At 72.8% G+C, this 205,041-nt stretch carries 179 protein-coding genes, 1 tRNA gene and 2 pseudogenes (1 of these 182 running past the window's edge); 84 read left to right on the top strand and 98 right to left on the bottom strand.

The window, feature by feature from the left end:
* Positions 1–11 precede the first annotated feature (11 nt).
* Complete coding sequence (locus ACI799_RS01955; RefSeq protein ID WP_456612284.1) at positions 12–434, top strand: type II toxin-antitoxin system Phd/YefM family antitoxin; 423 nt, start codon at positions 12–14, stop codon at positions 432–434.
* Between the two features lie 94 nt (positions 435–528).
* Here ACI799_RS01955 and ACI799_RS01950 read toward each other — a convergent pair whose 3' ends face one another.
* Positions 529–1,440, bottom strand: a complete 912-nt coding sequence (locus ACI799_RS01950) for a hypothetical protein (RefSeq protein WP_456587815.1) — start codon at positions 1,438–1,440, stop codon at positions 529–531.
* 582 nt (positions 1,441–2,022) lie between these two features.
* Between ACI799_RS01950 and ACI799_RS01945 the strand changes: the two genes are divergently transcribed.
* Positions 2,023–2,250, top strand: a complete 228-nt coding sequence (locus tag ACI799_RS01945; RefSeq protein ID WP_456587816.1) for a hypothetical protein — start codon at positions 2,023–2,025, stop codon at positions 2,248–2,250.
* An 8-nt stretch (positions 2,251–2,258) separates the two neighbouring features.
* Here ACI799_RS01945 and ACI799_RS01940 read toward each other — a convergent pair whose 3' ends face one another.
* The gene (locus ACI799_RS01940; RefSeq protein ID WP_456587817.1) at positions 2,259–2,666 is read right to left on the bottom strand and encodes a hypothetical protein; all 408 of its coding nucleotides are present in this window, start codon (positions 2,664–2,666) and stop codon (positions 2,259–2,261) included.
* A 161-nt stretch (positions 2,667–2,827) separates the two neighbouring features.
* Between ACI799_RS01940 and ACI799_RS01935 the strand changes: the two genes are divergently transcribed.
* The 5 genes from ACI799_RS01935 to ACI799_RS01915 all read left to right on the top strand — a co-directional run bounded on the left by ACI799_RS01935 (position 2,828) and on the right by ACI799_RS01915 (position 7,164).
* Positions 2,828–3,607 carry a glycerophosphodiester phosphodiesterase gene (locus tag ACI799_RS01935; protein ID WP_456587818.1) on the top strand — a complete coding sequence of 260 codons (780 nt, stop codon included), beginning with the start codon at positions 2,828–2,830 and terminating at the stop codon, positions 3,605–3,607.
* A complete protein-coding gene (locus ACI799_RS01930; protein ID WP_456587819.1) occupies positions 3,589–4,485 on the top strand; it encodes a lysophospholipid acyltransferase family protein in 897 nt (298 codons plus the stop codon). Before ACI799_RS01935 ends, ACI799_RS01930 begins: the two co-directional genes overlap by 19 nt.
* 52 nt (positions 4,486–4,537) lie before the next feature.
* A complete protein-coding gene (locus ACI799_RS01925; RefSeq protein ID WP_456587820.1) occupies positions 4,538–5,893 on the top strand; it encodes an MFS transporter in 1,356 nt (451 codons plus the stop codon).
* Positions 5,890–6,627: a thymidine kinase gene (locus ACI799_RS01920; RefSeq protein WP_456587821.1), complete on the top strand. Its 738-nt coding sequence runs from the start codon at positions 5,890–5,892 to the stop codon at positions 6,625–6,627. Before ACI799_RS01925 ends, ACI799_RS01920 begins: the two co-directional genes overlap by 4 nt.
* Positions 6,628–6,819: 192 nt before the next feature.
* A complete protein-coding gene (locus ACI799_RS01915) occupies positions 6,820–7,164 on the top strand; it encodes an RNA polymerase-binding protein RbpA (protein WP_456587822.1) in 345 nt (114 codons plus the stop codon).
* A gap of 90 nt (positions 7,165–7,254) precedes the next feature.
* On the opposite strand, the gene ACI799_RS01910 is transcribed toward ACI799_RS01915, so the two are convergent.
* From ACI799_RS01910 to ACI799_RS01895, 4 genes are all read right to left on the bottom strand, one after another.
* Positions 7,255–7,761 (bottom strand): FxsA family protein, encoded by a 507-nt coding sequence (locus tag ACI799_RS01910; RefSeq protein WP_456587823.1) that lies wholly within the window; start codon positions 7,759–7,761, stop codon positions 7,255–7,257.
* Positions 7,754–8,551, bottom strand: a complete 798-nt coding sequence (locus ACI799_RS01905; RefSeq protein WP_456587824.1) for a polyprenol monophosphomannose synthase — start codon at positions 8,549–8,551, stop codon at positions 7,754–7,756. The genes ACI799_RS01910 and ACI799_RS01905 overlap by 8 nt, the downstream gene beginning before the upstream one ends.
* Positions 8,548–10,194, bottom strand: coding sequence for an apolipoprotein N-acyltransferase (gene lnt, locus ACI799_RS01900; RefSeq protein ID WP_456612276.1), 1,647 nt, complete (start codon positions 10,192–10,194; stop codon positions 8,548–8,550). The genes ACI799_RS01905 and lnt overlap by 4 nt, the downstream gene beginning before the upstream one ends.
* 520 nt (positions 10,195–10,714) lie before the next feature.
* Positions 10,715–12,229: an amidohydrolase gene (locus ACI799_RS01895; protein ID WP_456612275.1), complete on the bottom strand. Its 1,515-nt coding sequence runs from the start codon at positions 12,227–12,229 to the stop codon at positions 10,715–10,717.
* Between the two features lie 131 nt (positions 12,230–12,360).
* On the opposite strand from ACI799_RS01895, the gene ACI799_RS01890 reads away from it, so the two are divergent.
* A complete protein-coding gene (locus ACI799_RS01890; RefSeq protein WP_456612274.1) occupies positions 12,361–12,888 on the top strand; it encodes a GNAT family N-acetyltransferase in 528 nt (175 codons plus the stop codon).
* Between the two features lie 9 nt (positions 12,889–12,897).
* Here the strand turns inward: ACI799_RS01890 and ACI799_RS01885 are convergent, their stop codons facing one another.
* Together ACI799_RS01885 and ACI799_RS01880 are read right to left on the bottom strand one after the other, a co-directional pair.
* The gene (locus tag ACI799_RS01885; RefSeq protein ID WP_456587828.1) at positions 12,898–13,758 is read right to left on the bottom strand and encodes a lysophospholipid acyltransferase family protein; all 861 of its coding nucleotides are present in this window, start codon (positions 13,756–13,758) and stop codon (positions 12,898–12,900) included.
* Positions 13,759–13,767: 9 nt separating this feature from the next.
* A complete protein-coding gene (locus ACI799_RS01880; protein WP_456600608.1) occupies positions 13,768–14,946 on the bottom strand; it encodes a carboxylate-amine ligase in 1,179 nt (392 codons plus the stop codon).
* A 157-nt stretch (positions 14,947–15,103) separates the two neighbouring features.
* Between ACI799_RS01880 and ACI799_RS01875 the strand changes: the two genes are divergently transcribed.
* Positions 15,104–15,949 (top strand): hypothetical protein, encoded by an 846-nt coding sequence (locus ACI799_RS01875; RefSeq protein ID WP_456612273.1) that lies wholly within the window; start codon positions 15,104–15,106, stop codon positions 15,947–15,949.
* Between the two features lie 6 nt (positions 15,950–15,955).
* Here ACI799_RS01875 and ACI799_RS01870 read toward each other — a convergent pair whose 3' ends face one another.
* The 4 genes from ACI799_RS01870 to ACI799_RS01855 form a co-directional block, all read right to left on the bottom strand.
* Positions 15,956–17,092 carry an Rv2578c family radical SAM protein gene (locus ACI799_RS01870; protein WP_456587831.1) on the bottom strand — a complete coding sequence of 379 codons (1,137 nt, stop codon included), beginning with the start codon at positions 17,090–17,092 and terminating at the stop codon, positions 15,956–15,958.
* Positions 17,093–17,197: 105 nt separating this feature from the next.
* Positions 17,198–17,761, bottom strand: coding sequence for a dihydrofolate reductase family protein (locus ACI799_RS01865; RefSeq protein WP_456587832.1), 564 nt, complete (start codon positions 17,759–17,761; stop codon positions 17,198–17,200).
* A gap of 149 nt (positions 17,762–17,910) precedes the next feature.
* Entirely contained in the window at positions 17,911–18,384 is a 474-nt protein-coding gene (locus ACI799_RS01860) for an Lrp/AsnC family transcriptional regulator (protein ID WP_456587833.1), read from the bottom strand.
* On the bottom strand, positions 18,359–19,513 hold the full coding sequence (locus ACI799_RS01855) for a M24 family metallopeptidase (RefSeq protein WP_456587834.1): 1,155 nt from the start codon (positions 19,511–19,513) through the stop codon (positions 18,359–18,361). Before ACI799_RS01855 ends, ACI799_RS01860 begins: the two co-directional genes overlap by 26 nt.
* Positions 19,514–19,646: 133 nt before the next feature.
* On the opposite strand from ACI799_RS01855, the gene ACI799_RS01850 reads away from it, so the two are divergent.
* Positions 19,647–20,564, top strand: coding sequence for a 5'-3' exonuclease (locus ACI799_RS01850; RefSeq protein WP_456612283.1), 918 nt, complete (start codon positions 19,647–19,649; stop codon positions 20,562–20,564).
* An 18-nt stretch (positions 20,565–20,582) separates the two neighbouring features.
* Here the strand turns inward: ACI799_RS01850 and ACI799_RS01845 are convergent, their stop codons facing one another.
* From ACI799_RS01845 to ACI799_RS01810, 8 genes are all read right to left on the bottom strand, one after another.
* Entirely contained in the window at positions 20,583–21,248 is a 666-nt protein-coding gene (locus ACI799_RS01845; RefSeq protein ID WP_456612272.1) for a DUF4333 domain-containing protein, read from the bottom strand.
* Positions 21,249–21,339: 91 nt separating this feature from the next.
* On the bottom strand, positions 21,340–24,189 hold the full coding sequence (locus ACI799_RS01840) for a DEAD/DEAH box helicase (protein WP_456595653.1): 2,850 nt from the start codon (positions 24,187–24,189) through the stop codon (positions 21,340–21,342).
* Positions 24,190–24,297: 108 nt separating this feature from the next.
* Entirely contained in the window at positions 24,298–25,185 is an 888-nt protein-coding gene (locus tag ACI799_RS01835; RefSeq protein WP_456612271.1) for a diacylglycerol/lipid kinase family protein, read from the bottom strand.
* 5 nt (positions 25,186–25,190) lie between these two features.
* On the bottom strand, positions 25,191–26,042 hold the full coding sequence (tatC, locus tag ACI799_RS01830; protein ID WP_456587855.1) for a twin-arginine translocase subunit TatC: 852 nt from the start codon (positions 26,040–26,042) through the stop codon (positions 25,191–25,193).
* Positions 26,043–26,130: 88 nt separating this feature from the next.
* Positions 26,131–26,463 (bottom strand): Sec-independent protein translocase subunit TatA, encoded by a 333-nt coding sequence (gene tatA, locus ACI799_RS01825; protein WP_456587856.1) that lies wholly within the window; start codon positions 26,461–26,463, stop codon positions 26,131–26,133.
* 112 nt (positions 26,464–26,575) lie between these two features.
* Positions 26,576–26,782, bottom strand: a complete 207-nt coding sequence (locus ACI799_RS01820) for a hypothetical protein (RefSeq protein ID WP_456587857.1) — start codon at positions 26,780–26,782, stop codon at positions 26,576–26,578.
* Positions 26,783–26,791: 9 nt separating this feature from the next.
* Entirely contained in the window at positions 26,792–27,775 is a 984-nt protein-coding gene (locus ACI799_RS01815) for a helix-turn-helix transcriptional regulator (RefSeq protein ID WP_456595651.1), read from the bottom strand.
* On the bottom strand, positions 27,772–28,761 hold the full coding sequence (locus tag ACI799_RS01810; protein WP_456587859.1) for a helix-turn-helix transcriptional regulator: 990 nt from the start codon (positions 28,759–28,761) through the stop codon (positions 27,772–27,774). The genes ACI799_RS01815 and ACI799_RS01810 overlap by 4 nt, the downstream gene beginning before the upstream one ends.
* 76 nt (positions 28,762–28,837) lie before the next feature.
* Here ACI799_RS01810 and ACI799_RS01805 point away from each other — a divergent pair, with 76 nt between their 5' ends.
* Complete coding sequence (locus ACI799_RS01805) at positions 28,838–29,989, top strand: DUF3866 family protein (protein WP_456587860.1); 1,152 nt, start codon at positions 28,838–28,840, stop codon at positions 29,987–29,989.
* Between the two features lie 78 nt (positions 29,990–30,067).
* Here the strand turns inward: ACI799_RS01805 and pafA are convergent, their stop codons facing one another.
* The 7 genes from pafA to dop form a co-directional block, all read right to left on the bottom strand.
* Positions 30,068–31,426 (bottom strand): Pup--protein ligase, encoded by a 1,359-nt coding sequence (pafA, locus tag ACI799_RS01800; RefSeq protein ID WP_456587861.1) that lies wholly within the window; start codon positions 31,424–31,426, stop codon positions 30,068–30,070.
* A gap of 55 nt (positions 31,427–31,481) precedes the next feature.
* Positions 31,482–31,829 carry a hypothetical protein gene (locus tag ACI799_RS01795; RefSeq protein WP_456587862.1) on the bottom strand — a complete coding sequence of 116 codons (348 nt, stop codon included), beginning with the start codon at positions 31,827–31,829 and terminating at the stop codon, positions 31,482–31,484.
* Between the two features lie 28 nt (positions 31,830–31,857).
* Positions 31,858–32,727, bottom strand: coding sequence for a proteasome subunit alpha (gene prcA, locus ACI799_RS01790; RefSeq protein WP_456612270.1), 870 nt, complete (start codon positions 32,725–32,727; stop codon positions 31,858–31,860).
* Between the two features lie 3 nt (positions 32,728–32,730).
* Positions 32,731–33,588 carry a proteasome subunit beta gene (gene prcB, locus ACI799_RS01785; RefSeq protein WP_456587864.1) on the bottom strand — a complete coding sequence of 286 codons (858 nt, stop codon included), beginning with the start codon at positions 33,586–33,588 and terminating at the stop codon, positions 32,731–32,733.
* A 72-nt stretch (positions 33,589–33,660) separates the two neighbouring features.
* Complete coding sequence (locus ACI799_RS01780; protein WP_456599317.1) at positions 33,661–34,335, bottom strand: endonuclease VII domain-containing protein; 675 nt, start codon at positions 34,333–34,335, stop codon at positions 33,661–33,663.
* A gap of 32 nt (positions 34,336–34,367) precedes the next feature.
* A complete protein-coding gene (locus tag ACI799_RS01775) occupies positions 34,368–34,577 on the bottom strand; it encodes a ubiquitin-like protein Pup (protein WP_456587866.1) in 210 nt (69 codons plus the stop codon).
* A gap of 116 nt (positions 34,578–34,693) precedes the next feature.
* Positions 34,694–36,199 carry a depupylase/deamidase Dop gene (gene dop, locus ACI799_RS01770; RefSeq protein WP_456612269.1) on the bottom strand — a complete coding sequence of 502 codons (1,506 nt, stop codon included), beginning with the start codon at positions 36,197–36,199 and terminating at the stop codon, positions 34,694–34,696.
* Between the two features lie 293 nt (positions 36,200–36,492).
* Between dop and ACI799_RS01765 the strand changes: the two genes are divergently transcribed.
* Positions 36,493–37,104 carry a transglycosylase family protein gene (locus ACI799_RS01765; protein WP_456612268.1) on the top strand — a complete coding sequence of 204 codons (612 nt, stop codon included), beginning with the start codon at positions 36,493–36,495 and terminating at the stop codon, positions 37,102–37,104.
* A 174-nt stretch (positions 37,105–37,278) separates the two neighbouring features.
* Here the strand turns inward: ACI799_RS01765 and arc are convergent, their stop codons facing one another.
* Positions 37,279–39,054 (bottom strand): proteasome ATPase, encoded by a 1,776-nt coding sequence (arc, locus tag ACI799_RS01760; protein ID WP_456587869.1) that lies wholly within the window; start codon positions 39,052–39,054, stop codon positions 37,279–37,281.
* A 170-nt stretch (positions 39,055–39,224) separates the two neighbouring features.
* Positions 39,225–40,148, bottom strand: a complete 924-nt coding sequence (locus tag ACI799_RS01755; protein WP_456587870.1) for a tRNA (adenine-N1)-methyltransferase — start codon at positions 40,146–40,148, stop codon at positions 39,225–39,227.
* Between the two features lie 95 nt (positions 40,149–40,243).
* Here ACI799_RS01755 and ACI799_RS01750 point away from each other — a divergent pair, with 95 nt between their 5' ends.
* The 3 genes from ACI799_RS01750 (at position 40,244) to ACI799_RS01740 (ending at position 42,276) form a co-directional block, all read left to right on the top strand.
* Positions 40,244–41,191, top strand: coding sequence for a RecB family exonuclease (locus ACI799_RS01750; RefSeq protein ID WP_456599314.1), 948 nt, complete (start codon positions 40,244–40,246; stop codon positions 41,189–41,191).
* An 8-nt stretch (positions 41,192–41,199) separates the two neighbouring features.
* Positions 41,200–41,631, top strand: a complete 432-nt coding sequence (locus ACI799_RS01745; protein ID WP_456587872.1) for an N-acetyltransferase family protein — start codon at positions 41,200–41,202, stop codon at positions 41,629–41,631.
* Between the two features lie 123 nt (positions 41,632–41,754).
* The gene (locus ACI799_RS01740) at positions 41,755–42,276 is read left to right on the top strand and encodes a hypothetical protein (protein ID WP_456612267.1); all 522 of its coding nucleotides are present in this window, start codon (positions 41,755–41,757) and stop codon (positions 42,274–42,276) included.
* Positions 42,277–42,292: 16 nt separating this feature from the next.
* On the opposite strand, the gene ACI799_RS01735 is transcribed toward ACI799_RS01740, so the two are convergent.
* Positions 42,293–43,057, bottom strand: a complete 765-nt coding sequence (locus tag ACI799_RS01735) for an HAD family hydrolase (protein WP_456612266.1) — start codon at positions 43,055–43,057, stop codon at positions 42,293–42,295.
* Complete coding sequence (gene metH / locus ACI799_RS01730; RefSeq protein ID WP_456612265.1) at positions 43,054–46,848, bottom strand: methionine synthase; 3,795 nt, start codon at positions 46,846–46,848, stop codon at positions 43,054–43,056. The genes ACI799_RS01735 and metH overlap by 4 nt, the downstream gene beginning before the upstream one ends.
* A 232-nt stretch (positions 46,849–47,080) precedes the next feature.
* Between metH and ACI799_RS01725 the strand changes: the two genes are divergently transcribed.
* Complete coding sequence (locus ACI799_RS01725; RefSeq protein WP_456587876.1) at positions 47,081–47,950, top strand: PAC2 family protein; 870 nt, start codon at positions 47,081–47,083, stop codon at positions 47,948–47,950.
* Between the two features lie 53 nt (positions 47,951–48,003).
* On the opposite strand, the gene ACI799_RS01720 is transcribed toward ACI799_RS01725, so the two are convergent.
* Both ACI799_RS01720 and mshC read right to left on the bottom strand, forming a co-directional pair.
* Positions 48,004–49,050 carry an HD domain-containing protein gene (locus tag ACI799_RS01720; RefSeq protein WP_456587877.1) on the bottom strand — a complete coding sequence of 349 codons (1,047 nt, stop codon included), beginning with the start codon at positions 49,048–49,050 and terminating at the stop codon, positions 48,004–48,006.
* On the bottom strand, positions 49,050–50,300 hold the full coding sequence (gene mshC / locus ACI799_RS01715) for a cysteine--1-D-myo-inosityl 2-amino-2-deoxy-alpha-D-glucopyranoside ligase (RefSeq protein ID WP_456612264.1): 1,251 nt from the start codon (positions 50,298–50,300) through the stop codon (positions 49,050–49,052). The genes ACI799_RS01720 and mshC overlap by 1 nt, the downstream gene beginning before the upstream one ends.
* Before the next feature lie 109 nt (positions 50,301–50,409).
* Here mshC and ACI799_RS01710 point away from each other — a divergent pair, with 109 nt between their 5' ends.
* Entirely contained in the window at positions 50,410–51,126 is a 717-nt protein-coding gene (locus ACI799_RS01710; RefSeq protein WP_456612263.1) for a maleylpyruvate isomerase family mycothiol-dependent enzyme, read from the top strand.
* 27 nt (positions 51,127–51,153) lie between these two features.
* Here ACI799_RS01710 and ACI799_RS01705 read toward each other — a convergent pair whose 3' ends face one another.
* The 4 genes from ACI799_RS01705 to ACI799_RS01690 form a co-directional block, all read right to left on the bottom strand.
* The gene (locus tag ACI799_RS01705; RefSeq protein WP_456612262.1) at positions 51,154–51,540 is read right to left on the bottom strand and encodes a VOC family protein; all 387 of its coding nucleotides are present in this window, start codon (positions 51,538–51,540) and stop codon (positions 51,154–51,156) included.
* Between the two features lie 109 nt (positions 51,541–51,649).
* Entirely contained in the window at positions 51,650–52,402 is a 753-nt protein-coding gene (locus ACI799_RS01700; protein WP_456587881.1) for an SCO1664 family protein, read from the bottom strand.
* A gap of 13 nt (positions 52,403–52,415) precedes the next feature.
* Positions 52,416–52,967: a DUF3090 family protein gene (locus ACI799_RS01695; RefSeq protein WP_456587882.1), complete on the bottom strand. Its 552-nt coding sequence runs from the start codon at positions 52,965–52,967 to the stop codon at positions 52,416–52,418.
* 9 nt (positions 52,968–52,976) lie between these two features.
* The gene (locus ACI799_RS01690; RefSeq protein WP_456587883.1) at positions 52,977–53,675 is read right to left on the bottom strand and encodes a histidine phosphatase family protein; all 699 of its coding nucleotides are present in this window, start codon (positions 53,673–53,675) and stop codon (positions 52,977–52,979) included.
* Positions 53,676–53,890: 215 nt separating this feature from the next.
* Between ACI799_RS01690 and ACI799_RS01685 the strand changes: the two genes are divergently transcribed.
* Positions 53,891–55,435, top strand: a complete 1,545-nt coding sequence (locus ACI799_RS01685; RefSeq protein ID WP_456612261.1) for an AMIN-like domain-containing (lipo)protein — start codon at positions 53,891–53,893, stop codon at positions 55,433–55,435.
* Between the two features lie 87 nt (positions 55,436–55,522).
* On the opposite strand, the gene ACI799_RS01680 is transcribed toward ACI799_RS01685, so the two are convergent.
* Positions 55,523–56,389 (bottom strand): undecaprenyl-diphosphate phosphatase, encoded by an 867-nt coding sequence (locus ACI799_RS01680; protein ID WP_456587885.1) that lies wholly within the window; start codon positions 56,387–56,389, stop codon positions 55,523–55,525.
* A gap of 161 nt (positions 56,390–56,550) precedes the next feature.
* On the opposite strand from ACI799_RS01680, the gene ACI799_RS01675 reads away from it, so the two are divergent.
* Positions 56,551–57,531, top strand: a complete 981-nt coding sequence (locus tag ACI799_RS01675; RefSeq protein ID WP_456587886.1) for an aldo/keto reductase — start codon at positions 56,551–56,553, stop codon at positions 57,529–57,531.
* The gene (locus tag ACI799_RS01670) at positions 57,528–59,480 is read left to right on the top strand and encodes an AAA family ATPase (RefSeq protein WP_456595633.1); all 1,953 of its coding nucleotides are present in this window, start codon (positions 57,528–57,530) and stop codon (positions 59,478–59,480) included. The genes ACI799_RS01675 and ACI799_RS01670 overlap by 4 nt, the downstream gene beginning before the upstream one ends.
* A gap of 6 nt (positions 59,481–59,486) precedes the next feature.
* Here the strand turns inward: ACI799_RS01670 and ACI799_RS01665 are convergent, their stop codons facing one another.
* The 6 genes from ACI799_RS01665 to ACI799_RS01640 all read right to left on the bottom strand — a co-directional run bounded on the left by ACI799_RS01665 (position 59,487) and on the right by ACI799_RS01640 (position 64,616).
* Complete coding sequence (locus ACI799_RS01665; RefSeq protein WP_456612260.1) at positions 59,487–60,290, bottom strand: DUF2470 domain-containing protein; 804 nt, start codon at positions 60,288–60,290, stop codon at positions 59,487–59,489.
* A gap of 85 nt (positions 60,291–60,375) precedes the next feature.
* Positions 60,376–60,666, bottom strand: a complete 291-nt coding sequence (locus ACI799_RS01660; RefSeq protein ID WP_456587889.1) for a hypothetical protein — start codon at positions 60,664–60,666, stop codon at positions 60,376–60,378.
* Between the two features lie 179 nt (positions 60,667–60,845).
* Entirely contained in the window at positions 60,846–61,763 is a 918-nt protein-coding gene (locus ACI799_RS01655) for a glycine betaine ABC transporter substrate-binding protein (RefSeq protein ID WP_456587890.1), read from the bottom strand.
* An 89-nt stretch (positions 61,764–61,852) separates the two neighbouring features.
* On the bottom strand, positions 61,853–62,854 hold the full coding sequence (locus tag ACI799_RS01650; protein ID WP_456612259.1) for an ABC transporter permease: 1,002 nt from the start codon (positions 62,852–62,854) through the stop codon (positions 61,853–61,855).
* Positions 62,847–63,941 (bottom strand): quaternary amine ABC transporter ATP-binding protein, encoded by a 1,095-nt coding sequence (locus tag ACI799_RS01645; protein WP_456612258.1) that lies wholly within the window; start codon positions 63,939–63,941, stop codon positions 62,847–62,849. The genes ACI799_RS01650 and ACI799_RS01645 overlap by 8 nt, the downstream gene beginning before the upstream one ends.
* A gap of 402 nt (positions 63,942–64,343) precedes the next feature.
* Positions 64,344–64,616, bottom strand: coding sequence for a hypothetical protein (locus ACI799_RS01640; RefSeq protein WP_456587893.1), 273 nt, complete (start codon positions 64,614–64,616; stop codon positions 64,344–64,346).
* 132 nt (positions 64,617–64,748) lie between these two features.
* Here ACI799_RS01640 and ACI799_RS01635 point away from each other — a divergent pair, with 132 nt between their 5' ends.
* Positions 64,749–64,952, top strand: a complete 204-nt coding sequence (locus tag ACI799_RS01635; protein ID WP_456587894.1) for a DUF5703 family protein — start codon at positions 64,749–64,751, stop codon at positions 64,950–64,952.
* On the opposite strand, the gene ACI799_RS01630 is transcribed toward ACI799_RS01635, so the two are convergent.
* A complete protein-coding gene (locus tag ACI799_RS01630; RefSeq protein WP_456612257.1) occupies positions 64,949–65,773 on the bottom strand; it encodes a pentapeptide repeat-containing protein in 825 nt (274 codons plus the stop codon). The genes ACI799_RS01635 and ACI799_RS01630 overlap by 4 nt on opposite strands.
* A gap of 40 nt (positions 65,774–65,813) precedes the next feature.
* Positions 65,814–66,770 (bottom strand): NADPH:quinone oxidoreductase family protein, encoded by a 957-nt coding sequence (locus ACI799_RS01625; RefSeq protein ID WP_456612256.1) that lies wholly within the window; start codon positions 66,768–66,770, stop codon positions 65,814–65,816.
* Positions 66,771–66,903: 133 nt separating this feature from the next.
* Here ACI799_RS01625 and ACI799_RS01620 point away from each other — a divergent pair, with 133 nt between their 5' ends.
* On the top strand, positions 66,904–67,467 hold the full coding sequence (locus ACI799_RS01620; protein ID WP_456587897.1) for a class I SAM-dependent methyltransferase: 564 nt from the start codon (positions 66,904–66,906) through the stop codon (positions 67,465–67,467).
* A 1-nt stretch (position 67,468) separates the two neighbouring features.
* Here ACI799_RS01620 and ACI799_RS01615 read toward each other — a convergent pair whose 3' ends face one another.
* Both ACI799_RS01615 and ACI799_RS01610 read right to left on the bottom strand, forming a co-directional pair.
* Positions 67,469–68,272, bottom strand: a complete 804-nt coding sequence (locus ACI799_RS01615; RefSeq protein ID WP_456595624.1) for an SDR family oxidoreductase — start codon at positions 68,270–68,272, stop codon at positions 67,469–67,471.
* A 12-nt stretch (positions 68,273–68,284) separates the two neighbouring features.
* Positions 68,285–69,610, bottom strand: a complete 1,326-nt coding sequence (locus ACI799_RS01610; RefSeq protein ID WP_456612255.1) for a M20/M25/M40 family metallo-hydrolase — start codon at positions 69,608–69,610, stop codon at positions 68,285–68,287.
* Between the two features lie 96 nt (positions 69,611–69,706).
* Here ACI799_RS01610 and ACI799_RS01605 point away from each other — a divergent pair, with 96 nt between their 5' ends.
* The 9 genes from ACI799_RS01605 to ACI799_RS01565 all read left to right on the top strand — a co-directional run bounded on the left by ACI799_RS01605 (position 69,707) and on the right by ACI799_RS01565 (position 83,446).
* A complete protein-coding gene (locus ACI799_RS01605) occupies positions 69,707–70,735 on the top strand; it encodes a GGDEF domain-containing protein (RefSeq protein WP_456612282.1) in 1,029 nt (342 codons plus the stop codon).
* A 68-nt stretch (positions 70,736–70,803) separates the two neighbouring features.
* Positions 70,804–70,891 (top strand) — tRNA-Leu (locus tag ACI799_RS01600).
* Positions 70,892–70,953: 62 nt separating this feature from the next.
* Complete coding sequence (locus ACI799_RS01595) at positions 70,954–71,901, top strand: hypothetical protein (RefSeq protein WP_456612254.1); 948 nt, start codon at positions 70,954–70,956, stop codon at positions 71,899–71,901.
* Between the two features lie 60 nt (positions 71,902–71,961).
* On the top strand, positions 71,962–73,383 hold the full coding sequence (locus ACI799_RS01590) for a hypothetical protein (RefSeq protein ID WP_456612253.1): 1,422 nt from the start codon (positions 71,962–71,964) through the stop codon (positions 73,381–73,383).
* Positions 73,384–73,808: 425 nt separating this feature from the next.
* Positions 73,809–75,095, top strand: a complete 1,287-nt coding sequence (locus tag ACI799_RS01585) for a hypothetical protein (protein ID WP_456612252.1) — start codon at positions 73,809–73,811, stop codon at positions 75,093–75,095.
* Positions 75,092–77,653: a ThiF family adenylyltransferase gene (locus ACI799_RS01580; RefSeq protein ID WP_456612251.1), complete on the top strand. Its 2,562-nt coding sequence runs from the start codon at positions 75,092–75,094 to the stop codon at positions 77,651–77,653. Before ACI799_RS01585 ends, ACI799_RS01580 begins: the two co-directional genes overlap by 4 nt.
* The gene (locus ACI799_RS01575; protein WP_456612250.1) at positions 77,623–78,732 is read left to right on the top strand and encodes a patatin-like phospholipase family protein; all 1,110 of its coding nucleotides are present in this window, start codon (positions 77,623–77,625) and stop codon (positions 78,730–78,732) included. The genes ACI799_RS01580 and ACI799_RS01575 overlap by 31 nt, the downstream gene beginning before the upstream one ends.
* A gap of 578 nt (positions 78,733–79,310) precedes the next feature.
* Positions 79,311–80,867 carry a hypothetical protein gene (locus ACI799_RS01570; RefSeq protein ID WP_456612249.1) on the top strand — a complete coding sequence of 519 codons (1,557 nt, stop codon included), beginning with the start codon at positions 79,311–79,313 and terminating at the stop codon, positions 80,865–80,867.
* Complete coding sequence (locus ACI799_RS01565; protein ID WP_456612248.1) at positions 80,864–83,446, top strand: hypothetical protein; 2,583 nt, start codon at positions 80,864–80,866, stop codon at positions 83,444–83,446. Before ACI799_RS01570 ends, ACI799_RS01565 begins: the two co-directional genes overlap by 4 nt.
* Before the next feature lie 836 nt (positions 83,447–84,282).
* On the opposite strand, the gene ACI799_RS01560 is transcribed toward ACI799_RS01565, so the two are convergent.
* Positions 84,283–84,489 (bottom strand): hypothetical protein, encoded by a 207-nt coding sequence (locus ACI799_RS01560; protein ID WP_456612247.1) that lies wholly within the window; start codon positions 84,487–84,489, stop codon positions 84,283–84,285.
* A gap of 142 nt (positions 84,490–84,631) precedes the next feature.
* On the opposite strand from ACI799_RS01560, the gene ACI799_RS01555 reads away from it, so the two are divergent.
* Entirely contained in the window at positions 84,632–85,249 is a 618-nt protein-coding gene (locus ACI799_RS01555) for a helix-turn-helix domain-containing protein (protein ID WP_456612246.1), read from the top strand.
* A gap of 401 nt (positions 85,250–85,650) precedes the next feature.
* Here the strand turns inward: ACI799_RS01555 and ACI799_RS01550 are convergent, their stop codons facing one another.
* The 8 genes from ACI799_RS01550 to ACI799_RS01515 all read right to left on the bottom strand — a co-directional run bounded on the left by ACI799_RS01550 (position 85,651) and on the right by ACI799_RS01515 (position 100,612).
* Entirely contained in the window at positions 85,651–90,483 is a 4,833-nt protein-coding gene (locus tag ACI799_RS01550; RefSeq protein WP_456612245.1) for a DEAD/DEAH box helicase, read from the bottom strand.
* Positions 90,484–90,682: 199 nt separating this feature from the next.
* A complete protein-coding gene (locus ACI799_RS01545) occupies positions 90,683–92,080 on the bottom strand; it encodes an AAA domain-containing protein (RefSeq protein ID WP_456612244.1) in 1,398 nt (465 codons plus the stop codon).
* Between the two features lie 62 nt (positions 92,081–92,142).
* Positions 92,143–93,699: a hypothetical protein gene (locus tag ACI799_RS01540; RefSeq protein ID WP_456612243.1), complete on the bottom strand. Its 1,557-nt coding sequence runs from the start codon at positions 93,697–93,699 to the stop codon at positions 92,143–92,145.
* Positions 93,700–93,771: 72 nt separating this feature from the next.
* The gene (locus tag ACI799_RS01535; protein WP_456612242.1) at positions 93,772–94,941 is read right to left on the bottom strand and encodes a hypothetical protein; all 1,170 of its coding nucleotides are present in this window, start codon (positions 94,939–94,941) and stop codon (positions 93,772–93,774) included.
* Between the two features lie 86 nt (positions 94,942–95,027).
* Positions 95,028–96,215, bottom strand: coding sequence for a hypothetical protein (locus ACI799_RS01530; RefSeq protein ID WP_456612241.1), 1,188 nt, complete (start codon positions 96,213–96,215; stop codon positions 95,028–95,030).
* A 358-nt stretch (positions 96,216–96,573) separates the two neighbouring features.
* Positions 96,574–97,572, bottom strand: a complete 999-nt coding sequence (locus tag ACI799_RS01525; RefSeq protein ID WP_456612240.1) for a DNA N-6-adenine-methyltransferase — start codon at positions 97,570–97,572, stop codon at positions 96,574–96,576.
* A 162-nt stretch (positions 97,573–97,734) separates the two neighbouring features.
* Positions 97,735–98,433 (bottom strand): hypothetical protein, encoded by a 699-nt coding sequence (locus tag ACI799_RS01520; protein ID WP_456612239.1) that lies wholly within the window; start codon positions 98,431–98,433, stop codon positions 97,735–97,737.
* A gap of 1,450 nt (positions 98,434–99,883) precedes the next feature.
* Positions 99,884–100,612: a hypothetical protein gene (locus ACI799_RS01515; protein ID WP_456612238.1), complete on the bottom strand. Its 729-nt coding sequence runs from the start codon at positions 100,610–100,612 to the stop codon at positions 99,884–99,886.
* A 454-nt stretch (positions 100,613–101,066) separates the two neighbouring features.
* Here ACI799_RS01515 and ACI799_RS01510 point away from each other — a divergent pair, with 454 nt between their 5' ends.
* On the top strand, positions 101,067–102,767 hold the full coding sequence (locus tag ACI799_RS01510; RefSeq protein WP_456612237.1) for a tyrosine-type recombinase/integrase: 1,701 nt from the start codon (positions 101,067–101,069) through the stop codon (positions 102,765–102,767).
* Positions 102,768–102,819: 52 nt separating this feature from the next.
* Here the strand turns inward: ACI799_RS01510 and ACI799_RS01505 are convergent, their stop codons facing one another.
* Genes ACI799_RS01505 through ACI799_RS01495 form a run of 3 tightly spaced genes read right to left on the bottom strand, consistent with a single transcriptional unit; the run spans position 102,820 to position 106,042 of the window.
* Positions 102,820–104,211, bottom strand: a complete 1,392-nt coding sequence (locus ACI799_RS01505) for a hypothetical protein (RefSeq protein WP_456612236.1) — start codon at positions 104,209–104,211, stop codon at positions 102,820–102,822.
* Positions 104,208–105,779, bottom strand: coding sequence for a hypothetical protein (locus ACI799_RS01500; protein ID WP_456612235.1), 1,572 nt, complete (start codon positions 105,777–105,779; stop codon positions 104,208–104,210). The genes ACI799_RS01505 and ACI799_RS01500 overlap by 4 nt, the downstream gene beginning before the upstream one ends.
* Positions 105,776–106,042, bottom strand: coding sequence for a hypothetical protein (locus ACI799_RS01495; protein WP_456612234.1), 267 nt, complete (start codon positions 106,040–106,042; stop codon positions 105,776–105,778). The genes ACI799_RS01500 and ACI799_RS01495 overlap by 4 nt, the downstream gene beginning before the upstream one ends.
* A gap of 286 nt (positions 106,043–106,328) precedes the next feature.
* On the opposite strand from ACI799_RS01495, the gene ACI799_RS01490 reads away from it, so the two are divergent.
* Together ACI799_RS01490 and ACI799_RS01485 are read left to right on the top strand one after the other, a co-directional pair.
* Positions 106,329–107,270, top strand: coding sequence for a hypothetical protein (locus ACI799_RS01490; RefSeq protein WP_456612233.1), 942 nt, complete (start codon positions 106,329–106,331; stop codon positions 107,268–107,270).
* A gap of 1,161 nt (positions 107,271–108,431) precedes the next feature.
* Positions 108,432–108,701: a DUF2442 domain-containing protein gene (locus ACI799_RS01485; RefSeq protein ID WP_456612232.1), complete on the top strand. Its 270-nt coding sequence runs from the start codon at positions 108,432–108,434 to the stop codon at positions 108,699–108,701.
* Between the two features lie 699 nt (positions 108,702–109,400).
* On the opposite strand, the gene ACI799_RS01480 is transcribed toward ACI799_RS01485, so the two are convergent.
* Together ACI799_RS01480 and ACI799_RS01475 are read right to left on the bottom strand one after the other, a co-directional pair.
* Positions 109,401–114,713, bottom strand: coding sequence for a sacsin N-terminal ATP-binding-like domain-containing protein (locus ACI799_RS01480; RefSeq protein WP_456612231.1), 5,313 nt, complete (start codon positions 114,711–114,713; stop codon positions 109,401–109,403).
* Between the two features lie 593 nt (positions 114,714–115,306).
* Positions 115,307–118,693, bottom strand: a complete 3,387-nt coding sequence (locus ACI799_RS01475) for a TM0106 family RecB-like putative nuclease (RefSeq protein ID WP_456612230.1) — start codon at positions 118,691–118,693, stop codon at positions 115,307–115,309.
* A gap of 812 nt (positions 118,694–119,505) precedes the next feature.
* On the opposite strand from ACI799_RS01475, the gene ACI799_RS01470 reads away from it, so the two are divergent.
* Positions 119,506–120,306 (top strand): hypothetical protein, encoded by an 801-nt coding sequence (locus ACI799_RS01470; RefSeq protein ID WP_456612229.1) that lies wholly within the window; start codon positions 119,506–119,508, stop codon positions 120,304–120,306.
* Here the strand turns inward: ACI799_RS01470 and ACI799_RS01465 are convergent.
* Positions 120,299–120,838: a MarR family winged helix-turn-helix transcriptional regulator gene (locus tag ACI799_RS01465; protein ID WP_456612228.1), complete on the bottom strand. Its 540-nt coding sequence runs from the start codon at positions 120,836–120,838 to the stop codon at positions 120,299–120,301. The two genes, ACI799_RS01470 and ACI799_RS01465, sit on opposite strands and share 8 nt — an antisense overlap.
* Positions 120,839–120,926: 88 nt before the next feature.
* On the opposite strand from ACI799_RS01465, the gene ACI799_RS01460 reads away from it, so the two are divergent.
* The 3 genes from ACI799_RS01460 (at position 120,927) to ACI799_RS01450 (ending at position 123,256) form a co-directional block, all read left to right on the top strand.
* Positions 120,927–121,508, top strand: coding sequence for an NADPH-dependent FMN reductase (locus ACI799_RS01460; protein WP_456612227.1), 582 nt, complete (start codon positions 120,927–120,929; stop codon positions 121,506–121,508).
* 81 nt (positions 121,509–121,589) lie between these two features.
* Positions 121,590–121,964 (top strand): DoxX family protein, encoded by a 375-nt coding sequence (locus ACI799_RS01455; RefSeq protein ID WP_456612226.1) that lies wholly within the window; start codon positions 121,590–121,592, stop codon positions 121,962–121,964.
* A gap of 311 nt (positions 121,965–122,275) precedes the next feature.
* On the top strand, positions 122,276–123,256 hold the full coding sequence (locus ACI799_RS01450) for an NADPH:quinone reductase (RefSeq protein WP_456612225.1): 981 nt from the start codon (positions 122,276–122,278) through the stop codon (positions 123,254–123,256).
* 37 nt (positions 123,257–123,293) lie between these two features.
* Here ACI799_RS01450 and ACI799_RS01445 read toward each other — a convergent pair whose 3' ends face one another.
* Together ACI799_RS01445 and ACI799_RS01440 are read right to left on the bottom strand one after the other, a co-directional pair.
* The gene (locus ACI799_RS01445; protein ID WP_456612224.1) at positions 123,294–124,508 is read right to left on the bottom strand and encodes a CaiB/BaiF CoA transferase family protein; all 1,215 of its coding nucleotides are present in this window, start codon (positions 124,506–124,508) and stop codon (positions 123,294–123,296) included.
* The gene (locus ACI799_RS01440; RefSeq protein WP_456612223.1) at positions 124,505–125,695 is read right to left on the bottom strand and encodes an acyl-CoA dehydrogenase family protein; all 1,191 of its coding nucleotides are present in this window, start codon (positions 125,693–125,695) and stop codon (positions 124,505–124,507) included. Before ACI799_RS01440 ends, ACI799_RS01445 begins: the two co-directional genes overlap by 4 nt.
* A gap of 88 nt (positions 125,696–125,783) precedes the next feature.
* Here ACI799_RS01440 and ACI799_RS01435 point away from each other — a divergent pair, with 88 nt between their 5' ends.
* Positions 125,784–126,683 carry a LysR substrate-binding domain-containing protein gene (locus tag ACI799_RS01435; RefSeq protein ID WP_456612222.1) on the top strand — a complete coding sequence of 300 codons (900 nt, stop codon included), beginning with the start codon at positions 125,784–125,786 and terminating at the stop codon, positions 126,681–126,683.
* Positions 126,684–126,705: 22 nt separating this feature from the next.
* On the opposite strand, the gene ACI799_RS01430 is transcribed toward ACI799_RS01435, so the two are convergent.
* A complete protein-coding gene (locus ACI799_RS01430; RefSeq protein ID WP_456612221.1) occupies positions 126,706–128,421 on the bottom strand; it encodes a helix-turn-helix domain-containing protein in 1,716 nt (571 codons plus the stop codon).
* A gap of 226 nt (positions 128,422–128,647) precedes the next feature.
* Between ACI799_RS01430 and ACI799_RS01425 the strand changes: the two genes are divergently transcribed.
* Positions 128,648–130,279 (top strand): flavin-containing monooxygenase, encoded by a 1,632-nt coding sequence (locus ACI799_RS01425; RefSeq protein ID WP_456612220.1) that lies wholly within the window; start codon positions 128,648–128,650, stop codon positions 130,277–130,279.
* Between the two features lie 431 nt (positions 130,280–130,710).
* On the opposite strand, the gene ACI799_RS01420 is transcribed toward ACI799_RS01425, so the two are convergent.
* The gene (locus ACI799_RS01420; protein WP_456612219.1) at positions 130,711–132,156 is read right to left on the bottom strand and encodes an aldehyde dehydrogenase family protein; all 1,446 of its coding nucleotides are present in this window, start codon (positions 132,154–132,156) and stop codon (positions 130,711–130,713) included.
* 175 nt (positions 132,157–132,331) lie between these two features.
* Positions 132,332–133,135 (bottom strand): PaaX family transcriptional regulator, encoded by an 804-nt coding sequence (locus ACI799_RS01415; protein ID WP_456612218.1) that lies wholly within the window; start codon positions 133,133–133,135, stop codon positions 132,332–132,334.
* Between the two features lie 296 nt (positions 133,136–133,431).
* Between ACI799_RS01415 and ACI799_RS01410 the strand changes: the two genes are divergently transcribed.
* From ACI799_RS01410 to ACI799_RS01375, 8 genes are all read left to right on the top strand, one after another.
* Positions 133,432–134,784, top strand: coding sequence for an MFS transporter (locus tag ACI799_RS01410; protein WP_456612217.1), 1,353 nt, complete (start codon positions 133,432–133,434; stop codon positions 134,782–134,784).
* Positions 134,785–134,888: 104 nt separating this feature from the next.
* Positions 134,889–136,481: an FAD-dependent monooxygenase gene (locus ACI799_RS01405; protein ID WP_456612216.1), complete on the top strand. Its 1,593-nt coding sequence runs from the start codon at positions 134,889–134,891 to the stop codon at positions 136,479–136,481.
* Positions 136,478–138,547 (top strand): acetate--CoA ligase family protein, encoded by a 2,070-nt coding sequence (locus ACI799_RS01400; protein ID WP_456612215.1) that lies wholly within the window; start codon positions 136,478–136,480, stop codon positions 138,545–138,547. Before ACI799_RS01405 ends, ACI799_RS01400 begins: the two co-directional genes overlap by 4 nt.
* Positions 138,544–140,238 carry a (2,3-dihydroxybenzoyl)adenylate synthase gene (locus ACI799_RS01395; protein WP_456612214.1) on the top strand — a complete coding sequence of 565 codons (1,695 nt, stop codon included), beginning with the start codon at positions 138,544–138,546 and terminating at the stop codon, positions 140,236–140,238. The genes ACI799_RS01400 and ACI799_RS01395 overlap by 4 nt, the downstream gene beginning before the upstream one ends.
* Positions 140,235–141,374: a cupin domain-containing protein gene (locus ACI799_RS01390; RefSeq protein ID WP_456612213.1), complete on the top strand. Its 1,140-nt coding sequence runs from the start codon at positions 140,235–140,237 to the stop codon at positions 141,372–141,374. Before ACI799_RS01395 ends, ACI799_RS01390 begins: the two co-directional genes overlap by 4 nt.
* Positions 141,371–142,213: a fumarylacetoacetate hydrolase family protein gene (locus ACI799_RS01385; RefSeq protein ID WP_456612212.1), complete on the top strand. Its 843-nt coding sequence runs from the start codon at positions 141,371–141,373 to the stop codon at positions 142,211–142,213. The genes ACI799_RS01390 and ACI799_RS01385 overlap by 4 nt, the downstream gene beginning before the upstream one ends.
* Positions 142,210–142,926 (top strand): maleylpyruvate isomerase family mycothiol-dependent enzyme, encoded by a 717-nt coding sequence (locus ACI799_RS01380; protein WP_456612211.1) that lies wholly within the window; start codon positions 142,210–142,212, stop codon positions 142,924–142,926. The genes ACI799_RS01385 and ACI799_RS01380 overlap by 4 nt, the downstream gene beginning before the upstream one ends.
* A gap of 117 nt (positions 142,927–143,043) precedes the next feature.
* Positions 143,044–144,150, top strand: a complete 1,107-nt coding sequence (locus tag ACI799_RS01375) for an NAD(P)-dependent alcohol dehydrogenase (RefSeq protein ID WP_456612210.1) — start codon at positions 143,044–143,046, stop codon at positions 144,148–144,150.
* A 62-nt stretch (positions 144,151–144,212) separates the two neighbouring features.
* Here the strand turns inward: ACI799_RS01375 and ACI799_RS01370 are convergent, their stop codons facing one another.
* The 5 genes from ACI799_RS01370 to ACI799_RS01350 form a co-directional block, all read right to left on the bottom strand.
* The gene (locus ACI799_RS01370; protein WP_456612209.1) at positions 144,213–145,007 is read right to left on the bottom strand and encodes a 2-keto-4-pentenoate hydratase; all 795 of its coding nucleotides are present in this window, start codon (positions 145,005–145,007) and stop codon (positions 144,213–144,215) included.
* Positions 145,004–145,798, bottom strand: coding sequence for a 2-keto-4-pentenoate hydratase (locus tag ACI799_RS01365; protein ID WP_456612208.1), 795 nt, complete (start codon positions 145,796–145,798; stop codon positions 145,004–145,006). Before ACI799_RS01365 ends, ACI799_RS01370 begins: the two co-directional genes overlap by 4 nt.
* Positions 145,795–146,946 (bottom strand): luciferase domain-containing protein, encoded by a 1,152-nt coding sequence (locus tag ACI799_RS01360; protein ID WP_456612207.1) that lies wholly within the window; start codon positions 146,944–146,946, stop codon positions 145,795–145,797. The genes ACI799_RS01365 and ACI799_RS01360 overlap by 4 nt, the downstream gene beginning before the upstream one ends.
* Complete coding sequence (locus tag ACI799_RS01355) at positions 146,943–147,464, bottom strand: VOC family protein (RefSeq protein ID WP_456612206.1); 522 nt, start codon at positions 147,462–147,464, stop codon at positions 146,943–146,945. The genes ACI799_RS01360 and ACI799_RS01355 overlap by 4 nt, the downstream gene beginning before the upstream one ends.
* A gap of 197 nt (positions 147,465–147,661) precedes the next feature.
* Positions 147,662–148,192, bottom strand: a complete 531-nt coding sequence (locus tag ACI799_RS01350; RefSeq protein WP_456612205.1) for a MarR family winged helix-turn-helix transcriptional regulator — start codon at positions 148,190–148,192, stop codon at positions 147,662–147,664.
* A gap of 92 nt (positions 148,193–148,284) precedes the next feature.
* Between ACI799_RS01350 and ACI799_RS01345 the strand changes: the two genes are divergently transcribed.
* From ACI799_RS01345 to ACI799_RS01315, 7 genes are all read left to right on the top strand, one after another.
* Positions 148,285–148,863: an NADPH-dependent F420 reductase gene (locus ACI799_RS01345; RefSeq protein ID WP_456612204.1), complete on the top strand. Its 579-nt coding sequence runs from the start codon at positions 148,285–148,287 to the stop codon at positions 148,861–148,863.
* 141 nt (positions 148,864–149,004) lie between these two features.
* Positions 149,005–149,442: a DoxX family protein gene (locus ACI799_RS01340; RefSeq protein ID WP_456612203.1), complete on the top strand. Its 438-nt coding sequence runs from the start codon at positions 149,005–149,007 to the stop codon at positions 149,440–149,442.
* A gap of 157 nt (positions 149,443–149,599) precedes the next feature.
* Positions 149,600–150,511 (top strand): DODA-type extradiol aromatic ring-opening family dioxygenase, encoded by a 912-nt coding sequence (locus tag ACI799_RS01335; protein ID WP_456612202.1) that lies wholly within the window; start codon positions 149,600–149,602, stop codon positions 150,509–150,511.
* A 121-nt stretch (positions 150,512–150,632) separates the two neighbouring features.
* Positions 150,633–151,571, top strand: a complete 939-nt coding sequence (locus ACI799_RS01330; protein WP_456612201.1) for a LysR substrate-binding domain-containing protein — start codon at positions 150,633–150,635, stop codon at positions 151,569–151,571.
* Positions 151,568–152,671 (top strand): mandelate racemase/muconate lactonizing enzyme family protein, encoded by a 1,104-nt coding sequence (locus ACI799_RS01325; RefSeq protein ID WP_456612200.1) that lies wholly within the window; start codon positions 151,568–151,570, stop codon positions 152,669–152,671. The genes ACI799_RS01330 and ACI799_RS01325 overlap by 4 nt, the downstream gene beginning before the upstream one ends.
* 49 nt (positions 152,672–152,720) lie before the next feature.
* Positions 152,721–153,575 carry a catechol 1,2-dioxygenase gene (gene catA / locus ACI799_RS01320; RefSeq protein ID WP_456612199.1) on the top strand — a complete coding sequence of 285 codons (855 nt, stop codon included), beginning with the start codon at positions 152,721–152,723 and terminating at the stop codon, positions 153,573–153,575.
* Positions 153,572–153,883, top strand: coding sequence for a muconolactone Delta-isomerase (locus tag ACI799_RS01315; protein WP_456612198.1), 312 nt, complete (start codon positions 153,572–153,574; stop codon positions 153,881–153,883). The genes catA and ACI799_RS01315 overlap by 4 nt, the downstream gene beginning before the upstream one ends.
* A gap of 85 nt (positions 153,884–153,968) precedes the next feature.
* Here the strand turns inward: ACI799_RS01315 and ACI799_RS01310 are convergent, their stop codons facing one another.
* Complete coding sequence (locus ACI799_RS01310) at positions 153,969–154,508, bottom strand: PadR family transcriptional regulator (protein ID WP_456612197.1); 540 nt, start codon at positions 154,506–154,508, stop codon at positions 153,969–153,971.
* 200 nt (positions 154,509–154,708) lie between these two features.
* On the opposite strand from ACI799_RS01310, the gene ACI799_RS01305 reads away from it, so the two are divergent.
* The 6 genes and pseudogenes from ACI799_RS01305 to ACI799_RS01280 form a co-directional block, all read left to right on the top strand.
* Complete coding sequence (locus ACI799_RS01305) at positions 154,709–155,521, top strand: ABC transporter ATP-binding protein (protein ID WP_456612196.1); 813 nt, start codon at positions 154,709–154,711, stop codon at positions 155,519–155,521.
* The gene (locus ACI799_RS01300) at positions 155,518–156,195 is read left to right on the top strand and encodes an ABC transporter permease (protein ID WP_456612195.1); all 678 of its coding nucleotides are present in this window, start codon (positions 155,518–155,520) and stop codon (positions 156,193–156,195) included. Before ACI799_RS01305 ends, ACI799_RS01300 begins: the two co-directional genes overlap by 4 nt.
* Positions 156,192–156,902 (top strand): ABC transporter permease, encoded by a 711-nt coding sequence (locus tag ACI799_RS01295; RefSeq protein WP_456612194.1) that lies wholly within the window; start codon positions 156,192–156,194, stop codon positions 156,900–156,902. Before ACI799_RS01300 ends, ACI799_RS01295 begins: the two co-directional genes overlap by 4 nt.
* Positions 156,899–157,807, top strand: coding sequence for an ABC transporter substrate-binding protein (locus ACI799_RS01290; RefSeq protein WP_456612193.1), 909 nt, complete (start codon positions 156,899–156,901; stop codon positions 157,805–157,807). Before ACI799_RS01295 ends, ACI799_RS01290 begins: the two co-directional genes overlap by 4 nt.
* 62 nt (positions 157,808–157,869) lie before the next feature.
* Positions 157,870–158,493 (top strand): cysteine hydrolase family protein, encoded by a 624-nt coding sequence (locus ACI799_RS01285; RefSeq protein WP_456612192.1) that lies wholly within the window; start codon positions 157,870–157,872, stop codon positions 158,491–158,493.
* A gap of 169 nt (positions 158,494–158,662) precedes the next feature.
* A pseudogene (locus ACI799_RS01280) lies at positions 158,663–159,079 on the top strand (nuclear transport factor 2 family protein); the annotation flags it as partial.
* Between the two features lie 38 nt (positions 159,080–159,117).
* On the opposite strand, the gene ACI799_RS01275 reads toward ACI799_RS01280, so the two are convergent.
* A complete protein-coding gene (locus ACI799_RS01275; RefSeq protein ID WP_456612191.1) occupies positions 159,118–160,488 on the bottom strand; it encodes an NAD-dependent succinate-semialdehyde dehydrogenase in 1,371 nt (456 codons plus the stop codon).
* A 162-nt stretch (positions 160,489–160,650) separates the two neighbouring features.
* Between ACI799_RS01275 and ACI799_RS01270 the strand changes: the two genes are divergently transcribed.
* Genes ACI799_RS01270 through ACI799_RS01260 form a run of 3 tightly spaced genes read left to right on the top strand, consistent with a single transcriptional unit; the run spans position 160,651 to position 162,445 of the window.
* Positions 160,651–161,721, top strand: coding sequence for a cyclase family protein (locus ACI799_RS01270; RefSeq protein ID WP_456612190.1), 1,071 nt, complete (start codon positions 160,651–160,653; stop codon positions 161,719–161,721).
* A 2-nt stretch (positions 161,722–161,723) separates the two neighbouring features.
* Positions 161,724–162,164, top strand: a complete 441-nt coding sequence (locus ACI799_RS01265) for an SDR family NAD(P)-dependent oxidoreductase (protein ID WP_456612189.1) — start codon at positions 161,724–161,726, stop codon at positions 162,162–162,164.
* Between the two features lie 14 nt (positions 162,165–162,178).
* Complete coding sequence (locus ACI799_RS01260; protein ID WP_456612188.1) at positions 162,179–162,445, top strand: SDR family oxidoreductase; 267 nt, start codon at positions 162,179–162,181, stop codon at positions 162,443–162,445.
* A gap of 84 nt (positions 162,446–162,529) precedes the next feature.
* On the opposite strand, the gene ACI799_RS01255 is transcribed toward ACI799_RS01260, so the two are convergent.
* A complete protein-coding gene (locus tag ACI799_RS01255; RefSeq protein ID WP_456612187.1) occupies positions 162,530–163,486 on the bottom strand; it encodes an NAD-dependent epimerase/dehydratase family protein in 957 nt (318 codons plus the stop codon).
* A gap of 16 nt (positions 163,487–163,502) precedes the next feature.
* Entirely contained in the window at positions 163,503–164,777 is a 1,275-nt protein-coding gene (locus tag ACI799_RS01250) for a flavin-containing monooxygenase (RefSeq protein WP_456612186.1), read from the bottom strand.
* A gap of 345 nt (positions 164,778–165,122) precedes the next feature.
* Between ACI799_RS01250 and ACI799_RS01245 the strand changes: the two genes are divergently transcribed.
* Positions 165,123–165,590 (top strand): MarR family winged helix-turn-helix transcriptional regulator, encoded by a 468-nt coding sequence (locus tag ACI799_RS01245; RefSeq protein ID WP_456612185.1) that lies wholly within the window; start codon positions 165,123–165,125, stop codon positions 165,588–165,590.
* Between the two features lie 59 nt (positions 165,591–165,649).
* Complete coding sequence (locus tag ACI799_RS01240; RefSeq protein ID WP_456612184.1) at positions 165,650–166,141, top strand: VOC family protein; 492 nt, start codon at positions 165,650–165,652, stop codon at positions 166,139–166,141.
* A 645-nt stretch (positions 166,142–166,786) separates the two neighbouring features.
* On the opposite strand, the gene ACI799_RS01235 is transcribed toward ACI799_RS01240, so the two are convergent.
* The gene (locus ACI799_RS01235) at positions 166,787–168,121 is read right to left on the bottom strand and encodes an FAD-binding oxidoreductase (RefSeq protein WP_456612183.1); all 1,335 of its coding nucleotides are present in this window, start codon (positions 168,119–168,121) and stop codon (positions 166,787–166,789) included.
* Between the two features lie 151 nt (positions 168,122–168,272).
* Between ACI799_RS01235 and ACI799_RS01230 the strand changes: the two genes are divergently transcribed.
* From ACI799_RS01230 to ACI799_RS01210, 5 genes and pseudogenes are all read left to right on the top strand, one after another.
* Positions 168,273–168,881 (top strand): AfsR/SARP family transcriptional regulator, encoded by a 609-nt coding sequence (locus ACI799_RS01230; protein ID WP_456612182.1) that lies wholly within the window; start codon positions 168,273–168,275, stop codon positions 168,879–168,881.
* Positions 168,773–169,399 (top strand): annotated as a pseudogene (locus ACI799_RS01225) (BTAD domain-containing putative transcriptional regulator); the annotation flags it as partial. The gene ACI799_RS01230 and the pseudogene ACI799_RS01225, both read left to right, overlap by 109 nt.
* A 359-nt stretch (positions 169,400–169,758) precedes the next feature.
* Positions 169,759–170,178 (top strand): hypothetical protein, encoded by a 420-nt coding sequence (locus ACI799_RS01220; protein WP_456612285.1) that lies wholly within the window; start codon positions 169,759–169,761, stop codon positions 170,176–170,178.
* Positions 170,179–170,376: 198 nt separating this feature from the next.
* Positions 170,377–171,165, top strand: coding sequence for a hypothetical protein (locus tag ACI799_RS01215; RefSeq protein WP_456612181.1), 789 nt, complete (start codon positions 170,377–170,379; stop codon positions 171,163–171,165).
* A gap of 125 nt (positions 171,166–171,290) precedes the next feature.
* The gene (locus ACI799_RS01210; RefSeq protein ID WP_456612180.1) at positions 171,291–171,965 is read left to right on the top strand and encodes a DUF4333 domain-containing protein; all 675 of its coding nucleotides are present in this window, start codon (positions 171,291–171,293) and stop codon (positions 171,963–171,965) included.
* Between the two features lie 675 nt (positions 171,966–172,640).
* Here ACI799_RS01210 and ACI799_RS01205 read toward each other — a convergent pair.
* The 4 genes from ACI799_RS01205 to ACI799_RS01190 all read right to left on the bottom strand — a co-directional run bounded on the left by ACI799_RS01205 (position 172,641) and on the right by ACI799_RS01190 (position 175,369).
* Positions 172,641–173,132: an SRPBCC family protein gene (locus tag ACI799_RS01205; RefSeq protein ID WP_456612179.1), complete on the bottom strand. Its 492-nt coding sequence runs from the start codon at positions 173,130–173,132 to the stop codon at positions 172,641–172,643.
* A 126-nt stretch (positions 173,133–173,258) separates the two neighbouring features.
* Positions 173,259–173,999, bottom strand: a complete 741-nt coding sequence (locus tag ACI799_RS01200) for an SRPBCC domain-containing protein (RefSeq protein WP_456612178.1) — start codon at positions 173,997–173,999, stop codon at positions 173,259–173,261.
* Entirely contained in the window at positions 173,905–174,312 is a 408-nt protein-coding gene (locus ACI799_RS01195) for an ArsR/SmtB family transcription factor (RefSeq protein ID WP_456612177.1), read from the bottom strand. Before ACI799_RS01195 ends, ACI799_RS01200 begins: the two co-directional genes overlap by 95 nt.
* Before the next feature lie 514 nt (positions 174,313–174,826).
* The gene (locus tag ACI799_RS01190) at positions 174,827–175,369 is read right to left on the bottom strand and encodes an anthrone oxygenase family protein (protein WP_456612176.1); all 543 of its coding nucleotides are present in this window, start codon (positions 175,367–175,369) and stop codon (positions 174,827–174,829) included.
* A gap of 65 nt (positions 175,370–175,434) precedes the next feature.
* Between ACI799_RS01190 and ACI799_RS01185 the strand changes: the two genes are divergently transcribed.
* Both ACI799_RS01185 and ACI799_RS01180 read left to right on the top strand, forming a co-directional pair.
* Positions 175,435–176,106, top strand: a complete 672-nt coding sequence (locus ACI799_RS01185; RefSeq protein ID WP_456612175.1) for a TetR/AcrR family transcriptional regulator — start codon at positions 175,435–175,437, stop codon at positions 176,104–176,106.
* Between the two features lie 365 nt (positions 176,107–176,471).
* On the top strand, positions 176,472–177,767 hold the full coding sequence (locus ACI799_RS01180; RefSeq protein ID WP_456599296.1) for an acyl-CoA dehydrogenase family protein: 1,296 nt from the start codon (positions 176,472–176,474) through the stop codon (positions 177,765–177,767).
* An 84-nt stretch (positions 177,768–177,851) separates the two neighbouring features.
* Here the strand turns inward: ACI799_RS01180 and ACI799_RS01175 are convergent, their stop codons facing one another.
* The 5 genes from ACI799_RS01175 to ACI799_RS01155 form a co-directional block, all read right to left on the bottom strand.
* Positions 177,852–178,166, bottom strand: coding sequence for an MGMT family protein (locus ACI799_RS01175; protein WP_456612174.1), 315 nt, complete (start codon positions 178,164–178,166; stop codon positions 177,852–177,854).
* A 113-nt stretch (positions 178,167–178,279) separates the two neighbouring features.
* Complete coding sequence (locus tag ACI799_RS01170) at positions 178,280–179,431, bottom strand: hypothetical protein (protein ID WP_456612173.1); 1,152 nt, start codon at positions 179,429–179,431, stop codon at positions 178,280–178,282.
* A 203-nt stretch (positions 179,432–179,634) separates the two neighbouring features.
* On the bottom strand, positions 179,635–180,609 hold the full coding sequence (locus ACI799_RS01165) for an oxidoreductase (RefSeq protein ID WP_456612172.1): 975 nt from the start codon (positions 180,607–180,609) through the stop codon (positions 179,635–179,637).
* Between the two features lie 85 nt (positions 180,610–180,694).
* Positions 180,695–181,444, bottom strand: coding sequence for an alpha/beta fold hydrolase (locus tag ACI799_RS01160; RefSeq protein ID WP_456612171.1), 750 nt, complete (start codon positions 181,442–181,444; stop codon positions 180,695–180,697).
* Between the two features lie 118 nt (positions 181,445–181,562).
* Positions 181,563–182,531: an alpha/beta hydrolase gene (locus ACI799_RS01155; protein ID WP_456612170.1), complete on the bottom strand. Its 969-nt coding sequence runs from the start codon at positions 182,529–182,531 to the stop codon at positions 181,563–181,565.
* Positions 182,532–182,760: 229 nt separating this feature from the next.
* Between ACI799_RS01155 and ACI799_RS01150 the strand changes: the two genes are divergently transcribed.
* Together ACI799_RS01150 and ACI799_RS01145 are read left to right on the top strand one after the other, a co-directional pair.
* Positions 182,761–185,517: a LuxR C-terminal-related transcriptional regulator gene (locus tag ACI799_RS01150; protein ID WP_456612169.1), complete on the top strand. Its 2,757-nt coding sequence runs from the start codon at positions 182,761–182,763 to the stop codon at positions 185,515–185,517.
* 130 nt (positions 185,518–185,647) lie between these two features.
* Positions 185,648–186,097 carry an AAA family ATPase gene (locus tag ACI799_RS01145; RefSeq protein WP_456612168.1) on the top strand — a complete coding sequence of 150 codons (450 nt, stop codon included), beginning with the start codon at positions 185,648–185,650 and terminating at the stop codon, positions 186,095–186,097.
* Between the two features lie 75 nt (positions 186,098–186,172).
* On the opposite strand, the gene ACI799_RS01140 is transcribed toward ACI799_RS01145, so the two are convergent.
* From ACI799_RS01140 to ACI799_RS01110, 7 genes are all read right to left on the bottom strand, one after another.
* Positions 186,173–186,892 (bottom strand): hypothetical protein, encoded by a 720-nt coding sequence (locus tag ACI799_RS01140; RefSeq protein WP_456612167.1) that lies wholly within the window; start codon positions 186,890–186,892, stop codon positions 186,173–186,175.
* Positions 186,885–187,052: a hypothetical protein gene (locus tag ACI799_RS01135; protein WP_456612166.1), complete on the bottom strand. Its 168-nt coding sequence runs from the start codon at positions 187,050–187,052 to the stop codon at positions 186,885–186,887. Before ACI799_RS01135 ends, ACI799_RS01140 begins: the two co-directional genes overlap by 8 nt.
* 116 nt (positions 187,053–187,168) lie before the next feature.
* A complete protein-coding gene (locus ACI799_RS01130; RefSeq protein WP_456612165.1) occupies positions 187,169–189,925 on the bottom strand; it encodes a helix-turn-helix transcriptional regulator in 2,757 nt (918 codons plus the stop codon).
* 206 nt (positions 189,926–190,131) lie between these two features.
* Positions 190,132–190,485 (bottom strand): nuclear transport factor 2 family protein, encoded by a 354-nt coding sequence (locus ACI799_RS01125; RefSeq protein WP_456612164.1) that lies wholly within the window; start codon positions 190,483–190,485, stop codon positions 190,132–190,134.
* A gap of 349 nt (positions 190,486–190,834) precedes the next feature.
* Entirely contained in the window at positions 190,835–191,794 is a 960-nt protein-coding gene (locus ACI799_RS01120) for a VanZ family protein (RefSeq protein ID WP_456612281.1), read from the bottom strand.
* Positions 191,795–192,279: 485 nt separating this feature from the next.
* On the bottom strand, positions 192,280–192,930 hold the full coding sequence (locus ACI799_RS01115) for a trimeric intracellular cation channel family protein (protein WP_456587919.1): 651 nt from the start codon (positions 192,928–192,930) through the stop codon (positions 192,280–192,282).
* Positions 192,931–193,222: 292 nt separating this feature from the next.
* On the bottom strand, positions 193,223–193,411 hold the full coding sequence (locus ACI799_RS01110; RefSeq protein ID WP_456587920.1) for a hypothetical protein: 189 nt from the start codon (positions 193,409–193,411) through the stop codon (positions 193,223–193,225).
* A 349-nt stretch (positions 193,412–193,760) separates the two neighbouring features.
* On the opposite strand from ACI799_RS01110, the gene ACI799_RS01105 reads away from it, so the two are divergent.
* Positions 193,761–193,892, top strand: a complete 132-nt coding sequence (locus ACI799_RS01105) for a hypothetical protein (protein WP_456612163.1) — start codon at positions 193,761–193,763, stop codon at positions 193,890–193,892.
* Between the two features lie 17 nt (positions 193,893–193,909).
* Here ACI799_RS01105 and ACI799_RS01100 read toward each other — a convergent pair whose 3' ends face one another.
* The gene (locus tag ACI799_RS01100) at positions 193,910–194,263 is read right to left on the bottom strand and encodes a nuclear transport factor 2 family protein (RefSeq protein ID WP_456612162.1); all 354 of its coding nucleotides are present in this window, start codon (positions 194,261–194,263) and stop codon (positions 193,910–193,912) included.
* A 78-nt stretch (positions 194,264–194,341) separates the two neighbouring features.
* Between ACI799_RS01100 and ACI799_RS01095 the strand changes: the two genes are divergently transcribed.
* Positions 194,342–195,139 (top strand): MerR family transcriptional regulator, encoded by a 798-nt coding sequence (locus tag ACI799_RS01095; RefSeq protein WP_456612161.1) that lies wholly within the window; start codon positions 194,342–194,344, stop codon positions 195,137–195,139.
* A gap of 88 nt (positions 195,140–195,227) precedes the next feature.
* Positions 195,228–197,795, top strand: a complete 2,568-nt coding sequence (locus tag ACI799_RS01090; protein ID WP_456612160.1) for an ATP-binding protein — start codon at positions 195,228–195,230, stop codon at positions 197,793–197,795.
* A gap of 154 nt (positions 197,796–197,949) precedes the next feature.
* Here ACI799_RS01090 and ACI799_RS01085 read toward each other — a convergent pair whose 3' ends face one another.
* Genes ACI799_RS01085 through ACI799_RS01075 form a run of 3 tightly spaced genes read right to left on the bottom strand, consistent with a single transcriptional unit; the run spans position 197,950 to position 200,563 of the window.
* A complete protein-coding gene (locus tag ACI799_RS01085) occupies positions 197,950–198,744 on the bottom strand; it encodes an ABC transporter ATP-binding protein (RefSeq protein WP_456612159.1) in 795 nt (264 codons plus the stop codon).
* Entirely contained in the window at positions 198,741–199,571 is an 831-nt protein-coding gene (locus ACI799_RS01080; RefSeq protein WP_456612158.1) for an ABC transporter permease, read from the bottom strand. The genes ACI799_RS01085 and ACI799_RS01080 overlap by 4 nt, the downstream gene beginning before the upstream one ends.
* Positions 199,568–200,563 (bottom strand): ABC transporter substrate-binding protein, encoded by a 996-nt coding sequence (locus ACI799_RS01075; protein WP_456612157.1) that lies wholly within the window; start codon positions 200,561–200,563, stop codon positions 199,568–199,570. The genes ACI799_RS01080 and ACI799_RS01075 overlap by 4 nt, the downstream gene beginning before the upstream one ends.
* A gap of 193 nt (positions 200,564–200,756) precedes the next feature.
* Between ACI799_RS01075 and ACI799_RS01070 the strand changes: the two genes are divergently transcribed.
* The 5 genes in view from ACI799_RS01070 to pucL are tightly spaced (at most 45 nt apart) and all read left to right on the top strand, a layout consistent with a single transcriptional unit that may run on beyond the window.
* On the top strand, positions 200,757–201,827 hold the full coding sequence (locus ACI799_RS01070; RefSeq protein WP_456612156.1) for an acetamidase/formamidase family protein: 1,071 nt from the start codon (positions 200,757–200,759) through the stop codon (positions 201,825–201,827).
* Entirely contained in the window at positions 201,824–203,344 is a 1,521-nt protein-coding gene (locus ACI799_RS01065) for an AtzH-like domain-containing protein (RefSeq protein ID WP_456612155.1), read from the top strand. The genes ACI799_RS01070 and ACI799_RS01065 overlap by 4 nt, the downstream gene beginning before the upstream one ends.
* 45 nt (positions 203,345–203,389) lie before the next feature.
* Positions 203,390–203,887 carry a 2-oxo-4-hydroxy-4-carboxy-5-ureidoimidazoline decarboxylase gene (gene uraD, locus ACI799_RS01060; RefSeq protein ID WP_456612154.1) on the top strand — a complete coding sequence of 166 codons (498 nt, stop codon included), beginning with the start codon at positions 203,390–203,392 and terminating at the stop codon, positions 203,885–203,887.
* Positions 203,884–204,198 carry a hydroxyisourate hydrolase gene (gene uraH / locus ACI799_RS01055; RefSeq protein WP_456612153.1) on the top strand — a complete coding sequence of 105 codons (315 nt, stop codon included), beginning with the start codon at positions 203,884–203,886 and terminating at the stop codon, positions 204,196–204,198. The genes uraD and uraH overlap by 4 nt, the downstream gene beginning before the upstream one ends.
* On the top strand, positions 204,198–205,041 hold the 5' portion of the coding sequence (pucL, locus tag ACI799_RS01050) for a factor-independent urate hydroxylase (protein WP_456612152.1). Its footprint extends 53 nt past the window's final position; only the first 844 of its 897 coding nucleotides appear in the window; its start codon is at positions 204,198–204,200; its stop codon lies beyond the right edge, outside the window. Before uraH ends, pucL begins: the two co-directional genes overlap by 1 nt.

The raw sequence follows: 205,041 nt of genomic DNA, 5'->3' as shown, positions 1-205,041 counted from the left end.
GGTGTGGGTTTGTGGGGTTTTGTGGGGGGGGGGGGGGGGGGGGGGGGGGGGGGGGGGGGGGGGGGGGGGGGGGGGGGGGGGGGGGGGGGGGGGGGCCCGTCGTTGATTGGGCCCTGACACTGGATCCGTGGCGAGAACCGTGCGCGTCCACGAGGCGACGACACACCTGTCGGCTGCTGGAAGCGGTCGGGGCAGGGGAGGACGTCGTCATCACTCGCGCTGGCAAACCGGTTGCCCGCCTGGTCGCGGCCGGAACCCGGGCGGTTCGGCGCGTACCGGGCTCGCTGCGGGGCCGGACGAGGATCGCGGACGACTTCGACGAGATGCCCGAGGGGGGCGCTCGCGGCATTCCGAGGCGTCGGCCCGTGACCTTGCCGGCGGACCTCGGTCGGCGTTGGTGGTCCACGGAGCCGAGTGCGGCGACAGGATGGTGATGGTGGCATTGCCGCCGGCCCATGTCCGGTGGGCGGTCCCCGTCATGCAGGGAGCGGCTCGCGCACCCTGACCTGGCCGTTGCCGGCGCTCAGGTCAGGTGAGTTGCTCGTGCCGGAACGTCTCGCCGTGGGGGTAGATGAGCTCGACCTCGAAGCAGTCTGCGGCGACATGCTCGAGGAAGCTGCGGGCGGTCCCGGTGGGTGCGGCCGGGAGGAGGACCGCGATGGACTCGACGGTGGTCCGGTCATCGAGGGCGGAGGTGTTCGCTGCGTACCGGTAGGCGGCTGCCTGAGCCCATGCGTGAGCGACGGTGACGACATCGGCGGCGGCTTTCGCCTCCACGACGCGCCGGACCGTTGGCTCGTACACGTCGGCTCGCAGTTCACCGATGGGGTGCTCTCGGAGGTAGCGGTGAGGGAGTGTCGCGACATACGCGGCGACGAGGTCCGCTTCGAGCTGCTGGCGGGCGGGTGAAGCCGGTGGTTGCACGGCGATGGCTTCAGCCCGTTGAGCGAAGCGGCCAGCCGTGTCGAAGCGTGACGGCAGGTCGGTCCGCTGCCAGTACACGCGGCTGCTCTTGAGTTCGTGACCTTTCAGCAGGGTGTGCATGGCCTCGTAGACGTCGCAGTGCCGGTAGCGGCCGTCGAGCTCCTCGAAGGTCTCCCAGATGGACCGGCTGCCGCCCGGGCGGTCGTTGCGGGTGCAGGGCCACGGCAGAGACAGGACGGCGGCGGCGACCTCATGGAGGGGTGCGGGTGCGGCGTCGCCGGGGCGGGGGTGGCGCATGCGCTCGGGGGCGTGGGCGAAGCACATCACACCGGTGCGTTCGAGGTCCAGGACGGCGCGGAGGACTGCCGGGGTGGCCTCGGCCGTGTAGCCGCGCGCCTTGAGGTGGTCGATGACCTCGCTCCACTGCAGCAGATCGTCTCCGAGGTGCTGCTCGATATAGCGGGTCGCGACGGCAGTGACGTGGTCGAGGTTCTGCGAGGCGGAGGCGGTGCTCATGACGGTGAACGCTACGACGGTCACGGGCTCGTCGGTGCTGGGACGCTGTACGGCGTCGCGCCCACCACCTGGCGGAGCTGGTCCTGCATCCGTTGCAACAGTCCCTCAGTTAGTTGACATAACGTCGATTATCGGCGCGATAGAACGGGGCGCGAGAAGGGGCTGACACCTGTCGGGAATCGCCCAGGTCGGCCGGCGTGATGACCGTCCACCGCAGGCGTCGCCGCCGCGGCTTTTGACGCCCGAGGCCGATGTCGGAGGCCGATGTCGGGACGCCGCTCGGGTGCCCGTTGCCGACGTCCCGCCTCACGACCCCGCGGCTGGGTCGGCAGCCGGCTGCCTGTGCGCACATGCGGGCACCTCCGACCTCCGGCTCGTCCGACTCCCCCGAAATTGATCTTCACTCGGGACGCGCGCCACCCGTCGAGCGTTCGGGCGGCCCGTCCGCGGCCCCGACATCCGGTCCTCCCCGCCACCCTCCGCGTCCGCTGACACCGGCATCATTGCGTCACAGTGACGTATTCACTGTGGTGTCGGTCGTTCGACAGGCGGACCACCGTCGGGCTTCGTAGGGTCGGGCACATGAGAATCCGACGACCGTTCGCCGCACTGCTGACTTCGCTGGCGCTCTTCGGCGGAGCTGCGACGCTGACCGCGTGCGGGGATCCGGCCGGGCTGGATCGCAATGACGGCAGCACCGACGAGGTCGTGGAGACGGTCGACCCCGAGGACGCCGACCGGGAGAACCTGCCGGACGTCAGCAACCCGGAGACCGACCAGAACACCGACGACGACACGCAGGGCGACTGAGGTGCCGGTCAGCTGGAGCGTTCGGTGACCCAGAGCCGGTCCAGCCGGCCCGTCGAGTGGACGAGGTCGGCCAGGGAACGCTCCAGCTCGGCCTTGGTCGGCCGCTCCTGCAGCAGCGTCTGCACGTCTTCCAGGGCGCAGCGCAGCTGGAACAGCCGGTCCTGCAGCCCGTCCAGCTCCGCCCGTGACACCAGTACGACGTCGCCGGGCAATCCTGCCTTCGCGGTCGCCGAGCGCTGCTCGTAGGCGCGCTGGCGGCAGGCCTGGCCGCAGTACAGCCGCGGCCGCCCGACCGACCCCTGCTGCGGGAGAACCCGGCGGCACCAGCCGCACCGGCGTTCCTCACCGCTCCCCCGGCTGGGGAGTGGTGCGACGGGAAGGGATGCGGTGCTGCCGGACGCGTGCTGCTGTGCCACGCCTGCGCACGCTAGACGCCGCTGACGACAGTCCTGCATGACACGCCAGAACAGGCGTGGAAGGGCTACCGACCTGTGGCCGGAGGCTGGTCGACCACCGCCTCCGACCGTGTCGACGGGGCCTCGCAGGTGCGCCGACCGGTGCCACTAGCGTGGACGACGTGCCTGCCGCGCGCTTCGCCTTCCTCGACGCGCCGACGCCGTTGGCCATGGCGCACCGCGGTGGAGCGATCGAGCACCTGGAGAACAGCATGCCGGCCTTCCAGGCCTGCGTGGACCTGGGCTACCGGTACCTCGAGACGGACGTGCAGGTGACGGCCGACGGCGTCCTCGTCGCCTTCCACGATCCCACGCTGGAGCGGGTCACCGACCGCAGCGGCCGCCTCGACGGCCTGACCTGGGCACAAGTTTCCGAGGCCCGCATCGGCGGCCGGGAGCCGATCGTGCGCCTCGAGGACCTGCTGGGCGCGTGGCCCGACGTCCGGTTCAACCTCGACATCAAGGCCGCCGGCGTGCTGGCCCCGCTCGTGCGCCTGGTGCGGCGCATGAAGGTGCTCGACCGCATCTGCCTGGGCTCGTTCTCCGACGCCCGCGTCGCCGCGGCCCGGCGGCTCTTCGGACCGATGCTCTGCACCTCGCTGGGGCCCCGGGGGGTCGCGGCGCTGCGGTTGTCCTCCTACTCCCCCCGCGCCGCCGGGCTGGTGCGCATCCCGGCCGGCTGCGCGCAGGTGCCCCTGCATCTCGGCGGCCGCGCCCTGGTGGACGAGCGCTTCCTCGCCGCCGCCCACGCGCGCGGTCTGCAGGTGCACGTGTGGATCGTCGACGACCCCGATGAGGCCGCGGCCCTGCTCGACCTCGGGGTCGACGGCATCATGACCGATCGGCCGGCGATGCTGCGCGAGGTGCTGGAGAAGCGCGGCCAGTGGGCGCCACCGTCGTGACGTGGCTCCGGGACTGGCGTCCGCGCACGCCCCCGCTGCCGGAGGACCTCGCGGCCCTCGTCCGGCCCGACGACCCCGAGTGGTTCGCCCGGGAGCTGGCCATCGCCGTCGCCCCGCCGTGGTGGTTCTGGCGGTTCGTGCTGCGTCGCTTCTCGTGGCTGGTGAGCGTCTTCGGCCGCGTGGAGGTCACCGGCGAGATCCCCGAGGAGCTGCGGCGGGGGCCCTTGCTGCTGGCCGCCAACCACATCGGCGACTTCGATCCCTTCGTCATCGCCGTCGCCCTGCACCGGCTGGGCGTCTCCCCCCGGATCATGGCCACCGGGGGCATCGTCTCCGCGCCGGTCGCCGGCCCGCTGCTGGAACGGACCGGCGCCATCCGGGTGGAGCGGGGCACCGAGCTGGCCCGCCACGCCGTCCGCGTCACCGAGGTGGCCCTGGTGCACGGAGGCCACGTCGTCGCCTATCCCGAAGGCCGGGTGGGCCTGGCGCCGGACCTCTGGCCCGAACGGGGCCGCACCGGAATGGCGCGGCTCGCACTGGGCCTGCGGGTGCCCGTGCTCCCGGTGAGCCAGTGGGGTGCGCACGAGGTGCTCCAGTACGGCAACGACCTCGGCAAGCTGCGCACCCTGCTGCGGGCCGTGCTGCGCCGTCCCGCGTTGCGGGTGCACGTCGGCCCGCCGGTCGTCTTCGACGACCTGGAGATGGGCCGCGTGGGAGACGCCAACCGGGCGCGCACCCGCATCGCCGCTGCGCTCACCCGGGGCCTGCGCCCACTGCGGTCCGACGAGCTCGACGGCCCCGCGTTCGTCGACCCGACACGGCCCACGACCGCCGTCGCCGCTTTTCCCGGCGGTGTCGTGCCGGAGGACATCCCGTGACCGGCGCGGGCCGGTGCTGGACCGGCCGCCACCTGCCTGGCACCCTGCCGCGGTGACCACCGCCGTCCCCGCCGCCGACCCGTCGGTGCCGTCGACCGATCCCGCCCTCCGGCGCGAGCGGTTCGGCTGGTACTCCTACGACTGGGCGATGTCGGTCTTCAACACCTCGGTGACGACCGTCTTCCTCGGCCCGTACCTGACCGCGATCGCGCGGGACGCCGCGGGCCCGGACGAGCGGCTCTCCTTCCTCGGGCTGTCGCTCGCGGCCGGCAGCTGGTTCTCCTACGTGCTGTCGGCGTCGGTCGTCCTGCAGGTGCTCGTGCTGCCCCTCGCCGGCGCCGTCGCCGACCGCACCGGCCGCAAGCGGGAGATGCTCACCGGGCTGGCGATCCTCGGGGCGCTCGCGACGACCGGCCTGTTCTTCGCCGGCGACGGCCGGTGGCTGCTGGGCGCGGGTCTGTTCGTCCTCGCCAACATCGCGTTCGGCGCGGCCACGGTCGTCTACTACTCGTGGCTGCCGGAGCTGGCCGGACCCGACGAGCGCGACGCCGTCTCCAGCAAGGGCTGGGCGTTCGGCTACGTCGGCGGGGCGCTGCTGCTGGCGGTCCACCTGGGCCTGGTCGTCGCGGCCGAGGACCTGGGGCTGACGACCGGTGAGGCCGTGCGTATCTGCCTGGCGACGGCGGGGCTGTGGTGGGGGGCCTTCACGCTGTTCTCGGTGTCCCGCCTGCGCAACCGCCCGGTCGCGCCCTCCGCAGGCCGGTCCAGCAGCAGCTTCCGCCAGCTGGCCACCACCTTCCGCGAGATGCGGGCCTTCCCGCTGACGCTGTGGTTCCTCGGTGCCTACCTGCTGTTCAACGACGGCGTGCAGACGGTCATCTCCCTGTCGGCCACCTACGCCACCGAGGAGCTGGACCTGGCGCAGGACGTGCTCACCGGCGCGATCCTGATGGTCCAGGTGGTGGCGATCTTCGGCGCGCTGGGCCTCGGCCGCCTGGCCGGTCGCTACGGCGCCAAGCGGGTCGTCCTGGGCGCCCTGGTGGCCTGGATCGGTGTGCTGTTCGCCGCGTTCTCCCTGCAGACCGGCGCGGTCGCCCAGTTCTACGCCCTCGCCGCCGTCATCGGGCTCGTGCAGGGCGGCACCCAGGCCCTCTCCCGCTCCTTGTTCAGCCAGCTCATCCCGGCGGGCAAGGAGGCGGAGTACTTCGGCTTCTACGAGATCAGCGACCGCGGCACCAGCTGGCTCGGGCCGCTCGCGTTCGGCCTCACCTACCAGCTGACCGGCTCCTACCGGCTGGCCATCGTCAGCCTGGTGATCTTCTTCGTGGCCGGGTTCGTCGCGCTGGCCGCGCTGCCGATGCGCCGCGCTGTCGTCGCCGCCGGCAACACGCCGCCGGAGAAGCTGTGACCGCGCCCGACGGCGAGCGGCCCGCTCCCCCGCCGCCGATGGTGCCCGCCTCCGGCGACCGGCGACGCCACCCCGCACCGGCCCATCTGCGGTTCTTCCACGGCCCCATGGACTGCGGGAAGTCCACGCTGGCGCTGCAGGTCGACCACAACCACAGCCGGCAGGGCCGGCACGGGTTGCTGGTCACCCAGGGCGACCGGTCCGCGGCTCCGCGGATCAGCTCCCGCGTCGGGCTCTGCCGGGCGGCGATGGAAGTGCACGCGGGCACCGACCTGCGGCTGCTCGTCCGCACGCGCTGGGCCGACGGCCACCGGGTCGACTACCTGATCGTCGACGAGGCGCAGTTCCTCCTCCCCGCCCAGGTGGACCAGCTGGCCGAGCTGGTCGACGAGTCGCACGTCGACGTCTACGCCTTCGGGCTCACCACCGACTTCCGCGCGCAGCTGTTCCCCGGCACCCGGCGCCTGCTGGAGCTGGCCGACGAGGTGCAGCGCATCCAGGTGGAGGTGCTCTGCTGGTGCGGTCTCCCGGGGCTGCTCAACGCCCGGGTCGTCGACGGCGTCATGGTCCGCTCCGGCGCGACCGTCGTCGTCGCCGACACCGCTCCCCCCGAGCTGCCCGGGGAGGGCGCCGGCGCCCCCGCCGTCCGGTACCAGGTGCTCTGCCGGCGGCACTACGTGCGCGGCGAGCTGGGCCCCACCGCCGCCGGGCCGGGCCAGCTCGCCCTGCCCTGAACGGCGGCTCCTCACCCCTGTGGGGGGCGCCCGCGCCCCGGATCCCACCCCATGCGATGATGAGCAGCCGATTCGGCGGAATCTCTCCGCCTTTTCGGTCGTTCATCTCTCTGACTCCCCGGTCGCCTGGGTACTGCCCTGGCCACCGGACGTCGAGTCCCGACCGACACGAGCACGAGAGGACGGTGTGCCATGGGTGAGCGTTCCCTGCGCGGCAGCCGACTGGGCAGCGTCAGCTATGAGACCGAGCGCAACACCGCGCCCATCGAGCGGCAGTACGCCGAGTACCGGTGCGCCTCGGGCCACCTGTTCACGGTGCCCTTCGCCGACGACGCGGAGCTCCCCGACACCTGGGAGTGCAAGTTCGACGGTTCCGCGGCGAAGCTGGTCGGTGGGACCGAGCCGGCGCCCAAGAAGGTGAAGCCCCCGCGGACGCACTGGGACATGCTCCTGGAGCGGCGCAGCGTGGAGGACCTCGAGGAGGTCCTCGCCGAGCGCCTCGAGGTGCTCCGGGGCCGGCGGACACGCGCCAGCTGACCCCAGCCCTACCGCAGTGACCGGACGGCCCCGGTGGAGAGATCCACCGGGGCCGTTCCGCGTCCGGGGCCGGGTGCCCCCGGGAGCGGGTCAGGCCTTCTGGTCGGGGTCCCGCAGGACCTCCCCCTCGATCACGAGCGGCTCCCCACGGCCGTAGGACTCGGTGGTGTCCACCGGGGCGGTACGGGTGCTCCCCACGCGCACCGGTCCACGCAGGTGCTCGGGCAGCCGGGCGAGCACCACGCGCCGGAGCGCGCCACGCACCAGCCCCCGGGTGCCCGGCAGCAGGCACAGCAGCCCGATCAGGTCACCGAGGAAGCCCGGCAGCACCATCAGCAGACCGCCGACGGCGACCAGCCCGGCGTCACCGAGCTCGCGGCCCGCGGCCTCGCGTGACCGCGCCCGCTGCCGCAGGTCGGCGAGGGCCCGCCGGCCCTGGCTGGCCAGCAGCACCCATCCGAGCGCACTGGTGACGAGGGTGGCGAGGATCGTCCACCCGAGGCCGATCCAGGCGGCGACCAGCACGAAGACCACCAGCTCCGCCAGCGCGGTCAGCCCCACCACCGTGCGCAGTCTCCGACGCACCACGTCAGCCACGTCGCCTCCCCTCTCCAGGTCGTGCCGTTCCCGCTCCCCCGCCGGTCACGGGTGGCCGCACGCGTCCGGGCAGCCAGTCGGCCAGCCGGTCCTGCACGCCCCACACGGTCACGCGCGCCCACGCCTCTCCAACGATCGAGCCGCTCATCTTGCTCCGGCCGAACGCACGTTCGGTGAAGGTGATCGGCACCTCGGTGACGCGGGCCCCTGATCGCAGGGCTCGCCAGGCCCAGTCGACCTGGAAGCAGTAGCCCTCGCTCGCCACCTCGTCGAACGGGAGCCGGTCGATCAGCTCGGCGCGGGCCGCCCGGAAGCCCCCGGTGGCGTCGCGCAGCGGCAGCCGCAGCGCCCACCGGGTGTACCGGTTCCCGAGGCGGGACAGCACCAGCCGGTGCAGCGGCCAGTCCTCGACCCGGCCACCGTCGACGTAGCGGGACCCCAGCACGAGGTCGGCGTCGGCCAGGGCGGCGAGCAGGGCGGGCAGCTGCTCGGGCGGGTGCGAGCCGTCGGCGTCCATCTCGACCAGGACGTCGTAACCGCGCTCCTGGGCCCAGCGGAACCCGGCGACGTAGGCACGTCCCAGGCCGGCCTTCGCGGCGCGGTGCAGGACGTGGACGCGGGGATCGGCCGCCGCCAGCGAGTCGGCGATCCGCCCGGTGCCGTCGGGCGAGCCGTCGTCGACGACCAGGGCGTGCGCCTCCGGGACGCTGGCGTGCAGCCTGCCGAGCACCCGCTCGAGGTTCTCCGCCTCGTTGTAGGTCGGGACGACCACCAGGACGCGCTCGCTCACGCCCGGCTCCCCGCACGCCGCCGGAGGGCGGCGCACAGCGCCGCGCCGAGCCCCAGGGCGGTGAGGAGCACCTCCGGCGCGGCACCGAGCCGCTGGGCGACCGTCCGGCCGTCCCGCTGGGCCACCTCGGCCACGAACACCGCGGGCTCGAACAGCTCGGAGGAGCGCACCACGGTGCCGTCCGGCGCCACGATCGCGGAGATGCCGCTGGTCGCGGCCACCGCGACGGTGCGGCCGAACTCGACCGCGCGCACCCGGCTCATCGCCAGCTGCTGGGCGCTCTCGTCGGTGTAGCCGAACGTGGCGTTGTTGGTCTGAACCACGAGCATGCCCGCACCACCGTCGACGACGTCGCGCACGAGGCCGTCGTACACCACCTCGAAGCAGATGAGGTCGCCGAGCCGCACGCCACCGATGTCGAGGACGCCCACCTCGTCCCCCGCGGCGAAGTCCCGGCGGACGAGGTCGACCTTGTCGCTGAAGAACCGGAAGAAGTCGCGGGCCGGGACGTACTCGGCGAACGGAACGGGATGCCGCTTGACGTACGTGTCGCCGGGACCGCCCTCGGGGGTCCAGACGATCGCGGTGTTGCTGATGTACTCCCCCGGGCCGTTCACGACCGCGCCGACCAGCACCGGCGCACCCACCGCATCGGCCGCGCGCTGGATCTGCGCCGCGGCGTCGGCGTTGCGGTAGGGATCGATGTCCGAGCTGTTCTCCGGCCAGAGGACGACGTCGGGAGGTGGCTGCCGGCCGGCGGCCACCTCCCCGGCCAGGCGCAGCGTCTGCTGGACGTGGTTGTCGAGCACCGCCCGCCGCTGGGCGTTGAAGTCCAGGCCGGCGCGCGGTACGTCGCCCTGGATCACCGCGACGGTGGCGGTGGGGCCGCCTGCGGTGAGGGAGCCCCCGGCCAGCGGCAGCCAGGCCAACCCGCCCACCAGCGGGATCGTCAGCGCGCCGGCCAGCGCGGCCGCCGCCCCGCGACGGTGCCGGGCCGTGATCCCTGCCGTGCTCCGTCCCTGCGCGAGGGCGAGGGCCGCCGCCAGCAGGGTGCCGGTGAGCGCGACGGCGAAGCCGACCAGTGGGACACCGCCGTACGCGGCGAACGCCAGGAAGGGGCCCTCGGTCTGGGAGAGGCCCAGCCGGCCCCAGGGGAACCCCCCGAAGGGGAAGCGGCCGCGGCCCGCCTCGACGGCCACCCACAGGGCGGCGGCCCACAGCGGCCAGGCGGGGAGCCGGGACGTGAGCGCGGTCAGGCCCCCGAGCGTGGCGACGAACAGCGCCTGGCTGACCGCGAGGGCCAGCCACGGGACGGCCCCGACGTAGATGCCGGTCCAGGAGAGCAGGGGGACGAAGAAGGTGAGCCCGGTGACCAGCCCGAGCCAGAGACCGGCGCGGACGCTGCGCCCGTGGACGGCGACGGCGAGCGCGGCCGGGCCCAGCACCGCCAGGGCGGCGAGGTCGTATCCCGGGAACGCCAGGAACATCGCCAGCCCGCCGCAGGCAGCCAGGACGGTGCGCCAGGGGGCGCGCGACCAGCGGGAGGCCGGAGCTCCCGCCGGCGGCACGGGCCGCCCGGCAGCGTCGGGGCCGGCCGGGCGCGCGAGCGTCCAGGTTCCCGGCCCGCCATCGCCTGCGGGCACGCAGCGCCTCCCCGGTGCAGCCGCCCACCCGGGGCGGGACGTCCCCGCGCCCGTTCGGGCGGGGTCCGGGCCGCGGTGTCCGCGGCCCCGACCCAGCATCCCATCCCGGCGGAGTGGGCGAGCGCGTGTGCGCCGGGACCTTCCGTCCGAACCACCGGACCCCTGCTGCCGGGGGCGCCGGCGGTCGCCCTCCGCGATCGGCGCGCCTTCGGGCCGGACGGCCGGTCGCTGGCGGCGATCGGCGCGACCGTTGTCTGATGGCGCGGCTCCACGGGGGCTCCGCCGGGGTGCCCGCACACGCCGCGACCGGCGGCCCGCCGGCCCCCCGCGACCCGGGAGCGCACCCGAGATCGGGAGCGCCGGCCGGAGGGACTGACGCGCCTGCCGGGGAACGTGCGTGCGGTGCTCCCGGTCAGGAACTGCAGGGACTGTAAGAACTGCCCCGCGCCGAATCGAGACCCTGGCGAGCTGTGCGTCGCAGTGTGATCGAATCGTTACTGATCGTTGACAGCGACGGCGCTCACCCCGCGCCCGTCACCACCCGGCCGTCGACGAGCAGACCGGCGCAGCCGGGTCGGATCCGGTTGCCGAGGACGCCGGAGAGCCCCTGGTCGGTGGCCCACAGCGCGAGGTCCGCGGGCGCTCCCACGGCCAGCGGCCCGGCCGGGTGCTCGGCGCGGACGGCGAACCAGCCGCCGTGCGTGGCGGCGTCGAAGGCGTCGAAGGGACGCAACCCGGAATCCGGCGTCCGGTGGTCGACGGCCGCGTGCACCGCCCCCCAGGGGTCCAGCGGAGTCACCGGCGCATCGCTGCCGAGAGCCAGGGCGACCCCCGCGTCCGCGAGCTCGGCCAACGGATTGGTGGCCAGGGCCCGCTCGACGCCGAGCCGCTCGGCGTACATGCCCGCATCGCCTCCCCAGGTGGCGTCGAAGGCCGGCTGCACGCTGGCCACCATCTGCCAGTCCCGCATCCGGTCGATGGCCGCGGCGGAGGGCATCTCCAGGTGCTCGAGGCGGTGACGGCAGGCGCGGACGGCCGCGACGCCCAGCTCCGCGACGACGGCGCCGACGGCGTCCAGGACCTGCTCGACGGCGGCGTCCCCGATGACGTGGAAGCCGGCCTGGATCCCCGCCGCCGTGCAGGCGCGCACGTGCTCCACCAGCGCGGCGGACTCGAACCGCAGGGTGCCCGACGTCTCGGGTCGGTCACTGTAAGGAGCGCTCAGGGCGGCGGTGTGCGAGCCGAGGGCGCCGTCGCAGAACAGGTCTCCCCCGGCGCCGGCGAGACCGAGTTCCCGGACCAGCTCCAGGCCGCCGCGCTCGGACAGCTCGCCCCAGTACCCCACGACGCGCGGGCCGGGCACCTCGGCGGCCAGGGCCAGCAGCTCCCTCAGGTCGTCGGCGGAGGAGACCTCCGGCCCGGCCATCTCGTGCAGGCTGCCGATCCCCAGGGCGGCCGCCGCGGACCGGGCGGCGCGCTGTGCGGCGCGGCGCTGCGCGGTCCCCACCGCACCGTAGGCGGCCTGGCGGGCGGCGTGGTGGGCGTCCAGGCGCAGCCGTCCGTCCGGCGAGAACCCCGGGAGCCCGGTGATGCCCGGGACGAGGTCGAGCAGCGCGGTGGAGACCGTCGCCGAGTGGACGTCGACACGGGCCAGGTAGACCGGGCGCCCGGCGGCCACGGCGTCGACGTCGGCGCGCGTCGGGCCCCGTCGCTCGGGCCAGTCGGTCTCGTCCCAGCCGGTGCCCAGGACGATCCCGCCTGGCGCCGTCGCGACGTGGGCTCGGATGGACTCCATCGCATGGGCGAGGCTGGGGCTCGAGTGCAGGTCGAGACCGGTCAGCGCCAGACCGGTCGCCGTGGCGTGCACGTGCGCGTCGACGAAGGCAGGCGTCAGCAGCGCCCCCTCCCCCGCGACCGCGTGATCGGCACGCGGGGCCTCTGCGGCAGCACCGGTCCAGGCGATCCGGCCGTCGACGACGTGCACGGCGCGCCCGGGGCGGTCGCCGATCCGCACGTCGGTGAGCAGCAGGCTCATGTGGCGTCCACCTCTCGTCCCCGCGCTCGCGTCCGACCGCGAGGCGACGAGTAGGAGATCACGCCGACTCGGCCGCTCCGGCGGGAGACCCTCCGGTGGCCGGGCGCCCCGCCCGACGGTAGGCAGGACCGATGGGCGGCAAGGGGAAGGAGCTGCGCACCGAGCGGCTGCGGCTGCGCCCCTGGACCACCGGCTCGGCGGACCTGGCCCGGCTTCGCGACGTCTACCGCCGGGAGGAGGTGACCCGCTGGCTGGGCGGGACGCCGTCGGTGCCCCCGGCCGAGCTGGTCGAGCGCTGGGCCGAGGTGCACCGCCAGGACGAGACGTTCCTGTGCTGGGCGATCGAGCGACCCGACGGCGTCCCGGCGGGCACGGTGCTGCTCAAGCCGCTGCCGAACGGGGTGGGCGAGGTGGAGGTCGGGTGGCACCTGCACCCCGACTCGTGGGGTCACGGCTACGCCACCGAGGCCGCGCGGGCGGTGATCGACCGGGCGTTCGTTCGCGGCCTCCCCGAGGTCTACGCCGTCGTCCGACCCGGCAACGAGCCGTCGATGGCGGTGTGCCGGCGGCTGGGCATGACCCCGCTGGGCCGGATGCGGCGCTGGTACGACGTCGAGCTGGAGGCCTTCCGGCTCATGGCGCCGGTCGTCGTCGAGTGAGCTGTCCGCTCAGCGGCGGCGGAGCAGCCCGGTGAGCCGGCGGGCCGGGGACTTCTTCGCGCGCGTCGTCCCCCGCCCCGCCGCGCGCACCGCGTCGGCGGCCGCCGCCTCCGACGGCGTGGGGGCGGTGCCCCCGAGGTGGGCCGGGAGCCACCAGCGGTCGTCGTCGCCGGCGGGCCGGTCGGGGTAGCTGCGCTGCGCCTCGTCGAGCAGCGCCACCATGGCGGTGCGCGTGCGGTCCAGCAGCGCGGCGATCTGCTCCCCCGGCTCGGGGGTGATCGGGTCGCCCAGGAAGACCATGACCGGGACGCCCCGGCGCAGCTCCACCTTGTGGTTCTTGGTCGCCACCCGGTGCCCGCCCCACACCGCCGCCGGGATGATCGGCACACCGGCGTCGATGGCCATGCGGGCGGCGCCTGCCTTGAGGTCCTTGACCGTGAAGCTCGTGCTGATGGTCGCCTCGGGGAAGACGCCGACCACCTCGCCGTCCTTGAGGGCGCGCACGGCGGCCTCGAACGCCGTCGAGCCGGCTTTCCGGTCGACGGGGATGTGCTTCATGGCCCGCATGAACGGCCCGGCGAGCCAGTGCTCGAACACGGGCGACTTCGCCATGAACCGGACGAGGCGGTGCTGCGGCAGCGCGCCCAGGCCGAGGAAGGTGAAGTCGAAGAAGCTGACGTGGTTGCTGCAGATGATCGCCCCACCCACGGGTGGGACGTGCTGCGAGCCGCGGACGTCGAACCGGAACCGGAGGAGCCGGAAGACGACGAGTGCCAGTCGGATGACCAGGCGGTAGGGCTTGTCCCTCGGGTCGGGCGACGTGCCGAACAGCCCCGGACGGACGACGTCGCGCCAGCTCGCGGTGTACATGGCGGGAATCTAGCGGCTCGCGCCGGCGGTCGCCCGGGGGGTCTCCTCCCCCGCGGTGACGGCGACGGCCGCCCGGACGACGGCGGCGAGGTCGCCGGTCTCGCGGTGCACGCGCCGCTGGAGGTCCGCTCCCGTCCCGCGGGTCAGGAGGGCGTCCAGACCGCTGCTCACCACGGCTTCGTCGCCGGCCTCGGCGAGCGCGGGCCGGACGTGGTCCAGCAGATCGGCCAGCACGTCGGCGGCCGGGGCGGGCCGGCCGGTTCGCGGGTGCACCAGGTCACCGGAGAGCCCGGAGCGGGAGGCGCGCCAGGACGCCAGGCGGAGCACCTCCGCGCGCGTCTCCGGTACCGCTCCCCCGGCGCGGGCCTCCCGGGCGGCGGTCTCGACCAGGCCGCGCACGAGCCCGGCGAGGGTGACGGCGTCCTCCACACGCATCAGCACGTCGGCCGTGCGGACCTCGACGGTGGGCCAGGTGGCCGACAGGCGGGCGTCGAAGTAGACCATCCCGTCGTCCAGCACGGTCCCGGTGGCGAGCACCGCCTCGACGAGCCGGTGGTAGTCCGCCGCGTCGTGGAAGGGCTCGTTCGGGCCGGCCGAGGGCCATCGGTGCCACACCTGCGACCGGAAGCTGGCGTAGGAGGTGTCCCGGCCCTGCCAGAACGGCGAGTTCGCGCTGAGCGCGGTCAGCACCGGCAGCCAGTTGCGGATGCGGTTGAGCACCGCCACCCCTTCCTCGTCGTCGGCCACCGACACGTGCACGTGGCAGCCGCAGGTGAGGACCTCCTCAGCGGTGCGCCCGAAGGTCTCGAGCAGGCGCCCGTAGCGCTCGCCCTCCGTGGGGACCGGCGTCACGCCGACCGGCGAGGTGGCCAGGGCGGCGACGCGGGCACCCACGGCGGCGGCCGCGTCGTCGGCCCGGCCGCGCCAGTGCTGCAGCTGGCTGCGGATCTCGGCCAGCGTCGTGCACACCGGCGTGCCGAGTTCCATCTGGTGGGCCTTCAGCTCGGGGACGAGGCGGGCGGTCTCCGGGACGGCGACGTCCTTGCCGCGCTCCTCGAGGTCGTGCTGGTGGACGTCCTCGCCCTCGCCGCGGCGCGCCGCGACCGCCAGGGCCTCCGGGGCCCGGGGAACGGGAACGCCGTGGGGGTCGACGACCAGCAGTTCTTCCTCGACGCCCACCGTTCGCACGGTCCCATGATCCAGAGGGACATCGCCGGGCGCAGATCCAACCGGTCCTGGTGGTCCGTTGGTGATGCGGTGCCCGAAGGGCGCCGGTTCTGGTTGCTCGTCAAGTCAGCACAACGAATGTTGTCGCGATTGTTGGGGATAACGGTAGACTGGACGCATGCCACGTGCCTGGCAGCAGCCGTTGCCCGACATGCCTGCCCTACCGCCGGCACGCGCCTGGGCCCGGCTGCGACCGCCTCCTGGGTACGAGGACCAGTGGCGCCGGCTGGCCGACGCGGCGCTCGAGCTCGATCTCGGGCCCGAGGAGCTGGCGGCCGGTGGCCTCGACGAGCTGTCCGCCGCGCGCGGCTGGAAGCCGGCCACCGTCGCGCTCTACAGCAAGGTCGCCCGCTACGGCGGTCTGGCGCTCGCGCAGCCGGCCACCCCCGAGCCGGATCCGCCGCAGCTCGATCTCCGGCCGCTGACCCGGATCCGCGCCGAGGACCCCGAGCACCTGCGCTCGGTGGCCTGGTGCGCGCTCGCCCTGGGCTGGCCCGCGCCGGTCGGCGCCTTCCGTTCGCTGCGGCGGGACCAGGTGCGGGCGACCGCGCGCCGCCTGCACGTCACCACCGACGACGGCGAGTGGTCCGTCCCCGGGGCGCTGACCGCCTGGCACGCCTGGGAGGCGGCTCGGGCGAGGTTCCCGGCGCTGGCCGCCAGTCCCTGGGTGCTGCCGGCGCTGCGCCGGGGGCCCGGCCTGGATTCCCGCATCGGTGGCAGGCTCTCCAACCAGGCCCTGCAGGCCACCTTCACCAAGCACGTGCGCGCCACGGTCGGGCACCTGCGCGCCACCGTCGCCCCGTTCCGCCGCGAGGCCGTCGAGGAGCTCGCCGCTGCCTACCGGACGCTGTCCTACGACTCCTACCGCCGGCTGGCGCTCGCGGCCGGCGCCCAGCCGGTGGGATCCCGCGGCATGGTCCGCGCCACCCGAGCGGTGGCCCGGGCGTCCCGGCAGGCCGGCTGAGCGCGCTCAGAGCAGCGTCAGCTGCTCAGCCGCACCACCGGGGGCGGGGGCCGACGCTGCACCCCGGTCGGGGACAGGACCGGGCCCCGGGAGCGCCGTGGAGGGCAGGCTGCCGGCGGGGAAGCCGACCTCTTCGTCGCCGGGCACGCCCATGACCTCGACCTGGCGGGCCGCCCCGCCGGACCGCCGGTCCAGGCCGTGCCGGGCCAGCAGCGGCGCCACCTGCCGGGCCAGCCACGTGCGGTACTCGGCCGGCACGTAGGCCCGGCGGGCGTACAGGCGCTCGTACCGCGGAACGAGTTCGGGGTGCACGCGACGCAGCCAGGCCATGAACCACTCCCGGGCGCCCGGGCGCAGGTGCAGCGGGATCACGGTCACGCCGGACGCCCCGGCCGCGGCGATCGCAGCGAGTGCGGCGTCCAGCTGCGCGGGAGAGTCGGTGAGGCCGGGGAGCACGGGCGCGAGGAAGACCCCGCAGGGCAGCCCGGCGTCGGCCAGCGCCCGGATCAGCTCCAGCCGGGCGCGCGGGCCGGGGACGCCGGGCTCGAGCGCGGCGTGCAGGTCGTCGTCCCAGATGGCGATCGAGACCCCCAACCCCACGGGGACGTCGCGGGCGGCGGCCGCAAGCAGGGGGATGTCGCGCCGCAGCAGGGTGCCCTTGGTGAGGATGGAGAAGGGGGTGGCGGACGCGGCGAGCGCCTCGATCACCCCGGGCATGAGCCGATAGCGACCCTCGGCCCGCTGGTAGGGGTCGGTGTTCGTGCCGAGGGCGACGTGCTCGCGCCGCCATGACGGCCGGGCCAGCTCCCGCCGCAGCACCTCGACCAGGTTGGTCTTGACCACGACCTGGGTGTCGAAGTCCCGGCCCGAGTCGAGCTCCAGCCATTCGTGCGTCCGGCGAGCGAAGCAGTACACGCACGAATGCGAGCAGCCGCGGTAGGGGTTGATGGTCCACGGGAAGGGCATCGCCGACTCCCCCGGCACGCGGTTCAGCGCGCTCCTGGACCGCACCTCGTGGAAGGTGAGCCCGGGGAACTCGGGCACCTGCACACTGCGCAGCAGCCCACGGATGGTCGGCATGCCGGGCAGCGCCCCGGGCTCGTCGACGTCGAGTCGCTGCGCGTCCCACCGCATGCCCACCATCCGAACACACGTTCGAACGACTGTCCAGCTGTCGGATGGGTGGCGGGGCCCGACGTCGACCGGTGCGGCTGCCCGGTGACCACCGGTCCTACCGACGTCGGACAGCTACCGCCTGGTCTCGTACCTGGTCAGGACCACGCCGTCGGGAAACGTCCGGGTCTCCACCAGGGTCAGGTCCACCCAGTTGTCCAGGGCCGTGAAGAACGGCGTGCCGCTCCCCACCAGGACCGGTGCGGTGGCCACCACGTACTCGTCGATCAGCCCGGCCCGCATCGCCGCTGCGGCGAGTGTGGCGCCGCCGATGTCCATGGGGCCGCCGTCCTCGGCCTTCAGCCGGGTGATCTCGGCGACCGCGTCGCCGGTGACCAGGCGGGCGTTGCCGTCGACCGCGCTGATCGTGGAGGAGAACACCACCTTCGGCATGTCCCGCCAGCGGCGGGCGAACTCGATCTCCGCCGGTGTGACGCCGGGCTGCTGGTCGGCGGTCGGCCAGTGGGAACTCATCGTCTCCCACAGTTTCCGCCCGTACAGCGCCAGGCCGGTCGCCCCCACCCGGTCGGACCACCACTGGAACAGCTCGTCGCTCGGCACGCTCCAGCCGATGTCGTCGCCGGGCGCGGCGATGTAGCCGTCCAGGCTCACGTTCATGCCGAAGCTCAGTCTCCGCACGGCGTCTGCCTCCCATGAGTCGGTCTCCGGCGTACAGACCGGCGCACCGCGGGAGAGTCATCGGTCAGGCCACACCGGGGGGCCGGTCGACCACCACGCCCAGCGAAGGCTGCGCCCGGGACCCCCTCGTGACGCATGACAGCCGGCGGTCAGATCGGTGGCCGGGCCTCGTAGGGGGTGGAGAGGACCACCGTCGTCCGGGTGCGGACGTTCGCGGCGGCGCGGATCTCCTTGAGCAGGTTCTCCAGCGCGTCCGGCGAGGCCACCCGCACCTTGAGGATGTAGCTCTCCACCCCCGCGACCGCGTGGCACTCCTCGATGGCGTCGAGGTGCGCCAGCAGGGCCGGCGCGTCGTCGGTCTGCGCGTCGGTCGGGGTGATCGACACGAAGGCCGTCAGCGGCAGGCCGATCTGCGTGGCGTCGAGCGTCGCCCGGTACCCGGTGATCAGCCCGCGCTGCTCGAGCCGCCGCACCCGCTGGTGCACGGCCGACACCGACAGCCCCACCCGCTCGGCCAGCTCGGTGAAGCTGGCCCGGCCGTCGCGGGCGAGCGCCGCCATCAGCGCCCGGTCGACGTCCAGCGGGACGCCCCCGGCCTCAGCCGGGGAGTTCGACGAGCTCACGGGGACCGTTGTTCAGGACGCGGACGCCGTCGTCGGTGCAGACGACGATGTCCTCGATGCGGGCGCCGTGGCGACCGGGCAGGTAGATGCCCGGCTCCACGGAGAAGGCCATGCCCGGCTCCAGCGGGAGCTGGTTGCCGGCCACGATGTAGGGCGCCTCGTGGCTGTCCAGTCCGATGCCGTGCCCGGTGCGGTGGATGAAGTACTCGCCCCAGCCGGCGTCGGCGATCACGGTGCGGGCCGCCGCGTCGATCTGCTCGGCCGTCACGCCGGGGCGCACCGCGGCGGTCGCCGCCTGCTGCGCGGCGTGCAGCACCTCGTACCACTGCGCCACGTCGGCCGGTGCGCTCCCGCCGACGACGTAGGTCCTGGTGCAGTCGGAGCGGTAGCCGGTCGCCGTCTCCCCGCCGATGTCCACGACGACGACGTCCCCGGCCTCCACCGTGCGGCCGGAGAGCTCGTGGTGAGGGCTGGCGCCGTTGGGCCCCGAGCCGACGATGGTGAAGTCCACCCCCACGTGCCCCTCGGCCAGGATGGCCGCCGCGATGTCGGCGCCGACCTCCGCCTCGGTGCGGCCGACCCGCAGCCACTCCCCCATGCGGGCGTGCACCCGGTCGATCGCCGCGCCGGCCCGGGCCAGCTCCTCGACCTCGGCGGGCGTCTTCACCATGCGGAGCCGGTCCACGACCGGGCTCGCGAGCTCCAGCGCCGACCCGGGCAGTGCCCGCTGCACACCCAGCGCGTGCTCGGCCCACGTACGCGACCCGACGGCGACCCGGGCGGGGGCGGAGCCGAGCCGGGCGGTCGCCGCCCCGGCCAGCACCGCGAACGCGTCATCGGTCTCGTCCCAGGCGAGCACCTCCAGGCCGAGCGCTCCGGCCGGGCTGGCGTCGACCATGGGCGCCTCCAGGCGGGGCACGACGAGGAACGCCTCGCCCGAGCGGGGCACCGCGAGGGCGGTCAGCCGCTCCATCGCGTGGGCGGCGTAGCCGCACAGGTAGCGGAGGTCGGCGCCGGGGGTGAGCACGAGGAGGTCCATGCCCAGCTCACCGGCGATCGCCCGGGCGGCGTGCACCCGGTCGACGGTCACGAGCGGGCCTGTTCCGGCCGGTTCTGTCACGGTTGTCACCGGCGCAGAGTAGCCACGCCGGACCACCCTTCCCCGCAATCGTTGCCAGACCGCTACCGTCCGCGGACGTGGACGAGCACGCGCAGTCCGGGCGGACGACGGCACAGGTCGGCGGGGTGGCCGCGTGACCACCATGCTCCTGGACGCCGCATCGCTGTACTTCCGCGCCTTCTACGGCGTCCCGACCAACGTCACCACCCCGGACGGGCGGCCGATCAACGCCGTCCGGGGTTTTCTGGACATGACGGCGCGCCTGGTCACCGCGCACGCGCCGGACCGGCTGGTCGCCTGCTGGGACGACGACTGGCGGCCGGCGTTCCGGGTGGCGGCGCTGCCCTCGTACAAGGCCCACCGGGTCGCGCCAGAGGGCGGCGAGGAGACCCCCGACGAGCTCGCTCCGCAGGTGCCGGTCCTGATCGAGGTGCTCGCCGCCGCTGGGATCGCCCGCGTCGGCGCACCGGGCTACGAGGCCGACGACGTGATCGGCACGCTCGCCACCCGGGCCCGCGGCCCCGTCGACGTCGTCACCGGCGACCGCGACCTGTTCCAGCTGGTCGACGACGCCCGCGGCGTGCGGGTGCTGTACACGGCGCGGGGCATCTCCGACCTGGAGTTCGTCGACGAGGCCGCCGTCACCGCGAAGTACGGCATCCCCGGCCGGGCCTACGCCGATTTCGCCGTCCTCCGCGGCGACCCGAGCGACGGGCTGCCCGGCGTGCCCGGCGTGGGCGCGAAGACCGCCGCCGCGCTCATCGGCGAGTTCGGCGACCTGGCCGGCATCCGGGCGGCGGTGGCGCGCACGGTGGTCCCGGCGCCGCCGCTGACGGCGGCCGTGCTGAAGAAGCTGCACGCGGCCGCCGACTACCTCGACGCCGCCCCGGTGGTGGTCGCCGTGGCGCGGGACATCGATCTGCCCGCGGTCGAAGGCGCCCTCCCCCGCTCCCCCGCCGACCCCGGCGCGCTGGCCGCGCTGGCCGAGCGGCACGGCCTGCAGTCCTCCCTCGGCCGCCTGGGTGCCGCGCTGGGCTGGCCGGCGGACGCGCTCGGCTGAGCACGCCTCAGCCGCGGGTCACGGCTCGCTCCAGGTGTACCGGGCGCCCTCGGCGTCGGTGATCTCGATCCGGAGGGTGATCTCCTCGTCGTCGGCGGTCACGCCGGTGCACGCGTAGGTGGCCCCCTCCTCCACGCGCATCTCCTGGTCGCAGTTCAGGTCGACGGCGACGCCCTCGCGCTGTTCGAACCGCTCGGCGACGTCGCGCTCCACCGCCGAGCGCGAGAGCACCGTCGGCCCGGTGGTGCTCGCCAGGACGACGCCGCCGACGAGGACGGCCGCCAGCACGAGCAGCCCCACGAGCAGCCCGGTCCGCGTCGTGCGGGCCGGAGGCCGGGCGAGCGCGTACTGCGGCAGTCCGGAACCGCTCGCGCCCGGGGGCCCGTACTGCGCCGGCGGGCCGGACTGCGGCTGCCCGTACTGCGGCTGCCCGTGCGGTGGCTGCCCGTACCGGGGTGGGCCGTACCCGCCGGCGCCCGGGTGCCTGTGCTGCGGCGGCTGGCCGTAGGGAGCCTGACCGAACGGTGGGGCGCCGTAGGGCCGCGTGTCCCCGGGCCGGCCGTAGCCGGCCGGAGCCTGCCCGTGGGGCCAGGCCGGCGGACCCCACGGCTGCTGCGGGGGCGCGGGACGGTCCCCGCCCGGTGCATCACCGGAGGAGTGCTCGCCGTGCGGCGGATGGGTCATCGTCGCTCCCGACTGCCTGCGTCCGGTCGGCGACCGGGCGCCGGGGATTCTGCCGCACCCGAGCACCGGGCCGGTGGCGGCGGACCGCTGATCAGCCGCCGACGGCGACGGCGACGACCCCCCGCCGCACTCGCTCCACCGCGGCCCGGGCGGTTCGGGCCACGGGGTCGTCGGCGACCTTGCCGAGCTGGTCCAGGAGGTCGATGAGCTGCCGCGCCCAGCGGACGAAGTCACCCCCGGAGAGCTCGGTGCCGGCCTGCTCGGCGCCGGCGAGCACCCGGTCCAGGCTCTGCCCGTCGGCCCAGCGGTAGGCGGCCCAGGCGAAGCCGAGATCGAGGTCGCGGCCGGCCGGTACGCCGTGGTCGAGCTCGACGTCCTGCAGCCGGGAGCGGATGGCGCGCATCTCGCCGATCGCCACGCCGACCTTGCCGGCCGGGACGGCGGGGAGGGCAGGGTTGTCCCGCCGCGCCTCGAAGACCAGTGTCGAGACCACGGCCGCCAGCTCGGCCGGCGTCAGGCCGCGCCAGATGCCGGCCCGCAGGCACTCGGCGGCGAGCAGGTCCGACTCCGACCAGATGCGGGCCAGCCGGCGGCCGTCGTCGGTCACCCTGTCCTCCTCCGCCCCCGCGTCGTCGACCGCACCGACCACCTCGGTGTCGGCCGGGACCAGCGGCGCGACCTCCGGCACCAGGTAGCCCAGTTCCTCCAGGACGTCGCAGGTGCGGTCGAACTGGCGGGTGAGGGAGCCGGTGCGCTCGGCCATCTTCCGCTGCAGCGACTCCGCCTCGTGCACCGCGCGCAGCCAGCGCTCGGCCATCCGCACCCGCTCCTCGCGGTCGGGCAGCTGGTGCACCGGGTGGTTGCGCAGCGCCTGCCGCAGGTCGGCGAGCACCGGGTCGTCGGCCGCCGCCGAGCGCCCCTTCTTCACCCGGCGCGCCCCCAGCTCGTGCTCCACCCGTGCGTTGCGCAGGGTGGAGGCGAGGTCGCGGCGGGCGTGCGGGCTGCGGTGGTTGAAGTTCTTGGGCACCCGCACCCGGGCCAGCGCCTGCACCGGCGTCGGGAAGTCCACCGAGCCCAGCCGCCCGGCCCACTTGTCCTCGGTCAGCACCAGGGGGCGTGGATCGGCCAGGTCGGTGATGCCCGGGTCGAGGACGACGGCCAGCCCCTGCCGGCGGCCCGTCGGCACGCGGATGACGTCCCCCGGGCGCAGCGCGGCCAGTGCATCGGCGGCCTCCATCCGGCGCTTGGCCTGCGAGTCCCGGGAGAGCTCCTTCTCCCGGTCGGCGATCTCCCGGCGCAACTGCGCGTAGGCCCCGACGTCACCGCGGTCGGAGCGCATCTCCGCGGCGAACTGCGCGGCGTCCCGCTCGTGACGGGCCGCCGCCCGCGCCAGGCCGACCACCGAGCGGTCGGCCTGGAACTGGGCGAAGGAGCTCGCCAGCAGTTCGCGGGCCCGGGCCCGCCCGAAGGAACCCACCAGGTTGACCGCCATGTTGTAGCTCGGCCGGAACGACGACCGGAGCGGGTAGGTGCGGGTGCTGGCCAGCCCGGCGACCACGCTCGGGTCCATCCCCGGCGCCCAGATGACGACGGCGTGCCCCTCCACGTCGATGCCGCGGCGGCCGGCGCGACCGGTCAGCTGCGTGTACTCCCCCGGGGTGATGTCGACGTGCGCCTCACCGTTCCACTTCACCAGCCGCTCGAGGACGACGGTGCGCGCCGGCATGTTGATGCCCAGCGCCAGGGTCTCGGTGGCGAAGACGGCCTTGACCAGGCCGCGGACGAAGCACTCCTCGACGGTCTCCTTGAACGCCGGCACCAGCCCCGCGTGGTGGGCGGCGAGCCCGGCGAGGAGGCCCTCGCGCCACTCCCAGAAGCCGAGGACGTGCAGGTCCTCCTCCGGCAGCGAGCCGGTGCGCTCGTCGATGATCGCGGCGATCTCGGCCCGCTCGGCCTCGTCGGTGAGGCGCAGCCCGCTGAGCAGGCACTGGTGCACGGCGGCGTCGCACCCGTTGCGGCTGAACACGAACGTGATCGCGGGCAGCAGGCCGGCGCGGTCGAGCCGTTCGACGACGTCGGACCGGGCGGGCGGCCGGTACCGGGGTCGGTGGTGGCCCTCCCGGCGCGAGGAGCCACCCCAGCTGTCGATGCGACGCTCGTGCTCGCGCACGTAGCGGACCAGTTCGGGGTCGACCACGGAGGCGCCGCGCTCGCGCGTGGACAGCGACCGGGGTTCCACGCCCTGCTCCCCCGCGTGCGCCGCGGGGCGCAGGGCGAACAGGTCGAACACCCGGTTGCCGACGAGCATGTGCTGCCAGAGGGGGATCGGCCGGACCTCGCTGACCACGACCTCCGTGTCGCCGCGCACGGTGACCAGCCAGTCGGCGAACTCCTCCGCGTTGCTCACCGTCGCCGACAGGGAGATCAGGGTCACCGACTGCGGCAGGTGGATGATCACCTCCTCCCACACGGCACCGCGGAACCGGTCGGCCAGGTAGTGGACCTCGTCCATGACCACGTAGCCCAGCCCCGCCAGCGCCGGCGACTCGGCGTAGAGCATGTTGCGGAGCACCTCGGTGGTCATCACGATCACCGGGGCGTCGCCGTTGACGGCGTTGTCGCCGGTCAGCAACCCGACCCGGTCGGCGCCGTAGCGCTCGACCAGGTCGTTGTACTTCTGGTTCGACAGCGCCTTGATCGGCGTCGTGTAGAAGGCCTTGCGCCCCTCGGCGAGCGCCTTGTGCACAGCGAACTCACCCACCACGGTCTTCCCGGCACCGGTCGGGGCGCAGACCAGCACGCCGGAGCCGCGCTCGAGCGCCTCGCAGGCCTCCACCTGGAACGGGTCCAGGGAGAAGCCGAGCTCGGCGGTGAACTCGGCCAGGACCGGGTGGGAGGTCCGCCTCCGGGCAGCTGCGTACCGCTCAGCGGGGCTGGACATGCCCCCACGTTAGGCGCTCTGCCCGGGTCGATCAGCGGAAGGACCCCGTCCTCCCCGCCCCTCGACGGCTCGGGGCGAGCCCCGAGACGCGGCCGAGCGACCCGGTGCTCAGGCCCGGCCGGCGCCGACGACGCGGAGGGCGCCGGGGACGCACTCGCTCACGACCGGCAGCGGGGCCACCAGCTCGCCGTCGGCGTAGGTGCTGACGCCGGCGCACGCCAGCTCCACCCGGGCGGCCCGGTGCACCGTCACCGCGGGGTGGTGGACATGGGTGCCGTCGGCCAGCCGCGGCTTGGTGCGGACCAGCTCCCGCCGGGAGACGACCCCCACGACGGTGACGTCGAGGAGTCCGTCGGCGACGTCGGCTCCCGGGCACATCCGCAAGCCGCCCCCGTACCAGGCCGTGTTGCCGACGGCGACCATGGTGGTCGGCAGGGTGCGCGCCACCCCGTCCAGGGTGAGCGTCACCTCGTAGGGCCGCAGCCGGGCCAGCTCCGCCAGGACGGCGACGTCGTACCGGCGGCGGCCGCGTGGCCAGCGCAGCCGGTTGGCGCGGTCGGTCACCGCGGAGTCGAAGCCGCAGCAGAGCACGGTGGCCCACCACCGGCCGGCGGTCCGGCCGGCGTCGACCGCCCGGGCGCGGCCGGCCAGCAGGTCGCCGGCGGCGGCGCGGGCGGCGGCCACCGGATCGGTCGGCACGGCGAGGGCCAGCGCCAGGTCGTTGCCGGTGCCGGCCGGGACCACGGCGAGCGGGACGGGTGTGCCGGCGACCGCCTGCAGCCCCGCGTGGGCGGCGCCGTCGCCCCCGATCGCGACGACGGCGCGGGCGCCGCCGTCGACCGCGACCGCTGCCTGCCGCTCGGCGTCGGGTCGGGTGGTCGCGGCGAGCACCCGGGGCGCCAGGCCCTCCTCGCGCAGGGCGTCGAGGACCGCCCGGGCCACGGCGCGGGCGCGGCCCCGCCCGGCGGCCGGGCTGACCAGGACCGCGACGTCCACGCCGGTCAGCCGCGGGCCGACGGCGAGGGTTCGACCGGCTCCTCCAGCGGTGACGGGCTGGCGTCCAGCGGGGAGGCCTCGTCGTCGTCCAGCCCGTGGAAGTGCTCGGCGGCCGCGCGCCGGGCCCGGCGACGGTCGACCAGGCGGGCGGTCTGGATCGCCAGCTCGAACAGCACGATCATCGGCCCGGCCATGAGCAGCATGGTGAACGGGTCCTGCGTGGGCGTCACGAACGCGGCGAAGACGACGGTGAGGAAGAAGATCCAGCGGCGGCTCCCCCGCAGCGCCTCGTAGCTCACGACGCCGACCAGGTTGAGCGCGATGGCGATCAGCGGAACCTCGAAGCTCACCCCGAACGCCACCAGCAGCGACAGGACGAAGCCGATGTAGTCCTGCGCGGTCAGCGCCACCACGACCCCGTCGCCGGCGAGGCTCAGCAGCAGCTCCAGGCCTGCGGACAGCGACACGTAGGCCAGCACGGCGCCGAGCACGAAGAGCAGCGTGGAGACGGCGACGAAGCCGACGCCGTAGCGCTTCTCGTTGCGCTTGAGGCCGGGGGTGATGAAGGCCCACAGCTGGTAGAGCCACACCGGCGCCGCGAGGACCACGCCGGCGAGGAAGGCCACCTTCAGGCGGATGAAGACACCGCCGAAGACGTTGGTCACGAGCAGCCCGCAGCCACCGGCGTCGTCCCCGGCATAGCGCAGGTCCTCCGGCAGCCCGCAGTACGGGGCACGGATGAACTCGCCCAGCCCGTGCTCGTACCACCAGAACGCGAGCACCGTGGTGAGCGCGAGCGCCAGCAGGGACTTGGCGATGCGGTTGCGGAGCTCGGTGAGGTGGGCGATCAGGCTCATGGTGGCCTGGGCATCGCGTGGCCGCCGCCGACGCCGACGCGCGCCGCGGGTCGCCTCGCTCACCGCCGTACCCCCGGGTGCGAAGCGGTCAGCGGGGGCCGTCGGCCGCGGCACGGGCCTGGTCGGCCTGCGCCCGCAGCTCCGCCGCACGCGCCTCGGCCTGCCGCGCCTCCTCCTGCAGCTGCGCGTTTCGCTCGTCCGCCGCGGAGGACGCGGGGGCGACGATCTCGCCGCGGACCGGTGTGGTCTTCGCCGCGTCGCGGGTGCGGACGTCGTCGTCCTTCATGCCCTTCATCTCGCCCTTGAAGATGCGCAGCGAACGACCCAGCGAGCGCGAGGCGTCGGGCAGCTTCTTGTAGCCGAAGAGCAACAGGATGGCCAGGATGATCAGGCCGATTTCCAGCGGGCCGAGTGACCCCATGGCGCGTCCTCCGAAAGGTGTGGTGACTGGGGTGATGCTACGCCGCGGGGCACCGGTTTCCCGACCGGTACGAGCACAGGAACCGCCGCTCGGGACGGAGTTCGCCGGCCGTTCAGCCGGCGGACGACCGGGCGTCGCGTAGCCGGCCGGCGCGGTCGGCGGACTCCTGCAGCCCGGCCCGTACCGGCGCGATGTCGGCCTCGGCCGCGGTCAGCTCGCGGGCCAGCCGCCCGAAGGCGCCGAGCACGCCGTGGGCGAGCACCCCGAGCACGGCGAGCGCCAGGACGACCACGACGGCGAGCACGATCCAGAACACCACGGCCGAACCCTAGCCCGCGCCGCCGGGCGCCACCCCGTACCGGGCCAGGGCGGCCCGGGCCTCGGCGGCGACCTGCGCGCCGATCTCGGCCGGCTCCTCCACCACCGCGTTGCCGCCCAGGATCGCGACCAGCCGCCGCGCCCAGGCCAGGTCCGCCGTGCGCACGGTGACGGCCAGCCCACCGGGCGGGTCGTCGACGGGCGTCACGTCCTCGGTCGGGTAGTAGTCGGCGACCCACCGGGCGCTGCGGGCCAGCCGCAGGCGCACGGCCGGGGTGTCGGGGCCGGGCTGGTAGAGCCCGTCGTCGATGCTGCGGCTGGTCGCCTGCGGCGGCGCGGCGGCGGGCTCGTCCAGCACCGTGGCCTCGTCCACCCGGTCGAGCCGGAACAGCCGGACGCCCTCGGCCCGGCGGCACCAGGCCTCGAGGTACCAGTGCCCGTCGACGTAGAGCAGCTGCATCGGGTCGACGGTGCGCTCGGTGCGCTCGTCGCGGGCCGGCACGTAGTAGTGCAGGTGCACCGCGCGCCGGTCCTGCAGCGCCTGCCGGGCGAGCGCCAGGGTCTCCTCCCGGGCGTCGACGCTCACGGCCAGCGGCGCCATCCGGGCCGCCGCGTCACCAGTGGCTGCCGAGACCTTGGCCAGCGCCCGGCTCACGGCGTCGCGCTCGGCCAGGCCGGGCAGCTCCAGCAGCGTGCGCAGCGCGACGACCAGCGCGACCGCCTCGTCGGTGGTCAGCCGCAGCGGCCGCACCATCCCCGCGCTGAACGTGACCCGGACCCGGTCCCCCTCGAAGGCGACGTCGATCAGGTCGCCGGGACCGTAGCCGGGCAGCCCGCACATCCAGAGCAGCTCCAGGTCGCGCTGCAGCTGCCGCTCGGGGACGCCGAAGTCGCGGGCAGCCTCGGCGAGCGCCACGCCCTCGGGACGGGCGGTGAGGTACGGGATCAGGGCCAGCAACCGGGTCATCCGGTCGGTCGCGCCCCCGGCGCTCACGGGCGCGTCCCCATCGCGGCCAGGCGGGTCAACCGGGCGATCACGGCGTCCCGCATGTCGGTCGGCGCCTCCACCACGACGTCGGCGCCGTAGGCGGCGATCTGGTCGGCCAGGGCCCACGGCTCGGTGGTGCGCAGCTGCAGCCGGTCCTCCACCTCACCGGTGCCGTCGTCGGCCGGGCCGAGGGAGGTGGCGTGCCGGCGCAGCCCCACGGCGGTTCCCGGCCGCGCCCGCACCACGATGAGGTACTCCTCCCCCTGCACCTGCCCGGCGACGACCGCGGTCAGGTCGAGGTCGGGCGGCGGCTCGAACGCCCCCACCGGGCCCACGGCCTTCGGCGTGCCGACGACGCGGGAGAGCCGGAACACCCGCGGCGCCCGCCGGTCCAGGTCGTGCCCGACCAGGTACCAGCGCCCGTGCCAGGCCACCACCCCCCACGGCTGGACGTCCCGGCGGGTCGCGGCGTCCTCGTCGGGGCGCCGGTAGTCGAACTGCAGCCGGCGCCGGTCGCGGGCCGCGGCGTAGCAGGGCTCGAACGCCGCCTCACCCCGGTCCAGGCGGGGCTTGATCGGCAGCGCCCGGGACGAGTCGACGTCGACCCCGGCGGCCTTGAGCTTCACCAGGGCGCTCTGCGCGGTGCCGGCCAGCTGCGCGGACTCCCACAGCCGCAGTGCCAGGCCCACGGCGGCTGCCTCCTCCCCGGTGAGGTGGATCTCGGGCAGCTCGTAGTCGGCGCGGGCGATGCGGTACCCGTCCTCGGTGTCGAAGACGCTGGTGCGCCCGGTCTCGAGGGGCACGCCCATCTCGCGCAGCTCGGCCTTGTCCCGCTCGAACATGCGCTTGAACGCCTCGTCGGCCCGGTCGCTGCCGTCGTCGGGCTCGTACCCGGGCACGGTGGCGCGGATGCGCGCCGCCGTCACGTACTGCCGGGTGCTGAGCAGCGCGATGACCAGGTTGACCAGTCGCTCCGCCCGCTTGGCCGCCATGGCCCCCAGGCTAGTCAGCCCGCCGGGGAGCCGTCGTCGCCCGGCCGCGCGGCGGCGTGCTGGTTAGCCTGCGGGTATGACCAGTGCTCCCCCGTCCGCGCCCGCATCCCGGATCCGCTGGCGGCGGGGCCGGGTCACCGCGACCGGCCGGGCCTGGCGCGACGCGCTGGAGCTGACCGTCGAGGTGGCCGATGACGGCGAGCTGCGGGCGCTGGCCTACCCCTCCCTCGTCGGCGTCCCCGAGGTGGGCGACGAGGTGCTGCTCAACACCACCGCGCTGGCGCGGGAGCTGGGCACCGGCGGCTACGCGATGGTGGTGGCCGTCCCCGACCGGCTGCCCCCGGACCCCGAGGGCCCCGGGCACCTGGTGAAGGCCCGGTACACGCCGCTGCAGGTGATGGTGCAGGGCGTCGACGAGCAGGAAACCGAGCACCACGCGACGATCGCGGACGCCGACGACCTCGGCGGGATGCCGGTCGTCGTGGCCGACCTGCACTCGGCCCTGCCGGCGGTCCTGATCGGGATGCTGGCGACCGACCCCGATCTCAAGGTCGCCTACGTGATGACCGACGGCGGGGCGCTGCCCGCCGCGTTCTCCCGCACGGTGGGCGCGCTCAAGCCCTCGCTGGCCGGCGTGGTGACCGCCGGTCAGGCCTACGGCGGTGACCTGGAGGCGGTCACGCTCCACACCGGGCTGCTGGCGGCGAGGCACGTGCTGCACGCCGACCTGGCGGTCGTCACGCAGGGGCCCGGCAACCTGGGCACGGGAACGCCGTGGGGCTTCTCCGGGGTGGCCGCGGGCGAGGCGTGCAACGCCGTCAGCGTCCTGGGCGGCCTGCCGGTCGGGGCCCTGCGCATCTCCGACGCCGATCCGCGCCCGCGCCACCGCGGCGTCTCCCACCACTCGCTGACCGCGTTCGGGCGGGTGGCGCTGGGCGGCGTGACCCTGGTGGCGCCCCGTGGGCTCTCCTCCGAGCTCGGCGGTCAGGTGGACGAGGACCTGGCGAGCCAGCCGGAGCGGAACACCGTCGTCTGGGTGGACACCGACGGGCTCGACGCCGCGCTGGGGCTCTCACCCGTCCCGCTGCGCACCATGGGCCGCGGCTACCCCGAGGAGCGGGCCTACTTCCTGGCCGCGGCGGCGGCCGGGCGCTACGCGGCGCTCCAGGTGCCGGTGCCCGAAGATGCGGAGGGCTCGGCCGAGACCGTCTCCACGCCCGACGCCTGACGCCGTCCCGGAACGGCGAGTCATGCGAACTCGGGGCCATCAGCGACCGATGACCACGAGTTCGCATGACTCGGCAGCTCACATGCTGGCGATGAGCTTCTCCACGCGCTCGTCGACGGACTTGAACGGGTCCTTGCACAGGACGGTCCGCTGCGCCTGGTCGTTGAGCTTGAGGTGCACCCAGTCGACGGTGAAGTCGCGCCGCTTCTCCTGCGCCTTGCGGATGAACTCGCCGCGCAGCTTGGCGCGGGTGGTCTGCGGGGGCACGTTCTTCGCCTCGAAGACCCGCGGCTCGTGCGCCACCCGGTCGACCTGGCCGTTGCGCTCGAGCAGGTAGTACAGCCCCCGGGTGCGGCTGATGTCGTGATAGGCCAGGTCCATCTGCGCGATGCGCGGCGAGGACAGCGGCAGGTCGCGCTTGGCGCGGTAGCGCTCCAGCAGGTTGTACTTGATGGCCCAGTCGATCTCGCGGTCGATCAGGCTGAGGTCCTCGCTGTCGACGGCCTTGAGCACCCGCCCCCACAGTTCGAGCATCTGCCGGTGCACCGGGGTGCAGCCCTCGCGGTCGGCGAACTCGGTGGCGCGGCTGTGGTACTCGGCCTGGATCTCCAGCGCCGACATCTCGCGGCCGCCGGCCAGCCGCACCTTCCGGCGGCCGGTCATGTCATGGCTGATCTCGCGGATCGCCCGGATCGGGTTCTCCAGCGTCATGTCGCGGATCGGGGTGCCCGCCTCGATCATGCGCAGCACGAGGTCGGTCATGGCGACCTTGAGCAGCGTCGTCGTCTCGCTCATGTTCGAGTCACCGACGATGACGTGCAGCCGCCGGTAGCGCTCGGCGTCGGCGTGCGGCTCGTCGCGGGTGTTGATGATCGGCCGGGACCGCGTGGTGGCGCTGGAGACGCCCTCCCAGATGTGCTCCGCCCGCTGGCTGACGCAGTACAGCGCGCCGCGCGGGGTCTGCAGGACCTTGCCGGCGCCGACGACGATCTGCCGGCTGACGAGGAACGGGATCAGGACGTCGGCCAGCCGGCCGAACTCTCCGTGCCGACCGACGAGGTAGTTCTCGTGGCAGCCGTAGCTGTTGCCGGCCGAGTCGGTGTTGTTCTTGAACAGGTAGATGTCGCCGGTGACGCCCTCCTCGGCCAGGCGCTGCTCGGCGTCGACCAGCAGGCCTTCCAGGATCCGCTCGCCGGCCTTGTCGTGGACGACGAGCTCGGAGAGGTCGTCGCACTCGGCCGTCGCGTACTCGGGGTGGCTGCCGACGTCGAGGTAGAGCCGGGAGCCGTTGCGCAGGAAGACGTTGGAGCTGCGCCCCCACGAGACCACCCGTCGGAACAGGTAGCGGGCCACCTCGTCCGGTGACAGCCGGCGCTGCCCCTTGAAGGTGCACGTGACGCCGTACTCGGTCTCGATGCCGAAGATCCGTCGGTCCACGCTCCGAGCCTAGGCGCCGGAAGCGACACCGGCCCACCGCCGGACCGGCGGGGCGCTACCGCTTCGCGTCGAGCCGCTGCAGCAGGTCGTCGAACGCCTGCTCGATCTCGTCGTGCCCGTTCTGAGACGCCCGCTGCTTGCCGTGGATCAGCGCGGCCCGGTTGACCTTCGAGAAGTCGCCGTACGGGAAGTGGTAGCGCTTCTTCGTCTCCTCGCCGGCGTCCGGATCGACGGCGAGGTGCCAGGCGGCGTAGCCGTCCCAGCCATGCGCGTCGATCTCGGCATTGCCGTCGTCGGCGGACGGTGCGGCGTCGGACCATTCGGTCTCGTCGTCGTACTTCCCGTCGTCGATGAGCTTCCTCGCCTGCGCGAGCGCGTCGTCGTTGAGTTCGTAGTCCGGCATGCCCGCTCCCCTACCCCGTACGCGCGGGTCATCCGCCCGACTGCGGATGCCCCTCGCCGCTGTCGGTGGCGCCCCCGGCGGTGTCGGGGGCGGCGGGGTCACCGAGCCCGGCCGGCGTGCCCGGGGCGGGGTGGCTGGGCACGTGGGCGGAGGTGGGCGGCTGCGTCCCCTCGGTACCGGTCTCGCCGTCACCGAGCAGGGTGTGCAGGGCGGTGCCCACGACGCGGCGGAACGCCCGCTTGGGGCGCCGCCTGTCCAGGACGGCGACCTCCAGCTGCTGGGCGGTCAGCCGCGACGGACCGCCGTCACCGCTCCCCGCGGTGGCGGGGCTGACCGCGGAGAGGGCGTCGACGCCGACCTTGAGCGCGTCGGCGAGCCCCATGCCGGCGTGGAAGTGGTCGCGCAGGTGCCCGGTGACGGCGTCGGCCTGGCCGCCCATGACCACGAAGTCGGGCTCGTCGACGACCGAGCCGTCGAAGGTGAGCCGGTAGAGCTGGTCGCGGTCGGGGGTCTCCCCCACCTCGGCGACGCACAGCTCGACCTCGTAGGGCTTCATCTGCTCGGTGAAGATGGCGCCGAGGGTCTGCGCGTAGGCGTTGGCGATCACCCGGCCGGTGACGTCGCGGCGGTTGTAGGAGTAGCCGCGGACATCGGCCAGCCGGACGCCGGCGACGCGCAGGCTCTCGAACTCGCTGTAGCGGCCGACCGCGGCGAAGCCGATGCGGTCGTAGATCTCGCCGATCTTGTGCAGCGTGGAGCTGGGGTTCTCGGCGATGAGCAGCACGCCGTCGACGTAGGTGAGGACGGCGACGCTGCGACCGCGGGAGATGCCCTTGCGGGCGTACTCCGAGCGGTCGCGCATGACCTGCTCGGCGGAGGCGTAGTAGGGCATGGTCATGGCTCAGGCCTCCCCGGCCGCGTTCTGGCGCTCGGCGGCCGCGCGCTCGGTCACGATGGCGTCGGCGACGGCGGCGATCTCGGCGTCGGTGAGCCGGACGGCGCCTTCGGCGTCGACCCGGTAGACGATCGGGTACAGCCGCCGGACCGGGTCGGGACCGCCGGTGGCCGAGTCGTCGTCGGCCGCGTCGTAGAGGGCCTCGACGACGGTGCGGGTCGCGGCTGCGGCGTCCAGGCCCTGCCGCCACGTCTTCTTGAGGCTGTTCCGGGCGAACAGCGAGCCGGAGCCGACCGTGGCGTAGCCGCGCTCCTCGTAGTTCCCGCCGGTGACGTCGTAGCTGAAGATCCGGCCCGGGAGCTCGCCGGGGGCGGCGTCGAGGTCGAAGCCGGCGAACAGCGGGACGACGGCCAGGCCCTGCAGCGCCGCGCCGAGGTTCCCGCGGATCATCTGCGCCAGGCGGTTGGCCTTGCCGTCGAGGGAGAGCGTGAGGCCCTCGATCTTCTCGTAGTGCTCGAGCTCGACCTGGTAGAGCTTCACCATCTCGATGGCGATGCCCGCGGCGCCGGCGATGCCGATGACGCTGTAGGAGTCGGCCGGGTAGACCTTCTCGATGTCGCGGCTGGAGATCAGGTTCCCCATGGTGGCGCGCCGGTCGCCACCCATGAGCACGCCGCCGGCGTAGGTCGCGGCGACGATCGTGGTGCCGTGCGGGGCGATGTCACCCACGGGCAGCTGCGGGACCGGGCGCCGACCGGGCAGCAGGTCGGGCGCGGTGGACCCGAGGAAGTCGGTGAACGAGGAACCCACCCGGTCCAGGTACGCGGGCGGGAACCCGCTCCGGCCAGCTGACGACTCGTTCACCCATCCGCCTCTCCCGCCTGCATGCGCCGGCGTCCACCCGTTGCTCCGCCGGGAGCTTCGTGCTCCTCGGCGTCAGGGCGACCCTACCGGCGGTCGCTCCACCCGGATGGCTCGGACCGGGCCGAGGCCGGCAGCCGAGAACATGGCCGTGATGCGCTGGCTCAGGGTGTGGAAGCGGACGTAGTCCGCGGCCGCGCGCAACACCTCCGGATCGTCCCTGAACTGGCCGAGCCCGCCGTTGCAGTTGAAACACAACAGCGCCCGGACGGCGCCCGTCGCGTGGTCGTGGTCGACGTGCTGGGCGGGCGCGGTGCGGCAGATGGCGCAGACCCCGCCCTGTACTTCGAGCATCACATCCGCCTCGGCCGCCGTGATGCCATACCGCCGTGTGAGGTGGTACGAGCGTGCGCCGCCCGCTTTCGCACGCGAGGCGTGGCCGCGGGCGTTGTGGCACGGGAGGCAGTAGGTGGCGTGCCCGGAGCGGGTCGTGCGCGTCTTCGGGAACTGCTCGAACGCCCTCACCTCGCCGCAGTCGGGACACCACTTCGAGCCTTCCGGGACGTCGAGGCCCTTCGGTGCCAGCCGGTGCTTGCGTGGTTGGAGACGGCGGGCTTCCCGGCTCTTGGCAGCTCGTTCGGCGAGATGCGTGCGGCAGTAGAAGGCGAGTCCGTCACGCGATCTCTTGTTCTTGCTGAAGTCGGAGACGGGGCGGTGCGCCCGGCAGTCACGACAGAACTTGGTGTCCACCGATCAGCTTCTTCACCAGAAGATGATCTTGGTCACTGGCCCCCTTTTTGTACGTACGCACGCACGAAGTCCTCACTGTTCTCCTCGAGGACGTCGTCGATCTCGTCCAGCAACGAATCGACGTCCTCGGTCATCTCCTTGTGGCGCTCGGCCACCTCCGAGTCGACCGACGCCTCGATCTCCTCGTTCTCCTCGCGCGACCGCGTCGCCTTCTGCTGCCCGCCGGTGTCCCTGGTGGCCATGCTGCCCTCCGGTCCTTCTCGTGGCTGGTGCTGGTCAGGAAAGTACCCGCAGGAACCGACATCCGGCGTCCGTCGGCCGAGGGCGGTGGAGACCGCCCATCGGTGAGGACGGCCGGTCAGGGGCCGGTGATCGTGTCGACGAGCTCCTGGGCCGTCGCGGAGGCCTCGAAGAGCGCGCCGACGTGCTCCCGGGTGCCCCGCAACGGCTCGAGCGTCGGGATGCGCACCAGGTTCTCCCGGCCCAGGTCGAAGACCACCGAGTCCCAGGAGGCGGCGGCGATCTGCGTCGGGAAGCGGCGCAGGCACTCGCCGCGGAAGAACGCCCGGGTGTCCGCCGGTGGAGTCACCATCGCGCGCGTCACCTCGTCGTCGGTGAGCAGCCGCTGCATGGCCCCGCGGGCGACCAGCCGGTTGTAGAGCCCCTTGTCCGGCCGGACGTCGGAGTACTGCAGGTCGACCAGCTGCAGCCGCGAGTCGTTCCAGTCCAGGCCGTCGCGGGAGCGGTACCCCTCGAGCAGCCGCAGCTTCGCCGGCCAGTCCAGCTGGTCGGCGAGGCGCATCGGGTCGGCCGCCAGGTCGTCGAGGACCGCCGCCCATCGGTGCAGCACGTCGGTGGTCTGCTCGTCGGCCTCCCCGCGGGTCGCCACGAAGCGCTCGGCCGCCTCCAGGTAGAGCCGCTGCACCTCGATCGCGGTCAGCTGCCGTCCGTCGCGGAGCCGGACCCGGTGGGTGAGCGAAGGGTCGTGGCTGACCGCCTGCAGCTCGGCCACCGGCTCCTCGATCGCGAGGTCGGAGGGCAGGGCCCGCGCCTCGATCATGGCCAGCACCAGCGACGTCGTCCCGACCTTGAGGTAGGTGGACAGCTCCGCCAGGTTCGCGTCGCCGATGATGACGTGCAGCCGGCGGTACTCGTCGGGGTTGGCGTGCGGCTCGTCGCGCGTGTTGATGATCGGCCGCTTCAGGGTCGTCTCCAGACCCACCTCGACCTCGAAGAAGTCGGCGCGCTGCGAGAGCTGGAACCCCGGCGTCCGGCTCTCCGTCCCGATGCCGACCTTGCCGGAGCCGGCGAACACCTGCCGGGTGACGAAGAACGGCACCAGCCCGCGGATGATGTCGATGAACGGCGTCCGCCGGTCCATCAGGTAGTTCTCGTGCGCGCCGTAGGACGCGCCCTTGCCGTCGGTGTTGTTCTTGTAGAGCTGGATCGGGTGCGTGCCGGGGATCTGCACTGCGCGGCGGGCGGCCTCGGCCATGACCCGCTCCCCTGCCTTGTCCCACAGGACGATGTCGCGCGGGGTGGTGACCTCCGGCGTCGAGTACTCCGGGTGCGCGTGGTCGACGTAGAGGCGCGCGCCGTTGGTCAGGATGACGTTGGCCATCCCGGAGTCCTCGTCGAGGTCGTTGTGGTCCAGGGCCTGGGCCGGGGTCAGGTCGAAGCCCCGGGCGTCGCGCAGCGGTGACTCCTCCTCGAAGTCCCACCGGGGACGGCGGGGCGTCGGCGCATCGGCCACCGCCCACGCGTTCACGACGAGGCTCGACAGCGTGGTCGGGTTCGCCCCCGGCTGCCGCGGCACCGAGATGCCGTACTCGACCTCGGTGCCCATGACCCGCCGCACGCTCATGGCCCAACCCTAGGCCGAGGCCGCTCCGGGGACCGGTGCCGGCATCGAGCCGCGGACCTGGCACATACCGGATCGGTTCCGTAGCCTCGGTGGTGCCCCGGCCGCACCAGCGCGGTCATCGGGACGAACGCGGGCCACGGCCGTCGAGCCGGTACCCCGCATCTTTCGGACGCGCCGCGCGCCCTCTCCGCCCAGCGGCAGTGGTCCTTCTCCGTCGATCCGGCTCCGTGGGTGGAGCGTGCTGCCCCCGTTCGGTGGGCCGGCCGCGTGGGCGACCGCCGTTCGAGAGGATCATGACGAACCCGAGCACCACCTCCGGCCCGTCCACCCGCGTCTTCCGGCGGCGCGCCGCTGGCCTCGCCGCCACCGGCGCCCTGCTCCTGGCGCCGTTCCTGGGCACGGGCACCGCTGCTGCCGCCGACGACGAGACCTGGGACCGCCTCGCGCAGTGCGAGAGCAGCGGCAACTGGTCCATCAACACCGGGAACGGCTACTACGGCGGCCTGCAGTTCTACCAGCCCACCTGGGAGGGGTTCGGCGGCACCGAGTACGCCCCGCGGGCCGACCTCGCCACCCGCGAGCAGCAGATCGCGATCGCCGAGAAGACCCTTGCGGTCCAGGGCTGGGGCGCCTGGCCGGCCTGCTCGGCGAAGCTGGGCCTGACCGAGGCGGACAAGGCCGGCAGCGCCACGCCTCCGGCAGCCGCCCCGGCCCCCACGGCCGAGGCACCGGCGCCCGCGCCGGCCGACGCCGGGCAGCAGTACACGGTCCAGGCAGGTGACACGCTGTCGGGGATCGCATCGGCCAACGGGCTGCAGTGGCAGACCCTGTACGAGGCCAACCGCGACGTCATCGGCGCCGACCCGGGCCTCATCCACCCCGGCCAGGTCCTCCGCCTGGGCTGACCCCGCGGACGAGCGGCTCCGGCTCGCCGCCGTCCTGGCTCAGCACAGGGGGTCCTGGCTCACGACCGATCGTGAGCCAGGACCCCTGATGATCAGGTGACCTGATCATCAGGGAGCCACGGGCAGCCGGACGACCCGGCCACCGCGTGGTGGCCGGGCCGTCCGTCGTCGTGCCTAGAGGTACTGGCCGGTGTTGGTCGCCGTGTCGATGGCGCGCCCGGCCTCGTTCCCCTTGCCGCTGATGAGCGTGCGGATGTAGACGATCCGCTCGCCCTTCTTGCCCGAGATCCGCGCCCAGTCGTCGGGGTTGGTCGTGTTGGGCAGGTCCTCGTTCTCCTTGAACTCGTCGAGGCACGCCTGCATCAGGTGGCCGACCCGCAGGCCCCCGGTCCCGGTCTCCAGCCGCTCCTTGATCGCCATCTTCTTCGCGCGGTCGACGATGTTCTGCAGCATGGCGCCGGAGTTGAAGTCCTTGAAGTAGAGGACCTCCTTGTCACCGTTGGCGTAGGTGACCTCGAGGAAGCGGTTCTCCTCGCTCTCGGTGTACATGCGCTCGACGGTGCGCTGGATCATCGCGGCGATCGTCGCCTCGCGGTTGCCACCGTGCTCGGCGAGGTCGTCGGGGTGCAGCGGCAGGTCGGGCACCAGGTACTTGCTGAAGATGTCGCGCGCGGCCTCGGCGTCGGGCCGCTCGATCTTGATCTTCACGTCGAGCCGGCCGGGCCGCAGGATCGCCGGGTCGATCATGTCCTCGCGGTTCGAGGCGCCGATGACAATGACGTTCTCCAGGCCCTCGACGCCGTCGATCTCGCTGAGCAGCTGCGGGACGATCGTCGACTCGACGTCGGAGGAGACCCCCGAGCCGCGGGTGCGGAAGATCGAGTCCATCTCGTCGAAGAACACGATGACCGGCGTGCCTTCGCTGGCCTTCTCCCGCGCGCGCTGGAACACCAGCCGGATGTGCCGCTCTGTCTCCCCGACGTACTTGTTGAGCAGCTCGGGGCCCTTGATGTTGAGGAAGTAGGACTTCGCCTGGTGGACGCCCTCGCCACGGACGGCGGCGACCTTCTTCGCCAGCGAGTTGGCCACGGCCTTGGCGATCAGCGTCTTGCCGCAGCCGGGCGGGCCGTACAGCAGGATGCCCTTGGGCGGGCGCAGCTGGTACTCGCGGAAGAGATCGGCGTGCAGGAACGGCAGCTCGACGGCGTCGCGGATCTGCTCGATCTGCCGGGACAGCCCGCCGATGTCGGTGTAGTCGATGTCGGGGACCTCTTCGAGGACGAGCTCCTCGACCTCGCTCTTGGGGATCCGCTCGTAGACGTAGCCCGACCGGCTCTCCAGCAGCAGCGAGTCGCCGACCCGCAGCGGCTGGCCGGTGAGCGAGTCGGCCAGGTAGACGACGCGCTCCTCGTCGGTGTGCCCGATGACCAGCGCCCGTGGGGTGACGCCGTCGACGGGCTCCAGCAGCTCCTTGAGCATGACGACGTCGCCCTGGCGTTCGAAGTCCCGCGCCTCCACGACGTTCATCGCCTCGTTGAGCATGACCTCCTGGCCGGGGCGCAGGGTGTCCACCTCGACGTTCGGCGAGACCGACACCCGCAGCTTGCGGCCGCCGGTGAACACGTCGACGGTCCCGTCGTCGAACCGGGTCAGGAAGATGCCGTAGCCCGAGGGTGGCTGCCCGAGCCGGTCGACCTCCTCCTTGAGCGTGACCAGCTGCTCCCGCGCGTCGCGCAGCGTGCCGGCCAGCTTGTCGTTGCGCTCGGAGAGGAAGGCGGCCCGGCCCTCCGCCTCCGCTATCCGCTCCTCCAGCGCGCGCACCTGGCGCGGGCTGTCTGCCACCTTGCGGCGGAGCAGGCTGATCTCCTCCTCGAGGTAGGAGATCTGGCTGAGCAGCGAGGCGACGTCACGCTCACGCCGCGCCTTCATCTCGTCAGGACCCAGGCCCATCACGCACCTCCGCACTGTCGGGGGAGCCAGGACGCAAATCTATACACGCGCGACGACACTTCGCCGTCGCCTCGCGGGGTCCGTGGCGGGGTGCTACTGAGGTGCTGGAACGGCCCTCCTGCAGGGGCCCGCCGCGAGCGTGCGAGCGGTGGGGGCAGGAGGGTCCTCCTTCAGTGCTTCTGCGCGCGGCGCTGGCGGACGGGGGCGACCGCGCCCTCGGCCAGGCGGCGTGCGGTGACGAGGAAGGCGGTGTGGGCGACCATCCGGTGCTCCGGGCGCACGGCCAGGCCGACCGCGTGCCACGGCCGCATCAGGGTCTCCCAGGCGTAGGGCTCGGTCCACACGCCCTGCGCGCGCAGCGCCTCCACGTAGGTGGACAGCTGGGTGACGGTGGCGACGTAGCCCACCAGCACGCCCCCGGGACGCAGCGCGGCGGCGACCGTCGGCAGGACCGCCCACGGCTCCAGCATGTCCAGGACGACCCGGTCGACCACCTCGTCGGCCGGGTGGTCGGCCAGATCGCCCAGCCGCAGGCTCCAGTTGCTCGGGACCTCGCCGAAGAAGGCGCCGACGTTCGTGCGCGCGACGTCGGCGAAGTCCTCGCGCCGCTCGTAACTGGTCAGCGAGCCCCCGGCGCCGACGGCCCGGAGCAGCGAGCAGCTGAGCGCGCCGGAGCCGGCGCCGGCCTCCAGCACCCGCATGCCGGGCCCGATGTCGCCGAAACCGACGATCTGCGCGGCGTCCTTCGGGTAGATCACCTGCGCGCCGCGCGGCATGGAGAGCACGTAGTCGGCGAGCAGCGGGCGCAGCGCCAGGTACCCGGTGTTGGCCGTCGAGTGCACGACCGACCCCTCGGGCGCACCGATGAGGTCGTCGTGCTCGATGGCGCCGCGGTGGGTGTGGAACTGCTTGCCGGGCGTCAGGACGACGGTGTGCAGCCGGCCCTTGGGGTCGGTCAGCTGCACCCGGTCCCCCGCGACGAACGCGCCCTCCACGGGCTCGGCCCGCTGCGCGGAGGGGCTCTCCCCCGCCTCGTCCGGCGCCTGCTGCGCCTCGTCGACGACGTCGGTCCCCGGCTCCTGCTCACTGGTCACGGGCGACCAGCGTACGGACGCCGCCGCTGTGACCCGGGACGCCGATGCGGCGCGGACACTCGGAACTGTCGGAGGCGCGACCTAGCCTCGGGTGCATGACGGCGATGGTGGACACCGACCCGCGACCCGGCACGCCCGACGGCGGGACCGAGCCCCCCGCCGAGGTGACCGCACCGCGCCGCCCCTCGCTCTCGCCCAGCCGGGCGGCGGACTTCAAGACCTGCCCGTTGCTCTACCGCTTCCGCACCATCGACCGGCTGCCCGAGCGCAAGAGCCTGGCCGCCGTCCGCGGCACCCTCGTCCACTCCGTGCTGGAACGCCTCTACGACCTGCCCCCGGCGCAGCGCACCCCGGAGAGCGCCCTGGAGCTGCTCGAGCCGGCGTGGGCCGAGCTGCGCGACGAGCCGGGCATCGCCGAGCTGTTCGCAACCGGCCAGGACGAGGGCGCCGAGAGCGATGCGAACGCGCCCGAGTCGGTGGCGGCCTGGCTGGCCTCAGCCGGGAAGCTCGTCGAGAAGTACTTCTCGCTGGAGGACCCGCGCCGCATCCAGCCGGCGGGTCGGGAGGAGCTCGTCGAGGTCACGCTGCCCGACGGGCTGCTGCTGCGCGGTTACGTCGACCGGCTGGACATCGCCCCCAACGGCGCGCTCCGGGTGGTCGACTACAAGACCGGGTCGATGCCGCGCGAGGCGTTCGAGTCCAAGGCGCTGTTCCAGATGAAGTTCTACGCGCTGGTGCTCTGGCGCACCCGCGGGGTGGTGGCCGCTCAGCTCAAGCTGCTCTACCTCGGCGACGGCGACGCGCTCACCTACGCCCCGGAGGAGGCCGAGCTCGTGCGCTTCGAGCGCACGCTGCTGGCCATCTGGTCGGCGATCGAGCGGGCCGTCGCCACGGGTGAGTTCCGGCCGAACAAGAGCCGGCTCTGCGGCTGGTGCGACCACCAGGCGCTGTGCCCGGCGTTCGGCGGCACTCCCCCGCCCTTCCCGGCGGAGGCCGCAGCGTCAGCCGGCTGGCGGACGACCCTGCCGGTGACGCCGGTGTGACCGGCGCGGTGACCGTTCGCGCCGCCGTGCCGGCGGATCTCGCCGCCGTGCTGGATCTGTACCGCCAGCTGTACCCGGAGCTCGAGCACGACGAGACGCTGCGGGTGCAGGACGCCTGGGCCAGCACCATGACGACACCCGGGCGCACGGTCCTCGTCGCCGAGGCCGCCGGAACCGTGGTCGGGACGGCGGATGTCACGGTGGTCGCCAACACGGCTCACGCCGGTGAGCCCTACCTGCTGGTCGAGAACGTCGTCGTGGACCGTGCCCATCGGCGCTCCGGCGTGGGTGCGGCCCTCCTGGGCGCCGCACGGGAGCACGGCCGCCGGGCCGGCTGCTACAAGCTGCAGCTCTCTGCCGACGACCCGGCGGCCTTCGCGTTCTACGAGGCCGTCGGACTGCGTCCGGCGGCACGGACCTACAAGGAGTACCTCGGCTGACCGACCGGAGCGTGCGGCCTGCATGTCCCGCCGGGTCGGTCCTCGGCCCGCGTCCGCTGCGAGCGCCGGCACGCAGGCCGCGACACCTCTTCACCGGGACCAGTGACCAGCGAGACTGTGACCGTGCATCCCGACAAGAGGCTCGAGATCCTGACGGCGTTCGCCGCCGCCACGGCGGACCCGAGCCGCCTGGGCGCACTGCTGGGCGATGCGGCCGACGACTCCGACGCCGTGCGAAGGTTGCAAACGGCCTACGGGTTCACCCCGGGTCAGGCGCGGGCGGTCCTCGACCTCCAGCTCGCCCGGATCACCCGGGAGCACCGCGCCCGGCTGCAGACCGAGATCGACGCCCTGCGCGACGCTGCTGCCGGGCTCTGGGACCCGCCGATCGAGGTCACGGCGACGGCGAGGTCCGGGCGGGAGATCGTCGTCGGCCTCCCGGACCATGAGCACGACGTCCACGGCGACGACTCGGCCGACTGCCTCGACCGGATGGTCGTCCTCGTACGCGACGAGCTGGCGGGCCCGCGCCGGCGCAGGGTGACCGTCACCTTCACCGCAACCGTCCCAGACGGGCCACGTACCGTCCACGTCGATCCGGTGGGCAGCGCCTCGTTCTGCTACGACGACCTCGGCACGGCATAGTCGCGGCCCCCGGAACTCAGCGCGGGGCGGCGCTCGCCACCTCGCGGGCGGTGAGCACCGCCTCGAGCTCCGGCACCCCGACCCCCACGAGCGTCTCCACCAGCGTGAGCCCCGGTGCCGGCGGGACCGGCTGCATCGCGGGCACGCCCAGCACCGCCATCCCGGCGGCCAGCCCGGCGGTCACGCCGACCAGCGAGTCCTCCACCACCACGCAGGAGTCGGGCTGGACGCCCAGCGCTGCGGCTGCCTGGAGGTAGGGGGCCGGGTCCGGCTTGCGCGCGGGAACCTCGTCGCCGCAGACGGTCAGGTCGAACGGGCTGCCGCCGAGGTCCGTCGCGATGCTCGCAAGCACGATGTCGGCGAGCCGGCGGGGCGTCGTCGTCACCAAGGCGGTGGCCAGGCCCGCGGCCCGCACCGCGGACAGCAGTTCCCGGGCGCCGGGCTGCCACACGACGCCGCCGGCCATGAGCACGCCGACCCGCTCCTCGATCCAGGCCGCGTCCACAGCGAGCTGTTCGGCGGTGGCGCTGATGCCGAGGTCCGCGTAGAGGATGCCCATCGCCGTCGGCATGCTCGTGCCCACCGTGCGGGCCCGCGCCTCGGCCGACATCCGCCCCCCGAGCCGTCCGGCGAGCTCGAACATCGCCTCGCCCCAGTACTCCTCCGTCTGCACGAGCGTGCCGTCCATGTCGAACAGCACCGCCCGCAACGCGCTGGAACGGCCTCCGTCCAGAGGCTCGCCCCGAGCCGGCGAGGGGTGAGGGGGACGGGGGTCCTTCATTCGTCCTCGGTCCGGTAGCCGAGGTTGGGTGAGAGCCACTTCTCCGCCTCCGCGAGCGTCCAGCCCTTGCGCCGGGCGTAGTCCTCGACCTGATCCCGCCCGACCCGGCCCAGCACGAAGTACTGGGCCTGCGGGTGCGCGAAGTAGAGGCCGCTCACCGCCGCACCCGGCCACATGGCGAGGCTCTCGGTGAGCTCGATACCGGTGGCCGCCTCGACGTCGAGGAGGTCCCAGATCGTCTGCTTCTCGGTGTGCTCGGGGCAGGCCGGGTAGCCCGGGGCCGGCCGGATGCCGCGGTACTTCTCGGCGATGAGGGCCTCGTTGTCCAGCGCCTCGTCGGCGGCGTAGCCCCAGAACTCCCGGCGCACCCGCTCGTGCAGCCGCTCGGCGAACGCCTCGGCCAGCCGGTCGGCCAGCGCCTCCAGCATGATCGCGCTGTAGTCGTCGTTGTCCTTCTTGAACGCCGCCACCCGCTCGGCCGCGCCCAGCCCGGCCGTCACCGCGAACGCACCGACGTAGTCGCGCAGGCCGGTGTCCTTCGGCGCCACGAAGTCCGCCAGTGACTTGCGCGGCGAGCCGTCGCGGCCCTCGGTCTGCTGCCGCAGCTGGTGCAGGGTCGCCCGCACGGCGGTGCGGGACTCGTCGGTGTAGACCTCGATGTCCTCGCCGTCGACACGGTTGGCCGGGAACAGCCCGAGGACGCCGCTGGCCCGCAGCCACTTCTCCGCGACGATCCGGTCCAGCATCTGCTGGGCGTCGTCGTACAGCCGCCGGGCGGCCTCGCCGGTCGCCGGGTTGTGCAGGATGTCGGGGAACCGGCCGCGCATCTCCCAGGCGTTGAAGAACGGCTGCCAGTCGATGTAGCCGCGCAGCTCCTCGAGCGGGTAGTCGTGGAAGTGCCGGACGAACTGGGTGGCCTCCCCGAGGGCGCAGGCCGGGCCCTCGCAGACGTCCTTCGCCTGCTGCAGCAGCATCCGCGGCCGGGGCGGGGCGTAGCCGCTCCAGTCGATCGGCGTCGGGTTCGCCCGTGCCTCGGCGAGCGGGAGCAGGGCACGGCTGTCCTGGCGGGCGGCGTGCCGCTCCCGGAGCGCCGCGTAGTCGGCGTCGGTCTCGGCCAGCAGCTTCGGGCGCTGCTCGTCGGAGAGCAGGGCGGCGACGACCGGGACCGAGCGCGAGGCGTCCTTCACCCAGATCACCGGGCCGGAGTACTTCTGCGCCACCTTGACGGCGGTGTGCGCCCGCGAGGTGGTCGCGCCGCCGATGAGCAGCGGGATCTCGAACCCCTGGCGCTCCATCTCGGCGGCCAGGTTCACCATCTCGTCCAGCGAGGGGGTGATCAGACCGGAGAGCCCGATGATGTCGGCGCCCTCCTGCTTGGCGGCGTCCAGGATCTTCTGCCCCGGCACCATGACGCCCAGGTCGACCACGTCGTAGTTGTTGCACTGCAGGACAACGCCGACGATGTTCTTGCCGATGTCGTGGACGTCGCCCTTCACGGTGGCCATGACGACCTTGCCGTTGCTGCGCTCGGCGTCGCCGGGCTGCTTCTCCGCCTCGATGAACGGGATGAGGTAGGCGACGGCCTTCTTCATCACCCGGGCGGACTTGACCACCTGCGGCAGGAACATCTTGCCGGCGCCGAACAGGTCGCCGACGACGTTCATGCCGTCCATCAGCGGTCCCTCGATCACCTCGATCGGCCGCCCGCCGCGCTCGGCGATCTCGCGCCGCAGCTCCTCGGTGTCGTCCTCGACGTGTGCGTCGATGCCCTTCACCAGCGCGTGGGTGATCCGCTCCCCCACCGGCAGGGAGCGCCACTCCTCGGTGGCGACCTCGCGCGCCGCGCCGTCCCCGGCGTAGTCGCCGGCGATCTCCAGCAGCCGCTCGGTGGCGTCGGGGCGGCGGTTGAGGACGACGTCCTCGATCCGCTCCCGCAGCTCGACCGGCACCTCGTCGTAGACCTCGAGCGCGCCGGCGTTGACGATGCCCATGTCCATGCCGGCCCGGATGGCGTGGAAGAGGAACACCGCGTGGATGGCCTCGCGGACGCGGTTGTTGCCGCGGAAGGAGAAGGAGACGTTGGAGACCCCGCCGGAGACCAGCGCGCCGGGCAGGTTCTGCTTGATCCAGCGGGTCGCCTCGATGAAGTCGACGCCGTAGTTGGCGTGCTCCTCGATGCCGGTGGCGACGGCGAAGACGTTCGGGTCGAAGATGATGTCCTCGGCCGGGAACCCGACCTGCTCGGTGAGCACCGCGTAGGCCCGCCGGCAGATGTCGATGCGCCGCTGGAGGTCGTCGGCCTGGCCGTCCTCGTCGAACGCCATGACGACGACCGCGGCGCCGTACCGGCGGCAGAGCCGGGCCTCGCGGACGAACTCATCCTCGCCGTTCTTCAGCGAGATGGAGTTGACGATCGCCTTGCCCTGGACGTTCTTCAGGCCCGCCTCGATGACCTCCCACTTCGAGGAGTCGACCATCACCGGGACGCGGCAGATGTCGGGCTCGGCGGCGATGAGCTTGGTGAAGCGGTCCATCGCCTCGACGCCGTCGATCATCCCCTCGTCCATGTTGACGTCGATGACCTGGGCGCCGGCCTCCACCTGCTGGCGGGCGACGGCGAGGGCAGCCGGGTAGTCGCCCGCCTTGATCAGGTTCCGGAAGCGGGCGGAGCCGGTGATGTTGGTGCGCTCGCCGACGTTGACGAAGAGGCTCTCCTCGGTGACGGTCAGCGGCTCCAGGCCGGACAGGCGCAGCGCCGGGGACGTCTGCGCCGGCGTCCGTGGCGGCAGCCCCGCCACGGCGCCGGCGATCGCCGCGATGTGCGCCGGCGTGGTGCCGCAGCAGCCACCCACGAGGTTGACCAGGCCGCTCCCGGCGAACTCCGCGACGATGGCGGCCGTCTCGGCGGGCGACTCGTCGTACTCGCCGAAGGCGTTGGGCAGCCCGGCGTTCGGGTAGCAGGAGACGAAGGTGTCGGCGACCCGCGCCATCTCCGCGATGTAGGGCCGCATCTCCTTGGCGCCGAGGGCGCAGTTCAACCCGATCAGCAGCGGCTGCACGTGCCGCACGGAGTTCCAGAACGCCTCGGTGACCTGCCCGGAGAGCGTCCGTCCGGAGGCGTCGGTGATCGTGCCGGAGATCAGCACCGGCCAGCGCCGGCCGCGCTGCTCGAACAACGTCTCCAGGGCGAAGATGGCCGCCTTGGCGTTCAGCGTGTCGAAGATCGTCTCGATCAGCAGCGCGTCGACGCCGCCGTCCACCAGGCCGTTCGCCTGCTCGAGGTAGGCGGCGACCAGGTCGTCGAAGCCGACGTTGCGGGCGCCGGGATCGTTGACGTCCGGTGAGATCGATGCCGTCCGGCTGGTGGGGCCGATCGCCCCCGCGACGAAGCGCGGCCGGCCGGGCGTCCGCTCGGTCATCGCGTCGGCCTCGCGGCGGGCGAGCCGGGCGGAGGCCACGTTCAGCTCGTAGGCCAGCTCCTGCATGCCGTAGTCGGCCAGCGAGATCGTCGTGGCGTTGAAGGTGTTGGTCTCGACGAGGTCCGCCCCGGCCTCGAGGTACTCGCGGTGGATGCCGGCGATGAGCTCGGGCTGGGTCAGGCTGAGCAGGTCGTTGTTGCCCTGCACGTCGCTGGGCCAGTCGGCGAAACGCTCCCCGCGGTACCCGGCCTCGTCGGGACGGTCCCGCTGGATCGCCGTCCCCATAGCGCCGTCGAGCACCAGGATCCTTTCCTCCAGCAGCGCGCGGAGCCGCGCCGTCGCATCGGGACGGAGGGCGGGTGACTCGGACACGGTGATCCCCAGTGGTTCAAGACTCGATGGGCGTGCGGGCCTCGCGCTCCGTCACCCCGGCGGGCTGGCCCAGGCCTGGGCGTTCCCGATGTCGGCTCCCATCTTCGCACCTGGCACACCGGCGGTGCAGCAGGCGTGGCGGGCCGCCACGCCCGCCCACGAGGGCGTTCGGCGGCCGGACCCCGCGGCGCACGGCCGGGCGGCACGGCCGGAGCGACGTAGGCTCACAGGGGTGATCGATCCTCAGTCCGACGCCGATGACCTGCCGCAGCTCACCGACCCGGTGGTCGTGGTGGCGTTCGAGGGCTGGAACGACGCCGGGGACGCCGCCACGGGGGCCGTCGAGCACCTCGAGCTGATCTGGGACGCGAAGCCGTTGGCCGCCCTCGACCCCGAGGACTACTACGACTTCCAGGTCAACCGGCCCACGGTCTCCCTGATCGACGGGGTGAGCCGGCGCATCGAATGGCCCACCACCCGCATCTCCGTGGCCCGGCCGAAGGGGCTGGACCGCGACGTGGTCCTCATCCGGGGCATCGAGCCGAACATGCGCTGGCGCAGCTTCTGCGAGGAGCTGCTGGAGATCCTCGACGAGCTCGACGCCTCCATCGTGGTCGCGCTCGGCGCGCTGCTGGCCGACACCCCGCACACCCGGCCCACGCCGGTGACCGGGTCGGCCTACGACCAGGAGTCCGCACGGGCCTACGGGCTGGAGACCTCCCGCTACGAGGGCCCGACCGGGATCCTCGGTGTGTTCCAGGACGCCTGCGTGCAGGCCGGGCTGCCGGCGATCAGCTTCTGGGCCGCCGTCCCGCACTACGTGTCGCAGCCGCCGTCGCCCCGCGCCACCGTCGCCCTGCTGCAGCGCGTGGAGGAGGTCCTGGAGATCACGGTGCCGCTCGGGGCCCTGCCGCAGCAGGCCGAGGACTGGGTGAAGACCGTCGACGAGATGGCCAGCGAGGACGCCGAGGTCGTCGAGTACGTGCGCTCGCTGGAGGAGCGGGCCACCGAGGTGGACCTGTCGCAGGCCAACGGCGACCAGATCGCCCGGGAGTTCGAGCGGTACCTGCGCCGTCGGGGTGGGCCCGCCGGCGGGGCCTGAGCGGCCGGCGCCGTCGAAGCAGGCCACGGCCGCCCGTGGCGCGGTGCGCGTCGTCAGTCGCTGCGCAGCAGCGGTCGCATCTGCGCCGAGGCGTCGGCGTCGAACAGCCGGTCGTGCGTGGCGAGGGCGAACCGGTCGGTCATCCCGGAGACGTAGTCGACGACCTGGGTGAGCGGATCGGCCTCGGTGTCGCGGTAGCTGGCCGGGATGAGCTCGGGGTGGGCCAGGTGGTGGTCGACGAGCCGGCGGATGACGTCGACCGCCAGGTGCTTCTGCCCGGCGGCGACGTCGGAGGCGTACACGCGGGCGAACATGAAGTCGCGCAGCTCGTGCATCGCCTGCAGCGGCTCCGGGGCCATGACCACGCGCGTGCTGCCCGGCGCCAGCGAGCCCTCGACGACGGCGTCGATCATCGATCCGACCATCTCGCTGCCCGGCTGCCCGAAGACGGCGACGGCGCGCGCGGGCAGGTCGGAGGTCCGGATGACCCCGGCGCGGACGGCGTCCAGCGCGTCGTGGGACAGGTAGCCGATCCGGTCGGCGTAGCGCACGCACTCGGCCTCGCGGGTGGCCGGCGGCGGGTCGATCTTCCAGCTGTGGGCGCGGATGCCGTCGCGCACCTCCCAGGTGAGGTTGAGGTCCTCCAGCACCTCCACGATGCGCACGCCCTGGGCGGCGTGGTGCCAGCCGCCGTCGACGTAGGGGTCGAAGGCCTCCTCGCCGATGTGCCCGAACGGCGAGTGCCCCACGTCGTGGCCTAGGGCGATCGCCTCGGCCAGCGTCTCGTTGAGCCCGAGCGCCCGGGCCAGCGAGCGCGCCACCTGGGTCACCTGCAACGTGTGCGTCAACCGGGTGACGAAGTGGTCGCCGTCGGGGTTGAGGAAGACCTGGGTCTTGTGCTTGAGCCGGCGGAACGCCTTCGCGTGCAGGATCCGGTCCCGGTCCCGCTCGAAGGCGGTGCGCAGCGCGTCCTCCGCCTCCGGCCGTGCCCGGCCCCGGCTGGCCACCGCCCGGGTCGCGGCGGGTGCGAGCTGCTCCTCGGCCCGCTCGCGCGCCGCGCGGTCGGTGAGCCGGAACGGACCGTCGAGGACGCCGGCCATCAGAAGTTCTGCAGCTCCACGCCCAGGAGCGCGTCGACGGCGTCGCAGACGACCTGCGGCGCGTGCTCCTCCAGGTCCTCGCCGCCGGCCAGGGTGCGGGCGGCCCAGGCGTCGACCAGGGCGATCGCGCCGGGGCTGTCGAGATCGTCGGACAGTCGCTCGCGCAGCCCGTGCAGCACCGGGCCGGCCGGGGCGCCGGCCTCGCGGCCGACGGCGCTCCGCCAGGTGTCCAGCCGCTCCTGCGCCTCGGCGAGCAGCCGGTCGCTCCACTCCCGGTCGGTGCGGTAGTGCCCGGACAGCAGGGCCAGCCGGATGGCCATCGGGTCCACGCCCTCGCCGCGCAGCTTGGAGACGAAGACCAGGTTCCCCCGGCTCTTGCTCATCTTCTCGCCCTCCAGGCCGATCATCGCGGCGTGCACGTAGGCCCGGGCGAAGGGTTTGGTGGCGGTGAGCGCCTCGGCGTGCACGGCGGAGAACTCGTGGTGCGGGAAGACCAGGTCGCTGCCGCCGCCCTGGATGTCGAACTCCATGCCGATCGTGTCCAACGCGATCGCGGCGCACTCGACGTGCCAGCCCGGCCGGCCGCGGGTGCCCCGCGGACCGGGCCAGGCCGGCTCCTCGGGCCGCTCACCGCGCCAGAGCAGCGGGTCCAGGCGGTTGCGCTTGCCCGCCCGGTCGGGGTCCCCGCCACGCTCGGCGAACAAGGTCAGCATCGTGGCCTCGTCGTAGCCGGACTCCGAGCCGAAGCCCGGGGCCTGCGCGACGTCGTGGTAGATGTCGCCGGTGCCGTCGGCCAGGACGTAGGCCAGCCCGGCGTCGAGCAGCTGCTCGATGTACGCCACGATCCGGGGGATCGACTCGACCGCGCCCACGTAGTCCTCCGGGGGCAGTACACGCAGCGCCGTCATGTCCTCCCGGAACAGTGCCGTCTCGCGCATGGCCAGGACGATCCAGTCCTCGCCGTCGCGCTCGGCACGCTCGAGCAGCGGGTCGTCGACGTCGGTCACGTTCTGCACGTAGTGGACGGCGTGCCCGGCGTCGCGCCACACCCGGTTGACCAGGTCGAAGGCCAGGTAGGTGGCGGCGTGCCCCAGGTGCGTGGCGTCGTAGGGGGTGATGCCGCAGACGTACATCCGTGCGGTCCGGTCCGGCGTCGTCGCGACGATCTCACCGCGAGCGGTGTCGTGGACCTTGAGCACGGAGCCCGTGCCGGGCAGGGTCGGCAGCAGGGGGGCGGACCAGGAGAGCACGGTACGAGCCTAGAGCGGGTCTCCGACGGCACCGGCCCCGCAGGTCCGTGCGGGTCATCACGTCGGAGGGGAAGGCGCCGGTGGCGCCCCTCTGCAGGAGGAGGAGCGAATGCAGCTCGACGAGTACCTGCCGGCCCTGCGGCGTGTCGACGCCCGGTTCGCCGACGCCGCCGCGGAGGCGGTCCTCGCCCGCGGGTGGGCGGCTCCGGTCCCCGGGTGCCCCGCGTGGTCGCTGGCCGACCTGGTGTGGCACCTGTCCGAGGTGCAGCACTTCTGGGCGTGGGTGGTGCGCACCCGTGCCCGAGACCTCGCCACCTACGTCGAGCCGACGCGCCGCGCCGACGACGAGCTGCTGGGGTACGTGGCCGCGCAGGGCGCCGACCTGGAGGCGGCGCTCGCCGGAGCCGACCCGGCCGAGCGGGTGTGGACCTGGGCGCCGCAGAAGGACGTGGCGTTCGTCCTGCGCCGGCAGCTGCAGGAGGCCACCGTGCACACGGTCGACGTCGAGCAGGTGCTCGGCGACGTGCGCCCGATCCCCGCCCCCGTGGGGCTGGACGGCCTGGACGAGTGGCTGCAGCTCATGGTGCCCGCCGCCCTGCCCGACGGGCCGCCGGAGTCCGCGCACCCCGTCGTCCTCCACGCCGTGGACGCCGACGCCGAGCGCACCCTCTTCCCCGGCACGAAGCCCTTCCCGATCGCCGCGCTCACCGGAACCGCCGGCGACCTGCTCCTGGCCGTGTGGCGCCGGGTCCCGCTGGAGGTGCTCACCGTCGACGGTGACGGCCTGCAGGCGGCCGCGATGATCGACCTCGTGACGCTGGAGTGAGGCCGGAACCGCAGGGGCAGCGCGCACCTAGGGCCAGGTGACGGCGTACCGCTCGAACTCCTGGCCGGTCTGCACGCCGACGACGCAGAACACCAGGCCGGCCGGATCCAGCATCTGCCAGAAGCCGCCCATGTCGCGGTGCCGGGTGGCGCCCAGGGCCTCCAGCCGGGCGACCTCGGCCGGGATGTCGTCGGTCTCCACGTCGACGTGCCAGCGCGGCGGCGTCCCCTCCCCCGTCCGCTGCACCTCGACGTGCCAGCCGTCGGCGAACGACCCCAGCGAGGCCCACTTCTCGTCGTCGGGGTCGGGCGCGGCGGTGCGCCCCATGGCGCCGGCCCAGAAGGCGGTGCCGGCCGTGTGGTGCTGCGGCGGCAGGTCCAGCAACAGGATGGACAGACGGCTGCGGTGCGGCATGCGCGGGATCCTGGCCCAGGGCACCGACAGGACGACGGCGCCCCGTGCGACTTCTGCGATGTTGCCCCCTACGGCGCACTGACGGGGGCCAGTGTGCAGATCTCGCCGCTCAGAAGGGCGGCCAGGGCAGGGCGGGCCACTCCCCGCTGGGCTCGGGGTGGCGACCGGTGCGCAGCAGCTCGGCCACCCGCCGCTGCGTGCAGCGCACCTCCGCACGGGTCAGGTGCTCGTGCAACTGCTCCCCGAGGTCGCCGCGCAGCTCGTCGGCGAGGCGCTCGAGCACCGTCAGCGCCTCGACGGTCAACGGCGAGCCGGCCCAGCGCCACAGCAGGGTGCGCAGCTTGGGGTCGACGGAGAAGCAGATGCCGTGGTCCACGCCGTGCACGTGGCCGTCGGGCATCGGGATGATGTGCCCGCCCTTGCGGTCGGCGTTGTTCACGACGGCGTCGAACACGGCCATGCGACGCAGCGCCGGGTCGTCGCGGCGGACGAAGGCGGCCAGGTCGACGTCCTCGTCGCCGTCCACCCACAGCTGCACCATGCCGGGGCCGAACGGGCCCTCGCGGAGCACGGTGGGCGGCACGATCCGCCAGCCGGTCGCCTCGGAGACCAGGTGGGCGGAGATCTCCCGGCCGGCGAGGGTGCCGTCGGGGAAGTCCCACAGGGGCCGCTCCCCCGCGACCGGCTTGTACACGCACTCGGCGGCGAGGTCGCCGGACCGGATGGCGCCGACCAGGGTCACGTTCGACGCGTCGAGCATCCGGCCCTCGACGTCGATCACGCCGGTCCGCAGCAGCTGCAGGGCCTCGGCGTCGTCGGCGGGCGGGCGGAGGTCGCTCCCCTCCGCCGGCTGCTCGCTCACCGCGGGCCGCCGCTCAGCGGCGGTAGCCGTTCTGCCGCGGGCACACGTGGCCCACCGGGTCGAGCGGGAGGGAGCACAACGGGCAGGACGGGCGCCCGGCGGCGACGACCCGGCGGGCGCGGGCGATGAAGGCACGAGCGGCCATGGGGGTGATCGTCACCCGCAGCGCATCGGGCCCCTCGTCGCTGTCGGAGAGGATCACGTCCTCCTCGATCGGCTCCTCGCCGGCGGCCACCGCCTCCACGACGACGGCCTCGGCGGTGCCGTCCCAGGCCAGGCCCATCGCGGCGACGCGGAACTCCTCGTCGACCGGCGCGGTGAGCGGCTCCAGGTCGTCGACGTCGGCCTCGGGCGGGATCACCGTGCCGGCCCGGCCGCTGACCTCGTCGAGCAGGTCGTCCATCCGGTCGGCCAGGACCTGCACCTGCGTCTTCTCCAGCGCGACGCTGACGGTACGCCCGGTGTCGTCGGTGGCCTGCAGGTAGAACGTCCTGTCCCCGGGCTGGCCGACCGTTCCCGCGACGAACCGGCTGGGGCGATCGAAGAGATGGAGCTGACGGGGCACGCGCCCAGGTTACGCGGGGGCGCCCGACCCGCCTCCCACCACGGCGTCCGAGGAGGCCTTGCGCCGGCGCCCCTTGCGGGGCGGGGGCATCAGCGCGGAGACGTCGCCGCCGGTGTCGTTGATCCGGGCCACGAACGGCCGGGTGTCGGTGTAGGAGACCACCGAGATCGAGGCAGGGTCGACGACGATCCGCTGGAACTGGTCGAGGTGCAACCCCAGGGCATCGGCGAGCACGGCCTTGATGACGTCGCCGTGGCTGCAGGCCAGCCAGACCGCGTCCGGGCCCAGCCGCGCGTTCCACTCACGGACGGCGGCCACCGCCCGGGCCTGGGTCTGGGCCAGCCCCTCCCCCTCCGGGCCCGGGAACACCGCGGCCGAGGGGTGCTGCTGCACGACCTTCCAGAGCGGCTCCTTCACCAGCTCCTTGAGCGGCCGACCGGTCCAGTCGCCGTAGCGCGCCTCCCCCAGCCGCTCCTCGATCGCCGGCTCCAGGTCGCGCCCGGCGACGACGGCGCCCGCCGTCTGCCGGCACCGTTCCAGGGGGCTGCTGACGACGGCGGCCAGCGGCACCTTCGCCAGTCGCTGCGCCACCGCCTGCGCCTGCGCCTGCCCGGTGTCGTCGAGCTGGACGCCAGGGGTCCAGCCGGCGAGCACCCCTCCGGTGTTCGCGGTGCTCCGGCCGTGCCGCAGGAGGATGACGGTGGTCACCGGGCGAGCGTAGGCGGTGCTCCGTCCCTCCCCCGGTCCGTGGCAGCCGCCGCCGCAGCACGGCGGCGGGGCAGGACACGCCGGTCGCCGGTGCACATGACGATCCGGCAATGGCTTGACGATCGGGTGACGGCATCCCGAAGCGTGTTCGGGGACGGGGAGCACGGGCAGGGGACGAGAGGACCGGACATCCGAGACCAGGAGGCGAGATCGCGATGATGCGTCTGCTCCTCGCCGGACTGAGCGCCAGCACGCTGCTGGCGACCACCGGCGCCCCGACCACCTCAGCCCCGTCGATCGTCCCGGCCGGGCCCACCCCACCCGGCCCGGTGCAGCCGGCCCACGAGCCGCTGCCCCCCGTGGGGAACCCGGGCACCGAGACCGTGGAGGCCGGGGAGTTCCCGGCCGGCGGCGCCCCGGCCTACCTGACCGACGTCCGCGCCGCCGGGCACGAGGACTTCGACCGGTTCGTCCTTGAGTTCGAGGGCGAGGAGGTCCCCAGCTACCGGGTCGGCTACGTCGAGCCGCCGATCACCGAGGACGGCTCCGGCCGGGAGATCGCCGTGGCCGGCTCGGCGTTCCTGGAGGTGCGGGTCAGCCCGGCCAGCGGCGTGGACCTCTCCGGTGACGAGCCCCGGGAGACCTACACCGGGCGTGACCAGATCACCGCACCCGGCGGCCAGGTGATTAGCGAGGCGGTCCAGACCGGCGACTTCGAGGCGATGCTGACCTGGACGATCGGCCTGGAGGAGCACGTGCCCTTCGGCGTCGCCACGTTCTCCGACCCGGCGCGGCTGGTCGTCGACGTCCTGCACCAGTCCGACGGCCTGGAGCCGGTCGGCCAGGGCGACACCGCCGACGTCGACGTCGAGGCCACCGGGTCGGCGGTCGTGCTGACCGACGTCCGGCTGGGCGCCCACGACGGCTTCGACCGGATCGTCTTCGAGCTCGCCGGTGACGGCGAGGCCGGGTACCAGATCGGCTACACCGAGGACCCGCGCGGCGCCGGCTCGGGCCACCCGCTGGAGGTGCCCGGCGACGCCACCCTGGGGATCACCCTGTCCAACCTGCTGTACCCGGGCGACGCGCCCGAGGGCGTCACGCCCTGGGAGGGCGAGGAGCGGCTGGAGATCGCCGGGACGAGCACGCTGGAGGCCCTGGTCGCCGACACCCTGTTCGAGGGCCGCTACTCCTTCTACGCGGGGCTCGACCAGCGCCGGCCGTTCGCGGTCGCCCGGCTGGCCGACCCGCAGCGGATCGTCGTCGACGTCCTCGACCGGCAGCCCGACGGCGTCGTGCTGGGCGAGCGCTGCACCAGCCCGGCCGGCTTCGCGGTCGACCACCCGTCGGACTGGTCGGTGAACGCCGGTGAGACCGTGCCGGCCTGCAGCCGGTTCTCCCCGCAGGACTTCGACGTGCCCGATGCCACCGACGTGCGCGTGGCCGCGATCGCCTTCTCCATCGAGCCGGTGGCCTTCGACCGGGTCACCCAGGAGCAGCCCGGGGAGCAGGCCCGCCGTGAGCTGACCGTGGACGGCCGGGACGCCGTGCGGATCGAGCGCACCGCCACCGGCGAGGGGCTCTGGCCCGAGGGCACGCCGTCGACCCGGTACGCCGTCGCCCTCGAGGAGGGTGAGCACGGACCGCGCACGCTGGTCGCGGACACCGTCGGCCTGCCGAAGTTCGACTACGAGCGCAACGTCGAGGTGCTCGACGCGATGATCGGGACGCTGGACCTCGACGCCGGCACGGAGGGCTGAGCCACACGTCTCCCGTGGCGACCCGGAGCTCCATCTGCTCCGGGTCGCCGCTGTCCCCCTCCCGAGCGTGTCCGCGGGCGGCGGGGCTCAGCGCGGGATGGGCGTGGGGGTGACGTCGACGGGGGTGGTGGGGTCCAGGACCCCGGCGAACACCAGGCCCAGGATGAGCAGGCCCAGCAGGATGCGGTAGACGACGAAGGGCACGTAGCTGCCCCGGTCCAGGTAGCGCAGCAGCCAGGCGATGACGACCAGACCCACGACGAACGCCAGGACGGTGGCGAGGATGGTCGGGCCCCAGGCGATCGGCGGGCCCGCGACGTCCCCGCTGAGCACCTCGTAGACCTGGAAGAACCCGGCGCCCAGCACCGCCGGCACGGCCAGCAGGAACGAGTACCGGGCCGCGGCCGACCGGGTGTACCCGAGGAAGAGCCCGGCGGTGATCGTGCCGCCGGAGCGGGAGACCCCCGGGATCAGCGCCATCGCCTGCGCGAAGCCGAACGCGATGCCGTGGCCGACCGTCAGCCGGTCGAGCTCACGCCGCTTGGCCCCCACGCGATCGGCCCAGAACAGCACCAGCGAGAACAGGATCAGGGCGGTCGCCGTGATGCGCAGGTCGCGGAACGTCGTCTCGATCGAGTCCTGGAACAGCAGGCCCAGGACGACGATCGGCAGGGTGCCGACGATGATCAGCCAGCCCATGCGGGCGTCGGGGTCGCCCTTCCGCCGCCCACCGAGCGAGGCGACCCAGGCGGTGATGATCCGCCAGATGTCGTGCCGGAAGTAGAGCAGCACCGCGGCCTCGGTGCCGATCTGGGTGATCGCGGTGAAGGCCGCGCCGGGGTCCTGCCACCCGAAGGCCTCCCCCACGACCCGCAGGTGGGCGCTCGAGGAGATGGGGAGGAACTCGGTGAGCCCCTGCACCAGGCCGAGGACGACGGCTTCGAGCCAGCCCATATCAGCGCCCCCCGAGGGGACGGCTGGCGGCCGGACGGAGAGCGGATCGTTCGGGCACGACCGCTGACCTTAGGTGGCGGCCGGTCCGGCCCCGGCACGCCGCCCCGCAGCGGCCGGTGCTCCCGGGTGCGCGCCGGGTGACGGCGGTAGGTTGGCCGGTCGTGGAGCAACGGGCGTTGGGGCGCAGCGGTCTGATCGTGTCCCGGCTCGCGCTGGGCACGATGACCTGGGGCGGCGACACCGACGAGGACGAGGCCGCCATGCAGCTGACGGCCTTCGTCGACGCCGGTGGCACGCTGGTCGACACGGCCGACGTCTACTGCGACGGCGAGAGCGAGCGCACCCTCGGCCACCTGCTGGCCGACGTCGTCCCCCGTTCGCAGGTGCTCGTCGCCACCAAGGCCGTCGGGCGCACAGGACCCGGTCCCATGGGCCGGGGCGCCTCCCGGGGGCACCTCATCTCGGCGCTGGACGCGTCGCTGGAGCGGCTGGGCCTGGACTACGTCGACCTCTGGCAGCTGCACGCCTGGGACGAGACGACGCCGCTGGAGGAGACGCTGGCCGCCTGCGACCTCGCCGTCTCCTCGGGGCGCGCGCGCTACGTCGGGGTGAGCAACTTCACGGGCTGGCAGACCGCCCAGGCCGCGACCTGGCAGAAGGCGTGGCCGGGGCGCACGCCGCTGGTGAGCACCCAGGTCGAGTACTCGCTGCTGCAGCGCGGCGTGGAGCGGGAGGTCGTGCCGGCCGCCGAGGCGCTGGGGCTCGGCGTGCTCGCCTGGTCGCCGCTCGGCCGTGGGCTGCTGACCGGCAAGTACCGGCACAGCACGCCGTCGGAGAGCCGCGGGGCGTCGGCGCAGTGGCAGGGCTTCATCGACAACCTCCGCTCGGCTGCGGCCGACCGCATCGTCGAGGCGGTGATCACCGCGGCCCAGGGCCTGGGCACCACCCCGCTGGCGGTGGCGCTGGCCTGGGTGCGGGACCGGCCCGGCGTCGTCGCCCCGGTGGTCGGCGCGCGCACCGCCCAGCAGCTGCAGGCGTCCCTGGACTCCGACGGCGTGCGGCTGCCCGCCGCGATCCGCACCGCGCTGGAGGACGTCTCCGCCCCGCACTTCAGCTATCCCGATCGCCGGTCCGACCGGTGAGCGCCGACCCCACGACCCCCGGCCCGGACCTGGTCTTCGCCGCCTTCTGCGCGGCCGGGCTGTGGCCGGGGCTCGGCAAGCGCGCGGCGGCGGAGCTGCCGGCCGCCGGCATCACCACCCCGGACGACGTCACCGCCGACCGGTTGCTGAAGCTGCCGCGGGTGGGCCGGCAGCGCGCCGAGCGGCTGTTCTCCAGCTTCCTCGCCGCCGCCCCCACCTACGAGGTGGTCGAGCTGCTCGTGGGCGCCGGGCTGCCGGCCAAGCTGGCCGCCGGGGTGGCCGACGCGCTGGGCCAGGACGCCGCCCGCCGGCTGCGGGACGACCCGTGGGCCCTGCTGGGGCTCTCCGGCGTGACGCTGACCGACGCCGACCGGCTCGCGATCGCCGTGCTCAAGGGCGCCGACCGGCAGGACTCCCGGCGCGGCCGCGCCATCGTGGGGCTCACCCTGCGGACGGCGACCCGCGACGGGCACACCGTGCTGCCGGTGGACCTGGTCGTGGCCGCGCTGCAGGCCGAGGGCATCGCCGACCCGGCGGCCGCGATCGTCGCGGCCGTCGACTCCGGCGACGTGCTCGACCACGAGCCGCCCGAGCCGGAGCCCGACGAGGACGTCGACGAGCTCCCCGAACCCGATCCCGCGCTGCGGATGCTGTCGCTGGCCCGGTACGGCATGGCCGAGGAGGCGGTGGCCGAGAACGTGGCCCGGCTCGCCGCCGCCGCCGAGCGGATCGCCGACCCGGCCTCGGTGCGCTCGGTGGCCAAGGGGCTGGACGAGGCGCAGAAGCAGGCGGTGGCCCAGGTGCTCTCGGCCGGGGTCAGCCTGCTCACGGGCGGCCCGGGCACCGGGAAGAGCCGCACGGTGGCCGCGGTCGTGCAGCTGCTGCGCACCAAGGGCACCGACGTCGCGCTCGCGGCACCCACCGGCCGAGCGGCCAAGCGGCTGGAGGAGCTCACCGACCACCCCGCGGTCACGGTGCACCGGTTGCTCGGGGCACAGGGCGCCTCGGGTGGCTTCTCCCGCAACGAGGAGTGGCCGCTGGACGCCGACGTCGTGGTGGTCGACGAGGCCTCGATGCTCGACGTCGAGCTGACCGCCGCACTCCTGGAGGCCTGCCCCGACGGCACCCACCTGCTGCTGGTCGGCGACCCGGCGCAGCTGCCCTCGATCGGCCCCGGACATGTGCTGGGCGACCTGATCGATTCCGGCGTCGTCCCGGTGACCGAGCTGACCACCCTCTACCGGCAGGCCGAGGGCGGAGCGATCGCGCGGCTGGCGTCGGCCGTGCGGGAGGGGCAGCTGCCGCCGGTCGACTCCCCCGACCGCGAGGTCGTCGTCGTGCCGGCCACCGGCAGCGGCGAGGCCGCTCGCCGCGTGGTCCAGCTGGTCACCGACTCGATCCCGCGTGCGCTGGGCATCGACCCCGGCGGGGTGCAGGTCGTCACCCCGGTGCACCGCGGGCCGGCCGGGACCATCGAGCTGAACAAGGCGCTCAAGGCGCAGCTGAACCCCGGTGACGGCACGGTGTTCGGCTTCGACGTCGGCGACCGCGTGGTGGCCACCGCCAACCACCTGGACCTGGAGCCCACCGGCTTCGCCAACGGCGAGGTCGGCGTCGTCACCGGGACCGGGGACGGGTCGCTGACCGTGGACTTCAGCTCCGGCCCGGTCACCGTCACCGGCAATGCGCTGCCCGACCTGCGGCACGGCTGGGCGATCACCGTGCACCGCGCGCAGGGGTCGGAGTGGCCCGGCGTCGTCGTGGTGCTCCCGCCCGAGGCCGGCGGGATGCTCTCCCGTCCGCTGGTCTACACCGCGCTGACCCGCGCGCAGAAGCACCTGTCGATCGTGCACGCCAGCGGGGCCGCCCTGGCCCGGGCGGTCCGTGACGTCGACGTGCGCCCGCGGCGCACCCGGCTGGCCGGGCTGCTGCGCGAGATCGCCGGCTGAACGCCGTCAGCCGCGGCAGTCCCGCGCCGCCCGGGCCGCGCAGAGCAGCTGGCCGACGGCGGCGCCGAGCTGGCCGGCGCAGGTGAGCGGGCGTGGGAACGGCACCCGCACGTCGGTGTGGCCGAACGGCCGCTCCACGCGCAGCCGGAACCCGAAGCGGTCCAGGCCGAGCGGGCGGACGACGCCGGCCGGGCCCACCACGTCGGCCGGGACGCGGCCGGCCAGGAGCGCGAGGACGTCGGCGTGCGCTCCGGCGAGGTGGCGCAGATGGTCGGCCTCGACGGCGGCCAGCGGGTCGGGACGGGCCACCGCGAACTCCTGCGGGCTGACCTCGACGCCGTCGCCGCCCTCCCCCAGGACCACCTCGGCGAGGTCGAGGCGCAGCAGCCGCGCGGACCGGCCGACGTCGAGCAGGACCTCGGTGGGCCGGGTCTCGGCGAAGGCGAGGACGGCGGCCCGCTCGTCCTCGGCCCGCACCGGCGTCGCCCAGCCGGAGAGCCACAGCTGCGCCCGGATCGGCCGGCGCAGCGGCACCGGTGCATGGTCGCTGACCATCAGCAGGGCCGAGAGGTCCTGGTCGGGCGCGCGGTGGACGGCGTCGGCGATGTCCCCGTCGGCGGGGACGACCAGCAGCACCTGCCCGGCGCTGGTGACGGTGTGGGCGAGCAGCCGGCCGCCTTCGACACCGGGCGCGCAGACGGTCGCGGCGGACCGCGTGGCGACGGTGCGGGCGCGCTCGGCCGGCGCGGGCCGGAGCCCGTCGGCCTCCGGACGGCGCTCGGGCGCGGGGTGGGTCGGGCTGCTCGGCATGGCCCCTCCTCGGTCAGTTAGGGCAGCCTAACCAAAGAAGTCGTCCGGCGAAAAGGGGCGCCCCCGCACGCGACCGGCGTGGAGATCACCTCCCGGACGCGGCCGTCCGTCGGTGGCTCCGCCGCCCCGGCCCGCCGATCCGGACGACGAGCAGTCCGAGGGCGACGACGAGCAGCACCCAGGGAGTGGTGGAGGTGCCGGCGCTGGACGCCAGGAGCAGCAGGAGGGCGCCGAACGCCGCGCCGAGCAGCGCTCCGCGGAGCAGGCGGACGGCGACCGGACGCCTCGTGGGCGCCATGCCCCGCGCCACGGACGGAGAGACCCCGGCAGCGTGGGCCCAGCGCTCGGTGGCCTCCCGCACCGCGGCGTCACGCACCGACCGTCGATCCCCGTCCGTCGCCACAGCCCGCACCTCCCGGTCCACGCCCCACCGTGCCGGACCGGCAGGGTCGGGGCAGCTCGGGTGCAGGTCGTTCACCCACCCGGCGGAACGACGCGGGGCCCGGCGGATGCACCGCCGGGCCCCGCGCCCGTCGCTCCGGGGAGCGAGCCGCGTCAGCTCTTCAGGGTCTCCGCGACGTCCGGGTTCGCCTCGAGCCACGCCTCGACGCCCTCGGCGTACTGGCCCTCGCCGTACTCGTTGACGACGGTGTTCTCCAGCGAGGCGTACTGCTCGTCGCTCAGCTGCAGTTCACCCATGAGCTCGGCGACCTCGGCGCAGTCGCTGCTGAAGCCCTCGCGGCCGAGCAGGTGCAGGGCCTCGGGGTCACCCAGGGCGCCCTCCGGGTCGGCGAGGTCCTTGAGCGGGAACTCGTTGTAGGCCCAGAACGGGTGCCACAGCGTGACGACGATGTCCTCCTCGGCGTCGACGGCCGACTGGAGCTCGGCCAGCATCGCCGTGGTGGAGGACTCGACGAGCTGGTAGGAGTCGTCGAGGCCGTAGGTCGGCATCACGCTGTCCTTGGTGGTGCGGGTCAGACCGGCACCGGGCTCGATCCCGACGATGCGGCCGCCGAACATGTCGGCGTTGCCGGCCAGGTCGGCGATCGAGTCGATGTCGACGTACTCCGGCACGGCCAGGGTGAGGACGGCGCCCTCGTACCAGGCCCCGAGGTCCTCGATCTGGTCGCCGTACTCGTCCATGTAGTCGGCGTGGGTGACCTCCGACCAGGCCGAGGGGTAGACGTCGACGTCCCCGCCGGCCAGACCGGAGTACAGCACCCCGGCCTCCGAGATCTCCTCGAACTCGACCTCGAGGCCGCGGTCCTCGAGGACGTTCTGCCAGAGGTAGGCGGTGCTCAGCCCGTCGGTCCAGGACGGGATGAACCCGAGGGTGACCGAGTCGCAGCTCTCGCTCCCGCTGCCGTTGCCGGCAGCGGTGGTGTCCTCCGTGCCCTCGTCCCCACCACAGGCGGTGGCGCTCAGGGCGACGGCGGCCAGTCCGGCGGCGAGCCGGGTTGCATGCTTGCGCACAGGTAGTGCTCCTTCCGGTGTTGCTACCGATCCACGAAGGTCGCGGATCGTCGTCCGCTGGTCCTGACCGGCCCGTCCGGGCCGTCTCATCAGGACCGCGGGGACGCTGTGGCCAGCTCCTCGGTGGGCTGGCCGGGGGCCGGGACGGTGCCGCTGCCGACGCTCGTCGACGCGCTGGGCCCTCTCCGGCGGCGGAGGGTGCGGCGCACGCGGCCGAAGGGGGACGCCGTGTCCGACCTGCCGAAGGCGGCGGTGAGCCGGTCCAGGTAGATGGCCAGGATGACCACGGCGAGACCGGCCTCGAAACCCAGCCCCACGTCCAGGCGGGAGATGCTGGTGACCACGATCTGGCCCAGGCCGCCGGCACCGATGAGCCCGGCGATCACGGCCATCGACAGGCCCAGCATGATCACCTGGTTGACGCCGGCCATGATCGTCGGCCGGGCCAGGGGCAGCTGGATGCCGCGCAGGATCTGCCCCGGCGAGCTGCCGAACGCGTAGCCGGCCTCGACGGTCTCCGCATCGACCTGGCGGATGCCGAGCTCGGTGAGTCGCACGCCGGGGGGCATGGCGAACACCATGGTGGTGATGACGCCGGGGACCACCCCGATGCTGAAGAAGATGACCGCCGGGACGAGGTAGACGAAGGCGGGCATCGTCTGCATGAAGTCCAGCACCGGCCGGACGACCGAGCTGATGCGGTCGCTCTTCGCCGCCGCGATGCCGGTCGGTATCGCGATCACCAGAGCGACGACGGTGGCGAACAGCAGCAGGGACAGCGTCTCCATCGCCGCCTCCCAGAGCTCCAGGCTCTGGATGAGGAGCAGGCCGACCAGGGAACCGATCCCGAAGGCGATCGATCGTGCCGCCAGGCCGAGCAGCGCCAGCAGCACCGCGAAGAGCAACGGCGGCGGGAAGAGGAGCACCTCGGTGATCCCGTCGACGGCGGTCTCGATGCCCGTGCTCACGGCGTCGAAGACCGGGTCGAAGTTCTCCTTGAGCCAGTCGAAGCCGGTGTCGATCCAGTCGCCGAGCGGCACGCGCGGGAGCGCGCTCTCCTCGGCCGCGGTGATCAGGCGGGTCTCAGGCACGGGGCGCCTCCACGGTCTGCGGGTCGTCGTCGGCCGGGGTCGGGGGGTGCGCGCCGTCGGTGCTGACGCCGCCGAGCGCGGCGAGCACGTCGCCGCGGGTGACGACCCCGAGCGCCTCCCCGGCCTCGTCGGCGACCAGCAGCGGCGCCTCCGACAGCGCGGACGGCTCGAGGAGGTCGGCCAGCGGGGTGTCCGGCGCGACGGTGACGGCGGTGGCGACCGGCCGCCCGTCGGCCCCCTCCACCGGCGCGCTCATCACGTCGCCGGCGGTGAAGACGCGGGACCGGTCGACGTCGGCGAGGAACCGCTCCAGGTACTCGTCACCCGGGTCGGCGAGGATCGCCTCCGGCGTGTCGAGCCGGACGATGCGGCCGTCGCGCATGACGGCTACCCGGTCGCCGAGCCGCATGGCCTCGTTGAGGTCGTGGGTGATGAAGACGATCGTCTTGCCCAGCCGCGACTGCAGGTCCATCAGTTGGTCCTGCATCTCCCGCCGGATGAGCGGGTCCAGCGCGCTGAACGCCTCGTCCATGAGCAGGATGTCGGTCCCGGCGGCCAGCGCCCGGGCCAGGCCGACCCGCTGCTGCATCCCGCCCGAGAGCTCGTCCGGGCGGTGGTCGGCCCACGCCTGCAGCCCCACCATCTCCAGCGCCTCGCGGGCGGCCGCCTGCCGTTCCCAGCGGTCGACCCCTCGCACCTCGAGCGCGTAGGCGGTGTTCTCGAGCACGCTCCGGTGCGGCAGCAGGGCGAAGTGCTGGAACACCATGCTGATCCGTTGCTGCCGCACGGCGCGCAGCCCCTTGGGGTCGAGCGCCGCGACGTCCTCGTCGCCGACGTAGACGTGCCCCGCGGTCGGCCGCACCAGGCCGTTGAGCATCCGGATGAGGGTGGACTTCCCCGACCCGGACAGACCCATGACCACGAAGATCTCGCCCTGCTCCACCTCGAACGAGGCGTCGATGACCGCGGCCGTGGCACCCGATGCCTGCACCTCGGCGGCCGAGGCGCCGGCTCGCAACCGGTCGACGACGTCCTCCGGTCGTCGACCGAAGACCTTGTAGAGGCCTTCCACTCTCAGGACTGGCACGTGCTACCTCCGGTGATCGTCGTGCGGATCCCGGGCGGGCACCGGCGCAGGAGGTCTGCTGGTCGTCCGTTGCCAAGGTCGCGACCGCTCACCGGCGCAGGTCGCCAGCGGGGTCAGGACTCGTGCGAGCGCTCTGGCGCACCGCCCGGAGGAGCGCCGCCGCGTCGCACGACGCGGCTGGGACAGGCCCGTGGGCACTCCTCGATCCGTCTCCGTCGCCGATGACCTAACAGGGCTCAGGAAACGAAAAGGTCACGGACAAGGCCCGACGGAAGCTTTGTCACGCAACCGTCATGTCCCGCGACCCGGATGAGTGGTTTCCTGTGCCGTTGCCCACACGACACCGCCCGGCCGCCCTCCGGGAGGGCGGCCGGGCGGTGCGAGCCGATCACTGCACGGGGGTCACTCCCCCGGTTCGTCGTCCTCGATCGGGACGACGGTCTCCTGCTCGAGGACGTCGGCGTCGTTCGCCTCGCGGTACCCGATGGGCTCCCGGGGGCCGCCGGCTTCGCCGGGGCGGGCAGCCAGCTGCTGCTCCAGCGCATCGGCTTCGGGCACGTCGCCGGTGGGCGACGTCGCCTCCCCCGCGCGCGACGGAGCGGGCGGGTCGAGGAGCGCCTCCTGCTCCGCGCGGTCGGCGTCGGGCACGTCGCTCGAGAAAGCGGGCTCGGTCACGTCGTCCTCCCTGACAAGCGGATGCGGTCTTCCTCCATCGTGCCGTCCGACCGGCGAACCGGCAGGACGGGGCGGTGTGAGGGAGGCGACCAACACGTGCCCTCCGGGCGAACGGCAGGCACAATCGGGCCGATGGAGAGCGCCGGGGACTACGAGTTCGCGCCGCTGCGGATCCCGCCGGGCACCTCCCGGTCCGCAGCGGCCACGATGCTCAGCCTGCAGTCCGACGTCGGCGGGTGGGAGCTGGCCCGCCTCCAGCTGCACGCCGACGGCACCCGCAAGGTCATCCTGCGCCGCCGGGCGCGGCTGTCCTACCTGCCCAAGCCGGTCATCTAGCGCCAGTGCGCCGGGCGGCGCACCGCCGCCGGGATCCGCGTGGCCGCATCGCCCCGGGCCGCCGAGACCTGCGGCTGGGTGAGGAACAGGCACCGGCCGAGGTTCGCACCCCGGACGTCGGCGGCGCGCAGATCAGCACCGAGCAGGTCCGCCGTCCCCAGATCGGCGCCGCGGAGGTCGGCGCCGATCAGGTAGGCGCCGCGCAGGCTCGCGCCGCGCAGATCGGTGCCCCTCAGGTCGCGGCCCACCAGGTCGGCGCCCCGGCGGTCCCGCGCCCGCGTCCCCGCACGCACCAGCTCGCTGACCCTGCCCAGCAGCTCCCCCACCGGTCCGCGCTGCGCGCCGACGTCGAGCGCGGTCAGCTGCTCCGGGGTGGCGCCGGTGAGCCGCTCGATCCGGTCGCGCACCGCGTGGAGCTCCGCGCGCAGCGGCGCGGCCGCGGGCAGGGAGACCGCCTCGGTGAGGTGCCAGAGCATCTCGTGCAGCTGGCGCATCACGGGCAGGACGGCGAACTGGGCACGGGCCAGCTCCGGCGTCTCCCGCCAGGTGCGGCCGCCGAACGTCGCCTGGGTGATGTGCTGGCCGGCGCCGAAGCAGTCGAACACCGTGCAGCCGGGGAAGCCCCGGTCGCGCAGCGTGGCGTGGACGCCGCAGCGGAAGTCCTCGCCCAGGTGCCGGCAGGGGGTGCCGGCCGGTTTGTCGATCGCGAAATCGGCCGAGGCGGCGAACTCGGGTGCGACGCAGCACAGGCCGGCGCACCGGGAGCAGTCCGCCCGCAGGTGGACCCGGTCGTCGACGACGGGCAGCGGGCGGGACGGCATGGCGGGGACCAGGCTAGGCGCCGATCCCCGCCCGGCCGTATCAGGGCACCAGCACGACCTTGCCGACGGTGCTGCGGTCGGCCAGCTTGGCCAGCGCCTGCGGCGCCTGGTCCAGCGGCAGGGACTCCCCCACGAGCGGGTCGACGGCGCCGGACTCGATGAGCTTCACGAGCTCGTCGTGCACCTTGCCGATGAGCGAGGGCTCCATCTTCCGGTACAGCCCCCAGTGCAGGCCCACGACGCTGTAGTTCTTGACCAGCAGGTGGTTGGCCGGCGCCTCGGGGATGCGGCCGCTGGTGAAGCCGACGACGACGATCCGGCCCTCGAAGGCGATGCACTTGCGGGACTTGTCGAAGACGTCGCCGCCGACCGGGTCGTAGACGATGTCGGCACCGTGTCCGCCGGTGACCTCCTTGACGATCGGGACGAAGTCCTCGGTCGTGTAGTCGATGACGTGGTCGGCCCCGAGCTCGCGGCAGATCCCGGTCTTCCGGGCGCCGCCGGCCGTCGCGATGACCTTCGCCCCGGCGGCCTTGCCGATCTGGATGGCCGCGGTCCCCACACCTCCGGCGCCGGCGTGCACCAGCAACCAGTCACCGGCCTTGATGCCGGCTCGGCGGTGCAGGCCCACGTACCCGGTCTGGTAGGTGAGATACAGCGATGCGGCCTTCTCGTCGGTCATCGAGTCGGGCACGGCCCAGGCGTTGTTCGCGTCCATCAGCGCGTACTCGGCGAAGGCGCCGGGGCCGCCGGACGGCGAGCCGATGACCCGCTGGCCGGTCTCGACGATCTCGCCGCACAGCTCGACGCCCGGGGTGTAGGGCAGCGGCGGCTTCTCCTGGTACATGCCCATGGCCATCAGGACGTCGGGGAAGTTCAAGGCCGCCGCCCGCACCTTGACCAGCACCTGGCCCTCGCCCGGTGTGGGCTGGTCGACGTCGTCGAGGCTCATGACCTTCGAGGGATCACCGAGTTCGTGTACCCGCCATGCACGCATGGGCCCGACCTTGCCAGATCACCGGTGACCGCCGTCACGTGCCCCCTCCCCTCCGGCTCGCCCCGGTGCGGCAGGCGTGCCAGGGTGCGGGGCGGTGGCCGCCCTCCCCCGCGGCGGCCCGGGAGGGAATTCGATGATCGAGCAGTTCACAGACCGGTTGCGCTTCCTCGGCGCGTTCCTCGCCCACCCGCGGCAGGTGGGGGCGGTGCTCCCCACCTCGCGTGCGGCGGTGCGCGACATGCTGGACATGGCCGACGTGCCGGGAGCCGAGCTGGTGGTCGAGCTGGGCGCCGGCACCGGGGCGCAGACCCAGGAGATCCTGGCCCGGCTGCGCCCCGGCGCGCGGCTGATCACCTTCGAGATCGACCCCCGCCTGGCCAAGCTGCTGGACGAGCGGTTCGACGACCCCCGCGTGCAGGTTGTCTGCGACTCCGCGGAGAACCTCGAGGCCCACCTCGGTGACGCGCGCGCCGACGTCGTCGTCTCCGCGTTGCCCTACACCTCGCTGGAGCCGGGCCTGCGGCGACGGATCCTGGACGTGGTCCCCCGGGCGATGGCGCCGGGCGGCACCACCGTGGTCATCCAGTACTCGCCGCTGCTGCTGCCCGAGCTCCGGAAGCGGTTCACCACGGTGCGGTGGCGGATCACCCCGTGGAACGTGCCGCCGGCGTTCCTGTACTCCTGCCGGCAGGACTGACTCAGCGCATCGACGGCGGGCGCAGCGCCTCGGGCACGACGGCGGTCTCGCCCGCCGTCGTCCTGGCGCTGGGCACGCCCTTGAACTTGTAGGGCACCGTGCCGACGCCGGGCTGGATCACGTAGGCCGCGCCGGGCTCGGCCGAGCCCCAGGCCATGACCATCGCGTCGGCCACCTCCTCGGCGGTGAGCACCGGGAAGCCGGCAGCGGTGAACTGGTCGCGGATCCGGTCGATGATCGCGGTGTCGGCGAACCCGGGGCAGATCGCCGAGATCGTCGTCCCCTCGGCCGCCAGCCGCGGCGCCATGGAGCGGACGAAGGCGATGGCGCCCCCCTTGGCGACGCTGTAGCCCGGGTCGGTCGCCATGGGCGAGAGGCCGGCCAGCGACGCGGTGACCACCATGGCGCCGCCCCCGGCGCGCTTGATCGCCGGGCGGGCCGCGGCCACGCCGTAGACGACGCCGAACAGGTCGACGTCGACCACCCGCATGAACTCGTCGAGGTCGAGGACGTCGTCGCTCTTGGCCGCGGAGATGCCGGCGTTGAGGTAGGCGGCGTCCAGCCGGCCGTGGTCGGCCTCGATCCGGGCGACGAGCTCCTCGTTGGCCGCGCGGTCGGTGACGTCGAGGACGGCGAACTCGCACCCGAGGTCGGCCGCGACCTGGCGGTTGCGCTCGCTGCCGAGGTCGGCGAGGACGACGGTGACCTCGCGCTCGCGCAGCTTGGTGGCGAGGGCGCGGCCGAAGCCGCCGGTCCCTCCGGTGATGAGGGCGACGGAACCGGGGCGGGGTGTGGGAGAGGTCACCCCCGCATCACATCATGCGTTGCGCAGGAAGCGGTCGAGCGCCCGGACGCCGAACCGGAGGGACTCGACCGGCACCCGCTCGTCGATGCCGTGGAACAGCGAGGCGAAGTCCAGGTCGGCCGGCAGCCTCAGCGGGGAGAACCCGAAGCAGCGCATGCCCAGGCGCTGAAAGCTCTTGGCGTCGGTGCCGCCGCTCATGGTGAACGGCACCGGCCGGGCGCCGTCGTCCTCCGCCTTGAGCGCCGCGATCATCTGGTCGACCAGCGGGCCGTCGAACGTCGTCTCCACCGCCTGGTCGTGCACCAGCCACTCGCGCTGCACCCCTTCACCGATCAGCGCGGCGAGCTGGCGCTCGAACTCCTCCTCCTGCCCGTAGAGGAAGCGGCCGTCCACGGTGGCGCTCGCCGTCCCGGGGATGACGTTGGCCTTGTAGCCGGCGTCGAGCATCGTGGGGTTGGCGGTGTTGCGCAGCGCGGCGCCGATCATCCGGCTGATGCTGCCGAGCCGGGCCAGCGCGAGCTCGGGCTCGGCGAGGTCGACCTCGATGCCGTAGGCGTCCTCGACCGCGGCGATGAACTGGCGCATCGGCGGGGTGAGGGTGATCGGGAACCGGTGGGCGCCGACGCGGGCGACCGCCTCGCACAGCCGGGTGACGGCGTTGTCCTCGTGCAGCATCGAGCCGTGGCCTGGCTTCCCCGCGGCGGTCAGCCGCATCCACGCCAGGCCCTTCTCGGCGGTCTGCACCAGGTAGAGGCGCAGGTCGTCGTGGACGGTGATGCTGAAGCCGCCGACCTCGCTGATCGCCTCGGTGCACCCCTCGAACAGGTCGGGGTGCTCGTCGACCAGGAAGTGCGCGCCGAGCTTCCCGCCGGCCTCCTCGTCGGCGACCAAGGCGAGCACGATGTCGCGCGACGGCTGGACGCCGGTGCGCGCCCAGTCACGCACCAGCGCCAGCACCATGGCGTCCATGTCCTTCATGTCGACCGCGCCGCGGCCCCAGATGTAGCCGTCCCGCTCCTCGCCGGAGAACGGGTGCACGCTCCACTCGGCGGGGTCGGCGGGCACGACGTCGAGGTGGCCGTGCACGAGCAGGGCCGGGCGGCTGCGGTCGGCGCCCGGGATGCGGGCGACCAGGCTGGCCCGGCCCCGCTCGGACTCGTGGATGACGCTGCTGATCCCGACCTCGTCGAGCTTGCCGGCGACCCACTCGGCGGCGGTCCGCTCCCCCGCGCTGGTCGACGTGCTGCCGGTGTTGGTGGTGTCGATCCGGATAAGGTCGCTGAGCAGCTCGGCCACCTCGGCCTGGGCGCCGGCCAGCGGGGCGGGGGTGTCGGCCATGGTCGCGATCGTGCCACCTCGACGGTGCTCACCCGAGCGAGTGATGCGGTACTCCACCGTCCGAATCCCCGGGTCGATGGATCGGCCGTGAGGACGATGCGCCCTTTCGGCGCCCGTGAACCCCGAGCCGCCGCCGCCAACGGCTCGGTCCTGCTGGTGGTCAGCGCGGCGGTCCTGTTCGTCCTGCCGGTGTTGTACGAATCGGACGGCGGCGCCGCGGCGCAGGTCGTGCACTGGGTGGGCCTGGCCGCATTGCTGGGCGCGGCGGCGGCCTGCCGGGCGCTGCCGCCGGAGCGCATCGACCGGGCGAACGGCTTCCTCGCGCTGGCCCTGGCCGGGGTGGCGCTCACCGGCTCGCTGAACCTGCTGACGTCGGACACGACAGCCGGCGCCCAGGCGTTCTACGCGTTCCCGGTGCTCTGGACGGCCGTCCACCTGCGGACCCCGGCGGTGGTGCTGGTGACCGCGAGCGCGCTGGCCGCCGAGCTGCTCACCCTGCTGGTGCTGCTGTCCCCCGCTGCCGCGCTGGCCGACTTCTTCTTCTTCGGCGCCCTGCTGGTCGCCATGGCCGCGCTCCTCGTGCGGGCCAACCGCACCCAGGAAGTGCTGGTCGACGCCCTGCAGCGCCAGCTCACCGTCGACGCCCTGACCGGGCTGGCGACCCGGCGCGCCTTCGACGAGGCGCTCGAGCGGTCGCTCAGCCGGTCGGTGCCCCGGGGGACGGCCCTGGTGCTGATCGACGTCGACTGCTTCAAGGCGATCAACGACAACCACGGCCACCCGGTCGGCGACGACGTCCTGGTGCACCTCGCCGCTGTGCTGCGCGGTCACATCCGCATCCACGACGCCGTGCTGTCCCGGCTGGGCGGGGACGAGCTCGCCGTCCTGCTCCCCGGCTGCGACCGCGCCGTCGCCGTGCGGCGCGCCGAGGAGCTGCTGCACGCAGTCCGATCCGAGCCGCTGGTGCTCAGCGACGGCACCCAGCTGCCGCTGTCGATCAGCCTCGGCGTGGCCCACGTGCCGCAGCACTCCCGGGACCGACGGGGGCTCTACACCGCGGCCGACGCGGCCCTCTACGACGCGAAGCGGGCCGGGCGCGGGCGGGTTGCGCTGGCCGCCGTCTGAACCGCGACCGGGCCGCCGGGGGGTGCGTGATCCGGTCCCTGCGGTCAGGTAGTCTTCTCCACGCACTCGTCCGGGTGGCGGAATGGCAGACGCGCTAGCTTGAGGTGCTAGTGCCCTTTATCGGGCGTGGGGGTTCAAGTCCCCCCTCGGACACCACGAAGTGGGAATCTCCCCACCTCCCAGGCCTACAGCAGGCCCCCGTAGAGCAACCAATGGGCATGGTCCCGGACGTCCCGGGCACGGCAACCATCCCGCCGGCACAGGCCGAGATCCATCGCGATTCCGCGGCCGACCACGGCTTCGACGACGCCGCCGTCGTCCAGCGACTGCTGGCCGCGAGTGCCCAGCGCGGGGCACCGCGGACCGGTCGGTCCATGCCCAACTCCGCTCCCCCGGCCGCCCCGGTCGTCCGCCGACGCGCCGCCGCGCGCTCCTCCCCCGCTGTCCCCCGCCCATCCTCGCGTTCCGACGCCGGCCGCACGAGCGCGTCGGACGCCCCCGGGCGACAGGCCTCCCCCGCCCTGACCGGCGTTCCCTCCTCCTGGACCGGCCTCGGTGAGCTGCTCAGCGGCGCCGGCGAACGACCACCGGAGGACGCCCTCACCCTGGCCGCCGTCACCTCCGGCGCGAGAGAGAACGGCGGTCGCGCGCAGGTGGACCTGTCCGGCATCTGGGCGCTGCCCGCCGGCATGGCCGCCGCCCGCAGCACAACCGTCCTACGCGCCCTGGACAGCAAGGGCCGGCTGCAACTGCCGGTCGACGCCGGAACCGCCACCAAGCTCCCCGCCGAGCGGGACGGCGCGCTGGTCACCGTGTACCTCCCCGGGAGCACGGCGCAGCCCCGGCCGGGCTTCGCGACCGTCGCGCTACCGCTGGACGCCCGCGGCCGGCTCACCGTGACCACCGGAGTCCGGGCCGACGCCGGCATCCCGGACGGGGCCGACGTGCTTGCCGTAGTCGACCCCGACCGGCGCACGATCACTCTCACCGCAGCCAGCCGCCTCACCGAGGGCATCACCGCACTGCTCGACGGTCTCCGTCGTCCCGCCGCTGCCGCCTCCGACAACACCGCCCGCCCCCTGGACGACGCCGTCGGCCCGGCCGTGACCGGCGCGGATACCGGCCCCGCGACCGTCTCCGGCGGGCGACTGCGCATCGTCGGCTGACCGGCACCTTCCCGGGTGCCTGCGGCACGACCGGTGCCGCCGCAACGCAGGAGAGACCCGATGACCACCACCCCCACCGCACGCAACAGCGACCGGCCCGACGCCGAGCCGACCGACAACCGCGCCACCCGACGCGACGCCGAGCGGCCGGCCAAGGGCAGCAAGAAGGCCGGGAAGTCCCTCGACCAGACCGCTGCCACCCGCGACGCGATGCGGGCCAGCCTCATCGCGCAGGGCTTCGACCCCCTCGACGTCGAGGCCATGCTCCCGCCGCTCGCTACGCCGAAGAACGCCTACACCGTCCGGCAGGCCGTCGCCGACGCCGTGACGGCCATGCGCCAGGACCTACCGCGCAGCGAGAAGACCTGGGCGCCCTACCTGCAGCTGCTCGTCGACGGACTGCCGGACATGTGCCCCTGCCCGTGCCCGGCGTGCGCGGTGGGCCCCTGCCCGTGCCCGGGCGGTGGCGACGGGCACGCAGACGCCTGCGCCATGTCCGACGACGAGCTGCACACCGACTGCGCCGAGCGCTACACCGGGGTGCCGGACATGCCGGTCAAGAAGGTGGCACGCAGCACGCTGGCCGACGCCGCCTGGTGGGCCCAACGGCGGGGCCTCAAGCGCACCGTCGCGCGCAACGTCAAGCGAGCGCAGGCGGGCCGCCCGCTGCTGCGCAGCGATGGCCGCGGGGCCCGCGAGCAGTTCCTGCAGGCCAGCCGCTGGATGTTCGGGTGGCTGGGCGACGAGGACAAGGTCAAGGCCAACCCCGCCACGAAGCTGAAGCTGCCACCACGGCAGGAAGCCGGTGCCCGTTCACTGACCGAAGAGGAGTTCCTCGAGGTCTACGGGGTCGCCGTCAGCACCGGGCAGGACCCCACCCTGGACGGGCTCATCCTCCGTCACCTGCTCATTCAGGCCGTGCGGCGCGGCGCGCTGCTGGACACCACCTGCGGCGGCCTGGACGTCGAAGGCCGTCGCATCAGCTACTGGGACCAGAAGAAGCAGACGTGGCGGTATCGGCCCACCACCCCCACGCACATGCGCGACCTGCTCACGCACGCCTTCGCCCGTGGGCCGCGGGTGGCCGCCCCGCCGGACGCGACGCCCGTGGAGCGCCGGCACGGCCTCCCGGCACTCACCGACGCCTCGCCGGTGTTCTACGCCCGGCCGGTCGACACCTTCGACGCCGACGGGAACTTCGTGTCCCGGGAGGTCCGACCCATCACCCGCAAGCGCATCGAGAACCTGTTCACCCGCATCCGCCGCAACCTGCCCTGGACGGAGCGCATCGAGCTCCGCTGCCACGATGTCAGGCATACGAGCGGGCGCATCGTGTACCGCGCCGCCGACCAACAGGCCGCCAAGCTGCACCTCGCCCACGACGGCGGCAGCACCACCGACCACTACCTCAAGGAGCGGCTCGACGAGCTAGCCAAGCTCAAGCAGGAGCTGTTCGAGCGCCCCGTGCATGACGAAGAGTAGCGACGACAGCTGCGACAGGCCCACCGGTTCACCGGTGGGCCTGTCGCAGTTCGACGCCGAGGATGTGGTCGGCTAGGTGTCGCGGCAGCTAGGCACCCCGTGTCGGCAGCACCACTCATGGAGACCGGTCCGGTGTTGAACGCTGTCAACAGATCGGCGGGAGTGGCGAACGGGCCTCCCCGCGGATTCCGGTGGAAGTGTCCTAACTCCCCGGCCGGACACTGCCCCGGCAGCGGGCCTCCGGCGACGGACACTCGCGCTCCCGCGAAGGACACTCCCGACGACGCCTCGGCCGGCGGACCGACGACGGCTCCGCGAAGCCCCCAGTTCTGTCGTACCCCCTGCCTACGCTGAGCAGGACCAATCCCGACGGCGTGGGCACCGATGTAGGTGAGCACGGTCGGCCGAGCTCACGGGGGACCCAGATGACGGAGATGCTGACCCAGCGCGGTGTCGTGTTCTGGCCGGTCGGCACCGGCGACAGCACGACGATCGTGGTGGACGACGAGATCGTCGTGCAGGTCGACCTGCACGACCTGGCGAAGGCCGACCAGGACGACACACCGGAGACCGCGGTCGTAGATCGCATCATCGAGGCGCTCCCTCAGCGGGCCGGTCGTCCCTACCTGGCCGTCTTCGTGCTCACGCACGCGGACCTGGACCACTGCCGCGGGTTCCAGGACCTGCTGTCCGAGGTCACGATCGGCGAGCTCTGGGCGACGCCCCGGCTGTGGCGCGAGCTCGAGGACGAGGACGCGGTGATCTGCGAGTCGGCGCGGGCCTTCCACGAGGAGGCAGAGCGCCGGGTCACGGCGACCCGGGACGCGATCGCGAAGGGTGCAGAGCCCGTCAGCGGCGACCGGGTTCGGATCATCGGCGCCGACGATGACGGCGATCTGCACGGCTACGCGGACCTGCCCCGCAACTACCGGTCCTACCCCGGGGAGGCCGTGGCCGTTCTGGACGGCACCGACTGCACCGGTCGGTTCGAGGCGTTCCTGCACGCTCCGTTCAAGGGCGACTGCGCCGCAGACCGGAACACCACCTCCGTCGCCATGCAGGTGACCCTGACCGACGGCGACGGCACGGCGAAGTTCCTGCTGTTCGGCGACCTGGCCTACGAGACCATCATCAAGATCTTCAACTACAGCACCTGGGCCGGACGTACGGACCGCCTGGAGTGGGATGTTCTCCTCGCGCCTCACCACTGCAGCAAGTACGTGATGTACGTCGACGGCGAGCTCCAGCAGGACGTCCTCGACCAGATCGAGGTGAACGGGAACGTCCCATCGCGCATCGTGAGCAGCAGCACGCCGGTGCCGTCGAAGGACCTCGTCGGCGCCAACCCGCCGCACCGCGCCGCGGCGGACCGCTACAAGGAGATCGCCGACGAGTTCCTCTGCACCATGGAGCACGGCTCGGAGAGCGCGCCCGCACCGGTCGTCTTCGAGGTCGACGCCACCGGGCTCCGCCTGCTCGAGCCGCAGGTGATCGATGCGTCGGCACGGAGTGTGGAGAAGGCGTTCGGGTCCCGGCCGAACCGCCTCGGCCAGATCGCCGCCGCGGCCGCCCGCTACGGCGCCGAGCGCTGGCAGGGGGGCACCGTTCCGCCGGCGCAGTCCGGTGGGGCCGATCGCGTGCGTGACGCCGTCCGCGAGCAGCGGGGCGGTACGACGGCCCCGTCCGGGGTCGTCGGCTTTGGCCGCCCGTGACCGACGAGGCCGCGTGGAGCGACGGTCAGCGGCTGGCCGTTCAGCAACTTCGAGCCCTCGCCGACGGCGACGACGGCCTGCAGGTCCTCAACGTCGTGTTCAACCAGGCTTCCCAACGGCTGGAGATCTCGCTGTCCGTCCCGCTGGACGGTTGGGCGCCCGGCCCAGGGATCCGCCTGCGGGAGCGGGAGAGCTTCGTCGTCGTCATCAACGGGACCTTCCCGTTCGCCCCACCCTCTGTGTCGGTGCGGCACCGTCGCTGGTCCGGCACGCCCCACGTCCAGTGGGGGCGCCTGCTGTGCCTCTACGCGGCACCGTCCACCGAATGGGTGCCGAGCGACGGCATGCGCGGGCTGATCGAACGGTTGCTGCTGTGGCTCGAGCGGGCAGCGGCGGGCACCCTCGACACGGACGGCGTGCCGGTACACCCACCGGTCGCCTACGGCTCGAAGGACTCCGGCCGTCTGGTCGTGCGGGCCGACCTGGGCAACCTGGTGCCGTGGAGCAGCTCCCCGTCGGGCGGGCCGACGACGCTGGTCGCGCTGTGCACCCAAGACGGGGAGCGGCTCGACGTCGTCGACTGGATGAGCGCCGCCGAGTACTGGCAGCGCGTCGCAGCCGGCAGCACCCCGAAGGGGCCGAAAGGTCTGCACCTGGTCGCTGCGGCGGCGGTGATGCTGACCGCCGACATCGGCTTCGAGTACCCCACGAAGGGCGCCGAGCTGCTCAGCGGGCTGGCGGATCAGGGCCTGTCCGCCGAGCAGCTACTGGAGCTCATGGGCACCGTCGCCTACGGCAACGTGATGGTCGCCAAGGCGCGCGGCATCCCCGCCCCCTCCAAGGGTGAGGCGTGGCCGCAGGGACCCGGGGGCGTGCCGCAGCTGGTGATCGTCGGGACACCCTCCCGCGAGGTCGACGGCACGCGCGTCGCCCATCTCGTCGCCTGGCGCCTCGACGCCCTCAGCGGGCAGGTCACCGACTTGATCGGCGACCTCATGGCGGAGAAGTCGGAGCGCTTCGATGAGATCCGCGCCCGCGCTACCGAGATCGGGCGGGACTGGCTGAACGACTCCTCGGTGCGGTGGGCCCGCGTGTTCGAGGACCGCGCCGAGACGACCCGTCGCCGGGACACCGCCAGCGCGGCGACCTGGCTGCGCGGGAAGCGGATCCTCGTCCTCGGCTGTGGCGCGCTCGGCGCCCCGGTCGCCGAAGCCGTCGTCCGCGCCGGAGCGCGGGACGTGCAGCTCGTCGACAACGGCATCGTGACGCCCGGCATCCTCGTTCGGCAGCCGTACGACGACGCCGACATCGGTGAAGCCAAGGCGCTCGTTCTCGCCAGCCGCCTGCGCCGCAGCGCCCGCGGCGCGCGGATCGAGGGCGCGACGCCGGACGCCGTCAGCGTCGCGTCCCGGCTGCACAGCGAGGGCGACGAGCCGTTCGATCTCGTCATCGACGCCACGGCTGACTCCGGGGTCCGCAGCGCCCTGGAACGCCAGCGCGCGACGAACAAGACCGCGCGGCCGGCGCAGCTGACGCTTGTGGTCGGACATCAGGCCCGGCGCGGCATCGTCACGGTGTCCCGGGCGGGCACCGCCAGCGGCGGCTCCGACGTCCTGCGCCGGCTCGGCATCGCCGCACGCGGCCCGCAGGCGGCTCCGCTCGCCGACATCGCGAGCGATTTGTACCCGCGCACGCCACGGTCGGACGTGTTCCTGCCCGAGCCCGGCTGCTCGGCCCCGACCTTCACCGGCTCGCACGCTGAAGCGACTGCTCTCGCTGCCAGCCTGCTCAGCGCCGGTCTGGACGCCCTCACCGACAGGCTGCCGGGTGCGCCGTCGCTGCCGATGGCCGCCGCGGCCGTCCGCCTCGAGCCCACCGACGACGAGGCGCAGCGTCGGACGGGGACGACATGGGTCGGGTGGCCCAACGACCATGTCGTGACGAGCGCCGACGGCGCCTTCCAGGTGCGGCTCAGCCGCACCGCCCTCGCGACCCTCCGCGCGGAGGCCCGCCGCGGAGCCCGAATGCGAGGTGCCCGAGTGGAGACGGGCGGCATGCTGCTCGGCGAGATCGACGAGGCAGCGGGGGTGGCGTTCATCGACGTCGCCACGCCACCCACCCCTGACAGCCTCTGCGCCGCGACCCACTTCGAGCACGGCGTCGACGGCTCCCAGGACCTGGTCGACCACCACACGCGCAGCACCGGCGGGGTCACCTCGTTCGCCGGCATGTGGCACACCCACCCCGGCGGACCCGCCGCACCCAGCTCCACTGACGAGGCGGGGATGGCCAACCTGGTCACTCCGGTCCTCGGTGGACCTCCGCGCTGCCTCATGCTCATCGCCGGAGGCCCGGACCCCGCCTGGACCACCTGGCTCGAGGCATCCGAGCTGACGCCGCCTCCGCAGCTCTACGCGCGGGTCGTCGATCGGCACGACCGGCGAGGCTCGCCGCCCCCGCAGCCCGCGCGCCCGCCGGGCCGGTACTTCCTCGCCGGCGAGCCCATCGGCCCGGCCGGGGTGCCGTGGTGGCGACGCTGGCGCGGTGGCCTCCGATGACGCCCCCCACCCGAGTCGGCCTCGCCCTGTCCGGCGGGGGTTTCCGCGCCACCGCGTTTGGCCTCGGCTGCCTGCGCGCGCTGCACGACGCCGGTGTCCTGCCCAAGGTCACCGTCGTCAGCGGCATCAGCGGCGGAAGCCTGCTGGCCGCGTTGTGGGCCTACGGGCCCGCACGGTTCGACGAGTTCGACGAGCAGGTCGTGACCCTCCTGCGGCGGGGTCTGCAGCTACGCCTCGCCACAGGCACCGTGGCTCCTGGGCGCCTCATCCGCAGGGCCGGCGATCTTGTAGCAGCCGCCGCCCCCCGAGGCCGGGAACGGGCCAGTCGGAACCGCACCGATGTGCTCGCCGCCGCGCTCGCCAACCGGGCCTTCGGCGACCGCCACTTGTCCGACGTCACCCACCCGGGACTGGCGACCGTGCTCTCGGCCACCGACCTGATCACGGGCCGGGCGGTCCGCTTCGGCAGTAGCGGCAGCTCCGGCTGGATGTACGGGCGGATCGTGGAGCCGATCCGCGTTGCGGAGGCCGTCGCGGCCAGCGCCGCCTTCCCCCTGCTGCTACCGGCGGTCCGGAGGACTTACACCTTCGAGCGCGACGGGCAGACCCAGCGCCATCGGGTCGCGCTGACCGACGGGGGTGTCTACGACAACCTGGGGTTGTCGGTGCTCGAGTCGGGCCGCGACCGATCGTTCACGCGCCACGTCTACCCGGTCGACTACGTGATCGCGTCCGACGCCGGCCGCCAGGAGCCGGGCGAGTCCAACGCCCGGGTGTTGCCGTTCCGGCTCAAGCGCAGCTTCGACATCTCCTACCGCAGAACCCAAGATGGGACCCGGGGACGGCTGCACACCGAGGTAGGCCGCGGGCGGTTCCAGGGCGTCGTGCACGCGTACCTCGGCCAGCGGGACGACAAGCTGCCCATGCCCGCCCCAGGGCTCATTCCCCTGCAGCGCGTGAACGACTATCCGACCAACTTCAAGGCCATGAGCAGCGAGGACCTGCGCGCCGTCACCACCCGCGGGGAACAGCTGACACGGCTGCTCCTGGAGCACTACACCCCAGCCCTACTTGGCTGAGACCCGCATCACCCCGCCGCGCCGCGAGCCTGTCAGCGCAGCGGTGCGCAGGCCTCCTCGACGGCGGGATTCAGGCTCGGCAGCTTGGCCGTGTCGACCGGGTTGCCGGTCAGGACGGCGGCGTTGGCGAGTCCCAGTTCGTAGTTCAGCGGGTCATCGCCTCCAGTGACGCGCGCCCCTCGGCCTCGGTCGGGAACGGGCCCACCACCGCGGTGACGTCCTCTCCGCCGATCCAGTCCTCCTGTCGAACGATCACCCACATGGTCCACCTCACTCGCGTGCCAGCCGTCTGTTGACCGTCGACGGTCCGCCGCACCGGCCAGCGTGCAATCGGCGGATGGTGCCGCGAGTCAGCGGGGAGGCCCAGGATCGGTAGGCCACCGGCGACCGTGCGAACGCGGTCCAAGGGCTGCACGCAAACCCCTGCCGGGAGCTCCCGAACAGGGCTTCGTCAACGCGCACGGTCGACGCGGCCGAGGGGCTCCCTCAGACACGATTCCAGCGCCTCGACCGTCGCCATGACCGGGCGGGCTTCCTCCGCGGTGGCGCCGCTGCACCGCCCAGGCAACGCTGACCCGATGGCACGCCTCGTTCTCGGTCCCGCCTGGAGCACCGACGCGGAGCCCCTGGTCGACGCAGGCCGCTTCCCGCTCGGCGTCGAAACGGCCACGCTGACGAACGCCAGCCGGCTCGTGCCGCTGGTCAACAGCGGTACAGCACACGCGCGGTACTACTTGCTCCACGCCGCTCTCGCCGCCACCAACCCGGCGAACGCCGGCGACGAGGCAGCCATGGAGGCCACCCGGACCCGGATCAGGCGCGCCGAAGTGGTGCAAGCAGCAGTCACACTCCGCCACGCCAGCACCCAGCCCGAGCAGCACGACACCGCGCCGCCCTACCGCGATCCGCACGCCGCGCGGGCCGTCGAGCCGGCCCTCGACGCCGGTCTCCTCGACCTCGCTGCCCTGTCACGCTCCTACTCCCGCGCACGCAACGGCTTCTTCGCCGCGTACCGGGGAGCCGAGATCGAAGCCGGGCTGCTCGACCCCCGCAACGGCACGGTGCTGCCCGGACCAGTGCGGCTGCCGCTGTCCCAGCTGACCGGGGTGACCTCCATCCTCGCCGCCGCCGAGCAGGACCGGCTCGACCTGGCTGCCATCGACGCACTCCTTCCCGTGACGTGCCTGTGCCAGGTGCGCGGCGGCTCGGAGTTCACGCTGCTTGACCAGGTCCTCCTCGACGCCGACCACGAAGGCCAGGGCCGAGGCCTTCCCGCACCTATCCGTCGCGCACGACGCCGCACCGCCGCCAGCGCCCAACTCCTCCTGCACGCATTCGACGGTCAGCCCGCCGGGACGACGCCAGCCGGTGCGATGGCCACTCTGTGCTACCGATCGACCGACGAGCTCACGGCGCTGCTCGGTCCCGAGCTCACCGACTGGGCGCTGCAGTGGCGCGGCGCGCTGTTGCGCAACGCCAGCGTGACCGCTTGGCGCTGGCTCTGGTGGTGGCTCACCGAGCAGCTCGCCGAGCAGCCGCGGTCCAGCGTGGACCTGGCCGACGCTCTCGCCGACGCCCTCGTGTCCGGCGGTGGCGCGGACTACACCGCGGCCGACATGCTGCAGCGGCTGCCGGCGCATCGGGAAGGTCCCCGGCTGCTCGACGTGGAGAGCGCCCTGTTGCACCCCGACGGGGCGAACAGCGACAGCTGGGAACCGTGGGACTACCTGCAGGTCGTCGCCCTCGGAGCCCGTCGGCTGCCCGAGATCGACGGCCCGGCCCGTCGATCCTTCCTGGAGCACGGCGAGCTGTCCCCTCCCGTCTTTAGCGACTGGCTGGCCGAGCGCGCCAACATCCGTCTGTCCCAGCTCGCCCATGACCTCACCGACCTGCTCCTGCGCCAGGCAGAGAAGATCAGCCAGGCGCGCATCCGGTGGGAGGGCGGCCGACTGCGGATCCCCACCCGGCTGCGGCGCGTCGGCGACATCCTGTTCCTGGCCGGCGCCGAGGGCAGCGCCCAGCCCGGCCTGCGTCTCGAGCGGCTCCGGCAGCTGCTGGAGGAGCTGGGGTACCTCACGCTGGACGACGACATCCTCACCTGGGGTTCCCCGGCCCGGCAGCGGTGGGCCGCATGACCCGCCCGCCGCTAGAAGCGCTCGCCGCCGGCAACGCCCCACCGGCGCTGCTGCGGTCTCGAGTCGTCCTCCCCGCCGTCGAGGTCCTCGTCGTCACCTACAACGCCGACCTGCGCTTCTTCGAGCGCATCGGCCTGCCCGAGGCCCGGGCCGCCGGCGCCCGCGTCACCGTCGTGCACGACATCGCCGCCGACCAAGTGCCCGCCGACGCCGTCCAGTACGCGGGCGTGCACTACACCGACGTTCCCGTCCGCTGCCGCTCGGACGGTGAGTTCCACCCCAAGCTGCTCGTCATCGCCGGAGCCGACCGGGCCCTGGTCGCCATCGGCTCCGGCAACGCCAGCACCAGCGGCTGGCACCACAACGGGGAGCTGTGGACCACCCTCGCCGCCGACGTCGACGACTGGCCCACCACCTTCCACGACCTCGCAGGCTGGCTGACCGACCTGCCGCCGCTGCTCTGGATCGACGACTTCGGCCGCGACCGGCTCGCCGCGGTCGCCGCCGCCCTCACCGCCCACCCGGCCACCACGGCCGGGCCGCGCCTGCTGCACAACCTGCGCACTCCGCTGATCGACCAACTCCCTGCACCGATCGGGCCGGTCACCCACATGACGGTGGCCAGCCCTTTCCTCGACGAGCGGGCTCAGGCCCTGCACCGGCTCACCGATCACCTCGACCCGCGCACCGCCACGCTCGCGCTCACCGACAACGCCCAGGCAGACGCCGCCACCCTCACCGCCTGGGCGGGCCGGGACGGCGCCGACATCCGTCCCATCGACGCCGGAGGGCGGTACTTCCACGGCAAGCTCATCCAGTGGGACGACGACCGCGGCCGTCACGCGCTGACCGGCAGCGCGAACATCACCGCCGCCGCGCTGCTGCGCACCACCGGGCAGCGGCACGGCAACTGCGAGCTGGCGCTGCTGAGTGACCTGCCCGCCGAGGCGGACCTCACTCCCGACCTCGGCGAGCCGCTGTCCGATACGGACGCTGTCCAAGAGCAGCTCACCGACGCGCCGCCACCACCAGAGCGCGACGCCTCGGCCCCCCGTCTGCTGCGGGTCCTCCTCGACCAGACCCTCGTCCAGGTCACCCTGGTCGTGAACGGGCCCGCCACCGGATGGACCCTCAGCACCCGCGATGGCCACCGCTGGCCCCTCACCCCAGACCCCACCGACACCGAGACCGACCGGATGCACCAGCTCACGGCCGACGCCGACCTGGCCGCCGGTCTCCTGTGCTGGGCCGAGGCCGAGGGGCAACCCCGCCTGGGGCCGGTGCGGGCCACCGACCCCGACGCCGTCACATCACGACCCGGCCCGCTCAGTCCGCTCGAGGACGCCGGCCTCCCCCGCGTGCTCGCCGACCCGCGGCTCTCCGAGCGTCTGTTCGAAGCGCTCGCCGCCCTCGCCGCCGTCCGGCCCCCGGATGCCGCCTCCCACTTCGCCACTGCGCCCACCGGGGTGCTGCGCTGGCGCCGGACCGCCGAAAGAGCCGTCGGCTCCGCCCTCGTCGCGCAGGCCCTCGGCCCAGTTCACCGCCCCGCAGAGACCACCGACCCCGACGACGGCAGCGCCGCCGTCGCCGACCCCGGAGACGCCGTCTCCGAGTACGACGAGGACGACGACGTCAACCTGCTCGGCGACGAAGAACCCGACGTCGATACCGGCCTGCTCGACCCCCTTGAGCGCGCCACCGACCCGGTCAGCACCCTGCTCACCGATCCGATCACCGCCGGGCGGCTCGCCCGGTCCATCACCCGGCGCATCCCGGCGGCCGCAGACTGGGGATCGGTGGCGCTGCTGGCGCTGCTCGACCTCACCCTCATCGTCGCTGCCGCCCACGGGTGGCCCGACCGGGAACGGGCCGCCGACACTGTCGGCGCGGTGCTCGACCTCCTCCTCGACGCGCCCGCCGGCGACGACGACGTCCAAGCGGCCCGAGCCGCCGCCACCCTGGTCTCGCTCGCCGTCCTCGCCAGCGCCGTCGATGACTGGGAGGAGCCCGACGACCCGGCGGCCGCCGCCTTCGAGCGTCGCCGGCTGCGCGCGGGCCTGACCCCGGAGGTCATCGACCCCGCCCGAGTCGGTCACTACGCCGCCGACCTCGCCAACGGACTCGGTCGTCTGCTCACCGTCGACGCCATCGTCGACGCAGCCGAGCACCTGCTCACCTCCAGCGCCGCCGACCGCGTCCTGGAGGAGATGCTGCGCCGCGACGAGGACCTGCAGCGCGTGGCCCCACGCCTGCTGCGGGTCGAGGCATCCCGCAACCCCTACCCCGCCGCGATGCGGCTGCTCAGCCGGATCGCCCACCTCCAGCCGATCGCCGTCGTCGCGACCGGACCGGCCGGGTCGGTCTACGCCGCCTGGGCATCCCAGACGCTCCTCCTCCAGCGCAGCACGCCGACCGGAGATCCCGTCGGCGGCAGCCAGCACCGGCTCCCCGTCGGACCCGGCGCGTACACCACGAGCCCCCCACCAACAGCCGTCCGCCGCTGGCACGGCCCCCTACCGGACGACCTCGCCGCGGACCTACGCGCCCACGACCTGGCCGCCGCCGTAGAGGTTGCCTAGGCCCCACTGCCGCACGCCGGCCCCTCTTCCGGGGGGTTGCTCTGCCGTCGCCCCTGAGCCCTGCCGATCTTCAGGGTGACGTCGCCGTCCCGAGCGAGGAGGTCCGGATGCACTGGCTCACAGATCTGTCTGGCGTCCGCCTGACCGCTGCGGGCGAAACCGCACGCCAGACGTTGCCACCCGTGGCCGCGGACGTGAAAGTGCGGCGTAAGGCCCGCACCGTGGACGTGCCGTGACGCGCCGTCGGGCACGCACCCGCCGCGCCGTCGGGGCCGTCGACGACTGGCATCGGATCGACGACACCTCGCGGAAGTCGGCGGCACGGCCGCCGCTCAGCGAGCCACAGGAGGGGCCGCCGGCCCGGAAGCACCCGCCTCGGCCCAAGCAGGCCGCCAAGCGTCCGCTGGGCGTTCCCGTTCCACGGGATCCGCGCCTGGCCGAGTCAATGGCCGCGGTAGGGCGGTTCGAGGTGCTCCTCGGACGCTTCACCCTGGTGTTGAAGGTCGACCGGATCTCGCACCACGCGGAGGGCCTGCTGGACCACGCCGCAGCCGAACTCGCGCAGATCCTCCCCGGGCACCGTGGTCAGCGGGAGGCCAGGCTCGCGCAGGCTCGCCGTCAGCTCTCTCGAGTCCGACCGACGCCGTAGGCACCACCAGACCCGATCGAGCAGCGGCCTGTGGAGAACGGGATTCCCGGAGTCGTCCGTGTGCGAGGCTCGCGTCGGTACCCGGTCAGGCCACGCGCCGCGGCCCCCGCCGGCGAGGTCGACGATCCACCGTCCGGCGCGGGCGCGCGTCCCGAAGCGCGGCCGGGCACCCACCCGGGCGAGGCCGCTACTTCCGCGACCGCTCGCGCTCCAACTTCGCCACCCGCGCCTCCAGATCCCTGTAGTTCGCCTTCTGGAACCTCATGTCACGGTCGTGCTGGCCGACGACTCCGGTCAGCCCTTCCAGTCCGTCGGCGAGGGCGGTGATGTCCTCTCTGTTGCGGCGAATCCGCTGTCCCTGGCTGCGGTTGTTCCACTTCTGGTCTCTGCTCACTACCGGTCCCTCTCTGAGTGAAATGACATGAACGCCGCCCATCGCGGTCCTTCGGGGGCGGCTGCCCGCCCCGTGAGACCTGGGTCCAGGGACCTTGACATGAGTCCGCGTCTACGGCAAGAGGGTCATGTACTCTTGTCTCGTGAGAGATCTGGAGCAGGCCATCGAGGGCCCCTGGCAGGTCGCCGCCGGCACGAAGGGCAATCAGCGCTTCGGTGCGCTGCTGAAGGCCCTGCGCGAGCGCAGCGGGATTAGCCCTCAGCAGCTCGCCGACCAGGCCGACGTGCACGTGTCGTTCGTCCGCGGCATCGAGCGCGGTGCGCAGGCCCCGTCGGTGGCGACAGCGCGTCCACTGCTCGCGTGCATGAAAGAGCAGGACCGAATCCGGTGGACCGACGATGGCCCGTTCGACCTGCTCATCCGCGACCCGAAGATCGGGGGCGATGTCGCCTTCGAGTTCAAAGCGAAGGTGAAAGGCCAGAACCGGCGCACCGACGCGGATCCGGCCGTCGTCGCCGTCGTCGTCGCCGAGGCCATGACGAAGCTGGCCGAAAATCTGCCGCAAGTCGATGCGTACGGCCCGGTCCGCGCCATGGCGGCGGTGGGCGAGGCGATGGACCGCTTACGCTCATCTCTGAGCGGCGGCGACGCCACGTTCGGCAGGGTGGTGCGCCTGCTCGCCGCGGCCGATGAGGAGACGCTGACGCGGGTAGAGAGTCTTCTGCGCGACTCGCTTGCGTCAGGGGACCCCGGGTCCTAGACCGCAATGAACTCCGCAGCACCTACCGAAATCGGGACGTTCGGGTCGTGCGCCCGGCCGGTGCCGCCGCCCGGTCGCTCGGTCACGTACTGCCGCCCCCAGGTCGATGGGTACAGCGGCCGGTGCCTGTGTGAGCTGTCGACCGGCCGGCGGACGTCGTTGCCGATCGAGTGCGGAACCTTGCGGCGACGAGCCGCGGAGCAGGCCGGTCTCGCACGATGAGGCCGAGACGGGACGTTGTCGATCTGCACACAGCCGGTGAGGCTGGCGCCGACGGCCGCAATCTGGTCACGGCGAGGACCGCGTCGGCGTGCAGCGCCGCCCCTTCGCCCGGGACGTCGGGGGGCGCTCCGCTTGCCGACGCGCTGTCGGCAATCAGGCCGGCTAGGCGCGCCTCCGCCTCACGGCAACTCCAGCTTCGGAAGTCCTTGAACGATGCGCACGGTCTCAACGCTGACGGTAGCGACGCGCCCCAACAGGTCCAGGATGTACCGGGGATTGCCGACTTCCCGGGCCCAGTCATTGGGATCGCTCACGATTCCGGACGGCTTGTCGATCTTGACCTGGTAGCGGTCCAGAATCCACTCGAACGCCGACCGGGAGCCAAGCTTGTAGTCATGTACCGCGTCAGGAATGTCCGAGATGGTGACGTTCGAGTTGTAGATCAGCCTCGAGCGGTCCTTCGCAGCGCCGTTGCCGGCGAAGCGCATCTTCTCCACCCGGAACCACTCGTACAGATCTGCCGAACCAGCCCCAGCGGGATGCTCCCCGGTGATGGTCAACGGGTACGGGTCGACGGACTCGTATCTGACGTGGAGGGCTGCGAGTTCACGACCCGCGGCGGCGAAGGCGTGAAAGTCTGCGACGTCGGACACCTTGGGGATGCGCGGAAGCATCTTCTTCAAGTCCGCGACGAAAGTGTCACGGTAGTCCGACGAGTGCAGCAGGCCATAGACGTAGTAGAAAATATCGTCCTTCGTGACGTCCGCGTCGTACGCCGCCCGATACTCGTCTAGGGCGGCATTTGTGACGTTATCGATGCGCCGATAGCCGTCGACGATCACGTCATCCCCGTCGCCAAAGTCAAAGCCGCCCTGATCCTGGGTCGGTTCTTCAGGCTCGTAGATCCACCGAGGGAAACACTGAGCCGGGTCCATGAAGAGCGCAAGGTTTGGAATGAGGTCGGTTGCGAGGACCGAGAATGGAGTCCGCTCGTTCGGTCGCAGCACACACAAGGCGATGTTGGGGCGGTCAGGTTGCCCCATCCAGCCGGGCGTACGCCCGGGGACTTCGACCAGTCCCTCGCCTGGATAGAGAGCCATCCTCGTGAATGGGCGATAGAGGGACGGAGTGATGCAATCCGCGCCGTACGTGAGGTTCCTTCCTCGGACGAATCGCTGACGAAGGCCGCGCGACCAACTGACGTCCTTGTTCGCCTCCGCCATGACGTCTTGCGGGTCCGCGTCCGCAGCTGTCTTCACCCACCCGCCGAGCGCACGGTTGTAGGCGTCGATGGTGCGCTGGACCTTCTGGGCGACAACATTCCGACCGAATCCATAGGTCCACACGTCGCGATTGGTGCTGACGCCCAGGGAGTCCTGATCGAAGATGCGCGGTCCAACCGCCTCCCGTCCGCCCAACGGAGTGTGGACATCGAAGTCCGCGGTTCGTTGACTTATCCAGTCCCCGGCCTCGTTGGGGCTGATGGGTGTCCAGTCCCCCGCGCCGATGGAGCTGTGGGCCACGATCTGGAGCTTTTCCTCCCTACTGAGGAGATCGCCTATGTCCCGGTAGTAGATGGTGGCGGAAGCGGCGCGTTCTGGGTGCTTCACCAGGAAGGTGATCGCCACGGTGTTCCGCGACCCGGTACCGAATATCTTGCCCCCCTCCTTGCGCGAGAGTTCACCGGCGGTGCGCTGGTTGCCGCGCAGGTTGTAGACATAGATCGAGGTGAACTCGTCCGCGAGGGACTTGCGCAGGCCATCCATGGCATTGGCGTCCAGGAAGCCGCCATTCGTCACAAAGCCAATGATTCCGGCGTCCTGGATTCGGTCCGACGCCCAGCGGATCGCTCGAATGTAGGAATCGTAGAGATTCCTCTTTAGCACGGCCTTAGACGATGCCGCGTAGGTCGCTTCGATCCTTGCATCGAGCGTCGGGTACTTGAAGTTGGCGTTGTTGTCATTCTGGTTCGTCTGCCCAACCGACCACGGCGGATTTCCGACGATCACGCGGATGGCCAACTGCTTCTGGGCCTCGGCGCGGGCGTTGTTCACTGGGAACATCAGGTCGTCCATTGTGTCGCCAGCCTCGGTCATCTGAAACGTGTCCGTCAGGACGATGCCGTCGAATGGGACATATGCGGCATTCGACGCATGCTCGTCGACCAGCCCGTGGAAAGTCGCCTCGATGTTGATCGCGGCAATGTAGTACGCAAGGAGGAGGATCTCGTTGGCATGCAGCTCCTGGGTGTACTTGCGCAGAAGTGCGTCGCGGTCAATGAGGCCTGACTGGAGGAGTCGAACGATGAAGGTTCCCGTGCCGGTGAATGGGTCGAGTACGTGCACGTCCTCATCGGAGATGGTGGCGCCGAACTCGGCACGGAGCAAATGATCGACCGAGCGGATGATGAAATCGACGATCTCGACCGGCGTGTAGACGATGCCTAGCGCCGCTGCCGCCTTCGGGAAGGCGGTCTTGAAGAACTTCTCGTACAGTTCCGCAACGATCCTCTGCTTTCCTTCGGCGTTGTTGATGCCGGCGGCGCGCAGACGCACGGACTCGTAGAACTTGTCGAGCGTTTCGTTCTCCGCCTCGAGGTTGTACTGGTCGAGGGTGTCGAGCATCGCCTGCATGACCTGGGAAACCGGATTGTGCTCGGTGAAGAAGTAGCCCTCAAACAGGGCGTCGAAGACCGGCCGAGTGATCAGGTGCTGGGCGAGCATGTCGATGGCGTCGGCCCGGGTGATGGAGTCGTTGAGGTTGCACCGCAAGCCAGTAAGGAACGCGTCGAACTGCTCGTGCACCGGCACGTCGGGATCGTCGAGGAGAGCGGTGATGCGTGTCGTGTGCTTCTCCGCGATCTGAGCGATGTCCTTGGCCCAGTCTTCCCAGTATCGCCGGGAGCCGACCTTCTGGACGATTTTGGCGTAGATGGCTTCCCGCCATTCGCCCAGTTCGGGAAAGGCGAACTCACCCTGGACGTAGGTCGGCGTGCTCGAGCCGTCCGGATCGTCCTCCCCGCCCCCGACTCCGATGATCTGGATGCGGTCATCGGGCGCGCGGTTGAGCTCGATCTTGTTGACCATGGCGTCGAACCGCTCGTCGTGAGCGCGAAGGGCCTGGAGGACCTCCCAGACGACGGCGTAGCGGTCGTTCTCCCGGAGGGCATCCTCTGGCTGCATGCCCGAGGGGATGCCGATCGGCAGGATGATGTAGCCGTACTGCTTGCCCGGGGCCCGACGCATGACCCGCCCCACGGACTGCACGACGTCGACGACGGACTTGCGCGGATTGAGGAACATCACCGCGTCCAGCGCCGGGACGTCGACGCCCTCCGACAGGCATCGGGCGTTGGACAGGACCCGGCACTGTCCCTCGCCGATGCCGGCCTTGAGCCAGTCGAGCTTTTCGTTGCGGGCCAGAATGTTGAAGGTGCCGTCGACGTGCTCGACCTCGCACAGCAGGGGGTTGTCCTGCTTACGTGGGTCCTCGGTGATGCCCGATTGCACGAGGTAGTCGGCGACGATGCCCTTGAACAGGTCGGCGAACTTCTGGGAGTCCTTGATGGAGCGGGCGAAGGCCACGGCCCGGCTCATCGGTGAGGGGTCCGCGGCGAAGCCGGCTTCGAGCTGTCCCCGTTTGGCAAGGCCGTTCCAGCATCCGACGATCTTGGCGACGTCGTCGAGCTTGAGCTCGGAGTTCTCGTCAGCCAGCTGCACCTGGAAGGTGCGGGAGACCGACTTCTCGTCCACAGCCAGGACGAGGACCTTGTAGTCGGTGAGCAGGTCCGCGCTGACGGCCTCGCCGAAGCCAAGGCGGTGGAACTCCTGGCCGTATGTGGTCTCGTCGTCCATCGAGGCGAGGACGGCTTGGGCCTGGCCCGCCTTGGCCTTGGACGCGTCGTCGTAGATGCGGGGAGTGGCCGTCATGTACAGGCGCTTGGTGGCCCGGATGAAGTCGTTGTCGTGCACACGGACGAAGGCCGACTCGTCCTCGCCGGCAAGGGTCGCCCCGGTGGTGCGGTGGGCCTCGTCGCAGATCACCAGGTCGAAGTCGGGCAGGCCTTGGCCCTGGGCCTCGGCGACCACGCCGATGGACTGATAGGTGGAGAAGATCACGGTGAGCTTGTCCGCACCCGCGGCGGGATCGGCCAGCTGGGCGTACAGACGGTTCGGGTCGGTGGTGGCCGGAATGGCGAGATCGACGACCGGGATGTCCTCGTCCGTCTGGGCCTGGGTGCGCTTGCCGACCTTGGTGTCCGAGCACACCGCGAACGGGCGCAAGTCGGTCTCCACCTCGATGGACCACTCGCGCAGGGTCTGGGCGAGCAGGGAGATGGACGGCACCAGGAACAGCACTGTGCCGCCGGGCTTGACCAGGTCCTCGGCGATCTTCAGCGAGGTGAAGGTCTTGCCGGTGCCGCAGGCCATGATGAGCTTGCCGCGATCCTCGATGGCGAAGCCGTTGCGGACCCGCTCCAGCGCGAGCTGCTGGTGTGGGCGGAGCTTCTTCCTGTCCTTGAGCGCCATGACCTCGGGCGTAGACAGGTCGAACTGCGACCAGTCGATCGAGGACTCGGCCAGGTCCATGAACCGCAGCCGCTGAACCGGGATCTGCTGGTTCTCGATGGCGTCTTCGGCGTTCGCCCCCCACTTGTCGGTGGTGGTCACGATCAGGCGCTGCGCGAACGGGTGCTTGCCGGACGCCGACAGGAATGAGTCGATGTGCTGCTTGTAGATGGTGGTCGCCGGGTCGTAGAACTTGCACTGGATCGCGACCGTGTCCCCGGTCGCCGCGTCTGTGGCCACGAGGTCGATGCCGGTGTCGGGACGCCCGTTCCGTCCGGGCCAGTCCATCCACATCCAGACGTCCGAGAACCGCTCGAACCACTGAAGGTCCGTCTTGAAGAACTGCAGCATCAGCCGTTCGAACTTGTCGCCCTTGTCCCGCTCATCGGTCGCGGAGGCGTACAGCTGACCCAGGATGTCCTCAAGCGTTGTCACGGATTGCATCCTCCCCGATAGGTTCAGCACTGCCGCTGCAAGGCGCGCGGACACTACATGCAGTGCGGTCGCCCGAACACTGTCCCTTCGGTGACGGGGGCTCATACCCCCACCCGCTTGACCGGACAGCTCTCCGCGGCGTCAGCCAATGGAAGGCCTGGCGGCCGCAGGCCCGGTAGCCGCTCAGCACGAACTGCCTGCAGGCAGCTCACGCGCGGATCAGGTGGGGCTGCAGGTGGTCGAGCACGGTGAGGGTGGCCTCCCACCCGGAGACGGTCGGCTGGTGCTCGCCGAGCCAGAGCTTGTCCGGTTGCGGGTAGGTCTCCAGCTGGCGCCGCAGTCCGCCGCGGGTGACCAGCACACAGGCCTGCCGGTGCCGGCTCAGCAGCACGCACAGCCGGCCCGCTTCGATGTGGAAGGCGGTGGCGTCGCGGCGGCCACTCATCGGGTGCCAGGCGAAAACGATCTCGAACTCGCGACCCTGCAGCCGGTTGGCCGTGTCGACGGTCACGGCGTCCGGCTGCAGGCCGAGCGCGGTGAGCACGGGCGCGAGGGCGTACCGGACGGCGTCGCGCTGCGCGCGGTGCGCGACTCCGACGGCGAGGTGTTCGGCGGCGATGGGGTAGATGCGTCCGCGCTCGTCACGGCAGGTCGCGCCACCGGTCAGGGTGCGGGTGACGAGTTCGACGAGGGCGTCTACGGCGCGCGGGTCGCCGGTCGGCATGTGGGCTTCGGGCAGCTCCAGCAGCGTCCACCCCGTCTGGGCCGCGTGCGTCAGGGCGGTGTCGATGCTGTCGCGGCCCGGCAAGCGCAGCTGCAGAGCGCGGGCGCCGGGCATGCTGGCGGCGGTGAACGGCTGGGTGTAGAAGGCCTCGGAGATGACCGCCGCCGCGGTCGGCGCGAGCCGCCACGAGGTCGGCAGGGTGACCACTCCCGTGGTGGGGTGGCTGCGCAGGAGGGTGTGCGCAGCGGAGGCGAGCGGTGTGCCGTCGTAGCCGCGGACAAGGCTCTCGTCACCGGACGTCCACGGGTTGAGCTGGCCGGGGTCGCCGACGGCGAGCAGGCCATCGAACAGGTCGGCCACCTCAAGCAGGCCGTCGCTGCGCATCTGGTAGACCTCGTCGACGATCCCGTAGGGCCATGTCCAGGAGCCAGCGTCGACGAAGGCCCACTTCTTGGCCGGGGCCACGACCACCGAGCAGCCGGTCAACGCCCCGATGTCCTTGCTGCACACGACGGACGGGTCAGCGCTCAGGTCCGCAGGGGCGACGTAGTCCGAGGCGTGGAGCCGACCGATGGTGCGGTTGCTGCCGGTGAAGCGGGCCGACAGTGTGCGTGTCAGGTCGTCGGCCTGCGCATTGGTCTGGGTGACGATCGGGATGTTGTGGTCACCGCCGTGCAGCCGGTCGTCGGCAACGCTGCCCACGAGGGTCGTCTTGCCGGCCCCGGGCGGACTGTCCACGAGGGTGAGCCGCCAGCCGGGGGCCTGCATCTGGCGCAGCACCTCCGCGGTGGCGGCGGCGGATGCGCGACGGGCGGCTGGGTCGATGCTGGGCCGGGGCTGGGCCGTGCGCGTCGCCGGCGGGGTGGTCGTTGTGCGCGGCATGCGGACTCCTCGTCAGCGGGTCTGCGGTCGTGAACGGGTGTGCTCGGGAACGCCCGACCGGGTCAGTCGGCGATGGGCAGTGGAGTGACGGTCGCCAGCGGACGGGCTGCCGGCGGCAGTGCGTCGACATCGACCGGCGTGGGAATCGCCGGTCCGGCGGCACCAGCGGTCGGATCGGCCACTGGGGCGGGCAGCTGGTGCGTCCACGGCAGAGCTGACGGCAGCGTCTGCGGGTAGAACTCCTCCGGGCCGTACGGGGTCAGCTCGATGAGGTCGCCAGGCGCGGGCACGGCCGAGGGGGCCGGTTGCCCGTTGCCCATCCCCCCGGCCAGTTCGACGGTGACGATGCCCGTGACCGGGTCGACGGCGACGACGTCGGCGGTCATGCGGGGCCGGCCGGTGACGTGCAACCGCGCGCCGGGGGCGCGCAGATAGCCGACGTCGGGCTGCATCTGCAGACGTGGCCGGTAGCGGCGGCCCACGCGGTGGCTCAGGTCGACGGCCACCACGGTGCCGCTGGTGGCCTCACCGTCGGCGATCAGCTCGTCGACGACGCACCGGTCGTCGAGGGCCGTCTGGCGGGCGTACTCGGCGACGGCCTTCTCGTTGTTCTGCAGCAGTCGCGCGCCGGACAGCGCATCCAGCAGCCGGCGGAAGCGCGCGGTGCCACCGGTGACGTCGCCGTGCAGACGTGCCCACGCCTGGCGGTCGCCCTCGTGGCGGGCCGCTGTGTGCGCTGCGGGCGGCAGGGCACGGGCGACGTCGAGGGCGTCGAACGTCGCCTGGTAGCCGGGCAGCAACGCGGTCACGATCGCCTCGCGCATCTGGGCGGACGCCGCCACCGGGTCGGTGCCGGCGGCGACCCCGGCGCGCCAGGCGTCGATGGCGGGGTACAGCAACGGGTCGAAGGCTGCGTCCGGCTCCGGGCCGACGGGCAGGAACCCTCGCTCGACGGCGGCGGCGCTGGTGCGGCCGGTTTCCCCGGCCATCGGGTCGATCCAGCCGAGCAGGGCGTGCAGGTTCTCCGTCTCCCCCGACAGCTGCCCGGTCGTCCAGTGCTCGCTGAGCAGCTGGGTGGCCACGACGAGCAGGTGGGACAGGGGGTCGTGGCTGCGCTGGGAGAAGACGGTCAGGTATGCGCCAAGGGCCGGCAGCAGAGGATCTACGTTCTGCTCTGCGGGCTTCAGGTAGCGCAGCGAGCGGCCGAGGACCTCGCCCAGCCACGTGGCGGTGCCGGAGTTCGGGGTGACGATCTGCGGGGTGTCGACGGCCAGCACGGTCGTGCGGGTCTGTCCCGCGTTCGGGCCACGGGTCGGCGTGTACGTCCGCGTCGTGGTCGCGCCGAAACGGGTCAGGTAGCCGATGACGTCGCGGGCGACCTCCGCGAGTCCGGCGAAGCGCAGGTCACGGTTGAGCGGGTTGCCGAACGCGACGACGTGCGGATGATCGCGGTCAGTGCCGTAGAGCAGGCCCACGGGCGCGCCGGGCTCGTTCGCCAGGTGGTATGCGGTGATCACCAGCGGCTCGCGGCTCAGATGGGTGTGGCAACGGCTGCGGGCCGGGACGGCGTTGCCGGTGTCCGCGGCGCGCAGGGCGTCGAGCAGCCGGTTGCTGTTCACGAGCGGTCCTCCCGGTTGGTGTGTGGGCGTCGGCGTGGGTGGTGGCGGTGCACCGGCAGGTGTGACGGACGTTCAGCTGACCCGGCGGGAGCGGGAGGCCTGAGCGCGAGCCAGCGCGGCGGCGAGCGCGATCTCGGCCTCGTCCCCCGGCGTACGGGTGCCCTCGGCGAGCGCGAGCGCGGTGGGGATGTGACCGACCGAGCCGCAGGCGCTGGCGGCGGTGCTGCCAAGGCTGGCCACCGCGCCGGTGCGGGCGGCCTCGTCGCGGCAGCGCAGGAAGGCCGGGCAGGACAGGCACGCGTCGCCGAAGGTCGGTGGCAGGGCATCGAAGGCGGCCGAGACGGCGGGGGCGACCTTCGCAATCTCGATGTCCTGCGCCCGGCGCTTGACAGGGTCGGCGGTGTTGGTGACGACCGGGAGCGTCGGCAGCGCGAGGCCGGGCGGGAGGACGGCGGCGAGCGCAGCGTCGTCGGGGAGTGTCTGCAACTGCCGCGTCAAGCGGCGGATGCGCGTCTCGAGGGGCAGCAGGTGGCCGACCGGAGTGAGGCTGAAGTTCTGCGGCAGGACCAGCAGCGAGGTGGTGGACACCGTCGCCGGGTTCAGCCCGAGGCCGGCCAGCGTCTGCTGGAGGGACATCGCGTAGACCGCGCTCTGGCGACCGGCGGCGTCGGCCTTGCCGGGGTCGGCACGACCGTCGAGGAACGGGAAGCTCTTGACCTCGATGATGTGCAGGAGCCCGCCGACGACGAGGGCGAGCGCGTCCTGCTCGAGGTAGGCGGTGCGGCTGCCGATCGTAAGCATCGTCAGACCGTGCCGGATGATCGTGGGCGCGCCCGGGGTGCCGCTGAGCATGGCTCGCAGCAGATCGTTGGTCAGGCGAACGCGCGTTGCGTTGAGGTTGGGCACCGCGCCCAGGTTCTCGCGGACCTTCGTGGCGGACAGATCCTCGAACCTCACCTGAGCGACCGGCAGGTTGAGCTGCGAACGCAGGATGGGCAGCAGCTCCGAGGCACCGTTCGCCATGACGTGGTGCTCGAAGGAGTTGCCGCGGGCGAACGCGTGCTGCGCCTGCTCGCCGGGAGGGAGGTCGAGGATGCGTGTGAGGCTGTCGAGACCGACCGTGGAGTCGAACACCGCCCGGCGCACGCAGCCGGGAGTCTCCAGCATCGCGGTGATGCCCCGAGCGTTGAGCGCGACCGGCGTGTTCGCGCCGAGAAACGCACCGAGCGGGCCGACGGCCATCCCTCCAGGGCCGGGGCCCGTCCCGGACCCGGAGCTGCTCGAGGTTCCGCCCGGGCGGCGCGGCGGGCGGGAGCGGGTCGGCGGCATCACGCCTCCTTGCGGCGGTCGGCGGCGGAGTTGGAAATCACGCGGGGCTTGGAGCCGAACAGCTGGGTGGCGACGTCGAGCTGGGCGCGGGCGCGCTCGGCAGCGGCTTCCCGGTCGACGGTGTCCTCGTCGGCGAGCACGGCGAGTTCCGCGGCGGCCGCGGCGTGGATCTGCGCCACGTCGATCCACCCTCCCGCGCCGCTGGTGCTGCCCGTTCCGCTCATTGCGCCGGGCACAGTGCGGGCGAGGCGGGCGAGCAGCAGCGCATACGGCCGCAGCGCCCGGTCGGTCGCGGTCTCCGGCTCCACGCCCTGCTGCACGAGGTATCGCTCCGGCCCCGTGTCGACCGTGTCGCCGGGCGCCTCGATTGCATCCTCGATCGCGGGGCCAGAGCCGCCGGTGGGCGCCCGCGGCGTGCCGAGCCGGCGCAGAGCCTCGAAGTCGTCGGCGAGCCCCATGACGGTGTGCAAGAAGTCGACGCGGCTGCTGGCCGGCGCGATCAGCCTGATGGGCAGCGGGAAGACGCTGGAGGCGAGAACGCCGCGAACCGCCGTGAAGCGGTCGAACGTGAGCGCGGGGACCACGTAGGCGGGACGGGTAGCCGCGGACCGGTAGCTGCGCTCCTCGTCCCGGCGCAGACTGGCCAACCGCGCGGTCGGCAGGTCGACGTCGTCACGCACCCGGACGATGTCGCGCAGCAGCGGAACGGCGATGGGCCGGCCCACCAGGTGCAGAGCCTCGAGCACGACCTCTCGCATCGGGCGCTCCTGCGCACCCGGTGCGGCGGGCAACCAAGTGCGCTCCGCTGCACGCAGCCGCTTCCCTTCGCGGTTCACGCCCATGCCCGGGACCATCAGGAAGTTCGCGCCCTCGTCGGAGGCGCTTGCACCGCCCGCCCGGGACGAGGTCCGGCCGCTGGACGGCTTGGTGCGGCTCCGGCGCACCGGCTCCGCACCCCGCTCGTCGGCGCGGGCGACCGGGGGCCGCTTGGGGGACTTCTGGCGTGAAGAGATGGCGGCACGCCCGGACGTAGCGGTGGCGAGCAACTGATCGCGGCGTTCCTCAACCGCACGCACCTGGCCCCAGAGCTCCGCGACGAGGTCGTCGTCGCCGCTCGCCAAAGCCCGCGCGAGCCCCTGCTGCAACGCCGGCAACGCCTGCAGCAGCTCGACCAGTTCCTCGTTCATGCCAGGACACTACCACGCGTATTCCATGTTTTGTCCATGGTAGCGCTCCGACCGATGGCCCCCGGGCGCCTCACTCTCATCGGAGCCCGGGCCGGTTGCCCAGCTCGGGCGCGCGAACGCTGCGGACCGCCTCGATCGGTGAGGTGGGATTGGGTCGGTCACCAGTGGGCTGAGCAGCCGCCTTTCGAGAGACGCAGAGCCCCGGGCGGTGCTGCGCCCCGCCCGGGGCTCTGCCTGTTCGGGGACACGTCAGCCAGCAGGACGTCGCGCCGCCCCGCGAGGCGGGTAGGGGCTGATGCTGCGCGAGCCAGACGCCGCCGCCCACCGAGCGGTGTTGCAGTGGTCGCCGGCGCGGAGGTTAGGGCCGGCGCCCACTCGGCGGTGGAGCGACGTCGCGACATCCGGTCGGAAGGGCGAGAGCGTCATGCAGCCTCGGGTGGCCGGGCTGGCGTCGCGCTGGGGCCCGCCGGCCGGCTCGGGGACGCCGGGCGCTCCCTGCCGCGGTCGCCCGGACGGTTCGCCGCAGCGGCCGCTCACGGCCGGCGTGCGGTGCTGTCGCGGCGGGAACCGTGGGCGATGTAGTGGCCGCCTTCGCGGGCGAGGCGTCCCCGGGCCGGGGGTCGGGGACTGCTCCCGGCCTGCGGCCGGGTTGCGACGTCGGCACCGTCGGCTGGTGCGGCGCGACGTCCCGCGGCCCGCCCGTGCGGGCGGCGGTCGAGGGTGTGGGCGACCTGGTGGTGCTGGCGATGCCGCGGGCGGCGCGGTCCTGGTGGCGCCGGGGGTCGGAGGCACCGGCGGTCGCCTGGGCGGGCAGAGGGGCGCGGACCGCGGCGGGGGCGGTGGCCTCCTCGGTGGTGGCCGAGTCCGTCGGTGGGCGGAAGACGATGATGAGGCTGTCGAACGGCGCACTGTTCTTTGCGTCGCCGAACTTCAGACGTCCCTTGACGAACCGCACTTCGGCCCCGTTGGCGATGACGTGGTCGTGGAACCACCTCGTGCCGGTGCGGGAGGGCACCAGGCAGACGACGGTGGCGCCGGCGGCGGCGGTGGCGGCAGCCTTGGCCATCCACTTGCCGATGGTCCGGCCGTACACCGGGTTCATCCAGACTGCCCCGCCGAGGCGCTGGGCGTCGGCGGCCCAGTCCCCGGCGAGGCCGTCCCGCCGCTCCGGGTCGGTGTGGTCCAGGCCGTAGTAGGTGCGCGTCTTCCGGTTCGTGGCGCTGGCGCAGGCGTCCACGACGAACCCGAACTCGGCGTGCAGGGGGTCGAAGGTGTCCTGCGGGGTGGGCCAGTTGTCGCTGTTGGACGAGAAGAGGACGGAGCTGAAGGTGGACTTGGTGGTGCCGGTGGCGGTCACTGCAGCGATGCCTTTTCGGTCGGTCGGTGGTGCGGACCGGCCGGACCGTCCGGTGCGTCATGCCGTGGTCAGTCGCCAGAACATGACCTGGGCCACGTAAGGCCCTCGCAGCGGTGGACGGGGCGTGGCAACCCGCGCGACGGCGGGGATCGATCGACCTGGCTACCGCCGCCCAGGAGCCGGGCCCCGGGATCGGGATGTGGAAGACGCCGCGCGATCCGCGATCGCAGCGACCGCGGCGACTCCACCGCGCCGGCGACTGCCTCTGGGTGCAGCCGATGCGGTGGTGCTACCGCCGCGGCGAGACCGCCACGGCGAGCAGCTGCTCGCGGGCCCCGGGGACCGGCCGGCTTCGAGCCGGCGGAGCGCGCTGGGAAGCCTGATGCACGGCCGGCGGTTGACCGTGGTGGCGACGCGCTGTCGGCTGTTGACCACGTGAGTCATCGCCGGCCGGGTGACGCCCAGCGCTTTGCAGGCGTCGGCGACCGGCACCACCAGCCCGTCGCCGTCCGGGTCGGACACGACAGGGCAGGCGGCGAGGTAGGCCTCGACGCTGCCGACGGTGACGTAGCGGTGCCGGGTGCCATCAGGGGCCGGCGCTTGGGTCAGCTGGCCCTGCCGAAGCAGGGTCTCCACGGTGATCCGCGGCAGCCGCAGCCGCCGCGCGGCCTCGTCGAGCAGCATGACCCGACTGGCCGCCTCCTTGCGGCGGGCGACCTCAGCCTCGGCGGCGGCGATGTCGGCCGCGGTGAGCCGGATCGCGCCACCCATCGCACGGTCCGAGGCGAGCACACTGAGCTGGACGAGCAGGGTCCACGTCTGGTGGTAGCTGTAGCCCAACCGCTCGGCGAGGCTGTCCACGGTCGCGGCGCTGCGGGCGAGGTAAGCGTCGACGTGGCTGCGGTCGGTGTACCAGACGCACCGTATCGCCGGGAGGACGGTCAGCTGTGACGTTGCGAGACGCGCGGGGCCTGCTTGTCAAGTGAGTCAGACGTCCCGACCCCGGTCCGCCCCAAGGCGCCGGCTCCCGATGCAGACCAGGGTGTCACGCAACGGCTCGAACCACCGCCGGGCGCAGGTCTTTCGGATTCGCAGCCGGTAGGACTAGCTCGCCACGGCTACATGGGCCTTTACTGGCTGCGGCGCCACGAGCAGCGAGGCGCGGAGCGCAGCACCTGGGGGTCGCGATGAGCCAGCGCGGAGGTGCGACATGATGTCTGACGCCGTCCTCCGGGGTACTCGCCACCACGGGTCAGGCGGCTTCTGGTGCCAAGGGTGCGGCGCCGAGTTCCCAAACCTCACTGCTGCCGGACGCGGCCAGCGTCCACATGTGTGCAAGTACTGCCGCCCGGCCGTCCAACTCACTCCTGGCAGGCGGCCGGCAGGCTGGACTCGACCCACCCCCGGCTGATGTTTTCCGGGTTAGCCGCTGGCGCCAAGAGCCTAGGTCTACGCTTCACCGTCAGCGGCCTACTTCCGTTCATCGTGCTATCCGCATTCGGCTTCGCGATAGCAGTGATCATGGTGGCGGGACCGAACACAGATCCTCTCGACGCACTCAGGGCCGCCGGCGAAAGGTCGGGATGGGCTGGCCTTGCCGTCGGTTTAGTAGCCGCATTCACTCTCGCCGTGGTGACACAACCCTTTCAAATCGGCCTCGTCCGACTGCTCGAGGGCTACTGGGGCGTGGGCGGAAACTCAGCGCAGATCCGCTCTATCGGGGTCGAACGACAGCGCCGCCAGCGCCGTCGACTGCAGCTTGCCCTGCATCGTGCCGAGGAAGCCGGAGAACTCGAAGACGCGGCGGCGTTGAGTGCACGCATCGGTAGGTACCCGCCACCCGAGGAACTTCTGCCTACGGGCTTGGGGAACGCGCTGAGAGCCGGCGAACGGCGTGCCGGAGAACGGTACGGACTCGACACCGTCGCGGCGTGGGCCCGCTTGTTCTACCTGCTGCCGGAACCATTCCAGCGAGACGTAGCAGAACTACACGGTCAGGTGGACGGCAGCGCCAGGCTCAGCGCGTCGCTATTCCTGGCGGGAGCAGCGAGTGCACCCGTCCTCGTAGTTCACGGGTGGTGGAATCTGGTATGGCTCACGGCGTGCGGCCTGGGTGTCGTCGCATACCGCGCTGGAATGGCCGCTGCGACAACCCTGACCGTCGTGCTCTGTTCCGCCTTCGACTTGCATCGGTTCTCGCTGATTGATGCCATGCACCTCCCCATGCCCAACACGCACGCACAGGAGTTGGAGCAGGCCCAGGTCATGGAGCGACTTTGGAACTACTCTCCGAGAGAAGGCGCCATCCCCGTTAGGTATGCCCATCCGACTGCGGGCCGGCCTGCGTCCGCTCAGGGGGCGCGTCGACCCATTCGACGGCGAGACTCCCGCGGCGGCCAGTCAGGCTGACTTCGAGCGTGCCGGGCAGCCCCGTCCTCAATGCAGGGTCTTGCTGCGGTACGTAGATCTGCAAGGTGGGGTTCGAGACCGGAATCGGGACAACGTCCCAACCGGCCGGTATCCGCAACACGATGGAGCCCCCGACCGCTGTTCCGTAGACCTCCGCGCCCCCAGGATGCAATGTGGCGTCCCGCAGGTCGATCGCCGCCTGACCGAACCAGGCTTGGACGTCAACAAGTTGTACGTCTCGCCCGCGACTACGCAGCCGGGCTCGCCGCAAAGCCGCCGACAGCGTGACCCAGTTCTGGTACCGCCGGTCGGAGGGCGACTCCACCACGGCCAGCAGCGCACCCAACAGGATCAGCACCAAACCAGGGGCGAGCCGCATCCAGCTGTCCGGGAGCCGACCGGTGGTGGCCAGCAACAGCCCAGTAGCTGCCAGGCCAATCATGGCCAACGCCGTCAACGGAAGCGAGCGGGCGGTGGAACCGGGGAAGGCGGAACCCAACAGCGTCGTTGCCCGCGCGATCACCCACACCAGCAGAGCCACAGGCCACCAGGGGAGGGCGTCGCTCACCACTCCGGCAGCGCCGCCGAGGCGGTCCATGAGCAACACAACACCGGCCGCGACGAGCGCCAAGCCGACGAGTGTGCGCGTCGTTCGGAGCACTCCGACATCCAACCGGCATGTGCAGGACGCCTATCCATCCGACACACCGACGCAAGGGCGCTAAATGCACCTCGGCGAGCGATCTGGTGGCGCTGTGCGACTGGCTACTCGGTCGGCTGGGGGGCGCAGTGACCGGGTTCCTAGTGCGGCCCGTCGGCTGGCAGGAGTCTTTACGCTGCTGCGCCAGGTGCCTGTCCCGATACCGCTTCGGGGGCCCGGAAATCCTTCCCGTGGCCCTTGGCTAGGGCGGCCGAGGGCACGCAGTGCAGCCCTCGCCGCAGTGTCACGTCGGCCGCCGTGAACCACCCTTCACGGCGGCCGACGTGACGCAGTCGCTGTGTTTGTCCAGCTCAGAGCCTGAATGCCGTTCGGGCGCTCATCGTCACCGTCTCGTCTGCACCGCCCCCGACGGACAGGACGAGTCATGCGTTCCACCACCCGCACCGGCCGCGTGAATCCGCGGCTGGTCGCCATCCTCGCCGACGACGACCCCAGCGGCAGCCCTCCTCCATGGCCCGCACCGGCCGGCACGAACGACCTCGGCGATCGCGAGGCGGTCGCCCGGTTGTTCGCCCACGGCCCCCGCCCGCCGGGTGCCACCCTGGTCCCAGTCGACGAGACGGCCTCGGCCCATCTGCTGCACGAGCTCGCCGTCGCCGAGGAGCTGGCCGGCAACGCGCTGGCTGCCACCACACGGGCCAGCTACACCTCACACGTGCACGGCTTCGCCGACTGGTGCCGTGCCCGCGGCATCGAACCTCTGCAGGCCACCGCGCACCAGGTGGGGCTGCACCTGAGCGGCTACGCCGTTGCTTTCGGCGAGGACGGTCAGCCGCGGCGCACCGCCGACGGCAAGCTGCTCCCCGCCGTCGCTGCGGTGTCGGTCTCAACCCGTCTGGCCGCGATCGACAAGGCGTTCGAGCTGCTAGGGCGGCCCAAGCCCGGCGACGACACGGAGCTGCGCCGGGTTCTGCGCGGCATCCGGCGTACCTTCTCCGTCCGGCCGCGGTACGCGAAGGCAGCGCTGGACCTGCCGCGGCTGAGGCGCGTGCTGACCGTGGTGCACGCGGATCGCTTCGAGCAGCGCCGCGATCGCGCCCTGCTCCTGCTGCGGGTCCGCGCCCGAGCCACGGGCGGGCAGCTGGCCCGGCTGCGGTGGACGGGTATCACGCTCGAGCCGATGCGGGCGACGATCACGCTGCCGCCGGATCGTCGTGGCGGACCGACCCGCGCCGTGACCGTCAGCGCCCATCGCGATCACAGGCTCTGCCTGGTCACCGCGCTGCGAGAGCTTCGAGAGGCGGCGCCGCACCTGACGGAGGTCGCCGTCCACGCCGACGGACGGCCGATGGCGCGGACAGCGGTCTACCAGCTGGTGGATCGCCGCCTGCCGGCCGACCTGGACCTCACCGCACCGCCCGGGCGGCTGGACGCCGCGCTCCGCGCGTTCCTGCAGCCCGACGGGGGCGGCGGCTCGACAGCGTCGCTCCGAGATGCCGCGGCGCTGCTGACCTGCTTCTTCGCGGCACTGCGCCGTACCGAGCTGACCAGTCTGACCTGGGGCGACCTGGCCTGGATCAGCGGCCAGGTCCGGGTGTTCCTGACGCGGTCGAAAGGCGATCAGGAAGGTGAGGGCTACGAGCTGTGGCTGCCCCCGGTCGCCGACTCCCTGATGTGTCCGGTCACGGCGTTGAGCGCGTGGCGCGCTCACGTCGCCCAGCTGACCGGGGCCGACCCGGTGACCCGCTCCCCCGACGCCCCGGTGTTCACCTCCGTCGACCGCTACGGCCGCGCACGCCGCGACCGGTCAGGCCGGCCGCGGCCGCTCAACGACCACGGCTTCAACGAGATGGTGCAGCGTCGCTGCGTCGCCGCCGGCCTGGTGAAGCCCCCGAGCGACCCGGAGGAACGCCGCCAGTGGCGCAGCCCGTTCGGCGGACACTCATGCCGTGTGGGCTTCGTGACTGAAGGCCTGCGGCAAGGCCTGAGCATCGCCGAGATCGCCGAACAGACCCGCCACCGGGACATGAACACCCTGAAGCGGTATCACCGCGAGTACGACCGCCAGCACAACAACACCGCGAAGCGGCTCATCGAGGCCGCCGGACTGGCCCTGGCCGCCTGATCGTGCTCGGCCGCGGACGTCCGAAGACGGCCGCGGCCGAGCCCATCGAGTTTCAGACGGGCAGGAAGAACTCGTGCGAGAACGGATCCACCCGCCGCACGTACACCTCGCAGACGTTGACGTCCCGGTGGAACGACAGCTCGTCGGCGATCTGCCACACCTCCCAGCCGCCTTCGCTGGCGGTGGTGATGCCACCGGCCCGCAGGGCGCGCGTGGCCACCCGCGCCTCGCCAGGCAGGCCGGCGCGTTCCCACAGCCCTTTGACGACCCGGCGACCGTTCTGCCGCGTCATGATCCGCCACTGGCTGCCGTAGTAGGTGGCGAACACCGGCCCGGTGGTCCGCCCCTGCGCCCGGCGCACCACCTCGCGGTGAGCGCGCAACGCACACGCCGGGCACAGCGGATGCGTGCAGATCAGCGCGTCCTCCACGTGCCCAACCTTGAAGTCGTGCCCCTCGCGGTGGTTCTTGACCCGGTCGACCCACACGCCGTAGCCCTGTGGGGTGTCATCCAGCAGGTCAAGCATGAAACGGGACAGCTCGTCGTGTCGGCAGGCGGTGAACACTCCGGCCAGCACGTACGCCCAGTCCCGCACCCGCCGCTGGTAGTGCTGATCGACGTTCGCCAGCAGGAAGCGCAGGTCCTCCGCCGACAACGCGGCCATCGGCCCTGCGACCCGCGAGCTCAGGCCGCTCCGTGCCGCCGCCTGCGACGTCAGTCGCCGCGACTCCCCGCGGGAGCCGGCCAGGGGGTAAGCCGGGTCCGCAGCCTGGGCCAGCGCCACACTCAGCAATGCGTACTCGGTCGGACGGCGCCGGGCGTCAACGATGACACCCTCAGTCCCCGGCGGCATCAGCCGCACCTCGCCGTCGCCGGCCAGCATCGCCGACGCCGGGAGCCGCTCAGCCCACAGCACGTCCGGGTCGTCGAACGCCCGGGCCGGCAGCTCGAGCAGCGGCAGGCCCAGCAGCGCGGAGACGAGCACCACGGCGCGGACACGGACCACCCGGGGATCCTGCGGCGGCAGCTGCGCCAGCGTCTTGCCGATGGTGTCGGCCTCCTGCACCCGCAGGGCGGCCACCTTCTCCTGATCCTGGGCAGCCGCCTCGTCGCGGCTCAACCGCCGCAGGTACTCGGTGCATCCGATCAGAACCGGGTCGGCCAGACCGCGGCGCCGGTGCTCGGCCCGCAGTGCGGCCGGGAACGCCTTCGCATACGAGTAGCGCCAGCCGGGATAGTGCGCGTGCAGGAAGAGTTGCGCGTTTTCGTCATCGGCCGGAAATGCCTCGAGCCCGTTGACCTGGCACCAGGCCGCGAAGCGGCTTGCCCAGCCGCGGTAGTTCTCCGCGGTGCCGTCGGCCAGGCCGCCGGCGACCGACAGCTGGTCGCGGACGACTTGCTCCGCCCGTGCGTCCGCAGCCAGGTGACTGATCGACTTGCTCATGCCACACCCGCCGCACGCGCCAGGGTCAGCGGCGCAGGTCGGGATGCCGCAGCCCGGCTCAGCACGTAGCCGACCGCGACATTGACGTTCTTCTGCCGCATCACCCGCCGCAGCTGGTCCGCCGTGGCCTTGCCCTCTGCCGCCGTCACCGCGAATCCCGTGCGAGTCGAGTGCAGGGTGAACCCGGACACCCCGGCACGCGCCTGCAGCTCCGTGAAGTGCCGCCACATCCAGTTGTAGGTCACCGCCTCGAGCGTGAGATTCGCCCCGCGGGGACAGCGGACCACCAGCGGCAGTTCGTCGGCCGGAACGCTGCCTGCCGCAGCTGCATCCAGGACGGAGAGCCACCGATCGAGGGCGGCGACCGGGTCCAGGCGCGGGTCGACGGCCGGCCGAACACCGAGGACGACGGCCGTCCGCGAGCCCTTCGCCGACTCGATCGTGAGCCGGTAGCCCTTCTCGCTGCGCTGGAGGCAGCCGCGGTGTCGGCGCCGCAGGTCGTCGCTGCGAAGTCCGCGATGCCAGGACAGCAACAGCCCCGCGCGCTGCTGGAGCAGGAGAAGCCCGTCCACGGAGGTGCTGAGCGCAAGGCCTCGGCACAGCCCGGCGAACAGGTGGGTGTCGCCGGCGACGGGCTCGCCGACGACGATCCTGCCGCCGCGGATCTCGATCGGCCAGCGGCCGCGGCCGCTGCGGGCCCGGGTCTCCACGACGCTCCGGGCCCAGAGCTGCTGGGCGCGGTGCTCGACCGCGGTGCGGATCCGGTAGTCGTCTCCCGCGTCGTCACCGGGCTGGATGCCGAACAGGTACGGGGCATCAGCCGGGACCAGCTGGCTGCAGGCCCACAACGCGCAGAACAGGCAGTCGACGTCGCACTTTGCCCCGCCGGCGCACTCGACCGTGAGGATGCTCGCCCCACACGCGAAGGTCGCCTGCGTGGGCGAGGTGAGGTCGAATGCTCCAGGCGGCACCACTGCCACCCGCGACAGCGGCAGCCCCCAGCGGACCGCCGACAGCAGCAGCGCACGCTCGGCTAGACCGGTCGGCGTCCACGACGGCTCGACCGCCACCAGAGCACGGACGTCGTCGGGCGACAGCGGCGGCGCCTTCCGGATCCGATGACCGGCCAAGGCCCGCCGCAGTCCCCGGCGCACGGTCTGTGCCCACAGATCCTCCGTCGGACTGGATACCCCGCGCGACCGGTGCTGCCACGCGATAGCGGCCCATGTCTGATCGACCGTGCTCATGGCCAGCGGTGCGGGCGCCACACTCTCGTGACTTCCCTCGCCCTCATCCATCGTTGCTCCGACGGCCCCCGTCCGCGCCGTTCCAAGCAGGCCGGCGGCAAGCCAGGCGCCCAACACCTGCGGCGACATCGGGAACCAAGGGACTCCCCGGCGGCGGCACCAGATCTCGACCCTGCGAAGGCACCGTTCGTAGGTCGCGACACTGGAAGCGGCCACCCGGGGACCGGCCATGTACTGCGTCAGCCGCTCGCTCAACGCGCCCAAGTCGACCCGTTTCGGGACGTAGACATTCGCCGGCCGCCAACCGGGCCGCCTGGTCACGACTGACTCCGTTCGGCCAGGTTCCGCAGGCGCCGCAGTTGCGTGCCCGACAGCGGCACGTCCCGGTCAGCGGCGAACAGGTCCACCGACTCGGCGTTCCGAGGCAGATCCATCGCCCAGCACCAGTCACCGACCTCAGCCCACAACGCACCCCCCTCGCGCTCATCAGCGGTGCGCTGGTCGCCCAGCTCAGCCAACAACTTCAGGATCTGGGTCTCGGCGGCGGAGTCCGGCACCGAGCGGTTCTTCGCGTTCGCGCTCATGCCTGTCGACCGTCCGCAGCGCGTGGACAGACGCACGGGTCTTACCTACGACGCCCCTCCTGCTAAGTCGCACATCGCACCGGCGCCCCATGGAGGGGCACCCGTGCCGATCTCACCCCGCAGCGCCGACCAACCTCGGCCGCCTGACCTCCCCGCTGGCGGCGACAACACCCAAGGCGCACCGCCCCAACGGGTGAACCGCACACCTCCGGCCGATCCATGACGATCTTCTGCCTGTCGGAGCGGTGCCGCACCATTCGGGAGTCGATCTTGATCACCTCGGGAGGTGCTGTTGTCTTCGTACGTTCAGCCGCTAGGGCCCAACCAGGTCATCCACGGCATCCCGATCACCCCGGTGCGCATCCAGCTGCTCGACAGCTGCGAGCTGCGCATCCTGCCGATGCCCGCCAACACCGCTGACCTCCTGCGCGCCATTCACGGCACGCTCCTGTACGGGTTTACCGGCGTCAGCCTCGGTAGCGTGCCGACCAGCTACATCGGCATCTCCGAAGGCGTCAGCGGCAGCCGCGTCGTCCAGTCCCTGAAGCAGCGCACCCCGTACATGGAGTCCGCGGGGCTCGCGCTTCTCAGCCGCCCCCTCCCCTACCGGCTGGACATGCTGCGCGTCCTGGAAGCGGCCACGCTCAAGCGCTCGACCATGCGCACGCGACCGCTGAACACGCAGAGCAACGCCCGCGAGGCATACCGGCGGCTCACTCCGCCCGAACGCACCCTCGCCGACGCCCTCGGGCAACAGATCTCTGACGCGATCACCGTCTACGCCCTCGGCGGAGCGCACGCCACCGCGCCCTGCCACTACCCCAACGCCCGCGACTTCGCCGCCGCACTCATCCACCGCCTCGGCGGACGCGCCGTCGACACCGCCCAGGTCGTCTCCATGCTTCTGGCCGCCGGCGCACCGCTCACCGCGAAGGAGAAGCTGTTCGTCACCCGGCGAGACCTCCTCATCCGCGAAGCCGAGACAGGCAACCCCCGCATCGGGCACTTCAAGGTCGAAGACCTTGCCGTCTACTTCCCCGCCTCCGTCACGCCGCAGCAGGCCCGCGCCGACTACGCCGCCCAGCGCAACGGCCGTCGCCGTCGCAGCCGGCTACCAATCCCCGCGCCGGCGACCACGACCTGGTGCCGCTGCCCCTACTGCAGCCCCATCACCGCCTTCTCCACCTGCTCCTCCCCGACCCCCGCCTCCGTCCTGAAGACCGCATAGCCCCACCCCCGTCGCTCAAGACCGCGTAGCCCCTCCCGGACGACGTGTCCGCTGGGCAAGCGACGACCACATCGGAGGCCTCCGACGAGCAGCAACCCCACCCCCGAACCCAGCTCCACATCGGCACCGCCAGGCAGCACTCCCCTGCCGGCGTCACACCAGGCCAGTCCCCCGCGCACACCAGGTCATTGGCGGTGGCGCCGCACGCGCTTCGGCTGGGCGTCCTACCACGCGATCCCGGACGGACCACTGGGCGAAGACGGCGGGTTCGTCATCGTCGGCCGCCAGGAACGGGTCAAGCTGCCCTGCCCCATCTGCGGGCGACCGAGGGCCCCGTGGCGAGCCGCCGTCGGCCTGCCCGCCCCGTTCCCACTCATCCTCCCCGGCCCAGGGAGCGGCTGCACCCGCGTCCACGCAGCCGACACCGTCCCCACCGGGTGGCCCGGCATCGCTCAGGTGTTCAAGCAGATCGCCGACCAACTCCGGAACGACCCCGAGGCGACACAGTGGCACGGACGCCTTGCCGCCCAGCGCACTCTCCAAGGCGACCGTGCCCAGTGGCTGTCCACGCAGCCGCCAGCGGCCAGACGGTTGGCGCTCCGCCTGTGGAAGGACAACGAACACCTCGACGTGCCAGACACCGGCACCGTCGTCTCCGGGCTGCTCAGCGGGCCACCCGCGTCATAGCTCGGAGGCGAACCCGCACGCGATGGACTCCTGCGCCATCCGACCCAGGCTCCAGGCTTCACAGAACCGTGCCGACACCCGGAGGGGTGCAGCCAGCATCAGCACCCGACACGGGGATCCCCATCCACGATCACACCTCCGATGGTTAGCCGGCGAACGCGTACCTCCCCGGAGGCACCGCGCACGCCCGGCGCGCCGCCAGTTCGGCCACGGTGGACTGCGTTCGCACCTACTGCTCGGCCGCGGCGAGGAAGCCACCGGCGGCCGAGACAAGAACGCCCTGCCCGCCGACGGCCTGGGAGCCGTTCTCGGCGCCATCCACTTCGACGCCGGCCAGCAGGTCCTGATCCCGGCGGCGTTTGGCGTGGACGCTGCCCCGCAGGAAGGCGCACGATCATCCGAGGTCCGAGGTCCGAGGTCCGAGGCGCCGAGGACACCGGCCACGGTTTCGGCCACCTGAAGGGAAGGAGCGGCGTGCACGGCGACGGGGCTTTGGTCGACGTGGTCGGTGCCGAGATCGTCGCCGGCTACGTCTTGCGGCTGGAGTTCAGCACCGGCGAGGTCGGCGAGGTCGACGTCGAGGACCTCCTGCATGGACCGGCGTTCGAACCCGTCCGCCGTGACTACGCCACCTTTGCCGCCGTCCGAGTCGATGCCGACGCCGGCACCATCGCGTGGCCGAACTCCGCCGACCTGTCCCCGGACGCTCTGTACGCGAAGGCGCGCAAGGTCCGACGCTGCTGACCGCCGAGGCTTCGGGGCACGGCACGGTCCCAAAGCTCGAACTCGGTCGGCGCGTGGTCACGATTCAGCCTGACCAGCCGAGTACTGACCTCGCGCTCGTTGGCGCGACTCGACACTCCTATGGCCAATCTCTGGACTTCGGCCGCCATCGGCCCGTCCACGAACATGGTGACGGCGGCGTCGAGGTCACTGACGTCGAAGCTGGCGTACCTCTTGCCTTGGATGGCCTCTATTTCGTTCTGCGCGTTGAGGCCGATGGCGTCCAGTCCGTATTGCGCCTGTCCAGGGTTGCCGAATAGCCGGACCGGGCGGAGTCCCTGCACCTCGCGCCCGACGCGCAGGAGAAGCCGCTCGAAGTCGGACCACTCCCTCCCGTGCGTGGGCAACAGCGCCAACTGCGGGTCGACGGGTGTCTCGGTGACCCGGTTCGGCGGCCCGAACCTCGGATCATCGTCTGCGAGCGCGTAGGGCGAGCGCGCGTCCCCAGACTCAGCGGGACCTTCGGCGGTCCCGGACATCGTGTCCCTTCGTTGCGTTGCGGCTCAGCGCAGTGTCGTTCGACCGGTAGCGGCTCGAACCGCTCCCCTACTCCACCCAGCGCGAGCGTTATAGAGCGGTTCCGCCTGCACGGGGCGACTGGACCAGCTGGAAGTCACGGCCGGTCTCAGCAGGGCCAGTACAGCACCGTTCGACCGCAGTTCATCGCCGCCCAGCTCCCACATCTGGCCGGTAGAGCAGCCGGAGTCCCTGGCCAGCGAAGGTGAACAGTCCTCGGCTCTCGGGCGCAAAGGGGTTCCGCAGCTGCACGATGCGTCGTTCGGTCGTGAGGACGTCGGTGACCACCAGAAGCCGCCACCGGTTGTTGCGCGAGTGCGCCTGCGCGGTCAACACCTCGCTTTCCCCCAACCGAATCTCGCCGCCGTCCTGTGTCGTCGACTTGACCTCGTACATGACAGCCCCACTCCTGGTGGGAACGATGAAGTCGTAGCCGAGGCCGTCGTCGCCGAGTGCACCAGGGAAGGCCTTCGCCCGATTGGTCGAGACCCAGCAGTCGTCGGTGAACTGATCTGGGTACCGCTCAGCGAGCCAGTGATAAGCCAACCACTCCCCCGCGAAACCGATGGCGTTCAGCTGCTGGTCCGAGGCGCGCACAGCGGCGCCGCGACCGCCACCGCTGGGTTCGCCGGTCCCTGACCGGCGCGCCGTCGTGGGACTGGGCGCCAGGCGTGTGTAGCGCGCCTGTGTCTGTAAGAACGACGGTGCGTCGTCGAGCGATCTGAGCAGCCGCTCGCGCAGTTCCGCGTATCCATCACCGATGTCGATCGGCTCGCCGTCGACCGCCACGGTCCGCCGGGCCCGCCGCCGCTCCTGCCTCGCCTGCTCCTCATCGCTGAGCTGCGTCGCCAAGTCGGCGTCGGTGAGCCCAAGTGCTGTCAGGTCCGTCGTGAGCGGCATGTCCTTCGGCCAAGCCTCGACGGCGAGGGTCCAGGCGAGGACGTCGCCGGCATGGAGTGGACGGAAGTCCAGCGCGCCGGCCCGGTCGAGGGCCTCGACGACGGGTCGAACATCCGTTGCGTCGGACCAGCCCACGGGCAAGGAATGGTGGTTCTTTCGACACCAGGCGTGGACGACAGGAGTTGCATCCGCGATTACCCGCTCGGCTGCAGCCACGTTGGCCCGGCGGGTGGGCTCGACGGGAGGCAGAGCCGGGCCGGTCTCCGGCAACGGCCCTCCGTTCGCCAAGACGAGTTGCCGCTCTGCTTCGGCGAGGACGTCGTGCTCGGGGATGTCGTCCCGGATCTGGGCCCACGCCGGGTCCGGCGAAAGCCGCAACCGGTCCCGAAGCAGTTTCCATCCCGGGATCGGGACCTGCGCGGCCTGACCGTCCAGGTGAGCCCAGCGGAGCCGGTCCAGCAGCTCGGGCCAGTGCCGGAGGACGCCGAGTTCGAAAGTCTCCTGGTGCTGAGAGCCGTAGTCGATCCGCGGACGGGGCGGATCCAGCCTGTCGAGCGCGTTGTTGATCCCGGCCAGTGGGATGCCCTGCCCCCTGCGTAGCGCGTCGAGGTCCTCTGCTGCCCGAGCGGCGTGCAACAGCCGGTCCGCGTCATCGGCGGGGCGTCCCGCCACTGCGCCTGCGGCACGCAGATACTGCTCGAGCTGCTCGTCGGTCGACGGCGCACTCGGCACCGTGAGCGCTGCCGCGGCCGCCGGTCCCCACAGGTGAAACACCACGGGCTCGAGCCGCTCCAGGGTGCTCTCCACCCCGCTGCCGAGCTGGCTGATCGTCCGACGGGCAAGGTCGGGCTCAATGTCGCAGGCTTCGGCAAGGAACTCCGGGGACGCATCGTCCTGCACTGGGTGCCCGGTGCGGCTGAGTCGGAAGATCGCCAGCTTCAGTTCGGTGGCCAGGCGCGGATAGTCGAGCAATCGCATCAGGGGTTCGGCCACCGCGTCCAGCGTCTCCCACGAGAGCGGCTGATCAACGTCCCGCTCCATCACGAGAGTCGGGCACATCTCGTGCGGCACGGGGAGGACGCCGCGAAGGCGGGCCGGCGGCTGCCGGACGTCCGACCCGACCCGGACGGTGACGCTGCCGGCTGTCGCGAGCCGCAGGCGGCGGACGCGTTCCCCGAAGGACCGCAACGCCGATTCACCAGGGCGCTCGTGGGCAGGCGTCCGGTGCTCGAGGATCATGAACAGCACGGCCCGCAACCACGGCAGCTCCTCGAGCAACGACGGACGGCTCGCCGTCGGCTCGAAGTCGGTGCCGTCCAGCTGGACCTGAAGGCCCAGCTGGGCAGGTCGCACGGCGCCGTCCGGCGACCAGTCGCTGATCCGGGCACAGGCGGCATCCGCTGCGGTGTCCAGCTCGAGGACCGGCATCCCGAAGTCGGCGGCGGCCCGCCGGAGGAAGTCGTCGTCGCTGTCGTCGGTCACCACGATGGGTCGGTCGGCCGTTAGGTCGGTGACCGGGAGGATACTCAGCTCGCCAGTGATACGGACGATGAGCCGTTCCGCCGTGAACCCGGGCGCTCCTCCGGTGCGTTGCAACGCCTGCCGCCACGCCGCGCGGTAGGCGTTGTGCACCTGGGGCACGGCCGCCGCGTCAACGTCGCCGCGGGCGAGGATGGCGGGGAGGTGATTGACGAGCCGGGGTGCATCCGTCGGGTTGTTCCATACCCCCATGCCCGCCTGCCGGAGCCGCCGCAGGGCGGTCGGCATCTGGTCCAGAAGGGCCCGCAGCTCGCTGGCGACCAGCCAGGCGTACCTCGGGGGCGCAGCGTCGTGCCCGCCCACAAAGTGCCAGCACTCCTGGGCGGCCACGAACTGGCCCTCTGCGGTGCCGGCCTTGCGTACGTTCATCCAGCGACCGCTCGCGATGAAGACCGCCAGCGGGGTCGGGATGTGCTGCGCGTTCTTGTCACCGGGGCGATCCCGCTGCCACACGGTCACAAGGTGGCTTTCCGGCCATGCTTCGAGCCCGGCCACGATCAGCCGTCCGTAGGCCCGTCGCACGGCCGGCGGTAGCAGTTCGACAGCCCCCTGCCCCGGCAGCCAGGTCAGCACACCGTTCGTCTTGTAGGGAGTGTCCCGAAACCAGCCGTATGGCTCCACGGTCCAGCCGGTCGACCAGCCGGCGACAACGTCCTCCGGGAGACCAGCTGCACCGGTGAGCCTTTCGCGAGTGAGATCGCGGCCCTTGAGCTCCCGGCTGTCACGGAGCTCGAGGACCGGCAGCAGATCGGTCACACCGAGCCGCCGCAGGAACCCCACCCAGGCGGTCACGTCATCCGTCGGCCGGAGCAGGGCTGAGGGGGCGGGCAAGAGCCTCGTGGCCAGGTCCGCCAGCTCGCCTGACACGTCGCCCGAAGAGGCCACCGCCTGCAGGTCCGCCCCCCGGGTGTCCGGCCAGTCGGCGGAGAACAGCGCGCGGGCGGCGTGCACCAGGTCCCCGGACAGAGACGGGAGCCGCACGTTGGAGTCGCCCAGCGGGAGGCTCGTGGAGGGGCGGCTCCGCTGGAGGTTGAACAGGAATCGGAGGCCGTCCTGGTGGGCGGCGGGGCTACTCGTCTCCGTCAGGACGGCGCGGAGCTGGTCGGCCACGCTGCGGGCATCGAACTTGCGAACCAGCCGGTTGTTCTGCAGGAATGTCCGGGCGCGGGTGGGCTGGCGGTTCTCGTCGTGCCAGACGAGGTCGGGGTGGAGAAAGAACAGCCGGTTCTTCAGGATCCGCGGCAGGTCGAGGTCGACGTCCGGGTCGACCTCGTCCTCATCCTCGATCCGCTGCCGCACCGGGGGGAAGAAAGCGGCCGCGCGGGCCGCGCGGGGGGCGCGCCGTCCGGTGCCGGTCCCTGTGGCGGACGGCACCCGGCCCCCGACCAGGGGGACCGGCACACGGGGGGCGGGCGGAACCAGGCAGGGCTGCAGGGTGCGGTCCTCTGCCAGCAGCAGTTGGCGGCCGCCCAGCTCCCGGGCCCCCGTCTCAGTAGGGAACAGCCCCGCGAGGTCGTCGTAGAGCAGTTCCCACTGTGCAATCGGCAACGACTCAGCCAGACAGCGGGCCGCCATCGTCTCCACCGCCGCGGCGAGGCGCTCGGCCGGGAGGTCGAGGTCTTGGCCGAGGGCCGCCATGGTGTCCCGGAGTCGGCGGACTCGCTGAACCCCGAGACTGGCACGGAGACACCGGATACCGGCGACCTTCTCCGCCCGGGCCGCCGTCAAGACAACCCATGGACCGTCGGGCCAGTGGGCCGCGTCGGCCATCGAGAGGGCGTCGCCACGACCGGGAAGGACCGGCAGGGTCGCCAGTGAAGCCCCGTCTGGCCGGGCGCACTGCAGGTGCCCGACGTACCGGTCCGACCAGCTCACAAGGTCGGTCACAGCGGCGGCCATGGCGTCGGCCTCCGAATCCTCCTCAGCCGTCGGGGACGTCGCCGCCAGCAGCGCCACCGCGGCGTCGACCGCCAGGTCGCCGGCGACGTCCAACAACATGCTGTTCAGCGGATGCGACGACTCGATACCGGTCCGCGAGTAGTCCGTGTAGAACGGCGCGTGCAGGTGGCCGGGCATGGGCGAGATCGCGTCCTCGCCCATCGGCAGGTAGGTATAGAGGCGACGCTCGTAGGTGTCCCATCCGAAGGACACCGCCAGGGACACCTCGGCCGGCGCCTCCCACTTCAGCCACTTGTCCTTGAGCCGCTCGGCGGCCACCGCGGCCTCGATGGTGGCGCGCAGCCGTCCCGGGTCGACGGTCCGGGTGACGACGAGGAACTGCTCGCCGTCCCCCACCGTGACCAGTTCCGCCGTGGGGTCGGCCGGGCCGAGAGGAATGACTGTCACGGCGCGGTCAAGGTGCAGCTCGGTCGTGCCCTGGCCGTTGCACCGGACGAGGGAGAGCCGCTCAATCCGGGTTAGGAACAGGACGACGGGAACCTCGCTCGCGCCCAGCTCATCGAAGCGATTCCCAGCCTCCGCTGCAGCGACCGCGCTCCGCAGTGGGAGCCGCAGCACGGAGCTGAAGCCCTCGTCCCTCAGCCGCCGCACCATCGCGGGAACGTCGCCGATCGGGACGGGAACGGTGTAGCGAGAAACGTCGGCGAGGACAGAGTCCAGCAGCGCCTCGTCCGGCACCATCCGCCGAAGGTCGGAGTCGTCCGCGAAGCGGAAGCAGTACCCCTCCGCCGTGAGGTCGGCGGGATCCCCGCTGTAGATCTCCGGCGATTCGCAGACCTGCAGCACGCTCTTGAACCCGACGCCCTTGTTCCCGATTCCCTCCCCCACCGGCTTGCTGCTCAGGCCGAGGTTGCTGATCGCCCGGAAGGCCTCGAAATCGAATCCGCGTCCCCGGTCCGCGGCGTAGACGGTGCCGTGCGGCCCCTCGGTCTCGTCGAGCAGCAGGAGTACCCGGCCATCTGTCGCCCCAGGCGTGTGGGCGTCGTGAGCGTTCTGCAGAAGCTCCAGGAAGAAGCGGCCGCCGTACTCCGTTGCCGTCTCCTCGATCAGGCTCTTCACGCTGCGGTGCGAGTCACTGCGGTCCCTGGTGTCCAGGTAAGACTGGACCACGCCGGCCCCTCGAGTGCGGACCTCATGCGCGAAATCGCGGGCGTGCGACGTCGGCAACCCCGCGTCCCGCTCTACCAAGCCACCAGCAGACTCCACCGGACTCACGAGGCCGTCCTCTCAACCTTCCCCAGCCCTCCCGGCCATCCGCCGCTGGAGCGCGCGCCACCGTGCGCGCACCGCAGACGTCAGGCCGCCGCCCCCCATGGCCGGCTCGGGAGATTTCGCCGAGCATCGCAGGGCGCACCGACAAGGTCACGTTGCGGCTCACGTCACCCACGGGCGAATCCTGGAAATCCACACCAGGCGCAGCTGCCCCGGATGTCTCGCCGAATCCGGGCGGGCACTCTCGAGCCGACTTTCTGCGTGACCGGCCAGGGCCTGCAGCCCCACGACCGGCCCGGTCTCCGGACGAGCCCGCGCCGACTCCGCTGAACATGGGCGACGTAGCAACTCACCGCGCACGGTGCAACGAGGGGCTTCCCGTCCAATCGGACGGGAGGCCCCTCGTCAGTTCGGTCAGACCCCACGTTGACAGCCGGGCGCTACTGCGCGGCCGCACCCACCGACGTTGGCCATTCCATCTGTCCGGCTGACGCAGCGAACGCGCATAGCGTGGAAATGAGGCGCATCTCTTCGACGTCCCTTCCCTGACTGTCCAGCAGTTCCTCGGTGCAAATGAGGTAGGCCAGGCACCGGGCCCGGCTGACGGCGACGTTGAGCCGGTTGCGCGAGAACAGGAAGTCGGCGCTGCGGGGCATGTGCTCGGCGCCGGAGGTGGCCATGCTGAACAGGACCACCGCCGCTTGCCGTCCCTGGAACTTGTCGACGGAACCGACGGCGACGCCCCGGGTCAATGGGTCGGCCTCGAGGCGCTCGCGGAGCAGGTGCACCTGGTCGTTGTAAGGCGCGACGACGAGAAAATCCCGGACCGTGAGCGGCGCCGCCTCGCCCTTCTGGTTCACCCACTTGGTGCCCAGCAGCCGCCGGATCTCGGCGTGCACCAGGTCGACCTCCTCCGCGGCGGAGGTCGAGCACCCCTCGTGCTCCGCCCGGAGCCAGCGCAGGCCGGTGCCGAACTCGGTGCTCTGGCCCGCGCAACTGTCGTGGCTGCTGAGCCGCCCCTCGTAGATGTGGTCGGAGATGAACGTGCAGACGTCGGGGTGCATGCGCCGTGTCTCGGTGAGGAACACCCCGCGCTCGCGCGGCATGGTCTTCGCGTCGCCGAGCAGGTGCTGGAGCGCGCTGCCACCGCTGGTTCCGGGGTGCGACGCCTGCGCCACCTGGGGCAGCTGTAGAGGGTCGCCGAGCAGCAGCAGGTTGCCGGCCGAGCGACAGGCGGCCAGCGTATCGGCCAGCGACAGCTGGCCCGCCTCGTCCACGACGAGCACGTCGACCGGCTGGGTGGCCAGGTCGGGACCGGAGAAGAGCCAGGTGGTCCCTGCCACCAGGTTGAAGGTCGCCTTGGCGGCCGCCCTGTTAGAGCTCACATAGGTGACGTCCGGCAGGGAGCCCGTGCCCGCCGCGCCGACCTTCTTCACCGCCTGGAGCCGGTCCAGCTCCCCCCGCTCCTGGAACAACTCGACAACTGCTTCGAGCAGGTTGTCGATGGCGTGGTGGCTGAAGGCGGTGATGCCGACGCGCTTGCCCGCGGTGATGAGCGCGTGGATCTGTCGCGCTCCGCGGAACGTCTTGCCCGTCCCGGGCGGTCCTTGCACGGCGACGCAGGTCCCGTCGAGCGCGGTCGTCCAGGCGAGCATGTCGTCGAGGTCGTCGGTGAAGACGCCGCCCGCGGGGCCTCGCCCGGGCACGAAGCGCGGCAGGTCACGGCGCAGCAACGCCATGGCGACGGGGCTGGGCGTCGCCGCGGGGTCCAGCACCGCGTCCGCCAGCTCGGACAGGGCCGCCGGCTTGGGGTTCGGGCTGATCCAGTCGTTGGCGGCGACCACCGTCGGCAGCACACCACGCTCGGCCAGCGCGTCCGACCAGAGCAGGTCGAGCTCACGCGTGTCGGCGTCGAGCCGGCAGACGCTCGCGTAGGCCGGCGGGCCGTCGACGACCGGGAAGAGAACGGTCTTGTCGACGTCGGCGCTGTCCTGCGGCGGGAACCGGAACCGCATCGCCGGCGTGATCGGATTGCCGCTGGCGCCCAGGCGCTCCACCAGCCCGACCGGCTCGAGCCCCGCGAGCACCGACGGATCCTCCAGCAGGTCAGCGGTGTCGCCTGCGCAGGTGGCGAGCCGGGGGGCCAGGTAGGCCTTCCACTCCCGGCGCCAGTACCCGAGCACGTCGCCGAGCAGGTGCTCCGGCGTGTCCGCGCCGTGGGCGTGGAGCTGCTCGACGCGGGCGTCGAGCTCGGGGAGGTCGCCGGCCGGGTCGAGCACGGCCGGCCGCCAGGACAACTCCGCGGGACGGTGCTCGACCAGCCAGTCGCGAAGGGCCCGGGTCGCCCGCACGTCGTCCTCGTTGTAAGCGGCGATGGCGTCTAGGGCGTCAGTCGCTGCCGTGGCCATCCACCGCTCGTACTCGACGACGGCACCCGCGCCCCGGTCGATGTCGTGACCCCGCTCGTAGCCGGTGAGCCGCTCCAGGGCCTTGAGCCCGTAGGACTCGGCGCCCACCTGGACGGCGTTGCGGGCGACGACGAGCAGGTCGACGAAGGCGCCGGTCTCGACGAGCTCCATGAGGGCAACCTCGCCTACGCCATGCTGCGCCGCCAGCTGCTCCAGCGAGGACCGCTCGGTGTGGTTGTAGTGGTAGACGTGCATCCGGGGGAACTGCTCGCGCCGCTCGCGCAGGTAGGCGATCAGCCCGGCCACCGCCGCGCCCTCCTGCGCCCGATCGTGCGCCCACCAGGTGCGGTACTCCCAAGCGCCCAGCGGGGTGCGCTCGATCAGCCCGAGCAGGAAGAACAGCCCCGCGTCGGGGCGCCAGAACGGGTGCCCCTCGAAGTCGAGGAAGACGTCGCCGTCGTCCGGCTCGGGCAACAGGGCGAAGCCGTGGCCCCAGCCCGGCTCTTCGCCCGCCTCGATGAGCAGGAACGGCGGACGTTCCCCTTCCGGCTGCAGGCGGGCCTCCCGCTGCAGCCGAGCCTGGGTGACGACACGGGCCTGCCGCTGCTCCGGCACTCCCGGCACGACGTCCTTCTGCTCGGCGAGAGCCTCGAGGGTGCGCACGCCCGCCTCCTGCAGCAGCGCGCGGTCGGCGCTGCGGAGCCCGGCAACGAACACGAGGGAGTCCGCGGCGCGCCAGCTGTGGTCACAGACGTCGACGAACTCGCAGAAGGTGCAGTGCTGGCAAGGCTCCGGCACGGCGGCACCGGTCGCGACCTCCAGCTCCAGCACGCGCGCCAGCCGAGCACGCAGGCGCTGCCAGTAGGCGTGGAAGTCCGCCACCAGCAGCGACTCGACCTGGCCGGAGCCGAGCCACAGGTGCATCCGGTCGGGGCGCCTGCCGGTCGCCGCTTCGATCGCCTCCGCGTAGAACGACAGCTGCAGCACGTGCCCGGGCTTGGCCGCCTGCCGGGCGAGCTTGGCGTCGACCGGCTCGATCGAGACGGAACCATCCGGCGCTACGACCCGCAGCAGGAAGTCGGCGATGCCGCGAATGCCGCCGTGCATCAGCGGCACCTGGTAAAGCACGTCCCAGTCGTCATCGGTGAAGGGATCTCCAACGCGCGCTACCCAGGCGGCGAAAGACTCCCGGGGCAACCGATCGGGGATGGTCCGTACCCGCAGGCCGCGGTCGATGTACTCCCGCCGACACGCCTCCTCGTGGGCCAGCCCCTTCTCCGCGAGCAGCCGGGCGAAGGAGCTCATCCCCGCGGGTGGTCGCTCCCGCAGCCCCTCCTCGACCTGATGCTTGAGATCGAGGTACGCGGCGCACTCAAGCCACGCCGTGATCTTGGAAGGGGTGAGCGTGCGTTCGACCATGCTGCGTGCCTCACAAGTGCCGACCGGGTGGGGAGCTTGCTCGCCGGCCTGCGGCGACTCGCTGGACCGAGGCTCTCAGGCAACGGCCACTATGAGGAACAGGCGCGACCGACTCGGCCCGAAGGAACAGGCGAGCCGGTGCCCACCTGGTCACTGATGGGCTGCGCCCCGGGGGCCATTCGTCGCGCACGGCACCGTCCTCGCGAACCCGACGGCGACCTGGGCTGCTGCGGCGGGTGCGGAAGCGCTGCCCTACGGGCTGACGTACGACCGCGTCGCCCAGAGGAGCCGGGGCGCTGACTCGCGATCTTGTCGGGTCAGCGCGCTACGGTCCGAACATGTCCACGAAGCCGCGTACACCGCGCTCCACTCCCCCAGCGGGGGCAGCCGGTGGGACGGCTCCCACTTCACGGTGCCCAAGTCCCCCCTCGGACACTTCGAAGTGGGCGGCTGCCCACCTCCCAGACCTGACCCGAGCCCCTCTCGGTCCACAGACGGCCACCGTCCCGGGGGACCAGGGCACGGCAACCATCCCGCCGGCACCGCCCGCGCGCCGTCCCGCTTCCGCGGCCGGCCACGGCTTTGACGCCGTCGCCGTCCAGCGGCTGCTGGCCGCTAGTGCCCAAGCCGGCTCACCCCGGACCAGTCGGTCCATGCCGAACCCCGCTCCCCCGGCCCACCCGGCTGCCCGCCGGCGCGCCGCTGAGACCTCCCCCCGCAGCGGCATCCGGCCCGGCTCGCCTCTCGGGACCGGCGACAGCACGAGGACGCCGCCCGTCACCGGGCGGCAGGCCTCCCCCGCCCTGACCGGTGTGCCGTCCTCGCGGACCGGGCTCAGTGCGCTACTGCGCGGTGCCGGTGAGCGTGCGCCCGACGATGCGCTCAACCTGGCCGCCGTCGCCTCCGGCGCCGGTCTCGCCGAGAGCCGTCTCCAGGTCGACCTGTTCGGCATCTGGGCTCAGTCGGCCGACATGGCTGCCGCCCGCAGCACCACGCTCATGCGCAGCCTGGACGCCAAGGGCCGGCTGCAGCTACCGGTCGACGCTGGCGCTGCCACCAAGCTCCCCGCCGAGCGCGACGGTGCTCCGGTCACCGTGTACCTGCCCGGCAGCTCCGAGCGGCCGCGGCCAAACCACGCCACCGCCGCCCTGCCATTGGACGCGCGCGGCCGGCTCACCATGACCGCCGGGGTCCGGCGGCAGGCCGGCATTCCCGACGGCGCCGACGTGCTCGCCGTCGTCGACCCCGACCGGCGCACCGTCACCCTCACCGCCGCCAGCCGCCTCTCCGCCGGCGTCACCGCGCTGCTCGACGGCCTCCGCCGTCCCGCCGCGGATGCTCCGACGGCGACGCCCACACCGCCGACATGCCCGGCCTCCCGTCGGCGCCTCGCACTGCGACCGGCGTGGACGTCGGGGCGGACGCCGACGCGCACCTCGACTTCACGATCCACAAGCAGACGCGAGCTGGGGCCCGCTAGGCATTCGAGTTCGAGGATCCACACCACCCGTCTGCCGTGCAGGGCCGCCAGGACATCCAGAAGAGCAGCGGGATGCGGGCATGCTGCTTGGCTTCGCTGCGCGCAGGCCGGCCCCGGGACACCGGTCAGATGACGGCGCGGCCCACTCGTGCCAGGACCTGACCGACGATGTCGCCAAGCGCATGAACCTGCTCTGGCGTCAAGGCGTCCATGACCAGGTCCCGAACCTGGCGCACGTGACCCGGCGCGTTTGCTGCCAGATGGCTGTACCCGTCATCGGTCAAGATTGCGTGCGTGTAGCGACCGTCGGCGGGATCGGGCTCCCGCCGGACGAACCCTCTGCCCTCCAGGCGCTTGACCAGATGCGAGAGTCGGGACAACGACGCGTTCGTCAACGCCGCGAGCTCACTCATCCGCATCGTGTGCTCCGGTCGTTCCGACAGCATCGCCAGCACGTGGTACTCGACGACGCTCAGCTGCGCGTCCCGCTGCAGTTGGCACTCGAGCGCCCAGGGGAGCTGGGTCATCAGGGTCATCAGCGAACGCCAGGTGGACTCCTCCTCCGCCGTCAGCCACCGGACGTCCTCCGCTGAGTCGGAGCCGGCCTCGGCGAGGGCCGCAGGCGGACAGGAGTCGGCACCCGGCAGTGGGTTCGTCTCGTCCACGACATCAGACTACCCGTCACTTGACCGTTCAAGTCACTCTCCATACGATGACGTTCACAGTTGAGCGTTCAAGTGATCGGAGGTCGTCATGACCCGGATCGGCATCATCCTCGGCAGTACCCGCCTCAACCGGAACGGCGAGCAGGTGGCCCGCTGGGTGCTCGACGTCGCCGCCCGCCGCGACGACGCCGAGTTCGAGCTTGTCGACCTACGCGACTACCCACTGCCGCATCTCGATGAGCCGCTGCCGCCGTCGCTGGGCCAGTACCAGGGCGAGCACACCCGGCGGTGGGCGGCGACGATCGCCTCCTTCGACGGGTTCGTCATCGTCACCCCGGAGTACAACCACGGCACCTCCGGCGTGTTGAAGAACGCCATCGACTACCTGTACGCCGAGTGGAACAACAAGGCGGTTGGCTTCGTCTCCTACGGCTCCGCCGGCGGCGGCCGCGCCGTCGAGCAACTGCGCCTGGTCGCCGGCGAGTTGCAGATGGCCGACGTCCGCCAGCAGGTGGCGCTGTCCATCATCACCGAGTTGGAGAACTTCTCGGAGTTCCAGCCGGGCGACTACAACGTTCCGGCGCTCACCACGCTGCTCGACCAAGTCGTGGCCTGGAGCATCGCACTCGCCCCGCTGCGCGCGGCCGCTAGCGCCGCCGCCGCGGCCTGACCTCACCATTCCGCGCCGACGCGGCCATCCCGAGAGGGACGCGGGCCGCCTGTCGGCGCTCACCCAACACGGAGGAACTTCATGAACATCGCCCTGTGGATCATCACCGCCCTGCTCGCCGCCGTCTTCCTCGCGGTGGGCCTGATGAAGCTCACCCAGCCTAAGCCGGCGCTGGTGGAGGCCGGCCAGGGCTGGGCTGAGGACGTGCCGGACACAGGCGTGAAGGCCATCGGCGCCCTGGAGGTCCTCGGCGCCCTCGGGCTCATCCTCCCGGCGCTCCTGGACACCGCCACCGTCCTGGTGCCGCTGGCCGCCGTCGGGCTTGCCATCCTCATGCTCGGCGCCGCCGTCACCCACGCCCGCCGGCGCGAGTACCCCAACATCTTGGCCAACGTCATCCTGGCCGCGCTCGCCATCTTCGTCGCCGTTCAGCGCTTCGGCGAGTACGCCTTCTGACCCGGCCCCCGAGGGCCTGACCCAGACCCCCGGTCGCGGTTCCCGACGCCGGTCCGCAGACCACCGCGGGTACACGCCGACCGAGGACGAGCGGGCCTCGCCAACACCCCGAGGGAGGTGCGCGCGGAACGAGCACGTGGACGGCTGAGATAGGACGCCCGGATGCCGCAACTCCGCATCGGCCAGTCCGACGCCGCCGACGCGCTACTCGATCGTGCGGATGGACCCGTGCCACACGAACGGGGGCACGTCGTCGGGCGGAGGGCAAGGTCGCTGGGTGCCAACTGGGACACGACGTCGAGGAGGAGCGCATGCGCGCTGTGTGGTACGACCGGCAGGGACCGGCCGCGGACGTCCTACAGGTCGGAGAGCTGCCCGACCTCGAGCCCGGTCCCGGCGAGGTCCGGGTGCGGGTGCGGTTCTCCGGGGTGAACCCCGGTGACACCAAGAAGCGCCGCGGCTGGCTGGGCTCCTCGATGCCCTTCCCGCGGGTGGTCCCGCACAGCGATGCCGCCGGGGTCGTCGACGCCGTCGGGAACGGGGTCGACCCGCGCCGGGTCGGCCGACGCGTGTGGGTGCACGGCGCGCAGTCCTACCGGCCGTTCGGCACCGCTGCGGAGTTCACCGTGGTGCCCGACGTCCTCGCTGTCGACCTGCCCGACGAGGTCCCCGACGAGCTGGGGGCCTGCCTCGGGATCCCCGGCATCACCGCACACCGCGCGGTGTTCGGCGACGGCCCCGTCACCGGCACGACCGTGCTCGTGCACGGCGTCCTCGGTGGGGTCGGCGGGCTGGCCGCCGCGCTGGCGACCTGGGGCGGTGCGACCGTCATCGGGACCGTCCGCAGCAGCGGTGACCTCGGCCGGGTCCCGGCGCGGACGGTGGCGCATGCCGTCGCCCTCGACGGTTCCGACCCCGTTGCCGCGATCCGAGATCACGCAGGCGGCGGCGTGGACCGCATCGTCGAGGTGTCCTTCTCCGACAACGCGGACCTCGACGCCGACGTCACCAAGGTCGGCACCGTCATCGCCGCCTACGGCACCCGGAAGGACCGGCCCGGGTTCGCGTTCTGGCCGCTGCTGTTCGACAACGTGACGATCCGCCTTCTCGGCAGCGACGACTTCCCCGCCGAGGCTAAGCGGCAGGCCGCCACCGACCTCACGACCGCGGCGCACGACGGCGCGCTCGCCGTGCCGATCGGGAGCCCGATGCCGCTCACCGCCGCGGCCGAGGCCCATGACCGGGTCGACGCCGGCACCCGCGAGCGCGTGCTGCTGGCGATCGAGGACTGACCGGGTCCCGGCGCCACCTCGGAACGGCGTCGTCCGGTCAGCCGGCCGAGGCGACCGGGTGGTTCGCGTCCTGAAGAGCGATGCCGCGGCTGATCACGTCATCGGCGTCCGCCTCGCCTAGCCCGGACTCCACCAGCAGGGCGCGCGTGTGCTGGCCGAGCGCCGGCACGTCGCCCATGCGTGCCTCGACGTCGGCGAAAGTCGCCGGCGGCAGCAGCGCCGGGATCTGGGCGTGCTCCGTCCCCACCGTGCGCCACCGGTCCCGGGCGCGAAGCTGGGCATGGGCGGCAACCTGGTCGAGCTGCTTGACCTGCGCCGCGGGCACGCCGGCCGCGGCGAGCCGGGCGTCGAGCAAGGCGGTGTCCCAGCCGACGGTCTGCGCCGCCACCGCGGCGTCGCACTCGGCACGGTTCCGCACACGGTCCACGTTGGTGAGGAACCGCGGGTCGTCTGCCAGCTCGGGTACGCCCAGCACCTCCCCCACCAGGGTGCGCCAGCCGCTGTCGTTCTGGACTCCGATGAGGACCTGGCCGTCCCGGGTCGGGTAGGCGTCGTAGGGCGCGATCGAGCTGTGGCTCAGCCCCATCCGCGGCGGCTGGCTGCCGGTGTGCATCTGCGTGTACAAGGCGTGGCCCATCCACTCGACCGTGGCCTCGAGCATCGAGACCTCGATGGTGGCGCCCTCCCCGGTCCGCCACCGGCGCAGCAGGGCCGCGAGGACGGCTTGCGCGCAGTACATGCCCGACGCGATGTCTGCGGTCGGGATACCGGTCTTGACCGGTGTCTCCGGGGTGCCCGTGATCGAGATCAACCCTGCCTCGGCCTGGATGAGCATGTCGTACGCCTTGCGCTGCTCCAGCGGCCCGCCGGCGCCGAACCCGGACAGCCCCGCGACCACCAGTTCCGGGTGGCCGGCGCGGAGTTCCTCGGCGCCCAACCCCAGCCGCTCCGCCGCACCGGGTGCCAGGTTCTGGACGAAGACGTCGGCGCGGTCGACGAGGCGCCGGACCACCGTGCGTCCCTCAGCTGTCTTGAGGTCGACGGCAAGGGACTCCTTGCCGCGGTTGAGCCAGACGAAGTGGGCACCGGTGCCATGAACCACGTGGTCGTAGCCACGGGCGAAATCCCCGCCGTCCACCCGTTCGACCTTGACGACCCGGGCACCGAGGTCGGCCAGGTTGCGGGTGGCCAGCGGTGCGGCCACCGCCTGCTCCAGGGTGACGACGGTGACGCCGTCGAGCGGTCGGGTCACGCAGCCCTCTCCCGCTCGGCGCGGACCAGCCCGCCGCCGATGATCAGGCGCTGGATCTCGCTGGTGCCCTCGTAGAGGCGGAGCAGGCGGACGTCCCGGTAGAGCCGCTCCACCGGGACCTCGCGCATGTACCCGCTGCCTCCGTGCACCTGCACCGCCAGGTCGGCAGCCCGGCCGGCCATCTCGGTGCAGAAGAGCTTGGCGGCCGACGGGGCGATGCGGCGGTCCACGCCGGTCACGTAGAGCCGGGCGGCCTCGCGGGCCAGCGTCCGCCCGGCGAGCACCCCCGTCTGCTGATCGGCGAGCATCGCCTGCACCAACTGGAAGTCGCCGATGGCCGTGCCGCCCTGGGTGGCCGTCGCGGCATAGGCCACCGACTCGTCCAGGGCGCGCTGAGCGCAGCCGACGGCCAGCCCGGCGACATGGACGCGGCCGCGGGCGAGCGAGGTCATCGCGGCGCGGTAGCCGGCCTCAGCGGCCCCGCCCACGAGCGCCTCGGGTCCGACGCGTACTCCGGTGAGGGTGACGTCCGCCGTGCGCGATCCCTCCTGCCCCATCTTCGCGTCCTTGACCCCGACCTCGACCCCCGGTGTCGTGGCCGGCACGAGGAACACCGCGATGCCGGTACCGGCCTCCGGAGCCGGTCGGACGCGGGCGAACACCACGAAGAGGTCCGCCTCCGTGGCGTTGGTGATGAACCGCTTGCTGCCGTCGATCACCCAGCTGTCGCCGTCGGCGGTCGCGGTGGTCCGCAGTCCAGCCGGATTGGACCCGGCGCCGGGCTCGGTCAGGGCGAACGAGGCGACGATCTCGCCCGCAGCGAGCCCCGGCAGCCACCGCGCCCGCTGCTCCTCCGTACCGAAGCCGACCAACACCTGGCCGGCGATCCCGTTGTTGGTGCCGAACATCGACCGGAACGACAGTGAGGTGTAGCCCAGCTCCATCGCGAGCTCGACGTCCTGCACGAGGTCCAGGCCGAGACCGCCCCACTCCTGCGGGATCGCGTAGCCGAACAGCCCCATGTCCGCCGCCTCGGCGCGGAGGTCCGGCGGGATGGCGTCCGAGGTCATGATCTCGTACTCGCGTGGCACGACGCGGGTCCGGACGAAGTCCTGTACCTGCTTGCGGACGTCGGCGAAGACGTCATCGGGGACATCGGGATTGCCGGTGTACATGGCGACCACCATGCACGGCGTCATCCTTACCGGTCCAATACCTAATGCGTCCTTCTGTGATACCTCTGTTGGCATAACAGCGAGCCGGGAGGGCGTATCCATGGACGTCGGGCAGTTGCGGTGCTTCCTGGCGGTGGCCGAGGAACTGCATTTCGGCCGCGCGGCCGAGCGGCTGCTCATGGCCCAGCCGCCGTTGAGTCGCACGATCAAACAGCTGGAACGGGAGCTGGGGTCGGTCCTCTTCGACCGGAACACCCGCACGGTTCGGCTCACGGCCAGCGGGCAGGCGCTGGTCGGACCTGCCCGCGAGGTGGTCGACGCCCTGCAGCGGGCAGCCACTGCCGTCCGGTCCGCCGACCACGGCGAGGTAGGAGTCGTGAGGATCGCCTTCGCCGGCGTCTCGACCCATCGGCTCGTCGCCCGCTTGGCCCGAGTCGTGCGGTCCCGACGGCCCGGGATCCAGTTGGAGCTGTCCAGCCAGAACTACGCGCAACCGGCGATGAAGAAGCTGCTCCAAGGCGAGACCGACCTGGCCCTGGGCCGCTGGGACGTCCTCCCCGCCGAGGTCGAGGCCCGAGTGGTGATGCCCGACTCCCTCGTCGTGGCCATGCCCGACACCCACGCGCTGGCAGGCATGCGCCGGGTCCCGATCGGGCACCTGGCCGGCGAGGCCTTCGTCTCCCTGCCCACGCACGAGGGCGCGGTCCTCCCTGACCGGCTGCGCCGGCTCACGCAGGAGGCCGGCTTCGTGCCCGACATCGTCCAGGTGGCCCCCGACACGCAGACAGCTCTCGCCCTGGTGAGCGCGGAGGTGGGCTGCCATCTGACGCTGGCCTCGGTCGCGGAGAACGACACCGACCCCCACGTGGTGTTCGTGCCGCTCACCGACCCTGCCGCTGACGTCGACCTGCGAGTCGCCTGGCGTCGCGCAGACACCAGCCCCGTCCTCAGCGCCGTCCTCGACGAGGTCCTCGCCCTCGACGCCGGGCCGGAGCACTGACCGGCCTCGTGCCGACGACCGGTCAGGTCAGGCTCTCGGGGTCGTCGAGGCCGTGCTGCCGCATCTTGCGGTACAGCGTGGTCCGGCCGATCCCCAGCAGCTCCGCCGCCTCGGACTTGTTGCCCGCGGACCGCTGCAGAGCGGAGACGATGGCCTCGCGCTCGGCACTCTCCATCAGCCCGAGGGTCCGGCCGGCACCCGGCCGCTGCAGCCGACGCGGCAGGTGGCGGCGTTCGATCACCGAGGCGGGGACGTCGCGCACCAGGGTCGCCACGGTCTCGACGAGCTCGGCGAGGTTGCCCGGCCAGCTCCACTGCACGAGGGCCTGCAGCGCTGCAGGTGACACGGTGTGCCGCCGCTGCGGGTCGGCCTCCTCGAGCAGGTCCCGGACCAGACCAGGGATGCGTTCCGGGGTCCGCGCCAGCGCCTGGGTGCGCGCCACGGGCTCCCGCTCGTCGATGATGGCCTGCAGCGCAGGCGGCGCGTCCTCGGCGGAGACCGTGAGCCACAGCGCCCCAGGGGACGACGCCGCCCGGAGGTCGGCCACCAACCGCACCAGCCGGGGGGCATCCCGGTCCGGCAGGTCCTCCACGCGCCTCAGCAGGACGTCCGTACCGCCGGACAGCCAACCGGTGACCTCGTCCCACGGCGGCGCTGCCGTCGGCGCCACCACGACCTCCCGGAGAACAGCGCTGCCCTCTGCCTGGGCCTGCAGGAGACGGACCCGGGTCGCCCGGCCGGATCCCCGCGGTCCCTCGACGACGGCCACGCCACCGCGGTCGTCCACTTCCTCCCGCACGGCGGCGGCCGTGCCGCCCCGCACCGGCACCGCCGCCAGCTCCGGGACGGGGACGACCTCGTCGAAGTGGGCGACGAAGTGCGCCCGAGGCCCATCGAGGACCCTCCGGGCGGTCACCTCGACCCCCGTGCCCTCGAGGGGGAACCGTGCCGGACGGCCGGACGACCAGTCGTGCGCGCTGAGCAGCTCCCACAGCACGACGCGGGATCCGACGTCGATGTAGGGCACCCCGGCGTTGTTCGCCAGCAACGACGCGCTGTCCATGACGACCGTCGGCCTGGACGAGTTCGCGTAGCGCATGAACGACATGGCTAGCGCTAGGTCCTCCGGTCGGGAAGCGGCACGCAGCCGCTCCTCGATCTGGCGTCCGATCTCCTGGGTGACGGTCAGCATCAGCGGGTTGGCGACCTCCAGCGGACCGCCGACGGAGACCGACCCGACGACCGCCCCGGTGGGAGCGCACACGGGCGCAGCGGCGCACGCGAGGGTCGCCAGCGCGTCGTTGTAGTGCTGGCTGCCCTCGATGTAGACCGCCCGCCGCTCGACCATCGAGGTGCCCAGCCCGTTGGTGCCGACCGACTCCTCCGAGTAGTCGAACCCCTCGGCGGCGTTGACCCGGTCCAGCTGGCGCCGCAGGCCGCTGTCACTGGCCCGCCGGGCCACGATGTTCCCCGCCCGGTCACTGAGGAACAGCGTCGTGCCGGTGCCCGTCAGCTGCTCCTGCCAGCGGTCGAGGACCGGGTCGGCGGCCCGTCGCAGGACGGAGTCCGCCTCGACCTCGCGGTAGCGCTGGGCCAGCGCCGCCGCCTGCACGCTGCCGCCGATGGAGCGGCGCCAGCTCCGCAGGACCAGGTCCGGCACCACGGCGGAGGCCGGGACGTCTCCCAGCAGGCCCGCTCGGATCAACTCCTCGCGCGCCTCACGCACCGGATCCGTCATCACACCTCCGCACTCCGGCAGCCATCGTCCGCATCAACCGACACAACTGATACCTGGCCGCCCGGCGATCATTGCGATCCCGGTATCGGCGCAGGTCGAGCCCCCGATAGCCGGTGTTTCACATGGAAACAACCAAGGCCCGCAGTGTGGTCCACACCATGGTGACCACACGTGAGGTGAGCCACACCCGGCCCCCACATCGCGACGACGCGAGGAGTACTACCCCATGGACCAGCGCGTTCCTGACCAGCTGCACGAACTCGACGCCGTCGTCGTCGGTCTCGGCTTCGGCGGCATCTACATGCTGCACCACCTCCGCAACGAGTTGGGCCTCGAGGTCGTGGGCATCGACAAGGCCGGCGGCGTCGGCGGCACGTGGTTCTGGAACAAGTACCCCGGCGCCCTCTCGGACTCCGAGAGCTTCGTCTACCAGTACTCCTTCGACCGGGAGCTCTTCGAGTCGACTCCCTGGACCACCAAGTTCGTCACCCAGCCGGAGATCCTCTCCTACCTCAACGGAGTCGTGGACCGGTACGACCTCCGGCGCAGCACGCGGCTCGAGACCGCGATGACCTCGGCCCGCTTCGACGAGGCCTCTGGCACCTGGACCGTGGAGACCGACCGCGGCGTCACCTACCGGTGCCGCTTCCTGATCACCGGGCTCGGCCTCCTGTCGGCGACCAACGTCCCCGACTTCCCCGGCATGGACACCTTCCAGGGCCGTGTCGTGCACACCGGCGCCTGGCCGGAGGACCTCGACCTCACCGGCAAGCGGGTCGGCGTCATCGGCAACGGCTCGACCGGCGGCCAGGTGATCACCGCGATCGCCCCAGTCGTGGGGCACCTGACGTCGTTCCAGCGCACCCCGCAGTACAGCGTGCCCGCGGGCAACCGGCAGCTGACCGCCGAGGAGCTCCAGGCCCAGCGGGAGCACTTCGAAGCCAAGTGGGACCAGGTGTGGAACTCCAACCTCGCCATGGGCTTCGTCGAGAGCAGTGCCGAGACGTTCGCCGTCCCGGTCGGTGAGCGGGAACGCGTCTACCAGCAGGTGTGGGAGGAAGGCGGCGGCTTCCGCTTCATGTTCGAGACCTTCGGCGACATCGCCACCGACCGGGCGGCCAACGAGGAGGCCGCGGCCTTCATCCGCCGCAAGATCGCCGAGATCGTCGAGGACCCCGAGACCGCCCGCAAGCTCACCCCGACCGACCTCTACGCCCGGCGCCCACTGTGCGACTCCGGCCTCTACGAGACCTTCAACCGGCCGAACGTGTCCCTGGTGCGGATCGACGAGACGCCGATCGCCCACCTCACGGAGAAGGGCATCGTCACCGAGGACGGCGTCCTCCACGAACTCGACGTCCTCATCCTGGCCACCGGCTTCGACGCCGTCGACGGCAACTACAAGCGGACCGAGATCCGTGGCCGGGACGGCGTCTTGCTGAAGGACCACTGGGCCGACGGCCCGACCAGCTACCTGGGGATGACCACCGCCGGCTTCCCGAACATGTTCATGATCCTCGGACCCAACGGCCCCTTCACCAACCTGCCGCCGTCGATCGAGACGCAGGTCCGGTGGATCGGACGGGCGGTGCAGCACCTGGCGGACGACCGCGGCGCCTGGATGGATGTCGCCCCGGAGACCGAGGCCCGCTGGACGGAGCTCTGCGCCGAGATCGCCGACCAGACGCTGTTCCCGCAGGCCGCCTCGTGGATCTTCGGCGCCAACATCCCCGGCAAGAAGCGGACCGTCATGTTCTACCTGGGTGGGCTCAAGCAGTACCGCGAGGTCATCGACGCGGAGGCCGAGGAGGGCTTCCCCGGCTTCCGCGTCAACGCCAACGGGCTCACCGCCGCCTGACGCCGCACACCGTCACGTCGTACCTGCCGGCCGGGGGACGCGCTCACCGCGCCCTCCGGCCGGCACACGTCTGCGAGCAGGGGACCCGGACCCCGCCACAGCCCGCCCTCACGGGCGGCCTCACGTCCGCCCGTGCCGCCGCGGCTGCCCCCGTCGGTGCGGGCGCGAGGCCGAGGTGGTCGCCTGCGACGTCCTCGCGGTGACCGGCGGGCCTCCTGCCGCAGCGGTACAGGAGACGTCCAGCGGCATGCCCGTGACCGGGGGACGTGCCCGTGCCCACGCGGACGGCCCAGTCCTCCCGGCGAGCCGCCCGGACCGGTGAGACCAGACCGAGACCCCGCGGCACCCCCGGCGACGGCACCGGCACCGACACGCCACGGCCGGCCGGGGTCCACGAGAGGACCCCGGCCGGCCCGGGTGTGCGAGGGGAACTACTTCAGCAGGCGGATGGCGTGGTCCTCGACGTACTCGGACAGACCGGCCGTGCCGAACTCCCGGCCGATGCCGCTCTGCTTCACGCCCCCGAAGGGCATCCGCAGGTCCAGCGACTCGAACGAATGGGTGTTGATGAAGGTGCTCCCCGCCTCGATGCGCCGCGCCATCGCGAAGCCGCGGTCGGGATCGCTGGTCCACACCGACGAGCCCAGACCCCACTCGCTGTCGTTCGCCCAGGCGATGACCTGCTCCTCGTCGTCGTAGGCGATCAGCGGGACGACGGAGCCGAACTGCTCCTCGCAGGAGACCGGGTCGGCATGCTCCACGTCGCGCACGACGTACGGGAGCATGTAGTAGCCGTTGTCCCAGGACGACGGGTCGAGCTTGCGGCCGAGCTCCACCAGGGTGGCCGAGGAGTTGCGGGTCCGGTCGAGGAGATCCTGGACCTTCTTGAACTGGGCCTCGTTGTTGAGCGGGCCGAAGCTCGCCTGCGGGTCGAGGCCGTGGCCGACCGCGTACTCGTCGACGCGTGCGCAGAAGGCGTCGGCGAACCGCGCGTACATGGCGCGCGGAACGTAGATCCGCTTGACGGCGAAGCAGATCTGTCCGGTGCGGGTGTAGACGCCCTTGAGCATCCGCTCGATCGTGGTGTCGAGGTCGGCGTCGTCGAGCACGATCGCCGGGTCGTTGCCACCCAGCTCGAGCGTGACGTTCTTGATCGTCGACGCGGTTGACTCGAGGACCTTCGTGGCAGTCGCCGTGCCACCGGTGAACCCGACCTTGCGCACCAGCGGGTGCCGGGTGAGCGCCGAGCCGACATCGCCCTCCCCGTGCACCACGTTGAGCACCCCCGGAGGCAACTGGGCAGCGATCTTCTCCAGCGCCAGGGTCAGCGCGGCCGGGGCGAACGGCGACGGCTTGAGCACGAGGGTGTTGCCGGTGCCGAGCGCCGGCGCCAGCTTCATCATCGTCAGGACCACCGGCATGTTCCACGGCACGATCGCCGCCGCCACGCCCCGCGGCACCTTCTCGTTGCTGATGGTGCTCTGCTCGTCGTCGAACCGGACCGGCTCGAAGAAGTCCTCGAGCAGGCTCGCGGTGTGCTGCAACACCCCGGTTCCCAGCCCGAAGTCGGTCTGCGACTCCCACAGCACCCCGCCGTGCTCGCGGACGAGCAGCGGTGCCAGCTCCTCAGCGCTGCCGATGAGGACGTCCGCGGCGGCCAGCAGCTTCTGCGCCCGCTCGGCCACGGGGGTGTCCCGCCAGCCGGGGAACGCCGCGTGGGCGGCGCGGACTGCGCGGTCGACGTCGTCGGCGTTGCCCACGGCGACCTCGGCGACGACGTCGTCGAGGCGTCCCGGGTCGTAGATCGCGCGAACGTCGGAGGCCGACGTCTCCCCGCCGATGAGGTGGCTGATCCGGGGCACGGCGGTCTGGGTCATGGGGTGTGTTCCCTTCGGGGGTCCGGGCGGTCAGCCGGCCGCTCCGAGAGGGACGGGAGCGCACCGGTGCGCATGTTGCCTGCCGGGGACCAGCGTGGTGACGCACGTCGCATGTGTCAAGAGCCGGTCGGTCGGCGACTGCATGACACTTGTTGGGCGAGAGGGTTCGCCTACGTCAGGCGTCGCGCCGGCCCCGGACCTCCGCGAGGAAGGCGTCCGCCGGTCCGGCGAGCGCCTCGTGGGCGGCGACGAAGAGCTCGTGCGCCCGCTGCCCGGGCCAGGCCTCCGGGAGGAGCTCGGCCGGCAGGTCGGGGTCCCTGAACGGGAAGTGCCGGTAGTCGGAGACGAGCTCGATCCGCAACCGCAGCGCCTCGGCCCCGGACATCGAACCGAGATGGCTGGCAGGTGGCAACGCCTCCAGGCGGGCGACGAAGTCGCGGTAGTCCCGACCGAGGGCCTGCAGGTCCCAGCAGCGCTCGACCATGTCCAGGTCCGCCCCTCTCCCGCGGGAGCGGCAGGTCAGCAGGTCCAGCCGCGCCGTCGTGCCCTCGAGGGACTTCTCGACCTCGTCGAGTCGCTCGTGCGGGCTCACCCAGGTGGCTGTCGCCAGGGGTCCGAAACCCAGCCAGGACAGGGTCCGGCGCAGTCGCTCCCGCTCGGCGCGGTCCTGCTCGGGAACGGCGTAGATGACCATGCGCCACAGGCCGTCCCAGGGCCCGTGCGCGCGCTCGAAGATCCTGGTGCGGCCCTCGTCCAGCAGTCGCCACGCCTTGTCGGTCAGGCAGTAGACGACCTGACGACCCTCGCGACGGGTGTCGAACCACCCCTCCTTGCGCATGCGCGCGAGAACGATCCGCGCAGTCGGCTCTCCGATGTCGAACACCTCGAGCAGGTCGACCAGAGTCTGGGTCCGGGCCTCGCCGCCGTGGTAGCGGAGGTGGTCACCGAAGAGGTCGAAGACGACCGATCGCGGCTTCATCCAGCTCCCGTCCATCCGCTCCCGGGCGACCTGGACGGACGCCCCCGGGTCGATTCTGCGACCTCCCGTCCCCCACGTCGCCACCGACACCGCCGAGGTGCCCCCTCGGGGGCACCTGGGGATGCGCGCCGCGACGAACTTGTGTCATCAACTTGACGATCGACACTGCAATGACAGACATTGTCATCGGCGGAGGGCGCGAGTCGGCCTTCCTCGCCCACGGAGGAGCCCGCCCCGCGCCGTCGTGCACCGGCCGCCTCCGCCACACCACCCGACCCGGACCTGTGAGGACGACGATGTCCCGTTCCCCGGCCACGACGACCACCCGATCCGCCGGACAGCGCAGCCCCCTCTTCGTGGTGCTCATCTGCTTCGTCACCATCGTGTTCGACGGGTACGACCTGGTCGTCTACGGCACGACGGTCCCTGCGCTCCTCGCCTACGAGCCCTGGGGCGTGACCCCGCGTCAGGCGGGTGCCATCGGCAGCTACGCCCTGATCGGCATGCTCATCGGAGCACTCCTCTCCGGCGCGCTCACCGACGTGCTGGGCCGCCGCAAGGTCATGCTCGCCTCCGTCACCTGGTTCTCGGTGGCCATGGCCCTCACTGCCGCAGCGCCCAACGCCGAGATCTTCGGGTTCCTGCGCTTCGTGGCAGGACTGGGCCTCGGCGGTGTGGTGCCCACCGCCATCGCACTCACCGTCGAGTACTCGCCGAAGGACCGCCGCCAGCTCAACAACGCCCTCATGTACAGCGGCTACTCCGTCGGCGGGATCTTCGCCGCCCTGGCCGGACTGGCCCTGCTGCCGGAGACGGACTTCCGGGTCATGTACGCGCTGGGCGCGCTCCCGCTCGTGGTCGTCCTCCCGGTCGCCTGGCGGTACCTCCCCGAGTCGATCACCTTCCTCATGTCGAAAGGTCGCCACGAGGAAGCGCGTGAGCTCGCGGCGAGGTACGGGATCGTGCTCGACGACGTCCCCCCGGCGGCCGCTCCGCAGGGCACGTCGACGGACCGTCTGGCACCCGTCCGCACCCTCTTCGCCCGCCGCTACCTGGCGGCGACGCTGCTCTTCGCCGCCGCGAGCTTCTGCGGGTTGCTGCTGGTCTACGGCTTGAACACGTGGCTGCCGCAGATCATGCGGGAGGCCGGCTACGAGCTGGGCAGCTCGCTGGCCTTCCTGCTGGTGCTCAACGCCGGCGCCATCGTCGGTGCGATCGGCGCCTCGCGGCTGGCCGACCGGATCGGCTCGAAGCCGGTCACCGTGATGGCCTTCGGCGCGGCGACCGTGTCGATCCTGCTGCTGTCCATCGACCTGCCGACCGCACTGCTGTTCCTGCTCGTCGCCATCGCCGGCCTGGGCAGCGTCGGGACCCAGATCCTCGTCAACGGCTACGTCGCGACGCACTACCCGGACACCAGCCGGGCCACCGCGCTGGGCTGGTCCCTCGGGGTCGGGCGGATCGGCGCCGTCCTCGGTCCCGTGCTCGGCGGCCTCGTCGTGGGCAGCTCGCTCGGTTTCCAGTGGAACTTCTACCTCTTCGCGGCCTTCGCCGTCGTCGGCGCACTGCTCATCGCGAGCGTGCCGCGGCGGCCCGTCGTGCCTGCCGCCGCGGACCGCCCGGGTGAGCCGGTCGAGGCCCTGCCGTGACCCCAGGGACGAGCCCGGCGGGCGTTGCCCACGCCACACCGAACCTGTCAGCATCGACGTCAGGCGACACGGAAATGACACACCGACGTACTCGGGGGGCCGGCATGCGCATCGCGGTCGTGGGCGGCGGGCCGGGAGGGCTGTTCGCCGCCACCCTGGCGAAGACCGGTGACCCGGCCCGCGAGGTCACCGTCTTCGAGCGCAACCGCGCCCAGGACACCTTCGGCTTCGGGGTCGTCTTCTCCGACGCGACGCTTGAACGGATCCACGAGGCCGACCCCGTGTTGCGGACGGCACTGACCGAGCACGGGGTCCACTGGGACCCCATCGAGGTGCGCCTGCACGGCGAGCGCTTCCGCTGCCACGGCAACGGCATGGCGGCCGTCGAGCGCCGGACCCTGCTGCGGGTGATGCAGGAGCACGCGGTCGAGGCCGGTGTGGACGTCCGCTTCTCCACGGAGGTGGATCCCGACGAGCTCCTGACCGCCGGCTACGACCTCGTCGTGGCGGCCGACGGCGCGAACTCCCGGCTGCGCGGACTGTTCGACGACGTCTTCCAGCCCACCGCGGAGACCGCCACCGCCAAGTTCATCTGGCTGGGGACGACGTACCCCTTCGAGGGGCTCACCTTCGTCCACGAACGCGGGGAGCACGGCGTCTTCGCCGTCCACGGCTATCCCATCGGCAACGGCGTCTCGACGTTCATCGTGGAGACCGACGAGACCTCCTGGAGGGCTGCCGGGCTCGACGAGTTCGACGTCACCCAGCCTCCCGGTGCCAGCGACGAGAAGACCAAGGAGTACCTCCAGCAGTTGTTCGCCGATCAGATCGACGGGCACCCGTTGCTGGTCAACAACTCACGATGGGGCAACTTCCGGACCCGGCGTGCGCGGCGCTGGCGGCACCGAGTCGGGGGCACTGCCGTCGCGCTGCTCGGGGACTCCGCGCACACCGCGCACTTCTCGGTCGGCTCCGGCACCAAGATGGCGATGGAGGACGCCGTCGCCCTGGCCGCCGCGCTGGATGAGCACGGAGACGACGTCGATGCAGCGCTGGCGTCCTACGAGGCGGTCCGGCAGCCGCAGGTCGCCAAGATCCAAGGGTCGGCCCGGCCCAGCCTGTCGTGGTGGGAGACCTTCGGCCGGTCGCACGACACGCTGCCCCCCTGGCAGTTCGCCTACCACTTCTTCACCCGCAGCCTGCCCGAGTCGAAGCTGCGCCGGCGGGACGACGCGTTCGTCACCTCGGTGCACGAGCGCTGGCACCAGGTGCACGGCGCCCCACCGCTGGAGAGCCCGATCGAGGTGGCCGGGCGGCGCCTCCCCGGTCGGCGGGTCCGGGTGAGCGAGGGCCGGGTCCACCTCCCCGACGGCGACCTGCTGCTGCGCCCCGAGCCAGCCGGCGACCGCACCCCCTGGGCGCTGGCGGTGACCGCGCCCGACACCGAGGACCTGCTCCCGCCCGTGCTCGACGCCGTGGCCAAGGCCGCCGCGGACGGCACCGCGCTGGTCGCCGTCTCCGCTGGCACCGCGCTCACCCGCCGCCTGCTGTGCGAGGCCGCACGACTGGAGCACAGCACGGTGGCCCTGCTGGTCGAGGACGTCGACCCCTCGCTCGCCGACGACATAGCGGTCACCGCGGTGCTCTCCGGCCGCACCGATCTGGTGGCCATCCCGACCGAGGAGACGACCGCGTGACCGACCTCCAGCCGCTGTTCGCCCCCCGCGGGATCGCGGTGATCGGCGCCTCCCGCGACCCCGGCAAACTCGGCGCGGTCATGGCCAGGTCGCTCGCCCGCTTCCCGGGGACGGTCGTCGGGGTCAACGCCCGCGACGCCGATCCCTCGGCAGGGCGGTTCGCCACCGTCGCCGAGGCCGCCGACGCCTCACCCGACCCGATCGACCTCGCCGTCCTCTGCGTGCCAGCAGCCGTGTCTGCGCGCGCGCTGGCGGACGCAGCAGAGGCCGGGGTCCGGGCGGCGCTGGTCTGCTCGGGCGGCTACGCGGAGGCCGGTGGCCCGGGGATCGGGCACCAGGAGGAGCTGGTGAGCGCGGCCCGGGCCGGCGGCGTCGCACTGCTCGGCCCCAACACCTCCGGCTTCCTGGTCCCCGCTCGAGGGTTGACCGCTTCCTTCGTCCCTGGGGTGGCAACGGTTCCCGCCGGTCCCGTCTCGGTCGTCGCCGCCAGCGGTGGCGTCAACCACGCCCTGACCTTCCTGCTCGCCGAGGCCGACGTCGGCGTGTCGCTCGCCGTCGGCCTCGGCAACGCGGCCGGCGTCACGGCCGCAGACGTCCTGACCCACCTGGCCGGGGACGACGACACCCGGGCCGTGGCGCTGCACGTCGAGTCGGTGACCGACGGCCCGTCCCTGGTGGCCGCCGTCGGCGCCGCGACCGCCCGCGTCCCCGTGGTCGCCCTCGTCGTCGGGCGCAACGACGTCGCCGAGTTCGCCCGCTCGCACACCGGCGCCCTGGCGACGTCCTGGCGCACCACGCGGGCGGCGCTGCGGTCCGCCGGCGCGGTCCTGGTCGACGACGAGCGGCAGCTCGTCGACGCGGTGGCGGCCCTGTCGGCCGTCCGGCTGCCGGCCTCCGCGGAGCCCGGCGTCGGTGTGGTCACCGCCCAGGCCGGACCGGGACTCATCCACGTCGACGGGCTCCGCGGCCGCCAGGTGTCGGTCCCTCCGCTGTCCGGGGACACGCGGTCGGCCCTCGCGGAGCTGCTGCCGCCGTTGACGTACCAGGCCAACCCGGTCGACACCGGGCGACCGGACCCGGCCTTCGGGCGTGTGCTGGCCGCCACCGCCGCCGATCCCTCGGTCGACCTGGTCAGCGTCTACGCGCTCTCGGAGCCCGACGTCCTCGACCTCCCGGCCGCTGTGGAGGAGATCGGCGCCGCGCCGGTCGTCGTGGGTCTGGGTGGGCCGCCCGAGCAGGTCGTGCCACAGCGGCAGGCACTGCGCAAGCTCGGCGTGCCTGCTGTCGACGGTCCCACCGCGCTCACCGTCGCGGTCACCGCGCTGGTCGACGACGCCCGGGCCCGCGCGCGGGCCGGGTCCACGCTCGCCCCCGTCGCGGTGCCGGTCGACCTGCTCGGCGAGAGCCTCGCGGCGGACCTCGACGAGGACGAGGCCAAGACCCTCCTGGGCCGACTCGGCATCACCACTCCCCCGCGGCGGGCCTGCGCCGACCGCGCCGCGGCGCACCGGGCGCTCGCCGAGCTGCCGGGGCCGCTGGCGGTCAAGCTGCTCGACGCCGCGGTCACGCACAAGTCCGACGTGGGCGGCGTCCATCTGGGTGTCCGGGACGCCGCCGCACTCGACGCGGCGCTCGACGCGCTGGAGTCGATCGGCGCGAGCCGGTTCCTCGTCGAGTCGATGGCGCCCGCCGGCGTCGACCTCATCGTGGGGGCGTCGCGGGACCCGGTCTTCGGGCCGGTCGTACTGGTCGGGCTCGGCGGGGTCGTGGCCGAGGCGCTGGCCGACGTCGCGGTCGCTCCCGCCCCGCTGAGCGCCGGAGAGGCCGGCGCCCTCGCCGACGAGCTGGCCGGACGGGTGCTGCTGGACGGGTTCCGCGGCGGGCCGGTCGCCGACCGCAGCGCGCTGGGGGCGGTCCTCGCCGCGCTCGGCGACCTGCTCGTCACCCACCCGGAGATCGAGGACGTCGAGGTGAACCCGTTGCGCGCCACCGCGGACGGGCTCCTCGCCCTCGACGCCGTCCTCACCCTGGGCACGCACATCGAGGGCAAGGAGGCCCGTCCATGACGCCCACTCGCACCGTCACCCCGATCGCCGAGGGCACCGTCCCGTGGCCGGAGGAGGCCGTCCGGGAGTACACCGAACGGGGCTGGTGGCGGGGTGTCGCGCTCGGCGAGGACCTCCGTGCCGCCGCCGACGCCTCCCCGGACGCAGTGGCACTGGTCGACGGGGACGTCCGGCTGACCTACCGGTCGCTGCTGGACCGCGCCGACGCGCTGGCCAGCCGGCTGGTCGACGACCTCGGCCTGGTCCGCGAGGACCGGATCGTCGTGCAGCTGCCCAACTGCTGGGAGTTCGTCGTCCTCACCCTGGCGTGCCTGCGGGCCGGGATCGTGCCGGTCATGGCGCTGCCGGCGCACCGGCGGCACGAGCTGTCCTACCTCGTCGCGCACAGCGAGGCCGCCGCGATCGCCGTGCCGGCCACCCTGCGCGGCTTCGACCACGCCGAGATGGCCGAGGAGCTGCTCGCCGGGTCGTCCACCCTCGAGCAGGTGCTCGTCGTCGGCGGCGCCTCGCGCAGCGGCCACGTCGACCTCACCGCGATCAGCTCCGAGCCGGCCGACCCCGTGGCCACGCGGGCACGCTGGGACGCCGACCAGCCCGCGAGCCGGTCGGTCGCCGTCTTCCTGCTCTCGGGCGGGACCACGGGACTGCCCAAGCTCATCGCCCGGACCCATGACGACTACGCCTACAACGCCCGGGCCAGCGCGGAGCTGTGCGGGTTCGGGCCCGAGACGGTGTACCTGGTGACCCTGCCGGCATCGCACAACTTCCCGCTGGCCTGTCCGGGGATCCTCGGGGCGCTGCTCGCCGGCGGCCGGGTGGTCATGCTTCCCTCGCCGGAGCCCGAGCGGGCCTTCGCCGCCGTCGCGGCCCAGGGCGTCACCGTAACCGCCGCGGTTCCAGCGGTGGCCCAGCGGTGGCTCGCCCACGCGGTCGAGCACGGCGCCGAGCAGATCCAGAGCCTGCAGCTGCTGCAGGTCGGTGGTGCTCGGCTCGCCGACGAGCTGGCCCGCACCGTGCGCCCGGTCCTGGGCTGCACCCTCCAGCAGGTGTTCGGGATGGCCGAAGGGCTCCTCAACTTCACGCGCCTGGACGACCCCGACGACATCGTCTGCACCACCCAGGGGCGTCCGATGAGCGCGGGGGACGAGGTCCGGGTCGTCGACGAGCTCGACGAGGACGTGCCCGACGGCACGCCGGGCACGCTGCTGACGCGTGGGCCGTACACGCCCCGCGGCTACTACCGCGCGGCCGAGCAGAACGCCCGCGCCTTCACCCCCGACGGCTGGTACCGCAGCGGCGACATCGTCCGCCGCCGTCCCGACGGGAACCTCGTCGTCGAAGGCAGGGACAAGGACATGATCAACCGCGGCGGCGAGAAGATCAGCGCCGAGGAGGTCGAGAACCTGGCCTACCAGCTGCCGCAGGTAGCCCATGTCGCCGCCGTCGCGATGCCGGATGCCGTGCTGGGCGAGCGTGTCTGCCTGTTCGCGGTCCTGAAGCCCGGCGCCACGCTCAGCCTCGAGGACGTCCGGCAGTCGATGGCCGCGGCCGGCGTCGCCACCTACAAGTGGCCTGAACACCTCGAGATCGTCGCCGAACTCCGCACGACCAAGGTCGGGAAGATCGACAAGAAGGCGCTGCGCGAGGACATCGCCCAGCGTCTCACCGCACGAGAGGACGCCCTGTCATGACCCAGCAGTTGACCTCACCGGTCTCGCTGACCGCCGTAGACTCCCCGGACCAGCCGACCCCCACCCCGGAACTCGAGCAGCTGTACCGCGGGTTCGAGCAGGAGTTGCTGGTCCCGCTGTGGACCGAGATCGGCGACCTCATGCCGCTGCACCCGCGGTCGCGTGCCGTCCCGCACGTGTGGCGGTGGCAGAACCTGCTGCAGCTGGCCGACCAGGCCGGCCACCTCGTCCCGGTCGGTCGCGGTGGCGAGCGCCGGGCCATCGCGCTGGCCAACCCGGCCCTCGGGGGCAAGCCCTACGCCACCCCGACGCTGTGGGCAGCGATCCAGTACCTGATGCCCGGCGAGGACGCCCCGGAGCACCGGCACACCCAGCACGCGTTCCGGTTCGTCGTCGAGGGTGAGGGCGTGTGGACCGTCGTCGGCCGGGACCCCGTGCCGATGAACCGTGGCGACTTCCTGCCGCAGGCCGGGTGGAACTGGCACGCTCACCACAACGCCGCCAACCGGCCGATGGCCTGGATCGACGGGCTGGACATCCCGTTCCAGTACAACACGGAGTCGCAGTTCTTCGAGTTCGGCCGCGACCAGATCTCCGAGCAGGAGAGGACCACGCCCGAGCGGTCCCGCTCCCAGCGCCTCTGGGGGCACCCGGGTCTGCGTCCGGTGTCCGCGCCAGGTGCACTGCCCGGCACCCCCCTGCTCAACTACCGCTGGGTCGACACCGACGCCGCCCTGACCGACCAGCTGGAGCTCGAGGGCGACGGCGCCCCCGGCGTCGTGGAGCCCGGTCACGCCGCTGTCCGGTACACCAATCCGACCACCGGCGGCGACGTCCTGCCGACCATCCGGGCCGAGATGCACCGCATCCGCCGGGGCACCGAGACCGCACCGCGCCGCGAGGCCGGCTCGTCCGTCTACCAGGTCTTCGACGGGACCGGCACGGTCACCGTCGGGGACGCATCCTGGCGGGTCGAGCGCGGCGACCTGTTCGTCGTGCCCTCGTGGCAGCCGCTGTCCGTGCACTCGGAGGCGGGTACGTCCGACTCCGACTCCGGCGCCCTCGACCTCTTCCGGTTCAGCGACACGCCCATCTTCGAGGCCCTGCACCTCGACCGCGTGGCGGTGGACCGGTGAGGCTGGCAACCGTCCGAACCCTCGACGGCGCCACACGCGCCGTGCGGGTCGAGGACGAGCACCTGGTCGACCTCGGGGTTGCCGACCTCGGCGAGTTCCTGGCCTCGCCTGGCTGGGAAGACCGGGCAGCGGGGGCCACCGAGCCCGCCGCCCACCTGCGCGGGGCGGCCTTCGCCCCGGTCATCCCGCGCCCAGGGAAGATCGTGTGCGTCGGGTTGAACTACCGGAACCACATCCTCGAGATGGGCCGGGACCTGCCCGAGTACCCCACGCTGTTCAGCAAGTACGCCGACACGCTGGTCGGGGCCAACGACGACATCGTCAAACCGCCGGAGACCGAGGCCTTCGACTGGGAGTGCGAACTGGCCGTCGTCATCGGCTCCCCGGTCCGGCGGGCGCGTGGAGCCGACGCCGAGCGGGCCATCGCCGGCTTCGCGGTGCTCAACGACGTCACCTGCCGCGACTGGCAGTTCCGCACCCGGGAGTGGCTGCAGGGCAAGAACTGGGAGACGACCACTCCCCTGGGCCCCTACCTGGTCACCCCCGACGAGCTACCCGGAGGAGTACGGCCCACGCTGGAGATCAGCACCAGGATCGACGGCGAGACGGTGCAGAAGGACACCACCGGCGACCTGCTCTTCGACCCGGTGGCCCTGGTCGAGTACGTCTCCACCATGGGAACCCTGCGTCCGGGCGACGTGATCGCCACCGGCACGCCCGGCGGTGTCGGGCACGCCCGCAAGCCCGCTCGCTACCTCGAGGTGGGACAGCACCTGACCACCGAGATCAGCGGCCTGGGCCGGTGCGAGAACCGAGTCGTCGCCGACGCCACCGCATGACGGCCGGCCGCGACCTCGCCGCCGGCCGGCGGTGGGTGGCCCAGGGCACCGAGGGCTTCCTCGCAGCCCTGGACCGCATGGAGGACGACGCTCTGTCGGGCGCCACCGACCTCCCGGGCTGGACCGGCCGGCACCTGGTGGCCCACGTGGCCGCCAACGCCGAGGCGCTGCTCAATCTCGCGCACTGGGCCGCCACCGGCGAGGAGACCCCGATGTACTCGTCGCCGCAGCAGCGGGACCGCGACATCCAGGCCGGCGCCCAGCGACCGGCTGATGAGCTGCGCCGGTGGGCGCACGACTCAGCGGCCCGCCTCGCTGCGGCGCTGGACGGACTGACCGACGAGCAGTGGTCCCGCCCTGTGCGCACCGCCCAGGGACGCACGGTGCCGGCGAGCGAGATCCCGTGGCTGCGGGCGCGCGAGGTCATGCTGCACACCGTCGACCTCGACCCGACGGCAACCGTCGCCGCACTGCCGGAGGACTTCCTCCGCGCGCTGGTCGAGGACGCCGTCGCGCGGCGCTCGACCGGCGACCAGCCGGCGTTCCGCCTGTCGATCGACGACAGCGGGGACACCTGGGAGGTCCCTGGACCCGGCGCACCCAGCGACGTGCGCGGACCTCTGGCCGCCGTCGCCGCCTACCTCACCGGCCGGCCAGGAGCTGCGGTGCGGTCGCCGTCCGGGGTCGTCCCCGACCTCCCTGCCTGGCTCTGACGGCCGCTGCGGACGGTCTTGCCGACCCCAAGTGGCATGTGTCACTGTGGCGCGACCCGTCGCGCTAGTGACAAGCGAAGCCCTCAGACCCCCTTCATCGCTCTCGAGGAGAGACCCATGACCACGATCACCGCCGCCGTCGTCCGCGAGCAGGGGTCGCCCCTGACCCTCGAGCAGCTCGAGCTCGACGACATCCGCGACGACGAGGTCCGCGTGCGGATGGTGGCCACCGGGATCTGCCACACCGACGCGATCGTGCGCGACGGCGTCTACCCGACGCCGCTGCCCGCGGTGCTCGGCCATGAGGGGGCAGGCGTCGTCGAGGCCGTCGGGAGCACCGTCACCACCGTGCGCCCCGGCGACCACGTGGTGCTCTCCGCGGCCTACTGCACCCACTGCAAGGAGTGCCGGGCCGGGCGGATGGCGTACTGCGAGAACCTCTTCGCGGAGGACTTCGGCGGCCGCCGCACCGACGGCTCGACGGCGCTCACGGACACGGACGGGAACGCGATCTCCTCCCACTTCTTCGGGCAGTCCTCGTTCGGCACCTACGCCAACGTGGCTGAGAGCAGCGTGATCCCGGTGCCGGCCGATGTCCCCCTGGAAGTGCTGGCTCCCCTGGGCTGCGGGATGCAGACCGGTGCCGGGTCGGTGCTCAACGAGCTCCGCCCGCCCGCCGGCTCGTCCTTCGCCGTCACCGGCGCCGGCGCTGTGGGGCTGGCCGCGGTCATGGCCGCCGTGGTCGCCGGCTGCACGACGATCATCGCGGCCGACCTCCACGACTCCCGACTGGATCTGGCGAAGGACCTGGGTGCCACGCACACCATCAACAGCCGCACCTCCGACCTGACCGAGGCACTGATGGAGGCCACCGGCGGCCGGGGCGTCGACTACGTCCTCGACACCACCGCCATCCCCTCGGTGCTCACCGGAGCCGCCGGCGCCCTGGCGATCCGCGGCACTCTCGCCCTCGTCGGGGCCGGCAAGCCGGGGACGACGGCCCCATTCGAGATCGGCCTCTCGCTGGTCAAGGGCTGGACCTTCAAGACCATCGTCCAGGGCAGCTCGGTGCCGCAGGTGTTCATCCCGCGGCTCGTCGAGCTGTACCGCCAGGGCCGCTTCCCGATGGACAAGCTGGTCAAGCACTACCGGCACGAGGAGATCAACACCGCGTTCGACGACTCCGAGTCGGGCGCGACGGTCAAGCCCGTCGTCGTCTACTGACCGGACGCCGCGGCGGTGCGCGGTGCGACCGGTGGACCAGTCCGTCCGCCGGTCGCACCGCATCACCCCATGCCTTGACGGGCCGGCCCGACCAGCTCCACCGCTCCCAGCCCGCGGATCTCCGCGCGGTGCACCGCCGCGGTCCGGACCGGGACGGCGTCGGTGAGGGAGCCCGCGAGAACGAGCGCACCGGCCGGGAGGCGCTCCCCGCGACGGGTCAGGTGCTCGGAGAGATGGACGAGAGCACGGAGCGGGTGGCCGAGGACCGCTGCCCCCGTCGCCGTGTGCGCGACCGATCCGTCCACGGACAGGACGCACCCGGCCGTGGCCAGGTCCCCCGCGTCCCGTGGGTGGATCCACTCCCCGACGAGGAAGCCGGCCGCGCTCGTGTTGTCGGCGACGACGTCGGGGAGCCGGAAGCCGAAGGCTGCGTAGCGGGAGTCGATGACCTCGACGGCGACCGCGACCGCATCGACGGCGCTCCCGGCCGTCCACGGTGTGAGCGGCCGGTCCAGGTCCCGGGCCAGCCTGAAGGCGATCTCCGGCTCGATCCGGGGCTGCGCCATCCGCCCCAGCACCTGCTCGTCGTCGCCGGTGCCGAGCTGCATCGCGTCGGTGAGGAAGCCGACGATCGGCTGCCCCACGCCCATCGTGCGCTGCTTGGCGCGACTGGTGAGGCCGAGCTTCGCGCCGACCAGGCGCTCGCCCACGGCCAGTCGCTGCGCCCGGTCCAGCTCCTGGACCTGGTAGCCCCAGTCCTCGTCGAGTGCGGGATCCGTGTCGGTGAACGGCGGGCGCGGCGCACGGGTGAGCCGCGCCTCCCGGAGCGACCGCGCGGCCGAGTCGACGTGCGTCATGAGGTCGCCTCCGCGACACGAACCGTGATTGCTCCCAGCCCGGAGCCGGTCGCGGTCACCACATCGCCCGGGGCGAGCGGCACGGAGGCGTGCACCGCACCGGGTAGCACCAGCTGCCCGGCCCGGAGCCGATCTCCCTGCTCGGCCAGCCTGCCGGCCAACCACGTGAGAGCAAGGACAGGATCGCCGAGAACGGCCGCACCCGCGCCGCTCGCGACGATCTCCCCGTTGCATCGGAGCACCAGCCCGAGAGTGCACAGGTCGCCGACGTCGACCACGGGGACCGGCCAACCGACCGCGGCGTAGGCGGACGAGGCGTTGTCGGCCACGGTGTCCTGGATGGTGATGCGCCAGTCGGCGATCCGGCTGTCGATGACCTCGAGGGCGACGGCCACAGAGGTGATCGCCGATGCGGCCTGCGCGCGAGTGGCGCCAGCGGGGAGGTCCTCGCCCAGCACCAGCGCGACCTCTGCCTCGACGCGGGGCGCGATGAGCCGGCCGGCATCCAGGACCGCACCGTCGGAGAGGACCATGCCCTCCATCAGGACGCCGGAGTCCGGCTCCTCGACGCCGAGCTGCCGCTGCATCGCCGCGGACGTGAGACCGACCTTGTGGCCCAGCACCCGGCGCCCGGAGTCGGTCCACCGCCGGACCAGCGCCAGCTGCACGGCATAGGCACCGGCGAGGTCGAGACCAGGGACCCGAGCTGTCAGCGGTTCCACCGGCCGGCCTCGCTCCGCGGCGTCGGCGAGCTCGTCCGCGAGCCGCTGCGCCAGCGCGTGGCCGATCACGCGGTCTGACCCGAAGCCCAGGCGTGGCTGGCGGACACCACGCCGGCCACGATCTCGAGCTCGACGGCGTCGCGCGGACCGAACAGCATGGTCATCCCCGGGGTCAGCCGGACACCCGCCAGGGGATGCGCCGCACCCCAGCCCTTGGCGACGACATCGGCAGCGAGGGTCGGCGGCAGGGCGACGTGCAGCGACCCATCGTAGCCAGGGTGCAGGTGGGCGAACTCTCCCGCCGACGGGACGATGAACGAATCCACCGGACCCAGGTGCGGCGGGGCGAGCATGAATCCCCTGGCACCGGGCACCGAGATCGCCGACTGACCGGAGCGCACCCCGGGCAGCGCTGCGACGCGGGCGAACAGCTCCTCCTGCAGTTCTCGGGGAGCGGTGTCGCTGCGTTGCTCCTGCGGGATGCCGGAGCTGACGGCCGGGCGTGAGCCGGCCCGGGCGGGAAGGCTTCCGCCCGGCAGCGCCGTCCACGTGACCGGGCCGGGCTCAGGTCGGCCACGGTGGCCGACGAAGGACAGCCGCTCCTGCAGCCATCCCGCGAGTGTCCCGAGCGCCTCGGCCGAGATGCCGTGGCCCACCGGGTCGCGGCGGGCGATCGTCGGCGCCCCGGACTCGCCGAGCAGGTAGTACCAGGTGCGGTCCAGCAGCTCCCGCGGGATGACGCTGTCGTGCTCGCCCTGCGCGACGACGACCGGGACCCCTGCCAGTCGTGCGGGGGTGGTGGGGACGCCTGCCTCGAAGGGCAGCGTGCCGTACAGCACGGCCGCGCCTGCGTAGCGGCTCGGGTCGTCGAGCACCAGTGCACCTGCGAACGCTGCTCCCCCGCTGAAACCGATCAGCACGACGGGGCGACCGGGCACGGCGACCTCGTCCAGCCAGACCCGGAACCAGTCCATCGTCGAGCGCAGGGACTCGGCGACCGGCCGACCGATGCCGCGGTTGGCGAACCAGGCGAAGCCGCCGCCCTCGGCGATCGGCGCCCGCACGGCGGCGTACGCCGGCCCGGTCGGCAGGTGCTCGGCGAGCGCGATGATCTCCCGCTCGTGCGACCCCCGCCCGTGCAGCAACACCACGAGGGGCGTGGCCGGATCGACGCTCCCGGCCGTCGCCACGACAGGTGTGGTCCAGGTCGTCGTCACGCTCCGGCCTCCACCGATCCGGGCAGCACGCGGCCGGCCGTACCGACGCCCGACCAGCGGGCGATCTCAGCGCCCATGTCGAGGCGGTCGACCGGCGCGGCGTTCTCGTACTCGCCCCAGTCCTCACGGGGCAGCATCCACATGACCTCGAACTCGTTGCCGTCCGGATCGATGCCGTAGACGCTCTTGGTCGCGCCGTGGCTCGACTCCCCGGTGAAGGCACCGAACTCGGTCAGTGTCCGACGGGCTTCCTCCAGCTCGTCGATGGTGTCCACCTGCCAGGCCAGGTGGTAGAGGCCCACCGTGCCGCGGCCCCGCGGCGCGGCGCCGGCGCCGATGCCGAAGAGGCCCAGGTCGTGGTGGTTGCCCGAACGCGGGAGTCGGAGGAAGGCAGCGTTGGCCCGCGGTTCACGTGCCGCCACCTCCATGCCGAAGGCGCCGGTCCAGAAGGCCAGCGACCGCTCGAGGTCGCTGACGAAGAGAACGGCGTGGTTGAGCCGGACGGCGGCGATGGTCATGACTGCTCCTTCGAGAGGGACTCGCAGCGGTGATCGACAGGCCGCGCGCCGCGGCCGCGCTGCTTCGACGGCGGGTGTGGCACCAGGTCGGTCACCGAATCACTGATTGCTCAGATGTTGACGTCGCAGTGGACGGTAGACGCAGTTAGTTGACCAGTCAACTAACTGGCACGGATCGGCGCCCTGGCCGGCCGCTGTCATCCACCGGCGGTCCGCCCTAGGGTCGGAGGTTCGGGCTCCTCGTCGTAGCGGGTGTAGGTCGCCGACATCGCCCCCGAGGGATCGAGCCTGGCGAGGATGGCGTCGCCGATCGCGGCCAGCTGGTCGATCTGTTCGTCACTGAGGGCGTCCACGACGTGGTGCCGCACGTTCACCACGTGGCCGGGGGCCGCATTCTGCACCGTCGACCATCCGGCTTCGGTGAGCCGCGCATTGGTCGCCCGGCGGTCCTCTGGGCATGGGAAGCGCTCGACGAGGCCGCGCCGCTCGAGGCGGTCCACCACGTGCGAGAGCCGGGGAAGCGTCGCGTTGGTCTGCCGGGCCAGCTCGCTCATCCGCAACGTCCGGCCAGGCGCCTCCGAGAGCATCGCCAGCACGTAGTACTCGAAGTGCGTCACGCCGACGTCCCGGCGCAACTGCGCGTCGAGGACGCCAGGGAGCAGTTCGACCAGCGCGACGAGACGGATCCACGCGCGCAACTGGCGCCGCTCGAGCCAAGGGGTGTCCACGGTCACATCCTCCACCGGAATGGTTGCAGCTACAAGTGCCTTCTACAGGGCGAACGTTGTAGCAACAACCAATCACCCGTCAGGAGTCAGTCATGGCACACGTCAGCATCCTCGGCACCGGCAACATGGGACCGGCCATCGCCAGCGTCGTCACCAAGGGCGGCAACACCGTTGAGCTGTTCAACGAGACCGACGCGGACAAGCCGATCACCGGCGACGTCGTCGTCCTCGCGGTCCCCTACGGTGCGATCGCCGACATCGTCGCCCAGCGCGGCGACCAGCTGGTCGGCAAGGTCGTCGTGGACATCACCAACCCGGTGAACTTCGAGACCTTCGACTCCCTGGTCGTCCCGGCGGACGGGTCCGCAGCCGCCGAGCTCGCCGCCGCCCTCCCCCGGTCCCGGGTCGTCAAGGCGTTCAACACCACCTTCGCCGCGACCCTCGCCTCGGGAACCGTCGGCGGGCAGCAGCCCACGACCGTGCTGATCGCCGGGGACGACGCCGACGCCAAGGCGTTGCTGGCCGGGATCGTCACCGCCGGTGGCCTGCGGGCCATCGACGCCGGCTCCCTGGCCCGCGCTCGCGAGCTCGAGGCGCTCGGCTTCCTGCAGATCACCCTGGCCGCCGGCGAGAAGATCGCCTGGACCGCCGGGTTCGCCGTCATCGCCTGACGACCGCCCCGCCACACGGCGCGGAAGACGTGGGGGCGGCACGAACGCCGCCCCCACCCCCGCCCCGGCTTTCCACTGCTCTTCCCCGCACCGGCCCGACCGGCGCCGGCCTCCGACCCGACCACCATGACAGGACTCACCGTGAACCTCCCCGCCCCCGCCCGTGACCTCGCCCTCCTCCTGGCCCGCGTCGCCGTCGGCCTGACCTTCGTCGCCCATGGCTGGCAGAAGCTGTTCACCAACGGCATCGACGGCACCGCCGCGTTCTTCGACCAGGTCGGAGTCCCCGCCGCCCAGGCCGCCGCCTGGTTCGCCGCCGTGGTCGAGCTCGTCGGGGGCGCCGCCCTCGTCGTCGGGCTCGCCGTCCCCGCCGCGGGGCTGCTGCTGCTGGTCGACATGATCGGCGCGTTCGTGTTCGTCCACGCCGGCGCCGGCCTCTTCGTCGAGCAGGGCGGCTCCGAGCTCGTCCTCGCCCTCGGCGCGGCCGCCCTCCTGCTGGCCGCCATCGGCGCCGGGCGCTTCAGCGTCGACCACCTGCTCACCAGCCGACGTCGCACCGGCCAGGCCGTGGACGCCTGAGCCGGCGTAGCGGCCGGGCGACCCTCTCCTCGGAGGCCGCCCGGCCGCCCCCGCGCAGCCGGCGATCCTGCCGGTGCGGTGAGTCCGGCCGGGCAGTGCCCCCGAGTCCACGTCCGCGACGTCCCCCGCCACCTCCGCCCCGACCCCAGGAGTCGACATGACCGCCCACACGCCTACAACGACCGCTGTCGCCGACGCCCGCATCCCGGCCGGGCACGCCTTCGCCGGGCACCTGCGGCGGGCCGCCGCGCTCGAAGCGTCCGCCCCGCACCACGCGTGGACACCGGAGGAGGGTCCGCTACCGAGCCTCTACCTGTCCCACGGCGGCGGACCGCTGCCGTTCGAGAGCTCCGAATGGCTGGACCCGCTGCACACCTGGGCGCGGGCCCTGCCCAAGCCCAAGGCGGTCCTCGTCGTCTCGGCGCACTGGGAATCCGCACCATTGTCGGTGAGCGCCGCCCGGCCGAGCGAGCTCGTCTACGACTTCGGCGGCTTCGACCCGCTGTACTACACGTTCCGCTACGACACCCCTGACGCCGGGGAGCTGACCCGGCAGGTCGTCGATCTCATGCCGGACGGAGAGACCGTGCACCAGCACGCCCGTCGCGGGCTGGACCACGGGGCCTGGGTGCCGCTGAAGATCATGTACCCGGCAGCCGACGTCCCGGTGCTGCAGCTGAGCCTGCCGACCGAGGACCCCGACAAGCTCCTGACCCTCGGCGAGCGGCTGCGGCCGTTGCGGGAACAGGGCGTCCTGGTGATCGGATCCGGCCACATGACCCACGGCCTCGCCTTCCTGACGCGCGAGGCCTGGCGGGAGAACAAGGCACCGGGCTGGTCGGCGGACTTCGACGCCTGGGCCGCCGATGCGCTCGCCCGGGGCGACGTCGCCGAGCTCGCGCGCTTCCGCACCGCGGCGCCGGGGATGCCCTACGCGCACCCGACCGTGGAGCACTTCACGCCGCTGTTCGTCACCCTCGGCGCGGCCGACGACCCCTGCGCGCCGGTGGTCACCACCCTGGACGGCTACGGGGTCGGGCTCTCCCGGCGGTCATTCCAGACGGCCTGACCCGAACGCTGGCACATTCGGACGCGGAGCGTCTCGGTCGAGCCGGAATGAGTCCTTCTCCAGGCAGGATCGCAGCCATACGTTGGCTGCGTCACATCGGCCGAGTCCGAGGGGAGGCGACATGGAGATCCGCCAGCTGCAGTACTTCGTCGCAGTCGCGGAGACCTGCCATTTCGGGCGGGCCGCCGAGCGCCTCCACATGGCTCAGTCGCCGCTCTCCCAGGCCATCCGCCAGCTCGAGTCCTCCATCGGCGCGACGTTGTTCACCCGCACGACTCGTCGGGTCGAGCTCACGCCGGCGGGCGAGGCCCTGCTTCGCGACGCGCGCCGCATCCTGGACGCGGTCGATGCCGCCGAGACCCGGGTCCGGCTCGTCGCCGGCGGCAGCGCGGGGCTGCTCCGCGTGGGCGCCACCGGGCTCGCCGCCTTCCGTCACCTCCCCCGACTGGCCCGGGTAGCCGCCAGCGAGCTGCCAGGCCTGGAGCTCCACTTCGTCCCCGACCTGCTCACCCCCGCGCAGGAGGAGGCGTTGCAGGACGACCGGATCGACGTCGCCGTGCTGCGCCCTCCGCTACGCAGGACCGGCCTCGCCTCGCGGCTGATCAGCCGCGAGCGGCTCGTGCTGGCGGTTCCCGAGCGGCACGCGCTGGCCGGTGACCGCTCCATCCCGCTCGCCGCCCTGCGGGACGAGGACTTCGTCGTCTACAGCCCGGCGGACTCGGTGGTGAACGCGACGGTGACCCAGGCCTGCCTGGCCGCCGGGTTCCTGCCCAGGCGCGCCCACGAGGCAGCGCGCATCACCATCCTCCTGACGCACGTCGCCGCCGGGTCGGGCGTCGCCGTCCTGCCCGAATCCGTCCAGGCCCTGCACGTGGACGGCGTCCGGTTCATACCGGTCCGGGACGACGTGCACGTCGACCTGGCGCTCGCCTGGCGCACCGCCGACCCCTCCCCCGCCCTCCCGCTGCTGCTCCGGGCGCTCGAGGCCGACGGCTTCCTCGCCGCGACTGCGAGGCCATCGCCCGCCATCCCCGCCGTCTCCTCGGAAGGCCCCCGGTGAAGATCACCAAGATCGACGCGATCCCGTTCGCCATCCCGTACCGCAAGCCGCTGCGCTTCGCCAGCGGCGAGGTGCACGTCGCCGACCACGTGCTGGTGAGGGTCCACACCGACGACGGCGTCGTCGGTACCGCCGAGGCGCCGCCGCGGCCCTACACCTACGGCGAGACGCAGCAGTCGATCGTCGCGATCGTCGAGCGGGTGTTCGCGCCGGACCTTGTCGGCCTGACCCTGCTCGAGCGCGAGGCCGTGCACGCGCGGATGGACCGCACCGTGGGCAACCCCGCCGCCAAGGCCGCCGTCGACATGGCCCTCTGGGACGCGCTCGGGCGCACCCTGGACCTGTCGGTGTCCCAGCTGCTCGGCGGCTGGACCGACCGCATGCGGGTCTCCCACATGGTCGGCTTCGCACCCGACGCCGAGATGGTCGCCGAGGCCCAGCGCCTGCACGACGAGCTCGGCATCCGCACCTTCAAGGTGAAGGTCGGCCGGCGACCGGTCGACCTGGACGTCGGCGCCTGCCGGGCGCTGCGCGCCGCACTCGGCCCGGGCGTGGAGCTCTACGTCGACGGCAACCGCGGCTGGACGCACGCCGAGGCGGCCCGGGCGCTCGACGCCATGGCCGACCTCGACCTCACCCTCGCAGAGGAGCTCTCCCCTGCCGACGATGTCCTCGGCCGCCGCTGGCTCACCGCCCGTACGCGGATCCCCACCGTCGCCGACGAGAGCGTCCCCACCCCCGCGGACGTGACCCGGGAGTTGCTCGGCGGGTCGGCCACGATGATCAGCATCAAGACCGCCCGCACCGGGTTCACCACCAGTCAGCGGGTCCTGCACCAGTGCCAGGGCCTCGGCGTGGAGGTCGTCATGGGGAACCAGATCGACGGCCAGATCGGCACCGCCTGTGCCGTCGCGTTCGGCGCCGCGCACCGCGCCACCTCCCGGCGGGCCGGCGAGTTGTCGAACTTCCTCGACATGGCCGACGACCTGCTGACCGAGCCGCTGCACATCGCCGGCGGCGAGCTCGCCGTGCCCGCCGGCCCGGGGATCGGCATCGAGATCGACCCCGACAAGCTCGCTCGCTACCGCACCGATTGCTGAGCACCGACCGCAGTCCCCTCCCCATCCCGCACCGACGCAGGAGAACCCGATGACCGCCTCCACCGAGGTCAACCCGACCGCCGCCGGCTCCGGCCGCAACGCCACGCAGCAGTTCGCCCAGAAGGAGCGCAGCGCCGCTGCCGTCGACCAGGACCGGGTCTCGGCCATCGCCACCGACGCCATCACGGCCCTGCACGAGGTCATCCGGAAGCACCGGGTCACCTACGCCGAGTACGACGCGCTCAAGGCGTGGCTGATCCGCGTGGGCGAGGACGGCGAGTGGCCGCTGTTCCTCGACGTCTGGCTCGAGCACGTCGTCGAGGAGGTCGTCAACGCCGACCGCAAGGGCACCAGCGGCACCATCGAGGGTCCGTACTACATCCCCGGCGCGCCCGAGTTCCGCAGCGAGGCCACGCTCCCCATGCGCGACGGCGAGAAGGGCACCCCCTTCGTCTTCCAGGGCACCGTCACCGACCTCGACGGCAACCCGCTCGAGGACGCGCGGGTCGAGCTCTGGCACGCCGACGACGACGGCTACTACTCCCAGTTCGCGCCCGGGATCCCCGAGTGGAACCTGCGCGGCACCATCCTCACCGGCCCCGACGGCCGCTTCACCTTCCACACCATCAAGCCTGCGCCCTACCAGATCCCGACCGACGGCTCCTGCGGCGCGCTCATCGCCGCCGCCGGATGGCACCCGTGGCGGCCTGCCCACCTGCACCTCAAGGTCACCGCCCCGGGTAAGCAGCTGATCACCACGCAGCTGTACTTCGACGGCGGCGAGTACGTGGAGGACGACGTCGCCCAGGCCGTGAAGCCCGAGCTCATCCTGCGGCCCACCCCGGCCACCTCCGGCGCCGGCGAGCAAGTCACCTACGACTTCACCCTGGACCCCGAGGCGTGACCCAGCTGTATGCCGTCCGCATGGACGTCGCACTGCCGTCTGACATGGACCCGGCGGCACGCGCGGACCTCCTGGCCCGGGAGAAGGCCTACTCGCAGGGATGGCAGCGCTCCGGGCACTGGCCCCACATCTGGCGGTGCGTCGGTGAGTACGCGAACCTCAGCGTCTTCGCCGTCGAGAGCAACGAGCAGCTGCACGAGATCCTCTGGGGCCTGCCCCTGTTCCCGCACATGACCATCACGGTCACTCCCCTGGCCGGGCACCCGTCCGACATCGCCCTCGACCCCCCGGGGACCCCGGCCTCCTGACGTGCGGGTAGGCCCGCCGGCGCCGCGCACGACTTCTGCCCCGTGCGCGGCGCCGAGTCGTCCCGGGCACGGGACGGCGGCGAGCTCAGGAGGCGGTCGCGCCGTCGGCGTCGGGACCCAGGACCTCGCGCAACCAGGCACGCTCGGCGCGGCTGGTCGCGCGGGCGATCACCAGCATCCCCCGCCGGTACGGGTCGGTGACCTCAGCGGCACGGAGGGGCCGGTCCTCCTCGTAGAAGAAGCTCGCCGGCTGCTCGAGGAAGGCCAGCCGCCGGCGCAGCACGGCGTACTGCTGGTCCACGTCGGGCAGGTGCGACAGGAACGCGAGGACCGTGAAGAAGCGGTTGGGGTCGGTCACGTCCTGCTCGTCCGCGTGCCGGAGACGGCGGAGCAGTTCCTCTCGACCCGCACCGGTGAGGCTCACCACGTACCGCGGCGCCGCCGCCGCGCCTTCCTCCACCCGTCGGTCGAGCAGGCCTGCCTTCACCATCCGGGCGATCGCCGGGTACAGGCTGCCGTCACTGACCCGTCGCGCGTATCCCGACAGCGCCGCCACGCGGCGTCGCAGCTCGTAGCCGTGAAGCGGGCCATCGGCCAGGAATCCCAGGATCGCGAGTTCGAGCACCGTGCTAGTGTCGCACATCGAATCGGGATACCGCGTTTCGATGTGGCACTGGCTGCACGGCGGACTCGATGGGCCCCGTCACCGGCGACGGGTGAGACCGGCGGCGCCGACAGGTCGCCGCCGCGTCCGCCCGCCCTGAACCCGGGACCGTTCGGCAGGAACCCGAACCGCCTCGGGTGACGTCGAGGAGGAGGCGCGCCGTGATCGAGTTCCGCTCCGTGTCGAAGCAGTACCCGGACGGCACCACCGCCATCGACGACCTGTCGCTGACCGTCGCGTCCCACGAGACGGTCGTCCTCGTCGGCTCCTCGGGGTCCGGGAAGACCACGCTGCTGCGAATGGCCAACCGGATGGTCGAGCCCACCGCCGGCGCCGTCCTCATCGACGAGCAGGACGTCCGCGGACGGAACCCCGTGGAGCTGCGCCGCTCCATCGGCTACGTCCTCCAGGCCGGCGGGCTCCTGCCCCACCGGACCGTCGCCGACAACGTCGCCACCGTCCCGCTGCTCTCCGGCGCCCGCCGGCGGGAGGCGCGTACCCGCGCCCTCGAGTTGCTCGAGCTCGTGGGGCTGGAGCCCGCGCTGGCCGCCCGGTACCCGGCGCAGCTGTCCGGGGGGCAGCAGCAGCGGGTGGGCGTCGCCCGGGCACTCGCGGGGGACCCGGACGTCCTGCTGATGGACGAGCCGTTCGGCGCCGTCGACCCCATCGTTCGGGCCGACCTGCAGACCCAGCTACGCGACCTGCAGACGCGCCTCGGCAAGACCATCCTCTTCGTCACCCACGACATCGACGAGGCGTTCGCGCTGGCCGACCGTGTCGTCGTGCTCCGGGCCGGGGGCCGCATCGCCCAGGTCGGCTCCCCCGTGCAGCTGCTCACCCGGCCGGCCGACGGGTTCGTGGCCGACTTCGTCGGGTCCGGAACCGCGAAGCGGAGCCTGCGGACCGTCGAGGTGGACGGGCAGTCGGTCCTCGTCGACGGCGATGGCAGACCTGCCGGAGTGCTGGTCCCATGACCTGGCTCCGACTCAACTCCGCCCTCGTCGTCGAGCTGACGACCACCCATCTGCTCCTCTCCGCGCCGGCCGTGCTGCTCAGCCTGGTGATCGCCGTTCCGCTGGGGTGGGTCGCCAACCGGTACCGGCTGGCACGTGGCCCGCTCCTGACGGGTGTGGGCCTGCTGTACGCCGTCCCGTCCCTGCCGTTGCTGATCGCCATCCCGGCGGTGCTGGGCACCCCACTGCGGTCGGCGGCGACGATGGTCACTGCGCTGACCGTCTACGGAGTGGCCCTGCTCGTGCGCAGCGCCGCCGATGGCTTCGGGTCGGTCCCCGGGCACGTCACGCAGTCGGCCACCGCCGTCGGGTTCTCCACGTGGAGCCGCTTCTGGCAGGTGGAGCTGCCCCTGGCCGCTCCCGTCGTCCTCGCCGGCCTGCGCGTCGTCGTCGTGAGCACCGTCGGCCTGGTGACCGTCGGGGCCGTGGTCGGGATCAGCAGCCTGGGGACCCTGTTCACCGACGGCTTCCAGCGAGGGCTGCCCGGTGAGATCGTCACCGGCCTGGTCATGACGGTGCTGCTGGCACTCGTGCTGGACGGCGTGTGCGTCCTCGCGGGACGGGTCCTCCTCCCCTGGGCTCGCACCCCCGCCCGCCGGGTGCACCGCCGCACCCGATCGGCGGTGACGGGATGAGCCTGCTCGCCGAGGCCGTCGCCTGGCTGGCCGAGCCGGCACGCTGGGTCGGGGACGCCGGTATCGCCGCCCGCCTCGTCCAGCACCTGGCTGTGTGCGCCGTCGTGCTCGGCTGCGCCGCCACGGTCGCCCTGCCGCTCGGCGTCCTGGTGGGCCACGTCCGCCGCGGCCGCGGAGCCGTGGTCGTGCTCGCCGGGGCTGTCCGCGCCGTCCCGACCCTCGGGCTGCTCACCCTGCTCGGCCTGACCCTGGGCATCGGCCTGCGAGCGCCGGTCATCGCCCTGGTGATCCTGGCAGTTCCCTCGCTCCTGGCCGGCGCCTACGCCGGCGTGGAGGCGGTCGACCGACAGACCGTGGACGCCGCGCGGGCGATCGGGATGACCGAGCGGCAGATCGTCACCCGCGTCGAGCTACCACTGGCGGCTCCCGTCATCGTCGGCGGTATCCGCACCGCGACCTTGCAGGTGGTGGCCACGGCCACCCTCGCCGCGTACGTCGCCGACAGCGGCTTGGGCCGGTTCCTGTTCGCCGGCCTCAAGTCCCGCGACTACCCCCAGATGCTCGCCGGAGCGCTCCTGGTCACCGCGCTGGCCCTCGCCCTCGAGATCGCCCTCGCTCTCGTCCAACGCCTGGTCCGCCTTCGTGCCGCAGGCGCCCGCCCTGACACGTCCCGATCCCGACCGACACCGACCCCGAGGACATCGTGAACCGCCGCATCCGCCGTCTCTTCCTGCTGCCCGCACTCGCCGCCGCCCTGGCATCGAGCGCCTGCTCTTCCTCCGACCCGCTCGGCGCGGTCGAGACCGACAGCGCCGACGCCATCGTCATCGGCTCGCAGGACTACTACTCCAACGAGATCGTCGCGGAGATCTACGCCCAAGCCCTCGAGGCGGAGGGCCACCCGGTCGACCGCGAGTTCCGCATCGGGCAGCGCGAGGTCTACCTGCCCGAGATCGAGTCGGGGCGCATCGACCTCTTCCCCGAGTACACCGGCCCTCTCCTGCAGTACTGGCGGCCGGACACCGGCGCTCGTCTGGCCGACGACGTGTACGCCGAGCTGACCGACGCCGTCCCGAACGGGCTGCGCGTCCTCGACCAGTCCCCCGCGACCGACCAGGACGCCTACGTCGTCACCCGGGCCTTCGCCGAGCAGTGGGGCCTCACCACGATCGCCGACCTGGCCCGTGTCCCCGGACCACTGACACTGGGCGGCAACTCGGAGGGAGAGACCCGCCCCAACGGCCCGCAGGGACTGAGGACCCGCTACGGCATTGAGGTCGGCTTCACCCCGATCGAGGACGGCGGCGGCCCGCTGACGGTCAAGGCCCTGCACGACGGCGACATCCAGCTCGCCATCATCTACACGGCCGACCCGTCCATCGCCGCGAACGACCTCGTGGTGCTCGAGGACCCCGCCGGGCTCTTCCTCGCCTCGCACCTCGTCCCGATCGCCAGTGATGACGTCGACGGGCGCGCCGCCGAGGTGATCGACACCATCGACGCGGCCCTGACGCCTCAAGGGCTCCAGCAGCTCAACGCCCAGAGCGTCGACGAGCAGGCACCGGCCGCCACCATCGCGGCCGCCTGGCTCGCCGAGCAGGACCTCTTCTAAGTCCTTCCACAACCGGGCGCCGTGTCAAGGCGCCCGCCCACCCCGATCGAGGAGCCCTCCCCGTGCCCGAGCTGACCTTCAACGCCGTATCGACCGCCGTCCTGGTCGTCGACATGCAGAACGACAACCTCCATCCCGACGGCGCCTTCGCCTCCTTCGGCGCGGCAGCGCACGCCGCCGAGCAGAACGTCGTGGAGAACGTGGCCGCCGTCCTGGCCGCGGCCCGGGCCGCAGACGTATCCGTCGTCCACAACCACATCGTCGCCCACCCCGGTCGGCCCAGCGGCGGCAGCAACGCGCCGATCTTCCGGCTCATCGGTCCGGAGTCGCTCCGCCAGGGCACCTGGGGCGCAGCCCCGGTGGACGGCGCAGAGCCGGTCGGCGACGAGCTCGTCCTGGCCCGGATCCGCATGAGCGCGTTCAACGGCACCGCTCTCGACACCGTGCTGCGCAACTGGGGAATCACGGCGGTCGTCGTGGTCGGCGTCTGGACCAACATGGCCGTCGAGCACACGGTCCGCGATGCCGCCGACCACGGCTACGAGGTCACCATTGTCTCCGACGCCACCTCCTCCATCAGCGCCGAGTGGCAGCACGCCGCGCTCAGCTACGCGCTGACCAACATCGCGACCGTCGCCGGCACGGCGGAGGTCACGCAGGCGCTGCGGGCCGCGTCCCGCGACTGACGGGTCGGCCGCCGTCCCGCCCTCGCGCACGTCGTCGCGGGAGGGCGGGACGGTCGCCACTCAGGCGGGCGCCGGCGGCTTGTAGGGCGCGGTGGCCCCCGCGTCGACGGTGAGCGTCCAGGCGCTAGAGGACCGGGAGGAGATCCGCTAGCCGGACGCCCGGTACGCCCGGCACCTCGACGAAGGCCAGTGGGACCGGCTCGGGGACTGCTTCACCGAGGACGGCGTCTTCGACGGGCTCTCACGGATCGAGGGCCGGGCCGCGGTGACGGCGTTCTTCGCCGGCCTCGCCAGCGCCGGCCTCACCGCCCTGTGGCACTACGTGACCAACTACGAGATCGACCTCGCCGACGACCACGCCACCGCCCGGTCGCTCCTGTGGCAGCCAGTCGTGGTCGCCGGTGCACCCCACGTCTCGGCCGGCCGGTACCGGGACCACCTGGTGCGGACGGCGGAAGGGTGGCGGATCCGGGAGAAGCAGGTGCGGTTCCTGTACTGGGGACCGCTGGCCGAGGGCTGGGACCTCCACCGGTTTGGCTTCGCCTCGGCGGCAGCTGCGGCGACTCACCCGGACACGGAGGTGTGACCGGGTGGGCGGGAGGACTTCCTCCCGCCCACCCGGCGTCAGGGTCGCCGGACGAGCTTCTTGTTGCAGAACTCCTCGAGGCCGAAGCGGCCGAGTTCGCGGCCGACGCCGGAGCGCTTGACGCCGCCGAAGGGCAGGTCAGGAGCGCTCCGGCTGGTGGCGTTGATCCAGACCATGCCCGTCTCCAGCTCCTCGGCAACGCGCTGGGCGACCGCGGCGTCCCGGGTGAACACCGACGCTCCCAGGCCGTAGCTCGAGTCGTTGGCCATCTCCACTGCCGCATCGGTGGAGTCCACCCGGTAGACGACCGCCACCGGCCCGAAGAGTTCCTCCCGGTAGGCGCGCATCTCCGGCGTCACACCGGTGAGGACGGTCCCGGGGTACCAGGCACCGGGTCCTTCGACGGGCGCCCCGCCCGTGTGGACGACCGCGCCCCGTTCGACGGCGTCCTGCACCTGCTCCGCCAGGTCGTCGCGGGCCGGGACGGACGACAGCGGCCCCAGCCTGGTGTCCGGCGAAGTCGGGTCACCAGGCTTCCACGCCGCTATGCCCGCGGTCAGGCCCTCGACGAACCGGTCGTGCAGGTCGGTGTGCACGATGAAGCGCTTCGAGGCGGTGCAGGCCTGGCCACCGTTGAACATGCGGCCGGCGACGGCCGCAGTGACCGCCGCGTCCAGGTCGGCGTCCTCGAGCACCAGGAAGGGGTCGGAGCCGCCGAGCTCCAGCACGTACTTCTTCATGTGCCGCCCGGCGGCCTCACCGACCGCGGCCCCGGCACGCTCGGAGCCGGTCAGGGACACCCCCTGCACCACCGGGCTGGCGATCATGTCCGCGACCTGCTCGTTGGTGGCGAAGACGTTCAGGTAGGTGTCCGGCGGGAGGTCCGCCTTCTCGAACAGCTCCTGCATCCGCAGCGCCTGCTGCGGGCAGTTGGGAGCGTGCTTGAGGAGCACCGTGTTCCCGAGCAGCAGGTTCGGCGCCGCGAAACGGGCCACCTGGTACCAGGGGAAGTTCCACGGCATGATCCCGAGCAACGGGCCCAGAGGCTCCGTCCGCACCACAGCCGTGCCGCTCCCGGCGATCTCCAGCTCCTCGTCGGCGAGGTACGCCGGGCCCTTCCGCGCGTAGTACTCGTAGATCGACGCGGCCAGCCCGACCTCGGCACGGGCCTCTGCCAGCGGCTTCCCCATCTCGAGCGTGGTGAGGGCGGCCAGGTCCTCGACGTGCTCGCGGTACAGATCGGCCACCCGCTGCAGGACGGCAGCACGGTCGTCCAGGCCCGTCCTGCGCCACACGAGGTGCGCTCTGCGGGACCGGAGCAGCACATCACCGACCTCGGCGTCGGTCATGGTCGGGAAGGAGCGCACGCGCTCTCCCGTCGCCGGGTCGACCGTGGCGTACTCGCTCATGGTGCTCCTGTCTCCCGGGGTGGTCTCGCCCCACCCGTCGAGGCCATGGTCGGTGACCCGGGCCACGTCCGGCGTGTGCCGATTCGGCACACCTCCGCCGGCCGTGACCGGTCAGACTCCCCACGGGGTCTCGACGAGGGGCTGCTGACGGAGGTGGGTGTGGTGGCGACGGTTCGGTGGCGGCAGCGACCGCCGGGGTCGAACTGGGGCGACTTCGGCGACGACGACACCCGGGGGCGCCTCAACCTCATGGGCCCGGAGCAGGTGCGCAAGGGCGTCGCCGAGGTCCAGGAGGGGCGGACGTTCTGTCTCTCCCTCCCCCTGGACCACCCCGGCGGGATGGCACTGAACCCCAACCGGTTCCCACCGATCGTCCGTCCCGGCCTGCGTGCGGGGACCGTGAACTTCAACTGCGACATGGCGGTCGCGTACGACGGCGCGACCGACGTGATGTGCGACGACCTCGTCGTCCTCCACACGCAGTACTCGACGCAGTGGGACGCCTTCGGCCACGAGGGTGCGGTCTTCGACGCCGACGGCGACGGCAGCCCGGAACGCGTCTACTACAACGGCTGGCGTGCCGGCGTGGACGTCGTCGGCCCGGACAGCCCGCGGCGCGCCGGCCTGACCAGTCTCACCGACATCGCAGGTGCGGCCGAGGGGCGCGCCTCCACCTCCGACGCCGGGCCGGTGGACGTCACCTCGATGGCCGAACACGGCGTTCAGGGCCGCGCGGTGCTGGTCGACCTGGCCGCCCACCTCGGCACCGGGCGCGTGGTCGTCGGGTTCACCGCTCTCGCCGCCGCCATGGCCGCCGACGATGCGGTCGTGGAGCCCGGGGACGTGCTGCTGCTGCACACGGGCTTCGCCCGCGAGGTGCTCGCCCAGGGGAAGCGGCCCACCGCCGAGTCGTTGCAGGTGGGGGCGGTCCTCGACGGCACCGACCCGGCGCTGCGGGAGTGGATCACCGACAGCGGGGTCGCCGCCATCGCCGCGGACAACTACGCCGTCGAGGCTTTCCCTGCCATCGGCGCGGGTCCCGGCGACCCCGTCCTCCCCCTGCACGAGCTCTGCCTGTTCCGTCTCGGGGTGCACCTGGGAGAGCTGTGGTGGCTCTCCGACCTCGCCGATCACCTGCGGGCCGCGGGGCGTTCCCGGTGCCTCCTCACCGCCCCGCCCCTGCGGCTCCCTGGCGCCACCGGTTCTCCGGTGACTCCCATCGCGACGGTGTGACCGTGACTGCGCCCCTCGCTCCGCGGCTGCTCGTGACCGGCGGTGCCAGCGGCATCGGGCTCGCCATCGCCAGAGTCGGCCTCGCGCACGGCTGGGACGTCGTGGTGGTCGACCGGGACCCCGCCCCCGTCGGGCGCGGCATCCGGGCGGACCTCGCCGACCCGGACGCCACCGCCGCCGCGCTGTCCGAGGCGCTGTCCGACGGGCCGATCACCCGGCTGGTCAACAACGTCGGGGCGGTGTTCCCTGCTCCGCTCGAACAGCAGACCTTGGCGCAGGTGGACGCTGCGTTCGCGCTGAACCTGCGCTGCGCCATCCAGTGCGCCCAGGCGGTCCTGCCAGGCATGCGCGTCGCCGGCTTCGGCCGGATCGTCAACATGGCCTCACGTGCGGCCCTGGCAAGGAAGAGCGCACCGCCTACGCCGCCAGCAAGGCCGGGCTGATCGGGCTGACCCGCGTGTGGGCCCTCGAGCTCGGGGAGCACGGCATCACCGTCAACGCCTTGGGGCCTGGCCCGATCGCCACCGAGCTCTTCCACCGGGCCAACCCACCAGGGGCGCCGCGCACCCGGGCGATCATCGACTCGGTGCCGGTCAAGCGGCTGGGTACTCCCGAGGACGTCGCGCACGCCGCCGAGTTCTTCCTCGACGACCGCGCCGGCTTCGTGACCGGCCAGGCCCTCTACGTCTGCGGCGGCATCACCGTCGGAGTCGCGCCGCTCTGAGGATGCCGCCCTCGACCGGATCCGTCCGCCGCGACTGGGCCGTCATCGCGACGCCACCCCACCGTTGCCGAGCGGCCGAACGACTCAGGCGGCAGAGCGGGCGACCTCGATGTAGGCGCGCAGGCCCGAGCTGAGGCCGAACCGGCGCTCGTACCCGATGAGCTCGGCGAGTGCCCGGCCGCTGACCTGGGTGGCGAGACCGGCGATGTCCGGCGACCCGTCCGAGGTGACCTCGAGACGGGCCTCCGGCAGGATCCGCTCGACGAGCCCGGCGAGTTCCCGCATGGTCGTGGTGTCGCCGCCGGTGTTGAAGAAGTGGCGGTCGCCGAACGCCGCCGCGTCGAGCTCCACCAGCCGGACGAGCTGCTCGGCGACGTCCTCCACGTGGACCAGGCTGATCCGTGCGTCGCCACGGTCCACCTGGACGGTCCGTCCCGTAGCGGCTCCCTCGATCACCCGGGAGAGCCAGCCCGAGACACCGCGGACACCACCTGGTCCGTAGACGGGGCTGGGCCGGATGCCGACGCACAGCAGGCCGTGCGTGGCGCGGTAGACGCGGGCGAGCTGCTCCAGGTAGAGCTTCCCGGCGCCGTAGAGCGGCATGCCCGGAGCCAGCCGGGTGGCCGCGTCCTCGGCGAGGGGAAGCTCCTCGGGCAGGTACGCGTCGTCGGACCCGTACACGGCGATGGAGCTGGCGAGCACCACCCGTCCGACCCCGAGCAGCCGTGCCACCTCGAGGACCGTCGCCGTCCCTTGCACGTTCAGCTGCGTGGCGGCGTACGGGCGCCGGTTCGTGGCCTCCCCCAGGCTGTACGCCAGGTGCACGATCGCGTCGACGCCCCGCGCCGCCGCCCCGACGTCGCCGAACGACAGCACGTCACCTGCCAGGACCTCGAGGGCGCCGGCTTGCCCCCGGTTGCGCGTCACCGCCACCGGGTCCGGCGCGACGTCGAGGAGCCGGACCCGGTGGCCCCGGTCGGCGAGCTTCCGCCCGGTCAGGCTGCCGATGATCCCGGTGCCGCCGGTGACCAGTACGTGCATGGCTCCTCCTGGGGACTCAGACCGCCATGTCGCTTTCGAGCTGCCTCGCGTACGTCCGGTAGTCGACCTCGAGGCGGTACCGCTCCGAGTTGACGAAGGTCGAGCGCACCCAACGGCGGTGTGCCGCGATCTCCTGCGTCATCGCCTGCTCGTCGGGCAGCGCCACGTCCCCGGTCAGCACCCCGGCGAGCCAGCGCCCCTGGATCTCGACCAGGGGGATGGTCGGGCCGACAGGCTGTACCAGGCCGGCGAAGTAGAGCCCAGGCGCGTCGGGGTGGACGATCCGCCGGTACAGCCGCCCACCGTGCTCCGCCTGTGCCACCAGCTCGGCAGGCAGGAAGGGAAAAGACGGGTCGTAGCCGGTCGCGTAGATGACGACGTCGGCAGTCGTGCTCGTGCCGTCGGCGAAGCGGACCTCGTCCCCGGAGAACGACGCGATGTCGGGCCGCACCCGGATCCAGTCGTAGGCCACGTAGTGCAGCAGCTCCTGCCCGATCGTGGCGTGCTCGCGGTGGATGGGGTGCGCGGGCTTGGGCACGCCGAATCGCTCCTGCGGGCCGACGGCGACGCGAGCGAGCCCCCGCACCAGGTTCCGGGCCACTGGAACGGGTAGCCGCAACCGGCGCGTGAGCAGCGCGGACCACCGGTCCGTCGGCACGCCGAAGAGGTACTTCGGGAGAATCCATGCGCTGCGGCGCGTCGAGAGGTACACCTGACCGGCGACTCGGGCGAGATCCACCGCGATGTCGCAGCCGGAGTTCCCCATGCCCACGACGACGACGTTCTTGCCACTGAACGGTTCCGGTATCCGGTAGTCGTGGGAGTGCATCTCCTGACCGGTGAACGTTCCGGGGAAGGCCGGACGACGGGGCACGCTCAGGTGACCGTTGGCGACGATCACCGCGTCGTACTCCCGGTCGCCGTGCCGGTCGGTGGCCACGGACCACCGCCCGCCCGACCGCTCGATCGAGGTGACCTCCGTCGAGGTCTGCACCGCGTCCGCGATGCCGAATGCGGCTGCGTAGCGCTCCAGGTACTCGAGGACCTGACTCGCGCGCAGGTACGCCGGCCACTCATGGGGCACCGGGAAATCGGGGTAGGCCAGGCTGCGCGAGCTGGTGTCGATCTGCAGCGAGCGGTAGGCCGAGGACGTCCCGCTGTCGTTGTCGTAGCGCCAGAGGCCGCCGAGTGCCGACCCCTTCTCGAACCAGTCGAAGTCGACGCCTCGCTGCGCCAAGCTCTTGGCGACCGTGACGCCCGAAGCGCCCGCGCCGATGATGCACGCCTTCACTGGAGATCTTCACCTCTCGATGGCCTTCTGCTTTCTACCGGACTCCGGCCCAGAGCTCGATCGCCCCGGGCGCCCTCGTCAACGGCCGGTACGCCATTCCCCGATGGACTGGGACGGCGGCCGTGCGGCTCCGGCCGGCAGAACCTTTCCGCGCCGCTGCGCGGACCTCGTCCCGGTGGGCGCTCAGCGCCACGTGGCGGCTCACCCCATGACCGTGATGCGCAGGACCTCCCGGGGCGGTCGGCAGCTCAGGAAGTCCCGGTCGCCGGGGAGACGATGCCGACGCCGGGGACACTATGCCGACTATGCTTGAGGCGTCAACTACTGACGCGATAGATTGTTCTCGTGCTCCCGGTCTCTCGGCGCGACGACGCCCTCATCACGACCTTCGGCCGGCTGCTGGAGGTCCAGAGCCGACTGGAGCGGCGACTCGGCGCCGATCTCGAGGCTCGGTGCAATCTGCCCCATGCGTGGTTCGAGGTACTAGTGCGGCTCGCCCGATCCGAGGGTGGCCGTCTCACCATGGGCAGCCTCGCGGAGCAGATCAGCCTCACCACCGGCGGCGTCACGCGGCTCATCGACCGAATGGAGTCCGCCGGATTCGTAGAGCGCATCCCCTTCCCGACGGACCGGCGGGTCTCCCACGCCGCACTCACCGACGCCGGCCGCGCGAAGTTGCAGGAGGCGGCTCCCGTGCATGCGGCCAACCTGCGCTCGACCTTCGCCCCCCTCAGCGACGAGGACCGCGCGACGCTCGACGACCTCCTCGATCGACTGCGGGCGGTTGCCGGCGCGGAGGCCACCGGACGTTGATCGCCGCACGGCCCTGATGGCACCGGCCTCCCGATGCGTAGCGTGGGCACCCACCACCCATGCAGCACTCGGAGCCGAGGCTCCTGCCCGGGCTCACTCACCCGCTCCGCTCACCATCCTCGCCGCCACCCCGCCCGCGGCGAGTCGCACAGGAAGGTGGATGCGCAGTGACGGCTCCCCCGGTCAGCCTAGGAGCTATCAACATGGAGGCACAGGACCCCGCGACGCTCGCCAGGTTCTGGGCGTCCGTCACCGGCTCCACGCCTTCACCACCGGGCGACGGCACGGTCTACCTGCCGCCCGCCGGGAACAGTGGGTTCGCGATGTTCTTCCGCCCCCGGCAGGGTTCCCGCCCGGAGCGCCAGGCGGTCCACTTGGACTTGACCGTCCCGTGGGGCTCACGGCAATCCGAGGTGGAGCGCCTCATCCGCCTGGGGGCGACCTACCGATGGGACGTCCTGGACGAGGTCCCGCACGCGCAGTGGACCACTCTCGCCGATCCAGAGGGGAATCTCTTCTGCGTCGCCGAGCACCCACCGCCAACGACGTAGTCCAGGTGGGCGCGCTTCCTCCGTCCACAGGCGGGGTTGCCGGCTCATGGCGGCAACCGCAGCGGGATCACCACTCGGCCAGGCCCGGCCGCTGGACGTAGCCGAGCGCCACTGAAGGCCCCGCGGTTGCTCGTGCGTGGGCACGATCGGCAAAGCGAGGGGGTGCTCCCACGGACGACGTGGAGTCGGTGATCGGTGGATCCATCGCCCGGTGCGTGGACCATTCGATCAGCTCACCGTCATCGCCGTGCACCGCGCGCCTTCGCACCGGAATGCCTCCCGGCGACCCCGGGAACATCTGCCTTCCTGGCTGTCGCCGATCGTGGTTCGCCACACCGGAACCAATCTGGCAGCCGACGGCGGGTGAATGGTTGACGACAGCAGGGCGATCCTCACTGTCCGACCGGCGCGCTACGTTTCGACCATGTCCACGAAGCCGCGCGCACCGCGCTCCTCCCCCACTCCGGGAGCAGCAGGTGGGACGGCTCCCACTTCGCGGTGCCCAAGTCCCCCCTCGGACACAGCGAGAACCTGGCGCGGCCAACGCCCGTGGGGCTCTGCCGTTCCTGACGTGCGGGCAGACCGGCGTCAGGGCCACGCCGTCGAGTGGGAACGATGCCGACCGGCTCGTGCGCTACCGCGCGGTCACCGGGTCCGGGACGGATGCGTCCGGTCGCGCGCCGCTGCCACGGCGTCGCGATCACGTGCCCTCGCGGATGGCTCGGACCCGCTCCGATGCGATCCGTACAGGATGCGATGCGGGTCGGTGCTCAGGGCGAGAGCCGCCAACCGATCGCGGACATCAGGCAGCGGCGTCCGAGCGAGCACGTCGGGTGCCGCTCCCAGGCCATGAGCCGGTGCTCGCCCTCCGGTGTCCCGGCGCACGCGGGCGGCCAGTTCCTCGGTGCCGGCGTACGTGGCCGCCCGTTCCGGGGGTTTCCGACCGCCGATCACGCGCACGGCCAGTCGGGCGTCACGGTGGCACACGGCGCTGGGCTGTCGAGGGAGCCAGGCGATCGCGCCGCCCAGCAGACGCAGCTCGACCGACCGAGGACCGGGAGCAGCCGCCAGCCGGAGGAGGATCGGGATCGCCTCGGCAGGGAACTCGTCCAGCAGGAGCGATGACTCGACGCCGAACCTCGGCCGGGCGGGGATCGCGGTCACTCCACCGGAGCGACGTGGCTGGACGCCGTCACTGACGGGACGCGCGGACGTCCGCAGTGGACCCAGCACCGTCCGGACGTCGTCCGGGTCGCCGGTCCAGGAGAAGCCGACCGACACCGTCGGCGACGTCGCCGGGGCGCGCGTCAGCACGAGCGAGGTCCCGGCCTGCGCCGGCAGGGCCATGATCCACCGACGCCATGCGTCGAGCACCCGGTCGGCGTCGGCGGCGGCGAAACCGACCACGCCGGCATGGACCGTCCCCGCGGCGAGCAGGTCCAGCTCGACAACTGTGACCACGCCGAGGTCGCCGCCGCCCCGCACCGCCCAGAACAGCTCGGGGTCCTCCGTGGGCGACACCCGGCGCAGGACGCCGTCCCCCGTGACCAGCTCCACGGCCCGCACCCGGTCAGAAGCCAGGCCGTAGGTCCGGGCGACCGGGCCCACCCCGCCGCCGGTCACCGAGTCGGCGACCCGCTCTTCGGCACGGGCGCCGGTCACCGGCGTCAGGCAGTGCGGTGCGGCGGCGTCCAGGAGCCGCCGCCAACGCACTCCAGCGCCGACCCTGGCCCACCCACCGGCCGAGACGCTGACCTCGTCGAGGCGCTCCGGGGCGATGAGAAGCCCCGGAGCCGGCCCGGCCATCCACGGACCGTCGCCGCGCACCGCGACCGTGGTCCCGTGGCGGCCGGCCAGCCGGACGGCGGCCACGACATCTGCGGCGCGGGCGACGTGCACGGTCCGGCCGTTGCGCACCTCGGCCTCCGCGGACAGCCGATCCTGCACCTGGGCGATGAGGTCGGGGACCGGACGAGGCACGGAGATCCTTGGCGGCACGGCGCTTTCGCGGGCTGGGGGACGACGACCGGACGACGTCAGCGTGCAGACCGACGCTTGGGGCCGGCTTGGCCAGGCCTTGCGCGCGTAAAAGGGTCCCGCGACCCGACCCAGGGCCCTACCCTGCGCCGGGATGAACGGGACCACGTTCAGAGTGCTCGGCCCGGTCGAGGCATGGCACGACGGGCGCCTGCTGCCGTGTCGCAGGGCTCGGCACCGGGCCGTGCTGGCCGCCGTCCTGGTGGACGCCGGGGATGTCGTCCCGTTCGACGTGCTCGTCGACCGGGTGTGGAGCGGACGACAGCCGGCTGCCGCGGCGACGACTCTCCAGGCGGTGATCTCGCGGCTGCGGCGCGAGCTGGAACCCGACGCGGCACCCGGTGGGTGGACGTTGCTCGTCACCCGCGAACCCGGATACCGGCTGGCGGTGGACCCGGAGCAGGTCGACGCGGTCCGTTTCGTCCGGCTGCTGCGCACGGCGCGGGCCCTGTCCGGGCAGGACGTCCAGGCAGCCCGGTCGGCGCTCGCCGAGGGGCTGGATCTCTGGCGCGGGCCGGCCTATGCGACGTCGCAACCGCGTTCGCGATGGAGGAGTGCGCGCGCCTGGCCCAGCTGCGGCTCGACGCGCGGGAACTGGCCGCCGAGCTCGACCTCCGGCTGGGCCGGCACGTCGAGGTCGACGACGAGCTCCGGGAGCTCGTCCGTGCCGAGCCGTTCAGGGAGGGCCTGCGCGCCTGCCTGATGCTGGCGCTCTACCGGGCCGGACGCCAGGCGGACGCGCTGGAGGTCTACGCCGAGGGACGGGTGCTGCTGGCCGACGGGCTGGGAGTCGATCCCGGACGGCCGCTCACCTCGTTGCACGAGCGCATCCTGCGCCAGGATCCGAGTCTGGCCGGCACCGACCGCCGGCTCCCGGAGCCCGTCCCGCGGCCTCCGGCCGAGCACCCCGCGGCGCCGGCGCAGCCGACCGCGGCTCCGCTGCCCGTGCCGTTGACCGCCTTCGTCGGGCGCACGCGGGAGCTGGCGGCGGTGGCCGAGGCCTTGACCGGTCAGCGGCTGACGACCCTCGTCGGGCCGGGCGGCGCCGGCAAGACCCGGCTGGCGCTGGAGGCCGCCCGCCGGCGGCCGGCCGGGGCGCCGCCCACCGCCCTCGTGGAGCTGGCGGAGGTCGAGGACGCCGACCTGGTCGCGGCACAGGTCGCCACGGTGCTCGGCGTGAGCCTCGCCGGTGGGGACGCCGTCGCCGCGATCGCGACCGCCTTGCAGGATCGCGCGCTCCTGCTCCTGCTGGACAACTGCGAGCACGTCGTGGAGACAGCGGCGCGGCTGTGCGCCGCGGTGCTCCCCCGCTGCCCGCAGCTGCAGGTCCTCGCCACCTCCAGGGAGCCCTTGGGGATCCCGGGCGAGGCTGTGCTGCCCTGCGGCCCCATGCCCACCGGCACCCCGGGTAGCGACGCCGAGGAGCTGTTCCTCGACCGCGCCCGGCTGACCGCCCGGCAGTTGGCCGACCCGACGCCGAGGAGCTGGAGCAGGTCCGCGAGCTCTGCGCCGCCCTGGACGGGCTGCCACTGGCCGTCGAGCTCGCCGCCGCCTGCCTGTCCACCCTCCCGCTGGCAGAGGTGGTCGGCCGTGTCGACGACCGGTTCACGCTGCTGTCCGGCGGCTGGCGCTCCGCGCGACCGCACCAGCGCACGCTGGCCGCCACGGTCGCGTGGAGCGTCGATCTCCTCTCCCCCGCGGAACGGGCCGTCTTCCACGCCGTGTCGGTGCTGCCCGGCACCTTCGCGGCCGAGGCGGTCGACGCGGTGGCCGGCCCCGAGGTGGGCGGCAGCACCCTGGGGTTGCTGCGCGGTCTCGTCGCGAAGTCCCTGGTCGAGCTGGACCACGCGACGGGCCGCTACCGGATGCTGGAGACGCTGCGGCAGTACGCGGAGCGGCATCTCGGGCAGACGGTGGCCCGCGAGCTGCGGGACCGGCACGCGGCCCTCGTCCTCGCCGTCGTCGAACGCCTGGAGCCGACGCTGCGCAGGGCCGAGTAGACCGACAGCGCCCGTCGGCTGGACGCGGAGCAACCCGGCCTCCGGGCCGCGCTGTCCCACGCGCTGGCCACCGGGCAGGGCGAGCTGGCCCTCCGGATCGCCGGGGCACTGAGCTGGTGGTGGTACCGACGGGGGCACGTGCAGGAGGGCCGCCGATGGCTGGCCGCGGCTCTCGGAACCGCCGATGCGCCGTCCGCCGTGCGCAGCCGAGGCCTGCTGGGCGACGCGCTGCTGGCCTACCTGTCGGGGGACGTCCCCTCGATCTGGGCGCGCACCAACGAGATTGTGAGGGCCGCCGACGAGCGGGAGGGCGTGCTGCCCCTGGCACTCGTCCTGCGCGGGTTCGTCCGAGCCCTGCTCGGGCAGGCCGATCCCGACGGCACGACCGCACGGGACATGGCCCGCGGCCTCCGGCTCGCCCAGGCATCCGGCATCACGTGGGTGCAGGCGGAGATCGCGATGACGCTCGGTCAGTTCGCGCGGGTCGCCGGGGACCCCGGTGCAGCCCTGGAACGTCTGGCCGAGGCCGAGGCGCTGGCACTGGACCTGGGCCACTCCTGGGCGCACTCGTCGGCCCTCTGGATCCGCGCCAAGGTGCTGATCGACCTGGGCCGCGGCCCGGAGGCGCTCGCCGCACTGCAGCGCATGGTGGAGGTCACCCACCCCGAGGGTGACGTGACCGGCACCCTGGCCGGGCTCCTCGCGGCGGTGGGTGCGGCCACCGCGAGCGGCCGACCCCGCGCCGGCGCCGTCCTGCTGGGTGCCGTGCAGACCGCCGCCCGGCGGGTCGGGTACGACCCCTTGCGGATGGACCCGGTCGACGGCCAGCGGTACGTCGAGAGCGCCCGGGCGGCCCTGCGCCCCGCCGAGCACGCCGAGGCGCTCGCCGAGGGCGCCCTGCTGAGCCTCTCGGCTGCCTGCGACCTCGTCTCCGAGCTGGCCGAGGCCGGCCCGGCACCCGCTACCGCGGAGGCGAACTCCCGTTAGCCGAGCCGGCGTCTCCCGCCGGCCGGTCATGCCGGATCTGCAGACCCGCGCCCAAGACAACGGCAAGCCCCGCGCAAGCGCTCTCCGCCACGGTCGTCCTCACCACCCCGGAGGAGAGAGAGACCATGGCACCGCAGACCAGCCCCTACACGTCCCACGCACACGGAACGGTCTACGGGGCCCCCGGTCAGCCGACCTCGTTCCACCCGCTCCCGCCTGCGCCGCCGTCGGGGTTCGGCCCCTCGCCGCTCCCGCCGTCGCCGCCGCGCCGCCACACCGGCCGGATCGTCGCGGCCGTCGCCGGTGGCGTCGTCGCCGTCGTCGGCCTCGCCGGTGGGGCCCTCCTGCTGCTCGGCGAGCCGACGTCGGACACGGCAGAGGTCGCGGACCGGATCGCTGCGGAGTCCGAGCAGCAGACCGGCGCGGTGGCGACGGGCGTGGACTGCCCGACCGACATCACCGCCGAGGCCGGCGGCACCTTCACGTGCTCCGCGGAGCTGGACGGCCAGCCGGTGACCTTCACCGTCCGGCAGGAGGACGACGAGGGCAACGTGCGGTTCGATCTGGACGGCGAGATCATCATGCTGGACCTCGTCGAGCAGATGCTCGCCGCCCAGGTCGGCGCGGACTACGGGCTGTCGGTCACGGCTTCGTGCGACGCCGGCGGGCGGCGGGTCCTGGTCGACGGCGTCGGCACCCCCCTGCCCTGCACGGTCACCAACGTGGACGACGCCTCCGACAACCTGGCCGTGATCGCTGCCGTCCGGCCGGACGGCAGCGTCGACTACACAGAGGCCTGAGATCGTGGCCGACCGCACCGGTACCGCCGTCCGTCCCCCGGCACCCAGCGGCCTCCGGGCACGGCGGATGGAGTTCGTGACCTCCGAGCACCCGGCCTTGCGGCCCGAACCGGACCTGGTCGGCAGCGGCCCGGCCGCGAACCTGCAGGCCCGCCGGCGCATCGCGGCCCGGCGCTGGAGCCGCCGCGCTCAGCAAGCCGCTCGCCGGGCAGCCCGCGCGAGCGCCTCGGTCCACTGACCGGAGGGCCGGCCGGCGTCGCCCCCTGCCCCGGCGGCGCCGGCCACCTCTCCCCGCGGCAGTGCTGTCGATCCCCATACGTCGCTGCTGGACCTGCGATCGGGTCCTGCCTGCCCCTGGCAGCCCACGGTCGGGTCCATGCCCGGCGGCGGCTCAGGGCCCCTACCCATCAGTCCGGCAGCCGTGTGCGTACGTACCGTGTCGCACGCCGACACCCACACTGCGGAGCCGGGCAGCGGCCGGCCCCGGCACGGCTGGTGTTCGCGCCCGACCGCGAGCCCACCGGGCCGGTGCCCCCCTCGATACCCGCACGAGACGCGCCCGCCCGGATGCGATCATCCACCAGGAACCGAGCGTGGGAACGCAAGTGCCCGATCGCGATCGCGCCGAGCGACGGCCGATCGCCGCCGGAGTTGTTCGTTGCTGATCGCGGCAGATCAGCCCCTCAGTTCGCGGACGTCCTTCCCCTGTTCGGCGAACGCCTTGAAATCCTCCATGTGCTGTTGCGACTGCTTGTGGAAGGCGCTGGGCATGAGCCGCGCCACCAGCCGCATGAGCGGACCGGCGAACCGGTATTCGCTCTCGCTCTCCCAGAGCGTCGACGCCGGACTGGCTTCGGTCAGCCGATCGCGCACGACGCTCCACATGCCCGCGCCGACGATCTCTCGCTCGAAGTGAACGACGGCCTCTGTGGGGATCGCCTCCAGGTCTGGCGGATCCCGGCGTGTGATCGTCTCGGTGCACTCGAACGTCCGCTTCCCCGACTGCATCACGACCCGGGACGTGGTCCCGAGCTGTCCGTGCATCCCCTCCACGGGCTCGTGCAGCGTCAGGTCTCGCAGCCACTTCGGTAGGTGCGCCGGGTCGGCGAGCAGCTGGGCCACTTTCTCTCGCGGCAGGGCGATCTCGATCGAGTTGGTGTACTTCATGTCGCGCCTTCCTCCCGGCGGTGGGTCAACCTGCCTGTTGTGCTGCTCGTCTGCTCTTCGACGCGGATGCCTGACATCCGTCTTGCGAGCGCCATGAACGCCGATCAGCTCACCGCAGCGGGGAGTTCAGGTCGGGTCGGGCGCGTAGAACGTGATGGTGGCCTCGACCGCGGCCGCGACGTGCTCCGGTTCGCCACCGGCGGCCAGGTGAGCATCGCCCCAGGCCGCTGCGCTGCGGCGGATGAGCTCGCGCCCTTCGGGCGATCTCTGGACCACCTCGTGGTCGGCGGTCTCGCCACCGGCCAACAGCCGGGCCAGGGCGAGGAGATGCAGGTCCCAGCCGACGCCGCCGGCACCGGGGCCGTAGGTCGGGAAGAGGGGCTCCTCGACGACCGCCGCGTGGATCAGCTCGAACTCGGTGTCGCCGGTCGGCCCCGGGACCAGACGCACTTCCACCTCGCTCGTGCCGGGCCAAGCGTCGGCGTCCGGCCCGTAGAGCCAGGACACCTTCAGCAACCGCGGCGGCTCGCACCGGAGGATCTCGCCGTGCTCGCCACTGTCCAACTCGAACTTCCCGCCGAGCCGCAGATCCCCGGTGACCGGGCTCAACCAGCGATGCAGCCGCTCGGGGCTGGTAACGGCGTCCCAGACGTCGTCGATCTGCGCTTCGTATCGCCGCCGCAACTCGATGGTGTACGCCTCGCCGGCGGGCACGCTGCCCTTCCCCATCGCCCGGCGCGCGGCGGCCAGTTCGTCCAGTACGTCTTTCACGTCATGTGCCCCTCGCTGCTGGATCCGTCTTGTCCGCATCGATGCCAGGCTCGGCCGGTCGAGTGGACTCCCCACCAGCCGGAGTCCGAGCTGCACGCCTGCCCCGGGCCAGTTCGGTCTCCAGGGCGTCGAGGCGCTGTGGCCACAACCGGCGAAACCGGTCCAACCATGCGTCGACCTCGCTCAGCGGCCGGGGCTCGACGGCATAGAACCGGCGAGCTCCCTCAGGTCGCACCGACGTGAACCCGCTGTCACGCAGCACACGCAGATGCTGTGAGACACCCGGCTGGGAGAGTCCGAACTCGGCCCGGATCACGTCCGTGATTCGGCCCGAGGTCTGCTCGCCGTCGGCAAGCAACTCCAGTATTCGTCGGCGCACTGGGTCGCCGAGGATGTCGAACGCGTGCACGAACCAGATCCTACCGGCCCCTACTTATATAAGTCGATACGAGCCATCTCACGAGCGGCCGAGCAGACCCAGCGCCGGCTGCGCAACGAGAATCCGTCGTGGCAAGTACTCCAGGCGGAGGACAGCGGCTCGACTCGGGCGCTCCTGGCGGTCACGTGGAGTCCGGGGCAGACGTCGGCATGGGCGCAGGCAACAGCGAAGCCCCGTGGTGGTCCTCGGCCCGACGTCAGTACGACCCGGCCGCTTGCCTGGGTGCGGCCTTCGGTCTCCGCGCGGACGATGACGGCTCCCGCGGCCACGAGCGCCGAAGTGGCTGCCCCGGCGCCGCTTCCGGCGACCGCACGCCGAGCCGAGCGCCGGAGGTGCTGGGCGTGGCCGCGATGACCACCGATCCCACTGCGGCGCTCCCCCGGCGGCCCGGATCGCGGCCCGGGGCCGCCCACGGGCGAGCATCGGAGGAGCGAGCAGTGCCCCGGCGCAGAGCGCGCGTCGCCGACGTCGAGCTGCCACCAGGTCAGCGCCGGCGCCGGACCAGAGCTGCAACGAGGGCGACGAAGGCGGCAGTGCTCAGCGCGGTACGCACCAGGTTCCAGGCGACCCACGGTTCTTCGTAGGCTGCCCGGACCGCGGACGGGTCGGCGATCGCCCCGACCGGACCGGCCGAGGCCAGCTGCTCGTTGAGCGGAACCGAGAAGCCCATGGTGACGAGGAATGCGCCGGCGTAGAGGACGGCGGCCGCGACCACCCACAACCGAGCGGGGCGACGACGTGCCAGGACGAGCGCCGCGGCCGCGACGGTGAGCACGAGAGCGCCGAAGAAGACCGGCCCGAAGGCCGCGTTGCGCACCGTGGCGTTGATCCACTGCATCGCCTCGATGAACGTCCTGTCCTCCGTCCTGGCGAGGCCCAGCATGACCGAGCAGGCGTAGGCGAAGAAGAAGCCCGCCATCAGCCCGGTGGCCACCGTCGACGCAGCGAGCAGTGCTGACTCGATCCGGGAGCGTCGTGCGCCGCCGCTGCTGGCGTCGGTCGCGGGGTACGTGGATGTGCCGAGCATGAGCTGCTCCTCGGAATCGAACCGGTCGGTTCGGATAGATTCGAACTGTCCGGTACGGTTGTCAAGTGCCCATTCCCGGCGGACGACGACGCGGCCGACCACCCGAGGCGGAGCGTGCGCAACGACGCGATCAGGCGCTCGACGCTGCCCTCGAAGAGATCCTCCGGGCCGGCTACGAGCGGATGACCATGAGCGCCGTAGCCGCCCGCGCGGGCTCGTCGAAGGAGAGCCTCTACTCGTGGTTCGCCAGCAAGGAGGGCATGGTCACCGCACTCATCCGGCGCCAGTCGGCTGCCACGAACGCACTGGTGGAGCAGGCGGTCAACCGCGGTGGAGCCCCGTCAGACGTCCTGCTCGGCATCGCCCGCGGGCTGCTGGACCTGCTGACCAGCGAGACGTCACTGGCCCTGAACCGTGCGGCCATGACCTCGTCGCCGCTGGCTGTCGTGCTCCTGCGCCACGGCCGGCACACCACGGGTCCGCTTGTCGAGGGCTACCTGTCCAGGCTCGCCGACGACGGTGTGCTCGTGATCGAGGATCCAGGCAGCGCCTTCGCTCTCTTCTACGGGCTGGTCATCCAGGACGTGCAGATCCGCGCCCTGCTGGGTGAGGCGCCGCCGAGCGGCCCGGACCGACAGCGGCGGGCCCAGTTGGCAGTCGATGCGTTCCTGCGCCTCACCCAGCCCTCCCGGCGCCCCGGTCGGACTGAGGATGGACACGCTCCGGGGGGCGCCTGACCGGGGCGCAGGGTCGGGGGCTGACCGACGTGCTGGGGCAGTCCGTGGCGACCACGGCGGATCCGTCAGCGGGCGCCTCGCAGACGTGTGCGCATGTACCGTGTCGCCCCTCGGTCACCGAACGGGGGCCCCACGATTCACCTCGTGGGGCTTTGTCGTTCCAGGGAGCAGCAACCGCGGCGTATCCGGGGGCGCGCAGTCCTCGGGGCATCAGAACCTGTTTCGCGGGAAGAGTCCGAGCGGCCGACTACCCCGCTATGCCACCCTCGAGGCTTCGTCCTACCGGGACCAGGTCGTTGCTGCGCTTCTCGCTGCGCTCCCGGTGGGCCCCCGCCGCCGCACGGACCAGCTGAGAGGGACACCTGATGCAGACCGCTGAGCCAACGGAGCTGTTCGACCTGCGCATGAGCGAGGAGGCCCGGCCGCTCTTCGACCGAGTCGTCCGATTTCTCGAGGACGTGGTCGCGCCGATGCAGGAGGAGTACTTCCGGCTCGGCGAAGGGCGCGCCGACCGTTGGTCGTACGCGCCGGGTCAGCTCGAGGCGCTCGAGGGGGCCAAGGCCAAGGCCAAGGAGGCCGGCCTGTGGAACTTCTTCCTCCCCGACTCCGAGGTCGGCGGCCTGACCAACCTCGACTACGCCTACATCGCCGTCGAGCTTGGCAAGTACCCGCTCGGCTCCGAGTCGCTCAACTGCTCGGCCCCCGACACCGGCAACATGGAGGTGCTCGAGCGCGTCGGGACGCCCGAGCAGAAGGCCCAGTGGCTCGAGCCGCTCCTCAACGGCGAGATCCGCTCCGCCTATGCCATGACCGAGCCCGACGTCGGCAGCTCCGACGCCAAGAACATCCGGCTCCGGGCGGTGCGCGACGGCGACGAGTACGTCCTCGACGGCGAGAAGTACTACATCTCCGGCGCCGGCGATCCCCGCTGCAAGATCATGATCGTCATGTGCCAGACGAACCCCGACGCGCCGGCGCACGCGCAGCAGTCGCAGATCCTCGTGCCGATGGACACCCCCGGCGTCGAAGTGCTCGGCCCGATGCAGGTGTTCGGCCGCGACGACGCCCCCCACGGCCACATGCACATCCGGTTCACCGACGTGCGCGTGCCCGCCTCCAACATGCTGCTCGGCGAGGGCCGTGGCTTCGAGATCAGCCAGGTGCGCCTGGGCCCCGGGCGCATCCACCACTGCATGCGTGCGATCGGCCAGGGCGAGAAGGCGCTCGAACTGATGATCCGCCGGGGCAAGTTCCGGGAGGCGTTCGGCAAGCCCATCCTGAACCTCGGCAAGAACATGGAGACGGTGTCGCGGGCGCGCATCGAGCTCGATGCCTGCCGGCTCATGGTGCTGAAGGCCGCCAAGGCGATGGACGTGCTCGGCAACTCCCAGGCCCGCGTCTACGTCTCGGCGGTGAAGGCGATGGTGCCGGAGAAGGTGTGCCAGATCATCGACCAGGCCATCCAGATCCACGGCGCCACCGGGGTGTCGCAGTGGACGCCGCTGGCCGACATGTACACCAGCCAGCGCACCCTCCGCCTGGCCGACGGGCCCGACGAGGTGCACCACTTCGTCGTCGCCCGCCACGAGGCCGGTCGCTACACCGAACCGGCCCCCGGTCGCACCGAGGCCCTCGGCGACGGCGTCTTCGCCGGGCCCTGAGCCAGCGGCTGCCCAAGACCGGATGCTCCCGGGCGATCCACCCGGCATCGTGGTGGCCAACCGCCAGCACAGCAGGCCCCGGGGTCACGTATCGCGCACGGCATCGTGGATGCTCCACGATGCCTGCGCGAGATCCACTTGCACGTCGTGGCCACGGTGCAGCAAAGGGGTGGATTCGTCGAGGAACTGAGCGAGCGCCTCGTGGGCCGCGCCTTGGACCGGCCGCCCCTTGGCATCGACCACCCGCCACCACGGCACGTCGTGACCGCCGTTGCGCAGGATCCGGCCCACGGCACGCGCGCCCGTGCCGGCCACCTCGGCGACCTCGCCATAGGTCATCACCTGCCCCCTGGGGATCGACGACACGGTGCTCAGGACCCGCTCGGCCACTTCGCTCATGATCTCGCCCTCACTGCCTTCGTCGATCGGTGTGCCGTGGAGTTCTCGCCGACCGTTCCGACCGACGCAGGTTGACGTCCGCAGGCTCGGCGGCCGCTCCCAGCTTCTGGACCTCAGGCGCCTCGCTGCCCTTGACGCGCGTCATCACGACCGTTCTCCTCCTCGTCCGCCCTTCCCAGGACGAACTCCTCGGGTGGAGAGAGGACCCCGTTCGCCTGCACGGTGATGTGGTGCGGCCCCGGGTAGTACGTCCGGGTGGTGATGGGCCGGAAGGAGTGGGTCTTCGTGACGACGGTGCTTCCGCCGGCGGCGATGCGTCGTGACCCGAGCTTGAAGGTCTTCCCGCTGACGGACCCGTTGGCACGTCGGAATCCGATGGAGTAGTCGATCGCCACGGTGGCGTCCGTCTCCCCCTCGTTGGTGACGACGGTCGTGAACGTGAGTTCCCCTCCCCAGGGAACGACCTCACCGGAGATGCGCGGCCGGGCCACGCGGAGGCTCTTCCCGGTGAAGCCCAGGAGCGCCAGCGCGGTGGGATCGGCCCGCTTGATCAGCGTCCTCAGGCCGTGCCGGAGCACCCAGGGAGTGCTGGCGTCCGGGTCGCCGGCCCACGCGGCGGCGGTGTCCGTGACGACGGAGGGATCGACGCGACTGAGGTCGTTGAGATGGTTGGCGACCGAGCGCCGCACGTACTCGGCCGGGTCCCGGTAGGTGGCGTCCAGGATGCCTCGTGTCGCACGAGGATGGGCAAGCAGCCACGGCACCCGCTTCGCCCAGGGCAGGTAGGCGCGAGAGCCCTCCGTGGCGAGTCGCCGCACGTGCTCGCTGTCATGCCCCGTCCAGGTCTGCATGATGCAAAGGGCGCGCTCGGGTCGCGCGTTCAGGAGCTCGCGAACGGCGAACTCGCCCGTCAGCCGGACGGTGAGCCGGGCGAGGAGTGCCATGGCGGCGTCGAAGTCCCGCGTCGAGCCGGATTCGAGTGCTCTCGACGCGACGAACTCGGTGGTGGGCCAGATCATCCACCCGTCGAGACGCGGCTCCTCCAGCACGTCGAGCACCACGCGCTCGGCGGCGGGGAAGCCCGCCGGGACGTCGCTGAGGAGAGCATCGCGGACGATGTCCACCCGCTCCCTGAGGCGGACGCCCCGTACGGCACCTTCCGCCTGGACCAGAGCGGAGAAGTCGCTGGTGGGCGCAACCGCTTCGAGCGCAGCCCGTAGCCGTGCAACGACGGCTGGGCTGATCAGTTCGTCCATGGCGCCCACGGCGACTCCTTTCCGACAGGGCACGTCTTCTGCGTGCGGGCGCGCCCTGGACGGGTTGGCGCCCCCGTCCTCGTCACAGCCCGGACCACGCCTCGCGGCTGCTGAAGCTCTGTCCGGGTGGTGGAAGAGCGGCGGCAGCCACCCAGGCGGGGATCGCTCGTGTCGCCACACGGCTGCTCGCGCCGGCTCCGATGCCCATCGGTCTAGACCGTCGGGACGGTACCGCCGTCGATGACGTACTCCGCACCGACGATCGCCGACGCCTGGTCGGACACCAGGAAGCCCACGAGATCGGCGACCTCCTCCGTTCTCGCGAAACGGCCGAGAGGGACTCCGCCGAGGGAGTCGAGGATCCTCTGCTTCGCTCCCTCCCGGCTCAGGCCATTCCCTTCCGCGATCCGATCCACGAACTTCTCATAGGCCTCGGTCTCGATCCCCCCGGGACTGATCGCATTGACCCGCACACCGTGCGGCGCGAGCTCGTTCGCCAGGCCTTTGCTGTACGTGCGCAACGCGGCTTTTGCGGCCGCGTACGCGAGAGTTGCGTCGTACTGCGGCATCTGCCGCTGGATGGACGTGAAGTGGAGCACCACGCCGTGCCCGGACCGGACCATCGACGGCAGAAGCGCTCGATCGAGCCGCACGGCGCCGAGGAGATTGAGGTTCAACTCGATCATCCACTGCTCATCCGTGATCGCCGCGAACCCGCCGGATGGCGTGGACGCACCTCCTACGACGTGCACGAGGATGTCGACACCACCGGTCTCCTCGATACGCGCCCCGACGAGCGCCGTGCCCTCGACGGTCGAGGTGTCGGCCGCGATGAAGCGGTCCGGGAACTCGTACCCGTCGGGCATCGTCCGGGCCGTTGCATACACGTCGGCGCCGAGCGCGCGAAGCCGTTCGGCCACGGCTGCACCCGATCCCTTCGACCCGCCGGTGACAAGCGCTCGACGCCCATCCAGGCGCCCGCGATCCGCACTTCCCATCTCTGCTCCTCCGTTGTCGTCCAGCACGGTGCGCTCGGCCGAGATGTCGTCGTGCGAGCGACGATCGTCGGCGTGTTCACCGCGCCGAACCTCGGGGCGTTGCCGCAGCAACCGCCGACCGCCCGGCCCTCGACTCGACCCCGATCGCCCGGTTCCGCACGAGATGCCGATCAGGTCGAACGCGTGCATCTCCGGCACCCCATCCTGCGGGGGCCCGCCCCGCCCTCTCCCGTCTCGACGACGGGGCGGGCCCGGTGTGGCAATCGCTGTCCGGTCAGCCGGCCGTCGCGCGGGCGGCCTCGTCGATCAGCCGGGCGACAGCCTCCGGCTGGGAGACCGTCACGGCGTGGGAGGCGTCGATCTCGACGTTCGTCGCCCCGGCACGCTCGCCCATGAACTGCTGCGACTCGGCGGGGACGGCGAGGTCCTGGCGCGTGATCAGGTTCCAGGAGGGCACGGTCTTCCAGGCTGCCTTCGTCGCCTTCCCCTCGAGCGCGTCGGCGACGATGGGACGCTGGGTGACGGCCATCAGCGCGGCGACGTCCTCCGGCACGTCCGCGGCGAAGACCGCCCGGAACTTCTCCTGCTCGATGTAGAGGTCGTCCACCGGCTGCCCGTCGGGACCGGTGACGGGCACCGGGCGCAGGGCCGGCCCGAGCTCGTTGCCGGGGAACTTCCCGGCCAGCTCACCGGTGCTCTCGCCCTCCTCCAGGAGGAAGCTGGCGACGAACACCAGCGCCTTCACCTTCGGATTGCCGTCGGCCGCCTCGCTCATCACGCTGCCGCCGTAGGAGTGGCCCGCGAGGACGATCGGCCCGTCCACGTCGTCGAGGACGCTGCGCAGGAACTCGGCGTCGCGGTGCAGGTCTCGGAGCGGGTTGGCCACCCCGAGCACGGGATAGCCGTCGGCCCTGAGCTGGGTGATCACGCCGTTCCAGCTGGACGAGTCGGCGAAGGCCCCGTGGACGAGCACCACGGTGGGCTTGGTCGGGTCCGTGCGGACCTCGAGGGTGCTGGTGGTCATCGGTTCTCTTCCTCTCGGTGGACAGCGACCCCGGTGCGTCGGATCCGACGTCGCGGCGCTGGTGGAGCGAACGTAGGAAGCGCGGCGGCGGCTTCGCGTACGTCGATCGACTGTTCGTTCACTTGCCGAAGGCCGCCCGGAGCATCGCGATCGACTGCGCGATGGCGGCGCGTGCGCCGAGGGTCTGGCTGACCGGGTCGAGCATCATGAAGTCGTGGTGCACCCCGTCGTAGCGGACCGTGGTGATCGGGACGCCGGCCGAGCGCAGCGCGGCGGCGTACGCCTCGCCCTCGTCGCGCAGGACGTCGGCCTCGGCCACCAGGAGGAACGCCGGCGGAAGACCCGCGAGCTGCTCCGGGGTGGCCCGCAGTGGCGATGCGGTGACCTTGGCACGCTGGGCGGGGTCGGTGGTGTAGGCGTCCCAGAACCACTCCATGGCCTTCGCCCTCAGGAAGGGCCCCTCGGCGAACTGGGCGTACGAGGGGGTGTCCATCGCGGCGTCGGTGACCGGGTAGTACAGCGACTGGTGCACGAAGGAGACGTCACCGCGGTCCTTGGCCATCAGGGTGAGGGCCGCGGTCATGTTGCCGCCCACCGAATCGCCGGCGACGGCCAGCCGGGCGGCGTCCAGACCGTGCTCGGCGCCCTGCTCGGTGATCCACCGAGCCGTGGCGTAGCCCTGCTCGATGGCCACCGGGTACCTCGCCTCCGGTGACCGGCTGTACTCCACGAACACCACGGCGGCCTCGGCGCCGACGGCCAGCTCGCGGACCAGCCGGTCGTGCGTGCCCGCGTTGCCGAGTACCCAGCCGCCGCCGTGCATGTAGAGGAGCACGGGGAGCCGGCCGGACGCTCCGGCGGGCCGGATGATCCGGACCGGCACGTCGCCGAGGCCGACGCCGACCGGGACGGTGATCCAGTGCTCCTCCACCGGGGGCTTCTCGACGGTGCCGGACTGGATGTCGTCGAGCACCTTGCGGGCGGCCTCGGGGCCGAGGTCGTACAGGTAGGGCGGGTCGGCGGTGGCGTCGGCGAGCTGCTGGAACTCCGGCTCGAGGACGACGGGCGGGGTCTGCTGAGTGGTCATGGATCGGTCCTTCCGGTCGGGACGGCGCGTGCTGCGCCGTCGGACGGCCAGACGCTGGCACCTCTCCCCCGCCCCCCGGCATCCGTCGATCGACTGCGCTTCCGGACTGCCCCGCCACGTCCCCGGAGCGGTCCGGTAGCCCGGCCGGCCCCACCGGGCCCGAACCTGGACTACCGTGCACCCGCCGGGGCCGACGGCGTGGCCGTGCTCGGAGCAGGAGGGACCGGCGGTGCTGATCGGGCGGGAGTCGGAGCTCGCCGTGCTGCGCGAGGCGGTCCGCACGGCGACCACCACGGGTCTCGCGCTGGTCGTCGAGGGCGACGCCGGCCTGGGCAAGACGGCGCTGGCCGCGGCCGCGACCGAGATGGCCCGGTCGGCCGGCTTCCGGGAGCTCCGGTGCTCGGGTGTCCTGGGCGAGGCGTCCCTGGGGTTCGCCGCCCTGCACGAGCTGCTCCACCCGGCGCTGCACCGGGTCGGCGCCCTGCCCGCGCGCCAGCGGGCCGCGCTGCTGACGGCGTTCGGGCTGGAGGAAGGACCGGCGCCCGACCCCCTCCTCCTCTCCCTCGCCGTGCTCCGCCTGATGGAGGAGGTGGTCGCCACCGGGCCCGCCCTCGTCGTGGTCGAGGACCTGCACCACGTCGACCAGTCCAGCATCGACGTGCTCGTCTTCCTCGCCCGCAGGCTGGCCGATCTCCCGCTGCTGCTCCTCGCAACGGTGCGAAGCCGCCCCGATGCGCCGGTCCCCCCGGCGGACTTCCCGGGCCGTCGGCTCACCCTGGCTCCGCTCACCGAGGCGGAGTCCCAACGGCTGCTCGAGGCCGTCGCCCCGCAGTTGGCCCCGGGCATGCGCGAGGCGGTCGTCGCGGTGGCCGGCGGGAACCCGCTCGCGCTCACCGAGCTGGCCGCGGCGCCCGGCGGGTTCCGACCGGCCGTGGCGGCGCTCCCCGGTCAGCTGCCGACGACGGCACGGATGAAGCAGGCGTTCCTCGAGTCGTTCGACCAGCTACCGGCCGCCAGCCGGCAGTTGCTGCTCGTCGCAGCAGCTGACGGGGGGCACGTGCCGCTGTTCCGCGTCGTGGCCGCCGCGGGCGGCTTCGACGAGGCGGTTGCGCTGCTCAGGCCGGTCGAGAGCACGGGCCTCGGGGCGGTGACCGACGGTCACTTCTCGTTCCGGCACCCGCTCATCGGTTCGGCCGTCTACGGCGCCGCGACCTCGGCGGAGCGCGCCGCGGCGCACCACCTGCTGGCCGGGCTGGCGGACGACCCCGAGCGCGTGGCGTGGCACCGCGCGGCGGCCAGCTACGGCCCGGACGAGTCGGTCGCGGAGGAGCTGGAGGCCGCGGCGGCACGCGCACTCCAGCGCGGTGCCCGGTGGGAGGCGTTCGCCGCCCAGCGCCGGGCCGCCGCGCTCTCCCCCGCTCTCGGGAACCGGGTCCGCCGGCTCGCCTCCGCCGCGGAGTCGGCCCGGCGTGCGGGCCTGACCCGGGAGGCGGTCGATGCCCTGCGGGAAGCCATGCCGCTCGCCGAGGACGGTGACGCCGTCCGCGAGCTCACGTTGGCCGAGTGGGCACTCAGCAGCGGGACCGGCCTGGTGGTCGGCCGGTCCCCGGAGGAGCTGGTGGCGGTGGCCGGACGCCTGGGCGGGCCGTCGGGCCGTGACCATCCCGAGGCCCGTGTCCAGCTCCTCGCCGCGGCAGCCACGCGAGCCTGGGAGCTGGCGGCGCCCGAGACCACCCGCGCGGCGGTCCGCGGAGGGCTGGCGACCCTCGACGACTCCCCGCACCCCCTGAAGACGGTCGGCCTGGCGCTGCTCGATCCGTCCACCCGCGCCGCGGAGCCCCGATCCGCCCCGCTGGAGCTGCTGGACGTCGTCCGGTCCCGGTACCCGTGGGCCCTCGCGAGCCTCGCAGCGATGGCGGAGGCGCTGCACGACGTGCCGGCGGCCCAGGCGGTCTGGGACGACGGCTGCCGACTGCACACCCCGGCGGAGGCGCCGGGGGACGCGGCATCGTTCCTGTGCGGCCGGGCAGCGATCCGGGTGCTGAGCGGGCAGTTGGTCGACGCGCTGGCCGACGCCGAACCGGCAGCCCGGACGGCGCTGGACTCCGAGCTGCCGTTGCTGGCCGCCGCCGCCGAGGTCGTGGCCGCACGGGTCCACGCCTGGCGCGGTGCGGACGCCGCAGCGCAGGCGGCCCTGCGCCGGCACCGGGAGCTGGCCGGATCGCACCGCACCGCAGTGGTGAGCGCCCGGGCGCACTGGGCCGCCGGGCTGGTGGCGATGAACCAGCGCCGTTACCGGGCCGCGCAGCAGGAGTTCGCGCTCGTCGGGCAGCACCCCACGACCGCCGCGTGGGCGGTGGCGGACCTGGCTGAGGCAGCCGTGCGTGCCGGCCGCGGTGACTCGGCGGCCGTCGTGGTCGCCGACGCCGAGCGCCGGGCCCGCTCCGTCGACTCCCCGTACCTGTGGTCCCTCGTGCACCGGGCGAGGGCCCTGCTCTCCGTCGGCGAGGAGGCCGGCGAGGCCTACGCGCTCGCGGTGGCGGCCGGGCTCGGCAGTGGCGCGCCGCTGGAACTGGCCCGCACCCGGCTGGTCTACGGCGAGTGGTTGCGCCGTCAGCGGCGGATCGCGGCCGCGCGGGAGCAGCTCGCCGCCGCACTGGAGACGCTGACCGCCGCCGGCGCGAGCCCCTGGGCCGACGCCGCCGCGGCCGAGCTGCGGGCTGCCGGCGGCACGCCGGACGCGGCGCCGCGGCGAGGGGCACCCCCGACCGAGCTCACCACGCAGGAGCGGCGGATCGCCGAGCTGGCTGCCGAGGGCCTGACCAATCGCGAGATCGCCGCGCGCACAGCCCTCTCCCCCCGCACCGTGGCGACCCACCTGGCCCGCGTGTTCCCGAAGCTGGACATCGCCCACCGGGCCCAGCTCCGCGACGCCCTGCGGACGCAGCCGGGCGGTGGAGGGCCGGCGGCGCCGCCGCTCCGGTGACGACGAGTTCGGCAGCAAGGTGTGACAGATGCGCGTAAGCCCCCAGCAGTGCTGACATCGTCGGGGACGGAGGAGGCGCTCACCGCGGACCCCACATGGGCTCACCGGCCAACTGACTACGGTGCTCGCGATGGCGCGAGTCTTGGTGACGGGGATGTCAGGCGCAGGGAAGACGACGCTCTTGGCCGAGCTGGGGCGCCGAGGTCACCTGACCGTTGACACCGACTACGGCAGTTGGGAGCTTCCCGACGGCACTTGGGACGAACAGCGCATGGACCGGCTGCTGGCCACGCACCCCGAGGTGGTCGTCTCCGGCACGGTGGACAACCAGGGCCGCTTCTACAACCGCTTCGAGCATGTCGTCCTCCTGAGCGCGCCGCTTGACGTGCTGCTGGAGCGGGTGCGCACCCGGCAGAACAACCCCTACGGCAAGACGATCGAGCAGCAGGCCGAGATGGCCCGCTACCTGGACGAGGTGGAGCCGCTCCTGCGCCGAGGGGCCAGCCTGGAGCTCGACGGACGACGTCCGGTCGCCGAACTCGCCGACGTGCTGGAGGAACTTCTCACCGGCAGGTCGTGACCTGCAGCTCGACCCAGCGGAGGTCACGCGCTGTCGTGCGACTTACGCACAGAAGATCTCACCCTGCTGCCGAACTCACGTGACGGTGACCTCGGCCAGGTCCACCGAGACGAGGACCGGGCCGGGCAGTGCGTGGTCCGCGGCGTCCCTGCCGTGCACGACCCGCCGGGTCGGGACGACCAGCCCGGAGTACTCGCGGTGCTCGCTCACGACGTCGGCGCCGGGCAGGCCGCCGGCCACGTCGATGCTGTAGTCCCGGCGGCGGATCAGCCCGTCGCCGTCGACGTGCAGCAGCTGCTCCCGGCTGTGCGTGGCCATGGTGACCGGATAGGTGGCCAGCAACCGGCGCAGCCGCCGGCCGCCCTCGGTCCACGGATCGATCTCCACCGTGCGCACCCCGGGGAAGGTCAGGTGCCACGGCTCGGTGAGCCAGGTCCACATCGCGTACCCGCCGACGTAGGCCTGCTGCAACGCCGTCCACGGCGTCGTGATCCCGTGGCCCGTGAACGACGCCCGCGGGTCCGGCAGCGACTCGAGCGTCCGGCCGTCCTCGGTCTCGACGTGGACCAGGCCCGGGGTGACGGTCGTGCGCTGCCCCGGACCCGGGAACTGGGCGTACGAGACGCGCTCCCGGTGCAGGTCCACGGACACCTCGACGTCGGCCAGCGCGTCGGGCTGCCCCTTGACGGCGCCGAGCCGTCCGCCGGTGCGCTGCCGCCCGGTGATCCGCTGCGCCGCCCGCCAGCGGTCCAGCCCGCCGTGGGCCGCGAGGAGCAGCTCGAGGAGGTCACTCATGGTCGTCGTCGTCCGGGGGCGGGGCCGGCCGGCTCCCGGCGGGGCGGCTTCTCGCGGCGTCGAGGCGGAGCCGGGCCCGGACGCCGTCCTTGCGGCGCTGCCTGGCCTCGGTGGCCAGCTGGCGCATGGCGACCACCCAGGCCGGTTCGCTCTCGTCCACGGCGCCCTCCTCCCCCGGTCTCGACGGATGCGGTACCGAAGCTAGGGAGCACCGCCCGGATGCCGCATCCGCACGATGACCACTCCGCCGGGACCACTCCCGCCGGTGGGGCAGGCTCAGGCTCCGACCGGGCCGAGGACGTCGCGGAGCTGGCCCCGGCTGGTGACGCCGACCTTCGGGTAGATGCGGTAGAGGTGCGCCCCGATCGTGCGGTGCGAGAGGTAGACCCGGTCGGCGATCGCCTTGTTCGTGAGGCCGCTGGCGGCCAGGCGGGCGATCTGGAGTTCCTGCGCCGTGAGCACCTGGGCCGGGTCGATCCTGGCCGAGGGCGTGCTGCGGCTGGGGACCACCCCCGCCGCGCGCAGCTCCGCGGCCGCCAGCTCCGCCCAGGGCGCCGCGCCCTCGGTGTCGAACACGTGCAGCGCCTCCGCGAGGTGGCCACGAGCCGCCACCACCTGGCCGTGCCGGCGGAGCCACTCGCCCCACGCCAGCCGGCTGCGGGCGAGTTCCAGCGGCGAGCCCGCCCGCTGGCCGGTCTCGACCGCGGCCTCGAAGCGCTCCGCGGCCTCCGCGCCGGGAGCCAGCAGCGCACGGCTGCGGTGCACCAGGGCCTGGAGGTGCGTCGAGCGCAGCGCCGCGGCCACGCGCTCGGCCTCGGCGACGACCGGTTCGATCGTGGAGGCGGCACCGGAACGGACGGCGGCCTCGGTCAGGTCCCCCAAGGCCAGCAGCGCGGTGCTGGGGTGGACCAACACGTCGCGCAGCGCCGGCAGCGCCTCCTCGTACCGGCGGCGGCCGAGGGCTCCCAGCCCGGCCGCCCAGGCGACCAGCGCGCGGACCAGCGCCGAGGGCTGCTCGCCCGAGAGCTCTAGGGCGCGGGCGCGGGCGCGGGCCGCTGCCTCGTCCGCGCCCGACCAGGCATGCCCCCGCGCGGCGGCGGCCGCCGCGAGGCCGGCCAGGACCGGCAGGTCGAGTTCCCCGGCCAGCTGTTCTCCGTGCGCCGAGTCGGCGAGCCCTTCGTCCAGCCGGCCGGTCGCCAGCCGGAGGGCACCACGCCCGGTGAAGACCTGCGCCTCGTCGCTGAGCACCCCGGTACCGCCCCGGAAGAACTGGGCGCCGAGGTCCCAGAGGGTCGCAGCCGCCGAGAGGTCTTGGATCGACTCGGCCATGCGTGCGGCCGCGAGCACCAGCTCGCTGCTGCCGGGGTGGTTCTCGGTGCGGTCGGTGTAGGCGTAGTCGGAGACGAAGCCGGTGAGCCCGGGCAGCGCCGCACGGGCGCGGGCCGCGTGGGCGGCGGGGTCCACGAGGGCCAGCCCGATGGCGACCATGGGGTCCCGGCCTTCCGGGTCGACCGCGCTCAGGGCGTCGGCGAGCCGGTTCCTCGCCGGCTCGTCCACCCCCTGGATCCAAGCCCACGCCGCGGCCCCGACCAGCACCTGCGCTCGCTGCCTCGGGTGCTCGTCGCCCCTGCTGCCCGCCAGCCCCTCCGCCAGCGCGACAGCTTCGCCGGCGGTGCGGACGGGCGTGCCCGCCGTGACGCCGAGCATGACCTCGGTGGAGGCGACCGTGGCGACGACGTCCGCGCCGGTCGCGAGGGGCAGCGCCTCCTCCAGCAGCTGGACGGCGTCGCACGCCCGGCCGCCCTGGCGGGCGGCGACGGCCGCCGCGATCAGCCGACGCGCCCGGGCCCCGGTCTCCGCCGAGAGCGCCGCGGCGCGGCGCAGCGTGACGACGGCGTCGGGCCGTGCCCCCCGCTGCAGGGACCGCCGAGCCGCCGCCTCCAGCTCGGCGGCGATCGTCTCGTCCGGCGCGAAGGCGAGCGCCGCGCGGTGCCAGGCCGCGGCGCCTGGATCCGGCGTCGCCGCCGCCAGTGCTGCGTGGGCCGCCGCGCGGTCGGACCAGGTTGCCGCTCCACGGACGGCCGAGCGGAGCAGCGGATGCCGGAAGCGCACGCGCTCCCCTACCAGGGTGACAGCGCCGGCCTCCTCGGCCGGTGCCAGGTCCTCGGGCGTCAGGTCGAGCAGGCGCCCGGCGGCGACGAGCTCGGGCAGCGTCTCGACGTCCGCGACCGCGGCCAGGAGCACGAACCGACGGCTGGCCTCGGGCAGGGCGTCGACCCCGGCGAGGAGGGCCCGCTCGAGGCGTGCGGTGGTCGGCAGCGGGCCCGCCGGGGCCGGACCGCCGTCCCGGGCGCTCACGGCGGCGGCGAACTCGCGCACGGCCAGAGGGTTCCCGGCGGCCTCCGCGAGGATCTGCCGCCGGTCGTGCTCGCCGAGCCGGTGCGGGAGACCGTCCAGCAACAGGGCGGCCTCCTCCTCGTCGAGGGGGCCCAGGTGCAGCCGCGTGATCTGGGTGGAGGGCAGCGGGGTGGGATCGCCGGACCCGGTGCGAACCGTCGCCACCATCAGGATCGGGGCGTTGCTGAGCCGGCGGGCGACGAACTCGAGGGCCTCGGCGCTGGACCTGTCCAGCCACTGCAGGTCCTCCACCACCACGAGCAGCCGCTGCCGGTGCGCGACCTCCTCCAGCAGGCCCAGGACGGCGAGGTGGATGAGCAGTCGGTCCGCGGGTCCGTCGGACTCCCCGAAGGCGGAGCGCAGGGCGGCCCGCTGGCGCCCCGGCAGTGCCGCGGCGTCGTCGAGCACCGGGCGGAGCAGTTCGTGCAGGCCGGCGAACCCGGCCGTCGCCTCGCTCTGCACCCCGGTGCAGCGCAGCTCGCGGAAGCCGGCGTGGCGGGCCTGCGCCGACAGCGCCGCCACGAGGGTGGTCTTGCCGATACCGGCCTCGCCCGAGACGACGGCGGCCCGGCCTCCGGCGGCCACCGAGTCCAGTATCGCCGTCAGCACGGCCAGCTGCTCGGTCCGTCCGATCACGATCCGCTCACCCCCGTGCACTCCCGGGCCTGCACATGCGATCTACGCACGCCGTGCCGTGGGCCGGCAATGCCGGTCTCCGCCCTCCTCCGCTCACGCGGTGTGGACCGCCCAGGCCGCAGAGGGCTCCGCCCGTGCCATTCCCGCCGCGGCCCCGTCGCGGCCGCGGCCTCCTCCGCGACGGTAGGGCAGGCCGGAGCCGGTCGTCAGGGTGCTATCACCAGCTCCGTGATGAGGTCGCCGTCCAGGACGAAGCGGTAGCGGAGGTCGACGACGCCACCGGGGAAGTCGCCCTCCAGGTGCTTGGTGGCGACCCAGTGCCCGTCGTCGGCGCGCTCCGCCCCGACGAGGGTGGTCGTGTACGTGAACCCGGCCCCGGCCCTGGACAGGAAACCGCGGATCTCCTCGGTCCCACGGTAGGTCGTGCCGTCGTCGACGACCACGGCGGTGGGCGTGAAGGCACGCAGCGCGCTGTCCACGTCGCGGGCGTCGTGCGCGGCGAGGTAACCGCGGATCGCGGCCGGGAGCTGATCGGGTCGGGTGCTGTTCGGATTGGCCATGCACCGACGGTGCGGTCTCCCGGGGCGGGATGGTCAAGGCTCGAAGTCTCCCCCGGGGAGAGGGTGCACGCGCGCCAGCTGTACCGCCCGGGCAGGTTGGTCGGCAGGTCACGGTGGGTGGCTTCCGATCGCGGTGTGGGGTCGCGGCGTTCTCGTGCCACGCCCGCTCCAGCAGCGACTCGGCGCTGACCCCCCGCCCCGCGGATGAGGGTCTTGTTCCGGTGGCCGTCGGCGACGATCCGCCGGGCGATGTCGTCCCCGGAGATGACGTGCGGCGGCGGATCAGGCGCCTCGGCGAGGCTGCCGGGCCGCGACCACGCGGGCCGGCTCGCGGGCGGGCGGCACCTGATCAGCCGCCGCTGGCGTCGGGAGCTGGCGCGGGGCACTCGCCGCCGCGCTCGACGGTGAGCTCGAAGTGCCACATCTCGTTGGCGTACGTCTGGCAGAGGCCGTAGTCCGCCCCGTGCTGAGCCAGCCAGCTCATCGCGTCCGTCGGGCCGATGTCGACCGCCCGGCCCGAAACGTGCTCGGACTCATCCGGGCCCAGGACGTACGCCCGGGCCGCCTCCGGGCTGCCGTAACGGGCGACCGCCGCATCGAAGAGCGACTGCTGGTGGGCAGCGCTGCGCCATCCACTGGACACGTGGAGGTCCACCCCGTCGGCGGCCGCGTCCCGGGCGGCGTCCTGGAGGGCCGTGCGCAGCTCGCTGTCCAGGCCGGTGATGGCCGGGACGTCGGCGAACGGGGAGAGCTCCTCGCCCTCGGGGACCAGCCCGTCGGCGACGGTCGGGGCTCCCCCGCCCGGTGCCGGCGCGTCGGCGGACCCGTCCGGTGCCGCTGCCGAGCACCCGGTGGTCCATGCCACGAGCACGGGAACGCAGACCAGCGCGGCGCGCGGCCCGCACCGTCGCCGTCGCCGCGCACGTCGCGACCGGGCCGCCAGGTGCACCCGGACGAGCGCGACGCCGAGCACCGTGCCGACCGCGTTGGCGGCGACGTCGACCACGTCGGGGATGCGTCCGGGCAGCGCGACCTGCGCCAGCTCGATGAGCGCCGACGCCGCGGCGCCGAGGGCCAGCGGCAGCACCGGCCCCCGGCGCCGGAGGACCCATGCGGCGAGCGCACCCACCGGGACGAACAGCAGCACGTTCGCCAGCACCTCGACCGGGCGCCGGGGAACGGTGTCCAGCCAGGGCGCGAACAGTGCCTCGACGCCGACCAGCACGGTCCGGCGGGCACCAGCGACGGCCTCGGCCGGACCGAGAGTGACGCCCGCGACGGCGAGCACCACCGCGGCGGCCACGAGCACCGGCAAGCCTGGATGGCGCCCCCTCGGTCGGCCCGGAACCGGGGCCCGGGGCGTCGCGCCGGCTTCGCCGGCAGGTGGACGGTGGTGGCTGGTCGTCATGGTCGAACTCCTCTCCGCCGGGCTGGCCGGCGCGGGCTCGGTGCGGGTGGACGGACCCCAGTGCAGTCGGCCGGTTGTTGCCACGACGTCTCCGATTCGGCATACGCCCGCGATATGCGCGCGGCAGCTGCCGCCGACGTGCCGATGCCTGCGAACGCGCGCGCAACCGGTCCCGGTCATCGAGCGCCGGCGGGAGACAGGTCCGCGCCCTGCCCTGGGCGCCACCCGGCACGTCACGGCCCGGTTCCTCGGCGGGGCGCTGCTGCCGGCGCCGGGCGGGGACCTCCGCGCCCGGGACCGGCAGCGCGGTGACCGCCCGGTGGGGGCTCGGCCAACGGGCGGGTCCCCGTCGTACCGCTCGGCATCGCGGTAGTCCTCTCGTTGCGTCACGGAAGTGGCGGTCCGCCCACCGGGGAGGAGCCGACCGGGGACCGCCGCCCGCGCGCCCGCGGACCGCGCCAGTGGCGCTGCAGGGCGAGCACTCGGACGACGAAGATCGCGGCGGCGACCCCCGCGCCCAGCGCCGGGCCGTCGGCGTCGAACGTCGAGGCGACGCCGACGACGAGCGCCCCGACCACCGCCGGCACCGCGTAGAGCTCGGAGTCCGCCCGGAACAGCGCCGGGGTCTCACGGGCGAGGACGTCGCGGAGCACGCCGCCGCCGACGGCGGTCGTGACCCCGAGCAGGGCGGCCGCCACGGGCGCGAGGCCGTGGTCGAGCGCCTTCTCGGTCCCCGCGACGCAGAAGAGCCCCAGGCCCGCCGCGTCGAAGACGAGCAGCGGCCTGCTCAGCCGCGCGAGCCAGGGGTGGGCGACGGAGGTGACCGCGGCCGCCGCCAGGGCCACGACCAGGTACTGCCACCTGCTGAACGCCGGAGGCGGCGTGTCGCCGAGCACGAGGTCCCGGACGATCCCACCGCCCAGCGCGGTGACCACCGCCAGGATCGCGATGCCCACGACGTCGTAGTCGCGGCTGATCGCCATCAGGGCGCCGGAGACCGCGAAAGCGAAGACGCCGATCAGGTCGAGGATCTGCATGTCGTCACCGACCTCCTGGCGGGTCCCGGTTGGTCAGGCGGCCCTGCGCAGCGAGCTGCGGGACCAGCAGTTCCTGCGGGCTCAGCTGCTCGCGGGCCTCCGGGGTGCGCGGCCTGCTCTGCTCGCCCGCGGCGCGCAGCTCCCGGCGGGCCCGGTCGCCCCAGGCAGCGGCCCCCAGGGCGTCGGCTGGTCCGCGGCGCTGCCGGTGCGCGCGGGACTTTCGGGCAGAGGTCGGATCCGGAAGCCCCCGGCTCGGATGCGGTGGAGGGGCGCCGGCCGCACATCCGGTGGATCACTGCCCCTTCTCGTCCCGCCCGAGGGGGTGCCGCCGTCGGGCGGCCCGGATACTTGCGGCCGAGAGGAGGCGGTCGTCGCCGTCGCGATGCTGCCGTCGCTCCGCGGCCAGCTGGCGGACGGCGATGAGCGAGGCCGGCTCCCTGCTCTGCGATGTCGTGGTCGGGTCGTCCCGGTCCGAGGTCATATCGGGAACGCTCGCCGCGCGCCGGGGCACGCACATCCGTCAGATGACCGGTCGTCGGCCTGCGTACCCGGCACGCGAGGGCCGCCCCAGCACAGCCTTCGCCGTGGCTGGTCCAGCTGCGCTCGTCACCGGCCACCACGTCGAGAGCCGGCGTCGGGATCGCCACGAGGCCACGCCGCAGCCGGCCCCAGCGGCCGACCGGGAACCGCACCGAGCCCGGTCACATGACGGATGCGGAGCCCGCCCGCACGGGTCGAGCATCGTCTCCCTCACCTCGTCCGACGGACCTCTCCGGTCCGCGGACCCCGACGGATTCGAGGAGGCCCCGCCATGGGCACGATCCCCACCGGTGACCGGGACACGCAGGGGGGCGTTTCTCCTGGCCCGCGGCGGTCGGCGCATCGCGCACGACCAGCGGGGCCACGGCCGCTCGACCTGGTCCGGCGACGTCCGGCACAGCCTGCCGAGCGCCGAGGAGTGACCGCCGGACCCCGGTCGTCACGGGGCGATGACGAGTTCGGTGATGCGGTCGCCGTCCATCGTGAAGCGGAAGCGGAGATCGACGGCGCCGCCGGGGAAGTCGCCCTCGAGGTGGTTGACGGCGATCCAGTGCGCGCTGTCGACGCGCTGCGCACCGACGAGCGCGGTGGTGTACGTGAACTCGGCTCCGGCCTTGGTCAGGAAGCCGCGGATCTCCTCGGTCCCGCGGTAGGTGATGCCTTCGTCGACCACCACGGCGGTGGGCGTGAAGGCGCGCAGCGCGGCATCCGCGTCGCGGGCGTCGTGCGCGGCGAGGTAGCCGCGGATCGGAGCCGGGAGCTGGTCGGGCTGGATGCTGGTCGGTGTGGTCATGTCCCGACGGTGCGGCTTCCCGGACCGGGAGGGTCAAGCGCTGGACTCTCCCCCGGGGAGAGGGTGCACAGTGCACGCGTGCTGGCGATCGGTGAGTTCTCCCGGCTGACCCACCTGAGCGTGCGCACCCTGCGCCGGTACCACGACGCAGGCCTGCTGGAGCCGGCGACGGTGGACCCCGCGAGCGGCTACCGGTACTACACCGCGGACCAGATCCCGACCGCACAGGTCATCCACCGCCTGCGCGAGCTCGACGTCCCCCTGACCGACGTCCAGCGGATCCTGCTCTCCCCCGATCCGCGCACCCGCGCCCGCTTGATCGCCGACCACCTGGAGCGACTCGAGTCCGAGCTCGACCGGACCCGGGCCGCGGTGGCGTCGCTACGCCGGCTGCTGCGTCCGGCGCCGGCCCCGCTGCAGGTGGAGTTGCGCTCGGTCGCGGCCACGACGGTGGCCGCCGTGGAGGACGAGGTGGCGCACGACGAGGTCCTCGCCTGGTACGCCGGGGCCATGGCCGAGCTGGACGCAGCGGTCGAGGGGCCGACCGGTGCCCCGGGCACCCTGAGCGACAACGCCCTGTTCGAGAGCGGCCGCGGCCACGTGCTCGTGTACCTGCCGACCCCTCACCCCCCGCACCGGGGCCGGGTGCACCCGGTGACCCTGCCGGCCGTCGAGCTCGCCGTGACCACCCACGTCGGCCCGCACGACGACATCGACGTCACCTACGGCGAACTGGGCGCCTGGGTGGTGGCCAACGCTCTGGCGGTGGCCGGGCCGGTGCGGGAGACCTACCTGGTCGGCCCGCGCGACACGGCCGACCCGTCCGCGTGGCAGACGGAGATCGGCTGGCCGGTCTTCCGCGTGGCGCCGCGCTGATGGTCGCTGCCCATCCCTGATCCACGTTCCACGAGAGGCCTGCCCCATGCCGGGCATCCGGACACCAGACCAGCGGCTCCGCGTCTTCGTGAGCTCGACCCTGGGCGAGCTGGCGGCCGAGCGCCGAGCCGTCTCCCGCGCCATCGCCGCGCTGCGGCTCACCTCCGTGATGTTCGAGGCGGGCGCGCACGTGCGCCCGCCCGGCGAGGTGTACCGGGCCTACCTGGCGCAGAGCGACGTCTTTCTCGGCATCTACTGGGAGCGGTACGGCCAGCTCGTCCCGGGCCTGGACGTCTCCGGTCTGGAGGAGGAGTTCGAGCTCTCCCGTGGGATGCCGCGGCTGCTGTACCTGAAGGCACCCGCTCCCGACCGCGATCCGCGCCTGGCACAGCTGGTCCGCCGGATCCAGCAGGAGGCGACCTACCGTCGGTTCAGGACCCCCGCCGAACTGGGCCGGCTGGTCCGTGACGACCTCGCCCAGCTGCTGAGCGAGCGGTTCACCGCCGCCGCGACGTCCCCGGCTGCTCCGGTAGCGCCGGCCACTCCGTCAGAACGTGCCGCCCCCCGGTCCCTCCTGACCCCCGCTCCCCTCCCGGTCAGCACGACGTCGCTCGTCGGTCGGCAGCGCGCCGTCGAGGACGTCGTGGACCTGCTCTCACGTCCCGGCCGGCGGTGGGTCACCCTCACCGGCCCGGGCGGGATCGGGAAGACCCGCCTGGCGCTGGCCACCGCCGAGCAGCTGCGCGAACGGTTCGCCGCCGGCACCGTCTTCGTCCCCCTCGCGGAGCTGACCGACCCCGCCGCCGTCGTGGGGCGCATCGGCTGGGCACTGGGCGCCGACCTCGCCGGTGCGACCTCGCCGGTGCACGCCCTGGCCGACCTCCTCGGGGGCGACCGGTGGCTGCTCGTCCTCGACAACCTGGAGCGCCTGGTCGCAGCCGGCCCGGAACTGGCCGAGCTGCTGACCCGGTGCCCCCGCCTTGCGGTGCTCGCGACCAGCCGGACCGTTCTGGGGGTCCAGGCCGAGCAGGCGTACCCGGTTCCCCCGCTGCCGGTTCCGGAGGCGGCGGACCTGCCGCACGTGGCGGAGAACCCGGCGGTCCGGCTGTTCCTGGAGCGCGCCCGGGCGGTACGCCCGGACTTCGAGCTGACCGCGGAAGCCGCCCCGGCGGTCGTGGAGATCTGCCGCCGTCTGGAGGGCCTGCCCCTGGCCATCGAACTGGCCGCCGCCCGGATGCAGCTGCTCGACCCGGTCACCGTGCTGAGCCGGCTCTCCCGTTCCCTCGACACGCTCGGTACGGGCGCGGCCGATCTCCCGGAGCGGCAGCGCACCCTCCGCGCGGCGGTGGAGTGGAGCATCGGCATGCTCGACGACGCCGAGCGGTCACTGCTCGAGGTGCTGGCGGTGTTCGCCGACGGCTGGAGCCTGGCGGCCGCTGCCCACGTCGCCGGCCTCGACGAGGACCGGGCGCTGGACCTGACCGAGCGCCTGGCCCGCCACAGCCTCATCCACGTCGCGGTGCGGCCCACGGGGCCGCGAGCCCGGATGCTGCACCCCGTGCGCGCCTTCGTCGCCGAACGGCTGGCGGCGCGTCCCGACGTCGACGAGGTGCGTCGCCGCCACGCCGAGCACTACCGGGAGCTGGCCGAGAGCGCCGATCGGCCACTGCGCGGCTTCCGGCAGCGGGCGTGCGCCGAGATCCTCGTCCGGGAGAGCGACAACATCGTGACCGCGGTGCGCTGGCACCTCGCCCACGATCCGGCGCCGCTCCCCCACCTGTTCCGGGTGCTGTCGCCGTTCCGGGTCCTCTGGCCGTTCCTGGGCCTCGGGGACGTGATCATCGGCGAGGCCCGCTCCTGGGTGGCCGAGCTCCTGCCGACCGAGGAAACGCTGCCGGCAGCCCAGCGCGCGGAGCTGCTGAGCACGGCCCTGGTCTCCGCGCTGGAGGTCGGCGACGCGCCGGCCGTGCGGGCGACCAGCGAGCGGCTGGCCGCGCTGCTCGGTGAAGTCGAGGACCCGTACCTGGACGCCGTGTCGCGCCTGCTCCTCGCCTGGGCCGCTGCGCTGGTCCGCGATCTGGACGGCGCCCGGCGGGGCTTGCGCACCGCCCTCGACCGGCTGCGCGGTCTCGACGAGCCGATGTGGACGGGGTTCGCGCTGGTGACCGCCGGATCCGTGGAGGCCGCCCTCGGCGATCCCGCCGACGCCCTGCGCCACGTCACCGAGGCGCACCGCCTGGCGGATCGCTTCGACACCCCCTGGCTGGCTGCCGTGTCGCGGGTGGTCCTGGCGGGGCTCGCGGTGGGCCGACGCGATCTCGCGGAGGCCCGCGCTCTCCTCGGCGAGGCGCTCGACCTGAGCGAGTCCGGGCACAGCACGCACTGCCTCTGCCTGGCGCTGGCGGGAGTCTCCGCACTGTGCCTCGCCGACGGGGACGATGAACGGGCCGGACTGCTCGCCGGTGGGACCGACGGCCTGCGCCGTCGCGCGGGCCTGCGGGTGTACGCGTCGATGCGCGGGGACGGCGACCTCGCGGACGCGGTGCGGGCGGCGACCGGACCCGCACGGTTCGGCGAGCTGTTCACCGCGGGCAGCCGACTGTCCATGGCGGAGGTCCTCGACCTCGCCCGTGCCGGTCTGGCTCCGGGCGAGTGACGACCTCGTCCGACGGGTCGGAGCCGTGTGCGCATGCAGCGCATCGCCCTCCGACACCAGCGCGATGCCCCGAGACACCTGTATCGGTCTCTCGGGGCATCGCCCGTCCCGGGCTCGCGGGGGTGGCGGGTCCGAGGACCCGAGCTCCGACCGATCAGCCGGCGTGGACCCGGTCGGAGATCTCGCGTTCCAGGGCGTTGAAGTCGGCCGCGTTCACGTCCCGGTCGTCCCCCAGCTCCACGGGGACAACGTCACTGATGTGCCCGGGCACACCCTTGGCGGCGCCGCCGGTCATCACCACCACCCGGTCGGCGAGGTACACCGCCTCCTCGATGGAGTGGGTCACGAAGACGACGGTGGTCCCCGCCTCGCGGTAGAGGCGGCGCAGCTCGTGCTGCATCTGCGTCCTCGTGAGGGCGTCGAGGGCACCGAACGGCTCGTCCATCAGGAGCACGGCCGGGTCGTTGGCGAGCACCCGCGCGATGGCGACCCGCTGCTGCATCCCGCCCGAGAGCTCGCCCGGGAAGCGGTCGGCGAAGCGGGTGAGGCCGACGACCTCGATGAACGCGTCGGCGATCTGGCCCGCCCGGCCGCGAGGTGTCCCCCGCTGCCGCAGCCCGAAGCGGACGTTCTCTGCCACGGTGAGCCAGGGGAACAGCCCGTAGTCCTGGAACACCACCCCCCGGTCCGGACCGGGCCCCGTGACCGGGCGGCCGCCCACCTCGACCCTCCCACTGGAGGGTGCCTCGAAACCGGCGAGGATGCGGAGCAGGGTGCTCTTCCCGCAGCCGCTCGCGCCGACGACGGCGACGAACTCCCCCGGCGCGATGTCGAGGGAGACCCCGGCGACGGCGTCCACGCCCCCGCCGTAGCGCTTCCCGAGGTCGTCGACGAGCACCCGGCCACCGCCGGTGTGCCGGGTGAGACGGGACAGGTCGGACACGCTCATGTGGACCTCACCAGGGGACGGCGTCCGAAGATCCCGCGCAGGCCGTGCAGCAGGATGCGGTCGGACAGGAAGCCGGCGAGCCCGATCACGATCATCCCGACGACGACGCGGTCGGTGCGGACCTGCTCGCGGGCCAGGGTGATCATGCTGCCCAGCCCCCACTCGATGCCGTTGCTCTCGCCGAGGACGAGGATCACCCAGGCGAGCCCCAGCCCGATCCGCAGCCCGCTGACGATGCCGGCGGTCGACGCGGGAACGACCACCTTGAGGAGCACGTTGGCGCGCGAGGTGCCCAGCATCTGCGCCGCCTCGACCAACCGGGGCGGCACCTCCCGGACCGCCGCCACGGTGTTGAGCAGGATCGGGAAGAAGGCCGAGAGCGTGATCAGGAAGATCGTCGCCTGGCTGCCGAACCCGATGATCAGCAGGATCAGGGGCACCCACGCGGTCGCCGGGATGGGGCGGAACAGGTTCACCGCCGGGTCGAACGCCGCGTGCACCAGCCGGTAGCGACCCATCAGCACGCCGAGCGGGATCGCCAGTGCCGCGGCCAGGCCGAAGCCGGCGAGGACCCGGCCGGTGCTGGCCCACAGGTGCTGCCACAGGGTGCCGCTGAAGGCGTCGTCGAAGACCCCGCCGAACGCGAAGTCCCACAGCAGGCGGGCGACCTCGCCCGGCTCGGGCAGGAAACCCATCTTGATGTCGAACACGAGCACCCACTGACCGCGGACGCCGAGGTGCCACAGGCCGATGATGCCGATCAGGACGCCGAAGCCCAGTGCCGCCCGGCCCGCCGCGGCCCAACGTCCGGTCGTCGGGGACGTCACGATCCTGCGGGCTCGTCGCGCGACGCGAAGGACGCGTCCACGACGTCCTCGAGCGCCGGGGCCTCCTCGATCATCCCGAGGCGAGCCATCTGCGCGGCGAGGTTGCCGATCTGCGCCTCGTAGGTCGGCGAGAGATCTGCGCGGAGCCAGAAGTTCTCCAGCGCGCTCTCGAGGACCTCCTGGTCACCGCCGTACTCCTCGATCATCTCCGGGAGCCACTCGTCCTGGTTCTCCGCCATGTAGGCGGTGGTCGCGGCGTGGGTGTCCACCACGGCCTGCACGAGCTCGGGGTTCTCCTCGATCAGCCCCCCGGTGGTGAGCAGCGCGATGTTGAGCCGGCCGATCTCGGTCGAGTAGGGGTCGGCGATGACCTGGCCGCCGGCACCGAGCGCGAGGGACACGCCGATCTCGGGTGCGGCGAAGGCATCGATCTGGCCGGTGTTGAAGGCGTTGAAGAACTCGGGGGCGCTGAGGGACACCAGCTCCACGTCCTCGACGTCCACGCCCTCGCGCTCGAGGATGAGCCGCAGGGCGACCAGCTGGGAGCTGGACTCGAGGTAGCCCAACCGCTTGCCGACCAGGTCGCGCACGGACTGGATCTCCGGGGTGCCGACGATGCCGCTGCCGCCGTCCGCAGCAGCGGCGACGATCCGCACGTCACGGCCGGCCGCGGCGCCGGCGATCGTCGCCGTGATGCTGCCGACGGCGAAGTCCACGGACCCGCTGGCGAGCGCGTCGTTGAGGGCCGGCGCGGTCTCGAGCGCGACGACCTCGAACTCGACGTCGCCCTCGGCGTGCTCGGCGTAGAGGTACGGCGCGTAGAAGTGCGGCTGGCCCCGCAGGGTCCCCACCTGGACGACCTGGGTGCCCCCGCTCTCGTCCGTGCTGGCGCCCGTCGACGTGCAGCCGGCCATCGCCGTCACCAGGGCGAGCGGCGCGAGGGCGCCGACGGATCGGCGCAGGAAGGAGGGGAACAGCGACGCAGTTGGCATGGGCCGATGCTCGTGGGCACGTGTTGCGCGGTTGTAGCCCGGACATTTCCCGCCGGGATCACGCGCTCGGCCGGGTGTGCTCCTCGTCGCATGCCGACGCCGTCGAGCCTGCACCGGGACGGACGTGCGGGGAACACCGGTAGACCGCGCCCGCGGAACACGGCTGAAACGTGGGTTCCGTACCTTCCCGCCGGTGATCACACCCGTGCTCCAGCCGGGGAGCGGCCCGATCGCCGCCGGCACGTACCTACCCGCCACCCCGGACGCCGTGCTGTGGGGCCGGCTACCGTGCGCGGCGGACGCCCCGGTGCTTACCGTCACCGCCGGCACCGAGATCACCGTCGACACCGTGAGCCACGAGGGGATCCTGGAGGACCAGGGTCGCGACCCCGTGACCTACTTCGGCCGGCACGGCGTCGCCGAGGTGCTCGAGGACGCCATCGCCCTGGCGAAGAGCGACGACCCGCACCGGTTCGGCGTCGACGGGCCGCACGTCGTCACCCGGCCGATGGCCGTCGAGGGGGCCCGCGTCGGCGACCTGCTGGCGATCACCCTGCTGGACGCCACGCCGCGGGTCCCCTACGGCGTCATCTCCAACCGGCACGGCCGGGGCGCCCTACCCGGCGAGTACCCCGGCGGCGACATGCCCGTCTTCAGCGCCTTCGCCGGCGTGGACGCCGACGGAGCGCACGCCTCGCTACCGCTGACCCCGGGTGGTGAGCGCAGGGCACGGTTCCCGCTGCACCCCTTCCTCGGCATCATGGGCGTCGCAGTGCCCGGCGGTGAGCGACCGCACTCGGTGCCGCCCGGCCGGCACGGCGGCAACATCGACATCGCCCTGCTGACGGCCGGCAGCACCCTCTACCTGCCGGTCCAGGTCGACGGCGCGCTCGCCTACGTCGGGGACCCGCACTTCGCGCAGGGCGACGGGGAGGTGAGCCTGACCGCCCTGGAGGGCAGCCTGCGCGCGACGCTGCGGCTGGACGTCCTCGCCCGGGAGGAGGCGGTGCGGCGCTTCGGGGAGCTGGCCGGCCCGCTCGCCGAGACCACCGACCACCTGGTGCCCACCGGGCTGGACGAGGACCTCGACACCGCCGTGCAGAACTGCGTGCGCGCCGCGATCGCGCTCCTGCAGGCGCGGTTCGGGATGGACCCGCGGCTGGCCTACGCCTACCTCTCCGCCGCCACCGACTTCCGGATCAGCCAGGTGGTCGACGTCGTCAAGGGCGTGCACGCCACGATCAGGAAGGCCGACTTCGCATGACCGACGCCGGGACGCCACCCGGGCTGCTCGAGGCGGTCGCCGCCTACGAGGCCGCGCTCATGGCCGACGACGTCGCCGTCCTGGACCGGCTGTTCGCCCCCGGGCCGGAGACGCTGCGCGCCGACGCCGACGGCGTGCTGGTCGGGCACGACCGGATCGCCGCCTTCCGGGCGCGCCGCGGCGGCGCGCCTCGGCGCACGCTGGCAGAGACGCACGTGCAGGTGATCGACGCCGACTCCGCCCTCGTCGTAGCGGTGACCGAGCTCGCCCGCGGCGGGTGCGGACTGCAGACCCAGCTGTGGCGGAGGGCCCCCGGGGTGCCGGAGCACGGAGGATGGCAGGTCACCGCCGCCCACGTCTCGGTGGCGCCGTCCGCCCTGGACACCCGGATCTGGCGCGTCGTCGGCGACCCGCTCGTCCGGCCGACGGGCACCGGCCCGCTGACCGGCCAGACCATCGCGGTCAAGGACCTGTACGCGGTCGCCGGCCACCCCGTCGGCGCGGGCAACCCGTCGTGGCTGGCGGGCGCCCGTCCGGAATCCCGGCACGCCGCCGCCGTCGACGCGCTGCTGGCCGCCGGCGCGGCCGTGCGCGGGATCGCCCGCACCGACGAGCTCGCCTACTCCCTGGCCGGTACGAACGCCCACTACGGCACACCACCGAACCCGCGGGCCCCGCACCGCCTCCCGGGTGGCTCCTCCAGCGGCAGCGCCAGCGCGGTCGCCCTGGGTCACGCCACCGTCGGCCTGGGCACCGACACCGGCGGGTCGATCCGCGTGCCGGCCGCCTACCAGGGACTGTTCGGCATCCGGACGACCCACGGAGCCGTCGACCGGACCGGCCTGGTACCGCTGGCGCCGGAGTTCGACGCGGTGGGCTGGCTGACCCGGTCCCCGGAGCTGCTCCGCACGGTCGGCGACGTGCTGCTGCCGCCGGGATCCCCGGGCGGCCGCACCGAGCTCGTCGTCGTCGACCAGCTCGTCGGCTGCACGCAGCCCGACGTCGCCGCGGCCGTGCGGGCCTGGACGGCCACGGCCGGCGCGAAGGCCCTCGACGTGCAACTCGACGAGCTCGACGAGTGGCGCACCGCGTTCCAGACCTGGCAGGCGTTCCAGGCATGGCGCGCGCACGGCGCGTGGCTCGACGGGAACCTCGACGTGCTGGGCGACGACGTGCGCTCCCGCTTCGAGGCGGCCTCGTGCGTCGACGACGCCGCCGCCGAGCGGGCGCGCGCGGTGGTGGACGGTGCCCGCGCCCGGGTGCGGGAGCTCGTCGGCGACCGCGTGCTGGCCCTGCCGAGCGCGCCCTCGGTGGCCCCGTCGGTCTCGACCGGCGCCACCCTCGAGGACCGCAACGCCACCATGCGGCTCACCTGCCTGGCCGGGATCGCCGGGCTGCCCGCCGTCAGCATCCCCGTCCGCACCGCCGAGGGGCTCCCCGCCGGCGTCTGCCTGGTGGCCGGAGCCGGGCGCGACCGCGACCTGCTCGACCTCGTCGTCGAGTACACACAACGCTGAAACGGACGCAACGCGGCTGAAACCGTCGTTTCCTACGTTCGTCCGGTGCGCATCGCCGAGTTCGACGCCCTCGCAGCCGGGGAGGCCGCGGCGCTGCTGCGGCGCTGCGCCGACATCCCCTCCTTCGCGGCGGCCGTCGCGGACGGGCGCCCCTACGGCTCGGTGGAGGCCCTCCTCGCCGCCGCCCGGGAGCGGACCGCCTCCTGGACCGACGCCGAGGTCGACGCCGCCCTGGCCGACCACCCCCGCATCGGTGAGCGACCGGCCGGCAACGGGCCGACCGCCGTGCTCGCTGGCCGCGAGCAGGCCGGCGTGGACCCGGCGGACGAGCTCCTGCGGCGGCGGCTCGCCGAGGGCAACCGGCGGTACGAGGAGCGCTTCGGACGGATCTACCTCGTCCGCGCCGCAGGGCGGACCGGACCGGAGCTGCTGGACCTGCTCGAGCAGCGCCTGGCCAACGACCCCACGACGGAGCTCTCGGTGACCCGGTCGCAGCTGGCCGAGATCGCCCTGCGCCGGCTGGAGGGGCTGGTGAGCCCGTGAGCTCGTTCAGCACCCATGTCCTCGACGCCGCGCTCGGCCGCCCGGCCGCCGGGATGGACCTGCTCCTCACCCTGGCCGACGGCAGCACCCATCCGGGCCGGACCGACGACGACGGGCGCGCCCGGGTGGACGCCGACCTGCCGGCGGGTGTGCACACCGTGCGGTTCGACACCGGCCCCTGGTTCGCCGGCCAGCGACGCGCCACCTTCTACCCCGCCGTGACCGTGACCTTCGCGATGGTCGACGGCGAGCACCACCACGTCGCACTGCTGCTGAGCCCTTTCTCCTACACCACCTACCGGGGGTCCTGATGGGCAGCTCGTACGTGCTGGGTCCGCACCAGTACGGCAAGGCGGAGGTCCGCCTCGTCCGGCTCGAGCGGGGCACGCCGGAGCACGGCATCGCCGACCTCACCGTCACCACCCAGCTGCGCGGTGACTTCGGCGCCGCCTACACCGACGGCGACAACGCGCACGTGCACGCCACGGACACCCAGAAGAACACCGTCTACGCGCTCGCCAAGGAGCACGGCGTGGCCTCCCCCGAGGCGTTCCTCCTCGTGCTGGCCGGCCACTGGCGCGCCCAGCCGTGGGTGGCCGGCACGCAGATGACCGCCGGGCAGCACGCCTGGGACCGCATCGGGGCCGGCACACCGGGGGCGGGGCACTCCTTCGCGCGCAGCGGCGGCGAGGTGCGCACCGCGGTGGTGCAGACCGACGGCGACGAGACGTTCGTGCTCGGCGGGCTGACCGGTCTGACCCTCCTCAAGAGCACCGGCAGCGAGTTCTCGGGGTTCCCGCGCGACCGGTTCACCACGCTGGCCGAGACGACCGACCGGATCCTCGCCACCAGCGTCTCCGCCTGGTGGCGGTACGCGGAGGAGCCACCGGACTGGGACGCCGCCCACGCCACCATCCGCGCCGCGCTGGTGGAGGCCTTCGCCGCCACCCACAGCCTGGCGCTGCAGCAGACCATCCACGCCATGGGCACCGCCGCGATGGACGCCGTCGCCGAGGTCGCCGAGATCCGGATCAGCTGCCCGAACAAGCACCACTTCGAGGTCGACCTCGCCCCCTTCGGGCTGACCAACGGCGGTGACGTGTTCGTCGCGGCCGACCGGCCCTACGGGCTGATCCAGGCCACCCTCCAGCGCG

Source organism: Blastococcus sp. SYSU DS0753 (assembly GCF_054051175.1).
This window is presented reverse-complemented; position numbering and strand designations above follow the sequence as displayed.

Excerpts from the sequence above, each read along its gene's own strand:
- ACI799_RS01430 (WP_456612221.1), bottom strand. The coding sequence starts at position 128,421 with ATGACGGATCCGGTGCGTGAGGCGCGCGAGGAGTTGATCCGAGCGGGC.
- ACI799_RS01450 (WP_456612225.1), top strand. The coding sequence starts at position 122,276 with ATGCGCGCTGTGTGGTACGACCGGCAGGGACCGGCCGCGGACGTCCTA.
- ACI799_RS01075 (WP_456612157.1), bottom strand. The coding sequence starts at position 200,563 with ATGCCAACTGCGTCGCTGTTCCCCTCCTTCCTGCGCCGATCCGTCGGC.
- ACI799_RS01890 (WP_456612274.1), top strand. The coding sequence starts at position 12,361 with ATGGGCGGCAAGGGGAAGGAGCTGCGCACCGAGCGGCTGCGGCTGCGC.
- ACI799_RS01390 (WP_456612213.1), top strand. The coding sequence starts at position 140,235 with ATGACCCAGCAGTTGACCTCACCGGTCTCGCTGACCGCCGTAGACTCC.
- ACI799_RS01335 (WP_456612202.1), top strand. The coding sequence starts at position 149,600 with ATGACCGCCCACACGCCTACAACGACCGCTGTCGCCGACGCCCGCATC.
- ACI799_RS01100 (WP_456612162.1), bottom strand. The coding sequence starts at position 194,263 with ATGACCACACCGACCAGCATCCAGCCCGACCAGCTCCCGGCTCCGATC.
- ACI799_RS01345 (WP_456612204.1), top strand. The coding sequence starts at position 148,285 with ATGGCACACGTCAGCATCCTCGGCACCGGCAACATGGGACCGGCCATC.
- ACI799_RS01495 (WP_456612234.1), bottom strand. The coding sequence starts at position 106,042 with ATGAGCGCGAACGCGAAGAACCGCTCGGTGCCGGACTCCGCCGCCGAG.
- ACI799_RS01435 (WP_456612222.1), top strand. The coding sequence starts at position 125,784 with ATGGACGTCGGGCAGTTGCGGTGCTTCCTGGCGGTGGCCGAGGAACTG.
- ACI799_RS01255 (WP_456612187.1), bottom strand. The coding sequence starts at position 163,486 with ATGCACGTACTGGTCACCGGCGGCACCGGGATCATCGGCAGCCTGACC.
- ACI799_RS01550 (WP_456612245.1), bottom strand. The coding sequence starts at position 90,483 with ATGCAATCCGTGACAACGCTTGAGGACATCCTGGGTCAGCTGTACGCC.
- ACI799_RS01610 (WP_456612255.1), bottom strand. The coding sequence starts at position 69,610 with ATGGCCGACACCCCCGCCCCGCTGGCCGGCGCCCAGGCCGAGGTGGCC.
- ACI799_RS01945 (WP_456587816.1), top strand. The coding sequence starts at position 2,023 with ATGAGAATCCGACGACCGTTCGCCGCACTGCTGACTTCGCTGGCGCTC.
- catA (WP_456612199.1), top strand. The coding sequence starts at position 152,721 with ATGACCGCCTCCACCGAGGTCAACCCGACCGCCGCCGGCTCCGGCCGC.
- ACI799_RS01085 (WP_456612159.1), bottom strand. The coding sequence starts at position 198,744 with ATGAGCGTGTCCGACCTGTCCCGTCTCACCCGGCACACCGGCGGTGGC.
- ACI799_RS01850 (WP_456612283.1), top strand. The coding sequence starts at position 19,647 with ATGCTCCTGGACGCCGCATCGCTGTACTTCCGCGCCTTCTACGGCGTC.
- ACI799_RS01420 (WP_456612219.1), bottom strand. The coding sequence starts at position 132,156 with ATGACCCAGACCGCCGTGCCCCGGATCAGCCACCTCATCGGCGGGGAG.
- ACI799_RS01415 (WP_456612218.1), bottom strand. The coding sequence starts at position 133,135 with ATGAAGCCGCGATCGGTCGTCTTCGACCTCTTCGGTGACCACCTCCGC.
- ACI799_RS01680 (WP_456587885.1), bottom strand. The coding sequence starts at position 56,389 with ATGGGCTGGCTCGAAGCCGTCGTCCTCGGCCTGGTGCAGGGGCTCACC.
- ACI799_RS01875 (WP_456612273.1), top strand. The coding sequence starts at position 15,104 with ATGCCACGTGCCTGGCAGCAGCCGTTGCCCGACATGCCTGCCCTACCG.
- ACI799_RS01375 (WP_456612210.1), top strand. The coding sequence starts at position 143,044 with ATGACCACGATCACCGCCGCCGTCGTCCGCGAGCAGGGGTCGCCCCTG.
- ACI799_RS01460 (WP_456612227.1), top strand. The coding sequence starts at position 120,927 with ATGACCCGGATCGGCATCATCCTCGGCAGTACCCGCCTCAACCGGAAC.
- ACI799_RS01665 (WP_456612260.1), bottom strand. The coding sequence starts at position 60,290 with ATGCCGAGCAGCCCGACCCACCCCGCGCCCGAGCGCCGTCCGGAGGCC.
- ACI799_RS01115 (WP_456587919.1), bottom strand. The coding sequence starts at position 192,930 with ATGCAGATCCTCGACCTGATCGGCGTCTTCGCTTTCGCGGTCTCCGGC.
- ACI799_RS01440 (WP_456612223.1), bottom strand. The coding sequence starts at position 125,695 with ATGGTGGTCGCCATGTACACCGGCAATCCCGATGTCCCCGATGACGTC.
- ACI799_RS01595 (WP_456612254.1), top strand. The coding sequence starts at position 70,954 with ATGGTCCCGGACGTCCCGGGCACGGCAACCATCCCGCCGGCACAGGCC.
- ACI799_RS01175 (WP_456612174.1), bottom strand. The coding sequence starts at position 178,166 with ATGAGCGAAGTGGCCGAGCGGGTCCTGAGCACCGTGTCGTCGATCCCC.
- ACI799_RS01605 (WP_456612282.1), top strand. The coding sequence starts at position 69,707 with ATGCGCCCTTTCGGCGCCCGTGAACCCCGAGCCGCCGCCGCCAACGGC.
- ACI799_RS01590 (WP_456612253.1), top strand. The coding sequence starts at position 71,962 with ATGACCACCACCCCCACCGCACGCAACAGCGACCGGCCCGACGCCGAG.
- ACI799_RS01425 (WP_456612220.1), top strand. The coding sequence starts at position 128,648 with ATGGACCAGCGCGTTCCTGACCAGCTGCACGAACTCGACGCCGTCGTC.
- ACI799_RS01300 (WP_456612195.1), top strand. The coding sequence starts at position 155,518 with ATGACCTGGCTCCGACTCAACTCCGCCCTCGTCGTCGAGCTGACGACC.
- ACI799_RS01845 (WP_456612272.1), bottom strand. The coding sequence starts at position 21,248 with ATGACCCATCCGCCGCACGGCGAGCACTCCTCCGGTGATGCACCGGGC.
- ACI799_RS01915 (WP_456587822.1), top strand. The coding sequence starts at position 6,820 with ATGGGTGAGCGTTCCCTGCGCGGCAGCCGACTGGGCAGCGTCAGCTAT.
- ACI799_RS01205 (WP_456612179.1), bottom strand. The coding sequence starts at position 173,132 with ATGAAGTACACCAACTCGATCGAGATCGCCCTGCCGCGAGAGAAAGTG.
- ACI799_RS01165 (WP_456612172.1), bottom strand. The coding sequence starts at position 180,609 with ATGCACGCGTTCGACCTGATCGGCATCTCGTGCGGAACCGGGCGATCG.
- ACI799_RS01160 (WP_456612171.1), bottom strand. The coding sequence starts at position 181,444 with ATGACCACCAGCACCCTCGAGGTCCGCACGGACCCGACCAAGCCCACC.
- ACI799_RS01380 (WP_456612211.1), top strand. The coding sequence starts at position 142,210 with ATGACGGCCGGCCGCGACCTCGCCGCCGGCCGGCGGTGGGTGGCCCAG.
- ACI799_RS01475 (WP_456612230.1), bottom strand. The coding sequence starts at position 118,693 with ATGGTCGAACGCACGCTCACCCCTTCCAAGATCACGGCGTGGCTTGAG.
- ACI799_RS01570 (WP_456612249.1), top strand. The coding sequence starts at position 79,311 with ATGGCACGCCTCGTTCTCGGTCCCGCCTGGAGCACCGACGCGGAGCCC.
- ACI799_RS01410 (WP_456612217.1), top strand. The coding sequence starts at position 133,432 with ATGTCCCGTTCCCCGGCCACGACGACCACCCGATCCGCCGGACAGCGC.
- ACI799_RS01210 (WP_456612180.1), top strand. The coding sequence starts at position 171,291 with ATGGCACCGCAGACCAGCCCCTACACGTCCCACGCACACGGAACGGTC.
- ACI799_RS01230 (WP_456612182.1), top strand. The coding sequence starts at position 168,273 with ATGAACGGGACCACGTTCAGAGTGCTCGGCCCGGTCGAGGCATGGCAC.
- ACI799_RS01775 (WP_456587866.1), bottom strand. The coding sequence starts at position 34,577 with ATGGCCACCAGGGACACCGGCGGGCAGCAGAAGGCGACGCGGTCGCGC.
- ACI799_RS01840 (WP_456595653.1), bottom strand. The coding sequence starts at position 24,189 with ATGTCCAGCCCCGCTGAGCGGTACGCAGCTGCCCGGAGGCGGACCTCC.
- tatA (WP_456587856.1), bottom strand. The coding sequence starts at position 26,463 with ATGGGGTCACTCGGCCCGCTGGAAATCGGCCTGATCATCCTGGCCATC.
- tatC (WP_456587855.1), bottom strand. The coding sequence starts at position 26,042 with ATGAGCCTGATCGCCCACCTCACCGAGCTCCGCAACCGCATCGCCAAG.
- ACI799_RS01565 (WP_456612248.1), top strand. The coding sequence starts at position 80,864 with ATGACCCGCCCGCCGCTAGAAGCGCTCGCCGCCGGCAACGCCCCACCG.
- ACI799_RS01545 (WP_456612244.1), bottom strand. The coding sequence starts at position 92,080 with ATGCCGCGCACAACGACCACCCCGCCGGCGACGCGCACGGCCCAGCCC.
- ACI799_RS01805 (WP_456587860.1), top strand. The coding sequence starts at position 28,838 with ATGACCAGTGCTCCCCCGTCCGCGCCCGCATCCCGGATCCGCTGGCGG.
- ACI799_RS01705 (WP_456612262.1), bottom strand. The coding sequence starts at position 51,540 with ATGCCGCACCGCAGCCGTCTGTCCATCCTGTTGCTGGACCTGCCGCCG.
- ACI799_RS01720 (WP_456587877.1), bottom strand. The coding sequence starts at position 49,050 with ATGGCCGGCGTCCTCGACGGTCCGTTCCGGCTCACCGACCGCGCGGCG.
- ACI799_RS01190 (WP_456612176.1), bottom strand. The coding sequence starts at position 175,369 with ATGCTCGGCACATCCACGTACCCCGCGACCGACGCCAGCAGCGGCGGC.
- ACI799_RS01765 (WP_456612268.1), top strand. The coding sequence starts at position 36,493 with ATGACGAACCCGAGCACCACCTCCGGCCCGTCCACCCGCGTCTTCCGG.
- ACI799_RS01125 (WP_456612164.1), bottom strand. The coding sequence starts at position 190,485 with ATGGCCAATCCGAACAGCACCCGACCCGATCAGCTCCCGGCCGCGATC.
- ACI799_RS01585 (WP_456612252.1), top strand. The coding sequence starts at position 73,809 with ATGACGGAGATGCTGACCCAGCGCGGTGTCGTGTTCTGGCCGGTCGGC.
- ACI799_RS01630 (WP_456612257.1), bottom strand. The coding sequence starts at position 65,773 with ATGCCGTCCCGCCCGCTGCCCGTCGTCGACGACCGGGTCCACCTGCGG.
- ACI799_RS01810 (WP_456587859.1), bottom strand. The coding sequence starts at position 28,761 with ATGGCGGCCAAGCGGGCGGAGCGACTGGTCAACCTGGTCATCGCGCTG.
- prcA (WP_456612270.1), bottom strand. The coding sequence starts at position 32,727 with ATGACCATGCCCTACTACGCCTCCGCCGAGCAGGTCATGCGCGACCGC.
- ACI799_RS01275 (WP_456612191.1), bottom strand. The coding sequence starts at position 160,488 with ATGAGCGAGTACGCCACGGTCGACCCGGCGACGGGAGAGCGCGTGCGC.
- ACI799_RS01710 (WP_456612263.1), top strand. The coding sequence starts at position 50,410 with ATGCAGCTCGACGAGTACCTGCCGGCCCTGCGGCGTGTCGACGCCCGG.
- ACI799_RS01110 (WP_456587920.1), bottom strand. The coding sequence starts at position 193,411 with ATGACCTCGGACCGGGACGACCCGACCACGACATCGCAGAGCAGGGAG.
- arc (WP_456587869.1), bottom strand. The coding sequence starts at position 39,054 with ATGGGCCTGGGTCCTGACGAGATGAAGGCGCGGCGTGAGCGTGACGTC.
- dop (WP_456612269.1), bottom strand. The coding sequence starts at position 36,199 with ATGAGCGTGCGGCGGGTCATGGGCACCGAGGTCGAGTACGGCATCTCG.
- ACI799_RS01895 (WP_456612275.1), bottom strand. The coding sequence starts at position 12,229 with ATGAGCCTGCTGCTCACCGACGTGCGGATCGGCGACCGCCCCGGGCGC.
- ACI799_RS01295 (WP_456612194.1), top strand. The coding sequence starts at position 156,192 with ATGAGCCTGCTCGCCGAGGCCGTCGCCTGGCTGGCCGAGCCGGCACGC.
- ACI799_RS01950 (WP_456587815.1), bottom strand. The coding sequence starts at position 1,440 with ATGAGCACCGCCTCCGCCTCGCAGAACCTCGACCACGTCACTGCCGTC.
- ACI799_RS01370 (WP_456612209.1), bottom strand. The coding sequence starts at position 145,007 with ATGACGCACGTCGACTCGGCCGCGCGGTCGCTCCGGGAGGCGCGGCTC.
- ACI799_RS01405 (WP_456612216.1), top strand. The coding sequence starts at position 134,889 with ATGCGCATCGCGGTCGTGGGCGGCGGGCCGGGAGGGCTGTTCGCCGCC.
- ACI799_RS01735 (WP_456612266.1), bottom strand. The coding sequence starts at position 43,057 with ATGAAGGACCCCCGTCCCCCTCACCCCTCGCCGGCTCGGGGCGAGCCT.
- ACI799_RS01625 (WP_456612256.1), bottom strand. The coding sequence starts at position 66,770 with ATGCGTGCATGGCGGGTACACGAACTCGGTGATCCCTCGAAGGTCATG.
- ACI799_RS01395 (WP_456612214.1), top strand. The coding sequence starts at position 138,544 with ATGACGCCCACTCGCACCGTCACCCCGATCGCCGAGGGCACCGTCCCG.
- ACI799_RS01885 (WP_456587828.1), bottom strand. The coding sequence starts at position 13,758 with ATGTACACCGCGAGCTGGCGCGACGTCGTCCGTCCGGGGCTGTTCGGC.
- ACI799_RS01750 (WP_456599314.1), top strand. The coding sequence starts at position 40,244 with ATGACGGCGATGGTGGACACCGACCCGCGACCCGGCACGCCCGACGGC.
- ACI799_RS01140 (WP_456612167.1), bottom strand. The coding sequence starts at position 186,892 with ATGAGTGACCTCCTCGAGCTGCTCCTCGCGGCCCACGGCGGGCTGGAC.
- ACI799_RS01530 (WP_456612241.1), bottom strand. The coding sequence starts at position 96,215 with ATGAACGAGGAACTGGTCGAGCTGCTGCAGGCGTTGCCGGCGTTGCAG.
- ACI799_RS01620 (WP_456587897.1), top strand. The coding sequence starts at position 66,904 with ATGATCGAGCAGTTCACAGACCGGTTGCGCTTCCTCGGCGCGTTCCTC.
- ACI799_RS01635 (WP_456587894.1), top strand. The coding sequence starts at position 64,749 with ATGGAGAGCGCCGGGGACTACGAGTTCGCGCCGCTGCGGATCCCGCCG.
- ACI799_RS01065 (WP_456612155.1), top strand. The coding sequence starts at position 201,824 with ATGACCGACGCCGGGACGCCACCCGGGCTGCTCGAGGCGGTCGCCGCC.
- ACI799_RS01870 (WP_456587831.1), bottom strand. The coding sequence starts at position 17,092 with ATGGTGGGCATGCGGTGGGACGCGCAGCGACTCGACGTCGACGAGCCC.
- ACI799_RS01510 (WP_456612237.1), top strand. The coding sequence starts at position 101,067 with ATGCGTTCCACCACCCGCACCGGCCGCGTGAATCCGCGGCTGGTCGCC.
- ACI799_RS01240 (WP_456612184.1), top strand. The coding sequence starts at position 165,650 with ATGCAGCACTCGGAGCCGAGGCTCCTGCCCGGGCTCACTCACCCGCTC.
- ACI799_RS01155 (WP_456612170.1), bottom strand. The coding sequence starts at position 182,531 with ATGACCACTCAGCAGACCCCGCCCGTCGTCCTCGAGCCGGAGTTCCAG.
- ACI799_RS01330 (WP_456612201.1), top strand. The coding sequence starts at position 150,633 with ATGGAGATCCGCCAGCTGCAGTACTTCGTCGCAGTCGCGGAGACCTGC.
- ACI799_RS01455 (WP_456612226.1), top strand. The coding sequence starts at position 121,590 with ATGAACATCGCCCTGTGGATCATCACCGCCCTGCTCGCCGCCGTCTTC.
- ACI799_RS01535 (WP_456612242.1), bottom strand. The coding sequence starts at position 94,941 with ATGGCCGTCGGCCCGCTCGGTGCGTTTCTCGGCGCGAACACGCCGGTC.
- ACI799_RS01180 (WP_456599296.1), top strand. The coding sequence starts at position 176,472 with ATGCAGACCGCTGAGCCAACGGAGCTGTTCGACCTGCGCATGAGCGAG.
- ACI799_RS01505 (WP_456612236.1), bottom strand. The coding sequence starts at position 104,211 with ATGAGCAAGTCGATCAGTCACCTGGCTGCGGACGCACGGGCGGAGCAA.
- ACI799_RS01795 (WP_456587862.1), bottom strand. The coding sequence starts at position 31,829 with ATGCCGGACTACGAACTCAACGACGACGCGCTCGCGCAGGCGAGGAAG.
- ACI799_RS01145 (WP_456612168.1), top strand. The coding sequence starts at position 185,648 with ATGGCGCGAGTCTTGGTGACGGGGATGTCAGGCGCAGGGAAGACGACG.
- ACI799_RS01355 (WP_456612206.1), bottom strand. The coding sequence starts at position 147,464 with ATGACCATCGCCGCCGTCCGGCTCAACCACGCCGTTCTCTTCGTCAGC.
- ACI799_RS01685 (WP_456612261.1), top strand. The coding sequence starts at position 53,891 with ATGATGCGTCTGCTCCTCGCCGGACTGAGCGCCAGCACGCTGCTGGCG.